Origin of the sequence: Enterococcus sp. DIV1315a (assembly GCF_051712325.1) — a bacterium.
GTDB classification, from domain to species: domain Bacteria; phylum Bacillota; class Bacilli; order Lactobacillales; family Enterococcaceae; genus Enterococcus; species Enterococcus faecalis.
Window position 1 is genome coordinate 1 of record NZ_JBIOOS010000001.1, and the last position, 230,686, is coordinate 230,686.

General features: G+C 39.2%; 212 protein-coding genes, 25 tRNA genes, 3 rRNA genes, 2 pseudogenes, 1 riboswitch and 1 other annotated feature (1 of these 244 cut by a window edge). Of the genes and pseudogenes, 205 read left to right on the top strand and 37 right to left on the bottom strand.

What is annotated here, in order from left to right; translation table 11 throughout:
• The 14 genes from dnaA (at position 1) to IGJ03_RS00070 (ending at position 17,275) form a co-directional block, all read left to right on the top strand.
• Positions 1–1,344 carry a chromosomal replication initiator protein DnaA gene (gene dnaA / locus IGJ03_RS00005; RefSeq protein WP_002356013.1) on the top strand — a complete coding sequence of 448 codons (1,344 nt, stop codon included), beginning with the start codon at positions 1–3 and terminating at the stop codon, positions 1,342–1,344.
• A 201-nt stretch (positions 1,345–1,545) separates the two neighbouring features.
• Positions 1,546–2,676 (top strand): DNA polymerase III subunit beta, encoded by a 1,131-nt coding sequence (dnaN, locus tag IGJ03_RS00010; RefSeq protein ID WP_002356014.1) that lies wholly within the window; start codon positions 1,546–1,548, stop codon positions 2,674–2,676.
• A gap of 578 nt (positions 2,677–3,254) precedes the next feature.
• Positions 3,255–3,500, top strand: a complete 246-nt coding sequence (gene yaaA, locus IGJ03_RS00015; protein ID WP_002356015.1) for a S4 domain-containing protein YaaA — start codon at positions 3,255–3,257, stop codon at positions 3,498–3,500.
• Entirely contained in the window at positions 3,487–4,614 is a 1,128-nt protein-coding gene (gene recF / locus IGJ03_RS00020; protein ID WP_002356016.1) for a DNA replication/repair protein RecF, read from the top strand. The genes yaaA and recF overlap by 14 nt, the downstream gene beginning before the upstream one ends.
• Positions 4,611–6,560, top strand: a complete 1,950-nt coding sequence (gyrB, locus tag IGJ03_RS00025; protein WP_002359210.1) for a DNA topoisomerase (ATP-hydrolyzing) subunit B — start codon at positions 4,611–4,613, stop codon at positions 6,558–6,560. Before recF ends, gyrB begins: the two co-directional genes overlap by 4 nt.
• Positions 6,561–6,615: 55 nt before the next feature.
• Positions 6,616–9,117: a DNA gyrase subunit A gene (gene gyrA, locus IGJ03_RS00030; RefSeq protein ID WP_002361457.1), complete on the top strand. Its 2,502-nt coding sequence runs from the start codon at positions 6,616–6,618 to the stop codon at positions 9,115–9,117.
• A 174-nt stretch (positions 9,118–9,291) separates the two neighbouring features.
• Positions 9,292–9,594 carry a 30S ribosomal protein S6 gene (gene rpsF / locus IGJ03_RS00035; RefSeq protein ID WP_002356019.1) on the top strand — a complete coding sequence of 101 codons (303 nt, stop codon included), beginning with the start codon at positions 9,292–9,294 and terminating at the stop codon, positions 9,592–9,594.
• 44 nt (positions 9,595–9,638) lie between these two features.
• Positions 9,639–10,205 (top strand): single-stranded DNA-binding protein, encoded by a 567-nt coding sequence (ssb, locus tag IGJ03_RS00040; RefSeq protein WP_002364599.1) that lies wholly within the window; start codon positions 9,639–9,641, stop codon positions 10,203–10,205.
• Positions 10,206–10,230: 25 nt separating this feature from the next.
• Positions 10,231–10,470: a 30S ribosomal protein S18 gene (gene rpsR, locus IGJ03_RS00045; RefSeq protein WP_002356021.1), complete on the top strand. Its 240-nt coding sequence runs from the start codon at positions 10,231–10,233 to the stop codon at positions 10,468–10,470.
• A 205-nt stretch (positions 10,471–10,675) separates the two neighbouring features.
• Positions 10,676–12,652, top strand: coding sequence for a DHH family phosphoesterase (locus IGJ03_RS00050; protein ID WP_002356022.1), 1,977 nt, complete (start codon positions 10,676–10,678; stop codon positions 12,650–12,652).
• Positions 12,653–12,657: 5 nt separating this feature from the next.
• The gene (gene rplI, locus IGJ03_RS00055; RefSeq protein WP_002356023.1) at positions 12,658–13,110 is read left to right on the top strand and encodes a 50S ribosomal protein L9; all 453 of its coding nucleotides are present in this window, start codon (positions 12,658–12,660) and stop codon (positions 13,108–13,110) included.
• Positions 13,111–13,383: 273 nt separating this feature from the next.
• The gene (gene dnaB, locus IGJ03_RS00060; RefSeq protein WP_375804832.1) at positions 13,384–14,751 is read left to right on the top strand and encodes a replicative DNA helicase; all 1,368 of its coding nucleotides are present in this window, start codon (positions 13,384–13,386) and stop codon (positions 14,749–14,751) included.
• A 237-nt stretch (positions 14,752–14,988) separates the two neighbouring features.
• Complete coding sequence (locus tag IGJ03_RS00065; RefSeq protein WP_002359213.1) at positions 14,989–16,281, top strand: adenylosuccinate synthase; 1,293 nt, start codon at positions 14,989–14,991, stop codon at positions 16,279–16,281.
• 124 nt (positions 16,282–16,405) lie between these two features.
• Positions 16,406–17,275: a DegV family protein gene (locus tag IGJ03_RS00070; protein WP_002359214.1), complete on the top strand. Its 870-nt coding sequence runs from the start codon at positions 16,406–16,408 to the stop codon at positions 17,273–17,275.
• A gap of 39 nt (positions 17,276–17,314) precedes the next feature.
• Here IGJ03_RS00070 and IGJ03_RS00075 read toward each other — a convergent pair whose 3' ends face one another.
• A complete protein-coding gene (locus IGJ03_RS00075; RefSeq protein WP_002359215.1) occupies positions 17,315–18,946 on the bottom strand; it encodes an ABC-F family ATP-binding cassette domain-containing protein in 1,632 nt (543 codons plus the stop codon).
• A 252-nt stretch (positions 18,947–19,198) separates the two neighbouring features.
• On the opposite strand from IGJ03_RS00075, the gene IGJ03_RS00080 reads away from it, so the two are divergent.
• From IGJ03_RS00080 to IGJ03_RS00110, 7 genes are all read left to right on the top strand, one after another.
• Positions 19,199–22,084 (top strand): sigma 54-interacting transcriptional regulator, encoded by a 2,886-nt coding sequence (locus IGJ03_RS00080; protein ID WP_438711049.1) that lies wholly within the window; start codon positions 19,199–19,201, stop codon positions 22,082–22,084.
• A gap of 202 nt (positions 22,085–22,286) precedes the next feature.
• A complete protein-coding gene (locus IGJ03_RS00085) occupies positions 22,287–22,799 on the top strand; it encodes a mannose/fructose/sorbose PTS transporter subunit IIB (protein ID WP_002385473.1) in 513 nt (170 codons plus the stop codon).
• Between the two features lie 234 nt (positions 22,800–23,033).
• Positions 23,034–24,026, top strand: coding sequence for a mannose/fructose/sorbose PTS transporter subunit IIA (locus IGJ03_RS00090; RefSeq protein WP_002356030.1), 993 nt, complete (start codon positions 23,034–23,036; stop codon positions 24,024–24,026).
• 34 nt (positions 24,027–24,060) lie between these two features.
• A complete protein-coding gene (locus IGJ03_RS00095) occupies positions 24,061–24,864 on the top strand; it encodes a PTS mannose/fructose/sorbose transporter subunit IIC (RefSeq protein WP_002356031.1) in 804 nt (267 codons plus the stop codon).
• A gap of 22 nt (positions 24,865–24,886) precedes the next feature.
• Positions 24,887–25,798 (top strand): PTS system mannose/fructose/sorbose family transporter subunit IID, encoded by a 912-nt coding sequence (locus tag IGJ03_RS00100; protein WP_002356032.1) that lies wholly within the window; start codon positions 24,887–24,889, stop codon positions 25,796–25,798.
• Between the two features lie 161 nt (positions 25,799–25,959).
• A complete protein-coding gene (locus IGJ03_RS00105; RefSeq protein WP_002356033.1) occupies positions 25,960–26,337 on the top strand; it encodes a DUF956 family protein in 378 nt (125 codons plus the stop codon).
• A gap of 247 nt (positions 26,338–26,584) precedes the next feature.
• Complete coding sequence (locus IGJ03_RS00110) at positions 26,585–27,112, top strand: HdeD family acid-resistance protein (protein WP_002356034.1); 528 nt, start codon at positions 26,585–26,587, stop codon at positions 27,110–27,112.
• A 50-nt stretch (positions 27,113–27,162) separates the two neighbouring features.
• Here IGJ03_RS00110 and IGJ03_RS00115 read toward each other — a convergent pair whose 3' ends face one another.
• The gene (locus IGJ03_RS00115; protein WP_002381332.1) at positions 27,163–27,366 is read right to left on the bottom strand and encodes a hypothetical protein; all 204 of its coding nucleotides are present in this window, start codon (positions 27,364–27,366) and stop codon (positions 27,163–27,165) included.
• 197 nt (positions 27,367–27,563) lie between these two features.
• Between IGJ03_RS00115 and IGJ03_RS00120 the strand changes: the two genes are divergently transcribed.
• The 5 genes and pseudogenes from IGJ03_RS00120 to mprF all read left to right on the top strand — a co-directional run bounded on the left by IGJ03_RS00120 (position 27,564) and on the right by mprF (position 34,543).
• Positions 27,564–28,334, top strand: a complete 771-nt coding sequence (locus IGJ03_RS00120) for a MurR/RpiR family transcriptional regulator (RefSeq protein ID WP_438711051.1) — start codon at positions 27,564–27,566, stop codon at positions 28,332–28,334.
• A gap of 148 nt (positions 28,335–28,482) precedes the next feature.
• Positions 28,483–30,052 (top strand): annotated as a pseudogene (malX, locus tag IGJ03_RS00125) (maltose/glucose-specific PTS transporter subunit IIBC).
• 14 nt (positions 30,053–30,066) lie between these two features.
• A complete protein-coding gene (locus tag IGJ03_RS00130) occupies positions 30,067–31,281 on the top strand; it encodes a MalY/PatB family protein (protein ID WP_002395262.1) in 1,215 nt (404 codons plus the stop codon).
• Positions 31,282–31,380: 99 nt separating this feature from the next.
• A complete protein-coding gene (locus tag IGJ03_RS00135) occupies positions 31,381–31,761 on the top strand; it encodes a RidA family protein (RefSeq protein ID WP_086317559.1) in 381 nt (126 codons plus the stop codon).
• A gap of 190 nt (positions 31,762–31,951) precedes the next feature.
• A complete protein-coding gene (gene mprF, locus IGJ03_RS00140) occupies positions 31,952–34,543 on the top strand; it encodes a bifunctional lysylphosphatidylglycerol flippase/synthetase MprF (RefSeq protein WP_002370602.1) in 2,592 nt (863 codons plus the stop codon).
• A gap of 36 nt (positions 34,544–34,579) precedes the next feature.
• On the opposite strand, the gene IGJ03_RS00145 is transcribed toward mprF, so the two are convergent.
• The 3 genes from IGJ03_RS00145 to IGJ03_RS00155 all read right to left on the bottom strand — a co-directional run bounded on the left by IGJ03_RS00145 (position 34,580) and on the right by IGJ03_RS00155 (position 38,724).
• Positions 34,580–37,195: a YfhO family protein gene (locus tag IGJ03_RS00145; protein WP_002370603.1), complete on the bottom strand. Its 2,616-nt coding sequence runs from the start codon at positions 37,193–37,195 to the stop codon at positions 34,580–34,582.
• A 544-nt stretch (positions 37,196–37,739) separates the two neighbouring features.
• A complete protein-coding gene (locus IGJ03_RS00150) occupies positions 37,740–38,249 on the bottom strand; it encodes a ClbS/DfsB family four-helix bundle protein (RefSeq protein ID WP_002368626.1) in 510 nt (169 codons plus the stop codon).
• Positions 38,250–38,256: 7 nt separating this feature from the next.
• Positions 38,257–38,724 carry a VOC family protein gene (locus tag IGJ03_RS00155; protein WP_010824324.1) on the bottom strand — a complete coding sequence of 156 codons (468 nt, stop codon included), beginning with the start codon at positions 38,722–38,724 and terminating at the stop codon, positions 38,257–38,259.
• 64 nt (positions 38,725–38,788) lie between these two features.
• Here IGJ03_RS00155 and IGJ03_RS00160 point away from each other — a divergent pair, with 64 nt between their 5' ends.
• Complete coding sequence (locus tag IGJ03_RS00160) at positions 38,789–39,736, top strand: helix-turn-helix transcriptional regulator (RefSeq protein WP_002389777.1); 948 nt, start codon at positions 38,789–38,791, stop codon at positions 39,734–39,736.
• A gap of 91 nt (positions 39,737–39,827) precedes the next feature.
• On the opposite strand, the gene IGJ03_RS00165 is transcribed toward IGJ03_RS00160, so the two are convergent.
• Both IGJ03_RS00165 and proB read right to left on the bottom strand, forming a co-directional pair.
• Positions 39,828–41,081: a glutamate-5-semialdehyde dehydrogenase gene (locus IGJ03_RS00165; RefSeq protein WP_002385467.1), complete on the bottom strand. Its 1,254-nt coding sequence runs from the start codon at positions 41,079–41,081 to the stop codon at positions 39,828–39,830.
• Complete coding sequence (gene proB / locus IGJ03_RS00170; protein ID WP_002389550.1) at positions 41,068–41,883, bottom strand: glutamate 5-kinase; 816 nt, start codon at positions 41,881–41,883, stop codon at positions 41,068–41,070. The genes IGJ03_RS00165 and proB overlap by 14 nt, the downstream gene beginning before the upstream one ends.
• Before the next feature lie 319 nt (positions 41,884–42,202).
• On the opposite strand from proB, the gene IGJ03_RS00175 reads away from it, so the two are divergent.
• From IGJ03_RS00175 to IGJ03_RS00270, 20 genes are all read left to right on the top strand, one after another.
• Positions 42,203–42,688 carry a dUTP diphosphatase gene (locus IGJ03_RS00175; RefSeq protein ID WP_002361472.1) on the top strand — a complete coding sequence of 162 codons (486 nt, stop codon included), beginning with the start codon at positions 42,203–42,205 and terminating at the stop codon, positions 42,686–42,688.
• Between the two features lie 78 nt (positions 42,689–42,766).
• Positions 42,767–44,137 carry a DNA repair protein RadA gene (radA, locus tag IGJ03_RS00180; RefSeq protein WP_002356050.1) on the top strand — a complete coding sequence of 457 codons (1,371 nt, stop codon included), beginning with the start codon at positions 42,767–42,769 and terminating at the stop codon, positions 44,135–44,137.
• A 100-nt stretch (positions 44,138–44,237) separates the two neighbouring features.
• Positions 44,238–45,383 (top strand): PIN/TRAM domain-containing protein, encoded by a 1,146-nt coding sequence (locus IGJ03_RS00185; protein WP_002368622.1) that lies wholly within the window; start codon positions 44,238–44,240, stop codon positions 45,381–45,383.
• Positions 45,384–45,401: 18 nt separating this feature from the next.
• Complete coding sequence (ispF, locus tag IGJ03_RS00190; protein ID WP_002359233.1) at positions 45,402–45,875, top strand: 2-C-methyl-D-erythritol 2,4-cyclodiphosphate synthase; 474 nt, start codon at positions 45,402–45,404, stop codon at positions 45,873–45,875.
• Between the two features lie 52 nt (positions 45,876–45,927).
• The gene (gene gltX, locus IGJ03_RS00195; protein ID WP_375804829.1) at positions 45,928–47,385 is read left to right on the top strand and encodes a glutamate--tRNA ligase; all 1,458 of its coding nucleotides are present in this window, start codon (positions 45,928–45,930) and stop codon (positions 47,383–47,385) included.
• Positions 47,384–47,590: a binding site (T-box leader), on the top strand. It overlaps the preceding gene by 2 nt.
• A 64-nt stretch (positions 47,591–47,654) precedes the next feature.
• Entirely contained in the window at positions 47,655–48,194 is a 540-nt protein-coding gene (gene epsC, locus IGJ03_RS00200) for a serine O-acetyltransferase EpsC (RefSeq protein ID WP_002356054.1), read from the top strand.
• Positions 48,187–49,599 (top strand): cysteine--tRNA ligase, encoded by a 1,413-nt coding sequence (gene cysS, locus IGJ03_RS00205; RefSeq protein ID WP_002370606.1) that lies wholly within the window; start codon positions 48,187–48,189, stop codon positions 49,597–49,599. The genes epsC and cysS overlap by 8 nt, the downstream gene beginning before the upstream one ends.
• Positions 49,596–49,994: a Mini-ribonuclease 3 gene (locus IGJ03_RS00210; protein ID WP_002356056.1), complete on the top strand. Its 399-nt coding sequence runs from the start codon at positions 49,596–49,598 to the stop codon at positions 49,992–49,994. Before cysS ends, IGJ03_RS00210 begins: the two co-directional genes overlap by 4 nt.
• Positions 49,984–50,841, top strand: a complete 858-nt coding sequence (gene rlmB / locus IGJ03_RS00215) for a 23S rRNA (guanosine(2251)-2'-O)-methyltransferase RlmB (protein WP_002378685.1) — start codon at positions 49,984–49,986, stop codon at positions 50,839–50,841. The genes IGJ03_RS00210 and rlmB overlap by 11 nt, the downstream gene beginning before the upstream one ends.
• A gap of 14 nt (positions 50,842–50,855) precedes the next feature.
• Positions 50,856–51,386, top strand: coding sequence for an NYN domain-containing protein (locus IGJ03_RS00220; protein WP_002356058.1), 531 nt, complete (start codon positions 50,856–50,858; stop codon positions 51,384–51,386).
• Positions 51,387–51,471: 85 nt separating this feature from the next.
• Positions 51,472–52,038 (top strand): sigma-70 family RNA polymerase sigma factor, encoded by a 567-nt coding sequence (locus tag IGJ03_RS00225; protein ID WP_002356059.1) that lies wholly within the window; start codon positions 51,472–51,474, stop codon positions 52,036–52,038.
• Between the two features lie 57 nt (positions 52,039–52,095).
• Positions 52,096–52,398, top strand: a complete 303-nt coding sequence (locus tag IGJ03_RS00230) for a Veg family protein (RefSeq protein WP_002383497.1) — start codon at positions 52,096–52,098, stop codon at positions 52,396–52,398.
• 180 nt (positions 52,399–52,578) lie between these two features.
• Positions 52,579–53,430: a 4-(cytidine 5'-diphospho)-2-C-methyl-D-erythritol kinase gene (gene ispE, locus IGJ03_RS00235; protein WP_002356061.1), complete on the top strand. Its 852-nt coding sequence runs from the start codon at positions 52,579–52,581 to the stop codon at positions 53,428–53,430.
• A gap of 166 nt (positions 53,431–53,596) precedes the next feature.
• Positions 53,597–54,550 carry a metal ABC transporter substrate-binding protein gene (locus tag IGJ03_RS00240; RefSeq protein WP_438711053.1) on the top strand — a complete coding sequence of 318 codons (954 nt, stop codon included), beginning with the start codon at positions 53,597–53,599 and terminating at the stop codon, positions 54,548–54,550.
• A gap of 25 nt (positions 54,551–54,575) precedes the next feature.
• On the top strand, positions 54,576–55,268 hold the full coding sequence (locus IGJ03_RS00245) for a metal ABC transporter ATP-binding protein (protein WP_002356064.1): 693 nt from the start codon (positions 54,576–54,578) through the stop codon (positions 55,266–55,268).
• A gap of 161 nt (positions 55,269–55,429) precedes the next feature.
• Complete coding sequence (locus IGJ03_RS00250; protein WP_002383493.1) at positions 55,430–56,269, top strand: metal ABC transporter permease; 840 nt, start codon at positions 55,430–55,432, stop codon at positions 56,267–56,269.
• Positions 56,270–56,412: 143 nt separating this feature from the next.
• Positions 56,413–57,234 (top strand): pur operon repressor, encoded by an 822-nt coding sequence (gene purR / locus IGJ03_RS00255; protein ID WP_002381336.1) that lies wholly within the window; start codon positions 56,413–56,415, stop codon positions 57,232–57,234.
• A 201-nt stretch (positions 57,235–57,435) separates the two neighbouring features.
• The gene (glmU, locus tag IGJ03_RS00260) at positions 57,436–58,821 is read left to right on the top strand and encodes a bifunctional UDP-N-acetylglucosamine diphosphorylase/glucosamine-1-phosphate N-acetyltransferase GlmU (RefSeq protein WP_002356067.1); all 1,386 of its coding nucleotides are present in this window, start codon (positions 57,436–57,438) and stop codon (positions 58,819–58,821) included.
• Between the two features lie 441 nt (positions 58,822–59,262).
• A complete protein-coding gene (locus tag IGJ03_RS00265; protein ID WP_438711054.1) occupies positions 59,263–63,351 on the top strand; it encodes a 5'-nucleotidase C-terminal domain-containing protein in 4,089 nt (1,362 codons plus the stop codon).
• 135 nt (positions 63,352–63,486) lie between these two features.
• A complete protein-coding gene (locus IGJ03_RS00270) occupies positions 63,487–65,166 on the top strand; it encodes a peptide ABC transporter substrate-binding protein (protein ID WP_438711056.1) in 1,680 nt (559 codons plus the stop codon).
• A 46-nt stretch (positions 65,167–65,212) separates the two neighbouring features.
• On the opposite strand, the gene IGJ03_RS00275 is transcribed toward IGJ03_RS00270, so the two are convergent.
• Entirely contained in the window at positions 65,213–65,437 is a 225-nt protein-coding gene (locus tag IGJ03_RS00275) for a DUF896 domain-containing protein (protein ID WP_002356070.1), read from the bottom strand.
• A 14-nt stretch (positions 65,438–65,451) separates the two neighbouring features.
• Positions 65,452–66,438: an LLM class flavin-dependent oxidoreductase gene (locus tag IGJ03_RS00280; protein WP_002356071.1), complete on the bottom strand. Its 987-nt coding sequence runs from the start codon at positions 66,436–66,438 to the stop codon at positions 65,452–65,454.
• A 399-nt stretch (positions 66,439–66,837) separates the two neighbouring features.
• Here IGJ03_RS00280 and IGJ03_RS00285 point away from each other — a divergent pair, with 399 nt between their 5' ends.
• From IGJ03_RS00285 to IGJ03_RS00310, 6 genes are all read left to right on the top strand, one after another.
• Entirely contained in the window at positions 66,838–67,812 is a 975-nt protein-coding gene (locus tag IGJ03_RS00285) for an Abi family protein (RefSeq protein WP_002379265.1), read from the top strand.
• A 246-nt stretch (positions 67,813–68,058) separates the two neighbouring features.
• The gene (gene ruvA, locus IGJ03_RS00290) at positions 68,059–68,673 is read left to right on the top strand and encodes a Holliday junction branch migration protein RuvA (RefSeq protein ID WP_002359241.1); all 615 of its coding nucleotides are present in this window, start codon (positions 68,059–68,061) and stop codon (positions 68,671–68,673) included.
• A gap of 12 nt (positions 68,674–68,685) precedes the next feature.
• Complete coding sequence (gene ruvB / locus IGJ03_RS00295; RefSeq protein ID WP_002381340.1) at positions 68,686–69,702, top strand: Holliday junction branch migration DNA helicase RuvB; 1,017 nt, start codon at positions 68,686–68,688, stop codon at positions 69,700–69,702.
• Positions 69,703–69,843: 141 nt separating this feature from the next.
• The gene (locus IGJ03_RS00300) at positions 69,844–70,542 is read left to right on the top strand and encodes an N-acetylmannosamine-6-phosphate 2-epimerase (protein WP_002364575.1); all 699 of its coding nucleotides are present in this window, start codon (positions 69,844–69,846) and stop codon (positions 70,540–70,542) included.
• A 177-nt stretch (positions 70,543–70,719) separates the two neighbouring features.
• Positions 70,720–73,059, top strand: a complete 2,340-nt coding sequence (gene ygjK / locus IGJ03_RS00305; protein WP_429861508.1) for an alpha-glucosidase — start codon at positions 70,720–70,722, stop codon at positions 73,057–73,059.
• 542 nt (positions 73,060–73,601) lie between these two features.
• A complete protein-coding gene (locus IGJ03_RS00310; RefSeq protein ID WP_002379261.1) occupies positions 73,602–74,519 on the top strand; it encodes a helix-turn-helix domain-containing protein in 918 nt (305 codons plus the stop codon).
• Positions 74,520–74,561: 42 nt separating this feature from the next.
• Here IGJ03_RS00310 and IGJ03_RS00315 read toward each other — a convergent pair whose 3' ends face one another.
• Positions 74,562–75,215, bottom strand: coding sequence for a Crp/Fnr family transcriptional regulator (locus tag IGJ03_RS00315; RefSeq protein ID WP_002356081.1), 654 nt, complete (start codon positions 75,213–75,215; stop codon positions 74,562–74,564).
• A 273-nt stretch (positions 75,216–75,488) separates the two neighbouring features.
• Here IGJ03_RS00315 and IGJ03_RS00320 point away from each other — a divergent pair, with 273 nt between their 5' ends.
• From IGJ03_RS00320 to IGJ03_RS00355, 8 genes are all read left to right on the top strand, one after another.
• A complete protein-coding gene (locus IGJ03_RS00320) occupies positions 75,489–76,382 on the top strand; it encodes an SDR family oxidoreductase (RefSeq protein ID WP_033594363.1) in 894 nt (297 codons plus the stop codon).
• A gap of 12 nt (positions 76,383–76,394) precedes the next feature.
• Entirely contained in the window at positions 76,395–76,967 is a 573-nt protein-coding gene (gene amaP, locus IGJ03_RS00325) for an alkaline shock response membrane anchor protein AmaP (protein WP_002381343.1), read from the top strand.
• Positions 76,968–76,979: 12 nt separating this feature from the next.
• Positions 76,980–77,171 carry a DUF2273 domain-containing protein gene (locus IGJ03_RS00330; RefSeq protein ID WP_002356087.1) on the top strand — a complete coding sequence of 64 codons (192 nt, stop codon included), beginning with the start codon at positions 76,980–76,982 and terminating at the stop codon, positions 77,169–77,171.
• Between the two features lie 12 nt (positions 77,172–77,183).
• On the top strand, positions 77,184–77,696 hold the full coding sequence (locus IGJ03_RS00335) for an Asp23/Gls24 family envelope stress response protein (RefSeq protein ID WP_002383483.1): 513 nt from the start codon (positions 77,184–77,186) through the stop codon (positions 77,694–77,696).
• A 58-nt stretch (positions 77,697–77,754) separates the two neighbouring features.
• A complete protein-coding gene (locus IGJ03_RS00340) occupies positions 77,755–78,315 on the top strand; it encodes an Asp23/Gls24 family envelope stress response protein (protein WP_002356090.1) in 561 nt (186 codons plus the stop codon).
• Between the two features lie 23 nt (positions 78,316–78,338).
• Complete coding sequence (locus IGJ03_RS00345) at positions 78,339–78,581, top strand: GlsB/YeaQ/YmgE family stress response membrane protein (RefSeq protein ID WP_002356092.1); 243 nt, start codon at positions 78,339–78,341, stop codon at positions 78,579–78,581.
• A 366-nt stretch (positions 78,582–78,947) separates the two neighbouring features.
• The gene (locus tag IGJ03_RS00350) at positions 78,948–80,183 is read left to right on the top strand and encodes an MFS transporter (RefSeq protein ID WP_375804826.1); all 1,236 of its coding nucleotides are present in this window, start codon (positions 78,948–78,950) and stop codon (positions 80,181–80,183) included.
• A 20-nt stretch (positions 80,184–80,203) separates the two neighbouring features.
• Positions 80,204–80,383, top strand: coding sequence for a hypothetical protein (locus tag IGJ03_RS00355; protein ID WP_002381345.1), 180 nt, complete (start codon positions 80,204–80,206; stop codon positions 80,381–80,383).
• Positions 80,384–80,739: 356 nt separating this feature from the next.
• Here the strand turns inward: IGJ03_RS00355 and IGJ03_RS00360 are convergent, their stop codons facing one another.
• Both IGJ03_RS00360 and IGJ03_RS00365 read right to left on the bottom strand, forming a co-directional pair.
• Entirely contained in the window at positions 80,740–82,224 is a 1,485-nt protein-coding gene (locus IGJ03_RS00360; protein WP_002359246.1) for a helix-turn-helix domain-containing protein, read from the bottom strand.
• The gene (locus tag IGJ03_RS00365) at positions 82,218–83,705 is read right to left on the bottom strand and encodes a helix-turn-helix domain-containing protein (protein ID WP_002395238.1); all 1,488 of its coding nucleotides are present in this window, start codon (positions 83,703–83,705) and stop codon (positions 82,218–82,220) included. Before IGJ03_RS00365 ends, IGJ03_RS00360 begins: the two co-directional genes overlap by 7 nt.
• 710 nt (positions 83,706–84,415) lie before the next feature.
• Between IGJ03_RS00365 and fss1 the strand changes: the two are divergent.
• The 8 genes and pseudogenes from fss1 (at position 84,416) to IGJ03_RS00405 (ending at position 99,623) form a co-directional block, all read left to right on the top strand.
• A pseudogene (gene fss1 / locus IGJ03_RS00370) lies at positions 84,416–90,514 on the top strand (fibrinogen-binding MSCRAMM adhesin Fss1).
• A gap of 292 nt (positions 90,515–90,806) precedes the next feature.
• A complete protein-coding gene (locus IGJ03_RS00375; RefSeq protein WP_002407569.1) occupies positions 90,807–91,721 on the top strand; it encodes a diacylglycerol/lipid kinase family protein in 915 nt (304 codons plus the stop codon).
• Between the two features lie 81 nt (positions 91,722–91,802).
• A complete protein-coding gene (locus tag IGJ03_RS00380) occupies positions 91,803–93,308 on the top strand; it encodes a helix-turn-helix domain-containing protein (protein ID WP_375804824.1) in 1,506 nt (501 codons plus the stop codon).
• A gap of 344 nt (positions 93,309–93,652) precedes the next feature.
• Entirely contained in the window at positions 93,653–93,892 is a 240-nt protein-coding gene (locus tag IGJ03_RS00385; RefSeq protein WP_002386394.1) for a hypothetical protein, read from the top strand.
• Positions 93,889–97,011, top strand: a complete 3,123-nt coding sequence (locus IGJ03_RS00390) for an LPXTG cell wall anchor domain-containing protein (protein WP_375804823.1) — start codon at positions 93,889–93,891, stop codon at positions 97,009–97,011. Before IGJ03_RS00385 ends, IGJ03_RS00390 begins: the two co-directional genes overlap by 4 nt.
• A gap of 176 nt (positions 97,012–97,187) precedes the next feature.
• On the top strand, positions 97,188–97,949 hold the full coding sequence (locus IGJ03_RS00395) for a formate/nitrite transporter family protein (RefSeq protein WP_033624284.1): 762 nt from the start codon (positions 97,188–97,190) through the stop codon (positions 97,947–97,949).
• Positions 97,950–98,162: 213 nt separating this feature from the next.
• A complete protein-coding gene (gene tnpA, locus IGJ03_RS00400; protein WP_010712524.1) occupies positions 98,163–98,618 on the top strand; it encodes an IS200/IS605 family transposase in 456 nt (151 codons plus the stop codon).
• A 219-nt stretch (positions 98,619–98,837) separates the two neighbouring features.
• Positions 98,838–99,623 (top strand): hypothetical protein, encoded by a 786-nt coding sequence (locus IGJ03_RS00405; RefSeq protein ID WP_078131103.1) that lies wholly within the window; start codon positions 98,838–98,840, stop codon positions 99,621–99,623.
• A gap of 58 nt (positions 99,624–99,681) precedes the next feature.
• Here the strand turns inward: IGJ03_RS00405 and IGJ03_RS00410 are convergent, their stop codons facing one another.
• The gene (locus IGJ03_RS00410) at positions 99,682–100,302 is read right to left on the bottom strand and encodes a helix-turn-helix transcriptional regulator (protein ID WP_002383467.1); all 621 of its coding nucleotides are present in this window, start codon (positions 100,300–100,302) and stop codon (positions 99,682–99,684) included.
• Between the two features lie 316 nt (positions 100,303–100,618).
• Here IGJ03_RS00410 and IGJ03_RS00415 point away from each other — a divergent pair, with 316 nt between their 5' ends.
• From IGJ03_RS00415 to serS, 4 genes are read left to right on the top strand one after another with little or no spacing between them, the layout of a single operon-like run.
• Positions 100,619–101,719 carry a PTS sugar transporter subunit IIC gene (locus tag IGJ03_RS00415; RefSeq protein ID WP_002386389.1) on the top strand — a complete coding sequence of 367 codons (1,101 nt, stop codon included), beginning with the start codon at positions 100,619–100,621 and terminating at the stop codon, positions 101,717–101,719.
• The gene (gene sdaAB / locus IGJ03_RS00420; RefSeq protein WP_002387470.1) at positions 101,706–102,401 is read left to right on the top strand and encodes an L-serine ammonia-lyase, iron-sulfur-dependent subunit beta; all 696 of its coding nucleotides are present in this window, start codon (positions 101,706–101,708) and stop codon (positions 102,399–102,401) included. The genes IGJ03_RS00415 and sdaAB overlap by 14 nt, the downstream gene beginning before the upstream one ends.
• A gap of 14 nt (positions 102,402–102,415) precedes the next feature.
• The gene (gene sdaAA / locus IGJ03_RS00425; RefSeq protein WP_002356122.1) at positions 102,416–103,309 is read left to right on the top strand and encodes an L-serine ammonia-lyase, iron-sulfur-dependent, subunit alpha; all 894 of its coding nucleotides are present in this window, start codon (positions 102,416–102,418) and stop codon (positions 103,307–103,309) included.
• Between the two features lie 26 nt (positions 103,310–103,335).
• The gene (gene serS, locus IGJ03_RS00430; protein ID WP_002361511.1) at positions 103,336–104,607 is read left to right on the top strand and encodes a serine--tRNA ligase; all 1,272 of its coding nucleotides are present in this window, start codon (positions 103,336–103,338) and stop codon (positions 104,605–104,607) included.
• A gap of 36 nt (positions 104,608–104,643) precedes the next feature.
• On the opposite strand, the gene IGJ03_RS00435 is transcribed toward serS, so the two are convergent.
• Together IGJ03_RS00435 and IGJ03_RS00440 are read right to left on the bottom strand one after the other, a co-directional pair.
• Entirely contained in the window at positions 104,644–105,594 is a 951-nt protein-coding gene (locus tag IGJ03_RS00435) for an alpha/beta hydrolase (protein WP_375804852.1), read from the bottom strand.
• A gap of 130 nt (positions 105,595–105,724) precedes the next feature.
• Complete coding sequence (locus IGJ03_RS00440) at positions 105,725–106,204, bottom strand: arginine repressor (RefSeq protein ID WP_002356125.1); 480 nt, start codon at positions 106,202–106,204, stop codon at positions 105,725–105,727.
• Between the two features lie 218 nt (positions 106,205–106,422).
• On the opposite strand from IGJ03_RS00440, the gene IGJ03_RS00445 reads away from it, so the two are divergent.
• The 6 genes from IGJ03_RS00445 (at position 106,423) to IGJ03_RS00470 (ending at position 112,760) form a co-directional block, all read left to right on the top strand.
• Positions 106,423–106,935 (top strand): arginine repressor, encoded by a 513-nt coding sequence (locus IGJ03_RS00445; RefSeq protein WP_438711058.1) that lies wholly within the window; start codon positions 106,423–106,425, stop codon positions 106,933–106,935.
• Between the two features lie 296 nt (positions 106,936–107,231).
• On the top strand, positions 107,232–108,458 hold the full coding sequence (gene arcA / locus IGJ03_RS00450; protein WP_002356129.1) for an arginine deiminase: 1,227 nt from the start codon (positions 107,232–107,234) through the stop codon (positions 108,456–108,458).
• Between the two features lie 25 nt (positions 108,459–108,483).
• A complete protein-coding gene (gene argF / locus IGJ03_RS00455; protein ID WP_160747730.1) occupies positions 108,484–109,506 on the top strand; it encodes an ornithine carbamoyltransferase in 1,023 nt (340 codons plus the stop codon).
• A gap of 105 nt (positions 109,507–109,611) precedes the next feature.
• The gene (gene arcC, locus IGJ03_RS00460; protein WP_159110110.1) at positions 109,612–110,544 is read left to right on the top strand and encodes a carbamate kinase; all 933 of its coding nucleotides are present in this window, start codon (positions 109,612–109,614) and stop codon (positions 110,542–110,544) included.
• A gap of 24 nt (positions 110,545–110,568) precedes the next feature.
• Positions 110,569–111,261 (top strand): Crp/Fnr family transcriptional regulator, encoded by a 693-nt coding sequence (locus IGJ03_RS00465; protein WP_002363490.1) that lies wholly within the window; start codon positions 110,569–110,571, stop codon positions 111,259–111,261.
• A 47-nt stretch (positions 111,262–111,308) separates the two neighbouring features.
• Positions 111,309–112,760, top strand: a complete 1,452-nt coding sequence (locus tag IGJ03_RS00470; RefSeq protein WP_002356134.1) for a YfcC family protein — start codon at positions 111,309–111,311, stop codon at positions 112,758–112,760.
• A 90-nt stretch (positions 112,761–112,850) separates the two neighbouring features.
• On the opposite strand, the gene IGJ03_RS00475 is transcribed toward IGJ03_RS00470, so the two are convergent.
• Together IGJ03_RS00475 and IGJ03_RS00480 are read right to left on the bottom strand one after the other, a co-directional pair.
• Complete coding sequence (locus tag IGJ03_RS00475) at positions 112,851–113,531, bottom strand: type 1 glutamine amidotransferase domain-containing protein (protein WP_002359260.1); 681 nt, start codon at positions 113,529–113,531, stop codon at positions 112,851–112,853.
• Positions 113,528–113,863 (bottom strand): ArsR/SmtB family transcription factor, encoded by a 336-nt coding sequence (locus IGJ03_RS00480; RefSeq protein WP_002356136.1) that lies wholly within the window; start codon positions 113,861–113,863, stop codon positions 113,528–113,530. Before IGJ03_RS00480 ends, IGJ03_RS00475 begins: the two co-directional genes overlap by 4 nt.
• Before the next feature lie 179 nt (positions 113,864–114,042).
• On the opposite strand from IGJ03_RS00480, the gene IGJ03_RS00485 reads away from it, so the two are divergent.
• The 3 genes from IGJ03_RS00485 (at position 114,043) to IGJ03_RS00495 (ending at position 119,330) form a co-directional block, all read left to right on the top strand.
• Positions 114,043–115,059 (top strand): NADP-dependent oxidoreductase, encoded by a 1,017-nt coding sequence (locus IGJ03_RS00485; protein WP_002397688.1) that lies wholly within the window; start codon positions 114,043–114,045, stop codon positions 115,057–115,059.
• 210 nt (positions 115,060–115,269) lie between these two features.
• A complete protein-coding gene (locus IGJ03_RS00490) occupies positions 115,270–117,777 on the top strand; it encodes an EndoS/ChiA family endoglycosidase (protein ID WP_375804849.1) in 2,508 nt (835 codons plus the stop codon).
• Positions 117,778–118,061: 284 nt separating this feature from the next.
• On the top strand, positions 118,062–119,330 hold the full coding sequence (locus tag IGJ03_RS00495; protein ID WP_375804848.1) for a RidA family protein: 1,269 nt from the start codon (positions 118,062–118,064) through the stop codon (positions 119,328–119,330).
• Between the two features lie 49 nt (positions 119,331–119,379).
• Here IGJ03_RS00495 and IGJ03_RS00500 read toward each other — a convergent pair whose 3' ends face one another.
• Together IGJ03_RS00500 and IGJ03_RS00505 are read right to left on the bottom strand one after the other, a co-directional pair.
• Positions 119,380–119,823: a MepB family protein gene (locus tag IGJ03_RS00500; RefSeq protein WP_375804847.1), complete on the bottom strand. Its 444-nt coding sequence runs from the start codon at positions 119,821–119,823 to the stop codon at positions 119,380–119,382.
• The gene (locus IGJ03_RS00505) at positions 119,820–121,232 is read right to left on the bottom strand and encodes a PLP-dependent aminotransferase family protein (RefSeq protein ID WP_085443574.1); all 1,413 of its coding nucleotides are present in this window, start codon (positions 121,230–121,232) and stop codon (positions 119,820–119,822) included. The genes IGJ03_RS00500 and IGJ03_RS00505 overlap by 4 nt, the downstream gene beginning before the upstream one ends.
• A 97-nt stretch (positions 121,233–121,329) precedes the next feature.
• On the opposite strand from IGJ03_RS00505, the gene IGJ03_RS00510 reads away from it, so the two are divergent.
• Positions 121,330–122,295: an ornithine cyclodeaminase family protein gene (locus IGJ03_RS00510; protein WP_002379243.1), complete on the top strand. Its 966-nt coding sequence runs from the start codon at positions 121,330–121,332 to the stop codon at positions 122,293–122,295.
• 1 nt (position 122,296) lies between these two features.
• The gene (locus tag IGJ03_RS00515; RefSeq protein ID WP_002379242.1) at positions 122,297–123,085 is read left to right on the top strand and encodes a PhzF family phenazine biosynthesis protein; all 789 of its coding nucleotides are present in this window, start codon (positions 122,297–122,299) and stop codon (positions 123,083–123,085) included.
• A gap of 47 nt (positions 123,086–123,132) precedes the next feature.
• On the opposite strand, the gene IGJ03_RS00520 is transcribed toward IGJ03_RS00515, so the two are convergent.
• The 4 genes from IGJ03_RS00520 to coaA form a co-directional block, all read right to left on the bottom strand.
• Positions 123,133–123,678: an ATP:cob(I)alamin adenosyltransferase gene (locus IGJ03_RS00520; RefSeq protein WP_241912600.1), complete on the bottom strand. Its 546-nt coding sequence runs from the start codon at positions 123,676–123,678 to the stop codon at positions 123,133–123,135.
• Between the two features lie 150 nt (positions 123,679–123,828).
• Entirely contained in the window at positions 123,829–124,170 is a 342-nt protein-coding gene (locus IGJ03_RS00525; RefSeq protein ID WP_375804846.1) for a hypothetical protein, read from the bottom strand.
• A 137-nt stretch (positions 124,171–124,307) separates the two neighbouring features.
• A complete protein-coding gene (gene guaA, locus IGJ03_RS00530; RefSeq protein WP_002356158.1) occupies positions 124,308–125,870 on the bottom strand; it encodes a glutamine-hydrolyzing GMP synthase in 1,563 nt (520 codons plus the stop codon).
• A gap of 193 nt (positions 125,871–126,063) precedes the next feature.
• Positions 126,064–126,987: a type I pantothenate kinase gene (coaA, locus tag IGJ03_RS00535; RefSeq protein ID WP_002356160.1), complete on the bottom strand. Its 924-nt coding sequence runs from the start codon at positions 126,985–126,987 to the stop codon at positions 126,064–126,066.
• A gap of 154 nt (positions 126,988–127,141) precedes the next feature.
• Between coaA and IGJ03_RS00540 the strand changes: the two genes are divergently transcribed.
• Together IGJ03_RS00540 and IGJ03_RS00545 are read left to right on the top strand one after the other, a co-directional pair.
• Complete coding sequence (locus tag IGJ03_RS00540) at positions 127,142–127,729, top strand: SGNH/GDSL hydrolase family protein (protein WP_002356161.1); 588 nt, start codon at positions 127,142–127,144, stop codon at positions 127,727–127,729.
• A 14-nt stretch (positions 127,730–127,743) separates the two neighbouring features.
• Positions 127,744–128,352, top strand: a complete 609-nt coding sequence (locus IGJ03_RS00545; protein ID WP_002356162.1) for a class I SAM-dependent methyltransferase — start codon at positions 127,744–127,746, stop codon at positions 128,350–128,352.
• 32 nt (positions 128,353–128,384) lie between these two features.
• Here the strand turns inward: IGJ03_RS00545 and add are convergent, their stop codons facing one another.
• Positions 128,385–129,416, bottom strand: a complete 1,032-nt coding sequence (gene add / locus IGJ03_RS00550; protein ID WP_002356163.1) for an adenosine deaminase — start codon at positions 129,414–129,416, stop codon at positions 128,385–128,387.
• Positions 129,417–129,557: 141 nt separating this feature from the next.
• Between add and IGJ03_RS00555 the strand changes: the two genes are divergently transcribed.
• The 13 genes from IGJ03_RS00555 to deoD all read left to right on the top strand — a co-directional run bounded on the left by IGJ03_RS00555 (position 129,558) and on the right by deoD (position 143,188).
• Positions 129,558–130,565, top strand: coding sequence for a substrate-binding domain-containing protein (locus IGJ03_RS00555; RefSeq protein ID WP_002356164.1), 1,008 nt, complete (start codon positions 129,558–129,560; stop codon positions 130,563–130,565).
• Positions 130,566–130,705: 140 nt separating this feature from the next.
• Positions 130,706–132,007, top strand: a complete 1,302-nt coding sequence (locus IGJ03_RS00560; protein ID WP_002356165.1) for a pyrimidine-nucleoside phosphorylase — start codon at positions 130,706–130,708, stop codon at positions 132,005–132,007.
• A gap of 27 nt (positions 132,008–132,034) precedes the next feature.
• On the top strand, positions 132,035–132,697 hold the full coding sequence (deoC, locus tag IGJ03_RS00565; RefSeq protein ID WP_002356166.1) for a deoxyribose-phosphate aldolase: 663 nt from the start codon (positions 132,035–132,037) through the stop codon (positions 132,695–132,697).
• A complete protein-coding gene (locus tag IGJ03_RS00570; RefSeq protein WP_002387503.1) occupies positions 132,666–133,130 on the top strand; it encodes a cytidine deaminase in 465 nt (154 codons plus the stop codon). The genes deoC and IGJ03_RS00570 overlap by 32 nt, the downstream gene beginning before the upstream one ends.
• A gap of 95 nt (positions 133,131–133,225) precedes the next feature.
• On the top strand, positions 133,226–134,299 hold the full coding sequence (locus tag IGJ03_RS00575) for a BMP family lipoprotein (protein ID WP_002356168.1): 1,074 nt from the start codon (positions 133,226–133,228) through the stop codon (positions 134,297–134,299).
• A gap of 53 nt (positions 134,300–134,352) precedes the next feature.
• On the top strand, positions 134,353–135,438 hold the full coding sequence (locus IGJ03_RS00580) for a BMP family lipoprotein (protein ID WP_002356169.1): 1,086 nt from the start codon (positions 134,353–134,355) through the stop codon (positions 135,436–135,438).
• Between the two features lie 205 nt (positions 135,439–135,643).
• Positions 135,644–137,212, top strand: a complete 1,569-nt coding sequence (locus tag IGJ03_RS00585; protein ID WP_002381361.1) for an ABC transporter ATP-binding protein — start codon at positions 135,644–135,646, stop codon at positions 137,210–137,212.
• Positions 137,205–138,338: an ABC transporter permease gene (locus IGJ03_RS00590; protein ID WP_375804851.1), complete on the top strand. Its 1,134-nt coding sequence runs from the start codon at positions 137,205–137,207 to the stop codon at positions 138,336–138,338. Before IGJ03_RS00585 ends, IGJ03_RS00590 begins: the two co-directional genes overlap by 8 nt.
• Positions 138,338–139,291 (top strand): ABC transporter permease, encoded by a 954-nt coding sequence (locus tag IGJ03_RS00595; protein ID WP_002356172.1) that lies wholly within the window; start codon positions 138,338–138,340, stop codon positions 139,289–139,291. The genes IGJ03_RS00590 and IGJ03_RS00595 overlap by 1 nt, the downstream gene beginning before the upstream one ends.
• A 275-nt stretch (positions 139,292–139,566) precedes the next feature.
• A complete protein-coding gene (locus tag IGJ03_RS00600; RefSeq protein WP_002367631.1) occupies positions 139,567–140,160 on the top strand; it encodes a TMEM175 family protein in 594 nt (197 codons plus the stop codon).
• 301 nt (positions 140,161–140,461) lie between these two features.
• A complete protein-coding gene (gene deoB, locus IGJ03_RS00605; protein ID WP_002356179.1) occupies positions 140,462–141,628 on the top strand; it encodes a phosphopentomutase in 1,167 nt (388 codons plus the stop codon).
• 16 nt (positions 141,629–141,644) lie between these two features.
• The gene (locus tag IGJ03_RS00610) at positions 141,645–142,463 is read left to right on the top strand and encodes a purine-nucleoside phosphorylase (protein WP_002356180.1); all 819 of its coding nucleotides are present in this window, start codon (positions 141,645–141,647) and stop codon (positions 142,461–142,463) included.
• Between the two features lie 17 nt (positions 142,464–142,480).
• The gene (gene deoD, locus IGJ03_RS00615; RefSeq protein WP_002356181.1) at positions 142,481–143,188 is read left to right on the top strand and encodes a purine-nucleoside phosphorylase; all 708 of its coding nucleotides are present in this window, start codon (positions 142,481–142,483) and stop codon (positions 143,186–143,188) included.
• Between the two features lie 38 nt (positions 143,189–143,226).
• Here the strand turns inward: deoD and IGJ03_RS00620 are convergent, their stop codons facing one another.
• Positions 143,227–144,165, bottom strand: coding sequence for an iron-hydroxamate ABC transporter substrate-binding protein (locus IGJ03_RS00620; RefSeq protein WP_002361532.1), 939 nt, complete (start codon positions 144,163–144,165; stop codon positions 143,227–143,229).
• 230 nt (positions 144,166–144,395) lie between these two features.
• On the opposite strand from IGJ03_RS00620, the gene IGJ03_RS00625 reads away from it, so the two are divergent.
• The 4 genes from IGJ03_RS00625 to IGJ03_RS00640 all read left to right on the top strand — a co-directional run bounded on the left by IGJ03_RS00625 (position 144,396) and on the right by IGJ03_RS00640 (position 148,526).
• Complete coding sequence (locus IGJ03_RS00625; RefSeq protein WP_002356183.1) at positions 144,396–145,202, top strand: ABC transporter ATP-binding protein; 807 nt, start codon at positions 144,396–144,398, stop codon at positions 145,200–145,202.
• Positions 145,199–146,209: a FecCD family ABC transporter permease gene (locus IGJ03_RS00630; protein ID WP_002356184.1), complete on the top strand. Its 1,011-nt coding sequence runs from the start codon at positions 145,199–145,201 to the stop codon at positions 146,207–146,209. Before IGJ03_RS00625 ends, IGJ03_RS00630 begins: the two co-directional genes overlap by 4 nt.
• A complete protein-coding gene (locus tag IGJ03_RS00635; protein WP_375804845.1) occupies positions 146,206–147,210 on the top strand; it encodes a FecCD family ABC transporter permease in 1,005 nt (334 codons plus the stop codon). The genes IGJ03_RS00630 and IGJ03_RS00635 overlap by 4 nt, the downstream gene beginning before the upstream one ends.
• Positions 147,211–147,323: 113 nt before the next feature.
• On the top strand, positions 147,324–148,526 hold the full coding sequence (locus IGJ03_RS00640; protein ID WP_002386357.1) for an iron-containing alcohol dehydrogenase: 1,203 nt from the start codon (positions 147,324–147,326) through the stop codon (positions 148,524–148,526).
• Positions 148,527–148,582: 56 nt separating this feature from the next.
• Here IGJ03_RS00640 and gpmA read toward each other — a convergent pair whose 3' ends face one another.
• The 3 genes from gpmA to rpiA all read right to left on the bottom strand — a co-directional run bounded on the left by gpmA (position 148,583) and on the right by rpiA (position 150,741).
• Positions 148,583–149,269: a 2,3-diphosphoglycerate-dependent phosphoglycerate mutase gene (gene gpmA / locus IGJ03_RS00645; protein WP_002359343.1), complete on the bottom strand. Its 687-nt coding sequence runs from the start codon at positions 149,267–149,269 to the stop codon at positions 148,583–148,585.
• A gap of 174 nt (positions 149,270–149,443) precedes the next feature.
• A complete protein-coding gene (locus tag IGJ03_RS00650) occupies positions 149,444–150,019 on the bottom strand; it encodes a recombinase family protein (protein ID WP_169062992.1) in 576 nt (191 codons plus the stop codon).
• A 41-nt stretch (positions 150,020–150,060) separates the two neighbouring features.
• Entirely contained in the window at positions 150,061–150,741 is a 681-nt protein-coding gene (gene rpiA / locus IGJ03_RS00655; protein ID WP_104889864.1) for a ribose-5-phosphate isomerase RpiA, read from the bottom strand.
• Positions 150,742–151,085: 344 nt separating this feature from the next.
• Here rpiA and rpsL point away from each other — a divergent pair, with 344 nt between their 5' ends.
• The 42 genes from rpsL to truA all read left to right on the top strand — a co-directional run bounded on the left by rpsL (position 151,086) and on the right by truA (position 178,674).
• Positions 151,086–151,499, top strand: a complete 414-nt coding sequence (gene rpsL / locus IGJ03_RS00660) for a 30S ribosomal protein S12 (RefSeq protein WP_002356190.1) — start codon at positions 151,086–151,088, stop codon at positions 151,497–151,499.
• Positions 151,500–151,554: 55 nt separating this feature from the next.
• Positions 151,555–152,025: a 30S ribosomal protein S7 gene (rpsG, locus tag IGJ03_RS00665; RefSeq protein WP_002356191.1), complete on the top strand. Its 471-nt coding sequence runs from the start codon at positions 151,555–151,557 to the stop codon at positions 152,023–152,025.
• 83 nt (positions 152,026–152,108) lie between these two features.
• Positions 152,109–154,190, top strand: a complete 2,082-nt coding sequence (gene fusA, locus IGJ03_RS00670; protein ID WP_002356192.1) for an elongation factor G — start codon at positions 152,109–152,111, stop codon at positions 154,188–154,190.
• A gap of 150 nt (positions 154,191–154,340) precedes the next feature.
• Positions 154,341–155,528 carry an elongation factor Tu gene (gene tuf, locus IGJ03_RS00675; protein WP_002356194.1) on the top strand — a complete coding sequence of 396 codons (1,188 nt, stop codon included), beginning with the start codon at positions 154,341–154,343 and terminating at the stop codon, positions 155,526–155,528.
• A 180-nt stretch (positions 155,529–155,708) separates the two neighbouring features.
• Positions 155,709–156,533 carry a bifunctional hydroxymethylpyrimidine kinase/phosphomethylpyrimidine kinase gene (gene thiD, locus IGJ03_RS00680; RefSeq protein WP_375804844.1) on the top strand — a complete coding sequence of 275 codons (825 nt, stop codon included), beginning with the start codon at positions 155,709–155,711 and terminating at the stop codon, positions 156,531–156,533.
• A gap of 270 nt (positions 156,534–156,803) precedes the next feature.
• A complete protein-coding gene (locus tag IGJ03_RS00685; RefSeq protein ID WP_002391607.1) occupies positions 156,804–157,970 on the top strand; it encodes an SAM-dependent methyltransferase in 1,167 nt (388 codons plus the stop codon).
• Positions 157,971–158,318: 348 nt separating this feature from the next.
• The gene (rpsJ, locus tag IGJ03_RS00690) at positions 158,319–158,627 is read left to right on the top strand and encodes a 30S ribosomal protein S10 (protein ID WP_002389727.1); all 309 of its coding nucleotides are present in this window, start codon (positions 158,319–158,321) and stop codon (positions 158,625–158,627) included.
• Between the two features lie 21 nt (positions 158,628–158,648).
• On the top strand, positions 158,649–159,278 hold the full coding sequence (gene rplC / locus IGJ03_RS00695; RefSeq protein WP_002356199.1) for a 50S ribosomal protein L3: 630 nt from the start codon (positions 158,649–158,651) through the stop codon (positions 159,276–159,278).
• Positions 159,279–159,303: 25 nt separating this feature from the next.
• Positions 159,304–159,927, top strand: a complete 624-nt coding sequence (gene rplD, locus IGJ03_RS00700) for a 50S ribosomal protein L4 (protein ID WP_002356200.1) — start codon at positions 159,304–159,306, stop codon at positions 159,925–159,927.
• Positions 159,927–160,217: a 50S ribosomal protein L23 gene (locus tag IGJ03_RS00705; RefSeq protein ID WP_002356203.1), complete on the top strand. Its 291-nt coding sequence runs from the start codon at positions 159,927–159,929 to the stop codon at positions 160,215–160,217. Before rplD ends, IGJ03_RS00705 begins: the two co-directional genes overlap by 1 nt.
• A gap of 39 nt (positions 160,218–160,256) precedes the next feature.
• Complete coding sequence (rplB, locus tag IGJ03_RS00710) at positions 160,257–161,087, top strand: 50S ribosomal protein L2 (protein ID WP_002356204.1); 831 nt, start codon at positions 160,257–160,259, stop codon at positions 161,085–161,087.
• A gap of 42 nt (positions 161,088–161,129) precedes the next feature.
• A complete protein-coding gene (gene rpsS / locus IGJ03_RS00715) occupies positions 161,130–161,408 on the top strand; it encodes a 30S ribosomal protein S19 (protein ID WP_002356205.1) in 279 nt (92 codons plus the stop codon).
• 21 nt (positions 161,409–161,429) lie between these two features.
• The gene (gene rplV / locus IGJ03_RS00720) at positions 161,430–161,777 is read left to right on the top strand and encodes a 50S ribosomal protein L22 (protein WP_002356206.1); all 348 of its coding nucleotides are present in this window, start codon (positions 161,430–161,432) and stop codon (positions 161,775–161,777) included.
• Positions 161,778–161,843: 66 nt separating this feature from the next.
• Positions 161,844–162,500 (top strand): 30S ribosomal protein S3, encoded by a 657-nt coding sequence (rpsC, locus tag IGJ03_RS00725; protein WP_002356207.1) that lies wholly within the window; start codon positions 161,844–161,846, stop codon positions 162,498–162,500.
• A gap of 2 nt (positions 162,501–162,502) precedes the next feature.
• Complete coding sequence (rplP, locus tag IGJ03_RS00730) at positions 162,503–162,937, top strand: 50S ribosomal protein L16 (protein ID WP_002356208.1); 435 nt, start codon at positions 162,503–162,505, stop codon at positions 162,935–162,937.
• Positions 162,927–163,115 carry a 50S ribosomal protein L29 gene (gene rpmC, locus IGJ03_RS00735; RefSeq protein WP_002383858.1) on the top strand — a complete coding sequence of 63 codons (189 nt, stop codon included), beginning with the start codon at positions 162,927–162,929 and terminating at the stop codon, positions 163,113–163,115. The genes rplP and rpmC overlap by 11 nt, the downstream gene beginning before the upstream one ends.
• A 23-nt stretch (positions 163,116–163,138) precedes the next feature.
• Complete coding sequence (rpsQ, locus tag IGJ03_RS00740; RefSeq protein ID WP_002359348.1) at positions 163,139–163,405, top strand: 30S ribosomal protein S17; 267 nt, start codon at positions 163,139–163,141, stop codon at positions 163,403–163,405.
• Between the two features lie 57 nt (positions 163,406–163,462).
• A complete protein-coding gene (gene rplN, locus IGJ03_RS00745) occupies positions 163,463–163,831 on the top strand; it encodes a 50S ribosomal protein L14 (RefSeq protein ID WP_002356211.1) in 369 nt (122 codons plus the stop codon).
• Between the two features lie 35 nt (positions 163,832–163,866).
• Positions 163,867–164,178, top strand: a complete 312-nt coding sequence (gene rplX / locus IGJ03_RS00750) for a 50S ribosomal protein L24 (RefSeq protein WP_002356212.1) — start codon at positions 163,867–163,869, stop codon at positions 164,176–164,178.
• A gap of 25 nt (positions 164,179–164,203) precedes the next feature.
• Positions 164,204–164,743 (top strand): 50S ribosomal protein L5, encoded by a 540-nt coding sequence (gene rplE, locus IGJ03_RS00755; RefSeq protein WP_002356213.1) that lies wholly within the window; start codon positions 164,204–164,206, stop codon positions 164,741–164,743.
• Between the two features lie 18 nt (positions 164,744–164,761).
• A complete protein-coding gene (locus IGJ03_RS00760) occupies positions 164,762–164,947 on the top strand; it encodes a type Z 30S ribosomal protein S14 (RefSeq protein ID WP_002356214.1) in 186 nt (61 codons plus the stop codon).
• 35 nt (positions 164,948–164,982) lie between these two features.
• The gene (gene rpsH, locus IGJ03_RS00765; protein WP_002356215.1) at positions 164,983–165,381 is read left to right on the top strand and encodes a 30S ribosomal protein S8; all 399 of its coding nucleotides are present in this window, start codon (positions 164,983–164,985) and stop codon (positions 165,379–165,381) included.
• Positions 165,382–165,412: 31 nt separating this feature from the next.
• Positions 165,413–165,949 carry a 50S ribosomal protein L6 gene (gene rplF, locus IGJ03_RS00770; protein ID WP_002356217.1) on the top strand — a complete coding sequence of 179 codons (537 nt, stop codon included), beginning with the start codon at positions 165,413–165,415 and terminating at the stop codon, positions 165,947–165,949.
• 160 nt (positions 165,950–166,109) lie between these two features.
• Positions 166,110–166,466: a 50S ribosomal protein L18 gene (gene rplR, locus IGJ03_RS00775; protein ID WP_002356218.1), complete on the top strand. Its 357-nt coding sequence runs from the start codon at positions 166,110–166,112 to the stop codon at positions 166,464–166,466.
• A gap of 20 nt (positions 166,467–166,486) precedes the next feature.
• Positions 166,487–166,987, top strand: coding sequence for a 30S ribosomal protein S5 (rpsE, locus tag IGJ03_RS00780; protein ID WP_002356219.1), 501 nt, complete (start codon positions 166,487–166,489; stop codon positions 166,985–166,987).
• A gap of 14 nt (positions 166,988–167,001) precedes the next feature.
• A complete protein-coding gene (gene rpmD, locus IGJ03_RS00785) occupies positions 167,002–167,181 on the top strand; it encodes a 50S ribosomal protein L30 (protein WP_002356220.1) in 180 nt (59 codons plus the stop codon).
• Positions 167,182–167,228: 47 nt separating this feature from the next.
• The gene (gene rplO, locus IGJ03_RS00790; protein WP_002356221.1) at positions 167,229–167,669 is read left to right on the top strand and encodes a 50S ribosomal protein L15; all 441 of its coding nucleotides are present in this window, start codon (positions 167,229–167,231) and stop codon (positions 167,667–167,669) included.
• Positions 167,670–168,968: a preprotein translocase subunit SecY gene (gene secY / locus IGJ03_RS00795; protein ID WP_002359350.1), complete on the top strand. Its 1,299-nt coding sequence runs from the start codon at positions 167,670–167,672 to the stop codon at positions 168,966–168,968.
• A gap of 86 nt (positions 168,969–169,054) precedes the next feature.
• Positions 169,055–169,705, top strand: coding sequence for an adenylate kinase (locus IGJ03_RS00800; protein WP_002356223.1), 651 nt, complete (start codon positions 169,055–169,057; stop codon positions 169,703–169,705).
• A gap of 210 nt (positions 169,706–169,915) precedes the next feature.
• On the top strand, positions 169,916–170,134 hold the full coding sequence (infA, locus tag IGJ03_RS00805; protein ID WP_002356224.1) for a translation initiation factor IF-1: 219 nt from the start codon (positions 169,916–169,918) through the stop codon (positions 170,132–170,134).
• 32 nt (positions 170,135–170,166) lie between these two features.
• Complete coding sequence (rpmJ, locus tag IGJ03_RS00810; RefSeq protein ID WP_002288710.1) at positions 170,167–170,283, top strand: 50S ribosomal protein L36; 117 nt, start codon at positions 170,167–170,169, stop codon at positions 170,281–170,283.
• Positions 170,284–170,302: 19 nt separating this feature from the next.
• The gene (gene rpsM, locus IGJ03_RS00815; RefSeq protein WP_002356225.1) at positions 170,303–170,668 is read left to right on the top strand and encodes a 30S ribosomal protein S13; all 366 of its coding nucleotides are present in this window, start codon (positions 170,303–170,305) and stop codon (positions 170,666–170,668) included.
• 27 nt (positions 170,669–170,695) lie between these two features.
• Entirely contained in the window at positions 170,696–171,085 is a 390-nt protein-coding gene (gene rpsK / locus IGJ03_RS00820; protein WP_002356226.1) for a 30S ribosomal protein S11, read from the top strand.
• Positions 171,086–171,165: 80 nt separating this feature from the next.
• Positions 171,166–172,104: a DNA-directed RNA polymerase subunit alpha gene (locus tag IGJ03_RS00825; RefSeq protein WP_002356227.1), complete on the top strand. Its 939-nt coding sequence runs from the start codon at positions 171,166–171,168 to the stop codon at positions 172,102–172,104.
• A gap of 73 nt (positions 172,105–172,177) precedes the next feature.
• Complete coding sequence (rplQ, locus tag IGJ03_RS00830) at positions 172,178–172,561, top strand: 50S ribosomal protein L17 (RefSeq protein WP_002356228.1); 384 nt, start codon at positions 172,178–172,180, stop codon at positions 172,559–172,561.
• Positions 172,562–172,606: 45 nt separating this feature from the next.
• The gene (locus IGJ03_RS00835; protein WP_002411018.1) at positions 172,607–172,819 is read left to right on the top strand and encodes a hypothetical protein; all 213 of its coding nucleotides are present in this window, start codon (positions 172,607–172,609) and stop codon (positions 172,817–172,819) included.
• Positions 172,820–172,835: 16 nt separating this feature from the next.
• Entirely contained in the window at positions 172,836–174,035 is a 1,200-nt protein-coding gene (locus IGJ03_RS00840) for a hypothetical protein (RefSeq protein WP_010824352.1), read from the top strand.
• A gap of 15 nt (positions 174,036–174,050) precedes the next feature.
• Complete coding sequence (locus tag IGJ03_RS00845; RefSeq protein WP_375804843.1) at positions 174,051–175,226, top strand: M20 family metallopeptidase; 1,176 nt, start codon at positions 174,051–174,053, stop codon at positions 175,224–175,226.
• 201 nt (positions 175,227–175,427) lie between these two features.
• Entirely contained in the window at positions 175,428–176,267 is an 840-nt protein-coding gene (locus IGJ03_RS00850) for an energy-coupling factor ABC transporter ATP-binding protein (protein ID WP_375804842.1), read from the top strand.
• Positions 176,243–177,112, top strand: coding sequence for an energy-coupling factor ABC transporter ATP-binding protein (locus IGJ03_RS00855; protein ID WP_002381364.1), 870 nt, complete (start codon positions 176,243–176,245; stop codon positions 177,110–177,112). Before IGJ03_RS00850 ends, IGJ03_RS00855 begins: the two co-directional genes overlap by 25 nt.
• Positions 177,109–177,906: an energy-coupling factor transporter transmembrane component T family protein gene (locus IGJ03_RS00860; RefSeq protein ID WP_002373841.1), complete on the top strand. Its 798-nt coding sequence runs from the start codon at positions 177,109–177,111 to the stop codon at positions 177,904–177,906. The genes IGJ03_RS00855 and IGJ03_RS00860 overlap by 4 nt, the downstream gene beginning before the upstream one ends.
• A gap of 18 nt (positions 177,907–177,924) precedes the next feature.
• Positions 177,925–178,674 carry a tRNA pseudouridine(38-40) synthase TruA gene (truA, locus tag IGJ03_RS00865; RefSeq protein WP_002376397.1) on the top strand — a complete coding sequence of 250 codons (750 nt, stop codon included), beginning with the start codon at positions 177,925–177,927 and terminating at the stop codon, positions 178,672–178,674.
• A gap of 50 nt (positions 178,675–178,724) precedes the next feature.
• Here truA and IGJ03_RS00870 read toward each other — a convergent pair whose 3' ends face one another.
• The 3 genes from IGJ03_RS00870 to IGJ03_RS00880 form a co-directional block, all read right to left on the bottom strand.
• The gene (locus tag IGJ03_RS00870; RefSeq protein WP_002381365.1) at positions 178,725–179,036 is read right to left on the bottom strand and encodes a heavy metal-binding domain-containing protein; all 312 of its coding nucleotides are present in this window, start codon (positions 179,034–179,036) and stop codon (positions 178,725–178,727) included.
• Positions 179,037–179,168: 132 nt separating this feature from the next.
• Positions 179,169–180,524, bottom strand: coding sequence for a branched-chain amino acid transport system II carrier protein (brnQ, locus tag IGJ03_RS00875; protein ID WP_002361550.1), 1,356 nt, complete (start codon positions 180,522–180,524; stop codon positions 179,169–179,171).
• Positions 180,525–180,614: 90 nt separating this feature from the next.
• A complete protein-coding gene (locus IGJ03_RS00880) occupies positions 180,615–181,106 on the bottom strand; it encodes a GNAT family N-acetyltransferase (RefSeq protein WP_002391263.1) in 492 nt (163 codons plus the stop codon).
• 173 nt (positions 181,107–181,279) lie between these two features.
• Between IGJ03_RS00880 and IGJ03_RS00885 the strand changes: the two genes are divergently transcribed.
• A complete protein-coding gene (locus IGJ03_RS00885; RefSeq protein ID WP_002394583.1) occupies positions 181,280–181,864 on the top strand; it encodes a TIGR00730 family Rossman fold protein in 585 nt (194 codons plus the stop codon).
• A gap of 44 nt (positions 181,865–181,908) precedes the next feature.
• On the opposite strand, the gene IGJ03_RS00890 is transcribed toward IGJ03_RS00885, so the two are convergent.
• The 3 genes from IGJ03_RS00890 to IGJ03_RS00900 form a co-directional block, all read right to left on the bottom strand.
• A complete protein-coding gene (locus IGJ03_RS00890; RefSeq protein WP_010777351.1) occupies positions 181,909–182,649 on the bottom strand; it encodes an amino acid ABC transporter ATP-binding protein in 741 nt (246 codons plus the stop codon).
• An 11-nt stretch (positions 182,650–182,660) separates the two neighbouring features.
• The gene (locus IGJ03_RS00895) at positions 182,661–184,244 is read right to left on the bottom strand and encodes an ABC transporter substrate-binding protein/permease (protein WP_002381368.1); all 1,584 of its coding nucleotides are present in this window, start codon (positions 184,242–184,244) and stop codon (positions 182,661–182,663) included.
• Positions 184,245–184,438: 194 nt separating this feature from the next.
• A riboswitch (Lysine riboswitch) is annotated at positions 184,439–184,613 on the bottom strand.
• A gap of 189 nt (positions 184,614–184,802) precedes the next feature.
• The gene (locus IGJ03_RS00900) at positions 184,803–185,099 is read right to left on the bottom strand and encodes a hypothetical protein (protein WP_002356244.1); all 297 of its coding nucleotides are present in this window, start codon (positions 185,097–185,099) and stop codon (positions 184,803–184,805) included.
• A gap of 172 nt (positions 185,100–185,271) precedes the next feature.
• On the opposite strand from IGJ03_RS00900, the gene IGJ03_RS00905 reads away from it, so the two are divergent.
• From IGJ03_RS00905 to IGJ03_RS00925, 5 genes are all read left to right on the top strand, one after another.
• The gene (locus IGJ03_RS00905) at positions 185,272–185,985 is read left to right on the top strand and encodes an NAD-dependent protein deacylase (protein ID WP_002408256.1); all 714 of its coding nucleotides are present in this window, start codon (positions 185,272–185,274) and stop codon (positions 185,983–185,985) included.
• Positions 185,986–185,989: 4 nt separating this feature from the next.
• A complete protein-coding gene (locus IGJ03_RS00910) occupies positions 185,990–186,835 on the top strand; it encodes a chorismate mutase (protein ID WP_002363448.1) in 846 nt (281 codons plus the stop codon).
• A 10-nt stretch (positions 186,836–186,845) separates the two neighbouring features.
• Positions 186,846–187,358, top strand: a complete 513-nt coding sequence (locus IGJ03_RS00915) for a transcription repressor NadR (RefSeq protein ID WP_002356248.1) — start codon at positions 186,846–186,848, stop codon at positions 187,356–187,358.
• Positions 187,359–187,585: 227 nt separating this feature from the next.
• A complete protein-coding gene (locus tag IGJ03_RS00920; protein WP_375804839.1) occupies positions 187,586–189,097 on the top strand; it encodes a glucosaminidase domain-containing protein in 1,512 nt (503 codons plus the stop codon).
• Between the two features lie 276 nt (positions 189,098–189,373).
• Positions 189,374–190,864, top strand: a complete 1,491-nt coding sequence (locus IGJ03_RS00925) for an aldehyde dehydrogenase family protein (protein ID WP_002361555.1) — start codon at positions 189,374–189,376, stop codon at positions 190,862–190,864.
• Between the two features lie 233 nt (positions 190,865–191,097).
• On the opposite strand, the gene IGJ03_RS00930 is transcribed toward IGJ03_RS00925, so the two are convergent.
• On the bottom strand, positions 191,098–192,081 hold the full coding sequence (locus IGJ03_RS00930; protein ID WP_002356251.1) for an L-lactate dehydrogenase: 984 nt from the start codon (positions 192,079–192,081) through the stop codon (positions 191,098–191,100).
• A gap of 335 nt (positions 192,082–192,416) precedes the next feature.
• On the opposite strand from IGJ03_RS00930, the gene pth reads away from it, so the two are divergent.
• The 46 genes from pth to IGJ03_RS01160 all read left to right on the top strand — a co-directional run bounded on the left by pth (position 192,417) and on the right by IGJ03_RS01160 (position 223,339).
• Positions 192,417–192,983: an aminoacyl-tRNA hydrolase gene (gene pth / locus IGJ03_RS00935; RefSeq protein WP_002361556.1), complete on the top strand. Its 567-nt coding sequence runs from the start codon at positions 192,417–192,419 to the stop codon at positions 192,981–192,983.
• 19 nt (positions 192,984–193,002) lie between these two features.
• On the top strand, positions 193,003–196,542 hold the full coding sequence (gene mfd / locus IGJ03_RS00940; protein WP_002388750.1) for a transcription-repair coupling factor: 3,540 nt from the start codon (positions 193,003–193,005) through the stop codon (positions 196,540–196,542).
• 15 nt (positions 196,543–196,557) lie between these two features.
• Positions 196,558–198,147 (top strand): putative polysaccharide biosynthesis protein, encoded by a 1,590-nt coding sequence (locus IGJ03_RS00945; RefSeq protein WP_002383878.1) that lies wholly within the window; start codon positions 196,558–196,560, stop codon positions 198,145–198,147.
• Positions 198,148–198,161: 14 nt separating this feature from the next.
• The gene (locus IGJ03_RS00950) at positions 198,162–198,425 is read left to right on the top strand and encodes an RNA-binding S4 domain-containing protein (RefSeq protein ID WP_002356255.1); all 264 of its coding nucleotides are present in this window, start codon (positions 198,162–198,164) and stop codon (positions 198,423–198,425) included.
• A gap of 254 nt (positions 198,426–198,679) precedes the next feature.
• On the top strand, positions 198,680–199,159 hold the full coding sequence (locus IGJ03_RS00955) for an FtsB family cell division protein (RefSeq protein WP_375804838.1): 480 nt from the start codon (positions 198,680–198,682) through the stop codon (positions 199,157–199,159).
• Positions 199,160–199,203: 44 nt separating this feature from the next.
• Entirely contained in the window at positions 199,204–199,683 is a 480-nt protein-coding gene (locus IGJ03_RS00960; RefSeq protein WP_002356258.1) for a S1 domain-containing RNA-binding protein, read from the top strand.
• Positions 199,684–199,768: 85 nt separating this feature from the next.
• Positions 199,769–201,157, top strand: a complete 1,389-nt coding sequence (gene tilS, locus IGJ03_RS00965) for a tRNA lysidine(34) synthetase TilS (protein WP_438711059.1) — start codon at positions 199,769–199,771, stop codon at positions 201,155–201,157.
• Positions 201,158–201,175: 18 nt separating this feature from the next.
• The gene (gene hpt / locus IGJ03_RS00970; RefSeq protein ID WP_002356260.1) at positions 201,176–201,721 is read left to right on the top strand and encodes a hypoxanthine phosphoribosyltransferase; all 546 of its coding nucleotides are present in this window, start codon (positions 201,176–201,178) and stop codon (positions 201,719–201,721) included.
• Between the two features lie 93 nt (positions 201,722–201,814).
• Positions 201,815–203,971: an ATP-dependent zinc metalloprotease FtsH gene (gene ftsH, locus IGJ03_RS00975; protein ID WP_438711060.1), complete on the top strand. Its 2,157-nt coding sequence runs from the start codon at positions 201,815–201,817 to the stop codon at positions 203,969–203,971.
• Positions 203,972–204,132: 161 nt separating this feature from the next.
• Positions 204,133–205,029, top strand: coding sequence for an Hsp33 family molecular chaperone HslO (gene hslO / locus IGJ03_RS00980; protein WP_002359370.1), 897 nt, complete (start codon positions 204,133–204,135; stop codon positions 205,027–205,029).
• A gap of 11 nt (positions 205,030–205,040) precedes the next feature.
• Positions 205,041–206,039: a tRNA dihydrouridine synthase DusB gene (gene dusB, locus IGJ03_RS00985; protein WP_002356263.1), complete on the top strand. Its 999-nt coding sequence runs from the start codon at positions 205,041–205,043 to the stop codon at positions 206,037–206,039.
• A gap of 93 nt (positions 206,040–206,132) precedes the next feature.
• On the top strand, positions 206,133–207,629 hold the full coding sequence (gene lysS / locus IGJ03_RS00990) for a lysine--tRNA ligase (RefSeq protein ID WP_375804836.1): 1,497 nt from the start codon (positions 206,133–206,135) through the stop codon (positions 207,627–207,629).
• Between the two features lie 653 nt (positions 207,630–208,282).
• Positions 208,283–209,843 (top strand): 16S ribosomal RNA (locus IGJ03_RS00995).
• 226 nt (positions 209,844–210,069) lie between these two features.
• A 23S ribosomal RNA gene (locus tag IGJ03_RS01000) occupies positions 210,070–212,982 on the top strand.
• 96 nt (positions 212,983–213,078) lie between these two features.
• Positions 213,079–213,194, top strand: a 5S ribosomal RNA gene (rrf, locus tag IGJ03_RS01005).
• Together the 16S, 23S and 5S rRNA genes with 25 tRNA genes alongside form the textbook arrangement of a ribosomal RNA operon.
• 14 nt (positions 213,195–213,208) lie before the next feature.
• Positions 213,209–213,281: transfer RNA gene (locus IGJ03_RS01010), tRNA-Val, on the top strand.
• A gap of 6 nt (positions 213,282–213,287) precedes the next feature.
• A tRNA-Lys gene (locus IGJ03_RS01015) sits at positions 213,288–213,360 on the top strand.
• A 16-nt stretch (positions 213,361–213,376) separates the two neighbouring features.
• A tRNA-Leu gene (locus IGJ03_RS01020) sits at positions 213,377–213,458 on the top strand.
• A 6-nt stretch (positions 213,459–213,464) separates the two neighbouring features.
• A tRNA-Thr gene (locus IGJ03_RS01025) sits at positions 213,465–213,540 on the top strand.
• 4 nt (positions 213,541–213,544) lie between these two features.
• A tRNA-Gly gene (locus IGJ03_RS01030) sits at positions 213,545–213,616 on the top strand.
• 15 nt (positions 213,617–213,631) lie between these two features.
• A tRNA-Leu gene (locus tag IGJ03_RS01035) sits at positions 213,632–213,717 on the top strand.
• A 14-nt stretch (positions 213,718–213,731) separates the two neighbouring features.
• Positions 213,732–213,805: transfer RNA gene (locus tag IGJ03_RS01040), tRNA-Arg, on the top strand.
• An 11-nt stretch (positions 213,806–213,816) separates the two neighbouring features.
• Positions 213,817–213,890 (top strand) — tRNA-Pro (locus tag IGJ03_RS01045).
• Between the two features lie 13 nt (positions 213,891–213,903).
• A tRNA-Ala gene (locus IGJ03_RS01050) sits at positions 213,904–213,976 on the top strand.
• 23 nt (positions 213,977–213,999) lie between these two features.
• Positions 214,000–214,073 (top strand) — tRNA-Met (locus tag IGJ03_RS01055).
• Between the two features lie 20 nt (positions 214,074–214,093).
• Positions 214,094–214,167: transfer RNA gene (locus tag IGJ03_RS01060), tRNA-Ile, on the top strand.
• 33 nt (positions 214,168–214,200) lie between these two features.
• Positions 214,201–214,290 (top strand) — tRNA-Ser (locus IGJ03_RS01065).
• A 33-nt stretch (positions 214,291–214,323) separates the two neighbouring features.
• Positions 214,324–214,397, top strand: a tRNA-Met gene (locus tag IGJ03_RS01070).
• Positions 214,398–214,435: 38 nt separating this feature from the next.
• Positions 214,436–214,512 (top strand) — tRNA-Asp (locus tag IGJ03_RS01075).
• Between the two features lies 1 nt (position 214,513).
• Positions 214,514–214,584, top strand: a tRNA-Gly gene (locus tag IGJ03_RS01080).
• Positions 214,585–214,593: 9 nt separating this feature from the next.
• Positions 214,594–214,667, top strand: a tRNA-Ile gene (locus IGJ03_RS01085).
• A 14-nt stretch (positions 214,668–214,681) separates the two neighbouring features.
• Positions 214,682–214,753 (top strand) — tRNA-Glu (locus IGJ03_RS01090).
• A 12-nt stretch (positions 214,754–214,765) separates the two neighbouring features.
• Positions 214,766–214,855, top strand: a tRNA-Ser gene (locus IGJ03_RS01095).
• Positions 214,856–214,888: 33 nt separating this feature from the next.
• Positions 214,889–214,962, top strand: a tRNA-Met gene (locus IGJ03_RS01100).
• 48 nt (positions 214,963–215,010) lie between these two features.
• Positions 215,011–215,084: transfer RNA gene (locus IGJ03_RS01105), tRNA-Asp, on the top strand.
• A 5-nt stretch (positions 215,085–215,089) separates the two neighbouring features.
• Positions 215,090–215,162, top strand: a tRNA-Phe gene (locus IGJ03_RS01110).
• 14 nt (positions 215,163–215,176) lie between these two features.
• Positions 215,177–215,247 (top strand) — tRNA-Gly (locus IGJ03_RS01115).
• Between the two features lie 13 nt (positions 215,248–215,260).
• Positions 215,261–215,334: transfer RNA gene (locus IGJ03_RS01120), tRNA-Ile, on the top strand.
• 10 nt (positions 215,335–215,344) lie between these two features.
• Positions 215,345–215,432, top strand: a tRNA-Ser gene (locus IGJ03_RS01125).
• Positions 215,433–215,447: 15 nt separating this feature from the next.
• Positions 215,448–215,519 (top strand) — tRNA-Glu (locus tag IGJ03_RS01130).
• A 242-nt stretch (positions 215,520–215,761) separates the two neighbouring features.
• Complete coding sequence (gene licT / locus IGJ03_RS01135; protein ID WP_002355181.1) at positions 215,762–216,604, top strand: BglG family transcription antiterminator LicT; 843 nt, start codon at positions 215,762–215,764, stop codon at positions 216,602–216,604.
• Between the two features lie 73 nt (positions 216,605–216,677).
• Entirely contained in the window at positions 216,678–218,576 is a 1,899-nt protein-coding gene (locus IGJ03_RS01140; protein ID WP_002358327.1) for a beta-glucoside-specific PTS transporter subunit IIABC, read from the top strand.
• Between the two features lie 23 nt (positions 218,577–218,599).
• Positions 218,600–220,030, top strand: coding sequence for a 6-phospho-beta-glucosidase (locus IGJ03_RS01145; protein ID WP_002375743.1), 1,431 nt, complete (start codon positions 218,600–218,602; stop codon positions 220,028–220,030).
• 122 nt (positions 220,031–220,152) lie between these two features.
• On the top strand, positions 220,153–221,619 hold the full coding sequence (locus tag IGJ03_RS01150; RefSeq protein ID WP_375804725.1) for a glycoside hydrolase family 1 protein: 1,467 nt from the start codon (positions 220,153–220,155) through the stop codon (positions 221,617–221,619).
• A gap of 20 nt (positions 221,620–221,639) precedes the next feature.
• Entirely contained in the window at positions 221,640–222,458 is an 819-nt protein-coding gene (locus tag IGJ03_RS01155) for a histidine phosphatase family protein (RefSeq protein ID WP_002419252.1), read from the top strand.
• A gap of 137 nt (positions 222,459–222,595) precedes the next feature.
• Positions 222,596–223,339 (top strand): alpha/beta hydrolase, encoded by a 744-nt coding sequence (locus IGJ03_RS01160; RefSeq protein ID WP_002379036.1) that lies wholly within the window; start codon positions 222,596–222,598, stop codon positions 223,337–223,339.
• A 17-nt stretch (positions 223,340–223,356) separates the two neighbouring features.
• On the opposite strand, the gene IGJ03_RS01165 is transcribed toward IGJ03_RS01160, so the two are convergent.
• On the bottom strand, positions 223,357–223,950 hold the full coding sequence (locus IGJ03_RS01165) for a bifunctional transcriptional activator/DNA repair enzyme AdaA (RefSeq protein ID WP_172759338.1): 594 nt from the start codon (positions 223,948–223,950) through the stop codon (positions 223,357–223,359).
• Between the two features lie 110 nt (positions 223,951–224,060).
• Between IGJ03_RS01165 and IGJ03_RS01170 the strand changes: the two genes are divergently transcribed.
• The 5 genes from IGJ03_RS01170 (at position 224,061) to IGJ03_RS01190 (ending at position 227,285) form a co-directional block, all read left to right on the top strand.
• Positions 224,061–224,552: a methylated-DNA--[protein]-cysteine S-methyltransferase gene (locus IGJ03_RS01170; protein WP_048737157.1), complete on the top strand. Its 492-nt coding sequence runs from the start codon at positions 224,061–224,063 to the stop codon at positions 224,550–224,552.
• A 12-nt stretch (positions 224,553–224,564) separates the two neighbouring features.
• On the top strand, positions 224,565–225,077 hold the full coding sequence (locus tag IGJ03_RS01175) for a DNA-3-methyladenine glycosylase I (RefSeq protein WP_002355189.1): 513 nt from the start codon (positions 224,565–224,567) through the stop codon (positions 225,075–225,077).
• Between the two features lie 12 nt (positions 225,078–225,089).
• A complete protein-coding gene (locus IGJ03_RS01180; RefSeq protein WP_375804727.1) occupies positions 225,090–225,764 on the top strand; it encodes an HD domain-containing protein in 675 nt (224 codons plus the stop codon).
• Between the two features lie 142 nt (positions 225,765–225,906).
• Entirely contained in the window at positions 225,907–226,842 is a 936-nt protein-coding gene (locus IGJ03_RS01185) for a cation diffusion facilitator family transporter (protein WP_002355191.1), read from the top strand.
• A gap of 29 nt (positions 226,843–226,871) precedes the next feature.
• On the top strand, positions 226,872–227,285 hold the full coding sequence (locus IGJ03_RS01190; protein ID WP_002389555.1) for a DUF4809 family protein: 414 nt from the start codon (positions 226,872–226,874) through the stop codon (positions 227,283–227,285).
• A gap of 98 nt (positions 227,286–227,383) precedes the next feature.
• On the opposite strand, the gene fabI is transcribed toward IGJ03_RS01190, so the two are convergent.
• Positions 227,384–228,136, bottom strand: coding sequence for an enoyl-ACP reductase FabI (gene fabI / locus IGJ03_RS01195; protein ID WP_002358338.1), 753 nt, complete (start codon positions 228,134–228,136; stop codon positions 227,384–227,386).
• 297 nt (positions 228,137–228,433) lie between these two features.
• Between fabI and fabF the strand changes: the two genes are divergently transcribed.
• The 3 genes from fabF to IGJ03_RS01210 all read left to right on the top strand — a co-directional run.
• Positions 228,434–229,672, top strand: a complete 1,239-nt coding sequence (gene fabF / locus IGJ03_RS01200) for a beta-ketoacyl-ACP synthase II (RefSeq protein WP_002358339.1) — start codon at positions 228,434–228,436, stop codon at positions 229,670–229,672.
• Position 229,673: 1 nt separating this feature from the next.
• Entirely contained in the window at positions 229,674–230,108 is a 435-nt protein-coding gene (fabZ, locus tag IGJ03_RS01205) for a 3-hydroxyacyl-ACP dehydratase FabZ (RefSeq protein ID WP_002355197.1), read from the top strand.
• A 144-nt stretch (positions 230,109–230,252) separates the two neighbouring features.
• A protein-coding gene (locus IGJ03_RS01210; protein ID WP_002386045.1) for a dihydroorotate oxidase crosses the window boundary here: on the top strand, positions 230,253–230,686 show its 5' portion. The gene runs 535 nt beyond the window's last position; the window shows 434 of its 969 coding nt (coding positions 1–434); the start codon lies at positions 230,253–230,255; the stop codon falls past the right edge of the window.

Below are 230,686 nucleotides of genomic sequence, written 5' to 3' on the forward strand. Positions count from 1 at the left end.
ATGCCCGACGTGGAAAGTTTTTGGCATAGCCTTGAAGAAGCCTATCAAGCGATTTTGTCGGCGCCAAGTTTTGATGCTTGGATTAAAACCACACGCCCTTTGAAATTAGACAACAATCAATTGTGGCTAGAAGTCCCTTCTGCAGTTCATCGTGATTACTGGGAAAAAAATCTTTCGGCAAAAATTGTCGAAACTGGATTTAAATTGACCGGTGCAGAAGTGATGCCCCATTTTGTTGTTGCCGATGAAAAAGACGCAGCACTGGCACAAGAGCTCGAAGAACCTGCCGAAGAAGAAGTTGTTTTTAGTGAACAAAGTAAAAAAGCGATGCTTAATCCTAAGTACACTTTCGACACCTTCGTTATTGGTAAAGGAAACCAAATGGCTCACGCTGCAGCGCTTGTTGTTGCCGAGGATCCGGGTTCGATTTACAATCCCCTTTTCTTCTATGGTGGTGTAGGGTTAGGGAAAACCCATTTGATGCATGCTATTGGTCATCAAATGTTAGTGAATCAACCAGATGCCAAAGTCAAATATGTTAGTAGCGAAACGTTTACGAATGAATTTATCAACTCAATTCAAACAAAAACATCCGAACAATTTCGGAAAGAATATCGCAATGTTGACTTATTATTAGTCGATGATATTCAATTTTTGGCGGAAAAAGAAGCAACATTGGAAGAATTTTTCCATACCTTCAACGATCTTTACAATGAAAATAAACAAATTGTTTTAACAAGTGATCGCCCGCCGAATGATATTCCAAAATTACCTGAACGATTAGTTTCTCGCTTTGCTTGGGGTTTGTCTGTTGATATCACCCCGCCTGATTTAGAAACACGGATTGCAATTTTGCGCAAAAAAGCAGATGCCGAGCGTTTAGAAATTCCGGATGATACACTAAGTTATATCGCTGGTCAAATTGATTCCAACATCCGTGAATTAGAGGGTGCTTTGGTCCGTGTTCAAGCCTTTGCAACTATTAATGGAGAAGATATTACCACTAGTTTAGCGGCGGACGCCTTGAAATCTCTAAAATCAGTTGGTAGTAAAAATCAATTGTCCATTTTACAAATTCAAGAAGAAGTATCCAAATATTATCATGTGCCTCTTAAAGATTTAAAAGGGAAAAAACGGGTGAAAACAATTGTGGTTCCTCGTCAAATCTCAATGTATCTTGCTAGAGAAATGACCGACAATTCCTTGCCAAAAATTGGTGCCGAATTTGGCGGCAAAGATCATACAACGGTGATTCATGCGCACGAAAAGATTCAGCAATTATTGGAAAAAGATCCAGCGATTCAAAAAGAAGTCAGTGAAATTAAAAATTTATTGAACTCTTAGGATGTGGAAAACTAAACAAAAAAGAACAAAGTTATCCACAACTTATACACAAGTGGATAACTTAGTAAAATCAATGCTCTTTTGACTTTTCCACAGAATCAACATGCCCTATTACTTTTATTATTTATTTATATATAATATACAAAACAGTGGCGTACAAAATTAGAACGTATTGAAAATACTTAAAAAGGAGTTTACATTATGAAATTAACGGTCAAACGAAGTGTCTTTTTACAAGAATTACAAACTGTTCAACGAGCAATTTCTTCTAAAACAACGATTCCAATCTTAACAGGTGTTAAAATTGTGTTATCAGAAGATGGCTTATCACTTACTGGGAGTAACGCGGATATTTCAATTGAAAGTTTTTTAAGTAAAGATGATGAAAAAGCTCAAATGACCATTGAACGCACAGGTAGCATCGTTTTACAATCTCGTTTCTTTGGCGAAATTATTCGTAAATTACCAGAAGATATGTTCACAATGGAAGTTCTAGATAACAATCAAGTTGCAATTACTTCAGGAAAAGCTGATTTTACGGTTAATGGATTAGATGCTGATAATTATCCGCACTTACCAGTAATTGATACTCAAAACCAAATGAAATTACCTGTTCATTTATTGACAAAAATTATTAGTGAAACAGGTTTTGCTGTATCGATGCACGAAAGTCGTCCAATTTTAACTGGGGTTCACTTTATTTTAGAAAATCAAAAATTACTTGCCGTTGCGACAGATTCACATCGTTTAAGTCAACGTGTGATCCCGACAGAACAAGCAGTAGAAGACTTTAACATTGTAATTCCAGGAAAAAGTTTAACTGAACTTTCTCGTTCATTAACCAATGAAGAAGAAATGGTTGAAATCAGCATTATGGAAAATCAAGTGCTATTTAAAACAGAAACAATGTACTTCTATTCTCGTTTGTTAGAAGGAAATTATCCTGATACCAACCGTTTAATTCCAACTAGCCATAACACGCAAATTGAATTTTATGTACCAGAATTGCTTTCAGCAATCGAACGTGCCTCTTTACTTTCTCATGAAGGACGTAACAATATTGTTCGCCTTTCAATTTCACCAGATTCTGTTGTTTTATATGGAAATTCACCTGAAATTGGAAAAGTCGAAGAAGCTTTAAACTATGAAAATGTTTCTGGTGAAGCGTTGGATATTTCTTTCAACCCAGATTATATGAAAGATGCGTTGCGAGCGTTTGGCGATATGAATATTACCGTGAAATTCCTTTCTCCAATTCGTCCGTTTACATTGGAGCCAACCGAAACAGAACTAGATTTCATTCAACTAATTACACCGGTTCGTACAAATTAATCATGTTTAAAAAAGACCTTCGGAAAATCAATATGATCGCCGAAGGTTCTTTTTTGTCGTCTGTTTAAAGCCGATAAACGCTGCTAGATAAGCTTTTTATAACTAGAATAGCTTTTACGCTAATATGATTGTGAATGTTTGAACTATCGTTTGACGAATAAATTCTGCCTTTTTTTCGTGGATAAAGAAAAAAGCCCTTTAATTTTTCGTTTAAGGGCTGTTCATTTTTTTATGAATATTTCCTAGTGAAAGAAGTTTACGTTGCTTAAAACGACGCTCAGACCTCTACAAGCTACTTTTCTTCATTGCGCGCCCTCTTCGTTTGTCTTTGAGTTACCCCTAATTGTTTTTTAGTTAAACGCTACTCGTCATTTCTGCCAAATCAGGCCCCTTTTTTCTCAAGAAAATATCAATTTCCGTTTTAAAATGCTTTTTAAGAGTTTTTTTATCCTAATAATATTTTCGGTCATTTAGAATTAAAATTGCTTAGAATGAAAATTAGACAGATAAATTTGTTTTCTCTTATGAAAAAGGGTATAATATATATGAGAACGTATTAGAAAAAAGAGGGATGCACATTGAAAAAAACGTTTGTTTTAGCAACTGAGTATATAACGCTTGGTCAGTTTCTTAAAGAAATCAACGTCATTGGTAGTGGCGGCCAAGCCAAATGGTATTTGGCAGATAATAGCGTGTTTGTTGATGGCGAGTTGGAAAATCGTCGCGGACGGAAACTTTATGCGGGCATGATGATTGAGATACCTGAAGAAGGTACTTTTTTTATGGTGAAAAACGGAAACGAGTCCGACGATGCGGCTGAATGAGCTGACACTTCAGCATTATCGTAATTATGAAACAGTCAGCTTAGATTTTCCAAAAACGTTAAATCTTTTTTTAGGCGAAAACGCCCAAGGAAAAACCAACTTGTTAGAAAGCATTTATGTTCTAGCAATGACACGAAGTCATCGAACCAGCAATGAAAAAGAATTAATTGGCTGGGAACAAGCAGCAGCTAAAATTAGCGGTGTGGTTGAAAAAAAGACAGGCACCGTGCCGTTGGAAATTTTAATTTCCAACAAAGGACGTAAAACCAAGGTTAATCACATTGAGCAAAAAAGGCTCAGTGCGTACATTGGGCAACTGAATGTTATTTTATTTGCCCCAGAAGATTTATCTTTGGTGAAAGGCTCACCTCAAGTCCGCCGGAAATTTATTGACATGGAACTCGGACAAGTGAGTCCTATTTATCTTTATGATCTTGTCCAATATCAGTCTGTTTTAAAGCAACGGAACCAATACCTAAAACAACTAGCTGAAAAGAAACAAACAGATACTGTTTATCTGGATATTTTGACAGAGCAGCTAGCTGAATTTGGCGGGAAAGTTCTATACGCTCGGTTAGGTTTTCTTAAAAAATTAGAACACTGGGCAAACTTACTCCATCAAAAAATTAGTCATGGACGCGAAACGCTCACCATTGACTACGCATCAAGCATCCCAATTGACAACACGGATCTTTCCTTAGAAGCACTTCAAAATCAATTGCTCCAACAATTAATGAACAATCGTAAGCGTGAATTGTTTAAAGCGAATACTTTTTTAGGCCCTCATCGTGACGATTTGCTGTTTATTGTCAATGGTCAAAATGTTCAAACGTATGGCTCACAAGGCCAACAGCGAACGACAGCTTTAAGTATTAAATTGGCAGAGATTGATTTGATGCATTCAGAAACAGGAGAATATCCTGTGTTATTACTAGATGATGTCATGAGTGAATTAGATAATGAACGTCAAATTCACTTGTTAGAAACGATTGAAGGCAAAGTTCAAACGTTCTTAACGACAACTAGTTTAGATCACATAAAAGACAAGCTAACAGTTGAACCAGATATTTTCTATGTTCAACAAGGCAAGATAGAAAGGAATTCAGCGACATGACAGAAGAAGAAAAAAACATGAGAGAACGTGCGCAAGAATATGACGCTAGTCAGATTCAAGTTTTGGAGGGCTTAGAAGCTGTCCGGAAACGTCCTGGTATGTACATAGGTTCTACTAGTGGCGAAGGGTTACACCACTTAGTATGGGAAATCGTTGACAACTCTATCGACGAAGCCTTAGCAGGATTTGCTAAATCAATTCAAGTAATTATCGAACCAGACGATAGTATTACTGTTATCGATGATGGTCGTGGAATTCCAGTCGGGATTCAAGCCAAAACAGGTCGCCCAGCTGTGGAAACAGTGTTTACAGTGCTACATGCCGGCGGGAAATTTGGCGGTGGCGGCTATAAAGTATCAGGTGGCTTGCACGGTGTTGGTTCCTCTGTTGTTAATGCTTTATCGACCAGTTTAGATGTTCGTGTTTATAAAGATGGCAAAGTGTATTACCAAGAATATCGTCGTGGTGCGGTTGTTGATGACCTAAAAGTTATCGAAGAAACGGATCGTCACGGAACCACTGTTCACTTTATTCCAGATCCTGAAATTTTTACAGAAACAACCGTTTATGATTTTGATAAATTAGCAACACGGGTTCGTGAATTAGCCTTTTTAAATCGAGGCTTACACATTTCAATTGAAGACCGTCGTGAAGGACAAGAAGATAAAAAAGAGTATCACTATGAAGGCGGGATTAAGAGTTATGTTGAGCATTTAAATGCCAATAAAGACGTTATTTTCCCAGAGCCAATCTTCATTGAAGGAGAGCAACAAGATATTACAGTGGAAGTGTCAATGCAGTATACAGATGGCTACCACTCAAATATTTTAAGTTTTGCCAACAATATTCATACTTATGAAGGCGGAACGCATGAATCTGGTTTTAAAACTTCTTTAACACGTGTGATTAATGACTATGCACGTAAACAAAAATTGATGAAAGAAAACGATGAAAAATTAACTGGGGAAGATGTTCGTGAAGGCTTAACCGCAGTGGTTTCCATCAAACATCCCGATCCTCAATTTGAAGGACAAACGAAAACGAAATTAGGGAACTCAGAAGTACGGACCGTTACGGATCGTCTATTCTCAGAATACTTTACAAAATTTTTAATGGAAAATCCAACAGTCGGCAAACAAATTGTCGAAAAAGGCATGTTGGCTTCAAAAGCTCGTTTAGCCGCTAAAAGAGCCCGTGAAGTCACCCGTCGTAAAGGCGCGTTAGAAATTAGCAACTTGCCAGGGAAGCTGGCTGATTGCTCAAGTAAAGATCCGGAAAAATGCGAATTATTTATCGTCGAAGGAGACTCGGCCGGCGGTTCAGCAAAACAAGGCCGTAGCCGTGAATTCCAAGCCATTTTACCAATTCGTGGGAAAATCTTGAATGTCGAGAAAGCCAGCATGGATAAAATTTTAGCCAATGAAGAAATTCGGTCATTATTTACAGCTATGGGAACAGGCTTCGGCGAAGATTTCGATGTTTCTAAAGCACGTTATCACAAACTAGTGATTATGACCGATGCCGATGTCGATGGTGCGCATATTCGAACGTTGTTATTAACCTTGTTCTATCGCTTCATGCGTCCAATTGTTGAAGCTGGTTATGTGTATATTGCTCAACCACCACTATATGGTGTGAAACAAGGGAAAAACATCACCTACGTTCAACCGGGCAAACATGCTGAAGAGGAACTAGCAAAAGTGTTAGAAGAATTACCTGCTTCACCAAAACCAAGTGTTCAACGTTACAAAGGTTTGGGTGAAATGGATGATCACCAACTTTGGGAAACAACAATGGACCCAGAAAAACGATTAATGGCGCGAGTGAGTGTCGATGATGCCATTGAAGCTGACCAAATTTTTGAAATGCTAATGGGCGATCGTGTGGAACCACGTCGTGCGTTTATCGAAGAAAATGCCCATTACGTGAAAAACTTGGATATTTAATGTGTCGCAACGTTGTAAGAGACGCTAGAACATATATTTAGAGGGGAAAAAATTCATGAGTGAAGAAATTAAAGAAAACATTCAAGACGTCAATCTGACCAGCGAAATGAAAGAATCTTTCATTGACTACGCAATGAGTGTTATCGTAGCCCGCGCGTTACCTGACGTTCGTGACGGTTTAAAACCTGTTCATCGCCGAATCTTATATGGAATGAACGAATTAGGGGTAACCCCTGATAAACCACACAAAAAATCAGCCCGGATTGTTGGGGATGTTATGGGTAAATATCACCCCCATGGGGACAGTGCGATTTACGAATCAATGGTGCGGATGGCACAACCTTTTAGTTATCGGGCTATGTTAGTTGACGGCCACGGAAACTTCGGTTCTGTCGATGGTGACGGCGCTGCCGCTATGCGTTATACCGAAGCACGTATGAGTAAAATTGCTTTAGAAATGCTACGAGATATTAACAAAAATACAGTCGATTTCCAAGGAAACTATGATGATTCAGAACAAGAACCAGTAGTTTTACCTGCTCGTTTTCCAAACTTACTAGTTAACGGAACAACGGGGATTGCGGTGGGGATGGCAACAAATATTCCACCACATAATTTAAGTGAAGTGATTGATGCAACAAGTTTATTGATGGACAATCCTGATGTAACGACGAATGAATTGATGGAAGTGTTACCTGGACCAGATTTTCCAACAGGCGGTTTAGTGATGGGGAAATCAGGGATTCGCCGAGCATATGAAACAGGGAAAGGTTCGATTACTGTTCGTGCAAAAGTTGAATTGACTGAAATGCCGAATGGAAAAGAACGTATTTTAGTAACTGAATTGCCTTATATGGTGAATAAAGCCAAATTAATCGAACGAATTTCTGAATTACACAGAGATAAACGAATTGAAGGAATTACTGATTTGCGGGATGAATCTTCTCGTGAAGGCATGCGGATTGTCATCGATGTTCGTCGAGATGTGAGTGCCTCTGTTGTGTTAAACAACTTGTACAAAATGACTGCCTTACAAACATCTTTTGGTTTTAACATGTTAGCCATCGAAAAAGGCGTACCGAAAATTTTAAGCTTGAAACGTATTTTAGAAAACTACGTCGAACACCAAAAAGAAGTCATTACTCGCCGGACGATTTTTGACAAAAACAAAGCAGAAGCACGGGCGCATATTTTAGAAGGTCTACGAATTGCCTTAGATCATATCGATGAAATCATTGCCATTATCCGTGGGTCACAATCAGATGACGAAGCAAAAGCAACGTTAATTGAACGCTTTGAATTTTCAGATCGTCAAGCGCAAGCGATTTTAGATATGCGTTTACGCCGTTTAACAGGCTTAGAACGCGACAAAATTGAAAATGAATATCAAGAGCTATTGAAATTCATTGCGGACTTAGAGGACATTTTAGCCCGCCCAGAACGCGTCATTGAAATCATTAAAACAGAGTTAAATGACGTTCGCACAAAATTTGGTGATGCACGACGCACAGAATTATTAGTAGGTGAAGTCCTAAGTCTTGAAGATGAAGATTTAATCGAAGAAGAAGAAGTCGTGATTACGTTAACCAATAACGGCTACATTAAGCGGATGGCAAACTCCGAATTCCGGGCGCAACGCCGCGGCGGACGTGGTGTCCAAGGGATGGGCGTTCACGATGATGATTTCGTGAAAAACCTAGTTTCTTGTTCAACACACGACACGTTATTATTCTTTACGAACACTGGGAAAGTTTACCGAGCAAAAGGTTACGAAATCCCTGAATACGGTAGAACAGCAAAAGGAATTCCAGTGATTAACTTACTGGGAATTGATTCTGCAGAAAAAATTCAAGCGATTATTTCTGTTGAGGGCAAAGCGGAAGCAGGTAAATACTTGTTCTTCACAACCTTAAAAGGAACCGTCAAACGGACAGCCGTAACAGCCTTTTCTAATATCCGTAGTAATGGATTAATCGCCATTAGCTTAAAAGAAGATGATGAGTTAGTTAACGTGGTAACGACTAATGGCAATCAGAAGATGATTATCGGAACACATGCAGGATACTCTGTCACATTTGATGAAAATACTGTACGTGATATGGGCCGGACAGCATCAGGTGTTCGTGGAATCCGTCTCCGCGAAAATGATTATGTGGTCGGCGCAGCGATTCTGGATGAAAATAAAGAAGTCCTAGTCATTACTGAAAATGGTTATGGTAAGCGTACAAAAGCTTCTGAATATCCAGTTAAAGGACGTGGCGGTAAAGGGATTAAGACAGCAAATATCACTGAGAAAAATGGTCCATTAGCTGGTTTAACCACGGTCAATGGTGATGAAGATATCTTATTGATTACGAACAAAGGCGTCATTATCCGCTTTAACGTTGATTCTGTTTCTCAAACAGGACGCGCAACATTAGGGGTTCGTTTAATGAGAATGGAAGATGGTGCCAAAGTGGTAACAATGGCTGTTGTAGAACCAGAAGAAGTGGAAGAAGAAATCGTTGAAGTTGTAGAAACAACAGAAAACGAAACAACATCAGAAACAGAAGAATAACATAAAAAAGTTTCGCCAGTTGGCGAAACTTTTTTATTGGGGCTTTTCAAAACTATTTCTTGCTTTTGTCCATCAATTAGCATATAATTAGAGATTGTGAACTACCTTTTTAGGTATGTTCTCCTTGCTCTTAGCCAACTAAGAGCCTTGAAGTCCATAGGGAGGTGAAAATCAATGAGTCAAGATACGAAGTACGAAATCATGTACATTATTCGTCCGAACATTGATGAAGAAGCAAAAACTGCTTTAGTAGAACGTTTCGACACAATCTTAAAAGATAACGGAGCAGAAGTTATCGAATCTAAAGATTGGGAAAAACGCCGCTTAGCATATGAAATGAACGGATTCCGTGAAGGCATCTATCATATCGTTAATGTTACTTCTCCATCAACAGCTGGCGCAATCAACGAGTTTGATCGTTTAGCAAAAATCAATGACGATATTATCCGTCATATGATCGTGAAGGTAGAAGCATAATTTGTTTCACATGAAACATTTATTGACGAAAGGAGATGTTTTGAATGATTAATAACGTTGTATTAGTCGGAAGATTGACAAAAGATCCTGACTTACGTTACACCGCTAGTGGTTCAGCTGTTGCGACCTTTACACTTGCTGTAAACCGTAACTTTACGAATCAAAATGGTGACCGTGAAGCAGACTTTATCAACTGTGTGATTTGGCGTAAACCCGCAGAAACAATGGCTAATTATGCCCGTAAAGGTACATTATTAGGTGTTGTCGGAAGAATTCAAACTCGTAACTACGAGAACCAACAAGGTCAACGTGTCTACGTAACTGAAGTGGTTTGTGAAAACTTCCAATTGTTAGAATCTCGTTCTGCTTCAGAACAAAGAGGAACTGGCGGCGGTAGCTTTAATAACAACGAAAATGGTTATCAATCACAAAATCGTAGCTTTGGTAATAACAATGCCGGTTCTGGATTTAATAACAACAACAATAGTTTCAATCCATCATCTTCTCAGTCGCAAAACAATAACGGTATGCCTGATTTCGATAAAGATTCTGATCCATTTGGTGGCTCAGGTTCATCTATCGACATTTCAGATGATGATTTACCATTCTAAACGAATTTGATAGGAGGGAACAAGAATGGCACAACAAAGAAGAGGCGGACGTAAACGTCGGAAAGTCGACTACATCGCAGCAAACCACATCGAATACATCGATTATAAAGATACTGAATTGTTAAAACGATTCATTTCAGAACGTGGCAAAATTTTACCACGTCGTGTTACAGGTACTGGCGCTAAAAACCAACGTAAATTAACGATTGCTATTAAACGCGCACGTATCATGGGATTATTACCATTCGTTAGTGACGAACAATAATTTTATGACAATTTCCAGAACCAAAGAGCTTGCTCTTTGGTTCTTTTTTATCTTGACTAGTGTTTCACGTGAAACATAACAAGGTTCGCAGAATGAAGTGTTTTGTGATAAAATAAGGGATGAAATAACTAGTGAATCACCAGAGCAATACGCTCGTTGGAACAAGTCGCCTCAAAGGTCTGCAGAAAGATTGGAGGCAAAAAAAATGCAAAAGAAGAGAATTCAAAAAAACGGTTTCTTAATTGTTGTGGGTCTTCTCTTAGTAGAATTTCTCCTCTATTTCTTACTAACAAATAAATGGCTGCTATTGGCGGTAATTATCGCATTAGATATCTTTCTCTTAGTGGTTATTCGGCTGTTGATTAGAGATGTAGAAATTACAAACGTAGAAAAGATTCAAGAAGCAAGTTCCATTGCTGAACAATCGTTGGATTATGTTGTAAATGAAGTACCTGTGGGAATTATTACGTATAACGGGGAAACACGCGCGGTAGAATGGCTTAATCCTTATGCTGCTTCTATTTTTAATAAAGACAATCAGCTAACGTTAACCGCTAGCCAAGTTACGTCTTATTTAGAATTAGCAGAACGAAACCAAGATATCTTTACGATTGACGAAAATACCTATCGCTTTAGCGTCAATAAAGAACAACATACAATTACTTTTGAAGATATCACTAAAGAAAGTAATTTGTATCAAGAAAAAGTCGAAATGCAAACGGCTATTGGCATTGTGTCTGTCGATAATTATGATGATGTCACCGATACAATGGATGAGAAAGAAATTTCTTATTTGAATAGTTTCATTACGACGATGGTTTCTGATTGGATGGACCAATACAAAGTTTTTTATAAGCGAATCAACGCAGAACGTTATTTTTTCATTGCCCAATGGGAAGATATTCAAAAAATGATGGACGAAAAATTTTCTATTTTGGATACGATCCGTAAGGAATCAGCTAACCATGAAGTAGCCATTACGTTAAGCATGGGGATTGCTTATGGGGGGCCAACCTTAGATCAAACCGGGACCACAGCTCAAACGAACCTAGATACAGCTTTAGTTCGTGGTGGTGATCAAGTGGTTGTAAAAGAAGCTAAAGATGAAGCGAAGCCGTTATTTTTTGGTGGAAAAACGGCAGTAACGACGAAACGTTCCCAAGTACGTTCTCGCGCAATGAGCATGGCAATTAAGGGAATTATTGCGGAATCAGCTGACATCTATATTATGGGCCATCGTTATCCAGATATGGATGCGTTAGGTTCAGCATTTGGTGTTGCTCGTTTAGCTTCATTTAATAATCGAAAAGCGTGGATTGTTTTAGATGAAAATGAAATCATTCCCGATGTCAAAAGAGTGTTAGAGGCGATTAAAGAGTACCCAGAATTAGAAGAGCGTATTATTAGTCCTAAAGAGGCCATGAAGCGCAAGAAAGAAAGTAGCTTATTAGTTATGGTAGATTACCATAAACCGTCTCTATCGATCTCACAAGAGCTATATGAGCGTTTTGATAAAGTGGTAATCATTGATCACCATCGACGAGGAGACGAATTTCCAGCAAAACCCTTGCTTTCTTATATTGAATCTTCTGCCTCTTCTGCTTCAGAATTAGTCACAGAATTGATCGAATACCAAAGTAATAGCGCAAATAAACTGCAGGCCTTTGAAGCAACCATGATGTTGGCGGGAATTGTGGTTGATACGAAAAGTTTCAATACACGAACGACGGCGCGAACATTTGATGTGGCTAGTTATTTACGAACTTGTGGAGCAGACTCATCTTTAGTACAATATCTATTAAGTTCTGATCTTACAAGCTATCTGGAAATGAACAATTTAATCTCTAAAAGCGAATATGTCACAAAAGATACCGTCGTTGTTGCAGGGAGTGAAGACAAAGAATATGATAGTGTCACAGCTGCCAAAACGGCGGACACATTACTTTCTATGGCAGGGATTAATGCAGCATTTGTCATTACCAAGCGGACGGATCAACAGATTGGCATTAGTGCTCGGAGTAATGGTTCAATTAATGTCCAAATTATTATGGAAAATTTAGGTGGTGGCGGTCACTTTACTAATGCGGCAGTACAATTATCAAACGTAACAGTAGCAGAAGTAAAAGAGCAACTACTTGATGTAATTCGTCAAAATATTAATGAAATGTATGAACAGGAGTGAAGGAAATGAAAGTCATTTTTTTACAAGACGTTAAAGGAAAAGGAAAAAAAGGGGACGTAAAAGAAGTGCCAACTGGTTACGCCCAAAACTTTTTAATTAAAAATGGTTATGCGAAAGAAGCCAATAAAGGGAGCATGAGTGCGTTAGCGGGTCAAAAGAAAGCCCAAGAAAAACATGAAGCAGAAGTTTTAGCACAAGCAAAAGAAATGCAAGCCTTTTTAGAAGATGAAAAGACTGTTGTAGAGATCAAGGCAAAAGCTGGAGAAGACAGCCGTTTATTTGGCTCAATTCCTTCAAAACAAATTGCAGAAGCCTTAAACAAACAATACAATGTAAAATTGGATAAACGCAAAATCGAATTAGCCAACCCAATTCGTTCTCTAGGTTACACTAACGTACCAGTCAAACTACATCATGAAGTTACAGCGAAAATTAAGGTTCATGTCGTAGCGGAATAATACAATCGATAAAAAAGAAGCCGATTTCCCCGGCTTCTTTTTTATGCAAAATAAATTACTCAAATTATTTTTTATAATATTTAAAAATCAAATGCACAAAACTTTAAATTAACAAAAGTATTATATTTTTATTAATTGTATATTTTTTAAAATTGGAAAGTGAACTAAAAATAGAGAAATCAGCAGAGAAAAAATGTACTTTTTTTAATGAAATTGTGTTAAAATGGATAGACTAAATGAACCAGAAAGTAAGACATCGTGGGAGAGAACAAAATGAATGAATTATTGCAAGATAGGGTACCGCCACAAAATATTGAAGCGGAACAAGCCGTTTTAGGTTCTATTTTCTTAGATGCAGATGTGCTAATAGAAACGATGGAATATGTGGAACCTAAAGATTTCTATCGTCGTAGTCATCAGTTGATTTTCCAAACGATGATGACCTTAAGCGACCGAAATGAAGCGATTGATGTGGTAACAATCAAAGATCGCCTAGAACAAGAGAATTTGTTAGAAGATGTTGGTGGACTAAGTTATCTGTCAGATTTAGCTTTAGCTGTGCCGACAGCTGCCAATGTCATTTATTATGCAAAAATTGTTGAACAAAAATCGTTGCTGCGCAACTTAATCCAAACCGCTACAGAGATTGTAACTAAAGGCTTTGAGCAAGGTGAAGATGTTGAATCTATTTTGGATGATGCAGAACGAAGCATTTTAGAAGTCTCCGAAAAGCGGAATCGTAGTGGCTTTTTATCAATTTCAGATGTTCTAAATACAACTATTGCGAATATTGACCAATTATACCAAAATGATGAAGAGATTACTGGTTTACCTACAGGCTATCAAGCATTGGATAAAATGACTGCCGGCTTGCAAGCGGAAGAGCTAATTATTTTAGCGGCCCGTCCAGCGGTAGGGAAAACCGCTTTTGCATTAAATATTGCCCAAAATGTCGGCACCAAAACAGATAAAGCTGTCGCTATTTTTAGTTTAGAAATGGGGGCAGAATCATTAGTGAACCGGATGCTTTGTGCAGAAGGATCCATTGAGGCCAGCCATTTAAGAACAGGGCAATTATCTGAAGAAGAATGGCAAAACTTAATTATTGCGATGGGTAGTTTGTCCCGTGCGAATATCTATATTGATGACACACCAGGGATTAAAATTACCGAAATTCGTGCGAAATGCCGTAAATTAGCACAAGAAAAAGGCAACTTAGGTCTAATTTTGATCGACTACCTACAATTGATTGAAGGAACTGGAAAAGAGAACCGCCAACAGGAGGTTTCTGATATTTCACGTCAATTAAAAAAATTAGCGAAAGAATTAAAAGTCCCGGTTATCGCTTTGTCACAGCTTTCTCGTGGCGTGGAACAACGTCAAGATAAACGTCCTGTGTTAAGTGATATTCGTGAGTCAGGATCCATTGAGCAAGATGCCGATATCGTTGCCTTTCTTTATCGTGATGATTACTATGATCGTGGTGAAGGAGAAGACGGCGATCATGAGCCACCAGAAGTTGACAATGTTGTAGAAGTCATCATTGAGAAAAACCGTAGTGGTGCGCGTGGAACGGTCGAATTACTTTTCATTAAAGAATATAATAAATTTTCTTCGCTTTCGCCGAGGACAGAATTTTAAAAAAACGAACTCATTATTTGAGTTCGTTTTTTTGCTTATTAAGGGATTAAAATCAGAGAGTAAAACACGAACAATATTCGTATATTTTATTATTTTACAAAAACATAACTAAAAATGTTCGTATTTTTGACAGAAACGCTTTTGATTGTGAAAGAATATTCGATTTTTACCCTTGAAAGGGACTGGTTTTACTGGTACAATGATTCAGGACAAAAAAATTATGAACGAGGTGTTCGAATGTCATCAGTAGTAGTTGTTGGAACGCAATGGGGCGACGAAGGTAAAGGAAAAATTACAGACTTTCTAAGTGAAAACGCAGAAGTGATCGCTCGTTACCAAGGCGGAGATAACGCCGGACATACCATTAAATTCGACGGCGTAACGTATAAATTACATTTAATTCCTTCAGGGATTTTCTATAAAGAAAAAATTAGTGTAATTGGTAACGGCGTAGTTGTGAATCCAAAATCTTTAGTAAAAGAATTAGCTTATTTAAAAGAAAATAATGTTGCCACTGATAATTTACGTATTTCAGATCGTGCCCATGTCATCTTGCCGTATCATATTAAATTGGATCAATTGCAAGAAGATGCGAAAGGTGAAAACAAGATTGGGACAACGATTAAAGGAATTGGCCCAGCCTACATGGATAAAGCAGCACGGGTGGGAATCCGTATCGCTGATTTATTGGATAAAGAAATTTTTGCGGAACGTTTGCAAATTAACTTAGAAGAAAAAAATCGTCAATTCGTTAAAATGTTTGATAGCGAAGCCATTGAATTTGATGATATTTTTGAAGAATACTATGAATACGGACAACAAATTAAACAATATGTTACAGATACTTCGGTTATTTTAAATGATGCATTAGATGCTGGAAAACGGGTTTTATTTGAAGGGGCACAAGGTGTCATGTTGGATATCGATCAAGGAACCTATCCATTTGTTACTTCCTCTAATCCAGTAGCTGGTGGCGTAACTATCGGTAGTGGCGTTGGTCCATCAAAAATTAATAAAGTGGTTGGTGTCTGCAAAGCGTACACTTCACGTGTCGGTGACGGCCCATTCCCAACAGAATTATTTGATGAAACAGGAGAAACCATTCGTCGTGTCGGTAAAGAATACGGAACAACAACAGGACGTCCGCGTCGTGTCGGTTGGTTTGATTCAGTAGTTATGCGTCATTCAAAACGTGTATCAGGAATTACGAATTTGTCATTAAACTCGATTGACGTGTTAAGTGGTTTAGAAACGGTGAAAATTTGTACAGCTTATGAACTTGATGGTGAATTAATTTATCATTATCCAGCAAGCTTGAAAGAATTAAGCCGCTGTAAACCAGTTTATGAAGAATTACCAGGTTGGTCTGAAGATATCACTGGTTGCAAAACTTTAGCTGATTTACCAGCTAATGCTCGTAACTATGTACATCGGATTTCAGAATTAGTTGGTGTGCGCATTTCAACATTCTCTGTAGGTCCAGACCGTAACCAAACGAACGTTTTAGAAAGCGTTTGGGCACAAATTTAAGCAGATTTTTAAGGGAACGTAAAGGATGGCTTATGCCAGTTCAGCCTTTACGTTCTTTTTTAATTTTATATAAAAATGAAAAACTATGGTAAAATAAAAGAAAACATGAAGGGGGCAATTGTCCGTGAATTATCAATTAGTGACAGATTCTTGTTGTGACTTGCCGTATACATACTTAAAAGAAAACCAAGTACCTTTTATTAGCATGAATATTCAAATTGACGGGAAAGAATATCGCGATGATTTAGGTGAAACGTTTGATTATCAGAACTTCTTAACGGCTATTAAAAATGGAAGTATGCCCACTACCTCTCAAGTTAATGTGGGACGCTACAATGAATTTTTCCGTCCTTTTGTGGAGCAAGGGTTACCGGTGATTTATTTAGCTTTTTCATCTGGGTTAAGTGGCTCTTATCAAAGTGCGTTGCAATCAGTAGAGATGTTAAAAGAAGAGTACGATAATGTAGAAATTCATATTATTGACACAAAAGCAGCTAGCTTAGGTCAAGGGATGTTAGTCCGAGAAGCCATTCGATTACAAACAGATGGTCATTCATTAGGAGAAGTTGTTGCCTATCTTGAAGAGCAAAAAATGAAACTTCACTCGTGGGTAACGGTAGATGATTTAAAACATTTAGAACGTGGCGGACGGATTTCTAAAACAGCGGCAGCACTTGGTGGCTTAATGAACATTAAACCAATTATTCGCGTGGATGCGGCAGGCAAACTAGCATCCGTTGGTAAAACTCGTGGACGAAACAAGTCCTTGCAAAAGATTGCGCAAGAAACGATTCAAGGCATTGTAGAGCCAATGAAACAAACACTATTGATTGCATATGCAGGAACGAAAGATGACGCGGAAAAAGTCAAAGAATTAATTGAAAAAGAAATAGAAGTTAATGAGATACTGATTTATCCTCTAGGACCCACCATTACTAGTCATACTGGAATAGGTTGTATTGCTGTGTTTTCTTTTGGTGAAAAAAGAAAATAAAAAATAGAGAAGTCATTTTTTAATGACTTCTCTATTTTTTTAATAATCTGAACTGAATAAAACGTCCATTTGTTTTTGAATTTCTGGGTTTTCCAAGAATTCATCATAGGTTGTTTCTGCCCGATCAATAACCCCTTTATCAGAAACAGCAATAATTCGGTTCGCTAATGTTTGGATAAATTGGTGGTCATGTGAAGCAAAAAGAATTGAACCAGTGAAAGCCATCAACCCATCATTTAACGCAGTGATTGATTCTAAGTCTAAGTGGTTCGTTGGATCATCTAAAACTAAGACATTGGCTTTGGAAAGCATTAATTTTGAAAGCATGACACGCACTTTTTCGCCTCCGGAAAGAACATTGACTGGTTTTAGTACCTCTTCACCAGAGAATAACATCCGACCTAAGAAACTACGTAAGAACGTATTGTCATCTTCTTCTTTACCAGCAAATTGACGTAACCAATCTAAAATGGTTAATGGCTCTTCAAAGTCTTTGCTGTTGTCTTTTGGTAAATAAGCTTGGCTAGTTGTAACGCCCCAACGAACAGAACCTGTATCGGGAGTAATTTCGCCCATAATCACTTTGAATAACGTAGTCGTTGTAATATCTGAGTCAGCGATGAATGCCACTTTATCATCTTTTGTTAAGTTGAACGAGATATTATCTAAGATTTTTTTGCCATCAATCGTTACAGAGACATTTTCAACTTGTAATAAGTCATTGCCGATTTCACGTTCTGGTGTAAAACCAACGAATGGATAACGACGAGAGGAAGGTTGAATGTCATCTAAGGTAATTTTATCTAACATTTTTTTACGAGACGTTGCTTGTTTTGATTTTGAGGCATTGGCGCTAAAACGAGCGATAAAGTCTTGTAATTCTTTGATTTGTTCTTCTTTTTTGGCATTAGATTGTGCTTGCAATTTTGTCGCTAGTTGGCTTGATTCCAACCAGAAATCATAGTTACCAACGTAAAGTTTGATTTTACTAAAGTCTAAATCTGCCATGTGAGTGCAGACTTTGTTTAGGAAATGACGGTCATGGGAAACCACGATAACGGTATTTTCAAAGTTGATTAAAAATTCTTCTAACCAATTGATTGAGCGGGTGTCTAAACCATTTGTCGGCTCGTCTAATAGTAAGACATCTGGTTTACCAAAAAGAGATTGAGCTAATAACACTTTGACTTTTTGACCAGCTGTTAATTCGCTCATTTTTTGATCATGTAATTCTTCTGGAATGTTTAGCCCTTGGAGTAAAACAGCTGCTTCAGGTTCTGCTTCCCAACCGTCAAGTTCAGCAAATTCGCCTTCTAGTTCTGCGGCACGAATCCCATCTTCATCTGAAAAATCTTCTTTCATATAGATAGCATCTTTTTCTTTCATTACTTCGTAAAGACGTTTATGTCCCATAATTACAGTTTCTAAAACAGTGTAGTCTTCGTAGTCAAAGTGATTTTGTTTCAGCGTTGCTAGTCGCTCATTAGGACCCATTGAAACCACGCCAGTTGTCGGTTGAATCTCACCTGATAAAATTTTAAGAAACGTTGATTTTCCTGCACCGTTTGCGCCGATTAAGCCGTAACAGTTGCCAGGAGTAAATTTAATATTCACTTCTTCAAAAAGTTTACGATCTGGAAATTGTAAACTTACATCATTAACAGTAATCAATTGTTTTCCTCACTTTTAATATATTCTTGAACCTCTCTGCATTATATCGGCTACAGAACCTTTTTTCAAGGAGTTTCAATCTTTTTACAGAAACGAATAAAAAGGTGGGTTTTTTATAGAAAAAAGGCGCTTTTTTAAAATGTTTCATGTGAAACAGAATTTTTTTTCATGAAAGGGTTTTTAGTGTATTTTTTTAATGATACACTGTATCATGTAAATTAATTAGTGTATCGATTAAAGGAGCCATCAAAAATGAAGCGGATTGAAAAAATCTATCAATATGTTAAAGAGCAAACGAAGAATTTAACGCCAATGACCTTAACAAGTGATGCGGGAGTCACGACACAAGAAATTTCAGAACGTTTAAACATTCAGCGGACCAATGCTAGTAAAGATTTGAATCAACTGGTTCGTGAAGGGCGCTTGAAAAAATTATCTGGTCGACCAGTAAAATATGTCGCGCAGGTGGCGTTTCAGCATCGACCATTAACCAAGCCAGTTAAAAGTTATCGGGAAAAATCAATGGATCACTCCACAAAAACTTTTATCGAACCATTGGTTGAACCAGTAGTCACGACAAGTAAAACCCCAGAAGTTGAAGATATTTTCAAAAAAATTATCGGTTCAGCTGGAAGCATGAAAACGCCGGTGGAACAAGCCAAAGCAGCGATTTTATATCCGCCAAAAGGCTTGAATTGTTTAATTACTGGACCAACAGGTTCTGGGAAAACTTATTTTGCTCATGCCATGTTTCAATTTGCGAAGCTGAACCAAATTGTGGCCAAAGAAAAAGAGTTTGTGGTGTTTAACTGTGCAGACTATGCGCATAATCCAGAACTTTTGATGTCGCATTTATTTGGGTATGTAGAAGGGGCCTTCACAGGCGCTACGAAAGCGAAAGAAGGGATTATTGACGAAGCAGATGGCAGCATTCTGTTTTTAGATGAAGTACATCGGTTACCACCCGAAGGACAAGAAATGATTTTTTATTTTATGGATCACGGCGTGTACGCGCGTTTAGGTGAAACAGTGAAATCACATCATGCGGATGTTCGGATTATTTGTGCTACGACGGAGAATCCTACTTCTTCTTTATTGAATACTTTTGTGCGACGCATTCCGATTATCATTCAATTACCGAACTTTAGTGACCGTCCTGCGAAAGAAAAAATTGACCTCCTAAAAGTGATGGTTTCAATGGAAGCAGCGCGGATTCAACGGCGAATCTCTTTGTCAGAAGATGTGGTCAAAGCGTTAATTGGAAGTGTTTCTTATGGAAATGTCGGTCAGCTAAAATCGAATGTGCAACTTGTGACTGCACGAGGGTTCCTTAATCAGATGGAACAAGAGGAATTAATGATTACGATGGACGAATTAACGGACAATATTAAAGAAGGCATTATGCAACTCGCCAGTAATCGAGAAGTATTGTCGGAGTTATCGAAATATCTGGAACCGCAATTAGTGGTATCACCAAATGAATCTTTAGTAGCTATTCAGTCAGATGCCTATGAATTGCCTTACAATCTATATGAGATTATTGGAGATAAAGCGGCTCTCTTAAAAGCAGACGGCTTGGACCAAGAACTAATTAATAATTTTATTACAACGGATATCAATGTTCATTTAAAATCTTTCTACAAAGATTATGGATTCACCTTTGATACAGAAAATAAATTGGCTGAAATTGTGGACCAACGAATTATTGATGTCACTAAGAAAATTTATAATTTTGCAGCGAAGCGGTTATCGTATTCGTTTCAACCCAACTTTATTTATGCAATGAGTTTACACATTAGTTCTTTCTTGAAACGCATCCAATTAGGCAAAGATCCTAAGCATCCTTTAAATGAAAGTATTCGAAATATGGTTTTAGATTATCCAACAGAGTTTGAAACAGCAAAAGAAATTAAAAATATTATTGAAAGTAGTTATCAGATGGAGATTCCTGAATCTGAAAGTTACTATTTAGCTGTTTTGCTCATTTCTTTAAGAGAAAATCCTGAGGCTGGCCGGATTGGCATTGTCGTGGCTGCGCACGGAAATAGTACCGCTAGCAGTATGGTACAAGTGGTTTCTCAATTGTTAAATGTTGATAATTTGAAGGCTGTGGATATGCCTTTAGATATGCCACCGAAAGAAGCTTTGCGTAAAATCGTTGAAGCAGTTGGTGAAGTGAATGAAGAAAATGGCGTACTATTATTAGTGGATATGGGTTCATTAAGTACGTTTTCAGAAGAAATTGTACGCCAGACAGGCATTGATGTGCGGACAGTAGACATGGTGACCACGCCAATTGTGCTTGAAGCGGCCCGCAAAACCGCATTAATTGATACGCAATTGGAAACACTTCACGAGTCTTTAAAAAACTTTCATGGCTATGCCGATATTCGCCAAAGTGAAACGAAACAAATCATTGAAAATTGGAAAACAAGAGCAATTATTGCTATCTGCGCTTCTGGAGAAGGAACTGCGCGCCGAATGAAAGAGCTTATTGAGGAATCTGTCTTGCCACAAATAGACTGGCATTTAGAAGTGATTCCTTTGTCCATTGTAAATATGAAAGAAGTCTTGCCTAAAATTCAAGAAGACTATGAAATTATTGCGACAACTGGGATTACCAATCCCAAAATTGGTGTTCCTTATATTTCCATGGAAAATTTCTTTTCCGGTGAAGCAGAAAAAATTATTCAGCAATTACTAGCAGAGCGGAAAGAAGAAGTAATGAATAAGCCGTTGGACGAAGCGGCAGCAAAAGAAATTTGTCTAAAATATATGGAGCAAAGTTTCACTTTCATTAATGGAAAAAAAATCATTGATCTGTTGTGGTCATTCGCTAAAAATATCCAAACCCAATTAGCGATGCCAGAAGAGTACACATTTTACATCAATTTGATTATGCACACATCGGGCATGTTGGAGCGTATTTTACGGAATGATACACTGACGGTTTCAGAAAAAGAACTTGGTCGATTGGTTCAAGAGCCAATTTATCCAGTGATTGTGGCCTCAATTGAGACTATGGAAGAAGCTCTTAATATGGATGTTCCAGCAGAAGAAGTTTATTTTATCGCACAGTTAGTCAAAAATGCTCAGTGTATCGAAGATAAAATCACCGAAATTGATACACTAGATTAATACAGAAAAAACGATACACTATTTATTAGTGTATCGTTTTTTTTATTTTCTTAAAAAAACCTATAATTTTCTAGGTTTCGAACCGATACACTAAAATTGGCACGAAACTTGCTTATAATAAGGTGTCCCTTTTTACCTAAAATTTTTAGGTAAAAAGACAAAGGTCCTAACCTTTAAAAATGAATTTAAAGGAGCATTCCCGATGGTAATGGATATTCGTTTAGCTCGAATTGATGATCGATTAATTCATGGCCAAGTAGCAACTGTTTGGGCAAAATTGACGAACATTAATCGCATTTTAGTGGTTAGTGATTCCGTTGCTCATGACAATTTGAGAAAAGCCTTGTTGGTTCAAGCTGCTCCACCTGGTGTCAAAGTAAATGTCATCACTGTTCAAAAAATGATTGATGTTTACCCTGATCCTCGTTTTGATTCGTTTCGAGCCATGTTGTTATTCACTAATCCTTTGGACGTGAAACGAGTGGTCGAAGGCGGTGTACAACTAACTTCTGTGAATATTGGCGGAATGAGTTTCAGTACAGGCAAGCGAATGATTACGAATGCAGTCGCAGTGGATGCCAACGATTTAAAAGCATTTCTGTTTTTAAATGAACAAGGTATTGAATTGGAAATTCGAAAAGTCGCAGCAGACAGCCAAGTGAATTTGATGGATTTACTGAAAAAAGAGCGTAGCAAAGAAAATAACGCCAGCTGACGTTCATTTTTACAGACGAAAGACATTGAAAGGATGTGGTGGCCTAGGACCAACATCATTGCTTCATGAACTGTATTGATAAAGGCAAGTGCTGATGTTGAAAAAAATCAAGAACTATTGAAATTTTTTCATTTATTTTTGTCAGAATCTGATTTATCTGATTTTTTTCAAAAAGTGAAAGCGTTTAGCAGTACAACCATGAAAAAAAACATCAATTATACAGGAGGTATAAAAATGGTAGGAATTATCCTAGCAAGTCACGGTGAATTTGCTGAAGGGATCTTGCAATCTGGTGCAATGATCTTTGGCGAACAAGAAAATGTAAAAGCAGTTACGTTAATGCCTAGCGAAGGTCCCGATGATGTAAAAGCAAAAATGCAAGAAGCCATTGCATCGTTTGACAATCAAGACGAAGTACTATTTTTAGTTGACCTATGGGGAGGAACACCATTTAACCAAGCGAACTCATTGTTAGAAGATCATAAAGACAAATGGGCAATCGTTGCAGGTATGAACTTACCAATGGTTATTGAAGCATATGCTTCTCGTTTCTCTATGGAATCAGCACAAGAAATTGCGACACACATTCTTGAAACAGCAAAAGATGGTGTCAAAGTTAAACCAGAAGAGTTACAACCAGCAGAAGCACCAAAAGCTGCTGCGACAGAAGATGCACAGCCAAAAGGTTCGTTACCACCAGGTACAGTTGTTGGCGATGGCAAAATTAAATTTGTGCTAGCACGTATTGATTCACGTTTATTACATGGTCAAGTAGCAACAGCTTGGACAAAAGCAACACAACCAAACAGAATTATTGTTGTTTCTGATGCCGTTGCAAAAGATGACTTACGTAAGAAATTAATCGAACAAGCAGCTCCTCCAGGAGTAAAAGCCAATGTTATTCCAATCAGTAAAATGATTGAAGTAGCGAAAGATCCACGTTTTGGCAATACAAAAGCATTATTATTATTTGAAAATCCTGAAGACGTCTTAAAAGTGGTTGAAGGCGGCGTAGAAATCCCAGAAGTAAACGTTGGTTCAATGGCTCACTCTGTTGGAAAAGTCGTTGTAAGCAAAGTATTATCAATGGGTCAAGAAGACGTTGATACGTTTGATGAATTAAAAGCCAAAGGCATCAAATTTGATGTGCGTAAAGTGCCAAATGATTCAAAAGCGAATATGGACGAAATTTTGAAAAAAGCAAAAAATGAGTTAGCAAACGCGTAACTCGCCAAATACAAATCAAAATAGGAGGCTTATCATGTCTGTTATATCAATTATTTTAGTTTTACTCGTTGCCTTTCTAGCTGGTATGGAAGGGATTTTGGATGAGTTCCAATTCCACCAACCGTTAGTAGCATGTACATTAATCGGATTAGTTACTGGTAATTTAGAAGCCGGAATTGTTTTAGGTGGTACTTTACAAATGATCGCGTTAGGTTGGGCGAACATCGGGGCTGCCGTTGCACCGGATGCCGCTTTAGCATCTGTTGCCTCAGCAATTATTTTAGTTTTAGGTGGCCAAGGTGTTAAAGGTGTTCCTTCAGCGATTGCCATCGCAGTTCCTTTAGCGGTTGCAGGTTTGTTCTTAACAATGATCGTTCGGACAGTTGCGGTTCCAATCGTTCACATGATGGACGCGGCTGCTGAAAAAGGCAACATTAAACAAGTTGAAATGTTACACATTTTCGCTGTATGTTTACAAGGTATTCGTATTGCGATTCCAGCAGGTGCGTTACTATTCATTCCTGCTGACACTGTTCGTAATTTCTTAGAATCAATGCCAGCTTGGTTAACTGATGGTATGGCTATCGGTGGTGGTATGGTCGTTGCCGTAGGTTATGCATTAGTAATCAACATGATGGCAACAAAAGAAGTATGGCCATTCTTCATTATCGGTTTCGTAGTCGCAGCGATTTCTCAATTAACATTAATCGCATTAGGTGCTTTAGGTGTCGCTTTAGCTCTTATTTACTTGAACTTATCTAAAATGGGCGGTTCTTCTAACTCAAATGGCGGAGGCAACTCTGGCGACCCATTAGGCGATATTTTAAACGACTACTAATTCTGAAGGAGGAGCAAAGAAAATGGCAGAAAAAATTCAATTAACTAAAAAAGATCGTTTAGCTGTAGCTTGGCGTTCAACATTTATCCAAGGTTCTTGGAACTATGAACGTATGCAAAACGGCGGCTGGGCATTCTCAATGATTCCAGCAATCAAAAAATTATATAAAACGAAAGAAGAACGTTCAGCGGCGTTAAAACGTCACTTAGAATTCTTTAATACACACCCATACATTGCCTCACCAATCCTTGGTGTAACATTAGCTTTGGAAGAAGAACGTGCCAATGGCGCACCAGTTGATGACGTAGCGATTCAAGGGGTTAAAGTTGGGATGATGGGTCCTTTAGCCGGTGTCGGTGACCCAGTTTTCTGGTTTACTGTTCGTCCAATGTTAGGCGCTTTAGGTGCTTCCTTAGCAATGGGTGGTAACATCTTAGGCCCAATCTTATTCTTCGTTGCTTGGAACTTAATTCGTTGGTCATTCATGTGGTATACACAAGAGTTTGGTTACAAAGCAGGTTCTAAAATTACTGATGACCTTTCAGGTGGTTTACTACAAGATATTACAAAAGGTGCTTCTATTTTAGGGATGTTCGTACTGGCCGCATTAGTTCAACGTTGGGTATCGATTAAGTTCTTACCAATTGTCTCACAAGTTAAGTTAGACAAAGGTGCTTATATCGAGTGGGATAAACTTCCTGCTGGCGGTGAAGGAATGCATAAAGCCTTTGAACAAGTGAACCAAGGCTTGGCGCTTTCACCAACGAAAGTTACTACTTTACAAGATAACTTAGATCAATTGATTCCAGGTCTAGCACCATTACTACTTACATTCTTATGTATGTGGTTATTGAAGAAAAAAGTTAGCCCAATCGTTATCATTCTTGGTTTATTCGTAGTCGGCGTTGTCGGCCACTTAATCGGCTTATTATAAGAATGACGAAGTAAGTTCATTACTTCTAATCAAAAAAAGCGGAAGAGAAGTCGAGAAACTTTTCTTCCGCTTTTTTAAACAAAGATGTAATTTTGTTTGTTTCGATCAGGAAAGAAACGTATAATAAAGAGGAATTAGTCGAATGAAATGGAGCAGATAACATGGTACAATCATTAAACACAAAAGTTGATTTAGTTATAGATGCGACGGCATTTACAGGATTAACAGATTATGGACAAATTATGATAGGTGACCGCGGGTTTGAATTTTACCATGCCAAAGATCCACGTAAGTTTATCCAAATTCCGTGGGAAGAAGTCGATTACGTGTTGGCTTCAGTAATGTTCAAAGGAAAATGGATTCCTCGTTATGCGATTCAAACCAAGAAAAATGGGACGTATACGTTTGCTTCAAAAGAGCCGAAGCGAGTGTTACGAGCTATTCGTGAATATGTTGACCCAGATCATATGGTCCAATCTTTGAGTTTCTTTGATGTCATAAAAAGAGGGATTCTCTCGATTGGGAAAAAGAAAAAATAATTTATAACTGTTACTTTTTTATAAACTAGATGAAAAAGTAGCGGTTTTTTTGTGGGAAAACGAGGGACTTATTTATACAAAAAAGACACAATTGTGCACCAAAAAAGAGACAATCAAGTGATACGTTGTTTTTAATGGAGTTATCATTGAAATGGTTTTCAGAAAGCACGATGAAAATATTTGACACCTTGTAAAATAGTAGTAACATAATAAGTGTAATAAATTATTTTATAGAGGAGTGAGTGTCATGGAACAACGACAACATCATGGAATGGACTGGGGTTCATTAGTATTAGGAATTCTATTTGTTCTGACTGCATTAATTTCTTTCCAAAATCCTGCCGGTAATTTAATTGCCATTGTGATGGTTTTTGCGATTTTTGCTATTATTAAAGGGATTTTCGAAATTTTTGTACGTAATCGTATGAAAGAATTGCTAGGCTACAAAGCTTATGCACCAATCATCTTAGGGATTATTGATATCCTAATTGGTGTTTACTTATTGTTTAACTTAAATATTGGTGTCGCTGTGTTACCATTTGTTTTTGCAATTTGGTTTTTATTCGACTCAATTTTCGGCTTATTTACTTTAGATTTTGCTAAACGAGTAAGCACAGGTTACTTCTGGTTCACATTAATTGTTGACGTTTTAGGGATTATCTTAGGTGTAATGTTATTATTTAATCCATTGTCTTCAGCACTAACTTTAAGCTTCTTAGTTGGCTTCTACTTTATGATGTTTGGTATTAGTAATATTGTATATGCTTTTAGATAAAAGAAGTAAAAAAAACAGGTTTTCCGAAAAGGAAAACCTGTTTTTTTTTTTTAATAACGACGGCGGCAGTTGCCATTATTTCCCGAAATTGTTCGAACAAGCCACACGATAATCGCTACGGGAACTAAAATTTTTACTGCTAGCCACAATAAGCTTCCCACGATACCGACAACGGCACTAAAGAGTGAACCGACAACTAAAAATAAAAGGACCACTAAAAGAATATTTATAAACATTGGTCGTTGATTATTCATACGTACTACCTCCAAATTTTTCCTGTTTTCTATATACAGAGTATAGCAAGAACGCGCAACAAGCACCTCCATCGGAAGGCTGATTTTTTTCTCTGGCGAATGATGGAGCCGCTGTTGGTTATTTTGGACTTTCTTATTGAAATAATCAGAATATTCTGGTGTATAATTATAAAAAAGGATTTAAAGTGAGGGATTGGATGACGACTGAGGGATTAATCGCTTTGTTAGAAAAGAAACGAAATCATTTAAGTAAAATTGAAAATCAAGTACTGGATTATATTTTGACGCATATGACGGAAATTAGTTCACAAACCATTTATGAGGTGGCGCAGGCGTTGTTTGTCTCAACAGCCACTATTTCTCGGACAGCAAAACACTTAGGTTATCGAGGCTTCCAAGAATTAAAATACGCGATCGTCCAATCGGTGCAGAGCGAGAGCACAGAAAGCGATAGTCGTAGTTTTCAAGCTATTACGCAACAGTTGATCGCCAATGTGCAAGACAGTTTTCAACAAATGGATGAAGCCAAAGTCGCGGAAATGCTTAAAATGATTGAGCGTGCGAATACGATTGAAGTGTTCGGTGTTGGTGGCAGTTTTCCTATTTGTACTGATTTTGCACGAAAGCTAACATTTTTAGGAAAAAAAGCCTATGCACGATCTGATTGGGATGAACAAACGGCAGCAGTTAAGAATCTGGATGGACAGGATTTAGCCATTTTTGTCAGTTATACAGGAGAAACTAAAGGGATTTTAGCGTATGCACGTGTAGCGCAGGAACAGCAAGTGCCGATGATTAGTTTGATTTCGACTAAAGGAAGCACCTTGGAAAAATTGTCGACGACGACGTTATTTGCCAAAGGGACGACACGTTATCATCAGCGCGTGGATTTAAGTTCAAGAATTGCTGTCATTTGTTTGTTCGATACGGTTTTATTAATGTACGCAGAGGCAAAGCAGCCGCGGTAATTTTATGCAACACCATACTAAATGATGTAAGGGGATACAGAAAGAGTGTAGCCTCTTTTTTCTTTGTTTTGGGCTAGTTATAATGAGGGCAATGAATGTAAACGCAATCATTTTTAGTTTTGTAAAGAATGAATGGAGGAGTTAAGAAATGGCAGTAAAGAAAAAGAAAGCGACTTTCTGGGAGTTTTTCCAAGGATTAGGCAAAACGTTTATGTTGCCAGTGGCTTTATTAGCTTTTATGGGGATTTTGTTGGGATTAGGAAGTTCTTTTTCCAGTGAATCCATGATTGAAACGATCCCGTTTTTAGGAAAGCCCGCAGTGAAAATTATTTTCCAATTTATGTCGACAATTGGTGGTTTTTGCGTTTGCCTATTTACCTGTCATGTTTGCAATGGCCATTCCGTTGGGGTTAGTTCGGAAAGAAAAAGGAATTGCTGCGTTTTCAGGTTTCGTAGGCTATACGGTGATGAATTTAGCGATTAATTTCTATTTAGTGCAGACGAATCGCCTTGTGGATCCTGAACAGTTGCGGGAAGCCGGTCAAGGAATGGTTTTTGGGATTCAAACGATTGAAATGGGCGTTCTTGGTGGAATTATCGCTGGGCTTATTGTCTATAAGTTGCATAATCGATTTTATACGGTGCAACTACCAGATAGTTTTGCCTTCTTTTCTGGCGCACGGTTTGTACCAATTATTACTTCATTAGTGATGGCCTTCGTGGGCTTAGTAATTCCGTTAGTTTGGCCACTTTTCGCGCTAATGATTATGGCGATTGGCCAACTTATCCAACGTTCTGGTATTTTTGGGCCTTTTCTGTTTGGGTCAGGGGAACGTCTACTGTTACCGTTTGGGTTGCATCATATTTTGGTTTCCATGATTCGTTTTACTGAAGCAGGGGGTTCAGCGGTGGTGGCTGGCAAAGAAGTGTTTGGTGCGTTAAATATTTTCTATGCAGAATTGCAAAATAATTTACCGATTTCACCAAGCGCAACAGCTTTCTTGTCACAAGGGAAAATGCCGACCTTTATTTTTGGCTTACCAGCGGCGGCACTTGCGATGTATCATACTGCAGCTCCGGCGAATCGACATAAGATTAAAGGCTTACTCCTTTCAGGTGTGATTGCAACGGCTATCACTGGAATTACAGAACCAATTGAATTTTTATTTTTATTTATTAGTCCATTATTATGGCTGTTTCATGTCATTATGACTGGTCTAGGTTTCATGGTAATGGCTTTATTGGGTGTTGTGATTGGGAACACTGATGGCGGGCTACTGGACTTTGTTATTTTTGGCTTGTTACAAGGAACTTATACAAAATGGTGGTGGGTTCTCATTGTCGGCGCTATCTGGTTTGTTGTTTATTATTTCGTCTTTAAAACAGTCATTGTAACCTTTGATTTAAAAACACCTGGACGAGACAAGGTCTTAGATGAGACTGAATATACCGATCAAGAAGTTCAATATAAGAAAACGGGTGGCTATGATGCGCCTGGGATTTTAGCGGCTTTGGGTGGGCAAGAGAATATTCAAGCTATTGATAATTGCATTACGCGTTTACGTTTAGTGTTAGCAGATGCTAATAAAGTAGATGATGACAAATTAAAGCAATTAGGGGCTTTAGGTGTCGTGCATTTAGATGCGCAGAACGTGCAAGTGATTATCGGAACCAAAGTGACAACGGTCCGTAATCAATTAGAGATGATTTTAGGTTAGAAAAAAGACAGAAGGTGAAGAGTGTGTCGTTTGATAAAGCAATTGATCGACGAGGAACGTATTGTACACAGTGGGATTTTGTAGAAGACCGATTTGGGGAAGCGGATTTGCTTCCCTTCACTATTTCCGATACGGATTTTGCTGTGCCAGAGGCAGTTCTGGCAACATTACAGGAGCGTTTGAAACATCCAGTATTTGGCTATACAAGGTGGAATCATCCGCAATTAAAAGAAGCAATTCAAACGTGGTACCAGACAAGATTCCAGACGAAGATTGAAGAACACTGGATTATGTATACCCCGACCGTTATCTACGGGATTTCTGCTTTGATTCAATTATTAACTAACGAAGGGGAGGGCATTATTTTACAAACACCTGCCTATGATGCATTTTTTAAAGTTATTCAGGAAAATAAGCGGCAAGTAGTGGCGAATGAACTGCTTTATCAAGAGAAGCGCTACAGTATTGATTTTATTGATTTAGAAAAAAAACTAGCGCAACCAGAAAATCGCTGTTTGCTTTTATGTTCCCCGCATAATCCAACAGGACGTGTTTGGGAGCAATGGGAGTTAGAGCGAATGGTTTCATTGTGCCAACAGTATGATGTGTTTTTACTTTCTGATGAAATTCATATGGATATCGTTAATAAAGGCCATGTTCATCGACCAATTACGCAATTTGGTTATAAAAAATCTGCCATTATTACCAGTGGCACGAAAACCTTTAATTTTCCAGGGCTGATTTTTGCTTACACCTTAATTCCAGATAACGAATTGCGTGACGCTTTTCAGCTCAAATTAAAAAACGCCGATGGTTTATCATCAACAAGTATTTTGGGAATGTTAGCAACCATGACGGCCTATCAAAAATGTGGTACTTGGGTTGACGAGTTGAATGATTATTTAGCGGAGAACCAACGTTACGTGAAAGATTTTTTACAGACATATTTGCCAAAAATTAAAGTGACGGAGCTGGAAGCCACTTACTTAATGTGGTTGGACGTATCAGCGGCAGTTCCAGATGTGGCCCGCTTACAAGAGGCTTTAGTTTCTGTGGGGAAAGTCGCCATTATGGACGGCTCGATTTATGGCGGTAATGGACAACGATTTTTACGGTTAAATATTGGCTGTTCGCAAGCAAAACTACACGAGGGACTTGAAAGGATGCGCCAAGGTTTTGAAGCTGTTTTACAAAAGGATGGCACAGCATCAGCACTTGGGAATAATTGAGAAAAGATAGCATTCCGAAATTGGTTGCAGTACAATGGAAAAATAGAAACAAATAAAATAACAAAAAGTAACAACTTGTCATTTACTGGGGGAAAAGAAATGAAAACAATTAAAACAAAGCAAGCACCACAAGCAATTGGGCCATATTCACAAGCAAAAATTGTGAATGGTTTATTGATTACTTCTGGTCAGATTCCACTGGATCCTGAAACAGGCAAGGTGGTTGGGACAACGATTAAAGAACAAACCAATCAAGTACTGAAAAATATTCAAGGGATTTTAACAGAAGCTGGTAGTGATTTTGCTCATGTAGTCAAAACGACATGCTATTTACAAAATATGGCGGATTTCACGGCATTCAATGAAGTCTATGCTGAGTATTTTAGTGCGGAATATCCTGCACGCACAACGATTGAAATCTCTAAATTACCGATGGATGTGTTGGTGGAGATTGAGATTGTCGCAGAAGTAGTGGCGTAAAAAATACAGTTAAAAGAGTGAGAAAAAATCGTCTTAGATTTTTTTCTCACTCTTTTTTTCAATAAAACAATACGATTCAGCCAAAATGTCTAGCCGTGCTGGAAAATTTTCAGCAAATAGGCTACCATGGAAGAAAATCGATAAAACGAAAGTTAAATGAATAGAAAAGAGATATGAAAGAGGCTATAAGATGAAAAAAAATATTAGCCAACTAACGCAGTGGTTGAAAGAACACAGTTTATTATTGAAACTAATTTTTCTTGGTTCTGTATTAGTTTTCGTGGCTAACCAAGTGACACATATCGCTCAAGGCATGACCTGGGCGGATATTTTTTCCACGATGGAACAACAAAGTACGGGGCGTTTAATTGGTATGGTCTTGGCAGGACTATTAGGGGTTATTCCGATGCTCCTTTATGACTATGTAGTCGTTAAATTATTGGAAAAAGAAGGTAAGCCACCAATGAAACGAATGGATTGGTTAACTTCGGCTTGGGTCACCAATACCATTAATAACTTAGCGGGTTTTGGCGGCGTGGTTGGGGCAACGCTACGGATTAATTTTTACGGAAAAGATGTACCGCGGGGCAAGGTTGTAGCAACGGTCTCAAAAGTTGCTCTGTTCTTGATTTCAGGGTTATCTATTTTATCTTTTGTGGCGTTTGTTGATTTATTTTTTATTCGAACCCAAAATGTTTTTCGTGAATATTGGGTTTGGTTATTATTGGGCAGCCTGATTGCGCCAGCGCTCTGGTTTTTCACGTATTTAAAACGGCGAACATTGTTTAAAACATTTTTTCCAAAAGCAGTGCTCCTATTATTCGGCGCTTCATTAGGTCAATGGCTAGGTGGGATGTTTGCTTTCTTGATGATAGGTCGCTTGATGCAGGTGCCAGTTTCGATGGTTTCTGTTTACCCAATGTTTGTTATCGCTACGTTAATCGGGATGTTGACCATGGTTCCTGGTGGTATGGGAACGTTTGATGTCTTAATGATTTTGGGCTTGTCACAATTAGGGATTGATCGATCACAAGCGGTCGTCTGGTTGTTGTATTATCGTTTGTTTTATTATGTGACGCCTTTTATGACAGGAGTTATTTTGTTCTTGCAACAAGCAGGCATGAAAGTCAATCAATTTTTTGATAATTTACCTCGGTTATTTTCACAAAAAGTGGCGCATTTTATTTTGGTGGCGGCGTTATATTTTGCAGGAATTATGATGGTTCTATTGTCGACTGTGACGAATTTGTCGAATGTCAGTCGTTTATTCCAAGTATTACTTCCCTTTTCGTTTAATTTTTTAGATCAAACATTGAATTTATTTGTAGGATTCTTGTTATTAGGTTTAGCTCGAGGCATTTCTATGAAAGTGAAAAAAGCTTATTGGCCTACAATTATTTTACTAGGATTTTGTATTGTAAATACGGTGGCACGAACGACTTCGTGGCAGTTAATTGCTGTTTATGCCGTTATTTTATTGGCGGTTATTTTGGCTCGTAAAGAATTTTATCGTGAAAAGTTCGTTTATTCATGGGGCGCTTTAACGGTAGATAGTATTTTGTTTGGCTGCTTGTTTATCGGTTATGCGGTTGCTGGCTATTACGCCGCACGACCAGCTGGTGGCAATCAAGTTATCAATCACTTTTTGTTGTTTCCGTCAGATGATGTTTGGTTTAACGGATTGATTGGTTTAAGTATTTCCTTGATTGGTTTATTCTTTTTGTATCAATATTTAGCCGAAACAACTGTTACTTTAGGTGAGGGGTTTGAGGAAGCGCGGTTGACACGCTTTTTGGAAAAATTTGGTGGCAACGAAGGCAGTCAATTTTTGTATTTAAAGGATTATGGTCATTTTTATTACCAAGAAGAAGGCGAAGATCAAGTACTTTTTGGGTTTCAAATGAAGTTTAATAAATGCTTTGTCTTGGCGGATCCGATTGGGCAACGAGAGAAATGGACAGCGGCGACACTGGCGTTTATGGATCAAGCTGATTTGTTAGGCTATCAATTAGTTTTTTATCGTATTTCGGAAGAATATGTTATGAATCTTCACGATTGCGGCTTTGAATTTATGAAAGTTGGGGAAGAAGGCTTGATTCAATTTGATGAGCCGTCAACAGTGAATCAAACAGCCTGGACGGAAACAGTGACTGAAAAAATAGCAGCAGAAGCAGCGGATTTTCAGTTTGAATTTTATCCCGAAACGATTAGTGATGCCTTATATCAAGAGTTAGAACGAGTTTCTGCGGACTGGTCACGGAATCAAAAAGAGCGCTACTTTATTGGTGGACGGTTGGATCCCGAGTACTTGAAATGCAGTAGCGTGGGCTTGGTGAGACAGAAACAAACGGTCATCGGTTTCATTACGGGAAAAGAAATGGAAAAAGGCAAAAGTATTTCTTATGATTTGTTACGTATTCGTTCAGACGCACCTGCTTTTACTAGAGAATATTTGTTCACTCATTTTATTGAAACCTATCAACAGCAGGGCTATCAATTAATTGATATTGGGATGGCGCCGTTGGCTAACGTAGGGGAGAGCAAGTACTCTTTCTTAAAAGAACGCTTTGTTAATATTTTTTACAAGTATAGTTATCAAATTTATGCGTTTCAAGATACACGCAAGCGCAAAGAACAATATGTCACTAGTTGGCAACCACGTTATTTTGCTTATCCTAAGCGGACCAGCGTACTCTTTGCTTTTGTGCAACTTTCCTTGTTGATTACGAAAGGAAGACATCAAAGTGTTTCGCTTGTGGAAGAAGCAATGACTGAAATTTAAAAAAATCACGCGATGACTTAGCCATCGCGTGATTTTTTATTTGTCTTCTTTTTTACGGTTTCGTCTAGCAGGAATCAAGGTTACGTAGGCAACGAAACCACCAGTACATAGAACGAATAACACGATGCCAGGAATCAATCCTTCTGGTAAATAAGAGAACTGAATAGTATGGGTTCCAGCGCTGACAGGAACGCTTAGAAAGGCATCTTTAAAGGCTTTTGGGGTAACTTTTTTGCCATCAATTTTGACACGCCAACCTTTGTCATAAGGAATTGTAGTGACGAGTACTTGATCTTTGTCGGCGGTAAAGGTACCTGAAGCAGAGCGTTTGCCAGTTGTTAAATCAACGCCTTTTTCTTGCACGGCGGAAATGGCTTTTTCAAATGCATTGGTATTTAAGCCAACCACTTGCGGCTGAACAAAACTTACTGCTTTGGTTCCATAAAAACTTACTTTGAAGTTAACGGTTGTATCTTTGGGATAGTAACCTAAGTTATAATATTGGCCAGTAATGCCAATTTGTGATTGCTGACTTGAGCCGTTCACGGTGACCGTCGCAGTGGAACTTTCCAATTGAGCAAAATCCGTTGGGAATAAACTCAAATAAGCTTGCGTATTGGCGGGCACATTGACTGTATAAGAAATCTCTTTGGCTACGTTATGTTGTTTCTCCGTAAAAGTTACGCCAGCTGTATTTTGCGTAATTGTCACGTTATTTTGAAGCGTCATCGTTGGTTGATAAAAGGTAAAATACCGTTCATTGGTATTGGCTAAAGCATTTAGTAAATTTGTTTGACTACCTAAATTATCATTGAGAGGTTGCCGAACATTGTAAATCTCTTTGTCTGCTAAAAATCCTAACGGCAAAGCATTTTCGTTACGATAAAGCTGATATTTACCAGCAGCTGCTTGTCGTTCAAAGCCGAATTTCATTGGATTATTTTCAGCAATATTGTATTTAATGCCCATCAAAGCATCCATTAACAAGGTATTATTTTGGTAACGAATATTTAAATTCGTGCCTCGTGAGCGGAAACCTAAGGCGTTTAGGTATGTTGAAGAATGTCGGTTCCGTACGGAAGAAAACATGCTAATGCCACTGTAGCCATAGTTAATGCCGTCATTGGCCGAAACACCATTTAAATTTTCCAAGCGATAAAAAGTATCATTTTCTTTTTTTGTTTGATCGACTAGATTTTTTAAGTCAGGATAAGGTTCAGAATACAAACTACGTGATGCGTAGTTCCAATCATCTAAAATACCAGTGACCATCGCCCGTGTGTTAATGATTGCTTCACCAGAAACGAGCAGCAATAACAAAATCACTAAGTATTGCATAGGCGCTTTTTTCAATTGATAAAAAGCAATTCCGAAAAAGTATAATAGTAAAAAAGTTGCTGTTAATACGAAAGAGGTTAAAGTCACATACGTATAACTAGTAGCACCTTTTGTGCCCATTGCAAGAGCAAAAATTGCTAAAAGAATCAAAATCAAGCCGCTTAAGACGCCGAGATCATCCTTTTCAAATTTCTCCCAACCATAACCTGCAAGCAAAATAACTAGGAATGAAAAGAGGAAACTATAGCGGAAAAGAAACATGTTCGGCGCATGCATACCGTGCCAGAATAAATTTAAGGGCGTGATGTAAAAGCTAGCAATCAATAGGACAAACAAACTGCCAAAAAGTAGTTTGTTTTTCAATGGAATTTCTTTTGTAACGAAATAGAAGAGACAAAAAATCAAAGGCAACAACCCAATGTAAATAAAAGGAATGGACCCATATTTGGTTGTATCGTAAACGCCAATCATATTTTTCATAATAATATCTAAAAAGGCAGTCGCTTCTGTTTTAAAGGTTGTAATTTCAGAAAGAGTTTCACCATTGGTTCGTAAATCTAAGACAGCAGGTAAGACCATAATCATGGATGCTCCACCAGCTAAAAGAGAAGTAGTAAAATACGCAACGATTCGAGATTTATATCGTTGCCAGTCTGTAAACGTTCGTGCAAAATAGTACAGGAAGGAAAACAACCCAATCATAAAGCCAAAATAATAATTTGTAATGAAAAGCAAGAAATAACTGACAAACAATAATGTCGGTTTTCGTTGGTCCATTAAACGATGAATTCCTAAAATTACGAGTGGCAGATAAATAAAGGCATCCAACCACATAATTAATTCTGAATGGGCCACAATGAAGGACATTAGCGCATAAGACACACTTAAAGTCACATGGGACCATTTAGGAATCTTAAAGGTTTGTTTTGCCAAGAACCAAAAACTCAAGCCAGCACTCCCAATTTTCAACAACGTTAGGAAATAGAGCGCATCAGGCATGTTTTGATTGTTAAAGAAAAAGACGAGCGGCGTAAATAAGCCACCAAGATAATAGGAAATTAAGGACAAGTAGTTTAGTCCCAAAGAAGCATTCCACGTATAGAAAAGACTTTGTTTTCCATGAAGAACATTGTTAAAGCTTGCGTGAAAATTTGAAAATTGAGAAAAGGCATCGCTGGCTAAAACACTGCGACTACTTCCTGGATAAATCCCAATACTCAAATAGATAATTGCCATAATTAAAAATGGAATGAAGAAACTGGCTAACATATAAGGCCAGTTGTTTTTTAAAAACTGCCTACTTTTATTTTTCATAAATAACCTCACCTGATTTTTCGAAAGTACCTATAGTTTATCATACTCTTTATTTGATGTACCAATAGAAGAAAAACTTTAAAATTTTATTAGGATCCTAAGGGTGGAGTGAAGAAGAATTAGGAGTAAGGGATTGACATTCAAATGCTAAATCACCAGATTAAAACAACGAATATTCTCCGAAAAATTGCTGAAAACACCCTGTGGATAACTTTGTGCATAACTCTGTTGAAAACCACAAAAAAGCTTTTTATCTCGGTTTATCCACAAGGATAAGTTTTCGAGTTGCTAAAAAAAATAGACGTAAGTTCAGAAGGGCTGCTTGCTAAAAGTGAAGGAGCCCCTAAAGTTGAAAGAAGATGAAAACGTTATTAAAACAACGTTTTCATCTTCTTTTTTCTAGAATTTACAAGGATTTAATGTCGAACAAATAAGCACTGTGGAAAAGTTTTTTGGAAAAAACAAGAAATTTCATCCACAAAGTTTTCTGTGGAGAATTTAAAAATGCTTGTCAAGCTTTTTTTGAAAAAATGTGGATAACTTTTTAAAGACACGCTTTTTTCCATTTGCGAATTTGCGTTCGGAAACTAGTAAAAGGGGCAACGCTATTAATGTGAATCCATTTCCAAAGAGGCCATTGTGCTTTGGTAGTCGCCCAAGCCCGTTGTTGAGGTAAAAATAATTCGTCTTCGGAAAGCGAGTCAATCCAATGAAGTAATTTTTCTAAGGTGTCTTGCAACACAATCAGCTGACTTTCTAAACTCATTTGTCCATAGGTTTGATAAAATGATTGATAGAGAGAGCCCAGTTGATTCCATTTATAGCCTTCAGCTGGCGTTTGAACGGTCAGACCACGTTGTTCTTGTTCTTCCCAAGAAAGCAGCAAGTTGAGCCAACCTAATTGATAGGCTAAGTTCTCTGAAGGTGTTTTAGCTACTGTTTCAATTCGGTGATCTTTAAGTGTTTCAGGAATTTCTGCAAATTCAGCTAAATATTTTTGTGAAGCTATTTGAATGGCCTCAATCAAGGCTTCTTTTGATTCATAGGTTCGCATTCTTCGGCTAACTTCCTTTCTTGGTAGGATCTGCTTGTTTTTCATGAGTAATTTGAGTGACTAAACCAAAAGGATCTTTCACAATCGCATAAAACGTTGCAAATTCATTTTCAATTGGTTCTTGGATAATACAGGATTCGGGATGGCGCGTGAGTTTTTCAAAAATTGTTTTGGCAGAGTGACGGCTGTCGACGGTTAAGCTGAGGGTCAATTGTTCTGTGGGCGTGGTATTCATTCCTGCAAACAAAGGATTATCAGCTAGTTGTAATTGAAAAGTGTCCATTTGTAAAATCGAGTGAGAAAGCCAGTGTTCTTCGCCAGCGGGAATGGTCAAAGAAGGATTTAAACGCTCTTTAAATTCTTGATTAGTAATTTTAAAAAGAATATCACCAGCAAAGGCTTCTTGGTAAAACGTCAAGGCTTCCGTTGCTCGTCCATTTAAGACCATAAAAAGGGCAAATTGTGTGTTTTTCATTGTTTGAACCTCCTAAGATTGATAAGATAAGCATAACAATAAAAGGTGTCAAAAAGTGACACCGATGGAGGGAAAAATGAAAAAATCAGAACGTTTAAATCAGGAACTTTTTTTCTTGAGAACCCATCCTCAGTTTAATTTAAATCAGTTAATGAAAACTTTTGGGATTTCTAAAAGCACAGCTTTGCGGGATATTGAAGCTTTGGAAAATTTAGGCGTGCCGCTATATGTGGAGAATGGTCGTTATGGTGGCTATCGAGTTTTAAACAAACCGTTGTTGCCGCCGATTTATTTTAACGAAAATGAAGTGTTAGCGATCTTTTTTTCGTTACAATTACTGAAATTAGTCGCAGAGTCACCGTTTGGTCATTCCTATCAGCAAATTAAGCAAAAATTATTGCATTCTTTAGATGAACCAACCCAATTTAAAATCAGTCAAATGAGTAAGGTCGTCTATTACGAAGGAATTGAACAAGTAGAAGCACCAGGCAATTTAGAGCAGCTGTTTCATTGTATTTTGGCGCAACAAGTAATTCAGTTTAACTATACCAGATATGAAGCAACAACGAAAAAAATCTTACCAACCCGGTTAACTATTTTAGAAGGGTATTGGTATTGTTCAGGCTATGATGTGACTAAAAAGGCTTGGCGTACTTACCGCTGTGATTTTATGGAGGCTATTCAGCAGTTAAACCAAACACTGGATTTTACGACTGAAGAACTGAAAGAATCGTATCGCCATCAACAAACGACGGCACGTACGATTCCATTTAAAGCAATCATTACAGAAAAAGGCAAAGAATTTTTTTATAAACATCGCTTTGACAATATTCAGTTGGAAGAAACGCCCACGCAGTGTTTTTTAGTTGGACAGATTCATCCAACAGAAACACAATTTTTAGCCAACTATTTTATGGGCTTTGGTGAAGAAGTGACAATTTTAGAGCCAGTCCAAGTGAAACAAGCATATGTAGAAAGTATAATGAGGATTCAAAAAAAATATCAAGAATAGATTGTGGGACTGTGAACAATTCCATGTGTAAAGATGCACATTGGAGAGGAGAAAGAAAAACCCTTGATTTTTAAATCAAGGGTTTTTCTTTCTAAGAACGTGCTTGCCCATTTCCATAAATAACATATTTTGTCGAAGTAAGCTCTGCTAAGCCCATAGGTCCACGGGCATGTAATTTTTGCGTACTAATGCCGATTTCGGCGCCAAATCCAAATTCAAAACCGTCCGTGAAACGAGTTGAAGCATTCGCATAAACAGCGGCTGCATCCACTTGTTGTAAAAATTGTTGTGTGGCAAAGTAATTATCACTAATAATACTTTCAGAATGTTTTGTATTGTAGCGATTAATATGCTGGATGGCTTCGTCCAAAGAATCAACGACTTTCACTGCTAAGATAAAGTCGAGAAATTCCGTTTCCCAATCTTGTTCAGTCGCTGGAATGGCTTCTTCAAAAATTGCTAACGCACGTTCATCTGCCCGAAGTTCCACGTGAAACTCCTTCAAGGCTTTTTCAATTGTTGGTAAAAAGGCTTCAGCCACCTCTTGATGAATTAATAACGTTTCGGCGGCGTTACAGACAGAAGGACGTTGACATTTAGCATTGACAATAATTTCAGTTGCCATTGTTAACTGGGCGTCTTTGTCCACGTAAATATGACAATTGCCTGTGCCTGTTTCAATAACAGGAACAGTGGCTGTTGTCAAAACAGTTTTGATTAAGTTGGCGCCGCCACGTGGAATGAGGACATCCAAGTAGTCATTTAAGCGCATAAGTTGTTGGGCTGTTTCTCTAGAAGTATCATCAACAAATTGAATGAGATGGGGAGAAACGGCTTCTTGGATTAGCGCTTCTTGTAAAATTGTCACCAATATCTGATTGGAGTGAAACGCTTCTTTTCCGCCTCGAAGAATAACAGCATTTCCTGATTTGAAACAAAGGCTAGCGGCATCTGTTGTCACGTTTGGCCGCGATTCATAAATGATTCCAATAACACCTAAAGGCACGCGTTGTTGCCCAATTAACAGCCCCGCTTCATTGCGCCACATTTTATCTACTTCCCCAATTGGATCGGGTAAAGTAGCGACTTGGCGTATGCCCTCGGCCATCGCTGTGATCCGTTCTTCTGTTAAACGTAAGCGGTCTTGCATTGTTTCAGAAATTCCGTGGGTAGCGGCTTGCTCTAAATCTAATGCGTTTGCTTGTAAAATGCGGGGTGCATTGGCTTCAATGGCTGCGGCCATTTTGTTTAACAAAGTATTTTTTTGACGAGTATCCATCAAGCCTAGCGTATAAGAGGCTTCTTTAGCTTGTTGCCCTAGTTGCTTTAAATCAGTCACTTTCATGCCCTCCTTTAATAAATAACGTACCGATATCTTTTCCTTCTAAAATTTCAAAGATGATTTTTGGTTGTTTTCCGTTTGCTAAAATCATCGCCTGTTGATTAGCTAACACACGTTCAGCGGCTTTTAATTTACTAGACATCCCACCAGTGCCAAAGCGGCTCCCCTTACCACCGGCTAATTGGAACAAGTCTTCATTAATTTCATTGATTTCAGAAAATAACGTGGCTTCTTTGTTGACAGTAGGGTTGTCTGAAAAGAAACCATCAATATCTGATAACATAACTAACAAGTCAGCTTGAACAATTTGGCAGACAATGGCAGACAATTGATCGTTATCCCCGAACTTGGTTAAGTGATCCAATTCTTCAATTGCGACAGTATCATTTTCATTGACGATAGGAATAATATTCATTTTTAACAGTTGTTCAAAAGTATTGGTAACATTATTGCGACTTTCAGGATATTCAATAACATCACGAGTTAATAAAACTTGTGCCATTTGTTGGCTATAGGTTGAAAACCGCTGATTATAAATGTTCATTAATTCTGCTTGGCCGACTGCAGCGACAGCCTGTTGTTCGGGAATTGTCGTTGGGCGTACAGATAGATTTAATTTATTCAGTCCGACACCAATTGCGCCAGAAGAAACTAAAATAATTTCTTTGCCTTGGTTGCTTAAATCACTCAAAGTAAAGGCTAATTGATCAATTGCTTTTAAGTTAATATTGCCATTGGGATAAATCAGAGAACTGGTTCCGACTTTGATCACAATTCGTTTGGCCTGTTGGAGTTTGTTTCTCATAAGTGCCTCGTTTCTTTTTACAGTAAAATTTGACACTCATTATAACAAAATCAGCGGCTACTAGAAAGTGCTAAATAATGAATAGTAAAGAAAGTTTAATGAAAGTGTGAACTTTTTGAGGGAATCTTGGGACTTTTTGGGATTTGGTCTGTTTATTTTAAGAGAAGATGATAGACTAAAAGAAGGAAAATAAACAAAAATTCTCCTCTTTTTTGCGTAGTCTAGATTAACTGGGCTTTTAGAAATGAGAAACTTACTAAAAACAACCAGAGTATCAGAGATTATGGTAAAATAGGAGTAGTTTAGACAGTAGGGGAGAATGAATATGAAACAACGTGGTTTTGAGATTATTTCTAAGTATCAAGAAGAGGGCTTGAGTGTCCCACAACGAGCAACAAAAGGTGCCGCGGGGTATGATTTTCAAGCAGCCGAAACGGTCGTTGTACCAAGTCTTTGGAAGTTACAACAAGCTGGAGAAAATCCCAAACCAATTTTAGTTAAAACAGGAATTAAGGCGTATATGCCTGATTCTGAATATTTAGAATTGGTAAGTCGTTCTTCGAACCCGCTAAAACGATTCCTACTTTTAGCGAATGGTGTCGGAGTCATTGACAGTGATTATTATAATAACGAGAATAACGAAGGACATATCATGTTCCAATTTTTAAACTTTGGATATGAAGATGTTGTCATTGAAAAAGGTGAACGAATTGGCCAAGGGATTTTTAAGCCGTTTTTATTAGCGGATGATGACCAAGTCGAGGCAGAAAGAACGGGCGGTTTTGGTTCGTCTGGACAAAAATAAAGCCCATTTTTTCAGTAGGCAACGTTATTCAAACCATTTAATAAATGTTAAAATAAACAACAGATAAGGAGATTCTACATGGCAAAAAAAGCAAAAGTTCAATTTGAATGTCAAAGCTGTGGGTATGTGTCTCCAAAATATCTCGGCCGCTGTCCTAATTGCGGACAATGGAATTCGATGGTGGAAGAGGTTATTCAAGATACTTCTGATCGTCGTGCTAGAGTAAGTTTGACTGGTAAAAAGACACAACCACAACGGCTATCTGAAGTCGTACCTAAAAAAGAGCCGCGTGTAAAAACTGAATTAGTGGAGCTGAATCGGGTTTTAGGTGGTGGCGTTGTTCCAGGTTCATTAGTTTTAATCGGTGGCGATCCCGGAATTGGTAAGTCAACATTGCTCTTACAAGTATCGCAACAATTAGCAGCCACAGGTGGCACGGTTTTATATGTTTCTGGTGAAGAAAGTGCTGAGCAAATTAAATTGCGAGCGGAGCGTTTAGGCACCGTCAACGAGACATTTTACTTATACGCAGAAACAGATATGCACGAAATATCACGAGCCATTGAAAAATTAGAACCAGACTATGTCATTATTGACTCGATTCAAACAATGACGCAGCCAGATGTTACCAGCGTTGCTGGTAGTGTCAGTCAAGTCCGAGAAACAACTGCCGAATTATTGAAACTGGCAAAAACGAATGGGATTGCCATTTTTATTGTCGGACACGTAACGAAGGAAGGGTCTATCGCAGGGCCACGGATGTTGGAACATATGGTAGACACGGTTCTTTATTTTGAAGGAGATAAGCATCACACCTTTAGAATCTTACGGGCTGTCAAAAATCGGTTTGGCTCAACGAATGAGATTGGTATTTTTGAAATGCAGACACATGGATTGGTTGAAGTTATGAATCCTTCTCAGGTCTTTTTAGAAGAACGTTTAGAAGGAGCCACCGGATCTTCAATTGTGGTAGCAATGGAAGGTTCACGCCCCATTTTGGTGGAAATCCAAGCGTTAGTTACCCCAACGATGTTTGGCAATGCCAAGCGAACGACCACCGGGTTGGACTTTAATCGCGTTTCTTTAATCATGGCGGTTTTAGAAAAACGGGCAGGCCTTTTATTACAAAACCAGGATGCGTATCTAAAAGCGGCTGGTGGAGTCAAAATTAATGAACCAGCTATTGATTTAGCGTTAGCAATCAGTATTGCTTCTAGCTATAAAGAAAAAGGAACCTCATCTTCGGAATGTTTCATTGGTGAGATTGGTTTAACTGGTGAAATTCGCCGCGTGAATAGTATTGAACAACGAGTGCGTGAAGCGCAAAAACTAGGCTTTACAAAAGTCTATGTCCCTAAAAATAACCTTGGTGGCTGGGAAGCGCCTGAAGGTATTGAAATTATTGGCGTTTCAACAATTGGTGAAACGTTAAGAAAAGTTTTTAAATAATGAAAGTAGAAATAATCCGTTTAGGTTGTTGGTGGCGTATGATTTTTGTACGCCCCACAACACTAGACGTCTTTATTAAATAAACGAGGAGGATGGCTATATGCAAAAACGAATCATCACGTTGCTGATGATCATTGCTGGTGCAAGTTTAGGAATTTCTCTTTTCCCAATGGCTTGGGAAATGGCTAAGCAAGGCAATAACAGTTGGTTAAACAATAACTTTACGAACGGATTAATCGGTGCAATTATTTTCTTTATTTTATCTTTAGGGTTAGCAAAGTATATTGTTTCCGCTGTCAAAAAAATCGAAGCAGCTTTAAATGAAATGAGTTTAACCTATTTATTATTTGGAAGTATTGGTGCCATCATTGGTTTAACAATTGGCGTCATTATCTCCATTCCAATGTACAACTTACAAATTCCTGTCGTGAATAGTTTACTACCAATTCTAGTTATGATTATTCTGGGTTACTTAGGTTTCCGAATGGGAACAACACGGATTGAGGAGTGGAAAAAAGTTTTCACACCTCGCCAAAAGAAAGCAAATACGGAAGACACCGAAGGACAAATGTTGGAACGTAAAGTGGAAGACAACTTCCATAAATACAAAATTTTAGACACCAGCGTCATCATTGATGGCAGAATCTACGATATCGCGAAAACGGGCTTTTTAGAAGGTGTTTTGCTCATCCCTAACTTTGTTTTATATGAATTACAATACATTGCTGATTCTGGAGACAGTTTAAAACGGGTGAGAGGTCGTCGTGGCTTAGATATTTTAAATGCTTTACAAAAAGAAGAAGGTATCTCCGTTGAGATGTACGACGGAGATTTCGAGGATATCTCTGAAGTAGACAGTAAATTAATCAAATTAGCAAAATTATTAGATGGCGTGGTTGTGACCAATGACTACAACTTAAATAAAGTCTCTGAATTTCAAAATGTGCCTGTTTTAAACATTAATGCTTTAGCTAATGCTGTGAAACCAGTGGTGATTCCAGGTGAAACGATGAATGTGATGGTTGTAAAGGCCGGAACAGAGCGTCAACAAGGGGTCGCTTACTTAGATGATGGCACAATGGTTGTGGTAGAAGATGGCCAGCATTACATGAATGAGCAAATCGAAGTGGTCGTCACAAGTGCTTTACAAACCGCAGCTGGGCGTATGATTTTTGCCAAACCGGCGCACGCGGGTCGCGGGATTAATGATCGCAAGGATAACCATCCTAAAAACGATAAAAATTAAGCAAAGTGAGGACTTAGTATGATTCGAATCGGTCAAGGTTTTGATGTTCATCAATTAGTTCCGCAACGACCTTTAATTATTGGTGGGGTTACTCTTCCTTATGAAAAAGGTCTGTTAGGTCACTCAGATGCCGATGTTTTAACACATGCAATTATTGATGCAATCCTTGGTGCCGCTGGTCTGGGTGATATTGGGCAACTGTTTCCCGAAACCGATCCGCAGTTCAAAAATGCGAATTCTGTAAACTTATTAACAAAAGTAAATGAAAAAGTTGGGCGGTCGGGCTTTACTATTGGCAATATTGATTGTACAATTTTAGCGGAAGAGCCAAAGATGAGCCCATACTTGGCAGAGATGAAAAAGAATCTAGCCGCGAGTTGCCACTTAGCGGTCACACAAGTGAACATTAAGGCAACGACCATGGAAACGATGGGCTTTGTTGGTAAAAAAGAAGGAATCGGCGCAATTGCCGTTGCTTTATTGGAAAAATAACTGAAAACGACGTTAAACCGTCTGTTTTTAAAAAATGGAAAGAGGAATGAACATGACGAAAGTTCGTGTGCGTTACGCACCAAGTCCAACTGGACACTTGCACATTGGGAATGCAAGAACAGCATTATTTAACTACTTATTTGCCCGCCACAATGACGGAGAATTTATCATTCGTATCGAGGATACCGACCAAAAACGGAACATCGAAGACGGCGAGAAAAGTCAGTTGGAAAACTTAGCATGGTTAGGGATGGAATGGGATGAATCACCTGCTCATCCGGGAGAATATGGTCCATATCGTCAATCAGAACGTAAAGAAATTTACCAACCATTGATTGATCAATTATTAAGCAGCAATCGTGCGTATAAGTGTTATTGTACGCCAGAAGAATTAGAAACAGAACGTGAAGCACAACAAGCTCGTGGGGAAATGCCTCACTACGCAGGCACTTGTGCGAATTTAACACCTTCTGAACAAGCAGCCAAAGAAGCGGCTGGTCTAGAACCAGTGATTCGCTTCCGTGTGCCACGTAACACAGAATACAAATTTGATGACATCGTGAAAGGTGAAATTACTTTTGAGTCAGATAACATTGGTGGCGATTTTGTCATCCAAAAACGCGATGGGATGCCAACGTATAACTTTGCCGTTGCAGTAGATGATCACTTAATGAAAATTTCTCATGTTTTACGTGGCGATGATCACATTGCGAACACACCAAAACAATTAATGATTTACGAAGCGTTTGAATGGACACCACCTGTCTTTGGCCATATGACCTTAATCATTAATTCAGAAACTGGCAAAAAATTGAGCAAACGTGATGAAACAATTTTACAATTTATTGAACAATACCGTGAATTAGGTTACTTACCAGAAGCCATGTTCAACTTTATTGCTTTACTAGGATGGTCTCCTGTTGGCGAAGAAGAAATCTTCTCACAAGAAGACTTGATTAAATTGTTTGATGAACAACGCTTAAGCAAGTCACCAGCGGCCTTTGATGCGAAAAAATTAGAATGGATTAACAATCAATACATGAAACAAATGGACTTAGGTGAACTAACAGATATGTGTATTCCTTATTTAGTCGCTGACGGTCGTGTTGAAGAAAATCCATCTCCTAAAAAAATCGAATGGTTAAAACAATTAGTTAGCTTGTATCAACCACAAATGAGTTATGCAGCTGAAATTGTGGAACTATCAAACTTGTTCTTTAATGAACATCCAGTTTTAGATGATGCTGCGAAAGAATTCTTGCAAGGAGAAACAGTGCCAACTGTGTTACATGCGTTTAAAGAACAATTAGAAGCCTTGGACGTTTTCGATGTCCCAAGTATTAAAGCAGCGATTAAAGCCGTCCAAAAAGAAACCGGCGTTAAAGGCAAAAACTTGTTTATGCCAATTCGAATTGCTGTTTCTGGACAAATGCATGGTCCTGAATTAGGCGAAACCATCGAATTATTAGGCAAAGAAAAAGCATTAGATCATTTAAATAAAGTGTTATAAAAACACAAAGAATAGAAGAAGTAGACAATCAGATGGATTTCAGAGACGCTGTGGGTGGTGAGAACAGCGAGCATCTTTTGTCGAAATGCATCTATGAGTGGCTTTGGTGAAAAAAGTAACCGAAGACGTCGGCAGGCGTTAACTGTATCGAGGCAAGAGCTAGTTCTTGTGAAGAAAAGTGGAACCACGCATGGGCGTCTTTTAAGCAACGTTTTTTTGTTGCTTAAAAGACGTTTTTTATTTTTGTATAGTAGAAAGGAGTTCACCCTATGAGTTGGTTGAAACGTAGCGTCGCAGCTGTTAAAAGAAACGATCCTGCAGCGCGGACCACACTAGAAGTTCTTTTAACGTATCCTGGCTTGCACGCCCTGTTTTGGCATCGCTTGTCTCATTTCTTATATAGGCATCAGTTGTTTTTGTTGGCGAAGATTCATGCACAATTTTGGCGTTTCATAACGGGCGTAGAAATTCATCCCGGAGCCACAATTGGAGCGGGAGTTTTTATCGATCACGGCATGGGCATTGTGATTGGGGAAACCGCGGAAATAGAAGAAGATGTTGTTTTGTTTCACGGAGTGACGTTAGGTGGGACCGGTCGTGATACGGGTAAACGCCATCCAACAGTGAAAAAAGGAGCGATGATTTCGGCACGAGCTCAAATTTTAGGGCCAGTTGTGATTGGTGAACGTTCAAAAATTGGGGCGGGTGCTGTTGTTATTTCAGACATCCCAGCAGATGCCACAGCTGTGGGTGTTCCTGCGAAAGTCGTTCGTCTAAATGGAAGAAAGGTGGAAAAAGGGCATGATTAAAATTTATAATACATTGACCAGAGAAAAAGAAGTATTTACGCCAATTGAGGCGCATAAAGTTCGGATGTATGTCTGCGGACCAACCGTGTATAACTATATCCATATCGGTAATGCGCGCAGTGCGATCGCCTTTGATACGATTCGTCGTTATTTTGAATATCGTGGGTATGAAGTGAATTATGTCTCGAACTTTACAGATGTCGATGATAAAATTATCAAGGCAGCTAAAGAATTGAAAATTACTGCGCCGGAAGTGGCGGAGCGTTTTATCAAAGCCTTTGAAGAAGACACGCAAGCATTGAATGTCCAGCCAGCAACGCTACATCCCCGGGTGATGGACCACATGCCTGATATCTTAGCTTTTATCGACGTTTTAATTGAAAAAGGTTTTGCTTATGAGGTCGCAGGTGATGTGTATTATCGCACCCGTAAATTCCCTAATTATGGTAAATTAAGCCATCAATCGATTGATGAATTAGAAGTGGGGGCAAGTCAACGAACTGGCGTTGAACAACAATTAAAAGAAGACCCATTGGATTTTGCTCTTTGGAAAAGTGCCAAAGAAGATGAAATTTCTTGGGATTCTCCTTGGGGGAAAGGACGTCCCGGCTGGCATATTGAATGCTCTGTCATGGCGACAAAACACTTGGGAGAGACGATTGATATTCACGGTGGTGGACAAGATTTAGAATTTCCACACCATGAGAATGAAATTGCACAGAGCGAAGCCAAAACAGGCCATACCTTTGCCAATTACTGGATGCATAACGGCTATGTCACAATTGGTGAAGACGATGAAAAAATGAGCAAATCCCTAGGTAACTTCATTACTGTTCATGAAATGATTCAAAAAGTGGATCCGCAAATTTTACGTTTCTTTATGTCCACCACCCAGTACCGTCGCCCGATTCGTTATAGCGAAAGCACTCTAAAAGAAGCAGCAGCCAATTATCAAAAATTGAAAAATGCGTTTGAAAATTTACGTTTTAGACAAGCAGATGCGGTCGCAAGTTTGCCAGAGGATGAACACTATTTGGCTCAATTAAACGAATTAGAACAACGTTTTATTACGGAAATGGACGATGATTTCAATGCAGCTAACGGGATTACGGTCGTTTATGAATTAGCGAAGATGATGAATCAGTACAGTGAACAAGCGACAGTTTCGGAACCAGTTCTAGTGGCGATGGATAAGCTTTTCAGTGGCTGGTTAGCTATTTTTGGTTTATTCTTTAAAAACGAAGAATTAGTGGATGCACAAGTCGATGCGTTAATTGAAGAACGGAACCAAGCACGGAAAGACCGTGATTTTGCCCGAAGTGATGAAATCCGCGATTTATTAAAAGAACAAGGCATTGTTTTAGAAGATACTCCGCAAGGAACGAGATGGAGAAGAAGTGAATGAGAGATTACAAACAATTAAACGGTTTAGCTTTGGCCTATGTTGGCGATGCGATTTATGAAATTTACATTCGTGATTATTTAGTTTCCTTAGGACAAACGAAACCGAATGTTTTGCATCGCATGGCGACACACTACGTGTCAGCAAAAGCCCAAGCAAGCTTAATGCAAGCGATGTTAGCGGGAGAAATGCTAACGGAGGAAGAAGAAGTGATGTACAAACGCGGTCGGAATGCTAAAAGTCACACCTTTGCCAAAAATGCTGATGTGACGACCTATCGGGTAGCGACCGGTTTCGAATCCTTGATGGGTTATTTACATTTAACACAACAAAAAGAACGTTTAGAAGAATTAATTAACTGGTGTATCAAGAAAGTAGGTGAAACCAATGAAAAATGAAAAATCTCGTCCTTTTAAAAAAGGTAAGAAACGTCCAGAACGTTCAGATAAGCGTTCAAAAGAACGGAACCCACGACCAGCGACAGCAGGTGCTGATGGAACCTCAGAAGAGCTAGCAGATAACTTTGTCTTTGGTTTCCATGCCACTGTTGAGGCGTTGCAGCAAGGACGCGGGAATAAATTGTTTTTACAAGAAGATGCTCGTGGCGAGAAAATTGAGCAATTAAAACAAGCAGCGAAAGAACAGGCTGTTCCAGTTAAATGGGTGCCTAAAGCAAAATTAGATACGATGAGTGATCACGGCGTGCATCAAGGCATGGTTTTAGCAATCACGGCGTATCAATATTTAACTTTAGAAGAATTATTGGAACAAACAAAAGAAAAGACAGCAACACCATTTTTCCTAATTTTAGACAGTCTAGAGGACCCACATAACTTTGGCTCAATTTTGCGAACTGCTGATGCGACAGGCGTGGACGGTATTATCATTCCGAAACATCGTGCAGTGGGAATTACACCAACCGTAACCAAAGCATCAACAGGGGCCGTGGAACATATTCCAGTGGCTCGTGTAACGAATCTAGCGCAAAGTATTGCAACGCTAAAAGAGAATCAATTTTGGATTTTTGGTACAGATATGTCTGGGACGGATTATCGTCGCTGGAATACACAAGGCGCAATTGCCTTAATCATCGGAAATGAAGGTCGTGGCATGAGTCAAGGTCTTCATAAAGAAGTGGATGAATTATTAACGATTCCAATGACTGGACACGTTCAAAGCTTAAACGCTGGTGTGGCTGCAGGCTTGCTAATGTATGAAGTCTATCGTGGCCGCAACCCATTATAGAAGAAGGCGATTGTATGAAAAAACAATTGTTAATCGTTGATGGCTATAATATGATTGGTGCTTGGCCAGAATTGGTCCAGTTGAAAAAGCAAGAGCGTTTAGAGGATGCGCGTGAACTGCTTCTTAGTCGTCTGTCCAATTATGCCAAATATGAAGGGTTGGAAATCATTGTGGTCTTTGATGCCCAATTAGTCCCAGGTATTCAGCAAACGTACAAAAAGTACCTTTTGACCGTGGTTTTCACCAAAGAAGATGAAACAGCAGATAGTTATATTGAACGTCTAGCTGGTGAAAAAAATGATCGTTTAACGCAAGTAACAGTCGCAACGAGTGATTTGGCTGAACAATGGGTGGTCTTTTCACAAGGTGCATTGCGGACTTCGGCCAATGAACTTTACAAAGCTGTCCAGAAAACAGAAAAGACGATTGCCATTCATGCAACGGATATCCATTTCCAGCAATTTCGTCGAAATTCTCCATGGAACGTGGAGCAGTTATCAAAACTTTCTGAGAAGCTAGAAGAATTGTCTCAAAAAAAAGATTAAACAAATGTTCGCTTAAGTCATAAATTTCTAACATGCTATGCTCTCCTAAATCATTCGATACGTTTATCGAAAAGGAGGGCTTTTTATGTTAGAACAGATTCAACAAGCATTAGCAGGAGACCAAGAACAATTTCAAGCCTTATATGGGCAATATCAGCCAGTGATTTATAAGTGCATGAAAAAATACTATTTAAAAGATTATGATACTGAAGACTGGCTTCAAGAAGGACGAATTGTCTTCTTTCGGACGTTAGAACGATTTGATTCAGAAAAACAAGCATCATTAGGAAAGTTTTTTAAACGAAATTTTGAAAATCACGTACATAGCTTAATTCGCCATCAATGCGCCTATAAGCGGCGAACAGATACCTTGTCTATTTCTCTGGAACAACGATTAGAAAGCGCTGGTGAAGAGTTAGTGGACTATTTAGGGACAGCGGCTACCGACCCATTAGGTCAATTAATGATTCAAGAAAAATTGGCAGCTTTTCCGACACGTCTTTCCTCGTTGGAACAACAAATTTTAAATGCATACTTAAAAGGCTACACGTTAGAAGAAATCGCTAAAGTACGTGGGGGAACTTTTTCAGCTGTCCGAAGTGCCTATGATCGTGCCAAAGCAAAAATGAAATATACATTAGAAAATGAATAAAAATTCGACAAAACAGCCGGTTTGTCGAGCAAAAGTAGTTGCAAACAGACTTCTAGTATGATAAACTTGAAATTTTTTAAAAAAAGTGATATAATGTTTCTCGAGGTGAATGCAATGCCAACAACGTTATCGTCAATTAAGAAAGATTTGGAAGGCCGTATCGGCAGTGAAATTATGTTAGTTGCTCAGACTGGAAGAAAGCGCCAAACAGAACGTAAAGGAATCTTAACGGAGACTTATCCATCTGTTTTTGTTGTTGACTTGGATCCAGACGAGAACTCATTTGAACGTGTATCTTATAGCTATTCAGATGTTTTAACACGCACCGTTGAAATCGAATTCATCGGTCAAGCTGTATAATTTAGAAAGTCCGCTTAGGAGTGAAGGAAGAGCCCTTCGTTCCTAAGCTCTTTTTAATTTCAGCCATCTGTCGTCAGAGAAAGAGCAATCTTCGGTGTACTTCTTCATGGACATATGATAGAATCTAAAAGATTAAAATGTTGGTAGACAAAAGATTAAGGAAGGTGAATCAGGGAACCGATGGAAATAATCGAACGAGCTCCTGCGAAAATTAATCTTGGGTTAGATGTTCTGCATAAACGTGTGGATGGCTATCATGAAGTTGAATCTATTTTTGCAAGTGTAGATTTAGCCGATCATTTAACTTTTGAAAATCTAGAAGAAGACATCATTCGTATTGAAACGGACAGCTCTTTTTTACCCGTGGATCGACGGAATCATGTCTATCAAGCAGTTGACTTATTAAAGCGTACCTATAATATTCATAAAGGAATTAAAATATATATTGAAAAACGTATCCCCGTGGCAGCTGGTTTAGCAGGGGGGAGCAGTGACTGTGCCGCAGCATTACGAGGCTTGAACAAACTGTGGAATCTGGGGTTGACGATGGACGAACTCTGTGAAATTGGCAGCCAAATTGGTATGGATGTTCCTTATTGTTTAAGGGGCGGAACAGCCTTTGCAAACGGACGTGGGGAGAAAATTGAAGCATTACCGACCATGCCTCAATGTTGGATTGTGTTAGTTAAACCAAGAATTAGTGTATCCACTAGTACCGTTTTTAATGATTTAGCGGTAGATGAATTGCACCATCCAGATATTGCTGGACTAAGAATAGCTATTGAGAATGGTGATTATACTGGGATGACCCAAACGGTCGGCAATGCGTTGGAAAGTGTCACGATTGCCAGACATCCGATCGTGCAACAAATCAAGGATCGCATGCTGAAGTACGGCGCTGATGCAGCGTTGATGAGCGGCAGTGGACCGACAGTCTTTGCTTTATGTGAAAAGAAAACACGAGCACAACGGATTTATAATGGACTTAAAGGCTTTTGTGAAGAAGTTTATTTGGTTCGGACATTGAAATAAATAAAAACAACAGAGCGTGGAGCAAAAACCCAAAGTGATTTTTGTCCCACGCTCTGTTGTTTTTTTAAATTTATTCCTTGACGTCCCGTGATCCATTTGGTACATTATTCCTGGCAAATCGTAAATATTACGGTTTATAATAGGTAAATCGAAAAGAGGACAGAACATGACGAAAATCTACCGCCGTTTGATAATCGGCGTTACTTTAGCAATCAGTGCTTTTCTTTTAGCTAGCTGTGGGCAAACCACACAATCGCCAAAAGAGAAGAAAGAGCTCACGGTAATGACTACTTTTTATCCGATGTACGACTTCGCAAAACAAGTCGTTGGTGATGAGGGAGAGGTTGAGCTGTTGATTCCAGCTGGAACGGAACCACACGATTATGAACCAAGCGCAAAAGACTTAGCGAAAATTACTGATGCGGATGTCTTTGTTTATAATAGTAAAGAGCTAGAAACTTGGGTTCCGAATGTTATTGAAAACTTGGACACGAAAAAAGTTTCAATCGTGGAAACCAGTCAATCCATTCAATTGATGCAAGGAACAGAAGAGGAAGAATCTGGCGAAGAAGGTCATGAAGGCCATAACCATTCCCACGAATTGGATCCGCATGTCTGGTTAGATCCCGTGTTAGCGCAAAAAGAAGTGACAGCGATTCGGGATGCGCTTATCAAAAAATATCCTGAAAAAAAAGCCGTATTTGAAAAAAATACCGCTGCTTATTTGGAAAAATTGACTGCGTTAGATAAGGAATACCAAGCTGCGTTTGCAGGCGCTAAAAATCGGACCTTTGTGACGCAACATGCTGCATTTGGCTATTTGGCGAAACAATATGGCTTGACCCAAGAACCGATTGCTGGGATTTCTCCAGACCAAGAACCTTCGCCAAGTCGTTTAGCCGAATTAAAAAAATATATTAAAACAAACAATGTTTCTGTGATCTATTTTGAAACATCGGCTTCTACAAAAGTAGCCAAAACATTGGCAGATGAGACAGGCGTCGAATTAGCCGTATTGAATCCTTTAGAGAGTTTAACTCAAAAAGAACAAGAAGCAGGCGAGAACTACGTGTCTGTCATGAAAGAAAACCTCGCTGCTTTACAAAAAAGCATTCATTAATCTGGCAACAGAAAGGAGCCAACTTATGCATTATATTGAAGTCGAAAATTTAACCTTCTATTATGATGATGAACCTGTTTTAGAAGATGTTTCTTATTATGTTGATCCAGGGGAATTCGTTATTTTAACAGGAGAAAATGGCGCTGCCAAGTCAACGCTGATCAAAAGTACCTTAGGGTTATTAAAACCAACAAGTGGCAAAATTACGGTCGCTAAAAAAAATAGTGCTGGTGAAAAAATCAGCATTGGCTACATTCCACAACAAGTCGCTTCTTTCAATGCGGGCTTTCCTAGCACCGTCATTGAATTAGTACGTTCAGGTCGCTTTCCCAGAAATCGTTGGTTCAAACCGTTGACGAAAAAAGATCATCTTCATGTGGAAAAAGCTTTGAAATCAGTGGACATGTGGGAAATGCGCCACAAACGAATTGGCGAGCTTTCTGGAGGGCAAAAGCAACGAATTAGTTTAGCACGAGTGTTTGCGACCGATCCAGATTTATTTATTTTGGATGAGCCAACAACAGGTATGGATGAACAATCGCGAAACGAATTTTATCAATTGTTGCAACACAGTGCGCATGAACATGGAAAAGCTATTTTGATGATTACGCATGATCATGAAGATATCAAAACCTATGTAGATCGTCAAATTCGTCTTGTCCGCAAAGAAGATTCGAAATGGCGTTGCTTCCATATGAGTGAAGAATCGTATACGTAAATTTTCCAATAAAACGTTATCTGGCTCGATAATAACGAAAGCCAAGGAACGGCTTAAAGAAATGTTGGAAAAATTTAAAAAATAAGCAGGAATTAAAAAATTAATTCGCTTAAACGTCGCTACAATGGTAGTGTTCATTTTAGCGGTAAGGAGTGAATCGTATGGCAGAAATGCTTTCTTATGCATTTATGCAAAAGGCCTTTTTAGCAGCACTGTTTATCTCAGTGATTGCCCCAATGCTCGGCGTCTTTCTAGTTATTCGCCGACAATCTTTAATGGCAGATACCCTTTCACATGTGTCATTAGCCGGTGTGGCACTAGGCTTCTTTTTTAATTGGAATCCTAATTTAATGACCTTAATTGTCGTGATTGTGGCTGCAATCATTCTAGAATATTTACGAATGATTTATAGCACCTATTCAGAAATTTCGATTGCTATTTTAATGTCAGGCGGTTTGGCTTTGGCGTTAGTTTTAATGAATTTAACAGGAGGCAATTCAGCTGCTAGTATTCAATCGTATTTATTTGGTTCCATCGTCACGATTACATGGGATCAAGTGGTTATGTTGGCAATTTTATTCGTAGTTTTAGTTCTATTGTTTATGTTATTTAAACGCCCAATGTATGTTTTAACATTTGATGAAGATACTGCTCATGTTGATGGGCTACCTATTCATTGGATGTCGATGCTTTTTAATGTAATTACTGGTGTGGCGATTGCTGTGATGATTCCGATTGCGGGAGCCTTATTAATTTCAGCAATTATGGTCTTACCAGCTGCAATAGGTATGCGAATTGGTAAAGGCTTCAACACGGTGATCATCATCAGTGTGTTTATGGGCTTGATTGGCATGCTAACAGGGTTGACTAGCTCGTATTATTTGGAAACACCACCGAGTGCAAGCATTACCCTAATTTTTATTGGTTTATTCTTATTAGTCAATATTTATCGCCGAGTGGTTGTCATGGTCCAACGAAAACAAAAAATGCAAAGAAACTAAGGAGAAAAACGAAAGTTTTTCTCCTTTATTTCTTTTTTTTAAAAGAAATGGCGAACTATTTTCAGTTATTTGAAAAAAATCCTCGAATTTTTCGGTTAAACCCCTTATAATAAGGAACGATAGAATGAAAAGGAGTGACGAATTTGAAAATTCGGAGAAGTGAACGATTAATCGATATGACCCAATATCTTTTAGATCATCCCCATACATTGGTTTCTTTGACATATTTTGCTGACCGATACCAATCTGCCAAGTCTTCCATTAGTGAAGATTTAGCAATTGTTAAAAAAACATTTAAAGAACGTGGAACAGGTATTTTAGAAACGATTCCAGGCGCTGCAGGCGGTGTCCGCTTTATCCCTGAAATTCCTTATGAGGAAGCGGAGCAGTTGATTATGGATTTGTGTGATCGTTTGTCAGAACAAGATCGCTTATTACCTGGGGGTTATGTTTATCTTTCAGATTTACTTGGGGAACCGAATTTATTAAGACAAGTGGGCCGGATTATTGCTTCTAAATATTTAGGCAAACAAATTGATGCGGTAATGACCGTTGCGACCAAAGGAGTGCCAATTGCGCAAGCTGTGTCTTATTACTTAAATGTTCCGTTTGTGATTGTTCGTCGCGATTCTAAGATTACTGAAGGTTCAACGGTGAGCGTGAACTATGTATCAGGGTCTTCAGAACGTATCGAAAAAATGGAACTTTCAAAACGCAGTTTAAAACGCGGATCAAAAGTTTTAGTCGTGGATGACTTCATGAAAGGCGGCGGCACCGTCAATGGTATGAAGAGTATGATTGAAGAATTTGAAGCAGAACTTGTGGGCATTACCGTTTTTGCTGAGTCAAAATTCAATGGCCGTCGTGCAATCGATGACTACACTTCGCTATTATATGTGGAAGATGTGGATACACAAACAAAAACGATTAGCGTAGTCCCAGGAAACTATTTCACAGAGAAATAATTTGAAAAAGAACCTGAAAATGGTCCATTCCATTTTCAGATTCTTTTTTTCTGTTTTATTCCTTTAAAAAAAGATGAGAAAATAAATTGGTCTACCTTTTAAATGCCTTATTTTGTTGAAAAAGACAAAAGAGTAAGATAAACTAGAAAAGGTATAATGAGGACGATTTAGAAGAAAATCAAACAATTTAGTTAATTTGAGGTGGCAAACGTGGAAAATAGATACGCAATTATTTTAGCAGCTGGTAAAGGAACACGCATGAAATCTAAACTTTATAAAGTATTGCATCCAGTTGCTGGTAAACCAATGGTCGAACATATTTTAGATCAAGTAGAACAAACAGAACCAACAGAAATCGTGACGATCGTTGGACACGGGGCGGAAATGATTAAAAGCCATTTAGGCGAACGTAGTCAATATGCCTTACAAGCTGAACAATTGGGAACTGGGCATGCAGTCATGCAAGCACAAGAGTTATTAGGTGGTAAACAAGGAACAACATTAGTTATTACAGGGGATACGCCGTTATTAACTGCGGAAACCTTGAAAAACTTATTCGATTATCATCAAGGTAAGAATGCAAGTGCGACTATTTTAACAGCGCATGCGGAAGACCCAACAGGCTATGGTCGAATTATTCGTGACCATGTGGGCATTGTTGAACGAATCGTGGAACAAAAAGATGCCAGTGAAGAAGAAGCACGTGTTCAAGAAATTAATACAGGAACCTTCTGTTTTGATAATGAATCATTGTTTGAAGCGTTAGCGAAAACAGATACAAACAATACACAAGGGGAATACTATTTAACAGATATCATTGAAATTTTGAAAAAAGAAGGCAAAGCTGTCGCAGCTTACCAAATGGCAGACTTTGACGAAGCAATGGGTGTAAATGATCGTGTTGCTTTATCCACTGCTAATAAAATTATGCATCGTCGTTTAAATGAGATGCATATGCGAAATGGTGTTACATTTATTGATCCAGATACAACATATATTGATGAAGGCGTGGTAATTGGTTCAGACACAGTCATTGAAGCGGGAGTCACTATCAAAGGAAAAACAGTGATTGGCGAAGATTGCTTGATTGGCGCACATTCAGAAATCGTTGATAGTCATATCGGCAATCAAGTGGTTGTTAAACAGTCTGTGATTGAAGAAAGTGTGGTTCGCGAGGGGGCCGATGTGGGTCCGTATGCACATTTACGTCCTAAAGCAGATGTGGGGGCAAACGTACACATTGGTAACTTCGTGGAAGTAAAAAATGCAACAATCGATGAAGGCACAAAAGTGGGCCATTTAACATACGTTGGTGATGCAACATTAGGCAAAGATATTAATGTCGGTTGCGGCGTTGTTTTTGTTAATTATGATGGCAAAAATAAACACCAAACAGTCGTGGGTGATCACGCGTTTATTGGCTCTGCAACGAACATTGTTGCGCCAGTCACGATTGGTGATCATGCGGTGACTGCTGCTGGTTCAACCATCACAGAAGATGTCCCTTCAGAAGATTTGGCGATTGCCCGGGCACGTCAAGTGAATAAAGAAGGCTATGCTAAAAAGTTACCTTATATGAAGGATTAATCTCAAATAAAAAAGAACGCTCTTTTGCTTAAGCAAAAGAGCGTTCTTTTTCCTCCTTAAAGACTAGACCAATTGCTGCTAGTATTTGTTTATAGGTATTCAAGGACTAGACCAATGCTGTTTATTCGGTATTTTTAGTTATTTTTTTCAAAAAAATAGTTTTTGTTCCGCTTTTCCAATATAAAAAGACTTTCTTTTTTTATAAAGTTCGTGTTTTGGTCAAAATTACTATTTTTTTCACAAACAAATCCGCTATATTGTCCAAAAATAAAAACAATTTACAGGAAAAACATCTTATTTTAACGGAATTTACTGTTTTTTATTTAACGGATATATTATGATAGGAAAAGAAGAGCAGCGTGATGGGGGAAGGCTCTTTTTGTTGTTTGTTACTTTGACAATTGTTTGTTGCAAATGGGTTGAAACACAAGGAGGAAATTTGTGAAAAAGTTGAGCTTTAAAAAAGTGAAGTGGGGCATGCATTTTTTAATGGCTGTTGCGTTGATAGCGCCAAGCGTTACTAGTACGGCATATGCAGTAGAAACAACGAGTCAACAAAGTTCAGAAGCAGTAACAAGTACCACCGATTCAAGTAGAAAACAAGAACCAGTCATCACACAGGAAACAACAGACATCAAACAAGAAGCACCAAATCAGGCTACGAGTGACAGTGTCAAGCAGTCACAAGAAACCACGGCACCAACAGAGACGACGAATTTAGAAACGTCAACCGCTGAAAAAGAAGAAACGAGCACGCCGCAAAAAATAACAATTTTAGGTACGTCAGATGTTCATGGTCAATTATGGAATTGGTCTTATGAAGATGATAAAGAACTACCAGTTGGTTTGTCCCAAGTAAGTACAGTCGTCAACCAAGTCCGGGCACAAAACCCAGCAGGCACCGTTTTAATTGATAATGGCGACAATATTCAAGGCACTATTTTAACAGATGACTTGTATAATAAAGCGCCTTTAGTGAATGAAAAGACCCATCCAATGATTACCGCCATGAATGTGATGAAGTATGATGCAATGGTTTTGGGAAATCATGAGTTTAATTTTGGTTTACCGTTAATCCAAAAAATTCAAAAAGAAGCCACTTTTCCAATCTTGTCTGCGAATACCTACAATAAGGATGGTAGTCGTTTTGTTGAAGGGACTACCACGAAGGAACTTGATCTTAATCAAGATGGGCAGCCAGATTTAAAAGTTGGGATTATCGGCTTAACAATCCCGCACATTCCTTTGTGGGATGGCCCTCGTGTTACTTCGCTTAATTTTTTACCTTTGAAAGAAGAAGCAGAAAAAGCAGTTACTGAGTTGAAAACTAACGATCAGGCTGATATTATTGTTGCTTCGATTCATGCGGGACAACAAAATAGTGATCCGGCTGCCAGTGCTGACCAAGTAATTGAAAATGTCGCGGGGATTGATGCGTATATTCTGGGTCATGACCACCTTTCTTTTACCAAGCAAGGAGCAGCGCCGAATGGAAAAACTGTACCGGTAGGGGGACCGAAAGATACGGGGACAGAAGTTGTCAAAATTGATCTTTCAGTTGCTAAAAATGCCGATAAGTGGGAAGTGCAAGAAGGTACAGCAACGATTGTACCAACAACGAATGTTCCAGCAGATGAAGCAGTTAAGGCAGCGACAAAAGAATACCATGAAAAAACGCGAGCGTTTATTCAGGAGGAGATCGGCACAGCAACAGCTGATTTTTTACCAAAACAAGAAATTAAAGGAATTCCCGAAGCACAATTACAACCAACAGCGATGATTTCTTTAATTAATAACGTTCAAAAAGAAGTAACAGGCGCACAATTAAGTGCGGCAGCGCTGTTTAAATACGACAGTAAATTACCTGCGGGGAAAATTTCCTATGCCACGATTTTTGATATCTACAAATACCCAAATACCTTAGTGAGTGTTCCCATTAACGGTGAAAACTTACTGAAGTATTTAGAAAAACAAGGGGCGTACTATAACCAAACACAGCCAGATGATTTGACCATTAGTTTTAATCCAAACATTCGTGTATATAACTATGACATGATTTCTGGAGTGGACTACAAGATTGACATTTCAAAACCAGTGGGTGAACGAATTGTAGATGCGAAAATCGACGGCCAACCGTTGGATCCTGCCAAAGAATATACGATTGCTATGAATAATTATCGTTACGGCGGTTTAGCTAGCCAAGGGATTCAAGTAGGGGAACCTATTAAAAATTCTGATCCAGAAACCTTACGAGGAATGATTGTTGATTATATTAAGAAAAAAGGAACGCTTGATCCAGAACAAGAAATCGAACGAAATTGGTCAATTATTGGGACAAATTTTGATGAAAAATGGCGTGCCAAAGCAATCGAGTTAGTGAATGACGGCACTCTTCAAATTCCGACTTCTCCTGATGGACGTACACCAAACGCCGCTGCTATTACGAAACAAGACGTCCGTAATGCGGGCTTTGATTTAGATAATGCATATACCATTATGCACACAAATGACGTTCATGGCCGACTAGAAGCAGGGAAAGGCGAATTGGGTATGGCGCGTCTAAAAACCTTTAAAGACCAAGAAAACCCAACCTTGATGGTGGATGCAGGGGATGTTTTCCAAGGATTACCAATCTCCAATTTCTCCAAAGGCGCGGATATGGCCAAAGCAATGAATGAAGTTGGTTATGATGCCATGGCGGTGGGAAATCACGAGTTTGATTTTGGTTTAGAGATTGCACTAGGTTATAAAGACCAACTGAATTTTCCGATTTTATCTAGTAATACGTATTACAAAGATGGCAGTGGACGGGTTTTTGATCCGTATACAATCGTAGAAAAAGCCGGGAAAAAGTTTGCCATTGTAGGTGTGACGACCCCAGAAACAGCAACGAAAACACACCCGAAAAACGTGGAGAAGGTGACATTTAAAGACCCGATTCCAGAAGTAGAAGCAGTGATTAAGGAAATTAAAGAGAAGTACGCGGATATTCAAGCTTTCGTGGTTACTGGGCATTTAGGCGTAGATGAAACGACGCCGCATATCTGGCGTGGTGATACGCTAGCAGAAACCCTTAGTCAAACATATCCTGAGTTAGATATCACTGTGATTGATGGACATTCGCATACAGCCGTCGAAAGTGGCAAACGTTATGGCAAAGTGATCTATGCTCAAACAGGTAATTATTTAAATAATGTTGGGATCGTCACAGCACCAGAGAGTGAACCAACTAAGAAAACAGCAAAATTGATTTCAGCAGCAGAGTTGCTAGAATTGCCAGAAAACCCGGCAGTTAAAGCCATCGTTGATGAAGCACGTACGAATTTTAACGCTGAAAATGAAAAAGTAATTGTCGATTATATTCCATTCACATTGGATGGACAACGAGAAAATGTGCGCACACGAGAGACCAACTTAGGGAATTTGATTGGTGATGCGATTATGTCATATGGCCAAGACGCGTTTAGTCAACCTGCTGATTTTGCAGTAACTAATGGTGGCGGCATTCGCGCTGATATTAAGCAAGGACCGATTAAAGTTGGGGATGTCATTGCTGTGTTACCTTTTGGCAATAGCATTGCGCAAATTCAAGTAACCGGCGCTCAAGTTAAAGAAATGTTTGAAATGTCTGTTCGTTCGATTCCACAAAAAGATGAGAATGGCACAATTTTACTAGATGATGCTGGCCAACCAAAACTTGGCGCAAATGGTGGTTTCCTACATGTTTCAAGCTCCATTCGTATCCACTATGATTCCACAAAACCAGGTACTCGCTTGGCTAGTGACGAAGGCAATGAAACAGGACAAACGATTGTCGGTAGTCGCGTATTAGGAATAGAAATTAAAAATCGGCAAACACAAAAGTTTGAACCATTGGATGAGAAGAAACAATACCGGATGGCTACCAATGATTTCTTAGCTGCTGGTGGTGATGGTTACGATATGCTAGGTGGTGAACGAGAAGAAGGGATTTCACTAGATGCTGTCTTGATTGAATACTTGAAAAGTGCAACCAGCTTGCGGTTGTATCGTGCAGCAACGACGATTGATTTAGCACAATATAAAGAACCATTCCCAGGCGAACGAATTGTTTCTATTTCGGAAGAAGCTTACAAAGAGTTAATCGGTGGAGGAGAGACGCCAAAACCAGATCCAAAACCAGATCCAAAACCAGATCCGAAACCAGATCCAAAACCAGATCCAACACCAGATCCGAAACCAGATCCAAAACCAGATCCAAAACCAGATCCAACACCAGATCCAACACCAGATCCAGACCCGAAACCAGACCCAACATCAGATCCAAAATCAGACCCGAAACCAACACCAGAAACACCAGTAGCAACCAATAAACAAAACCAAGCGGGAGCAAGACAGAGCAATCCATCCGTAACAGAGAAGAAAAAGTATGGCGGCTTTTTACCTAAAACGGGTACAGAAACAGAAACGCTTGCATTATATGGTTTACTGTTCGTTGGACTTTCTTCTTCTGGCTGGTATATTTATAAACGACGTAACAAAGCTAGTTAGTCATTTTTTAAGAACCGTCCTTCGGGATTGGTTCTTTTTTTATTTTAATGCTTGCCATTTGTTTTTAATTTTAGTATTATAAGAATATTCTAAAAATTAAAAAATGAAGAGTTTTTTCTGTGAAGGGAGAAAGGCATGAAAAGTAAACGTATAAAAGGACTTATCGGGTTAAGTTTAACAACGCTGTTAGTTTTAGCTGCTTGTGGTGGTGATGGGGGAGCTGGCGCCGAAAAAGCAACGGGCGGATCAGAGAAAACTGCCGCTAAACAAGAATTTAAAGTAGTAGTTCAACAAGAAATGCCTTCTGCAGATTTATCTTTAGGAACAGATACAATTAGTTTTACGGCACTGAATAATGCGTATGAAGGAATTTATCGTTTAGATGATAAAAGCAAGCTGCAACCAGCAGGGGCTAAAGAAAAAGTGCAAGTCAGTGATGATGGTCTGACGTACACAGTGAAACTAAGAGAAGAAGCAAAATGGTCCAATGGTGATCCTGTCACAGCTGCCGATTATGTTTTTAGTTGGCAACGTACAGCAGATCCTCAGACTGGCGCTGAGTATGCTTATTTTCTAGAAATGATTGAAAACGGCGCAGATATTGTAGCTGGTAAGAAACCAGTCTCTGAATTAGGCATTAAAGCAAACGGGGATTACGAGCTAGAAATTAAACTGGCAAAACCAACACCATATTTTGATTATTTACTGGCCTTTCCACTATTTTTCCCGCAACATCAAGCAACCGTAGAGAAATATGGCAAAGATTATGCTGCTTCCAGTGAAAAAGCAGTCTATAATGGTCCGTTTGTCTTAGCTAACTTTGAAGGGGCTGGTTCAGATACCAATTGGACTTTGGAAAAAAATGAAAACTATTGGGATAAAGACAATGTCAAATTAGATAAAATCAATTTTGATGTCGTCAAGGAGGCGCCAACTGCCTTGAACTTATTCCAAGATGGCCAAGCAGACGATGTTATTTTAAGTGGCGAATTGGCCCAGCAGATGGCGAAGGATCCAGAATTGGTTATCGAAAAAGAAGCACGAACCAGCTATTTGGAATTTAATCAGCGAGATAAAAATTCACCGTATAATAATGTGAATTTACGCAAAGCAATTTCAGCAGCGATTGATCGCAACGCATTAGTAGATAAAATTTTAGGCGACGGCTCAGTAGTCGCTACCGGCTTAATTCCAGAAGGGATGTCGTATTCGCCGACAGATGACAAAGATTTTGCTGATGAAAATAAAAAAATTGTTGAATATAGCCCAGAAAAAGCAAAAGAATATTGGGCAAAAGCGAAGAAAGAATTGGGCATAACAACACTCAAAATGGATATTGTTGCCGATGATGTCGATTCTACGAAAAAGTTAGCGGAATATATTCAAGGTACGTTAAAGGATACTTTAGAGGGCATTGATGTAACAGTGAGCCCAGTGCCGTTTTCAGTTCGAATTGATCGAGGTAGTCGCGGCGATTTTGAGACAATCTTAGGTGGTTGGGCTGCGGATTACGCAGATCCAAGTAGTTTCTTAGACCTTTTTGTTACTGGTAATAACTATAATCGCGGGCGTTTTTCAAGTAAAGCCTACGATGAGTTGATTGAGGCTTCAGCTACAAGAGATGCTTCAGATCCTGAAAAACGTTGGGAAGACATGGTTAAGGCTGAGAAGTTATTGATTGGTGAAGAGACCGCTTTAGCCCCACTTTATCAAAAGGCGACTGCCCATCTACGCAGTAAAGAAGTGAAAGGCGTCGTTGCCCATGGTGCTGGCGCACAATATGATTATAAGTGGACATATGTGACAGAAGAGTAGTTAAAAAGAGACACAGAATAGTCAAATCGACTGTTCTGTGTCTCTTTTAATCAAAATATTTCTGCTGTTCTTCTTTTAATTTTTCTGGGGTCACATCTTCACCAGTAGGATCATAAATAGTGACGCCCATTAATGTTTTATTGAATTGTTCACGAATGGTCCGCAAATATTCTTGTCGCAAATCGACACGAAGAGCTTGTTCTTCAGATGTTAAGCCTTGTTCACGCTCTTTTTGTGCAAGCGTATTAATTCTTTTTAAAACCTCTAACATTTCTCATTTCCTTTCTATAATAATTCTTTTGCTAGGCGTTCAAATGATTGAAAGCGCGTTTGTTTGTCATAACCTGGGGTGATTAGCATTGCTTCTGTCAACCCTAGCTCTTCTTGTTGGTGGAAAAACTCCGCAACTTCTTGGCTACTGCCAATGACAAAGCGTTGTTTATTTTGTTCTAAAACCAGTTTGTCCATTTCACTGTAAGGGAAAGCTAGTGCTTCTTCTGGCGATAAAAATTTATTTGGAAGCCCATGTTCGGTGGCAAAGATATAATGCTCGAAACTAGCCGCATGGTATTCTGCTTCTTCTTTCGTGTCGGCGGCAAAAGTGAAATACGCAGCGCTCACTTGAGGCTCTTGTTGTTCAGTTACTGGTCGGAAATGCTTGTAATATGCGGACAATACTTCTTTGGGCAAATGTCCATGAATAAACTGCGCAAAGGAAAAATTAATGCCATATTCACCAGCTGAACGTGCGCTTTCTTTGCTAGCACCTAGTAACCAAGGTTGTGGTAATAGAACTTCCCGCGGAACAGCTGAAATTTTAGAATATAAATGATCTTCAGGAAATTCCTCTCTTAAAAAGAGTAAAATTTCAGGTAATTTATCAAATTGGTCTAGCTGTGGTGGCTGACCATTATTTAACGCCAACGTAGTTAAAGGGCTGCCACCAGGCGAGCGGCCCATGCCTAAATCGATTCGATCAGGATATAAAGCTGCTAACGTTTTAAACGTTTCTGCGACTTTAAATGGCGCATAATGCATGGTCATGATGCCACCCGCGCCAACACGAATTTTTTCGGTGGCACTAGCAATATGTGCAACTAAAATTTCTGGCGTTGCACTGGCAAAGGCGTCTGAACCGTGATGTTCGGCATACCAAATTCTTGTGTAACCAAGTTTTTCCGCTAATTGAGCGAGCTCTTTGGCTTCTTGTAATGTGTCGCTTGCTGATTGATTTTTAGGAACCGTTAATTGATCTAAGATACTTAATTTCATGTATGTAGTCTCCTTCTTGGTTATTTTTTTGAAGCTACCGCTATTATCACGCAAGCATGTCAAAAAAAACAGTACGCACTTTTTAATTCCCTAGTGAGTGAAAAGTAACAAATAGATGTAGCCAAGGTCGATGATAAAAAATTCTCCGCTATGGCTGTGTGCATTTTGATTTTTTGGACAATGTATAGAAATATACTTAATATTTTTTCTGTTTTTATACAACGTATTGTATTTTTTAGTATAAAAAGCATTTTCTTTAGAAAATTGGGCTATTGACTAGCTACAAAACAAATGATAGCATAGAGATAACCTTAAAGAAGAGCTGCTGTGCGGCTAACCAAGAACGTCTATTAGTTTTTCTAATAGACGTTCTTGTGCTAATTAATAGGAGAACAGTATATGAAGCCTTTTAAAACGTTAGATGAACAATTAGCTATTTTGGAAGCTCGAGGATTGGTTTTCTCGGATAAAGAAAATGCAAAAAAGAAATTATCTTTTTATGGCTATTATGAGATTATCAATGGCTATAAAGACTTCCTTTTGGAAAAAAAGCAAAAAATAACTGACCATCAAGAAGAATGTTTTATAGAAAACAGTACATCTGATCATATTTTTTCTTTATTTATGATGGACAAAACAATAACTTCATCTGTAATTGATGCGACATGTGATGTTGAGATGTATGTAAGAGCAGCTATTTCTTACGTTGTCAGTAAAAATATAGGTGAACAACAAATAAACTATTTGAATAGACGTCATTATCAAAGTGGAAAGAAAAACAAAAACGGACAAGGATATAAAGTTGATCAGCTAATTACAAAGTTTAAAAAGATTATCTACGATGATATAGAACCCATGAAACACTATCGTGGTTATCATGGAAACGTTCCACCTTGGATTATGTTAAAAGGAACAACATTTGGAAACCTGGCTAATTTTTATAAATTACAAAAAAGTGAAAATAAAAAAGAAGTTATAGCGATGATTCTAGGAATACCTAAAGAAATCGTGGATGAAGGGATTACCAATATGTTTACTGACATTATCTTTTTATGTCATAGTTATAGGAATAGAGCTGCACATGGTGGACGAATGTATAACTATCGGTCGGCTAAAGCAGTTATTAGATATAGTGAAAATTTTCATCCCCGAGCAAATATTACTCAGGCAGAGTATAGAAAAGGCAAAGGAATATCCTGTTTAGGTACCCTATTTCATGCATTGACATGGATGGATAATAAAGTAGCTTTAGCAAGGTTACAAGCAGGGGTATCTGTTGCGTTAGATCAGCACTTAAAAGTTTACCCAGAAGATTATGATTTAGTTTTGTCTGAAAGTAATATCAATCCTAAATTTTTACAGCTTTCTAGATAGAATTATTAGATTGAGTTGTACATAAAATTATTGTCTCTACTAGGGAGAGCGTGTTAATCTGTCTTCTGTTAGTTATTAATTATTGTTTGCTTCATCAATAGAAAGCTGTTTTATAAAGAGTGTTTTCAGGCTATTAGTATAGATTGCTCATAGGAATATTTGCAAACGATGAAGATATCGCTTAAAATAAATGAATCAAGTAAAATGGAACATATGTACGCAATCAGCAATTGGAAAGGTGACAACATGTACGAATATATTATTGGAAAAGTAACGTTTGTTAGCCCATACTATATTGTCGTTGAAACAAATGGCATTGGCTATCAGATTTCAGTCGATAACCCGTATCGCTATTCAGGAAAAATGGATACGGACATTAAACTATATCTTCACCAAGTCGTGCGGGAAGATGCACAACTTTTATTTGGTTTTGGCAGTTTAGAAGAAAAACAATTGTTCTTAAAATTAATCAGTGTCTCTGGAATTGGCCCTAAAAGTGGTTTAGCTATCATGGCTTCTGTGGCTGATCATGGTGGTTTAATCAATGCAATTGAAGGGGAAGATGTTACATATTTAACGAAGTTCCCAGGTGTTGGCAAGAAAACAGCCCAACAAATGATTTTAGATTTAAAAGGAAAACTAGGCGAATTAGAGTCTTCCGAAGCAGCGGTGGCGGCCATGACCGCAACCGAAGCGGTGACAACAAGCAATCAAGCATTGGCAGAAGCGTTAGAAGCATTAAGTGCCCTAGGCTACAGTGACCGAGAGATTAAGCGTATCACTAAGCAATTGGAAGCGTTAGGTGAGACAACGACAGATGTTTATTTGAGCAATGCGTTAAAATTCATGATGAAACGCTAAGGAGGAATAACGATGACAGAAGAAGAACGGTTGCTTTCAGCTGCAAGTCAAGAAGCAGAAGCTTCAATTGAAAAATCGTTACGTCCACAATTTTTAGCACAATATATTGGTCAAGACAAAGTAAAACAAGAACTAACGATTTATATTGAAGCGGCGAAAAATCGGAATGAAGCGTTGGATCATACCCTTCTTTATGGTCCGCCAGGTTTAGGGAAAACGACAATGGCGATGGTCATCGCCAATGAAATGAATGTGAACATTCGTACCACAAGTGGACCAGCCATCGAACGGGCGGGAGATTTAGTCGCTATTTTGAACGAATTAGAGCCTGGTGATGTGTTATTTATCGATGAAATTCATCGTTTGCCGCGAGTTGTGGAAGAAATGCTGTATTCCGCAATGGAAGATTTTTACATTGATATCATGGTTGGTCAAGGAACCACGGCACATCCCGTTCATTTTCCATTACCGCCTTTTACTTTAGTGGGCGCTACCACACGGGCAGGGATGCTTTCAGCACCATTACGAGATCGTTTTGGGATTATTTCTCACATGGAGTATTATCAAGAGCAGGATTTAAAAGAAATCGTTCTCCGTTCCGCGGATATTTTTCAAACGGAGATTTTTGAGGAAGGTGCCTTTGAAATTGCGCGCCGCTCAAGAGGAACCCCCCGAATTGCTAACCGTTTGTTAAAACGTGTCCGTGATTTTGCCCAAGTCCAATCAGATGGCAAAATCGACCGAGCGATTGCAGACAAAGCGTTAACCTTACTGCAAGTGGACCATCAAGGCTTGGACTATGTCGATCAAAAATTGTTGAAAACAATGATTGATTTATACGGCGGCGGTCCGGTTGGTTTAAGTACCTTGTCTGTAAACATCGGTGAAGAAACCGAAACGGTGGAAGATATGTATGAACCCTATCTTATTCAAAAAGGTTTCATTAAACGAACACCGCGAGGACGAATTGCAACGCCATTTGCGTATGCACATTTTGGGTATGATTATTTAGAGGGTCGTAAAAATTAAAAATAAGTCAAAAGAAAGCAAGCCTTAACCGCTTGCTTTCTTTTGTTTCACGTGAAACGTTTGTTCTTATTTAGAAGAGTGGCATATTTCAGCTGTTGTAGTTATACTGTGTTTGTAATCGCTTTTAAATTGGAGGGATCAATGTTGAATAAAGAAATCAAAGGGGCATTAATTGTTTCTTGCCAAGCGTTGGCAGACGAACCGTTGCATAGTTCTTTTATCATGTCCAAGATGGCTTTGGCCGCTAAACAAGGAGGGGCTAAAGGTATTCGAGCAAATTCTGTGGTAGACATTCGAGCAATCCGGAAAGAGGTTGATTTACCAATCATTGGGATTATTAAACGAGATTATCCTGACGCAGAAGTATATATTACCGCAACTATGCGTGAGATAGATGAATTAATGGCTGTTCAGCCAGAAATTATCGCTCTCGATGCAACCCATTCAAAACGACCAAATGGCGAAACGTTAGCCACATTTTTCAAAAGAATAAAAGAAAAGTATCCTAACCAAGAATGGATGGCAGATTGTTCCACGCTGGAAGAGATGATTGAAGCGGCGGAGTTAGGTTTTGATTATATTGGCACAACGTTAGTCGGCTATACGCCGCAAAGTGAAAATCAGCGGATTGAACAAAATGATTTTGAACTGTTAAGAGAAGCAAAGAAGCATTTTACTACACCAATCATTGCAGAAGGAATGATTGATACGCCAGCAAAAGTCCAACGTGTTCTGGAGCTAGGTGCTTATAGCGTGGTGGTGGGATCTGTTATTACACGACCGCAAAAAATTACTGAAAAATTTGTGGAAGCTACGAAAATAAAACAGAATCAAGCATAAACTAAATACACTATCGATACACTCGTTATTTTTTGATCAATACACTTCGATACGGTCGCTTTTTTTCTAGAGAAAGTTGAATCTTTCAATAATAAAAAGGGATACACTCCATTTGGCATAGTCCTTGCTGATAATAAATCAGTGTATAAAGCGCTATCATTTTATAGGAGGGGTTTTATGAAGGGTTTATCAAAAAAGAAACGGGTGTCTACTTGGTTAGCGTTAGGAATCACCGTAGTCAGCTGTTTTGCGTTAAGCGGGGAAGTGCAAGCAAGTGTTGAAAGAACAAAAGTTGATGAATTTGCAAATGTTTTAGATGTGAGTGCATCACCAACCGAACGGACGAATGGCGTATACGATACCAATTATTTTAATAATTTTTCTGATTTAGGTGCATGGCATGGCTACTATTTACCTGAAAAAAGCAATAAAGAGCTACTGGGTGGTTTTGCGGGGCCATTGATTATTGCGGAAGAATATCCAGTAAACTTGGCGGCAAGTTTAAACAAATTAACGGTCAAAAATAAAAAAACGGGAGAAACCTATGATTTAAGCCAAAGCAACCGCATGGACCTGTCTTATTATCCTGGGCGCCTAGAGCAAACCTATGAATTAGACGATCTAACGATTCATTTAGCTTTAATTTTTGTCAGCAATCGAACGGCGCTTATCCAAACGACACTTGAAAACACTGGTGAAGAGCCCTTGTCACTTGAAGCAAGCTGGACAGGTGCGGTCTTTGACAAAATTCAAGAGGGAACGGAAACCTTAGATATTGGCACTCGTTTAACTGCTAAAGACAATGACATTCAAGTGAATTTTGGCGAAGTCAGAGAAACGTGGAATTATTTTGCTACGAAAGACACAAAATATACGATTCATCATGCGGATAAAGTTTCAACAAAAATTGATAATCGGAATTATACAGCAACCGCTGAACCAATTGAATTGAAGCCTAAACAAACGTACAACACCTATACGACAGAAAGCTATACTTTTACAAAAGAAGAAGAGGCAAAGGAACAACAACAAGCACCCGAATACACCAAAAATGCGGCGCGCTATTTCAAAGAGAATAAGCAAAGATGGCAAGGATATCTAGATAAAACGTTTGATCAAAAGAAAACAGCAGAATTTCCTGAATATCAAAATGCGCTAGTCAAATCGATTGAAACGATTAATACCAATTGGCGAAGTGCGGCAGGTGCCTTTAAGCATGACGGGATTGTTCCGTCCATGTCTTATAAATGGTTTATTGGTATGTGGGCTTGGGATTCGTGGAAAGCGGATGTAGCAACGGCTGATTTTAATCCTGAGTTAGCTAAAAATAATATGCGGGCCTTGTTTGATTATCAAATTCAAAAAGATGATACCGTACGTCCACAAGATACAGGAGCGATCATTGATGCTGTCTTTTACAATCAAGACAGTGCGCGTGGTGGTGAAGGTGGCAACTGGAATGAACGAAATTCTAAACCACCATTGGCTGCATGGGCAGTTTGGCATATTTATCAAGAAACCAAAGATAAGGAATTTTTAAAAGAAATGTATCCCAAACTTGTGGCTTATCATAATTGGTGGTATACCAACAGAGACCACAATAAAAATGGGATAGCAGAATATGGAAGCATGGTCAGTGATGCTCACTGGCAAAAAGACGACAAGGATCAAATCATTAAAGATAAAAATGGCCAACCTAAAGTGGATGATGATGCTGTTATTGAAGCAGCCGCGTGGGAAAGTGGCATGGATAACGCTACACGGTTTGACAAAGAAGGTGTGGGCAAAGGCGACGTGGGAGTTAAAGTTTTTGAAAACAAAAATAAAGGAAAAGTAGTGGGGTATTCGATTAATCAAGAATCAGTGGATTTGAATGCGTATCTCTACGCTGAAAAGGGCTATTTAGCTTCGATAGCAGAAGAACTAGGCAAAAAAGAGGACTATAAGAACTATCAAAAAGAAGCGAAGAAACTAAAAAAATATATTCAAGAAAATATGTTTGATGAAAAAACAGGCTTCTTCTATGACTTACAAATAAATGAAGACGGCTCGAAAACAAAATTGTTAGTCAATCGTGGCAAAGGAACAGAAGGCTGGTTGCCGCTCTGGGCAAAAGTAGCGACCAAAGAACAGGCGGCGGCAGTTAAGAAAAACATGATGAATCAAGAAATGTTCAATACCTTTATGCCATTCCCAACGGCATCCAAAGACAATGAAAAATTTGCTGCAACGAAATATTGGCGGGGACCAGTTTGGCTTGATCAAGCCTTGTTTGGTGTAGAAGCTCTTCAAAACTATGACTATACAAAAGAAGCAAAAGAAATGACACAAAAACTCTTCTTACATGCCGAAGGATTGATGGGAGAAGGACCTATTCATGAAAATTATGATCCACTAACAGGGAAGGGCCTAAGTACGAAAAACTTTAGTTGGTCAGCGGCAGCATACTATTTACTGTATAAAAACACCTTATTAAGTAATAATCCCACAACGCAAACCGCTTTTGAAATAAAATAGAAAAACAGCTCTTGAGAAAATATCTCTCAAGAGCTATTTTTTTCTTCACTTGCTACAATCTGTTTCCCTCTGATTTAATTAAATGTAATTTATTTGTTTAAATAAATATATTTCAAATAATTAAATAAAATATCTAAAAATAAACGATATGTACTTTTATTAAAAATGTTATTTAATAAAAATGAAATAGATATTAAATGGAATTGATTGTACAATGGTTAGTGAAGAGTGGGTTTAACGGAACCGAGTAATAAGAAATAAACTAATATTGAAACCAAACATTGCGACACCTCCTGCTCTAAGTTATGTTGAATTTCATTATAAGACAGATATCTTAGTTTCTTCAAGAACGAATTAGAAAAGTTTTTTTAATTTGTTGACGTCTAACAATTATAATGTGCAAAAAAATAATTCAAACAAATATATTATTTGATTATTTGGTAATATTAAAGTTCGTAAAAATAATTTTTTATAAAATGTTATATTTTAGTTAATAAAAAAATAATACTTAATATTAACTTATTAATAGAAAGGAGCATATTATGGATGTGTTAGAGGCATTAAAGTATTTTAGAAAAAAGAAAAAAATTGCTCAGAAAGATGTTTTACCAAAAAAAGGGAAACAAACCTATCGAAGAATCGAAATTGGTGAAGCCAAGCTAAGTTACGAGGATTTAATGACAGCATTACAGTCACTGGGGATTACCTTTAATGAATTTTTTCATATGGTCTCTGAAACAAGAAGTACGGCTTCATCTAAAATTATGCATCAAATTGAATGTTGTCAAATGGGGTTGAACAATACAAGTGAAAAAAAGAACCTGATTCATTACTTTTATCAATTAGAGCGCAATCCCCACAAAAACGCAGTAGAGATGTCTATTTATACAGATATTAAGCTAACTTTCAGTAATGATTGGGAGGAAATTCCAGAATTTGATGAAACCGATCGAATGGCAATTCTCGCACTTATCTCTAGCAAAAGCTACTATACATATTACGATTATCAAATGGTGACTAATACAGGGGCGTTATTTTCTGAAAACGAAGTCCTTCAGATTCTTGAGCAGATGTTTCCTGTCAAAGATGCTGAATTACGTGATACCCAAACATTAAATGTCGCCTATGGTTTTTACCTAAATATCATTACAGCGCAACTTTATAAGAAAAATTATGCGAAAGCCCGGGAATATTTAGCGCTAATGAGTGTTACCACGATTCCTGCTGAAATCTACTATATTCATTTTAACTTACGTTACTTAAAAAATCTTACGTATTATCTGTACACTGGCAAAATGAGATATTATAAAGAAGTAATCGCCGTTATTGATATGATTGAAAGTTTTGGGGATGCACGTTTGGCGGAAGGCATGAAAAAAGAAATGCTTCAGCTGACGGCTGGTCGGACATTTAATTTAGATTATGGACAATTTCCTGTGAATATTGTCACTGAAAAATAAAAAGCACCCCCCGCAAGGTCAAACTTGCGGGGGGTGCTGATGTTAAACAATAATGTTATCTCTAATCATATCTAAATCTTTAATCAAAATTTTGCGGTTACGTAGTTCAATTGCCCCTAACTCTTTTAGTTGCTGCATCATCCGGTTAACGCTACTAGCAGAAGTTATCCCACAAAAATGCGCAATTTCTTCATTGGTCACCACGAAATCGATTAAAATACCTTCCTCTGTTTCTACGCCAAATGAATCGTACATTTCATAGATTTGTGTACAAACGGCCCCAAATTTGCCATTCATCAACATTTGCTGCATCTTTTTCATGGAATGCATTAAACGGTCCCGATAGTATTCTTTGACATACATTTGCAAGTCTTTACTATTATTGATATCCCGCCAAAATTGAACACGGTCGATTTGGTAAAGTTCTGCTTGTGGAGATTCGATGCGAATATTAAAAGGTGCATCAATAAATTCTGAATATTCATCACGTAGCAATGAAACAATTTCCAAATTGTTGATATAACGTAAATTAAATTCACGACCGTCTTTGGAGATAACGCTAGTTTTGATGATGCCACTTTTTAAAATATAGGCATAACGATCTTGCAGTCCTTCATAAGTTAAATAATTTTTCTTCTTTTTTACAACGACTCGAAAGGAATGTTCATCTAAGTAGTCTTGTAAAACATTTCTCATTGGCGGTAACTCCTCAATTATCTCTAAATATTTTTGTTTTTGCCTGTTGGGCTTCTTTCTTATTTAAGCGAATTGGACATCATATGTCAATAACAAATGTTGATAAAATAGGTCAATTAAACGCTATTTTGAAAAATAAAATCAGCTTTTAGATAATTTTGCCAAAAATTTCGCTTAATGAGTATTAAAAATATTTTTTTTATTTTATGTGCTCAAATATTTTTCAAAAAGAAAAAATTGTATTAAGGTAATAGTAGAAAGGGAGGAGATTTAATGACAGAACCAAACTTAAAAGACCCAAGAAAGTTATTTTATAGTGATGGATTTCCGCAACAAGATCAAGAAACTCCCGCATTACAGGACAAAATGGTCCCTAAACCAGATTGTGGGGAAGACAGCTATGTCGGAAATCACAAATTAGAAAATCGTCGGGTATTAATTACAGGCGGTGATTCTGGGATTGGACGAGCTGCGGCGATTGCTTTTGCTCGTGAAGGCGCAGATATCGCCTTACATTTTTTCCCAGGTGAAGAAAAAGACGCCGAAGAAGTGGCGCACTATATACGAGAAGCTGGCCGAAAAGTCTTTCTTTTGCCAGCAGATTTAAGAGATAAACAGGCACCTGAAGAATTGGTTGCACAAGCTCGTGAATCTTTAGGCGGCTTGGATACCCTCGTTTTAAATGCAGCTCAACAAATTTCCTGTGCCGCTATTGAAGAATTGCCAATGGAACAAGTGATAGACACTTTCCATGTCAATATTATTGCGATGTTTGGTATTGTCAAAGCAGCAGTGCCTCACTTGCCTGCCGGAAGTAGCATCGTGACAACGACTTCCGTCCAAGCTTTTAATCCCAGTGAGCATTTATTGGATTATGCAGCAACGAAGGCATCAATTGCCAACTTTACCGTTGGTTTAGCAAAACAACTGGCACCAAAAGGCATTCGGGTAAATGGCGTGGCTCCAGGACCAATCTGGACACCGTTACAGTTAGATCATGGACAACCAATTGAAGAGTTGCCAGAATTTGGGCAACATTCTTTACTGGAACGTGCGGGTCAGCCTGCTGAATTAGCCCCTGTTTATGTTTTCTTGGCGTCCAATGATGCAAGTTATGTTACGGCTCAAGTTTATGGCGTAACTGGTGGAGAAGCAATTAATCTTTAGGAGGGATGTTCCGTGAATAAAGTTGTTAAAATACTTTTGCTTCTAGGTTCACTGATTTTAATGGCATTATTTGGCGCGGTGGCCATCACCACTTGGTCAGCCGATACAGCTTGGCAACCACCAGATAATGTCCAATGGTTCTTGCAAGACAACGAGTACGCACGTCAAGCAATCTTTTGGGTAGCGCTGGTTTTACTAGGAATTATGCTCTTTCTATTTTTATTCATTCTTTTATTCCCAAGAAGAAAAGGCACGTTTGAATTAAAAGAAGAGCAAGGAAAGTTAGTGTTACACCGTAAAGCCATCGAAGGATTTGTACGCTCTAGCTTGCAAGACAGTGACTTTCTGGAAGCACCAACCATTCGTGTAAAGGCGACAAAACGGCGCATTAAGGTCAATGTTAAAGGCACACTGAAACGAACGGCAGATTTAATTGGACAAACAGAAGCTTGGTCAAAAACAATGGAAGAACGGCTTGCTCGTTTGGTAGGAACTGGTCACAAGATTACGATTGATGTTCATTTTGAAGATATTCAATCAATGAAACGACCACAACAACAGCAAACACAAGCACGTGTGGAGTAGGAGGGATGTACAATGGTTGAATGGATAAAACAATATGCCGTTCCGTTAATTGGTGGCCTAGTCGGCTTGGTTTTTGCAATCTTGTTTCTGTCAATCGGCTTCTTTAAAACATTGTTAGTAGTACTCCTGACAGGACTAGGTATTTGGCTAGGTTTGTATTTGGAACAGACAGGCATTGTCAAAAATTATTTTCATCATAAATAGGAGGTTTTGGCTATGGAAAATGCAAATGTATCGATTGTTAAAGGTGAGTTGACGTTTGAGGATAAAGTAATCCAAAAAATTATTGGCATTGCTTTGGAAGAAGTCGACGGTTTGTTAACTGTGGACGGTGGTTTTTTCTCGAATTTACGAGATAAAATGATTAACAGTGAAGATGTTACAACAGGCATTCACACCGAGGTCGGCAAAAAACAAGTCGCAGTGGATATGGACATTGTAGCCGAATATGGGAAAGATATCGAGACCATTTATGATCAAATGAAAGAGGTTATTACTCGTGAAGTCCAACAAATGACTCACTTGGAAGTAATCGAAGTCAATGTCAATGTAGTAGATATCAAAACACAAGCAGAGTACCAAGAAGAAAGTGAAACAGTCCAAGATAAACTTGGCAACGCCGCTGAAGCGACAGGTAGTTTTATGTCAAAACAAACCAACAAAGCCAAACATGCGGTAACTAAAGGCAAGACAAAAGTCAAAGAAAACACGGCACCTCGTGTTCAATAATTGGTTATTATTTTATTAAAAATAAAGCAATAATAGAAGAAACTAGGAGGAATGAACCATGAGTAACGAAAAATTCAATAATGTACCAAAACCAGCAGGAAACGGACCACACACACCAGAAGATCATGCAATCAAAGGTGAATTAACATTTGAAGATAAAGTCGTTCAAAAAATTATCGGTTTAGCCTTAGAAAATGTCGATGGTCTATTAACAGTCGATGGCGGCTTTTTCTCAAATATTGCTGAAAAATTAGTAAACACAGATAACGTCACAGCGGGTATTGATACAGAAGTTGGTAAAAAACAAGTCGCTGTTGATATGGATATCGTAGTAGAATACGGCAAAGATATTCAAGACATTTACGAAAAAATGAAAGAATTAATCAGCCGTGAAGTGAAAAAAATGACCCACTTAGATGTGATTGAAGTGAATGTTAACGTAGTTGATATCAAATCAAAAGAAGAATACGAAGAAGATAGCGAAACGGTTCAAGATAAAGTCACAGGCGCTGCCAAAAGTACCGGTGAATTTGCTTCTGAACAAACAGAAAAAGCAAAAAAAGCTGTGAATAAAGGAACAGAACAAGTCAAAGAAAATATGGAACCACGTGTAGAATAAACAGTTAAAGGGAGGAAACAATCATGGGCTTTATTTGGGCATTAATTGTCGGCGGGGTCATTGGGGCAATCGCTGGAGCAATTACTAAAAAAGGATCATCAATGGGCATTATTGCCAATATCATTGCAGGGTTAGTTGGTTCAACAATTGGGCAAGCCATTTTAGGCACATGGGGACCAAGTTTAGCTGGGATGGCTATTGTGCCATCGATTATCGGGGCAGTGATTTTAGTTGCCATCGTTTCATGGATTTTAGGACGAAAATAGAGAAAGTTTAAAAAAATAGGGCATAAGTCGTTTCGGCTTATGCCCTATTTTTCTTTTTCTATGTATGAGGAAGTTTCGTATGAAAAGTAAATTTTGAGCAATTAGCTAAGAGCTTATTTTAATTAAAATCATTAGTCATTTTGGCTTTTCAACAAAAATCAACAACATTTGTTGAAGTTATTTGTAGATAACGTTTATCATTCACAAATTTACATTTTTTTGTAACGGATATCTCGTATAGTAATAACTGCAAATGAATTTCAGAAAATTTTTTGATAAGTCATCAAAGTGAGGGGATAGCGGTCTTTTATTGAAAAATAGCAACACAAAATAAACAGAACAAAAGAGAGAGGAATTCAAAGAATTATGACAGAACAAACACCAACAAAGCTTTTGAATAAAGGCTTTATCAGTATTACAGTGATTAATTTCATTGTCTATCTTGTTTATTATTTATTAATGGTTATTATTGCGGTGATTGCGCAAGATAGCTTACACGCTACTTTAGGTCAAGCTGGTTTGGCCTCAGGAATTTACATCATCGGGACATTGCTTGCACGACTTTTCATGGGGAAACTCCTTGAACTGATTGGGCGCAAACAAGTCTTACGTTATGGGGCTTTGTTTTATCTTTTAACGACTGTTGCGTATATGTATATGCCAAGTATGGGCATTCTTTATCTGGTCCGTTTTTTAAATGGGTTTGGTTACGGAACCGTTTCGACAGCGACCAACGCAATTGTTACCGCCTATATCCCTAAAAACAAAAAAGGGGAAGGGATCAATTATTATGGTTTGAGTACTAGTTTAGCAGCCGGCATTGGGCCATTTATTGGGATGTTATTGTTAAATGTTTCCAACTTCCATGTCATTATTAACTTTTCAATTATTTTAATTTTGTTAACAACCATTGCTTGCTTCATTTTCCCAGTGAAAAATATTGAGTTAACACCTGAACATCGTGAAGCTTTATCTAAATGGAATTTTGATAGTTTTGTTGAAAAGAAAGTTTTATTTATTACATTTATCGCCTTTTTAATGGGTCTTGCTTATTCAAGTGTCTTATCTTTCTTATCTTCTTATGTCAAAGTAATCGATTTAGTTGACGTCAGCACCTTCTTCTTTATCGTCTATGCGGTCGTGATTACCTTAACACGTCCATCGACAGGTCGGATTTTCGATGTCAAAGGTGAACGCTACGTCATGTATCCGAGCTACATTTTCTTAACACTAGGCTTGTTCTTATTAAGTATGACTACGTCTGGTTGGATGTTATTAGTTTCAGGTGGGTTAATTGGCTTAGGTTATGGTACTTTCATGTCAAATGGCCAAGCGGTTTGTCTTCAAGAAAGCCCAAGTCCTCACCGTATCGGGATTGCTTTATCGACTTATTTTATCGGTTTAGACCTTGGATTAGGGGTTGGTCCGTACGTTTTAGGTGAATTACGTAACTTTATGTCATTCCAACAAATGTACTTCTTAGCAGGCTGTATCCCAATCGTTTGTACCATTTTATATATAGTCTTCCACAAAGCTAAAAATGATGCCAAAGATTTGTCTCTTGAAACGATTGAAGAGATTGAACACGGCTCAGAACTATAAATGGACAAGGAGTGATTTCAATGCCTAACGATGAACGGATTTTAAACGTTTTACAACAAACACTAACGGAAATTCAACGCATGAACACGCGTTTAGCTAAAATTGAAACAGAGTTAGCCGATGTCGATCAACATCACGCGACTTTGGATCATTACTTGCAAGAGCTAGAATTGGTGACAGAAAATAACAACGTCATGTAAAGTGAGTTGTTAGTAAATGAATGTTCTACGCTTCGTTATCACTAGAGTGGAACATTGAAAATTTTCGTAAAAAACGCCAAAAGGTAGCAGTTTTTCTGCTACCTTTTGGCGTTTTTTGTAATTTAAAGTAAATAAGCAAGAAGAGCGTGGGACAAAAATCACTTTGGATTTTTGCTCCATGCTCAAAAACTGATAAACGGCGGGAACAGAAGCAACTCCTTCGGAAATAAGCCGAAATTCTCCAAAAATTAAAGAACAATTTTCGAAAATTCCTTCTTATTTCTCGGAGCTAAACACTTCTGTCCCGACCTCCTCTTGCTTATTTTTATCACTTAAAATGTTTCACGTGAAAACTTTTAAAAGTGGCGTGGACTTTGTTTGGTGACAATTTGTGTATTTAAATTTTCTAAGCTTTGCGCTAGTTCACCAATGCTAGCAGAAAAATCAACATAATAAGTGGGAACCGTTGATTTGACACTAACTTCTGAAAAGATATCTGTAATAATTACATCGAAAGGCTTTTCTGGTGAAGCGACAAAAATTAATTTTTTATCCACGGCTTTACTTAGCTTTTCATAAAGGGTATCTAAAATTAAATTACTTTGATTGGTCCTTACTAAGACACGAATCGGTGGTAAAGATTTCGTTTTCAATGTACAAAAAAGAATAAACAAGCAGTCAACTAACAATTTTTCATTGCCAATCAATGTCGGAAGCATTTCAATTGTAAGGCGCTTCACATCTTTGTAGAGACTTGGATTTTTTTGAAGTGCTTCTTTTAAAAAGCTTTCTTGCACAAATGGATTGGCAATCGTGACAAAGGTCTTAAAAAAGACACTTAAATTTTGGATAGAAGTATATAGATAAAGATACTCGTGAAATGTCAATTTAATTTGATAAAAAGACGTTAGTTGATAAATGATCTCTTTAATGGGTGAGCCTAATAGCTGGACCATATGCATCCGTGCTGCAGGAATTTCCAAGACATCTTGTGTGGCGTAGCTGACACTAATCGTCAATAAGAAAAAGGCAAAAAGGCCTTCTTTTTGTATAAATTTTGTTGGAACTTGGTGTAAGGCTTCTTCTTTAAAAAACAATTCAAATTCACTCAGATTAACAAAGGGATTAACAATCGCTTCTTCCTCCACGAAAGTTTCTTTGATAAAAAAGCCCTCTTTCCAACGCGCTAAAATCACAGCAGAAAAAATTAAGTCTTTTGTAAAATCTTGTGTTGTATTGAAAGAAACAGAGTGTTTTAAACGTCGAAAGAGACTATGGACTTCTTTTTTAGTAATCGTGTGCAACGGCCAATCCCCTTCAGAGTAATTGTTCCAAAAAAGCATCATAAAGAAAATCCGGATATCTTTTTCTTTGCCCACCAACACATTGGTACGTTTTAAATTGATTTCAATCTGATATTTTTGGAGCCATTGGTTTAATTGTCCAATTTTTCGCGTAAAGGTTGATGAAGAAATTTCTAGGACTTTTTCAAAATGTTTGCTATCAATTGCATTATGGTTAAAGGCATAGGTCAGTACTTGATACGCGAAACTTTTTTTTACAAAGTAGGGCATCAAAAACGACAGTTGGAAATAGGGTGCAAACCAAAATGTGATTTCTTTGGCATTTGCCGACAAAGAAAATAAGTTCTCCCAGCCGTTTTTTTCAATTTCTGTTTGGAGCAAAGCTACAGATTGTAGAATGGTATTTTGTTGCATTTTTAATTGAGTCGCTAAAGTAGAAATCGCCAATGTTTGTTCTTCTGCTTCACGACGTTCGAGTAACTCTTCTAAAAGAGCAAAACTTTTACGATAAGGTACATCAAGTAACCCTGTTAACATCCGATTCCCTCCAAACTGTTTTCCCCACGCAATTTAGCAAAATAAATTTTGCGAACTACTTGTTTTAGGTTATAGTATTCGTCTAAATAAGGAACGGGATGCCAATAAAAAGTTTTACTGGCGTGAAAAAGCGGATTATTTTTGTCAGTAATGACTAAGTCAGGCACTTCTTGAATATGATTAACAAATTTCAAAGGAACATCGCAATAATTATTGATTTCCTTCGCTAACCAATTTTCTTGTATCTGATTAATAGATGAATGAAGTAAAATTTTAACCGGAATTTGTTTATTTAATAAAACGCTCCGAATAATTAAAAAAATGGTTTCTTTAAATAACGCATCTAGTGGATGTTGTTTGTCAAAAGGCAAACGCTTTAAGAAATAGTTGGTTGTTCGTGAAACATTTGGGTATTGCTTTTCATACAAAGAGACGTTAGCAACCTCATAGCTCAATTCCTCTTCCACAGGGAAATGAATCAGTCGTTCACTGGCATTAGATAAATTAACCAACAAAAAGACCACTTCTATTGCGCTTAAATCCAACTGTAATTGCGTACATTTTTCAAAAATCCAGGTGACATGGGGACTTTCATCCATGCCCATAATCGCTAAGTTGGCAAAGTTGACCGTTTCTATTTGTTCAAGTGAATACATCGTTAATGTACTGAAAAAATCATAGTAGAAACGAATTTCAGCCCGCCATGTGTCGGGTTCTTTTTGTTCATTAATAAAACAATCATTCACTAATAATTGAAATTCTGAATAAGGAAAGGCTAAATTGATCGTAGCAATTTCAGGATAATCGCTGATTGTAAAATCAGATTGGTAACGGAGTAAACCTATGGACATAATTAATTTTAATTTGCGTAAATCGGTATATGTAAAGTAAGGATAACGGTTTTTGATGATTTCAATAAAATTCTGCAATTGCGCTTGATTGGTTTTAGATAAAAAAGGAACGAGAGAAGTTCCTGAAATGAAAAATAAGGAGTAAAAGAAACTACGAAAATCTTTCTCTTTGCCACAAATTTTTTCGCGCCTTTTTAAATTTAAATAACAATTAAATCTAGCTAAATAATTGTTTAAACGGTCACTGACTTGTTTAAAGATAGAAAAGTTAATGAAATGTTCTTCACAAAAATCTTTGGCTGAAGTGTAGCGTTTTAAAAGTAAATCCAGGGCTAACATATAGGTTAGTGACCCGCGGACAACAGCTTCTTTCATTAACTCAATCGGGATATTTTCATCGGCGACTAATTCTATGGACTGTTGATTATTAATGATGCGAATATGTACATTTTCATGTGTATTGACTCGAGAAATTAACAAAGTTAATTGATTCAATAAATTGTTGATATTGTAATGGGAAAATTCATATTTTCGTCGGAGTACTTGCATGGGGACTTTTTCTTTACTGTCATACAAGTATTCAATTAGGGAAAGTAACTGAATTTCCTGTTTGGTTAATAAGTTATGCATAATAACCACCTTTCTAATTGGTTATGATTGTTTGATTTTTCAGATAATACAGATAGGGCATTCTTTTTTAAATGACATTTGACAATTGCCAGTGAAAGAACTAGTTGTTCTTATGCTACTGTATCTATTCTTAAAAATCAAGAAGAACTGAATGTGTCAAATGGAAGAAAACATGGACAAAAAATGATAGAGCAAAAAATTATTAAGAAAAACAACCAGTTTATATAAAACATTTAAATAACAAAAATGATAATTTGAGTCTGTTGATTTTTTAGCTTAAATAGCTCATACAAATAGGCTTTTTTGTCTGGTTAGTTCTTATGAAAAAAATTTAAAAAAACGGTATAGTGGAAGGAGGAATAGTAAAAATAAGAAAGGATAAGGGCGTGTTTTCATAAAGATGAAAAGGGTTTCTGGGATTTCATCAACTTTTTCTATTTGGAGGAGAAGTTGTTGATAATTTTCGATGAAAAATCCCGTTATACTCTTCTTATTCTTATAGAAGAGTCTATAGGAAAAAGCAGAAAATGAATCCGCATTCGAAGTAAGAGTGCGTTTTGAGGAGATAAAAAGAAAAGGTGTGTTGGCTGTCTGTTTTAGCAAGGAAGAAAGACAACAGAAGAGCACTCACTTATTTGGTTTAAAATAAAAAATTGGTACGAAGTGAACGTTCTCTTCTATGTGTCGTTAGTAGAGGAAGGATGAAAGAAATGAGAAAGAATGGTCCAATGGTAAACCGTTGGCTCTACGGGTTGATGTGTTTGTTACTTGTTCTAAATTATGGCACACCACTCATGGCTTTGGCGGAAGAGGTTAACAGCGATGGCCAGTTAACGTTAGGAGAAGTGAAGCAAACCAGCCAGCAAGAAATGACCTTAGCGCTTCAAGGAAAAGCACAACCAGTAACACAAGAGGTTGTAGTGCATTATAGTGCCAATGTGTCAATCAAAGCTGCACATTGGGCAGCGCCCAATAATACGCGCAAGATTCAAGTGGATGACCAGAAGAAACAGATTCAAATTGAATTGAATCAGCAAGCGTTAGCAGATACGTTAGTCTTAACGTTGAACCCTACAGCTACAGAAGATGTGACGTTTTCTTATGGACAACAGCAACGAGCGTTGACGTTAAATACTGGTACTGATCCGACAGAATCAACGGCAATCACGAGTTCGCCAGCCGCATCAGCGAATGAAGGTTCAACAGAAGAAGCATCTATAAACTCCTCTGTTCCTCGTTCGTCCGAAGAAACTGTCGCCAGCACGACAAAAGCGATAGAAAGTAAAACAACTGAATCGACGACTGTCAAACCGCGCGTAGCAGGACCAACAGATATCAGTGACTATTTTACAGGTGATGAAACAACGATTATCGATAATTTTGAAGATCCGATTTATTTAAATCCTGATGGCACACCAGCAACACCGCCGTATAAAGAAGATGTGACCATTCATTGGAACTTTAACTGGTCGATTCCAGAAGATGTGCGGGAACAAATGAAAGCAGGCGATTACTTTGAGTTTCAATTACCTGGCAATTTGAAACCTAATAAACCCGGTTCAGGTGATTTAGTTGATGCAGAAGGCAATGTCTATGGAACCTACACAATTAGTGAAGATGGTACGGTTCGTTTTACCTTTAATGAGCGAATCACGTCTGAAAGTGACATTCACGGGGACTTTTCTTTAGATACTCATTTGAATGATTCAGATGGGCGGGGTCCAGGAGATTGGGTGATTGATATTCCTACACAAGAAGATTTGCCGCCTGTAGTGATTCCAATTGTCCCAGATACCGAACAACAAATTGATAAACAAGGCCATTTTGATCGAACGCCCAATCCTAGTGCGATTACTTGGACGGTAGATATCAATCAAGCGATGAAAGATCAAACAAATCCAACTGTGACGGAAACATGGCCAACAGGGAATACCTTTAAGTCCGTGAAAGTCTATGAGTTAGTGATGAATCTTGATGGAACAATTAAAGAAGTGGGTCGCGAACTTAGTCCAGATGAATATACCGTTGATAAAAATGGCAATGTGACGATTAAAGGTGACACCAACAAAGCGTATCGTCTTGAGTACCAAACGACGATTGACGAGGCGGTTATTCCAGATGGCGGCGGCGATGTGCCTTTTAAAAATCACGCGACGTTAACAAGTGATAATAATCCAAATGGGTTAGATGCTGAAGCAACTGTTACCGCCACATATGGCAAAATGTTAGACAAGCGCAATATAGATTACGACGAAGCCAATCAAGAATTCACTTGGGAAATTAACTACAACTATGGTGAACAAACCATTCCAAAAGACCAAGCAGTCATTACAGACACAATGGGCGATAATTTAACGTTTGAACCAGATTCTTTACATTTATATTCAGTGACATTTGATGACAAAGGAAATGAAGTCGTTGGAGCAGAACTTGTGGAAGGAAAAGATTACAAAGTGATAATCAACGGAGACGGTTCCTTTGTAATTGACTTTTTACATGATGTGACTGGTGCAGTCAAGATTGATTATAAAACCAAAGTTGATGGAATTGTCGAAGGCGATGTTGCCGTGAATAATCGTGTGGATGTTGGCACTGGTCAGCATTCAGAAGGTGATGGCACAGCCAGTCAACAAAATATTATTAAAAACACTGGTGCAGTGGATTATCAAAATTCAACGATTGGTTGGACGTTAGCTGTGAATCAAAATAATTATTTGATGGAAAATGCCGTGATTACGGACACATACGAACCAGATCCTGGCTTAACCATGGTACCCAATTCGTTGGTTGTTAAAGATACAACTACTGGTGCTCAGTTGACGTTAGGTAAAGATTACATGGTAGAAATAACTCGTAATGCAGATGGTGAAACAGGCTTTAAGTTAAGTTTCATGGGGGCATATGCCAAAACAAGTGATGCCTTCTACGTAACTTATACTACCGTTTTCGATGTTACCGAGTTAGACGCTAACAATCCCGCGTTGGACCATTACCGAAATACTGCTGCCATTGATTGGACGGATGAAGCAGGAAACAATCATCATTCAGAAGATAGTAAACCGTTTAAACCTTTACCTGCTTTTGATTTAAATGCGCAAAAAAGCGGTGTTTACAATGCCGTCACCAAAGAAATCACTTGGACGATTGCGGTTAATTTAAGTAATAATCGTTTAGTCGACGCCTTTTTGACGGATCCAATTTTAACCAATCAAACCTATTTGGCTGGGAGCTTGAAAGTCTATGAAGGCAATACAAAGCCAGATGGTTCGGTTGAAAAAGTGAAACCAACGCAACCGTTGACGGATATCACAATGGAAGAACCAAGCGAGAAAAACCAAAATACTTGGCGTGTTGATTTTCCTAATGATAGTCGTACGTATGTGATTGAATTTAAGACGTCTGTTGATGAAAAAGTTATCGAAGGTTCGGCTAGCTATGACAATACCGCATCTTATACAAACCAAGGTTCTTCACGTGATGTGACAGGAAAAGTTTCCATTCAACATGGTGGCGAATCAGTGAAAAAAGGTGGCGAATACCACAAAGATGATCCAGATCATGTGTACTGGCATGTAATGATCAATGGCGCCCAATCGGTTTTAGACGATGTGGTTATTACTGATACACCCTCACCAAACCAAGTGTTAGATCCCGAGTCATTGGTGATTTACGGTACCAACGTAACAGAAGACGGAACTATTACGCCAGATAAATCTGTTATTTTAGAAGAAGGAAAAGATTACACACTGGAAGTTACCACCGATAATGAAACAGGACAACAAAAAATTGTCGTTAAAATGGCCCATATTGAAGCACCTTATTATATGGAATATCGTAGTTTAGTGACTTCTTCAGCGGCGGGGAGTACAGACACGGTATCCAACCAAGTGTCAATTACTGGAAATGGTTCAGAAGTCGTTCATGGGGATGACAATGGCGATGTGGTCGTTGACATTGATCACAGTGGAGGGCATGCTACAGGGACTAAAGGTAAAATTCAGCTGAAGAAAACAGCCATGGATGGGACGACTATTTTAGCAGGCGCCCATTTCCAAATTTGGGACCAAGCCAAAACACAAGTCCTACGTGAAGGTACAGTAGATGCCACCGGGGTTATCACATTTGGTGGGTTGCCACAAGGGCAATACATTTTGGTGGAGACGAAAGCACCAGAAGGTTATACAGTTTCGGACGAATTAGCTAAAGGTCAAGTCATCACTATTGATGAAGAAACTTCAGCAGATGGTGCACAACCAACTATTATTAAAAACGATGTCAATAAAGTAATTTTAGAAAAAACAGATGAGAAGGGCAAAAAATTAATCAATGCTCGCTTTAAATTAGAGCATGCCGTAACCACGCCGTTTACTCATTGGGAAGAAGTTCCCCTTGCGCCAGATCGAACCAACGCAAATGGCCAGTTAGAGGTGGATAGTTTAAAACCGGGGCTTTATCAGTTCACAGAAATCGAAGCACCGACAGGCTATCTTTTAGACACGACACCCAAACGGTTCATTGTGACACAAAACACGAGCGGACAAATTCGTGATGTTCATGTTAAAATGCTTAATTACCAAGGTTCTGCTGAACTAATTAAAAAAGACCAAGCAGGCAATCCATTAGCAGGTGCTGAATTTTCAGTCCTTGATACCACAGGACAAGCGGTTCGAGAACACTTAGTTTCGGATGCAAACGGAAAAGTCACAGTGACGGATTTAGCCCCAGGAAAATATCAATTTGTGGAAACCAAAGCGCCAGCAGGGTACCTTTTAAACACTGAACCAAGTGCTTTCACGATTGCAGCAAGCGATCGGGGCAAACCAGCAACAGTTATAGCAACGGCTAACTTTGTTAACTATCAAGGCACGGCTAAATTAATCAAAAAAGATGTGAATGGACACTTATTAAGTGGTGCGACATTTTAAGTGCTTGATGCGAAGGGACAAACGATTCAAACAGGCTTGACGACAAATAATCAAGGGGAAATTGTTGCAGAGCACTTAGCCCCAGGAAAATATCGCTTTGTAGAAACCAAAGCGCCAACAGGCTATTTATTAAATACCACGCCAGTCCCATTTGAAATTGCTGAGAAAAATGCTGGTAAACCAGCGGTCGTTGTTGCTAGTGACAACTTTGTGAATTACAAAGGGGCTTTCCAAATCGTGAAAACGAATAGCGCAGACCAACCATTAGCAGGTGCTGTTTTTGAACTATATGATCACAATAAACAATCATTAGGGATTACAGCAACGAGTGGCAAAGATGGCAAAATTATCTTTAGAGACTTGGCGCCAGGTACCTATTATTATAAAGAAATCAAAGCACCAAAATTACCAGATGGCGCAGATTATATTATTTATCCTGAATTAGTAAAAGTAGAAATTCGTGGTGATTTCAAAGGCGATCCGGAGATCTTCCAATTAGGGGCCTTCGCCAATTTCAAAGGACGCGCCGTCTTTAAGAAAATTGATGCCAATGCGAACCCACTTCCAGGAACGATTTTTAAATTGTATCGAATCGAAAACGGGGAAAAAATCTTTGAAAGAGAAGTAACTGCTGAAAAAGATGGTTCATTGGCTATGGAGGATTTAGGCGCTGGTAGTTATGAATTAGATGAAATGGATGCAACGGATGGCTATATCGTCAATAAACAACCTATTTATTTTGTAGTGAAGAAGAATTCAAATGATAAACAACCACTAGATGAGTTAGAGTTTGTAAATTATCAAGCGGAAGTAACGGGACGTAAAGTCAACGAGCAAGGTCAAACCTTAGCGGGTGCAGTTTTTGCAATTTACAATGCCAATGAGCAGAATCAGCCCCAAGGTTCACCGATAACATTCTTGAATCGTGCAGGAGAAAAGGTTTCTGAAATAACAACGGATAAGACTGGCGAAATTTACGCTAAAGGGCTAAATGAAGGGCATTACGTTTTAGTGGAAACGAAAGCACCAACAGGCTATCTGTTAGACACAACGCCACATCCATTTGATGTAACCGCCCAATTAGGAAAAGAGCAGCCAATTGCTTTAGGCGATCTTATCAATTATCAAGGAACTGCTCAATTAACCAAAGAAAACGAAACAGGTGAAGCATTGGCAGGTGCGGTGTTTAAGGTCATTGATGAAACAGGGCAAACTGTAGCTGGACAAACCAATCTGATGTCTGACAAGCAAGGCAAAGTCATTGCGAAAAACTTAGCACCGGGAACGTATCGTTTTGTGGAGACACAAGCGCCAACTGGCTATCTTCTTAATGAAACGCCAAGCGCAAGCTTTACGATTGCGAAAGACAACCAAGGCAAACCAGCCACTGTGGTACTTAAAGCACCTTTTATTAATTACCAAGGTGCTGCCAAGCTGGTGAAAATTGATCAGCAAAAGAATGCCTTAGCAGGTGCTGAATTTAAAGTGACAGATGCAGAGACAGGGCAAACTGTCGCTCGTTCATTACGTTCTGACAACCAAGGGTTAGTTCAAGTGAAACACTTACAACCAGGAAAATATACCTTTGTGGAAACAAAAGCACCGGATGGTTACCAACTGTCTAAGCAAGCTGTCACATTCACTATTGCGGCAACAGCGAAAGACAAACCTGAACTCGTGGATGCGGGCACGTTTGTTAACAAGAAACAACCTGTATCCAAAAAAACAAAACCAAATCAGCCAACAACGAAACAAGCAGCTAGAGAGACAGGTTGGCTTGGTTTACCGAAAACCAACACACAAGTCAATTACTTCTTTGTCTTTATCGGCCTCCTGTTGGTCGGTTTGGCAAGTTGGCTCTTCTATAAAAAGAGCAAGAAATAAGCAAAAGCTATAAAAAAACAGGCCATCCGTCGAAAGGACGGATGGCCTATTTTTTTTCATCTTAAGCTAATCAACTGAACAAAAGTAGCTCCTTCTTATTGACATTCCCAGGTAAGCCTTCATCTCAGGTAAGCCTTCATCTCAGTTTAGCCTTTGAACAGAACTTACTGGGTTCTTGGAGATAACCGCTTATGCCTCAGCCTTTGTTTTTCGATGCTATCTTTAGGTATTTTGGCTAAAATATTGTACACTTTACATGTGCAAGAAATTTAGTTAGAGATATGAGGATAGAATGATGAAAAAGATGATGGTTTTATACAACGAAACTTCAGGAAGTAGTGAAAGTAAAGAGATTGCAGAACGCTTTAAAAAAGCTGCAGAAGCGAAAGGGGAAGCGGTTATTTTGCAACCTTCCAATCCAGACATTGATCCTGAAGAAATGCGGAAAAATGCCAAAGAAAATCAAGTGGGTGTCTTGGTCGTCATTGGTGGTGACGGGACCATTCATCATGCCGTTCAAAATTTTAAAGACACCATTCGTGACTATCAAATAGGGATTATTCCCGGTGGAACAGTCAATAATTTTGCACGTGTGTTAAGTATTCCTTTGAAAGAAGAAGACGCCTTTGAGACCATTTTGGCAGGACAGACCACGCCAGTTGATTTTGGGATGGTAAATCAAGATGTGATGATTTCAACCTTAACGATTGGACTATTAGCGGACACAGCAGCAAATGTGACCCAACAGGAGAAACAAAAATATGGTCCTTTAGCCTTTACAAAGCAATTTTTCCGCTTATTAATGAAAAAGAAAAAATACAAACTAAAAATTGATGGCGATGAAAGACGTTGGCATGGCAAAGCCCAATTATTAACGATGACCATGACGAATTCTGCTGGTGGTTTTACCAATTTTGATGCCAATGCCACGCCAGATGACGGCGAAGTCCACATTATCATTTTACCTAAGTTAGTTTTTTACAAGTTTGTCTATTATTTACCTAAAATTATCAGAGGACAATTAAATGAAATTCCTGGTGTCGTGTATTTCTCTGGGAGTCAATTTAAAATTAGTGGCGAAAAAGACAAGAAAGTCCAAACACGAACAGATGGCGACCCTACTGATGATTTACCGATTAAAGTAACGGTGGAAGCTGGGGGACTCAACGTGTTTGTTCCTGAAACGTCCACATCTACGAAAGAATAAAAGAAACAACTGTTATTTTTTCGTGGAATAGATTTCTCATTTTGTGTACAATAGAACAGAAGAGAGGCAGTTGAGTGAACAGTGAAATGGGATGAATATGTTGATATATTCGATACAGATGTCGTTTCTAAAATTATTATTTTAAGAAACTTGCCAATTAATGAAGGCTGGATTGACATCAATGAGTTAGCAGAAGAATTACAATTAAACAAAAAATCAGTCAAAAAATACGTAGAACTTCTAAAAGATGACATTACGTATTATGCTGTGGATAATGATGCTTCTTTGGCTTTTGAAAAGGGGCATGGTTATCGCTTGAACTTGGCGTCTAGCCAAGCGTTCCAGAAACTTTATACAGCAATTTTTCGGGATAGTTTAACTTATCAAGTAATGGAAGATTTATTCTGGGGTCGATTTAATGGAATTGTGCCAGCGACAGCAAAGTATCATACTAGTGATGCCACGATTCGGCGCTTGCTCAAAGGGTTTACAGAAATTTTAGCACCATTGGGTTTAGTAATTAATAAAAGTACTTGGAAAATTGAAGGCAATGAAGCGTATTTGCGCCATTTTGCTTACACTATTTTTATGGACTTAATCCGTGATACTTGGCCTTTTGACTATATACAAGAAACGGAAGTCGCACAAACCGTCCAAAAAATGATGGCTTTTTTCAACGTAGAAGTTGCGGAAACGGTGACACGCCGAGTTAAATATATGGTCGCTATCTCAAAAGTCCGTAGTGCGCAAGGCGCCGAATATCGACCTTCAGCCGAGCAAGAAACTTATTTAGAAGGTAATAAACATTACCAAGCCTTTATAGAAGAGATGACAGTTACAACCCTTTTCCTTAACAAAAACGATTTAACTTTTGTGTACTTTTTCTTGTTAGCCAATGACCAATTTTATCAAGACGAAGCCACTGCACAAGCAATTTTAGCGCATTTTGATGAGACTGAAGCGCCTGTTTACATGTTGACTCATTTAGTCCAACATTTCTTATTAGAAGAAATACACATGACGCCGCAATTGGAGAAAATTCGTCCGCAAATTTTTTATTATTTGTTTGCTACACATTTATTTGCCGAACTTTACTATGTCCAAAATGTGAAAATGTACAATGTCTTTTGGAATAAAGTTAAAGAAAAATATCCGGTTCTTTTAGAAGAATTAAGCCAAGGCTTAAATCAACTTTACGAACAAACAGGCAATGAATTATTTACAAATAAAGAATTTTTGGCTCTGCGTTATTCTAGTGTTTTGGCGCTTTCCGATGATTTAATTCATCGCGAACAAAAAATTGTTTTAGGTTTAAAATCAGGCTTGCCAGTACTGGAAGAAGAACGGGTGAAACTTTCGATTGAAAATAATTTTCGTCGGTTCTATGCATTGGAAGTTTTACGATACAGTGAAGCAAGCAAAGAAGAATGGCAAAATATTGATTTACTATTAGTGACTTCTTTGGCAGATGTGGAAACGGGTCATCCAGAGATCTTTTTACTTTCAAGTGAGTTAACGTTTGAGCAATATAATCGTTTGAACCAAAAAATAGTAAAAATTAACGAGAAAAGAACCACGTCACTTTAATAAAAAATCAAAAAAATGGGCTTTTTTGATGCATATGTCCGATAAATTGTAAAAAAATTTTTCTAAAAAGTAAAAAAAGACAAGAAGAAAACGTCAATAAGTAGGTAATCAACACCTACTTATTGACGTTTTCTCGTTGTTTTTTAATAAATACTGCGTCAATTCTTCTGGAAATTATGTCAAAAAGGTACTTTTTTTGCTTTTTTTATCGTAAATAATAGATGATTAGCTATTGATAGTAAAGGAACTACTACTTTTTTTAACAGTCAGTTAAAAAATATTGAGGGTTCTCACAAGAATTTTTCTATATAATAGAAAGAGCAAGGGAAGGAAGGCGGGATAGAATGAAAAAACGGATGGAACAAATTGAAGAAATCTTAAGTTGTGAAGAAAATAGTGCTGGTGTCCGATTAAAAGAATTGGTTGAGGCTTTAGAATTAGAAGTCACAAATCAAAACTTGTTAAAGGTAACAAGTGTTTTACATATGAATCCAAGATTAAAAAAAATTTATGCATACGAAGACAGTCATGTCATTACGCTGTATCAACTTTTACAAAATAAGCCGTTAGAAGTAACGGAATGAAAAGAGGGAACTCCATGAAGAAAACAATGCTCATACTTCTGTTTGGTTTATTAACAGTGGTTGGTCTACCAATGGTGACCGAAGCGGTTGAACCAGTTAACGCAACAGATACAACGATTTTTGGTACGCAAGCGATGGTGCCTAATAGTGCAGAAGATCAATCAGATAAGTTACAGACGTTGCTGAGTCAGACAGCAAAGGAAGGAAACGCATTATTTTTACCACAGGGAAGTTATGCTTTGTCAAAAGATATTACGGTTTCTTCAAATTATCAATTAATTGGCGATACAACAGGAGCCACTATTTTACATAATGCTACAGGTACACCGATTCAACTGAAAGACACTACGTACGGAACGAAAACCAATGTACGACTTCAAAATATTGCTTTTGATGGCATCAATGTGACCTTGAAATTGACGAATCAATTAACGCTAGCAAACAATATCTTCTATAATCCATTAAAAGGATTTGTGGTCAATTTAAATGCAGACATTGGCGTTAAGATTTCAGGCAATATTTTCATGCGAGACACAGCACACATGCAACCCAAGATTGATTTTAACCGAGCGATTTACATTGGTGGTTATTCAACACCAAGTCGCTTCCAGTATATGTCAGATGTAGACATCGTGGACAATCTATTTGGGTTAAAAGTGACAGAATTAGATGCAATTAAAAGTACCAGTCGTTCAGATTTAGCAGCGACTATTACACGTTTGCAAACAGCCATTGAAGCTGGTGCTATTTCAGTACCTAATGAACAAAACTATCTATCCACCGGGGTTAATTCTTTTAATATGCTGAAGGATGTAACTGTTCAACATAATTTTTTCTATTCACCCTATGATAATGAAAACTTGAATGGTCTAGTGGGAGATCATGCAATTTATTTCCGTGGCGCCCAAAACATCACGGTAGTAGGGAATCATTTACGCGGACTACAAAATGGTCCAGCTGGCGGATTTAAGTTTAAATCAGGCCGTAATATTACGATTATGAATAATTATTTGCGAAATACAGGTCTCATTATGTATGGAACACCAGAGATTGGTTTGGCAGAAACACAAGCAGAGGGAGCTATTTCAGAATTATCCAACTGGCTAGTGGCTAATAACATTTTTGACTGGAAATACTGGGATAATCAATATGCAATTGGAATGGAATACAATCGACATACAGGAAATAACAATGTGTTCAATGGCGTATTTATCAACAATCAGTTTGTTAACTACCACAATATTCCGCAAAACCGACGTCGGGAATTGTTAATCGCTAGTGGCGGTGGTTTCCGACCAGAAACGAGTTTTGTGAAAGACAATACTCGAGATGATGGCCTTAAAAACGGCCAATTATTGGTAGAAAATTGGACAGAGGCCGACTATCGCTTAATGCCAGCAACATGGGAATCGTTAATTTCACCAACACTTTATGAGCAATATAAAAATACGCCAATTCCGGTTAGAAATACTTTAGCAACCCCTGTGGCTACAACGATTGTGCAAGGACAATCAATCGATCCGCAGCAACTGGTTGCTAATACAAATGACGCGGATGAAGCAGTCCCAACTGCTAAAATCGTCAATCCAGAGGTTTTAAATGAAATCGGCCAACAAAAAGTGACTGTTCAATTAACTTATGAAACAGGTTCATTGGTAACAGTGAACGTACCGGTGACGGTAGAGGCTCCGGCAAAAAAGCTTGATTTGTCCCAACTACAAACCGTTTATGCTTCGATTGGTGAAGCAAACCAATATACGGTTTACTCTTGGCAGCTATTCACTGCCATTGGGCCTAAAACGATTGTTTCTTCCTATTATCAGCAGGCGACACAATTGTTAGCAGAAGGTCAGGTGAGTGGGGACAAAACTCAAGAACAAGTGGATCAGTTAACAAGTAATTTGCAATCTGCAATGAAAGTATTAGTCAAAAAAGCCGATATCACGCTAGAGCGTACAGAAGCAGAAAATGAACTTGCAAGCGTTCATAAATTAGACGAATCTGTATATACCAAAGACTCTTGGCAAGCCATGCAAGAAGCCTTAATAGATACAACAACTGGCGAAGGAAGCTCTAAGCAGTTACAACAACTGCTTGCTTGGTCAGATGAAGAATTATTAGAGCCAACACTTGGTGGCTTTAAAACGCCTGCAGATGCACAAAAGCGTATTAATCAATTAACACAAACTATAAAAACGGCGTTACTTCTGTTAGTTGAAAAATCAACAGAGACAACTAGTAACACAAGCGAAAGCAGCACCTCAAGCACAACCAGTGAAACCAGTAATACCAGCGAAAGCAGCACGCCAAGCACGACAAGTGAGAGCAGTAGTACGAGTGAAAGCAGCACGCCAAGCACAACTAGCGAAACCAGTAATACCAGCGAAAGCAGCACGCCAAGCACGATAAGTGAGAGCAGTAGTACGAGTGAAAGCAGCACCTCAAGTACAACTAGCGAAACCAGTAATACCAGCGAAAGCAGCACGCCAAGCACAACTAGCGAAACCAGTAATACCAGCGAAAGCAGCACCTCAAGCACGACAAGTGAAAGCAGTAGTACCAGCGAAAGCAACACGCCAAGCACAACCAGCGAAACCAGTAATACCAGCGAAAGCAGCACCTCAAGTACGACAAGTGAGAGCAGTAATACTAGCGAAAGTAGTACCTCAAGCACGCCAAGTGAAACAAGCAATACGAATGAAAGCAACACGCCAAGCACAACCAGCGAAAGTAGTGCTTCAAGTACGACCAGCGCAACCAACAGTACAAGTGAGAGTAGCACCCCAAGCACTGTAAACGAAAACAGTCAAAGCAAAGGCCAGAATTCTGTCATTTACGCGGTAGAGTCTAATCAAGATCCTAATGACGCTCAAAGTAATTCAAAGACCTCTGCCAAGGCTAGTCAAACAAATGAATCAGTAGCAGAAAACCAAGCAACTAAACAGATACAGACGAATCAAGAATCGTCAGGAACAGTCAAAAAAGCGGATAATACGACCAAAATTGCCAAGAAAAAATTCCCCAAAACAGGGGAACAATCTTCAACAGTTGTGAGCTTCCTAGGCCTGAGCTTTTTATCGTTAGCCATAGCAACCTATTGTTTTAAAGTGAAAAGATAACTCTTTAAAAACGGATAAGTAAACATCCTGAAACAAGAAATAGGACTTGTTTCAGGATGTTTTCATATAAAATTAAAAGAACTACAGTTTTTAGTGAAAAAATACACAAAAGCACTTGAATTTCTGTGATATAAGGGTAAAGTAAAGGAAGACAAAAAACAAAGGAAGTGAAATGTTTGTATACACCAGATGAAATTTTAAGTATCAGTATTGAAAATGGTCAGAAAAAAATTCAAAAGCCTTTGGTAGCAAAACTCATTTTAGGATTTATCGGCGGTGCCATGATTTCCCTCGGCTATTTGGCTTATGTGCGTGTTTCCGCCTCTATTCCAGCAGATTTAGCCAGTGTTCAAGCTTTAGTGGGAGCTGCGGTTTTCCCAATTGGTCTAATTGTTATTTTAATGGCTGGTGGTGAGTTAATCACAGGAAATATGATGGCGGTGAGTACGGCTTGGTTTGCTAAAAAGGTCTCTTTCAGAGAATTACTCGTGAACTGGGTCACAATTACATTGGCAAATATGGTTGGCGCCTTATTTGTTGCCTATTTTTTTGGTCATTATTTAGGTTTAACCAGTAGCGGTGCCTATTTAAATCAGGTTCTTTCTCTTGCAGAACATAAAGTTGCAGCAACTTGGCTTCAAGCAATTATTTCAGGTATTGGCTGTAACTGGTTCGTAGGTCTGGCCTTATGGATTTGTTATGGTGCGAAAGATGCAGCGGGGAAACTATTAGGCATCTGGTTTCCAGTAATGATTTTTGTTGCAATTGGCTTTCAGCATAGTGTGGCGAATGCATTCATCATTCCAGCCGCAATTTTTGAAGGCGGCGTTCAGTGGGGAGACTTTTTCCGTAATTTTATTTTTGTTTATTTAGGTAATATCATTGGTGGTGCCATTTTTGTTTCTGGCTTTTACTATTTAAGCTATCGCAAACATTAAATCCATTTAGCAGATAAAAACCTGCACAAAGGCTAAATGCCTTTGTGCAGATTTTTTCTTTTTAATGACTTTAGTCAGTTGAAATCTCTAAAGAGATTTCGACAAAAAAACCACGCGTACTGCGCGTGGAGGCCAGAGCTTTAGCGATAAAAACTCCTTTCGATATAATAGATAAAGGCTACCAACCGTTATCAAATCGAAAGGAGTTTTTGAATGTCGAACGACGATAAAAGTTTAGCACATACTCGTTGGAATTGTAAGTATCATCTTGTGTTTACACCAAAATATAGAAGAAAAGTAATCTATGGTAAATTGAGGCGAGATATAGGGAAAATACTAAGGAAATTGTGTGAAATGAAAGAAGTCGAAATCATTGAAGCGCATGCAATGCCCGACCATATCCATATGTTGGTAAGAATTCCGCCGAAGTTGAGTGTATCAGGTTTTATGGGTTTCTTAAAAGGAAGAAGTGCAGTAATCATTCATGAACGTCATGCGAATTTAAAATACAATTATGGAAATCGATCCTTTTGGTCAAAAGGCTATTATGTGAGCACTGTAGGATTGAACCAAAAAACGATAGCTAAGTATATACGAGAACAAGAAGCAGAAGATCGAGTAAGGGATAGTATAAACAAAAGAGAGTATAAAGATCCATTTAGGAAGTAACAACTAGATAAGAATAGAATGGTAGCGGTTGGCGGTCTCTAAAAAAAGCTCCCTTAAAGGGAGCAGCAGGTAGCGAGCCCTTCTAGGGCTATTAAAAAGCCACCCGCTATGCGGGTGGATATTTACTAAACAAAAAGGAAAACGGTTGAAAAATTATTGCTAGATTTTTAAAACAATGTTACATTAATGTTACAAAAAGATTTCTGGAGGTAACGAAAAATGAAAAAAATGGCTTTGTTCAGTATGTTAACGTTCAGTGTATTGTCTTTAAGTCTAGCAGGATGTGGAAACAAAAAAACAGCAAGCACAAATGATTCTAAGCCAAAGCAAGAAACAAAGAAAGCCACGCAGAAATCCTCTAGTCAACAAGAAATGAAAAATAGTCATTCGTCTGTCGCGGGTCAAAATTCTAATGTGGCAGGGGAAAATCCGTCAGAAAATGTCACGCAGCCTTCTGCAGGAACTGATGAAACGAATGAAGTCCCTCAAAACCAAGCACCTGATACAAACATTACAATTACCAATGTTGTTTTCAATCCTGAAAGAAATGAAATTAATGGTACTACATTACCTAATGCAACCATTACAGCAACGGTAGTCGGTGATGCTTCTGCACAAGCAGGTGTTTTTTATGCGGATGCCAATGGCAATTTTACAGTAATTAGTCCCAGAGCGGGAGCGACTACTCAATTAATCGCAACCGTTGATCAACGGAATAGTGCACCTGTCCAAATTGATATTCCAAGTTCAGGACAAGAAGCAGCGCTTTCTTTTAGCAATATTACGATTGATCCGAAACAAGGGACAATTTCTGGTAAAACAGCACCTAATGCAACTATTTTAGTGTCACGTGCAGATGATGCGCGGGTGATTTTAGCAAGTTTTACTGCGGATGCCCAAGGGAATTTCACAGCCAGTAATTTAGTTCCCGGCACAAAAAATCGCTTAGATGTTACGTTAAATGGAGAAATAGGGACACCTTACTTGTTTGATTTACCAAATTAAAATAGAAGAGAAGTGATCAAAGCCACCAACGCTAGTTAGCGTTGGTGGCTTTGATGGTTTAAGCTTCTTCTTTTTTATGATTGCGGATATGTAAATAGATGGTATTTTTTGAAATACCTAATCGATCGGCAATCTTTATGACAGAATCTTTGAGATTAAAAATTCCTTGATCATATAAACGAATAACAATTTCTTTATTTTGATTCAAATGTGATACATTTGGATCGCTTTCTACTGCTTGTTTTACTTTTGTCAGTGAAGTAGTGATTAATTCGTCAATATTGTCAGAAAAATGTTCAGAATTTTTAAGCTCTTGGGACATATCATTTTGTTGTCCTGAAGGTAATAAGTCTTGCAAGTAATCAATTAATGGCATTTCTAAATGCATATTGATACAGATCAATCCAATAATACGATCATTTTCACCGATAACTGGAATGGTGGAAGATTTTAAAATAACCCCTTTTTGATTTTTATTGTAGTAGGGTTTCACAGCGTAATCATGTTCCGACTCTACTTGACTTAACATTTTTAACGCCATATCAGTAATGGGGGCACCTTCCTTGCGGTTACTGAAATGGCCATTGATGACTTTGATAGCTGAACTTTCCAAATTTTCTAAACTATGAAGAATGACTTCATGGGTACTACCAAAGAAGTTCCCTAATCCATCAAGCATTAAGGCATGTGAATGTAAGATTTGTTTATCTACTTCACTTAAACGTAAATATGACTCCAAGTGATATCCTCCCCTACACTGAAATTAATTTTAGTGTAATACTTTTTTAATGGAAAAGCAATAAGATTCTTTACGTTAAAAAAATACATTGACTAAACTTTTGTTTAGTCGTATACTCTGAATGTGGAATGAAATTTTTGTTACTCATTGTACTTTAGTTCATCGGAATGCTCGTTCATTCTTTCACTTGTTGAGCAATAAAAATTTTATTCAGGAGTACCATCCGTTATAAAAAAATATAGTTGGAGGCAAAGAAATGAAAACGTTATCAGGAATCTTGATGTTAGTCTTAGTTTTATGTGGCATGTCCCTATTCTCTTTTAAAGCACCGCGAGGGAAAAAATCTTTAAGTGCTTTGTCTGGTGCAGCTTGTGCCACCTTTCTACCAGAGGCATTTTTGCGGTATGCAGTAGGCGGCGTTTTTCATTTAGATTATGTGTCGCAAATTGGTGAAACTATGGGTAGTCTAGGTGGTTTAGCAGCTGGAGCTCTTGTGCCGCTGGCTTTCGGGATTAGTCCAGTTTTTTCAATTATTTTAGGTCTGTCATTGATTAAAGTCAGCTTGTTACCAGCTTTTATTACCGCGTATCTTTTATCTTTTGTTGTTGAGCAGATGCAAAAACGTATTCCAGAAGGGATTGACTTATTAGTCGTTATTTTAGTCATTCCAGTTGCTGCTTCGTTAGTTGCTGGTTTTATTCAACCCGTTGTATTAGGTGTCCTAGAAGTTATTGGGGGCACGATTTTAAGTGCAGTAGATGGCAATCCATATGTGATGGGCGCAATTTTAGGTGCTATTATCCCGATTGTTGGTATGACACCGTTAAGTTCAATGGTTTTAACTGCCTTGATTGGTTTGACTGGTGTACCAATGGCTGTCGGTGCGTTGACTTGTTACGGCAGTTCCATTGTCAATGCGGCGCTATTTAAAAAGTTAAAACTAGGCACAGCTTCAACCCCGTTAGCTGTGGCAATTGAGCCATTAACACAAGTCGATATCATCAGCTCCAATCCAATACCTATTTATGCAACGAATTTATTTTCAGGAATGGTTAGTGGTATTGTAGTGACTTTCTTTGGCTTAAAAGTACCTGTGACAGGAATGGCAACACCGTGGGCTGGTTTACTTGTGACATTAGGTAACAATGCCATTCAAACGACTTTACTAGCAGTAGCGATTATCACAGTGGTCAGTCTGATGTTTGGATTTTTAGGTGCGCTGGTCTTTAAACGTTACAGAATTGAAGCGGTGGATAATACACCAGAATTTGAAGGAACGACGGAAGTAACCAGTGAAAAAGAAGCAGTAAAAACCAAAGGAGGAGTTACGTATGAACACAGCTATGGCCATCAATAAACCTAAAAAAGTGAACAAAGTAATGAACTACAAAAGTTGTTTTGACATTATTGGTCCTATTATGATTGGTCCTTCTAGTTCGCATACAGCTGGGGCCTTAGCAATTGGCTTAGCGGCAAGAAAGTTATTCGGCGGAACACCAGAAAAAATTGTGATTAAATACTATGAATCTTTTGCAGACACGCATAAAGGACATGGGACTGATTTTGCAATTATTGGCGGAATTCTTGGACTAGCAGCAGATGATGCCAACGTAACACAATCCATTGAACTTGCGGAAGAACAAGGAATTGAGATTCAATTTTTAGAAATGAGTGAAGAAAGTCCAGTGAAGCATGCTAATACAGCATGTGTGACACTCAGTGATGCAACGCACGAAATTCATTTAACAGGAATTTCTGTAGGTGGCGGCACTATCGAGGTGAAATACATTGAATTAGACGGTTTCAATGTCCAACTACATGGTCCTTTACCTATTTTGTTAGTCATTAATCAAGAAGAGCAGGCGATGCAAGCTTTTAAAGATACGTTACAAAAAAATAATATTCAAGTGAATGCGGTGTCTCGTTATGTGGAAGGGAATCAAATTTTATTCATCTTTGACTTAGATTCGGCACCAATTTCCTCGGTGAAAGAACAACTGTTTTCACTAGATGACACATCGAAAATAATCTTATTATGATAGGAGTTTGACATATGTACCTTTCGATTGAAGAATTTATCGATAAAGCTGAAAAAACAGGAAAAAAAATCTCTGATTTGATGATTGAGCAAGAAATGGAGCGTAGCCAAAAAAGCTATGAAGAAATTTGGACACAGATGGGTCAAAATTTGGATGTCATGGATGCTGCTGTCAAACGCTCGCAAGAAGGAGCAGGCGTTTTTTCTCCTACTGGGTTAACGGGCGGTGATGCAGCGCGTTTAAAAAAATACCGCGCAGCTGGCAAAACGTTATCAGGTGATTTAATGATGTCTGCAGTTCAAGCCGCACTAGGTACGAATGAAGTCAATGCAGCAATGGGCGTTGTTTGCGCAACGCCAACCGCTGGTGCAAGTGGCACCTTACCAGGGGTTTTAACAGCGATTAAAAATACCTTGAATTTAACGCGTGATCAACAAATTCGTTTCTTGTTTACCAGTTCTTTATTTGGGATGGTCACAGCCAACAATGCGATGATTGCTGGTGCTGTTGGTGGATGTCAAGCCGAAGTAGGCAGTGCTTCAGCGATGGCCGCCGCTGCAGCTGTTGAAGCGGCTGGCGGAACACCACGCCAATCTTCTGAAGCTTTTGCTATGGCTTTAGGGAATTTATTAGGTTTAGTTTGTGACCCAGTGGCTGGGTTAGTCGAAATTCCTTGTGTCAAACGAAATACAGTAGGTGCAGGCAATGCGTTAATCGCTGCAGATATGGCTTTAGCTGGAATTGTAAATAAAATACCAGCAGATGAAGTGGTGGAAGCCATGAATAAAGTCGGCCGTCAATTACCACGAGAATTGAGAGAAACGGGTTTAGGTGGCTTAGCTGGCACAGCGACTGGCCAACGAATGAAGAATGAAATTTTTGAAAAAGTAAAATTCACCATTGTTTAAAATTTAATCATGAAGAGGGAAATAAGATGCTGGATATGAAAAAAATTCGCCAAAATGTAGAAGTGGTACAGAAAAAGTTAAAAACACGTGGTGTGGACGAGGAAGTTTTATTACGCTTTTTGGCTTTAGATGAAGAACGGAGAGCGTTACTTGTTAAAGTTGAAGAACTGAAAAAACACCGTAATCAGGTATCAGGAGAAATTGCACAATTAAAGCGTGCACAAAAAGATGCTTCACAACAGTTGCTAAATATGCAAGAAGTTAGCGAGCAAATTAAAGTTTTAGACCAAGAAGTTGTTCATTTGCAAGAACAATGCACAGCAATTGCAGAACGTCTGCCTAACTTACCTCATGAGAGCGTGCCTGTTGGCGCAGACGAAGCCGCCAACGTAGAAGTTCGGCGGTGGAGTACGCCGAAAACTTTTTCATTTGAACCGAAACCACATTGGGAAATCGGTGAAGCCTTAGGAATTTTAGATTTTGAAAGAGGCGCGAAAGTATCTGGTAGCCGTTTTCTTTATTACAAAGGCTTAGGGGCTCGTTTAGAACGAGCGGTCTATAATTTTATGTTAGATCAACATGTTAATGAACATGGTTATACCGAGGTGATTCCTCCTTATTTGGTCAATAGCAAAGCAATGTTTGGCACCGGTCAGTTTCCTAAGTTCAAAGAAGATGTCTTCCAAGTTGCAGAAAGTGATTTGACGCTGATCCCCACAGCGGAAGTCCCGTTAACTAACTACTATAATAATGAAATTTTAGAGGCGCAAGAGTTACCGATTTATTTCACTGCTTTAAGTCCTTCTTTTCGTTCGGAAGCGGGTAGCGCAGGCCGTGATACCCGAGGATTAATTCGTTTACACCAGTTCCATAAAGTAGAAATGGTTAAATTTAGTGATGCAGAACACTCCTATGAAGAATTAGAAAAAATGACCAACAATGCTGGAGACATTTTAGAAAAATTGGGCCTCCCTTATCGAGTGATTACTCTTTCGACAGGTGACATGGGCTTCTCGGCAGCGAAAACCTATGATTTAGAAGTTTGGATTCCGGCACAGAAAACGTATCGAGAAATTAGTTCTTGTTCAAACTGTGAAGACTTCCAAGCACGTCGGGCGTTGATTCGTTATCGTGATAAAACGGGTCATGTTCAATATGCCCATACTCTTAATGGATCAGGACTTGCTGTTGGTCGAACAGTGGCTGCCATTTTGGAAAATTATCAAAATGAAGATGGTACCGTAACGATTCCAGAAGTTCTACGTCCTTATATGGGTGGTTTAACGAAAATAGATTAAAAAAGAAGGTTGATGTCACAACATCAACCTTCTTTTTTAATTCGTTAAATCCGTTAACCAATGCCCAATTTCTTGAAAAACTGTAGCTTTTTCCGTTTCTAATAAAATTTCATGACGCAATGTGGGAAATAGTCGTAACGTCACGTGCTGAAAACCTGCATGCTTTAATTGCTTTTGAATTTTCGCTGGCCCCTTGCTGAAATCACCAACTGGGTCTTCAGCGCCACTAATGATTAAAATAGGCAATTCTTTTGGGATCGCTTGGTACCAATTCCTTTGATTGGCTCGTTTAACAAGTGAAAAAAGGGTAGCAAAACCATTATTGGTAAATATGAAGCCCATTAATGGGTCATTTTCATAGTCAGCGACATTGGCTTGATTTTTAGAAAGCCAATTAAAGGAACTTGCTTCAGGAAATTTTTTGCTAAAAGAACCAAATGCCAGCTTATCAATGAACGGAGCTGGTTTTTTCGGCTGTTTCTCGGCCATTTTTTTAATAAAAGGCAATGCGGCGGTTAAAGGTAACGGACTTGTTCCAGTACCCATGAAAATGACTCCTTGCATAGTTACAGGATAGTCTTGCAGATAGTTGCGCAAGGCGAAAGATCCCATGCTGTGACCCATCATAAAATAGGGCAATTGTGGATAGCGATTCACAGCCCATTGTTTCACTTGATGAATATCTGTAACGACATTTTCAGGCCCTTGTTCTCCAAAAAAACCATAGATCGGTGCGCTTGGTTGTATAGATTCGCCATGACCTAGATGATCATGACCAATTACGGCAAACCCTAATTGATTTAAAAAACGAGCAAATTCATCATAACGTTGGATATGCTCTGCCATGCCGTGAATCAATTGAACTACGGCTTTGGGTGAAGGACAGGGCCAATGACGTACATTGAGCTGAGTTTGTTGATCGTTTGAAGTGAGTATGAATTGTTCAGTCATAAGAAACCCTTTCTTTGCTTTTTGATTATTATACAAAAAAAAGACGGTGTTCAAAAGAAAAACTCATGAGAAAACGCCTCAGCTTTCACTGAGACGCCTTTTTTTATTTATCTTTAATAAAAATAGCAATGATGTCAAAAAATAGTCGATTTTACTAAGTGATGAATTATGGGTGGTACAAATACTGCTGGAAATAGTTGTTAACTTCAAGGGCATCTTCTTTATTTTTTGAAAGAATTAAGATGGTATCATCCCCAGCGATGCAGCCCAAGATATGAGGGTTGTGGATACGTATGCGATCAATTAAAACCCCAATGGCTTGCCCGTTGCCAGGTAAGACGGTTAAAAGATTTGTGAACTCTATTTGTGTTAAAGAAACACCAGTTTCAATAATAATGTCAACAAGACGTTCTTCATCTGTTTTATATTTTGGACGAAGGGCAGAATTATTCAAGATACGATAATAGGCTTCTCCTTGACCATTGTCTACTTTGTTTAAATTCAGCTCACGAATGTCACGAGAAATAGTTGCTTGTGTGGTGTGAATATTTTCTTTTTCCAATAATGCTAGTAATTCACTTTGTGTATGGATTTCATTTTCTGTGACCAATCGCTTAATCATCGTTTGGCGTTTTAATCGGTTCATTACTTTCCTCCAGTTCAGTTAATCATGCAAAAAAACATCATTGCTGTTATTTAAAACGGTGCCAGTAATTCCCTAAAATCACTGTACAACGTTTTACTAAATTGTGCAAGTCTCACTTTTTTAAATGCGAAATATCCGACAAAATCAATGAGAACCTTTTAGCTAAACGACCCTTTTTCTATTCTAATAAGAGAGATTCTGCTAGTATTGCTTTGTAAATGTCTGGAGGAAGGGTGTTATTTGTGAATAAGCAAACACGCCAAAGTTTGATTAAAGAAATCATTCAAACAACTGTAATTCATAGTCAAAATGAGTTGTTAAGAGAATTAAAAAAGCGCGAGATAAATGTCGCACAAGCAACGATTTCACGGGATTTATGGGAATTAAAAGTCGTCAAAGCATTAGATGATTCTGGCGAGATGCGGTTAACGATTTTTGAACAATTCACTTCTTTAGAAGAACGAAAAAAAGAACAGTTGATACAAGCAATTCGTGAGGTAGTGACCAAAGTTGAACGTGTCGCCTTTTTACTAGTGGTTCATACATTACCAGACAACGCAACATTTTTTTCAGCTGTACTTGATGAAGTGTCTTTGTGTGAAAAGAAATGTTCTGTCGCTGGCTTCGACACTGTTATTATTGTTTCATCATCCGAGGAAAAAGCACAAGAACTAGAGCAGTATTTTCAACAATTTATTCAGCCAACACCTTTGTCAAAAAGTAACGCATAAAAGGAAGGGAGCTAGAAGTCGTTTTGACTTCTGGTTCCCTTCCTTTTACCTCTATAAGATTATAACTTTATGAAATGCATGGAGAAATAATTTTTTTTGAATAAATGCATTTTTTTTTATTTAATTATGCATTATTTTTTTAGAATATCTATGAAAGCGCATTCTTTTAGGCTAGAAATATGCATAAGAAAGAATACCGTTGTATATTTGGTATTTTGTTTGGCAAATGGCTCACGTCCTAGGTTAATCAGGTCTGTTATTCTGTGTTTGTAATTAAGTTGAGGAGGTTATTTCACATGAGTCATCCAATTAATGTATTTTCTGAAATCGGAAAATTGAAAACAGTGATGTTACATCGTCCAGGTAAGGAATTAGAAAATTTAATGCCAGATTATCTGGAGAGACTGTTGTTTGATGATATTCCGTTTTTAGAAAAAGCACAAGCAGAACATGATGCATTTGCAGAGTTGTTACGATCAAAAGATATCGAAGTGGTCTATTTAGAGGACTTAGCTGCTGAAGCGTTGATTAATGAAGAGGTCCGCCGACAATTTATTGACCAATTCTTAGAAGAAGCCAATATTCGCAGCGAATCAGCAAAAGAAAAAGTTAGAGAGTTAATGTTAGAAATTGACGACAACGAAGAACTGATTCAAAAAGCGATTGCTGGCATTCAAAAACAAGAATTACCTAAATATGAGCAAGAATTTTTAACAGATATGGTTGAAGCGGATTATCCATTCATTATTGATCCAATGCCTAACTTATACTTCACACGTGATAACTTTGCGACAATGGGCCACGGGATTTCTTTAAATCATATGTATTCAGTAACTCGACAACGGGAAACCATTTTTGGGCAATACATTTTTGATTATCATCCTCGTTTTGCTGGAAAAGAGGTTCCTAGAGTCTATGATCGTTCAGAATCAACCAGAATTGAAGGTGGCGATGAATTAATTCTTTCAAAAGAAGTGGTGGCCATTGGGATTTCTCAAAGAACGGACGCCGCGTCAATTGAAAAAATTGCGAGAAATATTTTTGAACAAAAATTAGGATTCAAAAATATCTTGGCTTTTGATATCGGTGAACATCGTAAATTCATGCATTTAGATACCGTTTTTACCATGATTGACTATGATAAATTTACGATTCATCCAGAAATCGAAGGCGGCTTGGTTGTTTACTCGATCACTGAAAAAGCAGATGGAGACATCCAAATTACAAAAGAAAAAGATACATTAGATAACATTTTATGCAAATACTTGCATTTAGACAATGTTCAATTAATCCGTTGCGGCGCTGGAAATTTAACCGCAGCAGCCCGGGAACAATGGAACGACGGTTCAAATACATTAGCAATTGCCCCTGGGGAAGTTGTTGTTTACGATCGGAATACGATTACGAATAAAGCGCTAGAAGAAGCAGGCGTGAAATTGAATTACATTCCAGGAAGTGAACTAGTACGTGGCCGTGGTGGCCCTCGTTGTATGAGTATGCCACTTTACCGTGAAGATCTTTAAAAAACACCCAAAAATAGGAGGAATCATCATGAATTCAGTATTTCAAGGACGTAGTTTATTAGCAGAAAAAGATTTTACAAGAGCAGAATTAGAGTATTTGGTAGACTTCAGTATTCACTTAAAAGAATTGAAGAAAAAAGGTATTCCACATCACTATTTAGAAGGAAAAAATATCGCTCTTTTATTTGAAAAAACTTCGACACGGACACGCTCTGCATTTACTACAGCAGCGATTGATTTAGGGGCACATCCTGAGTATTTAGGCGCCAACGATATTCAATTAGGTAAAAAAGAATCTGTTGAAGATACAGCGATTGTTTTAGGTAGTATGTTTGACGGGATTGAGTTCCGTGGGTTTAGTCAAGAAGTAGTGGAAGATTTAGCGAAATATTCTGGTGTTCCTGTTTGGAATGGTTTAACGGATCAATGGCACCCAACACAAATGATTGCGGACTTTATGACAGTGAAAGAAAACTTTGGTCGTTTAGAAGGAATCACTTTAGTATATGTCGGCGATGGCCGTAACAACATGGCAAACAGCTTGTTAGTGACAGGTGCTATTTTAGGCGTAAATGTTCGCATTTGTGCACCAAAAGAATTGTTCCCTTCTGATGAAGTCGTTAATTATGCAAAAGAATTTGCGAAAGAATCTGGTGCAGAATTAATGATTACAGACGACGTTGCTAAAGGTGTTAAAGGAGCCAACGTGTTATATACAGACGTTTGGGTGTCCATGGGTGAAGAAGATAAATTTGAAGAACGTGTCAATCTGTTGAAACCTTATCAAATTAATATGGCTATGTTAGAAAAAACCGAAAACATGGATGGCGATTTAATCGTATTACACTGTTTGCCAGCCTTTCATGATACGAAAACACAATACGGAGAAATGGTTGCTGAAAAATTCGGCATTACTGAAATGGAAATCACGGATGAAGTCTTCCGCAGTAAATATGGTCGTCAATTTGAAGAAGCAGAAAACAGAATGCATTCTATTAAAGCGATCATGGCAGCTACTTTAGGCAACTTATTCATTCCTCGTGTGTAGGAAGCAACTGAAAAAACATTGAAAAAAGAATAGTTGTTTCGCCCTTTAAGAGATTCTTTTGAAGGGCGGCCTATTCTTTATTATGATAGGAAAGAAGGATTTGTAATGGGGAAAAAAATGGTCGTTGCACTAGGCGGAAATGCCATCCTTTCAAATGATGCTAGCGCACACGCACAACAGCAAGCATTAGTTCAAACATCTGCCTATTTAGTTCATTTAATTAAACAAGGGCACCAGTTGATTGTTTCACATGGCAATGGTCCACAAGTCGGAAATCTATTATTGCAACAACAAGCAGCTGATTCTGAAAAAAATCCAGCGATGCCGCTAGATACGTGTGTTGCTATGACACAAGGAAGTATCGGCTACTGGTTGTCCAATGCGCTTAATCAAGAATTAAACAAAGCAGGAATCAAGAAACAAGTGGCTACTGTTTTAACACAGGTGGTCGTAGATCCAGCAGATGAGGCATTCAAAAATCCAACAAAACCGATCGGTCCATTTTTAACAGAAGCTGAAGCCAAAGAAGCAATGCAAGCAGGTGCTATTTTTAAAGAAGATGCAGGACGTGGCTGGCGCAAAGTCGTTCCAAGTCCTAAGCCAATTGACATCCATGAGGCTGAGACTATTAATACCTTAATAAAAAATGATATAATTACCATTTCATGTGGTGGTGGCGGCATCCCTGTCGTAGGACAAGAATTAAAAGGTGTCGAAGCAGTAATCGATAAAGATTTTGCTTCTGAAAAACTAGCAGAATTAGTGGATGCGGATGCACTAGTTATTTTAACTGGCGTGGATTATGTGTGCATTAATTATGGCAAACCAGATGAAAAACAATTAACCAATGTCACTGTAGCAGAGTTGGAAGAATACAAACAAGCGGGTCATTTTGCACCAGGTAGTATGTTACCGAAAATTGAAGCCGCCATTCAGTTTGTAGAAAGCCAACCCAATAAACAAGCAATTATCACTTCTTTGGAAAACTTAGGAAGTATGAGCGGCGATGAAATCGTAGGAACGGTTGTGACAAAATAAAGTATAGTATTTAGGAGAATTAAGATGATGATAGAGAAAATAATCACTAAAAATAATCAAGATTTTCAATACTTTTCTGAATCAGAACTAACAGAATTGCGCAACGAGAGTTTCGTTCGCTCCTATAAAAAAGGCCAAGTCCTTTTTTATCCAGGTGATCCGAGAAATCATTTGATTTTACTGGTTTCAGGTGTCATTAAAATTGAAAAAAATGATCGCAGTGGTAATTTTTCCTATCTGCATTTTATGAAAAAGCAGGCTCTTTTTCCGAGAATCGGACTGTTTCAAGATGAGGTTCATTACGACTCCGCGATTGCCTATACGGATATTGAGGTTGTGTTTGTGCCAGTTAAACTGTTTGAACGTTTTCTCCAAAATAATCCCCAGCAATTGATTCATTGGATTCAAGAACAATCGGTCCTTTTAAAAGAAAGCATGATCAAAATCCAAAAAGGAACAACCAATGATGCATGTGAACGGATTGTGACATCACTGGCGATGTTATTAAATGATTTAGGAGAACGAATTGACAACAGAGAACGCGTTGCAATTGCTTGTCCAATTACCATTAATGACATTGCACGGATGAGTGGAACCACGCGGGAAACAGCAAGCAGTGTTATGAAAAAATTAGTCCAAATGAACCGTATTAGCTACAGTCATAAATTCTTAACTTTTCTAGATACGCCATTCTTTATTGATCGATTGAGTAATTAATCATAGAGAAGGGAGATACAGGAAAGTAGGTTCCTGTATAAAAGGATATGGCAGAAAAAAAGAAGAAAAACAAAAAACAGCTTTCGTCTTTTAGTATTTTATTTATTATTTTAATTGTTTTAGGTATCGTAACGGTCTTGCTAAATGGCCAGCCATTTACCCCAAGAGAAATTGATGGCAAAATGGTTGACCACGTGGTAGGGGCCAAATTATCGGATATTATCATGGCTCCATTCAATGGGTTTAAAGATGCCATTGAAATTAATATTTTTATTTTAGTACTTGGTGGCTTTTTAAATATTGTGACACAAACTGGGGCTCTTGAAGCAGGGATTCAATCAGTCGTTAAAAAGTTAAAAGGGAACGAATTGAAAATCATTCCGATTTTAATGATTTTATTTTCTATTGGTGGTTCGACTTATGGAATGGCAGAAGAAACAATTCCTTTTTATGGTTTATTGAGTGCCACCATGGTCGCCGCTGGTTTTGATACGTTTGTCGCAGTAGGCACTGTGCTATTGGGTGCAGGATCAGGTGTTATCGGTTCGACGGTTAACCCTTTCTCCACAGGGGTAGCGATGGATGCGTTGCGAGGTATTGGCATTCAGCCCAATACAGGAATTATTTTAATTGTCGGTGCTATTTTGTGGGCGGCCTCTACTAGCTATTCTATTTTCATTGTGATGCGTTATGCGAAAAAAGTGAAGGCGGACAAAGGTTCAACAATTTTATCTTTACAAGAACAAGAGGATATGGAAAAAACATATGGACAAGCAGCGTCGAAAGAAATGCCATTTACGAATCGTCATAAAAAAATCTTAATGGTATTCGCTTTCTGTTTTGTCATTATGATTGTTTCCTTAATTCCATGGAACGACTTTGGAGTGACGATTTTCAAAGGCTGGACGTCTGTTTTAACAGGCAACAGTTTCGGTGACTGGTACTTTGGCGACTTAGCGATGTGGTTCTTCCTTTTAGGGATCATTGCTGCCTTGATTGGTCGCTTTACTGAAAAAGAAACCATTGAAGCATTTATCGACGGTGCCAAAGATATGTTATCCGTTGTTTTAATTATCGTAGTTGCTCGCGGGGCATCTGTTTTGATGTCTAAAACGTATTTAGATTCATTTATCCTTGATAAAGCGGCAGGCTTATTACAAGGACTCTCCCCAGTCTTATTTGTCATCGGTGCCTTTGTTTTATACTTAGGTTTATCTTTCCTAATTCCTTCAACTTCTGGTTTAGCGTACGTTTCTATTCCTGTAATGGGTGCGTTAGCTAAAAACATTGGTTTAAGTCCAGAAGTGATGGTTATGATTTTTGCTTCAGGTTGTGGCTTGATTAATTTGATCACGCCAACATCTGGTGTCGTAATGGGTGGTTTGGAAATTTCCAAAGTTCAATATGCCACTTGGACAAAATTCATGGCCAAACCAATGATTGTCTTAGGCTTAATTAACCTAATTATCTTAATTGGCGCGATGTTACTCTTTAGCTAATCAAAAATTTTTTATGTTAGGGCTTCGGCTTTCGGAAAAAAGAAGAAGCAATGAAACAACAGCGACTACCTAAAAGTAGTCGCTGTTGTTTCATTTTGATAGTTGTTGAATTAACAATCTTGCGACAGCGCGGACAGAAAAAGGATTTTGCCCAGTGATTATACGGCCATCTTGATACGCAAATTCTTTATAGGGACGCTTTTTCGCAAAAGTAGCACCATGTTCTTTAGCAATTGTTTCGTTTAAGAAAGGAACAACTGCTTTTTTCATGGCTAAAATTTCTTCTGCAGTTGTGAAGCCAGTAATGGTTTTATCTGCAATCAAATAATTTCCTGACGCATCTTTGACATTTAAAAGACCAGCAATTCCGTGACAAACAGAAGTTAGGTATTTGCCCTGTTCGTAAAGGCTACGAGTGATTGCTTGCAACTGAGGATTATCAGGAAAGTCCCACATAACGCCATGGCCTCCTGTAAAGTAAATTGCTGCGTATTCATCTGGCTCAATTTCTTCAAGAGAGAGGGAATGCGCTAGCGCTCGTTCTTGAAAATCGGCACTTTCATAAACCGCCATAATGGATGAATCTACATATTTCATACTCCGGGGATCCAAAGGGACATAGCCTCCTTGGGGACTAACATAGTCAACTGAAAATCCTGCTTTGGTTACTTCTTCCACGAACTCCGTGGCTTCACCTAGCCAGAGGCCCGTTGGTTCTTCGGTGCCGTGATAACGGGAGACGTTTGTGAGGACCACGAGAATTTTTTTCATGCTTGCTTCCTCCCTGGCATAATCGACGTAATGTGGGTCAATAGTTGTTGGAGTTGCTCAATTTTGGTGGTATCGTGAGAAAGTGAATAATAATTTTTAGTTCCTTCACTGCGACAATCAATTAATTTGGCTTGTTTCAAAATTTTTAAGTGGTGAGAAACAGCGGGGCGTGAGAGTTGTGTCGCCTCTGTTAACTCAGTGACACGGCGGCCAACACAGGCCTGGTCTTCTAACAGTGCAATAATAATTGCTTGGCGTTTTTCATCACCTAATGCGATTAAAAAATCACTAAGCGCAGTAAATTCTGTTTGAATTTCTTCTAATTCTTTCATATTCTTTCGCCTCTTTGGTTCGTATTTTTAAACGATTAAACCATTTTTCTTGTTTTTTGTCAATGAAATACGCTGAGGGCTGAAACTTGACGTGGATCCCATTCTTCGTTAAGATACTAATTGATTAAAGGTTTAAACTTTTAAACCGATAAAAAGGATAGAAAGAGAGGAAAGATTCAATGATGAAAGCCGCTTTAATTCATAAATACGGACAAAAAGAATTAGCAATCGAGGAGGTGCCCTTACCCACCATTCATGACAACGATGTTTTGGTCAAAATTATCGCTGCCAGTATCAACCCGATTGATTTAAAAACAAAAGATGGCAAAGTAAAGATGCTTTTAAATTATCAAATGCCACTGATTTTAGGCAGTGATTTTGCTGGGATTGTTGTCTCTGTTGGAAAAAAAGTTCAAAATTTTAGGCTGGGCGATGCAGTTTACGGGCGAGTACCCAAAAATCGCGTGGGAACTTTTGCTGAATATATTGCAGTGGATCAAGCGGCTGTAGCTATGAAGCCGAAAAATTTAACGTTTGAAGAAGCTGCGGCCATTCCGTTAGTCGGTTTGACAAGTTATCAAGCGCTACATGATATTATGAATGTGCAGCCAGGCCAGAAAGTCCTGATTCAAGCAGGTTCAGGAGGGATTGGAACCATTGCGATTCAATTAGCAAAACTAGCGGGCGCTTACGTTGCCACCACCACGAGTAGTAAAAATAAAGAATGGGTTCAAGCGTTGGGAGCAGATGAAGTGATTGACTATCGGACACAAAATTTTGAAGAAGTTTTATCCGACTATGATTATGTGTTTGATACAATGGGGGGGACAATCTTAGAAAAAGCTTTTTCAGTGGTTAAACCTCAGGGAAAAGTTGTTACATTGTCAGGCATTCCCAACGAACGTTTTGCTAAAGAGTATGGCTTGCCGCTTTGGAAACAATGGGCCTTTAAAATAGCTACCCGCAAGATTCATCGATTGGAGCAAGCCACAGATGTTAGTTATCATTTTTTGTTTATGCGTCCAGATGGCGAGCAATTAGCCTTACTCACTAAGTTCATTGAACAGGGAAAATTACAGCCGATAATTGACCGAGTCGTTCCTTTTAGCCAAATTCAAGAAGCGGTAGATTATTCACTGACAGGACGAGCGCAAGGGAAAATTGTTGTGAAAATCGCCGATGTTGATCACGACTAAGTAAAGGAAACTTGCAAGAAAAATAGGCCCATTTTTCTTGCAAGTCTCAAAGTTTACCATTTAAACGCCGCCTAACGAAAGTGATTTTAGGCGGGAAAAGATTTTTATAGAAAATCCTCATTTTTCCAGTTTCTATTTTGCAAATTCGTTATTTTTTGTTATTCTATTGATGGTTGTGTATGCGCTTTCTTTTTAGGCGGATACACCAAAATGAACGGAGTGCAGAAAGGAATGGTGTTCAAAGTGGGGAACAATTTATCGACAAGAAGAGGAGAAAACAGAGAAACAATTGTCAGTTGGCTAGGTCTTTCGTTATTGGTTGGCTTGGCGTTTATCTTATTTAGTCTGTTTCATCAACCAATGGTCAGCCAAGCCAATGAACCGGACCAAGAGAAACATTTTATGGTTTACTATCGGGCTTGGCGTGACAAAACGATGCAAGGAGTTAATACAACATTGCCAGATGAAAATTGGCTAACGATGCACGATATTCCTTATGGTATTGACATTGTGAATGTCTTTAGTTATGTGCCAAAAGGACAAGAAGCACTTGCACAGCCATTTTATGATACGTTAAAAAATGAGTATGCGCCAGCACTGCATGCACGAGGTGTTCGTTTAGTTCGTGGGATTGATTACAGCGAGCTATTAAAAGTTCCTTATGCAGGAACAACGCCTACAGAAGCAGAATTTGATGCTTATGCGAAAAAGTTGTTAACCAAATTTGTCGATGATTTAGGAATTGATGGGTTAGATATTGACATGGAAACTCGTCCAAGTGAAAAAGATATTGTGCTATCTAATGGTGTCATTCGTGCATTATCAAAATACATTGGACCGAAGTCGGGAACGGATCGTCCATTTTTGTATGATACCAATGCAGAATATTTACCACCTTTACAAGATGTCAGTGACTGTTTCGATTTTCTCGCGTATCAACAGTATGGCAGCGATGACCAACGCACGCAACGAGCATTAAATAATTTAAGTCCGGTTCTCAATGGGGAACGATTTGTTCCAGGATTAACTTTCCCAGAAGAGCAAGATCGCAACCGCTGGTATGACACAAAAGAGCCGTATATGGAAAGTAACATGTATAAAGTAGCTCGTTATTCTTATGAAAATAATTTAGGGGGCATGTTCCTCTATGCCTTAGATCGCGATGGTCGCACCTATAATGAAGACGATTTAAATCAGATAAAACCTTCTAATTTACTTTGGACAAAAACGGCCATTGCAGAGAGTAAAGGCGTTTCTCTTGCAGAGATGAAAGCGGCTGCGCAACACTATTTAAAACGAATTAGCTACGCCAACACAGACCTTGAAGCACAAAATAAAGCCGCAGAAGCAGTGACACAAGCAACAACGCTTTATGATGTGAATAAAGCTATTTTAGGTGGCGATTATGGCCAAGGGCTTTCAAATACCTATGATGCTGAATTAGAAAAAGGCCTGTTAGCCATTGACTTAACCACTTTATATCGTGCGTTGGATCAAGCAGTTGCAGCCATTGAAAAGGCAGAAAGCTATACACCAGAAACGATTCAAGCACTACAAACAACAAAAGAGTCAGTCGCAACAGAACTTGCGGGAAAAACGTATACAGCCGCGCAAGTGACTACTTGGCAAACGGAGGTCCAAACAGCTTTGGATAATTTAAAAGAGAAACAAACACAACCTTTAAAAAGTGTCTTCTCCATTGATGCGGGAAGAAAATATTTTTCCGTGGAACAACTGGAAGAATTAGTGGCCAAAGCCAGTCAAAATGGGTACACAGATGTCCAATTAATTTTAGGAAATGATGGCTTACGGTTTATCTTGGATGATATGTCGGTCAATGTGAATGGTAAAAAATACAACCACAACCGGGTTTCAAAAGCAATCCAACGAGGCAACAACGCATATTACAATGATCCTAATGGCAACGCGTTAACACAAAAAGAAATGGATCGGTTGTTGGCTTTTGCGAAAGCGCGCAACATCAACATCATTCCCGTGATTAACAGTCCAGGACATATGGATGCGTTGTTAGTGGCCATGGAAAAACTAGCGATTAAAAATCCCGCTTTTGATGGCTCAAAACGAACAGTAGATTTAGGGAACCAAAAGGCAGTGAATTTCACAAAGGCGATTATCAGTAAGTACGTGGCTTATTTTTCCGCGCATAGTGAAATTTTCAATTTTGGTGGCGATGAGTATGCAAATGATGTCGACACAGGCGGTTGGGCGAAACTGCAATCTTCTGGGCGCTACAAGGATTTTGTCGCTTATGCGAATGATTTAGCTAAAATAATTAAAGATGCGGGCATGCAGCCAATGAGCTTTAATGATGGCATTTATTACAACAGCGACGATTCTTTCGGTACATTTGACCCAGAGATTATTATTTCTTATTGGACAGCCGGTTGGAGTGGGTATGACGTAGCCAAACCTGAGTACTTTGTTCAAAAAGGACACAAAATTTTTAATACCAATGATGCGTGGTATTGGGTCGCTGGCAATGTTGATTCTGGCATTTATCAATATGACGATGCTTTAGCAAATATGTCGAAAAAAGCATTTACAGATGTGCCAGCAGGTAGCCCAAATCTTCCAATTATTGGAAGTATTCAATGTGTTTGGTATGATGACCCTCGTCGTGACTATGATTTTGAACGAATTTATACGCTAATGGATACGTTCTCGGAAAATTATCGTGAGTATATGGTGGTTAAATAAAACTAGTTAAAGCTAACGAGTTATCTATAAAGACTGGCACGAATCAAGCTTGATTCGTGCCAGTCTTCTTTAACGGAAGAAGATTTGTTTGAGGGCCAACAATCAATTTAGGAATGCCTTATTGAAATGTTCCTGTTCTTATTGTAGACTGAAAGAAGTGGTGGTGGAAAGCTATCACCATTAATAGAAAAGCAGGAAAATAAAAAGGATCTTGTTGGAAGTTTAATATTTGAAAATGTAAGCGGAATCATTTTTGTTGGAATGCTAAAAAAGGGAGTAGAGTTATGAGTAATGAAAATATCGTCTTAGCAAAAAATACAGAGCGTGCACCAAAGCATCCTCTCGCAGCCCAAACAGTCGCATTTTCCCACTATAATCATTTGTCAGCACAGTTACCTATTGAGCCAACCTCTGGACAATTGGTAGAAGGTGGCATTCGGGCCCAAGCGACACAATGTTTGAAAAATATCCAAGCGGTTGTTGAAAGTATCAACCATGTGATGATTGACATTGTTAGAATGACCATTTTTGTCAAAGATATGCGGGATGCTGCCGCAGTTGAGGAGGTTTATGCGGCCTTTTTTACCCATTATTATCCAGCTAAAACAGTGGTCGCCGTCGCAGATTTGCCGTTAGGCGCTTCTGTTCAAATGGAGGCACTTGTTTCAAATGGGGAAGGAACTATCCCTAATGCACCTCAAGCTGGGGATTTAATTAAATTAACAAATCAGACTGTTCAGGCACCAATTGATGCTCTAGCCAGTCAAACGGTTGCGTTTTCTCACTATAACAATCTGTCTGCACAATTGCCTATAGATCCTCAAACGGGCAGAGTTGTGGCTGGCTGTGTTAAAACGCAAACAAAACAATGTTTGAAAAACATAAAAGCCATTTTAACCAGTATTGATGTGCCTTTTGATGATATTGTGAAGGTCAATATTTATTTAAAAGATTTATCTAAGCTAGAAGCTGTCAATCAAGTATATGCCGCTTTTTTCCCAGATTCAGGAATTGCGCGCACGGTCAATTATATGCCAGCACGAACAGTGATTGCTGTTGCTGATTTACCAATGGGCGCGGCGGTGCAAGTAGAAGCGGTGGTTTCTCATGGGGATGGTACGCCACCACAAGCGATTGAAGATCGACATGGATTAATTATTGAAGCAAATAATACAGATCACGCACCGAAGTGTCCATTTTCGACACAAACTGTTGCTTTTTCTCATTACAACCATCTATCAGCTCAGCTACCATTAGACCCTAAAACAAATACGTTAGTCGCTGGCGGAATCAAGGAACAAACGACGCAATGTTTAGAAAACATCAAAGCGATTATTGAAAGTGTGGATCACAGCTTAGCTGATCTGGTGAAAGTGAATATTTTTGTGAAAGAGATTGAAGAGCTGGCGGCAGTAGATGACGTCTACCAAACGTACTTCCCTGAAGGCACGCCTGCAAGAAGAGTGATTGGTGTGACGGATTTACCAAAAGGTGCTCAGATTCAAATCGAAGCGATTGCTGGGAACGCAGAAGGTACGCCACCAATTGGTTAAACAGTAGAAGAAATAAACGTCAGCTGGCTTCTGAAGCCAGCTGACGTTTTTAGTATTTAGATAAATCAGTAAAGTAAGCTAGTTGCCATTTTTGTGTTTTTTTGGCGGTTTGATTAAGGTTTTGGCACCAAGAAGGATAAAAACGGGCTGCCATTTTGCCTTTTTGTTGGTGCGTTTTGAGAATTTTTTGTTGGATTAAACATTCTTTCGGCAGAAGAAAGAGACCTTGCTTTTCTTGATCAGCAATGACAATTGCTAACGTTTCAGGGGCTTCCGTAGCATCAAAGGCTTCGTTCTGATTTTGTTGATTTTTTTTCCAGAAGGCTACAAAATAGCCTTCTTTTTTCGGCGTTTTTTTGGCTAAGCGACTGCGGATAAGCTGTTGCGATTCATTAACTTGGCATAAAAAGCCTTCATATTCGGCATTTTGTTTTTCTTCGGAAAGCAGGGTGATCGTGCCCACTGCTTTTTCAAGTATTGGCAATGAATTCATAGGGAATGTCCTTTCTTTTCGTTTAACGTCGGTAAGAGTTCTTGAATAATGGTTAATCCTTTCGCCAATACCTCGAGCTGATTGGAGGCTAAGGAAATTCGTAAAAAAGCATCTGGCTGATTTTGCACAGTAAAGCGGCTCGAGTGAAAAAGACGTACCCCATTTTGGAGAAATTCTTGTTCAATTTGCGGCGCCGTTTTTTCGGTAGAAAGGGGAATAGTTCGGTAGTACGGCAAAGGATTGCTAGGTCTAGCTAACCCAAAAATGGTATCAAATAAGTCATTGGCTTGTTTTGTTAAAGCCAATTTTTCTATCACTAATTCTTCTGCAACTGGTGAGCGTAAGACTTGGGTGACAATTTCAGCATCAAAGCCAGAAGTTTTAACGTTAATGTTAAAAATCGCACGCTCTATTTCTTGGCGAAGAAGCGGAGGGAAAACAAGGTACGCAATGCGTAAGCCTGTGCAGACAAATTTTGTCATCCCCGCTAAGTAAATCGTTTGTTGAGGTAAGAGTTCTTGAAACGTTGGTAAAACCGCTTGCTGTGCATAAGTTGTTAAAAAAGAATGAATGTCATCTTCAATTACCCATAAGTGTTCTTGCTGAATGATTTCAGCTAAAGTCATTCGGCGGGCGCTAGACATTTGGAAACCAATCGGGTTATTACATGCGGGCATTAAGAAAATACCATGTATTTTTTTCTTTTTGCATTCTTGCAGTAAATGCTCTGGGTCCATCCCCTCGGAATCATAGCCAATCGGGACGATTTCTAAATGATAAAGCTGGGCGAGTTCAATAAAATTTGAATACGTGTATCGATCTACGGCAATCCGCTGACCTGGAGAAAAAGCGGCGGCTAACGTCACGGCCAGCCCATTCTGGACACCAGATACAATGGCAACTTCTTCGGCATTGGTCCGAACGCCTTGTGTCTGAAGCCATTCGGCAGCGGTTGCTCGTTGAAAGTGCGTACCTAAAGGATCGCGATAATTTAGCAAACTGTTAAGGGCCGCATTTTTACTAACTGATTCAATAAAAGGTAAAATCCGCTGATTACACATATCAAAGGAACTAACCAGCCCTAAATCAATTAGATGGTCCGCTACTTGGTTGGTAGAGATTGTAATTGAGCGAAACGCGTTGGGAGAAACGAAAGTGCCGCTACCGATGTTGGTATAAAGTAAGCCTTTTTCCATAGCGTGTTTATAGGCTTGACCAATCGTCGTGAAATTCAGATCCAAGTAATCAGCTAATTCTCTTTGCGAAGGCAATTTCACATTTTTTTGAAGCGCACCAGATAAGATATCCGCTTCTAATTGTTGAACCAATGATTGGTAATAAGGTCTTGTTAAACGTTCTTTAACAGGGCGCCATGACAACGCATAGTTCTCATAGGAATTAATCGGCATGAGGGGAACTTCCTTTCTATAAAATTGTATTCCATACAATTATAGCATTGAGTGTATTGTTTGTCTGGTTTATGATAGCGCAAAGGGAGGAATTCAGATGGACATTATTTCTTATGAGAGGGTTATTCAACAATTGTCGTTTTCCGAAGCAATTCAAGTGATGAAACGTTGCTTTGCAGAGTTGCAAAAAGGAAAAATTTCGCAAAGTGAGCGCCATGTAGAGGTTTTACCAGATGGGGAAAATCAGAATCTTTTTGCATTAATGCCTGCTTACTTAGGAAAAAATCGCTTTTTTGGGGCAAAAATCATTACAGCTTTTCCAGAAAATCCACAAAAAAATTTGGCCTCACATCTTGGTCAAATTTTATTGTTTGATAGTTCTACTGGAAGACCAGTCGCAATGATGGACGCCAATGCGATTACGTGGCTTCGCACAGCAGCTGTTTCTGCTTTGGCAACCGATTATTTAGCAGCTCCAAAGGCAAAAAGTATCGCTTTGATTGGTGCAGGTCAACAAGCTTCGTCTCATCTCGCAGCGCTACAAAGCGTTCGGGCGATTGAAAAGGTTTTTATATATGACCGAACAGCAGAACGCGCACGAAAATTAATCGCTAAGCAACAGCACAATTACCCCGAATGTACCTTTATTGGTTGTTCTTCTGTCCAAGAAGCCGTCCAGGAAGCGGAAATTATCTGTACACTAACTTCCAGTCAGGACGCATTTTTAGAAGAAAAAGACGTTTTGCCGAATGCCCATATCAATGCAATTGGTACATTCACGCCGACTTCCAGAGAATTAACAAGCGACCTTGTTAAAAACAGTCAAGTGTTTGTAGATGAGTATGCGGCTGCATTAAAAGAAAGCGGGGATCTTTTAATTCCGATTTCAGAAGGTGCCTTTTCAGCTGAAAAAATTGTAGGTTCTCTCGGCGAATTAGTCACTGGCAAAGTTAAACTAAAGGCGGAGCAGAAAGACCGCACGATTTTTGATGCGGTTGGCTTAGCAGTTGAGGATTTGTGTTGCGCGGAATACATTTATCAAAAAATACAAGGAGAGAATTAAAATGAGTTATCCCTATTATATTGTCGATGCTTTCGCGGAGGAAGTTTTTAAAGGCAATCCCGCCGCTGTTTATGTTTTGGAAAAATGGTTGCCAGAAGCGGTGATGCAAAACATTGCGATTGAAAATAATTTGTCAGAGACTGCTTTTACAGTCAAAGAGGGAAAAAGTTACGCCCTGCGCTGGTTTACGCCGGAACGAGAAATCGATCTCTGCGGGCATGCTACATTAGCGACGGCTTTTGTGTTATTTAACTATTATTCCGTTGCGGAAGAAACGCTTCATTTTACTAGTCAAAGTGGACCGCTCGCAGTGACCAAAAAAGAGGAATACTATTATCTAGATTTTCCTTATATCCTACCGGAAAGGATTCCAATTTTGCCAGAGTATGAAGCCGCTTTAGGCGCGAAAATTTATGAAGCTTATTTGGGTCGCGATTTATTTTTTGTCTTAAAAGATGAAGAGACAGTGGCAAAAATCACACCAGATTTTTCTGCATTAAAAGCATTGGATTTAGGAGTAGGAGTCATTGTAACGGCATCAGGAGACTCGGTGGATTTTGTTTCACGAACTTTTTTCCCGAAACTAAGAATTAACGAAGATCCAGTTTGTGGTTCTGCGCATGCCAATTTAATTCCTTATTGGGGAAAACGGCTCAATCAAACGACCCTTTCGGCCTATCAAGTGTCCCCAAGAGGCGGCTTTTTAACTTGTGAAGTGAAAGAAGATCGAGTCATTATTGGTGGTACTGCTAAACTATTTGCAAAAGGGGAAGCGTACTTACCTGTATAAAAGTACACCGACCGCTAGAAATTCGTCGTTAGCGGTCGGTGTACTTTTTAAATAGAATAGTTGCGAGAAACAAAGGGGACTTCTTCACCATTTTCGAGCTGATTTAGGTACAAAGCTAACATGAAAAAGTAACCTGAGAGTAAGTTGACTACATCATACAGCTGCGGATCAATTTTTTTACCACCATAGTCCATGCGATAAAGTAAACGAACAATATCTTTGGCTTTGGCTCTTAAAATGTGTGCATAAGAGGAACAGATTGTGCCCATCGGTAAAACAAAAGGACGATTTTCTTCGTATGTCAGTTCATTCATAGCATTGACACGTTCCAAAAGCCAGGCTATTTCTTCCTCTGTGACTGTTAATTTTGTTCGGGTCGTTGGATTGACATGGTAGATTAACTCGCAAATTTTGGCTAGTTCTTCTGTCAGTGCAGGCTGTTCAGGGACGTCTAATTGTTGCACATATCCTCGTAGAAGACCTGTCATCGAGGCTAATTCATCAGTCATTAATTCAAAATCACATCGTAAATCTTCTGGTTTAGAAGATAGATACGGGTACGCTTCATACGGACTGCGGTACATTTTTTTCATTCAATTTCCCTACTTTCTAAAAATAAAAAGCCCTCAAAAAGAATGCACGAAAGCCAATCTTTTTGAGCGCCGTTGCTCGACTGTTCACAGTACACCATTGTACTTGCTAAGGTAATCATAGCCAAGAGTGAAGGGAGAGTCAAGGGGGAATCAAAGTTGGAGAAAGAAAATGAAGCTAAGAATTACTAGAAGTAAACCAATCAATAAACTGACAAGACCAGAAAGTTGACCTAATCGTTGTTGGGTAGAAGAAGGCTGGTCGGTAACTGTGAGCAAACTTGAGAAAAAGTTCATTTTTTTCACGAGTATTAAATACGCAACAATAAGCAAAAGAATACCCGAAAAAAGGTACGAAAGGGGCTCAGAAATAACTTTTTGGGCACGAAGTAAAAAAATTCCTATGAAGAGGACAACAAAACCATACTTAAGAAAAGTTTCTTTTGACATGTTGAAATCGCTTCCTTTTAATTGATGAATTTTATTAATAGTCACTATTCTTATGATTAAATTATAGGACTTTGAGGGCGGTGGAGCAAAGGAAAAATGGAGAATGGTGGGAGGAAAGTGTGACCAATAAAAAATCAACCCGCTAGAAAACCTATTTTATAGGTTTTCTAGCGGGTTGATTGTTATTCCCACTCCACAGTTGCAGGTGGTTTTGAAGTAATATCGTACACGATACGGTTTACATGTGCAACTTCGTTCACGATGCGCACAGAGATTTTTTGTAAAACATCCCAAGGGATACGGGCAAAGTCAGCGGTCATGCCGTCGATAGAAGTCACAGCACGGATACCGACTGTGTAATCGTAGGTACGGCCATCGCCCATAACGCCTACTGAGCGGATGCCAGGTAAGACAGTAAAGTACTGCCAAATGTCACGATCTAAGCCAGCTGCTGCGATTTCTTCACGTAGGATAGCATCTGAATCACGAACGATTTGTAATTTATCTTCTGTAATTTCACCAAGCACACGAATACCTAATCCTGGTCCTGGGAATGGTTGGCGCCAAACGATTGCATCAGGCATGCCAAGTTCAGTTCCTAAGGCACGAACTTCGTCTTTGAATAATGTATTTAAAGGTTCAATTAATTCAAATTGCATGTCTTCAGGAAGACCACCAACGTTGTGATGTGATTTAATTGTTTGCGCAGTTTCTGTACCAGATTCGATGACGTCTGTGTAAAGAGTTCCTTGTGCTAGGAATGAAACGCCTTCTTCCCCAGCAAGTTTAGTTGCTTCGTCATCAAAAACATACACAAATTCGTTACCGATGATTTTACGTTTTTGTTCAGGGTCAGAAACGCCTGCTAATTTACTTAAGAAGCGTTCTTTCGCATCTACTTTAATAATGTTTAAGCCAAATTTACCGCCTAAACTTTCCATTACTTGTTCTGCTTCACCTTTACGTAATAATCCATGGTCAACGAAGATACAAGTTAATTGGTCGCCAATGGCTTTTTGTAAAAGCACGCCGACAACACTTGAGTCAACGCCACCTGATAAACCAAGTAAGACTTTTTTATCGCCTACTTGTTCACGGATTTTAGCGACTTCCATATCGATGAAGTTTTCCATGCTCCAGTCACCAGTACAGCCACACACATCAAAAGCAAAGTGACGTAATAAGTCGTTACCATATTCTGAATGACGAACTTCTGGGTGAAATTGTACGCCGTAGAATTTGCGGTTGGCATCTTCGATAGAAGCGATTGGACAATCGTTGCTTGTCCCAACTTTTTCGAATCCAGGAGCGATTTCTGTTACTAAATCACCGTGGCTCATCCAAACGGTTTGTTTCGCAGGTGTTCCTTGGAATAATGTCGCATCACCAAGGATTTCTAATTCTGCTTTTCCGTATTCACGGTTTGCGGCAGGTTCTACTTTTCCGCCTAAGTTATGAGTCATTAATTGCATACCGTAGCAGATGCCAAGAATGGGAATTCCTAACTCATAAATTTCTGGATCAATGCTAAAAGCATCTTTGTCATACACGCTGTTTGGTCCACCTGAGAAGATGATTCCTTTAGGCGCGATTTTGCGAATTTCTTCTGCCGTAGTTCGGTGGCTTAATAACTCAGAGAATACGCCAAATTCACGAATACGACGAGTAATCAATTGGTTAAACTGACTACCAAAGTCTAAAACAATAATTTTTTCGACAGATGTCAAATCGGCAACGTTAGTCACGTCTATTACCCCTTATCCATTTAAATTTATCTAAAGAAAAGGCGGTTAAAAAGTGGTTCACTTTTGTTCCGTACTCTTCTTTGTCTAGCTATACTTATTAAAACATTTTACTCCTTGAAAGTCATGCATTCTGCTGAAAATTTTCAAGGATATTTCTACAAAAGATACAGGATATTTCTTAGCTCGTCAACCCTTAATATTTACGTAGATAGATTTGGTCAATCAAATGATTTTCCGTTTTATGCAAAATAATGTCCGCACGTCCGCGCGTTGGCAAGATATATTCCTCCAAGTTCGGTAAGTTCACGGTTTTCCAAACATTCCGTGCCATGGCGAAAGCATCTTCTCGTTTGCCAATTGCATATTGGTAATAATAATTATTAGGATCTAAGAAAGCCGTATCTAATAAGGCCCCAAAACGTTCTAGGTACCATTTTTCAATTAAGGCTGGATCGGCATCTACAAAAATAGAAAAATCAAAAAAATCACTCACATAAATTTGTTGATTGGCGGGTAACTGTAAGGTGTTAATGCCTTCAACAATCAGAATATCTGGTTGTTGAATCAACTCATATTCGCCTTCGATAACATCGTAGACACTGTGAGAATAGACAGGTGCTTTAATTTCGTCTTTGCCGCTTTTGACTTCGTTTAAGAAATTAATTAGCTTCTCCATGTCATAACTTTCAGGAAACCCTTTTCGGTCCATAATTCCCTGTTCTTCTAACACTTTATTGGGATACAAAAATCCATCCGTTGTAATGAGTTGAACGTTTCTTCGTTTAAACGTTCGGGCCAGAATTCTTTGCAAAAGACGAGCGGTGGTGCTTTTACCAACGGCGACACTGCCGGCAATTCCAATGATGAATGGTGGTACAGAGACATATTCATGTAGGAATAATCCTTTGCTAAGTGTTAGCGATTCAAATTCTTTCATGTATAAATGAATAAGATGCGTTAAGGGTACATAAATTTCTTGTACATCTTTTAGTGAAATTTGGTCGTTCACACTTTTAATGTTATCCAATTCTGCTTCGGTTAACGGTGCTTTGCCGTCATGATAAAACCCATGCCATTCTTCTCTGGAAATTGGGTAGTAATTCATTTTATCGTCCATTGTTCCTCCACCAAACCCTGTTCAATCTTTGTACATTTTACCATAATTTCACAAGGGAAACACAGGATTTTACAAAAGAATTCCCTTCTTCGCCAATTTATGATGAAAATGGTATCATGAAAAGAGAAAACTGTTAGAAAAGAGGGGAAAAGCCATGAGAAAAATTGTATTATTTGGTGATAGCATTACTGCTGGTTATTTAGACGAAGCCGTCTCACCTGTTCTTGTTGACTTAGTGAAACGGGATATTGCTGCGATGGGTCTAGAAGAAGTGGCTGTCATTAATGCTGGAATGCCTGGCGATACAACAGAAGATGGTTTAAAACGATTAAATAAAGAAGTGCTAATTGAGAAACCTGATGAGGTGGTGATTTTCTTTGGCGCCAATGATGCGTCACTGGATCGAAATATAACAGTAGCCACGTTTAGAGAAAACCTTGAAACAATGATTCACGAAATTGGTTCAGAAAAGGTGATTTTAATTACGCCACCATATGCGGATAGTGGCAGACGTCCAGAACGGCCACAAACGCGTATCAAGGAATTGGTCAAGGTTGCACAAGAAGTCGGAGCGGCACATAACCTGCCAGTTATTGATTTGTATAAAGCGATGACTGTTTATCCTGGAACGGATGAATTTTTACAAGCGGATGGTTTGCATTTTTCACAAGTGGGCTATGAATTATTAGGTGCCTTGATTGTTCGAGAAATAAAAGGTAGACTAAAACCAAAACAAGCATAGATAGGAAGAACAAAATGGCGAATCATTATTATACAGAAAATCCAGAATTAGCACATGATTTAGAAAGCTGGTCTTTTCCATTACGTGGTCGGACCTTTCAGTTTACGACCGATAGTGGGGTCTTCTCAAGAGGAACAGTGGATTATGGTTCTCGTGTGTTGATTGATGCCTTTGAATGGGAAAATTTACCAGCAGGCCGTTTGTTAGATGTTGGTTGTGGCTATGGACCAATTGGGTTGTCCTTAGCAGCGGCGACTGGTCGACTGGTGGAAATGGTGGATGTCAACCAACGGGCGGTTGGGCTAGCTCAAATGAACGCCCAACGCAACCAAATTACTACTGTGGATATTCATTCTTCCAATGTGTATGAAACCTTAAACGAAACGACCTACGCGGCGATTGTTAGCAATCCGCCCATTCGTGCAGGCAAAAAAGTTGTCCATGGCATTTTAACAGGGGCTTTTCCGTTGTTGAAAGTTGGTGGCACACTAACGGTAGTTATTCAAAAGAAACAAGGTGCACCTAGTGCAGAAAAGAAAATGGCTGAAGTATTTGGCAATGTTGAAATTGTGACAAAAGACAAAGGCTATTATATTTTACGAAGTGTTAAAGAAGCAGAGTAAAAAAGAACCGCCACTTTAGTGGCGGTTCTTTTTTAGAATAGATATGCTTGATCAATTTTTTGGTTCAACAGTTTTTTTTCGTCTGGCGACAAAAAAGCACCTGCAAGCGCATTTTTAGTGAGTTGCTTCATTTCGTCATAACTTAATTGATACCAAGTGGCCAATTTCATGAATTCTTTCGTTAACGTAGTATCTGAAACAGTGCGATTATCGGTATTGATGCAGACGGCTAAGCCAGCCTCTATAAATTGTTGAAAAGGGTATTCAGCCAATGTTTTGACGGTGCCTGTTTGGAAGTTGCTAGTTGGACACATTTCTAAAAGAACCTTTTTTTCTTTTAAGAGCGCCAAATATTCGGGTGTATCTTTCAAAGCAATACCGTGGCCAATCCGAGTGGCACCTAAAGTGACAGCATCAGCGACATTTTTGCCACAGCCGCATTCCCCAGCGTGGAGTGTTAGTGGAATTGACAATTGGTTGGCTAAAGCTAATACGTCTTCAAATGTGTATGGAGGGAAATCGACTTCATTGCCAGCTAAATCAAAGCCGACAACGCCTGTCTCTCTGAAATCATGCGCTAAGTGAACGATTTTTTCTATGGCTTGTTGTTGGTCATGCCGCATGCCGCATAACAGTGCATTGCTTTTTACACCAAAATCTTCTTCGCCTTGTTTTAAGCCAGTTAAAACAGCAGTCACGATTTCAGGTAACCGTAAGCCTTTTTCTGTATGTTGCGAAGGCGCAAAACGCACCTCTATGTAAGCCACGCCATCTTCGGCAGCTTGGCTAATCACGTCATACGCCGCTGCTTGCAAAGCTTCGGCCGTTTGTAGACAGGTTAGCACGAAGTCGAACCGAGTTAAATAATCATTCAAATCGGTGCATTTTTCAGGGGCAACCACTAACTCTTTCAAGGCTTGTTCGTCTTGGGGTAATGGAATGTTTTGTTTTTCAGCAATGGTGCGTAAAGTGGTTGGTCGAATCGACCCATCTAAGTGACAGTGCAGCTCGATTTTTGGTAATTGACGGACACGGGATTCTTCCATGAAAAAAATAGCCTCCATTTTCTTTTGTTTTTTAATCTTTTTAGTCTATTTCTTTTGTCTTTTTTTTGTTAAAATGTAAAAGATTCGATAAGTATTTTGAAGACTGTAACACGTCTACAAATGTCTGTCAATGCAAAAGGAGACGTTGGGAGGGGCGCGATGAAACTAACGATTAAAGAAATTGCTGATATGGCTGGTGTTTCTGTCACAACCGTCTCACAAATTCTGAATAATAAAGGGAGTCGTTTCAGTGAAAAAACCCGCAACAAGGTGTTGGCGGTAGTCGCTGAAAATCATTACAAGCCAGATTACTTTGCTTCGAATGTAATCAACCGTCATTCCAAAACCATTGGTATGATTGTGCCAGATGTGACGGATTTCTTTTTCTCAAAAGTGATTGAAGGTGTGGAAACATATTTAAATTCGTTAGGCTACATGATTTTGTTATGCAATTCAAAGCATGATTCCGAGCAAGCGATGCAATATGTTAGCGAGTTGATTCATCGGTCGGTGGATGGCATTATTTTTGCCACGCCGAATGTTTTGCCAGAAAATCATATTTTAAAAGACCGACGAGAACATCCGATTCCTGTCATTCTTGTCGATCGTGGGATTAATCCACGAGATAGTGGACGATTAATCGTTAAAGAGTATGAAGGTGCTTATCAAGCGGTCCATCATTTGATCCAACAAGGGCATCAGCATATTGGCATGTTGCGTGAAAGTGCCGGCTATTATCGTTTGACGGAACGAGTGACGGCGTATCAGCATGCGTTACAGGACAACAATTTACCTTTTCGTCCGCATTATGTTTGTGCTGGGGAATTGAACTTGCATGGCGGCTATGCTGCGGCGAAAGAAGTTTTGAAAAATGAAGAAATCACAGCAATTTTTTGTGGCAATGATGAAATGGCGATGGGAGCTTATCAAGCCATTGAAGAAGCGGGCAAGAAAATTCCTGACGATATTTCGGTGGTTGGTTTTGATGGCTTGGAAATTTCCGAATATTTGGTGCCGAGTTTAACAACTGTCTATCAGCCGAGTTTTGATATTGGCTATTATGCAGCAAAATTTTTGGTGGAAGCTATTGCAGATCCAACAGGGAAAGTTCCAAATAAAGTTTTTGATGCGACGTTTATTGCTAGAAAAAGCACAAAACCGATTTAAAAAACAGCTTAGAAATAGAATGTTCGTGTTGTTTGCGTTTTCACAAGAAAAAAATAATAGTAAACTGGTTTACTAAATGGTTTAAAGCTGAACGATTTTGTTGTATAATACATTATCGGGAAATCGGAGGGAACGAATTCATGAGAATGGTAGACATTATTGAAAAGAAACGTGACGGGCATCAACTAACAAGCGAAGAAATTCAATTTATTATCAACGGATACACAGATGGTTCAATTCCAGATTATCAGGTAAGTGCCTTTTTAATGGCTGTTTTTTACCAAGATATGACAGACGAAGAAATTACACAAATGACGTTAGCAATGGTCCATTCAGGCGAAATTGTGGATCTTTCTTCTATAGAAGGAATCAAAGTCGACAAGCATTCTACAGGTGGCGTAGGCGACACTACGACGCTTATTTTAGCGCCATTAGTTGCTAGTGTCGGGGTCAATGTAGCAAAAATGTCTGGTCGTGGCTTAGGCTACACGGGCGGTACGTTGGATAAATTAGAAGCGATTCCTGGTTTTAAAGTTGAATTGACAGAAGAACGTTTTATTCAATTGGTGAACGATACAAAAGTGGCAGTAATTGGTCAGTCAGGTGATCTAGCACCAGCAGACAAAAAACTTTATGCGTTACGTGATGTGACCGCCACTGTTGACTCAATTCCATTAATTGCAAGTTCCATTATGAGTAAAAAAATTGCCGCAGGGGCAGATGCGATTGTCTTAGATGTGACTACTGGTGAAGGGGCCTTTATGAAAGACCTAGCAAGTGCTCGTCGATTAGCGGAAACAATGGTTCGCATTGGGAAACTGGCAAATCGCCAAACGATGGCAGTAATTTCAGACATGTCACAACCTTTAGGGGAGGCCATCGGAAATAGTTTAGAAATCGTTGAAGCAATCGAGACCTTGCAAGGAAATGGGCCAGAAGATTTAGTGGAGATGTGCTATGTCTTAGGAAGTCAGATGGTCGTTTTAGCTAAAAAAGCCGAGACGTTAGACGAAGCACGGGCTTTATTAGAAGAAGCATTAACAAGCGGTCGAGCGCTCGCAAAATTTAAAGAAATGATTGAAAATCAAGGCGGCGACAGTTCCGTTGTTGACCAGCCAGAAAAATTATTAACCGCAACTTATCAATTTGATTTACCTGCCAAAGAAACAGGCGTGGTACAAAAAATCGTTGCCAATGAAATTGGCGTTGCCGCAATGTTGCTGGGCGCTGGTCGGGCTACGAAAGAAGATACGATTGATTTTGCAGTTGGCTTGAAACTTCACAAAAAAGTAGGGAGCCCAGTTGAAAAAGGCGAATCATTATTAACCATTTATGCCAATCGTGAAGACGTGACAGAAGTCGAGCAATTGCTTTATAAAAACATTGAAATTGGACCAACCGGCGAAGAGCCTATTTTGATTCACGATATTATTACGGAATAAAACAAAAAGAAAAGAGGAATTCTCATCATGGAATTAAACCGCATGATTGACCACACTATTTTGAAACCAGAAGCGACAGAAGCCGCTGTCCAAAAAATTATTGACGAAGCTAAGGAGTACAACTTTTTCTCTGTATGTATCAATCCTTGTTGGGTCGCTTTTGCTAGCGAGCAATTAGCAGATACCGACGTCGCTGTGTGTACCGTTATTGGCTTTCCTTTGGGGGCAAATACACCAGAAGTTAAAGCATACGAAGCAGCTGATGCAATTAAAAATGGTGCGAATGAAGTGGATATGGTGATTAATATTGGTGCATTAAAATCACAACAATACGATTACGTACGTCAAGACATTCAAGGCGTAGTAGATGCAGCCAAAGGAAAAGCGTTAGTCAAAGTGATTATTGAAACAGCATTATTAACAGACGAAGAAAAAGTTAAAGCTTGTGAATTAGCCAAAGAAGCAGGTGCCGATTTCGTTAAAACATCTACTGGCTTCTCAACAGGCGGCGCTAAAGTAGCAGACATTCGTTTAATGCGTGAGACAGTTGGTCCTGACATGGGCGTTAAGGCTTCTGGTGGCGTGCATAATGCAGAAGAAGCGTTAGCAATGATTGAAGCTGGGGCAACACGCATCGGTGCAAGTACGGGTGTAGCAATTGTTTCTGGCGCAACTGGCGAAGGGTATTAATTCGTATTTCAAATTAAACGAAGGTGTGGCGAAAAAGATGACAGTAAAACAAGAATGGCTTGATTGTGCCGTAGAAGCATTGGCACACGCCTATGTACCGTATTCTAACTTTCCTGTGGGCGCTTGCTTAGTGACTGCAGACGGGAAAATGTATCAAGGAGTCAACATTGAAAATGCCTCCTTTGGTTTAACAAATTGTGCAGAAAGAACGGCGATTTTTAAAGCCATTTCAGAAGATGAACGGACCTTCCAACATTTAGTTGTAGCAGGTAATACAGAGGCACCCATTTCTCCATGTGGCGCTTGTCGTCAAGTAATGGCTGAATTCTTTGATCCACAAATGCCGGTCACGCTAGTTGGTAAAGATGGCGCGACTAAAACAATGACAGTTGAGGCATTATTGCCCTATTCATTTACAGATAAAGATTTTTAAAAAAAGGACATAAGGTTTCGTTGGGCTCAAAGTAGATTTCAATAGCATAAATGCGAATGAAATAATAGATAAAATAGTAGGGGGCTTTTCGGAAAGTGAAACAAGCAAAATTTTTAGGTCTAGGATTGGCAGCAGTTGCCTTAACCATTGGGTTAGCTGCATGTGGCGGCAATAGCAAAAAGAACGCCAACACAAAAGGTGATCCACAACATAGTGTCGTAATGGTCACAGATACAGCCGGCATTGATGACAAATCTTTTAACCAATCTGCGTGGGAAGGAATGCAAGAGTGGGGCAAAGAGCACAAACTTCCAGAAGGACCTCAAGGGTATGCGTATATTCAATCAAATGAAGCATCTGATTATACATCAAACATTGACCAAGCCATTTCAAGTCAATTTAAAACGATTTTTGGCATTGGCTATTTACTAAAAAATGCAGTAGTAGATGCAGCGGACGCCAACCCAGAAACGAATTTCGTTCTAATCGACGATACAGTTAATGGGAAAAACAACGTCGCTTCTGCAACATTTAGAGATAATGAATCTGCGTATTTAGCAGGTGTGGCAGCAGCTAACACTACGAAAACCAACAAAGTAGGATTTATCGGCGGGGTTGAAGGACCTGTTATTGGCCGTTTCCAAGCTGGTTTTGAAAAAGGTGTAGCAGACGCTGGCAAAAAATTAGGCAAAGATATTCAAATTACGTCTACTTATGCAGGGACATTTGCAGACGCTTCAAAAGGACGGGCCTTAGCTTCTTCTATGTATCAAGCAGGTGCCGACATTATTTATCACGCAGCGGCGACTACAGGACAAGGAATCTTCCAAGAAGCCAAAGCGCTAAATGAAACAGGTTCAAAAGATAAAGTTTGGGTGATTGGTGTTGACCGTGACCAAAACGAAGACGGTAAATATACAACCAAAGATGGCAAGGATGATAACTTAACGTTAGCTTCAACCATTAAAGGTGTAAATATTGCTGTGAAAAAAATCTCTGATCTTGCATTAGAAGATAAATTCCCTGGCGGCGAACATTTAACTTATGGATTGAAAGATGGCGGTGTTGATTTAACAACAGAAGCCCTAAGCGATCAAGCCAAAACGGCAGTTAAAGAAGCCAAAGAACAAATCATCTCTGGTGACGTAAAAGTCCCAGACCAACCTTAGAAACAACTTAGTTGTTTAAATACATTAAACTATTTTTAGGAGGCTTTACAGAAATGAAAAAAGCAAAATTATTCGGTTTTAGTTTGATTGCATTAGGTTTATCAGTTTCACTTGCAGCATGTGGTGGTGGCAAAGGAAAAACCGCTGAAAGCGGCGGTGGCAAAGGGGATGCAGCGCATAGTGCTGTAATCATTACAGATACAGGCGGCGTGGATGACAAGTCGTTCAACCAATCTTCTTGGGAAGGATTGCAAGCTTGGGGTAAAGAACATGATTTACCAGAAGGTTCAAAAGGGTATGCATATATTCAATCGAATGATGCAGCTGACTATACAACAAATATTGACCAAGCGGTATCAAGTAAATTCAACACAATCTTTGGTATTGGCTACTTGCTAAAAGATGCAATTTCTTCTGCAGCAGATGCCAACCCTGATACAAACTTTGTTTTAATCGATGATCAAATCGATGGCAAAAAGAATGTCGTTTCTGCAACATTTAGAGATAATGAAGCAGCTTACTTAGCCGGTGTTGCTGCTGCAAACGAAACAAAAACGAACAAAGTCGGTTTTGTTGGTGGTGAAGAAGGGGTCGTAATTGACCGTTTCCAAGCTGGTTTTGAAAAAGGTGTGGCTGATGCTGCGAAAGAATTAGGTAAAGAAATTACTGTTGATACAAAATATGCGGCTTCATTTGCTGATCCTGCCAAAGGGAAAGCTTTAGCTGCTGCAATGTACCAAAACGGCGTTGATATCATCTTCCATGCTTCTGGTGCGACTGGACAAGGTGTCTTCCAAGAAGCAAAAGACTTGAATGAATCAGGTTCTGGCGACAAAGTTTGGGTAATCGGTGTTGACCGCGATCAAGATGCTGATGGCAAGTACAAAACAAAAGACGGCAAAGAAGACAACTTCACGTTAACTTCAACCCTTAAAGGTGTCGGCACAGCGGTTCAAGATATTGCCAACCGTGCGTTAGAAGACAAATTCCCTGGTGGCGAACATTTAGTTTATGGATTAAAAGATGGTGGCGTTGACTTAACAGACGGCTATTTAAACGACAAAACAAAAGAAGCTGTTAAAACAGCAAAAGATAAAGTAATCTCAGGTGACGTAAAAGTCCCAGAAAAACCAGAATAATTTAAGCTCCTAAATGAAAAAAGAAGGGCTCATTATTGTTCCTTCTAAAAACGAAGTGGTCCTTGGCAGCGATGGCTGCCAAGGAAACCCTTTATGATGTTTGGATTTTTAACTAAATAGTTGAGGTTCTTCAACTACTTAGTTAAGGGTCAAAATTACCCTCTAAAGTATTGCCAATATAATTTTGTTAGGAAGTGAATAGACCTTGTCTCAAGAAGAAAACGTAATTGAGATGCGTAAAATCACCAAAGAATTTGGGACGTTCAAAGCCAACGACCAAATTGATTTACAAGTAAAACCTGGTGAAATCCACGCACTGCTAGGTGAAAATGGTGCAGGCAAGTCGACCTTGATGAATATCTTATCAGGGCTATTGGAACCGACCTCAGGTGAGATTTATATGAATGGCGAAAAAGTCAACATTACAAGTCCTACTGCAGCCAATCGTTTAGGAATCGGAATGGTCCATCAGCATTTTATGTTAGTTGAAGCCTTTACTGTGACTGAAAATATTATCTTAGGTAGTGAACCTACCCATGGCGGTATTTTAGACCGGAAAAAAGCGAAAAAAGAGATTGAAGAAGTGTCTAAGCAATACGGGTTGGATGTAAATCCCAATGCCTATATTCGCGATATTTCTGTGGGTATGCAACAACGGGTTGAAATTTTAAAGACCTTATATCGTGGTGCGAACGTTTTAATTTTTGACGAACCAACCGCAGTATTAACGCCACAAGAAATTGATGAATTAATGATTATTTTGAAAGAACTAACCGATGAAGGCAAATCGATCATTTTAATTACACATAAGTTAGATGAAATTAAAAAAGTGGCGGACCGTTGTACGGTTATTCGCCGGGGGCAAAGTATTGGCACCGTCAATGTGAAAGACGTTTCTTCGCAACAGTTAGCCGATATGATGGTGGGTCGTTCTGTTTCCTTCAAAACAGAGAAAAAACCAGCGCAACCGAAAGAAACAATTTTATCAATTAAAGATTTAGTAGTGAAAGAAAGCCGCGGCTTAGATGCAGTGAAAAATCTTAGCTTAGATGTCCGAGCAGGGGAAGTTGTTGGGATTGCGGGGATTGATGGCAATGGACAAACAGAATTAATCCAAGCCTTAGCAGGATTAACCAAAGTCGAAAACGGGTCCATTCATTTGAATGAAAAAGAGATTACTAATCGCAAACCTCGGGAAATTACGGAAATGGGTGTCGCCCACGTTCCTGAAGACCGACATAAATATGGCTTGGTATTAGAGATGACATTGGCTGAAAATATTGGCCTACAAACGTATTACCAAAAACCATACAGTTCAACAGGTATTTTAAACTATCGAATGATTAACAAACACGCCCGTGAATTAATTGAAGAATATGATGTACGGACTCCTAATGAACTAGTACCAGCTCGGGCGCTTTCAGGTGGGAATCAGCAAAAAGCGATTATTGCCCGAGAAGTGGACCGCGATCCAGATTTGTTGATTGTTTCTCAACCAACACGCGGTTTAGATGTCGGAGCTATTGAATACATTCATCGTCGACTAATTGAACAAAGAGATAAAAATAAAGCTGTTTTATTAGTAAGTTTTGAATTAGACGAAATTTTAAACGTTTCTGATCGTATCGCTGTTATTCATGCGGGGGAAATCGTCGGAATTGTTGATCCGAAAGAAACGACAGAAAATGAATTGGGCTTGTTAATGGCTGGCTACTCATTGGAAGAAGCCCGCGCTGAGTTATCAAAAGTAGAGGCAGGTGAAACTGTTGAATAATCGTTCTGAAAAAATAAGAAATACTTTAGTCCCTGTGTTATCTGTTATTATGGGTTTCCTCTTAGGGGCAATTATTATGGTTATCTTTGGCTATGACCCAGTGGCTGGGTATCAAGCGATGTTTGAAACAGCTTTCCAAGGAAAGAAAAGTATTGGTGAGATTTTTGTCACCGCAGCACCGTTGATTTTTACCGCTTTAGGATTCTCGGTGGCAAATTCGGCTGGATTCTTTAATATCGGGCTTTCTGGACAAGCCTTATGTGGTTGGGTGGCTAGTATTTGGGTCGCTTTATCCATGCCTGATACACCCCGGATGATTGCGTTGCCGGTGGCGATTATTGTTGGCGCGGTTGCAGGGGCTTTAGCAGCAGCCATTCCAGGTTTCTTGCGTGCCTATTTTGGGACGAGTGAAGTTATTGTTACGATTATGTTGAATTATATTTTATTATACACAGGAAATCATATTGCTAATAATGTCATGAAACCAAGTATTATGGCGAACAAAGGGATCACCAAAATGATTGGTGCGAATGCATCATTACGCTCACCGTTTTTAACAAGTATCAGTGATGGCTCTCGTTTGAACATCGGCATTTTCTTGGCCTTCATTTTCCTTATTCTTGTGTGGTTCTTGATGAAAAAAACAACGCTTGGTTTTGAAATTCGGTCGGTGGGGTTAAATCCATTTGCTTCTGAGTATGCTGGAATGAGCAGCAAGCGAACAATTATTTTATCTATGATGATTTCAGGAACGCTAGCTGGTTTAGGTGGTGCGGTCCAAGGATTGGGGACTTTCCAAAACTTCTTTATTCAAAACACATCGTTGAGCATTGGGTTCGATGGTATGGCCGTGTCTCTATTAGGAGCAGGTAGCTCAATCGGGATTTTACTTTCCGCATTACTGTTTGGAATGTTAAAACTTGGTGGACAAGGAATGCCGTTGATAGCTGGTGTACCAACCGAATTAGTTGATGTTGTTATTGCAGCAATTATTTTCTTTGTGGGAATTAGTTATTTAATTCGTTTCTTGTTAGCAAAAGCGTCTGGTAGTAAAAAAGAAGTAGCGATTGTAGAAACAATTGAAGCGGCGCCAGACAAAAACAATCAAGAGGGGGGAGACATCTAATGGATTTAGCAACAATTTCCTCAATCATCACGCAAACATTAGTGTATGCAACTCCGCTCATCTTGACAGCATTAGGCGGAACGTTCTCAGAACGAAGTGGTGTGGTTAACGTTGGTTTGGAAGGTATTATGGTAATGGGCGCTTTCAGTTCGGTCGTTTTTAACTTGACGTTTGCTGATACATTTGGCGCGGCGACACCATGGATTGCTTGTTTAGTAGGAGGCGTTGTCGGGATTGTCTTTTCTCTCTTACATGCCGTTGCAACTATTAACTTACGAGCAGATCATATTATCAGTGGTACTGTCATTAACTTGATGGCACCGGCGCTAGGGGTTTTCCTAGTAAAAGTTATTTATCAAAAAGGACAAACAGATATGATTACACAATCATTTGGTTATTTTTCTTTCCCAGGATTGTCAAAAATTCCAGTGATTGGTGAACTATTCTTTGCAAAAACCTCTTTACCAGCTTTCGTAGCAATTTTGATTGCGATTTTAGCTTGGTTTGTCATTTATAAAACACGTTTTGGCTTACGGTTACGTTCTGTGGGAGAACATCCACAAGCGGCAGATACATTGGGAATTAATGTCTACTTAATGCGCTATTCTGGCGTCTTGTTATCCGGCTTTTTAGGCGGTATGGGCGGAGCTGTCTTTGCTCAAAGTATTGCGGGTCGTTTTGGGATTACCACAATTGCAGGACAAGGGTTTATTTCAATGGCCGCAATGATCTTTGGTAAATGGAATCCACTTGGGGCAATGGGCGCAGCCTTATTCTTTGGCTTTGCACAAAACTTAAGTATTGCTGGGGAAAACTTACCAATTATTTCAGAAATTCCAAAAGTTTATCTACAAGCAGCGCCATACGTATTGACCATTTTAGTCCTAGTTGTGTTCTTCGGAAAATCATCGGGACCAAAAGCGAACGGGAAAAATTACGTCAAAACGAAATAAGAAAAGAAATAGGCCCTCCGTCAAAGCGACGGGGGGCCATTTCTTTTCTTAGGATAATCAGTTGAACACAAGTGGCATTAGGCACTGCCTCACTGTAAAAAAGCGAGTTGATAAAGGTAACTTTTCTTTTTTCTTTTAGCTGTTCTTTACAATTCGAAGGAAGTGTCGAAATTTTGAAAAAAACCAAACAGGTCTAGCAGATTTTTTTCAAAAATCGTTGGTTTTTCTGCTATACTTTTGTTTGTAGTAAGCATAGGAAAAGTGGAGGACGTTCAATGAATAAAACACGTGTAGAAGCATTTAGTGATGCAGTCATTGCCATCATCATGACCATCATGATTTTAGAAATTAAAACTCCTCAAGTGGGTGTTTTGGCAGGTTTGATAGAAAATATCCCATATTTTTTATCGTTTATTGTCAGTTTTATTTTTATCTGTATCGCATGGTACAATCATCATTACATAATGTCCGTAACTCATTGGTTTTCTAAAAAAGCGTTTTGGGCAAATAATTTTTGGTTATTCTCCATGGCCTTCATTCCGGTAGCAACTGCTTGGGTGAGTGAATTTTGGTGGATGCGGGCACCTGTTTATTTTTATCTTGTTGTGTATACGGTTTGGGATTTTGCCTACTTCTTGCTAACAAGGATCATTTATGAAGACAATGTAGTGAAAGATCCACAAGGTGCAGCTAAGTTAAGAAAATCGAAATCTTATAGTAAGGCAACAAAAATCATTCATCTTTGTCTTTTCGCAATCGGATATATCGGTATTTATTTTTATCCGCCCATTGGCATTGGTGTGATTTTATCAGAAGCGGTTATCTGGTATTTAAATGTGCCAAAAGAGGGAGACCGCTTGGAGTGTTAAAAGTTTCGATTGTATAAAGAGTCGTGTTCTTTTTAAAGAGCAGGCTATTCGAAAAAAACAATAAAAAAGTTTCCTAATTACGGTGGGAGACTTTTTTTCTTTCAATTTTTAAGCCCTGCTAAAATCGAAGGAATCAGTGAAAATTTTAATGCTCTTTCAGGCAATAATAGCGGATTCATGGTATAATTGAAGAGCTGAGAATAAATAGATTATTCTGTTTGATTCTCGAGACTATTTAAAAGGCTAGCGTAAAATAATTGTCATTCTTGACGTATTTACGACCTTAGAGGAGGAAGCAAGTGTGTTTAAACGTGTTCATTTAATCGTACTAGATTCAGTCGGTATTGGTGAAGCACCAGATGCTGAAAAATTTGGAGATGTCGGCAGTGATACACTGGGTCATATTGCCAAAGAAGCGGGACTAACCATTCCTCATTTAGAAAAACTTGGATTGGGAACTATTGCTCCTTTAACAGGTGTCAAAGCAGTGGCAGACCACGATGGCTATGCCACCAAATTAGAAGAAATTTCTGTTGGAAAAGATACTATGACCGGTCACTGGGAAATTATGGGCTTGAACATCAAAAAACCTTTTCGAGTATTCCCAAACGGCTTTCCTGAAGAATTACTGAAACAAATTGAAGATTTTTCTGGGCGAAAAGTTGTTTGTAACAAACCATATAGCGGGACAGCAGTCATTGATGATTACGGCGAACATCAAATGAAAACAGGGGATTTAATCGTTTATACTTCAGCGGACCCTGTTTTACAAATTGCGGCGCATGAAGACATTATTCCATTAGAAGAATTGTATAAAATTTGTCAATATGTTCGTGACATTACGAAAGACGAACCTTATATGATTGGTCGGATTATCGCTCGCCCGTATGTTGGTGAACCAGGTAATTTCACTCGAACCAGTAACCGTCATGACTATGCTTTAGATCCTTTTGGCCATACTGTTTTAGATTCGTTGAAAGAAAACGGCAATGATGTGATCGCTGTTGGGAAAATTAACGACATCTTTAATGGACAAGGAATTACTGAAGCTATCCGCACGAAGAGCAATATGGATGGGGTGGATCAATTATTAACGGTCATGAACAAAGATTTCACAGGTTTAAGTTTTACTAACTTAGTGGATTTCGATGCGCTGTATGGCCACCGTCGTGATGTAAAGGGCTATGCAAAAGCCATCGAAGATTTTGATGGTCGTTTGCCAGAGATTATGGCAGCTATGGCCGAAGATGATTTGCTTTTAATTACAGCAGATCACGGGAATGACCCAACTTTCCCAGGAACAGACCACACACGTGAATATGTACCTTTATTGGCTTATAGTAAAAAAATGACAAAACAAGGCAGCTTGCCACAAGGATTTTATTCAGATATTTCAGCAACGATTGCTGAAAACTTTGAAGTTCCTGCAACGGAAAACGGTCAAAGCTTTTTAAATCAATTACAATAATTCGAGGAGGCAACACATGACAACGTTAACGAACCATTTAAACGAAACAACTGAGTTTTTGAAAGAAAAAGGGGTGCAACAAGCAGACTTCGGTCTAATCTTAGGTTCTGGGTTAGGTGAATTAGCTAATGAAATAACCGATGCGATTGCTATTCCTTTCTCTGAAATTCCCCATTTTTCTGTTTCAACAGTCGTTGGACATGCTGGACAATTAGTTTACGGAACGCTTTCTGGAAAAAAAGTTTTGGCGATGCAAGGACGTTTTCATTATTATGAAGGACATTCGATGCAAACGGTCACTTATCCCGTTCGTGTGATGGCTGCTTTAGGCATTCATTCAATGATTGTAACCAACGCAGCTGGTGGCGTAAATGAAACATATACACCGGGGAATTTGATGTTAATCAATGACCACATTAATTTTACAGGCGATAATCCGTTAATTGGTGAAAATGATGAAGAAATCGGGCCGCGTTTTCCAGATATGAGTCATGCTTACACGCAAGAATATCGGGAAGTGGCAAAAAAAGTGGCTGCGGAACAAAATATTGATTTAAAAGAAGGCGTGTATATGGGCTTTTCTGGCCCGACATATGAAACGCCTGCAGAAATTCGGATGTCACGGACGATGGGTGCGGATGCAGTTGGCATGTCAACTGTTTCGGAGGTCATTGTAGCTGTGCATAGTGGCATGAAAGTACTAGGCATCTCTTGTATTACGAATTTAGCAGCTGGTATGCAAAGTAGCTTAAATCATGCAGAAGTAGTTGAAACAACTGAACGCGTTAAAGGACAATTCAAAGAGTTAGTGAAAGCAACACTAGCAGCTTTATAAAAAAGGAGTAAACCAGAATGAGTGTGCATATCGAAGCAAAACCAGGTGAAATTGCCGATAAAATTTTACTACCAGGGGATCCCCTCCGAGCAAAATATATTGCGGAAACTTTTTTAGAGAATCCTGTCTGCTATAATCAAGTTCGTGGGATGTTAGGTTACACAGGAACGTATAAGGGACAGCGTGTTTCGGTTCAAGGGACAGGGATGGGGATGCCTTCAGCAGGTATTTATGCCCATGAGTTAATTAACTCTTACAATGTGAAGAAGTTAATTCGTGTTGGTACGTGTGGTTCTATTTCAGAAAAAGTCAACGTTCGTGAATTAGTTATCGCACAAGCAGCAGCGACACCTTCTTCCGCGATTCGCAATGATTTTCCTAAATATGATTTTCCACAAATTGCGAGCTTTGATCTTTTACTCAAATCTTACGAAATTGCTAAAGCAAAAGGCTTTACTACCCATGTTGGTAACGTATTGTCAGATGATGTTTTTTACAAAGATAGCTTAGATGATGTCTTTCGTTTAGGTCGATACGGGGTATTAGCGATTGAAATGGAAGCGGCAATGTTATATTATTTAGCAGCAAAATTTGATGTAGAAGCATTGGCGATTATGACGGTGAGTGATAGCTTGGTGACAGGCGAAGAAACAACGGCAGAAGAACGCCAAACGACGTTTAATGAAATGATTGAAGTTGGTTTAGAAACGGCAATTGCTAATTAAAAAATGCTTGGATGATTATTTTCATCCAAGCATTTTTTTTAATTTAAGAGCGCTTTTTTTACATCTTCAACAATTTGGGTATTCGCAATAGGTCCGTTGTATAACCAACTACTTTTTTTATCATAGGTATGAACTTGGTTATTTTTCACAGCAGGTAAGTTCTTCCAAATTGCTTCTTGGAAAAGAGGTGCTGATTCATCACTGTTTACAAGGAAAATGTGGTCTGCGTCAAGCTCAGCTAATTTTTCTAAAGAAACTTGATTCCAATCCGCAGTAGCATTTTTAGAAATTTCTTCCACTAATTTTGGAACTTGGAGGCCTAAGTCCTGATAGAGCACGGTTCCGCTTGAGCGATTATCGCTAACCATAAAGACTTGGTTGTTGGTTACCCATAAGACTGCCGCAGATTTGCCAGCATCTTTTTTGCCAAGGTCTTCTTGGACGCCTTTGGTTAAGGTATCATAATCTTCTAACACTTTTTTCGCTTGTTCTTTTTTATCTAAAACAGTAGCAATATCTTCCAATTGATCACGCCAGGTGACATTTTCGCCGTTTTTGACTACATAAGTTGGCGCAATTTTACTGTATTCTTTGTATTTACCGCCTTCAACTAGAGCAGATGAACTGATTAATAATAAGTCAGGTTCAAATTTTAAAACCGCTTCATATGGCAAGTCATAGGAAATAGTGGGGACATCTTTCAATTCTTTCGCTAAATAATCTTGAATGCTGCCTTGTCCAACTGTCCATTGTGCCACTGGTTTTTCTCCTAATGCAACTAGATAATCTTCTAAATAACTCGCAATAATCCGTTTGGGTTTCGCAGGGACGGTTACTTTATTGCCTAAGGTATCTGTTACTTCATGTGTTTTGTCAGCGTTGTTGGCTTCTTTATTCGTATTACCACAAGCTGCGAGTAAGAATGAACCAAGAAGAAGGGTTGTACCAATTAGGACCGTCTTTTTTAAAAGTTTCATTGTGTAACTCCTTTATTTTTAGTTGATAACGATTCTCATTATCAGTTAAAAACGACCGTTTGTCAATCATCGCTTGCTTTTTTGAGCAAATAAGTTGCATTTTTTAGATAATTCGTTTTTTTGATTGGAAGAAACATTGCTTTTTAAGGAAGGGTCTTTTATAATCAAGGAACAATGAGTGAGAACGATTCTCAATAAATGTAAAATAACGACAGAAAAATTAAAGAGGAATGGTTATGAATTATTTAGAGGCAGAGGACTTAACTACAGGATATGGTCGTCAAGTGATTAGTGAAGCGCTGAACTGTTCATTTGAAGCGGGAACTATTACAAGTATTATTGGACCAAATGGTTGTGGCAAATCGACCTTGTTAAAAACACTTGCGCGTATTTTGCCAGCTGAGAAAGGCAAGGTGTTCATTAAGAACCAAGAACTTCAACATTTTTCTTCAAAAGAAGTGGCGCAAGAACTAGCGATCTTATCACAAACGCCAGAAAATACAATCGATTTATCTGTTTTTGACCTCGTCTCTTTCGGGCGATATCCTTATCAATCGGGCTGGAAAAGCGTCACCACAGAAGATCAAGAGTACATACAATGGGCATTAGAATTAACAGGCTTAACTGAATTAGCTAGAGAGTCTGTGGCGATTTTATCAGGTGGACAACGCCAACGGGTTTGGATTGCTATGGCACTAGTGCAGGATACAGATATTTTAATTTTAGATGAACCGACCACCTATTTGGATCCAGCGCATCAGCTAGAAATTTTAAATGTGTTAAAACGAATTAATCAAGAACATCAGAAAACTATCGTGATGACGATTCATGATATTAATTTAGCTTCTCGTTTTTCTGATCGCGTGATTGCGATGAAAGAGGGAAAGATTATCAATGAGGGAACACCGCAAGAAGTGATTACTGTTACTGGCTTAGCAGATGTTTTCGCTATTCAAGCAGAAATTAGTTATCATAGTCAGACACAGCGGCCACTAGTGCTTTCTTATGAGTTGATGGAAATGGAGCTGGATGGATGAAAGGCATAAGCGGATTTTATAGACACCAATGGCAAGTGTTACTTGTCTGTCTTTTTTTGCTGCTGGGGACAATGCTTCTGTCGCTGATGTTTGGTGCGACGTCGGTTTCGATTCAAACGATTATTGATTCATTTACGCACTTCGATGCGACCAATCAAGCGCATCAAGTCATCCAAACGGTTCGGTTGCCGCGGATTTTAGGGGCCGCTTTTGTGGGAGCAAGTTTAGCGGTGAGTGGGGCGTTAGCGCAAGGGATTACGCAAAATCCATTGGCAGATTCTGGCTTGCTGGGTATCAATGCCGGGGCTGGCTTGGGCTTAGCGCTTGTTTTTGCTTTCCTCCCTCAGGCAAGTTATTGGTGGCTTTTAGTTGTTTCTTTTCTTGGTGCCGGCGTGAGTGTGGCACTGATTTATTATCTTTCTAATCATTCAATTCGAGGAGCAAGCCCCATGCGTCTGACCTTGGTGGGAGCAGGTATTAGTGCCCTTTTTTTATCATTTAGTCAATTCTTAGCCATTCAGTTCAATTTGAGTCAAGAGTTAACGTTTTGGTTTCTTGGCGGTGTCAGCGTTATTTCTTGGGCACAATTAAAAATAGTCGTCCCGATCTTTCTGGGCGCATTTGCATTGGCAATTCTGATTAGTCCGTCGGTGACTATTTTACGGTTTGGCGATGATGCAACAATTGGTTTGGGGCGAAATCCGCAGCGTATTCGGTTGTTTGCCAGTATAACGATTTTGCTTTTATCAGGATTGTCTGTGGCGCTAGTTGGCTCGGTCAGTTTTGTTGGTTTGGTGGTGCCTCATGTGATGCGAACAGTTTCTGGAGAAAATTACCGTCGCTTGATTCCGTTCTCGGCGTTAGGCGGTGCGCTCCTCGTTTTGGTGGCAGATTTAATCGCTCGAATGGTGAATCCGCCTTTTGAAACACCATTTGGGATTATCACGGCCTTAATTGGCATCCCATTCTTTCTTTATTTATTTCGTAAAGGAGGGCAACTAGGATGACACAGAAAAAAGTGTCCCGTTGGGTGGCTATCTTAATAGTTGGGATTATCCTAACTGCTTGTATCAGTTTAACGCAAGGGGAATTATCTGTTTCCTTCATGGATTTAAAAGCCCTTCTTTTGGGACAGGGAAGTCAGGCCAAACAACTGTTAGTTTGGGATTTTCGGTTACCACGGATTGTGCTTGCGGTCCTAGCGGGCGCAGCTTTAGGCTTAAGCGGCGCTATTCTTCAAGGGATTACTCGGAATCCGTTAGCAGATACTGGGATTTTAGGCATTAATGCGGGTGCGGGTTTGGCAGTGATTTTGTTTATTAGTTTTGTTGAGACGACAAGTATCACGACGTTTGCACTTCCGCTCGTGGCCTTAGTTGGCGGCTTGCTAGCGGCTGTTGGGATTTTGGTAATTGCGTATCATCATCGTTTAGGATTGACGCCAGTTCGAATGGTCTTAGCGGGTGTCATTTTGAGTACGGGTATTTCAGCACTCACCTTATTAATTACATCAAAAATTGACACTGAAAAGTACCGTTTTGTTACAATGTGGCAAGCAGGCAGTATCTGGGGCAGTAATTGGTTCTTTGTGGGCGCTTTGTTGCCTTGGCTAGTCATCGGGTTCTTTTTTGCGATGAAGCGTCATCGTCTGTTGGATATTTTACAATTGGGGGACGAAACAGCTATTTCTGTAGGTATTGCTGTGAAAAAAGAACGAATCGTTTCGTTGCTGTTAGCGGTGATGTTGGCGGCTTCAGCGATTTCCGTTACAGGGGGAATTAATTTTTTAGGTTTACTTGCGCCACATATTGCTCGCAAATGTGGTTTTACGCAACAAAAACAGGTATTGCCATTGGCGGCGTTGTTTGGGAGTTTACTTTTATTGGTTAGTGATACGATTGGTCGGCTATTGCCTGGCAATGAAGAAATGCCTGCAGGGATTATTGTTGCGATCATCGGTGCGCCTTATTTTCTTTATTTGTTAATCAAAACAAGCGATTCGTTATAAAAAAGAATCAAAAGCTGGGTCAATTGGTCGTTGTGAAAGCAACTGTCATTTGCTCGGCTTTTTTATTGGCGGATTTTTGAAAAAATAGTATGATAAATGCGTAAGAGCATTGAATGGAGGATGAAAGAATGGAAAACTTTAATTTTTATGTACCAACAGACATCCGTTTTGGGAAAGATCGTTTAGACGAATTACCTGCTGTGTTAGATCAATTTGGCAAAAATGTCTTACTTGTTTATGGTGGCGGTAGTATCAAACGTAATGGCTTGTACCAACAAATTACTGATTTGGCCCAAAAAAACGGGCATACACTGATTGAGTTGAGCGGTGTCGAACCAAACCCGCGCATTGAAACCGTTAGAAAAGGAATTGAGTTGTGTAAAGAAAACCAAGTCGATGTTATTTTAGCAGTTGGCGGTGGTTCAACCATTGACTGTTCCAAAGCAATAGCTGCGGGCTTTTATTCGGAAGAAGATATCTGGACAGTTATTGCAGCCAGAAAAGGGTATACTGGTCCTGCTTTACCAATCGTGACCATCTTGACTTTAGCAGCGACAGGTAGTGAAATGAACGCAGGTGCTGTCATTTCTAACTTAGAAACCAATCAAAAATTAGGCTTTGGTGGTCCGAATATGATTCCAAAAGTTTCGTTCTTGGATCCAACGAATACTTTTACGGTTCCTCAAAATCAAACAGCAGCTGGCTCAGCGGATATTTTCAGTCATTTGATTGAAAACTATTTTAGTATTTCGACAGGCACGGACGTTCAAGATTTTGTGTCAGAAGGCTTAATGCGAACGGTTATCAAAAATTGTCCTATTGCTTTAGAAAATCCAGAAGATTATGATGCACGTGCTAATTTAATGTGGGCAAGTAGTTTAGCCTTAAATGGGTTAACAGGGCGCGGCAAACAAGGTGTTTGGTCTTGTCACCCAATGGAACATGAATTAAGTGCGTTTTATGACATTACGCATGGGATTGGCTTAGCAATTTTAACGCCTCGTTGGATGAATTACGTTTTGTCTGAACAAACCGTAGGCAAGTTTGCGCAGTTTGCTCGAAATGTTTGGGGAATAGTCGAACAAGAAGAGGAAGTAGCAGCGAAAAAAGGTATTCAAGCATTGTATGATTACTTTGTGGCTTGTGGCATTCCAATGACATTACCAGAAGTTGGCATCGAAGCAGATAAATTTGAAGAAATGGCACAACAAGCTGTGGCCCATAGTGCAATTGCCGAAAAGGCTTATGTACCATTGGATGTAGCGGACATAGTAGCGATTTATAAAGATTGTCTAACAGAAAGTCAATTTATTTAGTCTATAAAAAAGCGGTTTGCCTTGGCAAACCGCTTTTGTTAATAAGAAACAAGTTCTTATAAGTAGTATTTTTCTTTCACAGTTAAATCATCGTTTAATTCATAAACTAATGGTTTACCTGTTGGGATTTCAAGATCCATAATATCTTCATCAGAAATGCCTTCGATGTGTTTAGCTAAAGCACGTAATGAATTACCATGAGCCGCTACTAAGACAGTTTTGTTGTCTTTTAAAGCTGGCGCAATTTCATCTTGCCAGAATGGTAATGCACGTTCCAAAGTAACTTTCAAGTTTTCGCCACCAGGAATATCGCGTTGGTCTAACATTGCATAACGACGGTCGTTTGCTGCAGAACCTTCATCTGTTGCTTCCATTAATGGAGGAAGAGTATCGTAAGAACGACGCCAGATGTGGACTTGTTCGTCTCCGTATTTTTCAGCAGTTTCTTTTTTGTTTAGTCCTTGTAATTTACCATAGTGACGTTCGTTTAAGCGCCAAGATTTGATTTGAGGTACCCATAATTGATCTGAGTATTCTAGTAAATAGTTACAAGTTTTGATGGCACGAGTTAAAACAGAAGTATAAGCAACGTCGAATTCGATGCCTGCTTCTTTAATTTTACGGCCGCCTTCTTTTGCTTCTTCAACACCTTCAGGTGCTAAATCTACGTCAGCCCATCCAGTAAATTGGTTTAAGGCATTCCATTCGCTAAGTCCATGACGAGAAAAAACTAATTTTGGCATGTATAAGCTCTCCTTTGAGTTTAGTTTTCTGAAAATAAGATTTCCACGTTTATTGTACACCGTTTTGCGCAAGATTTCCAATGGAAAATAGTAAAAAAACGTGAAAATTGCTGAAAAATTAGAGTGAAATCGAATCAAAAAAGAAGCCCCATCTGAAGGACTTCTTTTTTATTCTTAGGAATACAGCCGCTCGACATCTGTCTCAGGTAAATTGATGTACTTATAACAAGTGCCCACCGAAACGCCGCATTTATTAGAAATAAACTGGATGGTTTCTTTGTTTTCGTAATATAATGCACGGATTTTGCGGACGGTGCGTCCATCGATTTTTGGACGTCCACCTACTTTTCCGTTTTCACGAGCTTTGTGGAGCCCGACGAGTGTTCGTTCTTTAATTAGTGCACATTCCATCGCGGATAAGCTCTCCATTAATTGGAAATAGGCTTCACCTGTTGGAAGGTTAGTATCAATTCCTTCTGAAATGCTGACAAAATCAACTTGTTTTTCCTTTAACATTTTCATAAAGTCTGTTAATTGGCGGGTTGTTTTACCTAAATGGTGCAATTTACAAACAATAAGTGTATCCCCAGCAGAAAGAAGTTTTTCGACTTCGTCTAAGACACTGATCTCCGCTTGAGGATCAAATGTCTCTTGGAAAATATCATCACAACCAAACGATTGGAGAGTGGTTAGTTGATTTTTTAAATCGTCTTCAATAATCGTTGTGCGTGCATAACCAATTCGTTTCATATATTATCCTTCCTATATAAATAATCTTTTTTCACACATTCTTAACGTGCGGGAACATGTAATGTTTTCGGTCCATCTTCATAACCGACGATTACCATAGAAACCATATTTAAAAATAAGCCGTGTTCAACGACGCCAACCAAGTTGTCTAAATAAGAACCTAAAGCTTCTGGATCTGTAATTTTTTCTAAATGCAAATCGATGATATGGTGGCCTCCATCTGTTATTAATGTTTCGCCAGCAGCGTTTAAACGAAGTGTTGGGTGATAGCTTTTTTCTTCAAATAAATGCACTAGTTGGCAGCTGCCATAAGGGACAACCTCAACAGGAAGTGGGAAAGCCCCTAAATCATCCACCATTTTTGATTTATCCACAATCCAAATACATTTCTTTGAATAAGTGGCCACAATTTTTTCAAAAAGTAAGGCAGCGCCACCGCCTTTGATTCCTTGAAAATCAGCGCTGATTTCATCGGCGCCATCAATCGTAAGATCCACATACGGAACCTCATCAATACCCTTTAAAGGAATTCCCAAGGCTAAGGCTTGTTTCTCTGTTTCTTTTGAAGTAGTAACCCCCACGATTGACAATCCTTCTTCTTTTACGCGACGACCAATTTCGTCTACCATAAATTTTGCTGTTGAGCCAGTACCCAAACCGACAATCATGCCGTCTTCTACATATTTTGCAGCTTCGATTCCTACCATTTGTTTCAGATTCATCGCTGTTTTCCGCCCCCTTCAATAGTCAAAGATATTGTACCGTTATTTAACTAAAAAAGATAGAAAGTTTTTGAAAAAGTCATAAAAATTTTTAAAGGAAAAGTACGTTTAAATAGAAGGAAAAGCTTTTTTTCGAAAGGCGAAAGAAGAGGGTTGACAGCTGATACTTATCGTGGTATCCTAACAAAGGTGCTTTATCTACAGGTTCCTTATAGGGACGTGCTGACTGTCTATCAAAGCATATTTGATAAAGAGTGCAGAGATTGCATTATTTTTTATCGCGAAAAAAGAACCACCTGGATGTGTGGAACTAGAAGCGAAGTAAGGAAGGAGGAGAACAAGGAATGCCTACAATTAACCAATTAGTACGTAAACCTCGTAAATCTAAAGTAGAAAAATCTGATTCACCAGCCTTAAACAAAGGATATAACAGTTTTAAGAAAACTCAAACAAACGTTAACTCTCCGCAAAAACGTGGAGTTTGTACACGTGTGGGTACGATGACACCTAAAAAACCGAACTCAGCTTTACGTAAATATGCCCGTGTTCGTTTGTCAAACTTAATCGAAGTTACAGCTTATATCCCAGGTATCGGTCACAACTTACAAGAACACAGCGTGGTATTATTACGTGGTGGACGTGTAAAAGACTTACCAGGGGTACGTTACCATATCGTTCGTGGTGCGCTTGATACTGCCGGTGTTAACGACCGTAAACAAAGCCGCTCTAAATACGGTACAAAACGTCCTAAAGCTTAATTATAATAAGACAATAACAACTTGAAAAATCATATTTCGGAAGGAGGAGTTACGGATGCCTCGTAAAGGTCCTGTTGCAAAACGTGATGTTTTACCAGATCCAATTTATAACTCAAAATTAGTAACTCGCTTAATCAACCGTGTAATGGTTGACGGTAAACGCGGGATTGCTGCTAACATTATCTATAATTCATTTGATATCATCAAAGAATCTACAGGTAACGATCCATTGGAAGTTTTTGAACAAGCAATGAAAAACGTTATGCCTGTTCTTGAAGTTAAAGCACGTCGTGTTGGGGGTTCTAACTACCAAGTACCAGTTGAAGTTCGTCCAGAACGTCGTACAACTTTAGGTTTACGTTGGGTAGTTAACTACGCACGTCTACGTGGTGAACACACAATGGAAGAACGTCTAGCGAAAGAAATCATGGATGCTGCTAACAACACTGGCGCTTCTGTTAAAAAACGCGAAGACACACACAAAATGGCAGACGCAAACCGCGCATTTGCTCATTATCGTTGGTAAGATCCTCTCTGTCTGTCGCGTAAAGTGGCAGCAGAAAGTCAATTTACAATCGATTTAAATAAAGAGAGGAGTAAACATACAAAATGGCAAGAGAATTTTCACTTGAAAAAACTCGTAACATTGGTATCATGGCCCACGTTGATGCTGGTAAAACAACAACAACTGAGCGTATCTTGTACTACACTGGTAAAATCCATAAAATCGGTGAAACCCATGAAGGTGCTTCACAAATGGACTGGATGGAACAAGAACAAGAACGTGGTATCACGATTACATCCGCTGCGACAACTGCACAGTGGAAAGGCTACCGTGTAAATATCATCGATACTCCAGGACACGTGGACTTCACAATTGAAGTACAACGTTCTCTACGCGTATTAGATGGTGCGGTAACAGTTCTTGACTCTCAATCAGGTGTAGAACCTCAAACAGAAACTGTTTGGCGTCAAGCGACTGAATATAAAGTTCCTCGTATTGTATTCTGTAACAAAATGGATAAAATCGGTGCGGACTTCTTCTATTCAGTAGAATCATTACATGATCGTTTACAAGCAAACGCTCATCCAATTCAAATTCCAATCGGAGCTGAAGAAGACTTCACTGGAATCATTGACTTGATTAAAATGAAAGCTGAAATCTACACAAATGATTTGGGAACAGATATTCAAGAAACTGATATTCCTGAAGATTATTTAGAAAAAGCGCAAGAATGGCGCGAAAAATTAGTTGAAGCTGTTGCTGAAACTGACGAAGACTTAATGATGAAATATCTTGAAGGTGAAGAAATCACTGAAGAAGAATTAGTCGCTGGTATCCGTCAAGCAACAATCAACGTTGAGTTCTTCCCTGTATTAGCTGGTTCAGCATTCAAGAATAAAGGGGTTCAATTAATGTTGGACGCTGTTCTTGATTACTTACCATCTCCATTAGATATCGATGCTATCAAAGGGATCGATACTAAAACAGACGAAGAAACAACTCGTCCAGCTGATGACGAAGCACCTTTCGCTTCATTAGCATTTAAAGTTATGACTGACCCATTCGTAGGTCGTTTAACTTTCTTCCGTGTTTATTCTGGTGTCCTTGAAAGTGGTTCATACGTATTGAACGCTTCAAAAGGCAAAAAAGAACGTATCGGTCGTATCCTACAAATGCACGCCAACACTCGTCAAGAAATTGACAAAGTGTACTCTGGTGATATCGCTGCTGCTGTTGGTCTAAAAGACACAACAACTGGTGATACATTATGTGCATTAGATGCACCAGTTATTCTTGAATCTATTGAATTCCCTGACCCAGTTATCCAAGTCGCTGTTGAACCTAAATCAAAAGCTGACCAAGATAAAATGGGCGTGGCTCTACAAAAACTTGCTGAAGAAGATCCATCATTCCGCGTTGAAACAAACGTTGAAACTGGTGAAACAGTTATCTCTGGTATGGGTGAATTGCACTTAGACGTTTTAGTAGACCGTATGAAACGTGAATTCAAAGTTGAAGCTAACGTAGGTGCTCCTCAAGTATCTTACCGCGAAACATTCCGTGCTGCGACTAAAGCAGAAGGTAAATTCGTTCGTCAGTCTGGTGGTAAAGGACAATACGGTCACGTATGGGTTGAATTTACACCAAATGAAGAAGGTAAAGGCTTCGAGTTTGAAAACGCAATTGTCGGTGGTGTGGTTCCTCGTGAATACATCCCAGCAGTTGAAAAAGGGTTAGAAGACTCTATGAACAACGGTGTTCTTGCTGGTTATCCATTAGTTGATATCAAAGCAAAACTTTACGATGGTTCATACCACGATGTCGATTCAAATGAAACGGCCTTCCGTGTAGCTGCTTCTATGGCATTGAAAGCTGCGGCTAAAAATGCAAACCCAGTTATTTTAGAACCAATGATGAAAGTTACAATTACTGTTCCTGAAGATTACTTAGGTGATATCATGGGACACGTAACAAGTCGTCGTGGACGTGTTGAAGGTATGGAAGCACACGGTAACTCTCAAATCGTTAATGCGATGGTACCTTTAGCTGAAATGTTTGGTTATGCTACAACATTACGTTCAGCAACACAAGGACGCGGTACATTTATGATGGTATTTGACCACTATGAAGACGTACCTAAGTCTGTTCAAGAAGAAATCATCAAGAAAAACGGCGGCAACGCATAATTTTCCTTGAGAATAAAAGGTTTGTTTTTAGAACTATCCTTTTTTCAAGATTTCGTGTAAAATAGCTTATGATGATCAGACGATTTTTAGTAGCGTCTATCACATATAAAACAAACAATAAAATTTATATTTTTAGGAGGAACATTCAAAATGGCAAAAGAAAAATTTGACCGTTCTAAATCCCATGTTAACATTGGTACTATCGGACACGTTGACCATGGTAAAACTACATTAACAGCTGCAATTGCTACTGTATTATCAAAACACGGTGGCGGGGAAGCACAAAGCTACGATTCTATCGATAACGCTCCAGAAGAAAAAGAACGTGGAATCACAATCAACACTTCTCATATCGAATATGAAACTGAAACTCGTCACTATGCACACGTTGACTGCCCAGGACACGCGGACTACGTTAAAAACATGATCACTGGTGCTGCTCAAATGGACGGAGCTATCTTAGTAGTTTCTGCTGCTGATGGTCCTATGCCTCAAACACGTGAACATATCTTATTATCACGTAACGTTGGTGTACCATACATCGTTGTATTCTTAAACAAAATGGATATGGTTGATGACGAAGAATTATTAGAATTAGTAGAAATGGAAGTTCGTGACTTATTATCAGAATACGATTTCCCAGGCGATGATGTTCCAGTTATCGCAGGTTCTGCTTTGAAAGCTTTAGAAGGCGACGAGTCTTATGAAGAAAAAATCTTAGAATTAATGGCTGCAGTTGACGAATATATCCCAACTCCAGAACGTGATACTGACAAACCATTCATGATGCCAGTCGAAGACGTATTCTCAATCACTGGACGTGGTACTGTTGCTACAGGCCGTGTTGAACGTGGTGAAGTTCGCGTTGGTGACGAAGTTGAAATCGTTGGTATTAAAGACGAAACATCTAAAACAACTGTTACAGGTGTTGAAATGTTCCGTAAATTATTAGACTACGCTGAAGCAGGCGACAACATCGGTGCTTTATTACGTGGTGTAGCACGTGAAGATATCGAACGTGGACAAGTATTAGCTAAACCAGCTACAATCACTCCACACACAAAATTCAAAGCTGAAGTATACGTATTATCAAAAGAAGAAGGCGGACGTCACACTCCATTCTTCACTAACTACCGTCCTCAATTCTACTTCCGTACAACAGACGTTACTGGTGTTGTAGAATTGCCAGAAGGTACTGAAATGGTAATGCCTGGTGATAACGTTGCTATGGACGTTGAATTAATTCACCCAATCGCTATCGAAGACGGAACTCGTTTCTCTATTCGTGAAGGCGGACGTACTGTAGGTTCAGGCGTTGTTACTGAAATCGTTAAATAATTAACTTTTTAACTATAGTTTTAACCAGCGTGAAAAACTGGGGTATTCGGACGTAAGACCAGAGAATTTATTCTCTGGTCTTTTTTTGTTTAGAAATTGGCTGGCTAAAAAATAAGCCAATTGGCTGTTTTAGCAGACTTGTTTCTTCCGTATACTTGGAGAAAAAGGTTAGGTGATTTAATGGAAAAAGTATTGACGATTGCAGGCTCCGATTCAACTGGAGGGGCAGGGATTCAAGCAGATTTAAAAACATTTGAAGAGTATGGAGTTTTTGGATTTTCAAGTTTAACCTCGATTGTGACGATGGATCCTACGACAGGCTGGTCACATGAAGTAACTGAATTGCCAGAAATGCTCTTAGAAAAACAATTGATTTCGGTTTTTGCAGGCGGTCCAGTAGCGGCTTTGAAAACAGGGATGATGGGCAATGAACAAAATATTAAAATGGCTAGTAAGTACATTAAACAAGAAAAAATTCAAAAAGTCGTGATTGACCCAGTCATTGCTTGTAAGGGAACGGCACAAATTCTACAACCCAAAAGTGTGGAAGGCCTAAAAAACGTTTTACTGCCATTAGCATTAGTGGCCACGCCTAATTTAATTGAAGCGGGCATCTTATCTGGTTTAGGCGAAATTTCTTCCGTGGCGGAGATGGAAGAAGCGGCAAAACGAATTGTACAAATGGGAGCCAAGCATGTCGTGGTTAAAGGGGGACATCGCTTAGCTGGTGAAAAAGCACTGGACTTGTTTTACGATGGTCACACCGCGCATCTTTTGGAAAATGAATTATATCCTACTGATTATAATCATGGTGCAGGTTGTACTTTTTCAGCGGCAATCACAGCTGGCTTGGCGAAAGGTTATTCGGTGTTAGAAGCAGTAACTTTAGCGAAAAAATTTGTAGCGGCGGCGATTAAACACGGTATTCAAGTTAATCCTTATGTGGGGCACGTGTGGCATGGCGCATACACTCATGCGGAACAACGGATGCGTAAGAAAGAATAATATTTAGAACTAGAGGAGTCTGTCAAGGACTGGCTCTAGTTTTTTTGTGATAAAGAATAACAATAGTAGGTATTACGTTAAAAGAATGTTCAAATTTTTAAAAGAGGAGTAGAATAGAACTGTAATTGCAAAAAAGAAGCGGAACATAGAAGGGGTGTTAACTTTTCTGTGCTTCAGTTTAGAACGGACTGTGGTGTTTGTTTTGACGAACTACCGGAAAGCGACTTCTTTTTGTTTTGGCTTCAAATGGTATTTAATGGAGGGAATGCAATGTTAGAAAAAGAAACGTACAGTCAACTGTTTAAATGGTCTTTTTCAAAAAAGACACAAGTCACATACTGGGATGGTACCGTCAAAGAGTATGGGCAAGGGTCGGGGGATCCGGTTTTTAAAATTGTATTCAATGAAAAAATTCCTGTGAAGGATTTACTGAATAACGCTTCGTTAACTTTAGGGGAAGCCTACATGGATCGCAAAATTGAAATCGAAGGCGATATCCAAGCGCTGATTTATGATGTGTATAACCAAAAGGATAGCTTTTTACACAATGCTAAATTTATTAAATGGCTTCCTAAAGAAAGTCATTCAAAAAAACGTTCGCAAGAGGATATTCACAGCCATTACGATCTAGGAAATGATTTTTACAAAAAATGGCTTGACCAAACAATGACGTATTCATGTGCTTATTTTAAAACGCCTGAAGATACATTAGAACAAGCGCAAGTGAATAAAGTTCATCATATTTTAGATAAATTGTTTATCAAAGAGGGCGACACTTTACTGGATATTGGCTGCGGCTGGGGCACGTTAATTTTAACTGCGGTGAAAGAATATGGAGCCAAAGCAACTGGGATTACATTAAGTGAAGAGCAATTTCATCATATTCGCCATATTATAGAAAAAGAAGGTCTACAAGATCGAATGACTGTCAAATTGATGGATTATCGTGATTTAAAAGGAGAGTCTTTTGACCATATTACGAGTGTCGGGATGTTTGAACATGTCGGTGCAGAAAATCTACATGAATATTTTGACGTCGTTCAACGAAATTTAGCGCCTAAAGGTACGGCGTTGATTCATGGGATCAGTCGCCAACAAGGTGGGGCTAAAAATGCTTGGATTAATCGTTATATTTTCCCAGGTGGCTATATTCCTGGTGTCACTGAGCTAGTCGGCCATATGACAGAAAACGACTTGCAAGTGATCGACTTGGAAAGTTTGCGCAGAGATTATCAATTGACGTTGGAACATTGGACAAAAAACTTCCATAATATAGAAGCAGAAATTGTTGACGAAAAAGGCGAGCGCTTCTATCGAATGTGGGACTTATATTTGCAAGCATGTGCAGCCTCATTCCAAGCAAGCAATATTGATGTTATTCAATATTTATTGGTTCATCCAGATAACAATGATATTCCAATGCGCCGGATTGGTTAATAGAATAAAAAAGAAAGAATTTGAGATTCTGGTAAAAAAAGAATCTCAAATTCTTTTTTTATAAAAATAGAATGAAAAGAATTGAAAAACAAAACAAATGCTTTTCAAAACAAGAAAAAATTCTTTCAAAAAAACGCAGAAAATCCTTGCTAACACTATCCTTTCATAGTATAATCAAAAAGGTGCTGTTTACAGGAGTGTAAAAAGCATTGGTAGATCAACGATTTGATTTGCCGGCTGTGAAGCGAGAGGTTGCGACACGCTCGGACGCTTTGCCATGAACGAGCATGCCGGATAAATTTTCGTGGAGCTATGTCTACTTTTAAAATAGGCGAAGGAGGGAACAAGATGGCAAAACAAAAAATTCGTATCCGTTTAAAAGCGTATGAACACCGTATTTTAGATCAATCAGCGGATAAAATTGTGGAAACAGCAAAAAGAACTGGAGCTGACGTATCAGGTCCGATTCCATTACCAACAGAACGCTCACTTTACACAGTTATTCGTGCGACTCATAAATACAAAGATTCTCGCGAACAATTCGAAATGCGTACTCACAAACGTCTAATTGACATTGTGAACCCAACACCAAAAACAGTTGACGCTCTAATGAAGCTTGACTTACCGTCTGGTGTTAATATTGAAATCAAACTATAAAATTAAGATGGAGGTGTACTCATGACCAAAGGAATCTTAGGGAAAAAAGTGGGAATGACACAAATCTTTACTGAGTCTGGTGAATTAATTCCAGTAACAGTAGTTGAAGCTACGCCAAACGTAGTTTTACAAGTAAAAACTGTTGAAACTGACGGATACGAAGCTATCCAAGTTGGTTACCAAGACAAACGTGAAGTTTTATCAAACAAACCTGCGAAAGGTCATGTTGCAAAAGCAAACACGGCTCCTAAGCGCTTCATTAAAGAATTCAAGAATGTTGAGCTAGGAGAATATGAAGTAGGTAAAGAAATCAAAGTAGATGTTTTCCAAGCAGGAGACGTTGTTGATGTTACAGGTACTACGAAAGGTAAAGGATTCCAAGGGGCAATCAAACGTCACGGCCAAAGCCGCGGACCTATGTCTCATGGTTCTCGTTATCACCGTCGTCCTGGGTCAATGGGTCCAGTAGCGCCTAACCGTGTATTTAAAAATAAACGACTAGCCGGCCGTATGGGTGGCGACCGCGTAACAATTCAAAACCTTGAAGTTGTTAAAGTGGACGTAGAAAGAAATGTTATCTTAATCAAAGGAAACATTCCTGGAGCGAAAAAATCTTTAATCACAATTAAATCAGCTGTGAAAGCTAAATAAGTGTAGGGAAAGGAGGAACTAAGGAATGCCGAATGTAGCATTATTCAAACAAGATGGAACTCAAAACGGTGAAATCACTTTAAATGAAGAAATCTTCGGAATCGAACCTAATGAAAGTGTTGTCTATGATGCAATCATCATGCAACGTGCTTCATTAAGACAAGGAACACACGCAGTTAAAAACCGTAGCGCTGTTCGTGGCGGTGGCCGCAAACCATGGCGTCAAAAAGGAACTGGTCGTGCTCGTCAAGGTTCAATCCGTTCACCACAATGGCGTGGAGGTGGCGTAGTCTTTGGACCAACACCGCGTTCATACAGCTACAAACTTCCTAAAAAAGTTCGTCGCTTAGCAATGAAATCTGTATTATCAGACAAAGTTGCTGAAAATAACTTGGTAGCAGTAGAAGGTTTAAGCTTCGATGCACCAAAAACAAAAGAATTCAAACAAGTTCTTGCTAACTTGTCTATCGATACTAAAGTATTAGTTGTTTTAGAAAATGGTAACGACTTTGCAGCTTTATCAGCTCGTAACTTACCAAACGTTTCTGTAGTAACTTCTGATAACGTTAGTGTGTTAGATGTTGTGTCAGCTAACAAAGTCTTGGCAACACAAACAGCTCTTACTCAAATTGAGGAGGTGCTTGCATAATGGAATTACTAGACGTAATCAAACGCCCAGTGATCACTGAAAAATCCATGTTAGCTATGGACGAAAAGAAATATACTTTCGAAGTGGACACTCGCGCAAACAAAACTTTAGTAAAACAAGCTGTTGAATCAGCATTCGATGTTAAAGTAGCAAACGTAAACATCTTAAACGTGCGTCCAAAATTCAAACGCATGGGTAAATATGCAGGTTATACAAAAAAACGTCGCAAAGCGATCGTTACATTAACTGAAGATTCAAAAGAAATTCAATTATTCGAAGCTGCTGAATAAGCAGTCCTGAACAATATCAACGTAGGAGGGAAATAAGACGTGGCGATTAAAAAGTACAAACCTACCACAAATGGCCGTCGTAACATGACAAGTTCTGATTTCGCTGAAATCACAACTTCAACACCAGAAAAATCATTGTTACAGCCATTAAAAAACAATGCCGGTCGTAACAACAACGGTCGCATTACGGTTCGTCACCAAGGTGGCGGTCACAAACGTCAATACCGTGTGATTGACTTCAAACGTAATAAAGATAACGTCGCAGCGGTTGTTAAAACGATCGAGTACGATCCAAACCGTTCTGCTAACATCGCGTTAGTTCATTACGAAGACGGGGTTAAGGCATACATCTTAGCACCAAAAGGATTAGAAGTAGGCATGCGCCTAGTATCTGGTCCAGAAGCAGATATTAAAGTAGGTAACGCATTACCATTGGAAAACATTCCAGTTGGTACAGTTATCCACAACATTGAAATGAAACCTGGTAAAGGTGGACAATTAATCCGTTCAGCTGGAACAAGCGCGCAAGTACTTGGTAAAGAAGGCAAATACGTATTAATCCGCTTAAACTCTGGCGAAGTTCGTATGATCTTAGCAACTTGCCGTGCAACAATCGGTTCAGTTGGTAACGAACAACACGAATTAATCAACATTGGTAAAGCTGGCCGCTCTCGTTGGATGCGTAAACGCCCAACTGTTCGTGGTAGCGTAATGAACCCTAACGATCACCCACACGGTGGTGGTGAAGGTAAAACACCAATTGGACGTAAAGCGCCAGTATCTCCATGGGGTCAACCAGCAATTGGATACAAAACACGTAATAAAAAAGCTAAATCAGACAAACTTATCGTTCGTCGTCGTACTAAATAATTTTTTTGACCATGTGTCGTACATTTTGAGAGGAGGTTCACCATGGGTCGTAGTTTAAAAAAAGGACCTTTCGTCGATGATCATTTGATGAAAAAGGTCGAAGCACAACAAGGTGCCGAAAAGAAAAAAGTAATTAAAACTTGGTCTCGCCGCTCTACAATTTTTCCATCATTCGTAGGTTTCACAATCGCTGTATATGATGGACGGAAACATGTCCCTGTTTACATTCAAGAAGACATGGTAGGACATAAATTAGGTGAATTTGCACCAACTAGAACTTATCGTGGCCACGTTGCTGACGATAAAAAAACTAAACGCTAATTTTGAGGGGAGGATATGCAAATGTCAGAACAAATTACATCAGCTAAAGCAACTGCAAAAACAGTTCGCACTTCACCTCGTAAAGCACGTTTAGTAATCGATCTTATCAGAGGGAAAAGCGTTGCGGATGCAATTTCAATCTTGAAATTCACACCGAACAAGTCTGCTGGAATCATTGAAAAAGTTTTAATGTCAGCAGTTGCTAACGCAGAAAACAACTTTGACTTAGACGTTGAAAGCTTAGTCGTATCTGAAGCATTTGTTAACGAAGGACCAACAATGAAACGTTTCCGTCCTCGTGCAAAAGGTTCAGCTTCACCAATCAACAAACGTACTAGTCACATCACAGTAGTTGTAACAGAGAAATAAGTCTCATGAAATAGACTGTTTTCTTTATGAAAACAGAGCTTAAACATTTAAGAGGAGGGACAATCAGTGGGTCAAAAAGTACATCCAATTGGAATGCGTGTAGGCATCATCCGCGACTGGGATGCGAAATGGTATGCTGAAAAAGAGTATGCTGAATTCTTACACGAAGATTTAAGAATCCGTAAATTTATCGCAACAAAACTTGCTGATGCTGCTGTATCTACAATTGAAATCGAACGCGCTGCAAACCGTGTTAACATTTCAATTCACACAGCTAAACCAGGTATGGTTATCGGTAAAGGCGGATCTGAAGTCGAAAACCTAAGAAAAGAATTAAACAAATTAACTGGCAAACGAGTTCACATCAACATCGTTGAAATCAAAAAACCAGATTTAGATGCAAAATTAGTAGGCGAAGGAATTGCACGTCAATTAGAAAACCGTGTTGCTTTCCGTCGTGCTCAAAAACAAGCCATCCAACGCGCAATGCGTGCTGGCGCTAAAGGAATCAAAACTCAAGTATCAGGTCGTCTAAACGGTGCGGATATCGCTCGTTCAGAAGGATACTCTGAAGGAACTGTACCACTTCATACATTACGTGCGGACATTGATTACGCATGGGAAGAAGCGGACACTACTTACGGAAAACTAGGAGTTAAAGTGTGGATCTATCGTGGAGAAATTCTTCCAACGAAAAAAAACACTGAGAAAGGAGGGAAATAATCATGTTAGTACCTAAACGTGTAAAACACCGTCGTGAATTCCGCGGAAAAATGCGCGGTGAAGCTAAAGGCGGAAAAGAAGTAGCATTTGGTGAATGGGGTTTACAAGCAACTGAATCTCACTGGATTACTAACCGTCAAATCGAAGCAGCCCGTATTGCAATGACTCGTTACATGAAACGTGGCGGGAAAGTATGGATTAAAATTTTCCCTCACAAGTCTTACACAAGTAAAGCTATCGGCGTACGTATGGGTAAAGGTAAAGGGGCACCAGAAGGCTGGGTATCACCAGTTAAACGTGGTAAAATCATGTTTGAAATCGCAGGCGTTCCTGAAGAAGTAGCTCGTGAAGCTCTTCGTCTTGCATCTCACAAATTGCCGGTAAAAACTAAGATCGTAAAACGTGAGGAAATGGGTGGTGAATCGAATGAAGGTTAAAGAAATCAGAGAATTAACCACTGCCGAAATGCTAGATAAAGAAAAACAATTAAAAGAAGAATTGTTCAACTTAAGATTCCAATTAGCAACAGGTCAATTAGAAAACACTGCACGTATTAAAGAAGTACGTCAATCGATTGCACGCATCAAAACAGTATTGCGTGAACAAGCTAACTAATAGTGGAAGGAGGCCAAACGCGTATGACTGAAGAAAGAAATCAACGTAAAGTTTACCAAGGTCGCGTGGTATCAGACAAAATGGATAAAACAATCACAGTTGTCGTTGAAACAAAGAAAAACCACCCTATCTATGGCAAACGTATGAAATATTCTAAAAAATATAAAGCGCATGATGAAAACAACACAGCGAAAGTTGGAGACATCGTAAAAATCATGGAAACTCGTCCATTATCAGCTACAAAACGTTTCCGTTTACTAGAGGTAGTCGAAGAAGCAGTTATTATCTAATAAAACGAGAATTTCCTAATAGATTGAAGCACAAAATCTGAAAGGGGGATACACATCGTGATCCAACAAGAAAGTCGTTTAAGAGTCGCTGACAATTCTGGCGCACGTGAAATTTTAACGATCAAAGTCCTAGGCGGATCTGGTCGTAAAACTGCTAACATCGGTGACGTTATTGTTGCTACTGTCAAACAAGCAACGCCAGGTGGGGTTGTTAAAAAAGGTGAAGTAGTTAAAGCCGTTATCGTTCGTACAAAATCTGGCGCTCGTCGTGCTGACGGTTCTTACATCAAATTTGATGAAAATGCTGCGGTAATTATCCGTGACGATAAAAGCCCACGCGGAACACGTATCTTCGGACCAGTTGCACGTGAATTACGTGAAAACAACTTCATGAAGATCGTTTCTCTAGCACCAGAAGTATTATAATCTCGAGCCCACGTTAAAGGAGGTGCGAAACAGTAATGTTTGTTAAAAAAGGCGATAAAGTAAAAGTTATCACTGGTAAAGATAAAAACAAAGAAGGCGTTGTCTTAGCAGCGTTTCCTAAACAAGATAAAGTTATCGTTGAAGGTGTCAACGTCGTTAAAAAACACCAAAAACCAAACCAAGCAGCCCCACAAGGTGGAATCCTTGAAGTGGAAGCGCCAATTCATGTTTCTAATGTAATGGTGATTGATCCTTCAAACGGAGAAGCTACTAAAGTTGCGTTTAAAGAAGTCGACGGCAAAAAAGTCCGCGTTTCTAAAAAAACAGGTGAAGTTTTAGATAAATAAAAATTGCGGAAGGAGGGCTTACTGAATGAACCGCCTGAAAGAAAAATATATTAAAGAAGTAACACCATCATTGGTGGAAAAATTTAATTACAGCTCAGTTATGCAAACACCTAAAGTTGATAAAATCGTTATCAACATGGGTGTGGGTGATGCAGTATCAAATGCTAAAAACTTAGACAAAGCTGTTGAAGAATTAGCATTAATCACTGGTCAAAAACCACTTATCACAAAAGCTAAAAAATCTATCGCTGGATTCCGTTTGCGTGAAGGAATGCCAATCGGTGCGAAAGTAACGCTACGCGGCGAAAGAATGTACGAATTTTTAGATAAATTAGTAACAGTTTCTTTACCTCGTGTACGTGACTTCCACGGTGTCAGCAAAAAAGCTTTCGATGGTCGTGGTAACTATACTTTAGGTATTAAAGAACAATTAATCTTCCCAGAAGTTGATTATGATTTAGTAGATAAAGTACGCGGTATGGACATCGTAATTGTTACAACAGCGAACACTGACGAAGAGTCTCGCGAATTGTTGGCACAATTAGGTATGCCATTCCAAAAATAATATAAGGAGGCGAACTACGTGGCTAAAAAATCAATGATTGCTAAAAACAAACGTCCTGCTAAACATTCAACACAAGCTTATACTCGTTGTGAACGTTGTGGACGTCCACATTCAGTTTATCGTAAATTTCATCTTTGCCGTATTTGCTTCCGCGAACTTGCCTATAAAGGTCAAATTCCCGGCGTGAAGAAAGCTAGCTGGTAAACAAGTAAACTCGCATAAAGGAGGTAAATAGTTCAATGGTCATGACAGATCCAATTGCAGATTTTCTAACTCGCATTCGTAATGCGAACATGGTTAAACATGAAACTTTAGAAGTACCTGCTTCAAAAATCAAACGTGATATCGCAGAAATCCTGAAACGTGAAGGATTTATCCGCGACGTAGAATACATCGAAGATGACAAACAAGGCGTAATCCGTGTTTTCCTAAAATATGGTAAAAACGAAGAACGTGTTATCACAAACTTAAAACGTATTTCTAAACCAGGTTTACGTGCATACGTAAAAGCTGACGAAGTACCAAAAGTATTAAACGGTCTAGGAATTGCAATCATCTCTACATCAGAGGGTGTAATTACTGACAAAGAAGCTAGAGCGAAAAATATCGGCGGCGAAGTAATCGCCTACGTATGGTAATTCTAAAAAATACACAAGGAGGTGTCTCTAAGTGAGCCGTATTGGTAATAAAGTTGTTGTTCTTCCTGCTGGTGTTGAAATCAAGCAAGACGGAAACAACATTACAGTTAAAGGACCTAAAGGTGAATTAACACGCGAATTTTCTTCTGATATCAAAATGAACATCGAAGGAAACGAAGTGACATTCACTCGTCCAAACGATTCAAAAGAAATGAAAACAATCCACGGAACAACTCGTGCAAACTTCAACAACATGGTTGTTGGTGTTTCTGAAGGTTTCCAAAAAGCACTTGAACTTATCGGGGTCGGATACCGTGCCCAAGTACAAGGCAACAAATTAACTTTAAACGTTGGTTATTCTCATCCTGTCGAAATGACAGCACCAGAAGGCGTAACATTTGAAGTACCTGCGAACACACAAGTTATCGTTAAAGGCATCAACAAAGAAGTTGTTGGTGAATTAGCTGCTAACATCCGTGGCGTTCGTCCTCCAGAACCTTATAAAGGCAAAGGGATTCGCTATGTTGGTGAATTTGTACGCCGTAAAGAAGGTAAAACTGGTAAATAATAACAGCTGTGTAGAAAACAGAAGTCAACAACAAGCAACTGTCATTTTATGGGATTTTTCCAATAAAATGCTTTTGTCTTGTCTGCCAGCTTCTCTTTTCCGTAATCTGCTGACTGCTTGAAATATTAGTAGTAAACATTAAATCAAAGAGGTGAAAATTGTGATTACAAAACCAGATAAAAACAAAACACGTCAAAAGAGACATCGTCGTGTACGTAACAAAATCTCTGGTACTGCTGAGTGCCCACGCTTGAACATTTTCCGTTCTAACAAAAACATCTACGCGCAAGTCATTGATGACGTAGCGGGTGTGACGCTAGCAAGTGCCTCTGCCTTGGATAAAGAAATTTCAGGTGGAACAAAAACAGAAACAGCTGCAGCTGTTGGTAAACTAGTTGCTGAACGTGCCGCTGAAAAAGGCATCAAAAAAGTAGTCTTCGACCGTGGTGGATACCTTTACCATGGCCGCGTGCAAGCTTTAGCTGAAGCTGCTCGTGAAAATGGACTAGAATTTTAGGAGAAGGAGGAACACCATTCATGGTTTATATTGATCCAAAACATTTGGAATTAGAAGACCGCGTTGTAGCGATCAACCGTGTAACAAAAGTTGTTAAAGGTGGACGTCGTTTACGTTTCGCAGCTTTAGTTGTTGTCGGTGACAAAAACGGACACGTTGGTTTCGGTACTGGTAAAGCACAAGAAGTACCTGAAGCTATCCGTAAAGCAATCGAAGACGCGAAGAAAAACTTAGTTGAAGTGCCTATGGTTGGTTCTACTATCCCGCACGAAGTAATTGGCGTATTCGGTGGCGGCCGTATCCTTATGAAACCTGCAGTAGAAGGTTCTGGGGTAGCTGCTGGTGGACCAGTTCGTGCCGTATTGGAATTAGCTGGTGTAGCAGATATTACATCTAAATCACTAGGTTCAAACACACCTATTAACGTTGTTCGCGCAACTGTTGAAGGTCTAAAACAATTAAAACGTGCCGAAGAAGTGGCAGCACTTCGCGGTAAATCTGTAGAAGAAATTATCGGTTAAGGAGGACAAAAATAATGGCTGAATTAAAAATTACTTTAAAACGCAGTGTTATCGGACGTCCTCAAAACCAACGTGCTACAGTTAAAGCGTTAGGTTTAGGTAAAGTGAATAGTACTGTTACAAAACCTGCCAATGAAGCAATCAAAGGTATGGTTAACACTATTTCACATTTAGTGGACGTAGAAGAAGTTTAAGATTTATAGATTTGTAATAGAAGATTGCTTAAGGAGGTGCCAAACCTATGAAACTTCATGAATTAAAACCTGCTGAGGGCTCACGCCAAGTACGTAACCGTGTTGGACGTGGTACTTCATCTGGTAATGGTAAAACAGCTGGCCGTGGACAAAAAGGGCAAAAAGCCCGTTCAGGCGGTGGTGTTCGTTTAGGATTTGAAGGGGGTCAAACTCCATTATTCCGTCGTTTACCAAAACGTGGGTTTACAAACATTAATCGTAAAGATTACGCTGTTGTGAACTTAGATACTTTAAACCGTTTTGAAGATGGAACAGAAGTAACTCCTGTTGTCCTAAAAGAAGCAGGAATCGTTAAAAACGAAAAAGCGGGAATCAAAGTTCTTGCAGATGGTGAGTTAACGAAAAAATTAACTGTGAAAGCAGCTAAATTCTCGAAATCAGCACAAGAAGCTATCGAAGCTGCTGGTGGTTCAATCGAGGTGATCTAATTGTTCAAGCTATTAAAGAACGCCTTTAAAGTCAAAGACATTAGATCAAAAATCTTATTTACAGTTTTAATCTTGTTTGTATTTCGCCTAGGTGCGCACATTACTGTGCCCGGGGTGAATGCAAAGGGATTGTCTGATTTAAGTAGCTTACCCTTTTTGAATATGTTGAATATGGTGAGTGGTAGTGCCATGCAAAACTTCTCTATCTTCTCGATGGGGGTTTCGCCATACATTACAGCCTCTATTATTATTCAACTATTGCAAATGGATATTGTACCTAGATTTGTAGAATGGTCAAAACAAGGGGAAGTTGGGCGTAAGAAATTAAATCAAGCAACAAGATATCTAACGATTGTCTTGGGTGTGGCTCAGTCAATGGGGATCACTGCTGGTTTTAATAGCTTAAGTCAAACTGGGATTGTCAACAATCCAACCTTAGGTACCTTTGTGATGATTGCAGTTATTTTAACTGCTGGGACGATGTTTGTGACTTGGATGGGTGAACAAATTACAGAAAAAGGAATCGGAAATGGTGTTTCAATGATTATCTTTGCCGGGATTATTTCTCGTTTGCCAGGAGCAGTCAAAGAAATCTATGAAGATTACTTCGTCAATATCGAGTCTTCTCGTATTTGGCAATCTGTTATTTTCATTGCAATCTTAGTTATTGCTATTTTGGTGATTGTTACAGTCGTAACGTTCTTCCAACAAGCAGAACGTAAGATTCCAATCCAATATACAAAACGTGTTTCTGGTGCACCAACAAGTAGTTATTTACCGTTAAAAGTAAATGCTGCTGGGGTTATTCCAGTTATCTTTGCCAGCTCGTTAATTGCAACACCAAATGCCATTTTACAAGCTTTCTCATCAAAATTCGCTGGTGAAAATTGGTATGACATTATGACAAAAATCTTCAGTTATAACACAGTTCCAGGGGCAATCATCTATACTGTCCTAATCGTTGCGTTTACGTTCTTCTATGCATTTGTTCAAGTAAACCCTGAGAAATTAGCGGAAAACTTACAAAAACAAGGAAGCTACATTCCAAGCGTGCGACCAGGTAAAGGTACAGAAGAATATGTATCTGGCGTGTTAATGAGATTAAGTGTTGTCGGCTCAATTTTCCTAGGACTTGTTGCTTTACTTCCAATCATTGCGCAAATGGTTTGGAACTTACCTCAATCAATCGGTTTAGGTGGAACAAGTTTACTAATCGTTATCGGGGTTGCATTAGAAACAACGAAACAATTAGAAGGATTAATGATGAAACGTCAATATGTCGGCTTTATCAATAAGTAAGAATCGAGTGTTGAGGTTTTACCTCAGCACCATTCTCACATATGGCTAGCTTCATAAGCCGGTCTTTAAAATTAGGAGGAGAATATATGAACCTCATTTTAATGGGATTACCTGGAGCAGGTAAAGGCACCCAAGCAGAAAAAATCATTGATACGTATGGCATTCCACATATTTCTACTGGAGATATGTTCCGTGCAGCAATGAAAAATGAAACTGCCTTGGGCCTAGAAGCGAAATCTTATATCGATAAAGGTGAACTGGTTCCTGACGAAGTAACAAACGGAATTGTTAAAGAACGCCTTGCTGAACCAGATACAGACAAAGGATTCCTATTAGATGGTTTCCCACGTACACTGGATCAAGCAAAAGCATTAGATACAATGCTTAAAGAATTAAACAAAAAAATTGATGCTGTCATTGACATCCATGTAGAAGAAGATGTATTAATCGAGCGTTTAGCTGGACGATTCATCTGTCGCACATGTGGCGCAACGTATCATAAATTATTCAACCCGCCAAAAGTTGAAGGCACTTGTGATCGCTGTGGCGGACATGAATTCTACCAAAGAGAAGATGATAAGCCCGAAACGGTTAAAAATCGTTTGGCAGTCAACATTGAAAGTAGCGCACCAATCTTAGCTTTCTATAAAGAACAAGGCTTGATGCATACAATCGATGGCAATCGCGAAATCGATACTGTTTTTTCTGATGTGAAAAAAATCATTGACGAAAACTAATTTCCAATTGCCCGCAGTTTAACCCTGTTGTTGTATTCAGTTTCTCTTGCCAAAACATAACTAAATATGGTAGAATATATCAGTCCGACTTCTACAGTTTTGTGACATCAAAATGAATAACGAAGTTAGTTGAGAATTTCTAGGTGGGAGCTGGAGTTTCCGCCGTTTTATCGTGTGAAAACGCGAAACAAGTACAAGGAGGTACTGTGCGTGGCAAAAGAAGATATGATTGAAGTCGAAGGTACAGTCGTCGAAACTTTGCCGAATGCAATGTTTAAAGTCGAACTAGAAAATGGACACCAAGTTCTTGCTACTGTTTCAGGTAAAATCCGTATGCACTACATCCGTATCTTACCTGGTGACAAAGTAACAGTTGAATTATCACCGTATGATTTAACGCGTGGCCGTATTACTTATCGCTTTAAATAATTGTACTCCGTAAAACCACAGGAGGTATTATCATGAAAGTAAGACCATCAGTAAAACCAATGTGTGAACATTGTAAAGTAATTCGCCGTAAAGGACGTGTTATGGTTATTTGCCCAGCAAATCCAAAACATAAACAACGTCAAGGATAATTAGGAGGTGTAACGAATAATGGCTCGTATTGCAGGAGTAGACATCCCTCGTGACAAACGTGTAGTAGTTTCTCTTACTTACATTTATGGTATTGGTAACACTACAGCTAAAAAAGTTTTAGCAAACGTTGGCGTATCTGAAGATGTTCGTGTACGTGATTTAACAAACGAACAAACAGATGCGATTCGTGCGGAAATTGATAAGTTAAAAGTTGAAGGGGATCTTCGTCGTGAAGTGAACTTAAACATCAAACGCTTGATGGAAATCGGTTCATACCGTGGAATCCGTCACCGTCGTGGATTACCAACTCGTGGACAAAACACGAAAAATAATGCACGTACTCGTAAAGGCCCTACTAAAACAGTAGCAGGCAAGAAAAAATAATTCCTAAGTGAAGGAGGTTAGAACTTCATGGCAGCAAAAAAAGTTAGTCGTAAACGCCGTGTCAAAAAGAATATAGAATCAGGTGTAGCACATATCCATTCTACATTCAACAATACAATCGTAATGATTACTGATACACATGGTAATGCATTAGCATGGTCATCAGCAGGATCATTAGGCTTTAAAGGAAGCAAAAAATCAACTCCTTTTGCCGCTCAAATGGCTGCAGAAGCCGCAACTAAAGTGGCAATGGAACATGGACTTAAAACTGTAGACGTAACAGTTAAAGGACCTGGTTCTGGACGTGAAGCAGCAATTCGTTCATTACAAGCAACAGGTTTAGAAGTGACTGCAATTCGTGACGTGACTCCAGTTCCTCATAATGGATGCCGCCCTCCAAAACGCCGTCGTGTTTAATGAGCGCCACTCATTCTGAGTTTGAATTAGGAACGTCATTGAACAAGACACTTTTCGTTTTGAAAGGGGTATAGATAAGAATGATTGAATTTGAAAAACCAAGAATCGAAAAAATTGATGAAAATAGAGATTATGGTAAGTTCGTCGTTGAACCATTAGAACGCGGTTACGGAACTACTTTAGGTAACTCTCTACGTCGTATTTTATTGTCTTCTTTACCAGGAGCTGCAATTACGAATATTCAAATCGATGGTGTTTTACACGAATTCTCAACCATTCCAGGTGTACGAGAAGACGTAACACAAATTATTTTGAATATTAAAGGCTTAGCATTGAAATTATATGCTGAAGAAGAGAAAACCCTTGAGATCGATATTACAGGACCCGCTACCGTGACTGCCGGCGATATTATCGTGGACAGTGATGTTGAGATCCTAAATAAAGATTTAGTTATCTGTAGTGTTGCTGAAGGAGCTACTTTCCATGCTCGCTTAACAGTGAAACCTGGTCGTGGCTATGTTCAAGCAGACGAAAACAAAAAAGAAGATATGCCAATCGGTGTACTTCCAGTTGATTCCATCTACACACCCGTTCGTCGTGTTAACTACCAAGTAGAAAATACACGTGTTGGTCGTCGTGATGATTTCGACAAATTAACAATGGAAATATGGACAGATGGTTCAATCATTCCTCAAGAAGCACTAAGTTTAGCTGCGAAAATCATGACTGAGCATTTAGATATCTTTGTAAACCTTACTGACGAAGCGAAAAACGCTGAAATCATGGTGGAAAAAGAAGAAACTCAAAAAGAGAAAATGCTAGAAATGACGATTGAAGAACTTGATTTATCAGTTCGTTCATATAACTGTTTAAAACGTGCAGGCATTAATACTGTACAAGAACTTACAAACAAATCTGAACCAGAAATGATCAAAGTACGTAATTTAGGTCGTAAATCTCTTGAAGAAGTAAAACTTAAATTGCATGATCTAGGGTTAGGATTACGTAAGGACGATTAAGACTTTTACGAAGTTTCCAGTCCTGCTTAACAGCAGTGGCTCGTGAGAACAGAAACGAAGGAGGGAACCCAACGTGAGTTACCGTAAATTAGGACGCACATCAAGCCAACGTAAAGCTATGCTACGTGATATTACAACTGATTTAATCATCAACGAACGCATCGTAACTACTGAAGCTCGTGCGAAAGAAGTACGTTCAACTGTAGAAAAAATGATTACTTTAGGTAAACGTGGAGATCTTCATGCACGTCGTCAAGCAGCTACTTTCGTTCGTAATGAAGTTGCTAGTGTTCGTGAAGAAGATGAGTCTATCGTTGTTGAATCAGCTTTACAAAAGCTATTTAACGATTTAGGACCTCGTTTCGCGGAACGCCAAGGTGGTTACACTCGTATCTTGAAGACAGAACCAAGACGCGGCGATGCAGCACCAATGGTAGTTATCGAATTTGTTAAATAATTAATAAACCGATCACTTTATAGATGTTTCTTTTAGAGTGTTATGATGTTGGAGGCGACTCCGAGTCTAGCTCTGCTTTCCCTGCTAAAGATGGCTTTAGCAGGGGAGCACTCATCATATAAAGGTGATTTTTTTTTGCTTTGGGAAAACGCTGTTTTCTCAAAGCTTTTTTGTTTCTTAAAAGCATTGCAGAAGCTTTTCCGGTTTGTTATACTGGTTATTAATTGGAATTTTCAGATAATTAAACATCTGAGTTAGTAGAAGGGGGAATTATATGTCGCAAATGTTTGCTTTTTCGTTGCTGATGGTTATTTTATACATTGGTGATGTAGTTTCTATCAAAACAAAAGCTTGGATTCCATCTGTTTTTGTTTGTGGTGTTTTATTTATTCTTGGTTATTGGACTATTTTTCCACAAAATATTGTGGAAGTGGCAGGGATTCCTACAGTGGTTGCCACTTTATTAATGTATCTGTTGATTACTAATATGGGCACTCTGCTCTCTATTAAAGAATTGGTTAATCAATGGAAAACGATTGTGATTGCTTTGTCAGGTATTCTGGGCATTATTGCCTTGTTATTAGCTGTAGGGACTTTTGTTTTTGACTTAAAAACAGTTTTAGTTGCAATCCCGCCGTTAGTAGGAGGTTTAGTTTCTTCATTAGTAATGTCAGAAGCGGCTCAATCAGCTGGTTTAGCCTCACTTTCAGTTTTGGCAATTTTAATTTATGTCATTCAAGGGTTTGCTGGTTATCCCTTAACTTCAATTGTTCTAAAAAAAGAAGGAAAGAGGAAGCTTCAAGAATATCGAGCAGGGACATGGCAGCCGGTTCATGAACAAGAGGGGCAAGAAACAGGAGCAGAACCAGATGTGCCTAAACTATTTGAAAAAGTACCCAAACGATATCATACAGATTATTCACGAATTTTACGTTTAGCCTTAGTTGCCACACTCGCTTATTATGTTTCTGTGTGGACGGCACCGTTTGTGACGATTAGTCCTTTTGTGCTGTGTTTATGTTTTGGCGTGATTTCAACGTCTTTAGGCTTTTTAGAAAAGCAACCATTACAGAAAGCAAATAGCTTTGGTTTTGCGATTTTAGGGTTAATGCTTTTTGTCTTTGATGGCTTAAAGCAAGCCACACCTGAAATGTTGATGGATTTATTTTTACCAATGATTGGGATTATTGTGATTGGTGTTATCGGGATGTACATCTTTTCAGCAATTGTTGGTCGTGTATTAGGTGTGAGTAAAGAGATGGCATTCGCTGTTTCGTTGACAGCTTTATATGGCTTTCCAGCCGATTATATTATTACGAATGAAGTGATTCAATCATTGACAGAAGATGAACAAGAACAGGCGGCTTTAACGAGCCATTTAATGCCACCGATGTTAGTGGCAGGTTTCGTAACAGTCACCATTGTTTCGGTTATTTTAGCGGGTATTTTTTCAAGTATTTTATTAAGTTTGTAGAAACGGGGCGTAAGTATGAAAAAAATCAAAGCACTAGTCAAGCAGCATGCACAAGAAATGATTGCTTTTCGACGGGATTTACACCAACATCCAGAATTACAATTTGAAGAATTTCGAACGACAGAAAAAGTCGCGGCAGTTCTTGATCAATTAGGAATTACTTATCGCAAAACAGAACCGACGGGTTTAATTGCTGAAATTGTGGGCGGCAAACCAGGCCGAGTGGTTGCGCTGCGGGCGGATATGGATGCCTTACCTGTACAGGAATTAAATGAAGATTTAGCTTATAAATCTTTAGAAGCTGGCAAGATGCATGCATGTGGGCATGATTCCCATACCGCGATGTTAGTAACAGCAGCTAAAGTATTAAAAGAAATCCAAGAAGAACTTCAGGGAACGGTACGGTTAATTTTTCAACCATCTGAAGAGAATGCGCAAGGTGCTAAAGCAATGGTTGCGCAAGGCGCAATGACCGGTGTTGATGATGTATTTGGCTTACATATCTGGTCACAAATGCCTGTAGGAACCGCTTCGTGTCGAGTGGGCTCAAGTTTCGCATCCGCAGATATTTTTTCTGTTGATTTTACAGGCCGTGGTGGCCATGGTGCCATGCCAAACGCTTGTATTGATGCGGCAGTTATAGCTTCTTCTTTCGTGATGAATCTGCAAACGATTGTTTCTCGGGAGACAGATCCTTTAGATCCAGTAGTTGTCACGATTGGACGGATGAATGTGGGGACCCGTTTTAATGTGATTGCTGAGAATGCACGTTTAGAAGGAACGGTTCGTTGCTTTAGTGTAGCAACGCGTAATCGAGTAGAACAGGCGCTGCAACGCTATGCGGAACAAACAGCCGCTATTTATGGTGGTACGGCTTCGTTAGATTATCAATATGGAACGTTGCCAGTGATTAATGATGAGCAAGATGCCTTGTTTGCTCAAACACTAATTAAGGAAAATTTTGGTGAAGCGGCCTTAAGACAAGAAGAGCCGACAACCGGTGGTGAAGACTTCAGTTATTATACTGAACATGCTTCTGGTTGTTTTGCCTTAGTGGGAAGTGGTAATCCAGAGAAAGATACGGAATGGGCACATCACCATGGTCGTTTTAATATTGATGAAGATGCGATGGCAATGGGTGCTGAGTTATATGCCCAATATGCGTTTGAATATTTGAAGACGCATTTCTAAAAGAAAATCAGTAACTTCTTGTTTTATGAGAACAAGAAGTTATTTTTATGAAAAATAGACCTGTCAAGACAGATAAGAGCTCCCATAATGACCGTTCTTTTGGTATAATAAAAAATAGTGTGAAGAATCAGAACAGATGATTGAAAAAACGCTACTTTTTTGGTAGTGTTAGAAAGAATAAATAGATTGAGGGAGTACGCGATGCAACCAATCATTGAACTAAATAATATCCAATTTAATTATCAACCAGAAGATGCTTCTCCCGCTTTAAAAGATGTGTCTTTTTCCATTCAACAAGGCGAATGGGTCGCTATTATTGGCCATAATGGTTCTGGTAAATCAACGTTAGCCAAAACAATCAATGGGCTGTTACTGCCAGCTGCTGGGACTATCAAAGTTGGCGGCAAAGAATTAAATGAAGCAAACGTCTGGGATATCCGGCGTATGGTAGGAATGGTCTTTCAGAATCCAGATAACCAATTTGTCGGTTCAACAGTCGAAGACGATGTGGCTTTTGGTTTAGAAAATCAAGGTATTCCGCGTGATGAAATGGTCGAACGTGTTCACGATGCATTAGAACGGGTTCGTATGTTAGATTTTGCCAAGCGAGAACCTGCTCGGCTATCTGGCGGCCAAAAACAACGAGTAGCTATCGCTGGTGTGGTTGCTTTGCGACCAGATATTATTATTTTAGACGAAGCGACAAGTATGTTAGATCCAGAAGGTCGTGCAGAAGTAATTACTACCATTCAAAAGATTAAAGAAGAAAGCAATTTAACAGTTATTTCTATTACCCACGATATTGATGAAGCGGCTAATGCGAATCGTATTTTAGTGATGCGCCAAGGACAATTGACAAACGAAGGAACACCAGAAAAGATTTTTTCTGCAGGAGAAGCGCTTGTTGAAATGGGCTTGGATTTACCGTTTCCTGAAAAATTAAAAGTAGCTTTGAAAGAGCGCGGCGTTGTTGTGCCAACGAATTATTTAACAGAAGAAGGGATGGTGGATTGGTTATGGACATCCGTTTTAAACAAGTAGATTTTACTTACCAACCCAATACTCCTTTTGAGCAACGGGCATTATTCGATATTAATTTAACGATTCAAGACGGCTCTTATACAGCGATTGTCGGACATACTGGCAGTGGCAAATCAACGTTATTACAACATTTGAATGCTTTGGTGAAACCAACTAAAGGCCAAGTGACAATTGGAGAGCGTGTGATTACGCCAGAAACTGATAATAAGAATTTAAAACCAATTCGTAAAAAAGTTGGGATCGTTTTTCAATTTCCAGAAGCACAATTGTTTGAAGAAACAGTGGAGCGAGACATCGCTTTCGGACCGAAAAACTTTGGTGTTTCAGACGAAGAAGCGAAAAAATTAGCTAAGAAAATGCTTGATTTAGTCGGCTTAGATGAAAAATACTTACAACATTCTCCGTTTGAGTTATCAGGTGGTCAAATGCGCCGTGTCGCAATTGCTGGTGTGCTAGCGATGGAACCAGAAGTCTTAGTATTAGACGAACCGACTGCTGGTTTGGATCCTAAGGGTCGTAAAGAAATGATGGAGATGTTTAGTCGTCTGCATAAGGAACATAATATGACCATCGTTTTAGTGACACATTTGATGGATGATGTGGCTAATTACGCAGATCATGTGATTGTTTTAGAAAAAGGACAAATCGTCCGAGCGGGAGCACCACAAGAAGTGTTTCAAGAGACACAATGGTTGAAAGAAAAACAATTAGGCGTGCCAACTGCAGCCGAATTTGCTGAAAAATTAGTGGCAAAAGGCTTTTCTTTTGAGCAATTACCATTAACAGCCGATCAATTAGCCGATCAGCTTCTGAAAAAAATGCAGGAAGCAGGTGAGGCAAAATGATGAATAAATTGATTTTTGGGCGCTATATTCCAGGTGATTCTTTTATCCATCGTTTAGATCCGCGCGCAAAATTATTAGCTAGTTTTTATTTTATTGGGATTATCTTTTTAGCAAATAATTGGCAGAGTTATGTTTTAATAGCAGCCTTTACTGCTTTTGCTATTTCATTATCAAAAATCAGCGCCCGCTTCTTTATCCGCGGTGTTCGGCCATTATTATGGCTAATTCTGTTTACTGTGGCTCTTCAAACCTTGTTTACACAAGGGGGCGAAGTGTACTTTCAGTGGGGAATTATTTCCATTACCCAGTTTGGTGTGACGAATGGGCTGTTTATTTTCTGTCGTTTTGTTTTAATTATTTTCATGTCAACGTTATTAACTTTAACGACGGCACCATTAGAGTTATCAGATGCGATTGAATATTTGCTACGCCCACTTCGTGTAGTGAAATTTCCAGTTCATGAAGTTTCATTGATGTTATCAATTGCCTTACGTTTTGTCCCAACATTAATGGATGAAACGGAAAAGATTATGAATGCTCAACGTGCCCGTGGTGTTGATTTTGGTGAAGGAAACTTACTTCAAAAAATGAAAGCTATTGTTCCACTGTTAATTCCGCTTTTCGTAAGTAGTTTTAATCGTGCGGAAGATTTGGCGACTGCCATGGAAGCAAGAGGTTATCAAGGTGGCGAAGGACGGACAAAATACCGCATTCTTCATTGGCACCTACGAGATACAATAGTAATGTTTGGCTTTGTCTTGTTAACCATTGGCTTATTTGTATTAAGAACTTAGAAAAGGTGAAGAAAAATTATGCCCCGCTATAAAGCAATCATTGCCTATGATGGCACTCATTTTCATGGCTTTCAAAAGCAGCCTAATGAGCGTACCGTTCAAGAAGAAATAGAAAAAACGTTAGCACGCATGAATAATGGACGCTCCGTGACGGTTTTTGGTTCAGGACGAACAGATGCAGGGGTTCATGCAATGGGCCAAGTGATTCACTTTGATTATCCGCAGGAACGTCCGTTGGAAAAAATGCGCTTTGCGTTAGACACACAAACACCAGAAGACATTGCTGTGCGCAGCGTGGAACGTGTTTCAGAAGACTTTCATGCACGTTATCACGTGATCGAAAAAACCTATCAATTTAAAGTGGATATTGGCAAACCGCGAAGTCCATTTCGACGTTTTTATGCTAGTTATTTTCCGTATCCCATTGATCTCGAAAAAATCCAACAAGCTTTGCCTGATTTATTAGGCACCCATGATTTTACCTCTTTCTGTGCCTCAGGAAGTTCGGTAGAAGATAAAGTCCGAACCATTCATGAAGCCAGTGTTCATGTCAATGAAACGGGGGATGAATTAACATTCACTTTTCGGGGCGATGGTTTCTTGTACAAAATGATTCGGATTTTAGTTGGTACGCTATTGAAAATCGGCAATGGGCGGCTGGAACCAACCGCGATTCCAGCAATTATCGCAGCCAAAGATCGAAATTTAGCAGGTCCGACTGCTCATCCAGAAGGATTGTATTTAGCAGAAGTGAAATATGAAAAATAAAAAGACGTAGACCTTACAAGAAAAGGTCTGCGTCTTTTTAGTTGCAAAATTTAGATGTATTTAACAGCTGTTCCGTAAGCCACGACAGATTGCATGTCTGTGCCAATTGTGCCAGAATCAAAACGCATCATCACAACGGCATCTGCACCTAATTTAGAGGCTTCTGCTTTTAAACGTTCGATTGCTTGGTCGCGTGCTTCTCGTTGCATATCAGTGTAACCTTTGATTTCACCGCCAACTACGCTTTTTAGTCCAGCACCTAAATCTTTAAACATATTTTTAGAACGTGTGGTTAACCCGAAAACTTCTCCAATAATTTCATATTCTTGACCGCTAATTCTCTCGGTTGTTGTAACTAACATGGGCAATTTCCTCCAGTACTTGTTGGTAACTTCAATTTACCATAGTCAAGAGTTTGGTACAACGAATATACATAAAAACGACACTAGAAAAGATGCGCTTCCGCATTTTTTCTAGTGTCGTTTTGGTAAGAATTAATCAAGAATAGGATCTTTTTTAGAAATCATGACCCAAACCCAACTAATTAGAAAAGCAACCGTTGCTGGAACGACCCAGCCCATGCCAATAGTGAACAATGGTAAGTATTGGCCGGCTTTTTCTAAAAGCGTTGTTACAAACGCCGTATCTTTGATAAAGGCAGGCGCGCTATTTAATGCATCTAAAACAGCAGCAATCAATGTGATATAGGTCGTTGCTTGATAGACTTCCCGTCGATGTTTGAAAATAGGACTGATGATTACCAAAAGCATTAAAGTAATCGCCAATGGATAAAGGAACATCAAGACTGGAACGGCAAATTGAATGATGTTGGTTAAGCCGACATTTGCAAAAATAGCTGGTAAAATAACAACAATTGCCAAGAATTTTTGATAGGAAACTTTCGGAAACATTTCTTCAAAAGTCTCAGAAAAGGCTGTGCTTAAGCCGATACCGGTTTTTAAACAAGCAAGAACTACGATAAAAGCCAGTAAAATACTCCCTGGTAGGCCTAAATAGTAATTGGCAATTTGGGCTAAGGCAATCCCGCCGTTTTCACTGATTGGAAAAGCCCCGATACTCATTGTTCCCATATAAGCAAGTAAGGTATAGATAATCCCCATCAATACAACACTGAAAGCACCTGATTTAATCATTCCTTTAGCGATATCTCCTGGTTTTTCGACGCCCATATTTCGTAAAGTGGAAACGACAACAATCCCAAAAGCTAATGAAGCTAAAGCATCCAACGTATTATAACCTTCTGTAAATCCTTTAAAGAAAGGACTTGAAATATAATTTTCACCAACAGCGGCACTGGCCACATGACCTAATGGTTTTACAAAGGCTAAAACAATCAAAATTCCTAGCAATGCTAAAAATAACGGATTTAAAAATTTACCCACATAATCTAAGATTTTACTTGGCTTTCTAGAGAAGAGCCAAACGGCTAAGAAAAATAATGCGGAAAAACCAGCAAGAACCAGCCATTGCAAGTCTTTAGGAACAAATGGTGCAAGACCAATCTCAAAAGAAGTAGTTGCTAACCTTGGTAAAGCAAAGAAAGGACCAATCGTTAAATATAATAGTAAGGTAAAAATAAGAGCATAACGACGATTAATCCGAGAAGCTAAGTCAAAAACACCTGAACTTTTAGAAACACCCATAGCAATGACACCAAGAAAAGGTAAGCCAATTCCAGTGGCTAAGAAGCCCAAGTTTGCTAAAAAGACGGAAGCCCCCGCTTCTTGTCCCATATGTACAGGGAAAATTAAATTTCCAGCACCGAAAAACAAACCGAATAACATTGAACCAACGTATAGATAATCACGCCAAACTAACTTTTTTTGCATAGATTCACACTCCTTAATATTGTCTTATTATTTAAAATAACAGAAGAAGAAACAGAGAGCAACCAGTTTTTATAGAAAACATTGGTTTTCTTATTTTTCTATGAAATAAGCATACTGATAATCATCACAATAGTGTCCATTTATATAAAATTCTTCTTTAAAATGTGCTTCCTGCACAAAATCATGTTTTTCATAGAATCGAATGGCTTCTTGATTGGTAGCCATTACTCGCAAACTCAGCTTATGAATCCCGCTTATCTGGGCCATATCTTTGACATACGACAACAAAGAACCACCAATCCCTTGTCCTTGGAAATCTGGCGAAACGCCAATACTTAGTAGCCATTGCTTTTGATGAGCTGCTAACGAAGTGGGCGGATGGACTTCAATAAATCCAGCGAGTTGTTGTCCGCTGATGGCAACGAAAATCGTTTCATCTTTCATTTTTTCTTGATATGCCGCAAGCGAGAGTGGTTGTATCTCGGCAGGGGTATTCTTTTTTGTCCAAATGATTTGGTCCAAGGCATGTAATGCGGGCCAATCTGCTTCGGCAACTAAGCGAATAGTGAGTGAGGTAGACAAGATAATAGGGCTCCTTTTTCTGAAATTTTAAAATATAAAAAGACTATAGCATTTATTGTCTGAAAATTCAAATACTTTTAAAACGAAAAGAAAAATGGCTGCACCTTTTCGATAAAATCAAAATATGCTACCATAGCTACCAGAGGATAGATGGTAAAAAAGAATCTATCTAAATGGAGGGTATGTTTGTGAAAAAAATGGCAGTATATTGTGGCGCCAGTCTGGGGAATGAGCCAATCTATCAGCAAGCTGCAGTAGCGTTAGCCGCTTGGATGAAAGAAAATCACTATGATCTAGTTTATGGCGGTGGCAATGTTGGTCTAATGGGTACGGTGGCTGACACGCTTTTAGCAGAAGGTGGAGAGGTAATTGGTGTTATGCCCACTTTTTTAATGGAGCGGGAGATTGCACATAATGGCATTACAAAGATGCATACAGTTAGCGATATGCATGCGCGTAAGAAAAAGATGATTGAATTGGCAGATGTGTATTTAGCTTTGCCCGGTGGTCCAGGTACACTCGAAGAAATTAGCGAGGTGATCTCTTGGGGCCGAGTCGGTGAACATATGAATCCTTGTATTTTATACAACGTGAATGGTTACTATGATTTATTAGCTGCTTTTTTTGATAAAATGGTAGAAACTAATTTCTTAACAGCGGCGGATCGAGCTAAAATTTTCATTTCAGATTCCTTAGAAGAAATTGGTGCATTTATTGATTCCTATGAACCGCCAATGATTCGTCAATACAAAAAATAACAAAAGAGGCAGTCACTCTAACCAGAATGACTGCCTCTTTTTTACTAGTTTTTCGTTAGAATCCGATGTAAGAACTCTTTTGTCCGAGCTTCTTTTGGATGGACAAAAATATCTTCAGCGGTTCCTTCTTCGGCAATGACACCTTTATCCATGAAAATAACACGATCGGATACGTCCCGCGCAAATTCCATTTCATGTGTTACAATCACCATTGTTAGCCCTGTATGGGCAAGATTTTTCATCGTTTTTAGCACTTCGCCAACCATTTCAGGATCCAATGCAGAAGTTGGTTCATCGAAAAGTAAAACATCTGGATCCATTGATAATGCTCGAGCAATGGCTACCCGTTGCTTTTGTCCACCAGATAATTGAGCAGGTTTGGCATCAATAAAACGAGCCATGCCAACTTTTTCTAAATTTTCTAAGGCAATTTTTTTGGCTTCTTCTTTGTTTCTTTTTAGGACAGTCATCTGACCAGAAGTACAGTTTTCTAAGACATTCATGTTATTAAATAAATTGAATGATTGGAAAACCATACCTAAATGGGTCCGATATTTGGGCAAACTATAACCACGTTCTAAAACATTTTTACCATTATAGATGATTTTGCCATCTGTTGGTTTTTCTAACAAATTAATACAACGTAATAACGTTGATTTACCAGAACCAGAAGAACCGATAATGGTGACAACTTCTCCTTTATTGACGTTCATATTGATATCTTTTAATACTTCGTTTTCGCCAAAGCTTTTTCGTAAATGTTTAATTTCAATAATTGCACTCATCTGTTTGCCTCCTAGCTTTCTTTTCCTTCTTCAGTTAATTCTTCTACTTTAACGTAAGCAGAAGGGCCATCCATTTTACGTTCCACAACACGTAAGATTCGTGTAATCACAAAAGTCATTACCAAGTACATGATGCCGACAATTGTAAAGGTTTGGAAGAACTGGAAGTTTGCGCCAGAAGCAGCATTCCCTTGGAAGAATAAATCTGCAACACCGATAACACTTAACACGGCTGTATCTTTGATATTAATGACAAATTCATTCCCTGTTGCAGGTAAAATATTACGTAATACTTGGGGAATAACGACTTTACGCATTGTTTGTCCATGGGTCATCCCAATCGCTTGTGCTGCCTCGAATTGTCCTTTATCCACTGCGAAAATACCTCCGCGAACAATTTCAGACATATAGGCACCAGTATTCACAGAAACGATAAATAATGCGGCCACTGTTCGGTCTAAAGAGATGCCAAAAGCTAGAGCTAAACCATAGAAAATAACCATTGCTTGAACCATCATTGGTGTACCACGGAAAACTTCAATATAAATAGAAAGAATTAAATTTCCTAATTTTTGGAAGAAACGAGCGACTGGGTTTTCAGAATCTGGAATTGTACGGAAGACACCAATTAGTAAACCAAGGGTTGTTCCGACGACCGTCCCGATTAACGCGATAAATAGCGTTAAACCAGCACCACGTAAAAACATGTCGCCATATTGATTCCAAATATTTTTGAAATCGTTAATAAGTCCTGTTTTTTGTTCATCACTATCTGTTGCTGCAGGTTGATCCTTGATTGCTTGGTCCATAATTTTTGTCCGTTCATCTTGAGAAATACCTGCTAAAATTTTGTTTACTTTTTCAATGTCTGGATCGCCTTTACGCATGCCGACTGCTACTTGTGAGTCTTCAGCGCTAGCATCAAAGCCATTTTCTTTTGGAAATTCTAACATTTTTAATTCTTTATTGACACTAGTTGCTGTTATGCCTTCAGGGCGTTCACTAACATACCCATCAATCATGCCAGAAGCAAGTGCTGTTCGCATAGCTGAAAAGTTATCCATTGCTTGCTGTTTATTGACATTTGGAATTTGATCAATTAATCCGTAGTGGAATGTATTTAGTTGAGCCGTAATTTTAGCATCAGCTAAATCTTTCAAGCTTTTTGCATTAGCGTATTTGCCATCTTTTTTTACAATTACGACAAATTGTGATTCATAATAAGGGTTTGTAAAAGCAATTTCTTTTTTTCGTTCAGCGGTTGGGCTCATTCCGGCGATAATGGCATCAATTTTTCCAGATTGTAAGGCGGGCGCCAAGCCATCCCATTTGGTTTGGACGATTACTAATTTACGACCTAAACCATCGGCAATTTTTTTAGAAATTTGAACATCATAGCCGCCTGCATAAGAGTTGCCTTGAATAGGCACTGCGCCATGTGCGTCATTTTTCTGTGACCAGTTAAAAGGGGCGTAGCCAGCTTCCATGCCGACACGAAATTCACCATTTTCCTCCGCCGAAGCGTTGGTTGTCATGCCAAGTAACGAAAATAGCGTGACAAGTAGTAGACTGAATGAAAAAACTTTTTTGTTCATCTTTTTCTCTCCTTTAAATTTCTTGTCTGATTGATCGTTTTGTCTTTTTTCAATCAACAAGCTTTGATAATCAGCTGAGCAAAAGCGATTCTGTCTTTTTAAAGGAGAATACTTCTGTCACAACCTATTTTTGAATACAAAAAAACAACCAAACAGATGTAAGGTTGCTAGGTAATGTCGAAAAAAATTCCTCAACGAAACATAGCACAACTTAGCATCACTACTAAGACAGTCCGCAAGCTCTTAACTTACGTCCCAACACACAACAGAAGAGGCTCCGTTATGCATTTCGGCGATTGATCCTAAACTTGCTTCCCAGTGTCCTCTCACTCCACAAGCGTAATAAAAACCGCGACCTCTACCTCTTTTTTGAGGCACTATTCAGTTATTAAATTCAGTTATTAATTTTAGGATAAATCCAGAAGAAAGTCAATATGTTCCAGCAAAGGAATTTATCAAGAGGACACAAACAGCATGAAATTAGCGTAACATTTTCCTTACGAAATAGAAACTAATACGAAAAAAGCAACCATTCCTAAAGGAACAGTTGCTTTTTACTTAAGCTTTGACAGCTTTTGGTTCACGACCTAAAATAGCTTGAAGAACAGTCAATACACCTAAAGAAGCTAAAATTGTATAAATTAGACTTGAGTAAGTTAAGATACCGAAATCCCAAGTTTTGTAAACTAATAAAACAATTGCTAAGGCGATAATAGCGATAACGTTGAAGAACGCAAAAGCCCAAAGATTTCCGTTTTCTTTACGAGAAAGATAAAAAACAGAGAACCAAATGCTTAAAACGCCCCAAGCGATGCAGGCAATAATTGCAGCCCAATAAATAATAAATGCGACCATTGTTGTTTCACCTCACTTTTACTCATGCATATTTTACCACGAGTTGAGAAATTTGTCACAAACTCTTTCAAGATAAATCAATATATAGGTAAGAAGTTTTCAAAAAGTGGAAAAACTTTTGGTGCTAATGTTAAAATACGTTATAATATAGAAGATTAGGAGCTGAATCGATATGCAAGATATCACGCAAGCTGAGGCAATTCATTGGTTGGCAACCCAACAAAAAATCACATTTTTAACAGGTGCGGGTATCTCGACAGCCTCAGGTGTGCCAGATTATCGTTCCTTAAAAGGTGTCTATCAAGGAATCCAGCAACCGGAATACTTATTGAGCCGGACTTGCTTAAAAACAGAGCCAGAAAAGTTTTATCAATTCGTTAAAACGCTCTATCATCCAGACGCACAACCTAATATCATTCACCAGAAAATGGCCCAATTAGAGCAAATGAAACGGGGAAAAATTGTTTCACAAAATATTGATGGGCTTCATCGAAAAGCAGGTAGCCAAGAAGTGGTGGACTTTCACGGTAATTTATATGAATGTTATTGCCAAACTTGTGGTACAACGGTTCCTTGGCAAGACTATTTACTTAGTGATCGGCACGCAGACTGTCATGGACAAATCCGTCCAGCTATTACTTTGTATGAAGAAGGATTATCCGAAGAGGCAATCGAAAAAGCCATTCAGGCCGTTGCTTCTGCCGACTTAATCGTGATTGTCGGCACGAGTTTTCAAGTGCATCCATTTTGCGATTTGATTCATTATAAACAACCAACGGCAGCTATTTTAGCCATTAATCAAACGCCGCTATTTTTACAACAACCTTATTATTTTTTAGAAGCGAAAGCCGAAACGATATTTGCAGAATTAACGATAAAGGAGTAACGGAATGGAAGAATTTAAATCAGAAAAAGAAAAAATGATCGCAGGTGCACTATATTTTGCCTCAGATCCTGAATTAGTGGCTGATCGCAAAAAAGCCCGTGAACAAATGGCGTTAATTAACCAACAACCAGACACTTATATTCGTCGTCAATTAATAGAAGAAACGTTTGGAAAAGTGGGTGTCGGGACGTACATCGAACCGATGATTCAATTTGATTATGGCTACAACATTTCTGTGGGAAAAAATTTCTATGCCAATTTTAATAACGTTTTTTTAGATGTTTGTCCAATCGAAATTGGCGATAACTGTATGTTTGGACCCAATGTGCAACTTTATACAGCCGAGCATCCATTACAAGCGGCCAAGCGTAATAGCGGAATGGAATCAGGGAAACGAATTATCATTGGCAACAATGTTTGGATTGGCGGTGGAGCGATTGTCCTTCCAGGCGTAACATTAGGCGATAATGTAGTGGTAGCAGCAGGCGCTGTTGTGACCAAATCGTTTCCAGAAAACTGTGTGATCGCAGGTAATCCAGCACGGATAATTAAAGAATTGACTGAAGATGACGCCCCAACAACTTCTTTAGAACAACAACGAGCAAAGATTAACCAAATCGATAAGGAACTGGTCCGTTTATTAGAACAGCGGATGGACGTCGTCGCAGAGATTGCTGCAGTGAAAAAGAAAGCAGGTCATGCGGTTTTTGATTCTGAAAGAGAACAACAAGTATTAGAAACTATTCTGAATCATGTTGAAAATGCCGAGTATGAAGAAACATTATCTGAGACTTTCCAGGGAATTATGGACGCCTCTAAACGTTTCCAAGAAAAACATTTAGGAGAGTGAGGCGAAGGTCGTGGATGGAGAAATCAGAAGAAGAGAGATTGTTAAAAGATTAAGAGAGACCGAAAAGCCAATTAGTGCCACTCGTTTTGCAAAAGCTTTTGATGTCAGCAGACAAATTATTGTAGGAGATGTCGCTCTATTACGGGCGACAGGGGTCGAAATTGTCGCAACAGCTCGAGGGTATATGTTGGAACAACCTTTAGAAGGAATTGAGCGGAAAATTGCTTGTCAACATACGCCTGAACAAACGAGAGAAGAATTGTCAGTCATTGTTGCCAAAGGTGGAGAAGTGGTAGATGTGAGTATTGCACATCCGCTTTATGGGGAATTAATCGGCAGTTTGCGCATTCAATCAGAGAAAGATATTGATAAATTTATGGACAAGTATCAAAAAGAGCATGCTACATTACTATCAGTTTTAACAGGAGGCGTCCATCTGCATACTATTCGCTGTGCAGACGAAGAAACTTTCCAAGAAATCAAAGAGGCACTTCGAAAAAAAAGTATTTTGTTTGAAGGATAACGAGAAAAAGAGAGGACGTTGATGTTTGTTCAAGCCCTTTCTTTTTTTTCTTAGAAAATTACCAAAAAAAGATAGAAGAATTTGTGAATTTTCTTCTATTTTTTTAACTTTTTGCTAGAAATTTTTTATGAAACAGTATACTATTAAAAAAGGAGCCATTTAAACAATAACTATGTCAATTATTATGTTGGTACATAAAAATAAATGGAGAAAAATAAAAAAGGAGAATGAGTATGAAAAAACAATTTGCCCTGTTCTCTACCTTATTACTTTTAGGTTCATCAATGCCAGTAGGTGCATTTGCAGAAGGTAATAACTTGGTAGCTGAAAATAGTTCTGTTGCAGAAACAACCGCAGAAGCAACAACTGCTGAAGCCACTGAAACGACAGCGACTAGTGAAACAACAGAAGCGACAGAAGAAACAACAACTGAAACAGAAAGTTCAACCGAATCAAGTGAATCTACAACCACGGAGTCCACGGAAACGTCAGGAACCGAAACGACAGATTCCACAACGGATTCAACATCCACAAGTACGACAGAATCGACTACTGACTCCACCTCAACGAGTACAACAGAGTCAACCACAGATTCTACGTCAACAAGTACAACTGAATCAAGTACCACGCCGACGACTACACCAAGTTCTTCTAAAGAACAGCCAAAACCTGGCACGAGTACTTCTGAATCAAAACAGCCGGCGAAACCAGTGACACCAACAGCGCCAGCTGAAAAGCCAGTAGAACAACCAGCAACGTCAACACCGCAGCCCGAAATAGTCCCACCAGTTACAAATGAAACGGTTGGGTTAGTGGAAGACGATGAGACGTTTACGGTCAGCAAAACGAAGAAGACAGAAGAGTTTATTCAAGAAATCGGTGAATCTGCTCGGAAAGTGGCCAAGGACAAAAACTTATATGCTAGTGTGATGATTGCTCAAGCAATTTTAGAAAGTGGCAGCGGCAATAGTAAATTAAGCCAGAAACCAAACTACAATTTGTTTGGTATTAAAGGCGATTACAAAGGTCAATCTGTTTCTTTTATTACCTATGAAGACAATGGTTTCGGTAACCTATACACAGTAGAAGCAAAATTCCGTCAATATCCAACGTATAAAGAATCAATGGAAGATTATGCGAAATTATTGAAAAATGGTTTAGATTCCAATAAAGATTTCTATCATGGTGTCTGGAAAACGGAAGCCAAAACATACAAAGAAGCGACACGTTTCCTAACAGGAAAATACGCAACGGACAAAGATTATCATAAGAAATTAAATGCGTTAATTAAAACATACGATTTAACTTATTATGATAAAGAAAAAGCAACCGTTGAACCAATGGAATCAAATTTCCCAGCCTATAATGGCAAAAACTATGACACCTTTAATAGTTATGCTTGGGGCAACTGTACACAATATGTCTACAACCGTATTACGCAATTAGGTAAACGTGTGGACTTAACAATGGGGAATGGTCAAGATTGGGGCGAAACAGGTCGTGCACGCGGGTACAAAGTAAGTCGTACACCAAAAGCAGGCGCAGCGGTTTCCTTCCCAGCTGGCGTTTTAGGCGCAGACAATACTTATGGTCATGTCGCATTTGTGGAAAAAGTCTTTAAAGATGGTAGCATCTTAATTTCTGAAATGAACGTGAAGGGATTAAACGTTGTTTCGACACGTACAATCTCAGCTGATGAAACACATTTAATGAACTATATCGTTCCAAAAGATAAATAAAAAAATCAGCTCTTTGTCAATAAGAACGAATGAGTTGGAAAAATCAAAGCTAGCACTGAAGAAGCAATTTTAATTCTTCAGTGCTAGCTTTTTTTGTGGCAAAAGTTCTCTCCAATAAAGTTTAATACATTCAGTTATTGCCAGGCGGTTTCAGGTCGGGATGAGTTAGCAACAGTCGCTGAGAGCTATATTTTTTTTAGGTAGAATCATTTACTTTTAGGTGGAAGATGTCTTATAATTGTAAGCGGATACAAAAATAAAAAAAGAGGTGGGTAAATGAGTAAAAAAGAAATAAATCAAGTAGTTGCCAGTAGCTATCAATTGTATATTAATGGAGAGTGGACAACAGGTAGTGGTAACAAAATGATTGCTAGTTACAATCCTAGTAATGGTGAAAAATTAGCAGAATTTGTTGATGCCACAAATGCAGATGTGGATCGAGCTGTAGAAGCAGCCCAAGAAGCGTTTCAGACATGGAAAGATGTTGATGTTGTAACAAGAAGCAATCTTTTATTGAAAATTGCTGATTTGATTGAAGAAAATCAAGAACATTTGGCTATGGTGGAGACTTTAGATAATGGAAAACCGCTTCGGGAAACGCAGTCAATTGATGTCCCTGCCAGTGCAGACCATTTTCGGTATTTTGCTAGTGTGATTCGTGGAGAAGAAGGGTCTGTCAAAGAATTTGATAAGGATACGTTATCCATTGTTGTGAAAGAACCCATTGGTGTTGTGGGTCAAATTATTCCGTGGAATTTCCCCTTATTAATGGGTGCTTGGAAATTAGCACCAGCGTTGGCAGCAGGTAATACGGTTGTGATTCATCCGTCCTCGAGCACATCATTAAGTTTGTTGGAATTGTTTAAGATTTTTGATCAAGTCTTGCCGAAAGGAGTAGTGAATTTAATCACCGGTCGTGGTTCTGATTCAGGAAATTATATGTTGGCACATCCAGGGTTTGATAAGCTAGCTTTTACAGGCTCAACAGAGGTGGGGTACACTGTCGCTAAAGCGGCGGCCGACCGCCTAATTCCAGCCACTTTAGAACTTGGCGGAAAATCAGCCAACATTATTTTTGAAGATGCCAATTGGGAACGTGCATTAGAAGGCGTGCAGTTAGGGATTTTATTCAATCAAGGGCAAGTTTGTTGTGCTGGGTCTCGTGTGTTCGTTCAGTCAGGTATTTATGATCAATTTGTAGAAGCTTTAAAGGAAAAGTTTGAACAAGTGAACGTTGGTTTCCCGTGGGAAAAAGATGTTGAAATGGGCGCTCAGATCAATGAGCATCAATTGGAAGAAATTTTAAAATATGTCGAAATTGGTGTGAAGGAAGGAGCTACACTGATTACTGGTGGGCAACGTTTAACAGAAAATGGGCTAGACAAGGGGGCATTTTTAGCACCTACGTTATTAGCGAATGGCACGAATACAATGTGCGTGGCCCAAGAAGAAATCTTTGGTCCTGTTGCAACAGTGATTAAATTTGAAACGGAAGAAGAAGTCATTCGTTTAGCTAATGATTCTGAATATGGTCTAGGTGGTGCGGTCTTTTCTCAAGATATCAATGTGGCATTACGGGTTGCTCGTGGTGTACGGACAGGTCGGATGTGGGTCAACACATACAATCAATTGCCTGCGGGCGCGCCATTTGGCGGTTATAAAAAATCAGGAATTGGTCGAGAAACGCATAAATCAATGCTAGATGCTTATACGCAAATGAAAAATATTTACATTGTGACAAAAGAAGAAGCAGACGGACTGTATTAAGTAGTGTAGTGAATTTTAGATAACAAACTTATTTTTGGCTATTGTTAGTTTTCGAGCTAAACAAAACAATAATTTTTTTTAAAAGTTGAGTGATGAGTAAAGTAAAACAGATTAAAAGTAAAGCCTGGTACAAAAATCACTTTGGATTTTTGTACCAGGCTTTAAAGCGGAGTAACAATAGTGGTCACTCTTGGTTGTTTTTAATTTTCGAATATTGAATATTATAGAAGGAGTTATTTTGCTTCTTCTGCTTCAAATTTAGCAAAAGCTGTTTCAATAACTTCTTTTAATGCAGAAGCAGAAGCTTCCATTTTTTCTTGTTCAGCATCTGTTAATGGAATTTCAATGACTTGTTTAACTCCTTGGCGGTTGATGATCGCTGGTGCACCGATATAAATATCGTTTTGACCATATTCACCTTCTAAATAAACAGATAATGGTAACACAGAGTTTTCATCGTTTAGGATAGCTTTAGTGATACGCGCTAGTGCCACCGCGATTCCATAGAAAGTAGCTCCTTTTTTCTCGATGATTGTGTAAGCAGCGTCGCGTACGTTGAAGAATAAATTAACCATTGCTTCTTCATCAACGTCAGGATTATTTTTCACCCATTCGTAAATTTGTAAGCCAGCGACATTCGCATGTGACCAAACTGGGAATTCTGTATCTCCGTGTTCCCCTAAGATGTAGGCATGGACATTTCGTGCATCAACGTCAACTAATTCGGCAATTGCTTGACGGAAACGAGCAGAATCTAGTGAAGTTCCTGAACCGATTACTCGTTCTTTCGGGAAGCCAGAGAATTTCCAAGTTGAATAAGTCAAAATATCGACTGGGTTTGCGGCAACTAAGAAGATACCGTTGAAACCAGAATCAACAATTGTTGTAACGATTTCTTTATTAATTTTCAAGTTTTTATGAACTAAGTCTAAACGAGTTTCGCCTGGTTTTTGAGGCGCGCCAGCTGTTAAGACAACTAAGTCTGCATCATGGCAATCGTCATAAGTAGCAGCATAGATTTTTTTAGGAGAAGTAAATGCTAATGCGTGAGATAAGTCCAACGCGTCTCCTTCAGTTTTTGGTACATTAATATCAATAATCCCAACTTCTTGAGCAATATTCTGAGTTACTAAAGCAAAGGCATAGCTAGAACCTACGGCACCGTCCCCGACTAAAATTACTTTTTGGTGATCTTTATTCCCTGCAGCTGCAGTCATGTGTACCATTCCTTCCTCTACATTCTTTTTCATGAGCAACGAGTTTTTATTTCCTGTTGCTAAAGTGATAGTAACATGGTTTGTAAAAAATGTCACGAACTTTGATTGTAAAAATGATACAGTTTTCAGACCTGTTTCAAAATGGTAGCTCTTACATGTGCGTAATTTCACTATCTTGCGCATATTTAAATTTCTAAAAAATTTTTTTACATCTTTCTTAATCTTCAAAGACTGCGAGTTTTTTTATTTCTATGGTATAATGAATAAAACTGGGTAGCGCATACGCTTCCCAGCCATTTTGTGTTGGCAAGCTTATAATCCAAGGAGAATGAAAGATGAAAGTAATCGTAGGACTGGGAAATCCCGGTAGTAAATACAAAGAAACAAAACACAACATTGGCTTTATTACGCTAGATGAAATTGCGTATCGGCAAAATGTTTCGTTTAATAATAGTAATTTTGAAGCAGATATTGCAGAGTTTTTTATAGGGACTGAGAAAGTATTGTTAGTGAAACCATTAACATTTATGAATGAATCAGGTCGCTCTGTTGGTCCGTTGTTGACCTACTTTGGGGTAGATGAGGAAGACTTGATTGTTATTTATGATGACTTAGACTTAGAGGTCGGTAAAATTCGTTTACGGCAAAAAGGTAGTGCTGGCGGCCACAATGGGATAAAAAGTCTGATTGCCCATTTAGGCACAAATGTCTTTCCTAGAATTAAAATTGGCATTGGTCGGCCCTCAAAAAATGATACAGTTATCCACCATGTACTAAGTACTTTTCCCAAAGAAACACACGAAGAGATGTTACTTGCTGTAAAAAAAGCAGCCGATGCCGCTTTATATGCATGCGAAGGACATACGTTTGTTGAAACAATGAATCAATTTAATGGAAAATAGCAGAAAGGAGGGCCCTTGTTTGAATATTATCGAACGAATTAGCCAAACAGAAATTGCTAAATCATGGCGCAGTCAACTAATGACAACAGGAACGCGCCAACTAATTACTGGGTTATCAGGCTCTGCTAAAACATTACTGATGGCAGGCGCTTTACAAAAGACGCATCAAAAAATTGTTATTGCGGTCCCAAACCTATACTATGCCAATCAATTAGTAGATGATTTTTTAAATATTTTACCTTCAGAACAAGTTCATCTATTTCCAGTAGATGAAGTGTTATCCGCCGAAATGGCCTTTTCTTCACCAGAAGCGCGCGCAGATCGAGTGAGTGCGTTAAATTTCCTGATGACAGCGAATGCAGGAATCGTGGTCGTACCAGTAGCTGGACTACGAAAATATTTGCCAACGAAAGAAACGTGGCAAAATGCGCAACTTCATTGGGAAATCGGGACAGAAGTAGAACCTGAAATCCTCGCGCAACGCTTAGTGTTAATGGGCTATGAACGCCAATCGATGGTCGGAAAGCCCGGCGAATTTAGTATTCGCGGAAGCATTGTTGATGTCTATCCGCTAAATGCCGAATACCCTGTTCGGGTGGAACTGTTTGATGTTGAAATTGACTCAATCCGTTATTTTGAAGCAGATACCCAACGTTCATTAGAAAATCTTGAAGAAGTAACGATTTCACCAATGACTGATTTAGTATTCTCAAAGGCAGATATGAATCATGGCATGACGAGGTTACAAGATGCTCTAGAAAAACGTTTAGCGACAGCTAAAGATCAAACGGAGACCGATTTTTTAGAAGAATATTTTGGTCAGTTGCTGTCTTCTTGGGAACAAGGGATTCCTACAGAAAATGCTCACTATTATACAGATTTTCTGTACCAACAAAAAACTACGCTGTTAGATTATTTACCAGAAAATAGTTTGCTTTTTGTGGATGATTATTCTCGTATGATGGAAACGGAGCGAGAAATCGCTAGAGAGGAAGCGGAATGGCAAACCCTGAAAATTGAAGAAATGCGCGTGTTTTCTGAACAAACTTTTGGCGTAGACTTTCATGATCAATTGCGAAAAACTGCACGAAATACGACCTTCTTTTCACTTTTTCAAAAAGGAATGGGGAATCTTCGTTTCCAAGAAGTCCATAATTTCCAATATCGTTCAATGCAACAATTCTTCGGTCAAATGCCGTTGCTAAAAGCGGAAGTGGACCGTTGGCAAAAGCAAAACCAAACGGTCGTTGTTTTTGTTCCTACGAAAGAACGGATTCAAAAAGTCGAAGAGCTATTTCAGGACTTTGACATACCTAGCGTAGTAAGCAATTGGGATCAGTTGTTAGATGGGCATGTTCAAATTGTCCAAGGGGCATTACAAACAGGGTTTGAATTACCTAAAAACAAGCTCGTGGCGATTACGGAAAAAGAAATTTTTCATACAACGACCAAAAAACGGGCACGTCGTCAAACAATCTCTAATGCGGAACGTTTGAAAAGTTATAGCGACTTAAAAACGGGCGATTATGTCGTTCATGCGAATCACGGGATTGGTAAATATATTGGTATGGAAACCTTAGAAGTTGATGGGGTCCATCAAGATTACATGACTATCTTGTACCAAAATGATGACAAGTTATTTATTCCAGTAACACAATTGAACTTGATTCAAAAGTTCGTTGCTTCCGAGTCTAAAACGCCGAAAATTAACAAGCTAGGCGGCAGTGAATGGACGAAAACCAAACGAAAAGTTGCTTCGAAAATTGAAGATATCGCGGATGATTTAATCTTACTTTATGCGACAAGAGAATCGGAAAAAGGCTATGCTTTTCCGCCAGATGATGCGTATCAAAAAGAATTTGAAGAGGCTTTTCCGTATTCTGAAACAGATGATCAATTACGTAGTGCTGCCGAAATTAAACACGACATGGAAAAATCTCGACCAATGGATCGTTTGTTAGTTGGCGATGTAGGGTTTGGTAAAACAGAAGTGGCTTTACGAGCGGCTTTCAAAGCTGTTAGCAACAATAAACAGGTTGCCTTTTTAGTGCCAACAACTATTTTAGCGCAACAACATTACGAAACGATTCAAGAGCGGTTTGAGGGCTTTCCTGTAGAAATTGGTTTATTAAGTCGTTTCCGCACGAAAAAACAGCAAAATGAAACAATTGAAAAAATTAAACATGGCCAAGTAGATATTGTGATTGGTACCCATCGTTTATTGTCGCAAGATATTAATTTTAGTGATTTAGGCTTGTTGATTATTGATGAGGAACAACGGTTTGGAGTGAAACATAAAGAACGACTAAAACAATTGCGTTCACAAGTGGATGTCTTGACGTTAACAGCAACGCCAATCCCAAGGACCCTTCATATGTCGATGTTAGGTGTCCGTGATTTATCCGTCATCGAAACCCCACCAGAGAATCGTTATCCGATCCAAACGTATGTCATGGAAAATAATCCTGGGGCGATTCGGGAAGCGATTGAGCGAGAAATGGCCCGAGATGGCCAAGTCTTTTATTTATACAATCGAGTAGATACGATTGAACGAAAAGTTGAAGAGTTACAAGCACTAGTTCCAGATGCACGAATTGCGTATGCACATGGTCAAATGACAGAAGTACAACTGGAGAATACTTTGTTTGATTTTATTGAAGGACAATATGATATATTAGTCACTACAACGATTATTGAAACAGGAGTAGATATTCCTAATGCTAATACCTTGTTTGTAGAAAATGCGGACTACATGGGCTTATCTACGTTGTATCAATTACGTGGTCGTGTGGGGCGTAGCAATCGAGTGGCCTATGCTTATTTTATGTACGAACAGCAAAAAATCCTAAACGAAGTTAGTGAGAAACGTTTAGAAGCAATTAAAGACTTTACAGAATTAGGTTCTGGGTTCAAAATTGCGATGCGTGACCTTTCCATTCGAGGGGCCGGAAACCTTCTTGGTGCCCAACAACATGGCTTCATTGATTCGGTTGGGTTTGATATGTACTCACAGATGTTATCTGAGGCAGTTGCTCGTAAACAAGGAAAAAATATCCAAGACCAAAAAACGTCTGTTGAAATTGATTTGGGCATTGATGCTTATATTCCAGGAACGTACATTACAGACGAACGACAAAAAATTGAAATTTATAAACGGATTCGTCAATTAGAAAATATGGATATGTACGAAGAATTAGAAGCGGACTTGTTAGACCGCTTTGGAGAGTATCCTGACGAAGTGGCGCATTTATTAACTACTGGCCGTATCAAAATGGATGGCGACCGTGCCTTGTTAGAAAGTATTCGTAAACGCGACCAAAAAGTCAAGTTTGTGTTAAGTAAAATTGGCACAAAAACATACTCTGTGGAGCAGTTGTTTGAAGCGTTATCGGCAACCAGCTTAAAAGCGGATCTAGCAGTTGAGAAAGAACAAATGACTATTTCCTTGAAGTTGCCGAAAGATTGTAAAGAAGCTGTTTGGATTCAAGAAATTGCTACTTTTACAACCGCATTGCGACAAGAAAAATACAAACATTCGCAAGAAACGGATTCCCTTTAAAAGGAGGCCTAGAAGATGGCACAAAAAGAAATGCAACGAATGATGCAAGGTGCCGTTGTGTTAACCATTGCTTCCTTCATTGCAAAAGTGTTGAGTGCGTTTTATCGCGTTCCTTTTCAGAACTTTGTAGGGGATGAAGGATTTTACGTGTATCAGCAAGTTTATCCAATCTATGGGATTGCGATGACATTAGCATTGTCAGGCTTACCGCAATTTATTTCCAAAATTGTTGCTGAACAACCAGATATTCGGAGTCAAAAACAAGTGTTGCGCCAACTGTATCCCTATGTGTTATGGTTAGCAATTGCTTGTTGGGCCTTCTTTTTCTTTGGTAGTCAAGAAATTGCTATTAGTATGGGGGATGCTGCACTCCAACCATTAATGGAAGTTGTTTCCTTTACCTTTTTACTCGTTCCAATTCTTTCCTTCTATCGTGGGAATTTTCAAGGTCATTTATTGATGGTGCCTAGTGGTATTTCACAGGTGATGGAACAGTTTGTGCGTGTCGGGGTTATTCTAGTAGCTGCGTTGTCCTATCATTACTTTGGTGGCTCCATTTACCAAACGGGGACGGTGGCCATGAGTGGTGCGTTGGCTGGCGGTATCTTAGCAGTACTTGTCTTATGGTACTACAATCGAAAAATTCTTAGTGGAAGTACGGAATACTTGCATCAATGGAAGATTATGCCTCAAACCACAGGACTATTTAAACGTTTAATGATTGAGGGTGGTTTGGTCTCTTTATATAGTGCTTTTCTGATTCTATTTCAATTAATTGATTCCTTTAAAGTAAAAAATGCTCTCATGCTTTTCGGGCTCTCTGATTTAGCTGCGAAAGTTGACAAAGGGGTCTATGATAGAGGACAACCACTAGTTCAATTAGGATTGGTAATTGCTTTAGCTTTAAGCTCGACCTTTTTACCAGGTTTGACAAAATATTTTATGAAAAAAGACCGTCAACAATTTTTACAAGTTGCAAAAATCTTTTTGCGCCTTACCACAACCTTGGCATCGGCGGCTTCGATTGGTCTAATGATGTTATTGCCGTACATGAACTTTACACTTTTTAAAGATTATAAAGGCAATGATGTTTTAGGGGTGTATGTTTTATCCATCGCTTTTATGGCCATTATTCAGGCCTACCAAAGTATTGAACAAAGTCGCAATCGTTTTAAAGGTCCTTTAGTGGCAGCTGGTGTGGGCTTATTAGTGAAGTTACTGACAACAGGCTTTTTCACCATTCGTTGGGGAACATTAGGTGCTAGTTGGTCTACTATTCTTGGGTTACTAGCGACGTTATTCGTTTTAGTCCGACAATCGGATGCAGCGATTAATTGTTTTGTTCGAGAACGAAGCTTTTTGAAAAAATTGTTGCTTAGTTTAGCAATCATGATGCTGTCATTACTGGTCTATCAAGGAATTATCTCCATCTTGTTCCAAGGTGTGCATCACCGAAGTCAAGCGTTTTTCGTTACAGTTTTAGGTGTTGCAGTGGGTGGTACAGTTTTTATTAGCACCATCATTAAGTTAGAATTATTTACGATACGTGAATGGTTAAGTTTACCGTATGGCGCAAAAATTTTACGGATGAGACAAAAAAAATAAAAGAGGTGAATGTGATGCGGTTAGATAAATTTTTAAAAGTTTCTCGCATTATTAAAAGAAGAACAGTTGCCAAAGAAGTCGCTGATAAAGGTCGGATTCAAATCAACGGAGTCTTAGCCAAATCTTCTAGTACTGTGAAGATTGGTGACCTTGTCAAAATTCAATTTGGGAACAGAATTTTAGAAGTAGAAGTCCTGCAACTAAATGACTCTACGAAAAAAGAAGATGCCACAAAAATGTATGAAATAAAATCAGAAACACGCGTCTCTGAAGAATAAGCAGGTGAGGATGGAGCGCTTGGCAAGTTCATTGAAAAGATGAATATTCCAAGCGCTTCATCCTTTCAGCGTTTTAATGAAACAGACGCGCCGCTTTTGAAAAAAATTAATAAATCAACCGCTGTTATTTCAAAAGCAAAGAATATTTTAGAAAAAAGCTTGATTTTCTTTAACTTCTCTGAAATTAACATTAGACAAGGTTCTTAGATGTTGGTATAATAAAACGGACAATCCAAAGCGAGTGGAGCGAGACGATGGGAAAGAATGAAAAAAACTCGAAGAAAGTTGCGGCATTGGAAAATGACTACACGAAAGAACAGTATGTCGAATTCCAAAAACAACAGAAACAATTGATTTTTAGACGCAGACGCTTGGCAGCGATTTTTCTCGTGGCCTTCATTATTTTTGCCTTTTCTGGCATCCAATTGATGAAAGATTATCATCGCTTAGGTGCTTTCAAACAAGAACGAGCAGATGCAATTGCTGAATCCGTAGCAGTTGATAAGAAGGTCAAGGATCTAAAAAAAGACGTTGCTTTGTTAAAAGATGATGATTATGTGGCAAAATTAGCACGTAGCCGTTTCCTTCTCTCAAAAGAAGGCGAACAGATTTATCCCACACCAGAACAAATGAAAAAAACACAGACTTCTGGAGCGGAAGAAAGCAAGAGCAGTTCAGAAAAAAAAAGTCAATCACAGTCTTCAACTGAAACAACTAAGTCTTCAGCTGAATAAACTGCAATTATAATTAGGGAAAAAATAGGAGGAACAATTTTTTTATGTCAATCGAAGTAGGAGCTAAATTGCCAGGAAAAGTGTCAGGGATTACTAACTTTGGTGCATTTATTGATTTAGGAGAAGGAAAAACTGGGTTAGTACACATCAGTGAAGTGTCTAATGGATTCGTTAAAGATATTCATGATGTATTAACAGTAGGTGACGAAGTAACAGTGAAAGTAACCTCAGTTGGTGACGACGGCAAAATTGGCTTATCGATCCGTAAAGCACAAGAGCCAGCAGAAGGGCAACAACCAAAACGTGAATTTCAACGTCGTGAAAACAATTATGAGAATCGTGACCGTAATCCACGCGCAGGGGGCAAAAAGCCTTTCAATAAACCACAAGCAAATAACAATAACAATAAACAAGATTTTGACTCATTGATGAGCTCTTTCTTGAAAGATAGTGATGACCGTTTATCTTCATTAAAACGTAATACTGAAGGCAAACGTGGCGGACGTGGCGGACGTCGCGGCTAAGCACAAACAAATAGGGGGACTGGGGATAACGAATGGGTTATTTCTCGGTTCCTCTTTTATTCTAAGGAAGAAAGAAGGGCGAACAATGTTTTGGCAGTTTTATAAACGAGGAAAAGAACAAGGATTTTGGCAACCGCATCAAACAATCGTGGTCGCCGTTTCTGGTGGTGTAGACTCCATGGCCCTTTTGACGTTAATGGAACAGGTGGCAGAAAAAGAACAATTACAATTGGTTGTTGCACACGTCAATCATCAATTGCGAGAAGCGTCGGCACAGGAAGCGCAATATCTCGCTACCTATTGTCAGCAGCGAGAGCTGACGTATTATGAAACGCGTTGGGAAGACCCTGAAAAGCAACGGAATTTAGAAGCAAAAGCGCGCACATTTCGTTATGAATTTTTTAAAGAAGTCATGGAAATTGAAGGTGCGGCGGTCTTAATGACGGCACATCATCTAGACGATCAAGCGGAAACGATTTTAATGAAGCTGATTCGAGGAACTAATTTTTCCCATTCCGCAGGCATTAAAGAGAGACGTCCTTTTGCGACAGGGGAATTGATTCGTCCGTTACTCATTTATCCAAAAGAAGAATTGTATCAATTTGCACAGCGCCAAGCATTCGTTTATTTTGAGGACGAAACGAACCAAACCAATGAATATTTGAGAAATCGGCTCCGTAATCAGGTTTTGCCGCTATTAAAGCAGGAAAATCCGCAATTCTTAGATCAGATTGTTTCTTTTAGTAATGAACAACGTTTTGCCCAAGAATTTATTCAAGAACAAATTGAGCCTCAATTATCTGAAGCCGTAGAACCAACCAAACAAGGCTGGCGCATTCCTTTGAAGAGATTATTAAAAGAAACACCTGCGTACCAGCACTTCTTTTTAACCGCGTTTTTCCAAAAAACATTAGTGCCATTAGGGGTTTCGTTAAACCAACGCCAGATGACACAAATTTTAAAAGTTTTGAATGATGAACGCCAACCGCAAGGCTCGGTTATGTTAGAACAGCAATGGCAACTAGCTAAAAGTTATGATTGGCTGTACTTAGAACAAAAACAGGTTGCACTGCGAGAAGAAGTTACACATTTATTAGTACCTGGCGCGGGGATTTATCTATCGGAAACCGAGTGGCTAGGATTAATTGCGACAGACAAACCGTTTCCTCTTCCTGAAGAGATTAATCAGTGGACGGGTCAGTTGTTAGCGATCCCGTTGACCACAGCCACACCTTTGACCGTTCGTCATCGCCAAAGTGGTGATCGGATTACATTAAAACCAGGGTTTACGAAAAAATTAAGCAGAGTTTTTATTGATCAAAAAGTGCCAAATGAAGCGAGAGAGAGTGCTTGGGTCATTACGGATGAGCAAGAGGAAATCATTTGGGTACCAAAATTTGCAAATTCCTATTTGAGTATTCCTTTAGAAACTGATAAAATACACTACAGACTCCTTTTTAAGACAAAGGAGTAATGCTGAAAGGAGCGCACTATGATAGAAAAAGATATTGAGAAAGTCCTAATCTCCAAAGAAGAAATTCTTGCGAAGTCTGCAGAGCTTGGCAAGCAACTGACAGAAGAATATCAAGGGAAAAATCCTTTAGTGGTCGGTATTTTAAAAGGTGCAGTACCATTTATGGCTGATTTGACTCGTGAAATCAATACTTATTTAGAATTGGACTTTATGGATGTATCTAGCTACGGCAACGCGACAGTTTCTTCAGGCGAAGTAAAAATTGTCAAAGACTTGGACACAAATGTCGAAGGTAGACATATTTTAATCGTAGAAGATATCATCGATAGTGGTCGTACATTAGCGTATTTAGTAGATTTGTTTAGATACCGTAAAGCTGCATCTGTGAAAATTGTTACCTTATTAGATAAACCAGAAGGCCGTGTAGTAGACATTAAAGCTGACTACGTAGGGTTTGATGTGCCCAATGAGTTTGTGGTCGGTTACGGATTAGACTATGCAGAAACGTACCGCAACTTGCCTTATATTGGCGTTTTAAAACCTGAAGTTTACGAATCAAATTAATATCTATCAAGGAATTAATTGTGTTACAATGTAAAGGTCAGGATTGATAAAAGAATAACATGAATTGTAATGATGAGCATAAGGAGGACAGGCATGAACAAAAAGAATAATGGCATGAAAAATGGTTTATACTACGTCTTAGTAGTACTTGCCATGGTCATGGTTGTCTATTTCATTTTTGGAAATAACAACCAACAATCGCCAGACATCGATTACTCAACCTTCCAACAACAATTGGAAGACGGAAAAGTCAAAGACATGACCATTCAACCAACCAATGGGGTTTACCGGATTGAAGGTCAGTATAAAGAAAAACAAGAAGTGAAAGACACAGGTGGTCTGTCATTGTGGGGCTCAACGCAAGCGTCGTCAAAAGGCTTCACAACAACCGTTTTACCTAGTGATACAACCTTAGCTGGCATTCAAGATGCGGCACAAAATAACAAGGTGAAGCTAGTTGTCAAAGAACAATCAACAAGTGGTGCTTGGTTGTCACTGTTGTTTAGTTTCTTACCATTAGTGATTATTTTCTTCTTCTTCTACATGATGATGAGCCAACAAGGCGGTGGCGGTGGCGGCGGTGGCCGTGTGATGAACTTCGGTAAATCCAAAGCCAAAGAAGCCGATAAAAAAGCTAACCGTGTCCGCTTCTCAGATGTAGCTGGTGCGGAAGAAGAAAAACAAGAATTAGTTGAAGTAGTGGAATTCTTAAAAGATCCACGTCGTTTCGCTGAATTAGGCGCACGGATTCCTGCGGGCGTACTATTAGAGGGACCTCCAGGGACTGGTAAAACGTTACTTGCTAAAGCCGTAGCAGGTGAAGCAGGTGTGCCATTTTACTCAATCTCAGGTTCAGATTTCGTTGAAATGTTTGTCGGGGTCGGTGCTAGCCGTGTCCGGGATTTATTTGAAACAGCGAAGAAAAACGCGCCTGCGATTATCTTTATCGATGAAATCGATGCAGTTGGTCGTCAACGTGGTGCTGGTATGGGTGGCGGACACGACGAACGTGAACAAACCCTTAACCAATTATTAGTTGAGATGGATGGTTTTGATGGCAATGAAGGAGTTATCGTAATTGCTGCAACGAACCGTTCAGACGTGTTAGACCCAGCGTTGTTACGTCCAGGTCGTTTTGACCGCCAAATCTTGGTAGGACGTCCAGATGTCAAAGGTCGTGAAGCGATTTTACGTGTTCATGCGAAAAACAAACCGTTAGCTGATGACGTTGATTTGAAAGTTGTTGCACAACAAACACCAGGTTTCGCTGGTGCTGATTTAGAAAACGTCTTAAACGAAGCAGCCTTAGTTGCCGCTCGTCGTAACAAGAAAAAAATTGATGCTTCTGATGTGGATGAAGCCGAAGACCGCGTAATTGCTGGTCCAGCTAAAAAAGATCGCGTGATTAATAAAAAAGAACGCGAAATGGTGGCTTACCATGAAGCGGGACACACAATTGTTGGTTTAGTCTTAAGCCGTGCTCGTGTTGTCCACAAAGTAACGATTATCCCTCGTGGTCGCGCAGGCGGTTATATGATTGCTTTGCCAAAAGAAGATCAATTCTTAATGACTAAAGAAGATATGTTTGAACAAATCGTTGGCTTACTTGGTGGACGTACAGCAGAAGAAATTATCTTTGGTGTTCAATCAACAGGGGCTTCAAATGACTTTGAACAAGCAACAGGGATTGCTCGTAGCATGGTAACGGAATATGGAATGAGCGACAAATTAGGACCTGTTCAATATGAAGGAAACCATCAAGTCTTTGTCGGTCGTGATTATGGTCAAACAAAAGCTTACTCAGAACAAGTGGCGTTTGAAATCGATCAGGAAGTTCGTCGTATCTTAATGGATGCTCATACAAAAGCGCATGAAATTATCGAAGCGCACCGTGAACAACATAAACTAATCGCTGAAAAACTATTAGAATATGAAACATTAGATGCAAAAGCAATCAAATCATTATTTGAAACAGGTAAAATGCCTGAAGGTGCTGACAGCGACTATCCTAGTGAAAAAGAAGCGCAAACATTCGAAGAAGCAAAACGTGCTTTAGAAGAAAAAGAAGCGCAAAAACAAGTTGAAGAAAAGCGAGACTTTGAAGAAGCGAAAAAAGAATTACATGATGAAGCAGAAGAAGTCAAAGTAGAAAGCGAACAAACAGAAAAAGAAGTCCAATCTGAAGAGAAAAAAGATTCAGATTCCAATTCTGAATATGATCGCAATAACTACGAAGATCGTTATAAATAACCAATTAGTAGAAGGTGCAGTATTTGTCGAGTTGACGAATACTGCACCTTCTATAATATTAAGATATTCTATAGAAGGAAGATTATTTGGTTGAAAAAACACCTGATTCCTAGTATTATCTGACTAATGGACAAAAAAGCACCAAGAGAAGAGGAAAAAGAATGGAAGATTATTTAGTAAAAGCCCTTTGTTATAAAGGTTCAATACGAGCATATGCCATCAGTGCCACTGAAACTGTTAGCGAAGCGCAAAGAAGACATGATACATGGAGTTCTTCTACCGCAGCGTTAGGGCGCACATTGATTGGAGCCCTTTTACTAGGAGCGACTTTAAAAGGTGACGATAAATTAACTGTAAAAGTACAAGGAAATGGCCCAGCTGGCGCTATTATTGTCGATAGTAATGGCCGTGGAGAAACAAAAGGCTACATTAAAAATCCACATGTCAGCTTAAAGTTGAATGCAACAGGTAAAATTGATGTACGTGGCGCTGTCGGTAACGAAGGAATTTTCACAGTCATTAAAGATTTAGGATTAAAAGAAACCTTTTCTGGACAAACACCTATTGTTTCTGGTGAAATCGGTGAAGACTTTACATATTTTATGGCGGTCTCTGAACAAGTTCCTTCAGCTATCGGTTTAGGTGTATTGGTGGACACGGATGAATCGGTGAAAGCAGCCGGTGGTTTTATGATTCAAGTAATGCCAGGTGCCGATGAAAGTACCATTGATTTTATTGAACAGCGTCTAGCGGAAGTGCCACCAATTTCACAATTACTAGAAAATGGAGAAACACCTGAACAAGTCTTGTATCGGTTATTAGGAGAAGACGAAGTAGAAATTTTAGAAAAAATGCCTGTACAATTTAAATGTGACTGTTCCAAAGAAAAATTTGCGACCGCTTTGATTGCCGTTGGGATCGATGAATTAAATGCGATGATTGATGAAGATCATGGAGCGGAAGCAGTTTGTCAATTCTGTAACAATAAATATCACTATAGTGAAGAAGAATTAATTGAACTTCGCGATGAAGCGATTCGCAATACGAAACAAAAGTAGGAGGAAAGACTATGTGGAAAATTGGAGACGTTGAAATCCCCAACCGTGTTGTCGTAGCTCCGATGGCGGGTATTAGTAACGCCGCTTTTCGTGTGACTGTAAAAGAATTTGGCGCAGGATTAGTCGTTTGTGAAATGATTAGTGATAAAGGAATTAAATTAAGAAACAAAAAAACCTTAGAAATGCTATATATTGATGAGCGAGAATATCCTTTAAGTGTACAAATTTTTGGTGGAGATAAAGAAACATTAGTGGAAGCTGCTAAGTTTGTGGAAGAAAATACGCAAGCGGCGATTATTGATATTAACATGGGTTGCCCTGTCAATAAAATAATTAAAGCTGAAGCTGGTGCGAAATGGTTGCTGGATCCGAATAAAGTGCATGAGATGGTTCACGCAGTCTCTTCGGCAGTTTCTTTGCCTGTCACTGTAAAAATGCGAACAGGCTGGGATGAAGATCATCTATATGCTGTAGACAACGCTTTGGCTGCCGAACAAGCAGGGGCTTCGGCCATTGCTATGCATGGTCGGACACGTGTCCAAATGTATGAAGGGACAGCCAACTGGGACGTTTTAAAGGAAGTGAAAAAGCATTTAACCATTCCTTTTATGGGAAATGGCGATGTCAAAACGCCTGAAGATGCTAAACGCATGTTAGAATATGTTGGAGCGGATGGTGTGATGATTGGTCGAGCTGCTTTGGGCAATCCTTGGATGATTCAACGGACGAAAGAATACTTGGAAACGGGCGAATTGATGCCTGAGCCTTCACCAGCTGAAAAAATTAACATTGCAAAAGTTCATTTACAACGATTAGTGGATTTAAAAGGTGAAAAAATTGCGGTCCGTGAGTTTCGCCAACATGCTTCTTACTATCTAAAAGGAATCTCGCGAGCAGCTAAAGTGAAAGTTGCGATTAACCAAGTCGAAACACAACAAGCAGTTGTCGATTTACTTGATGCCTTTGTAGAGAAGATTTCCAAAGTTGCTGTAACTACTATAGAAGAATAAAAAATTCAAGCCGAAAGTAAAATTCGGCTTGCTTTTTTTCGAATTACTGTGGCATTATTAGGATAGGTTAAAATCAAGAATGGAGGAACAACAGTGGCAGAAGAACAACAAGCGCATTTAGAGGATTTAAATGATCAAATGCTCGTGCGCCGCGAAAAAATGGAAGCTTTACGTGAAGAAGGGATTGATCCTTTCGGTAAACGTTTCGATCGCACTCATAATTCAGCAGAACTTCATGAACAATATGATAATCATACAAAAGAAGAACTTAGTGAAATGAATACAGAAGTCAGCGTTGCTGGACGTATGATGACAAAACGTGGTAAAGGAAAAGCTGGTTTCGCCCATTTGCAAGACCGTGAAGGCCAAATTCAAATTTATGTTCGGAAGGACCAAGTTGGAGACGAAGCCTATGAACTATTTAAACATGCTGACTTAGGCGACTTCTTTGGTGTGACAGGCCAAGTAATGAAAACCAATACGGGGGAAGTTACTGTTAAAGCTCAAACAATTACGTTATTAACTAAAGCTTTGCGTCCATTGCCAGATAAATACCATGGATTAACGAATGTGGAACAACGCTATCGTCAACGCTATTTGGATTTAATCAGTAACAAAGAAAGCTTTGATCGTTTCATGAAACGCAGTCAAATTATTAGCGAAATCCGTCGTTATCTAGATGGCAATGGCTATGTCGAAGTAGAAACGCCTGTCTTGCATAACGAAGCAGGAGGAGCTGCTGCTCGTCCATTTATCACACACCATAATGCATTAGATATGGACTTATACTTACGCATTGCCCTAGAGTTACATTTAAAACGTTTAATTGTCGGTGGCATGGAAAAAGTATATGAAATTGGTCGTGTCTTCCGTAATGAAGGAATCGATACCACTCATAACCCAGAATTTACAATGCTAGAAGCTTATACCGCTTATACTGATTATCAAGATGTGATGGATTTAACAGAGGGAATTATTCGTAATGCTGCGGAAAAAGTCTTAGGAACTAATGATATCACGTACGATGGTCAAGCGGTTGACTTAGGAAGTCCTTTCAAACGTCTACACATGGTAGATGCGGTCAAAGAACAAACGGGCGTAGATTTTTGGCAAGAGATGACGATAGAAGAAGCCCGTGCGTTGGCTAAAGAACATAATGTTGAAATTACAGATGCCATGACAGTCGGTCATATCATTAATGAATTTTTCGAAACATTTGTAGAAGATACATTGCAACAACCAACATTTATTTATGGTCACCCAGTAGCTGTTTCACCATTAGCGAAGAAAAATCCAGAAGATGGTCGTTTCACTGACCGCTTTGAACTGTTTATTATCGGAAAAGAGTTTGCTAATGCATTTACAGAATTAAATGATCCAATTGACCAACGTGAACGTTTTGAAGAACAAGAAAAAGAACGGGAACAAGGAAATGATGAAGCACACGGAGTAGATGAAGATTTCATCGAAGCCTTAGAATATGGCTTGCCACCAACCGGAGGATTAGGTATTGGGATTGATCGACTAGTTATGTTATTAACCGATGCACAATCAATTCGTGATGTCTTGCTATTCCCAACAATGAGATAAAAAAAGATGCCTTAAGGGCATCTTTTTTTTGTATTCGCAAAAAATTAAATAAAAAAAGAATAGAAAAACAATTGAAACCAATTCTTTTTTTCTAAAAAAATCGAAGATGGGTAATAAAAAGAATGGGTAATCTGATAAAAAAACGAACTTTATCTAATCGGATAAGAAAGAATAATCGGTATTGAAAAAAAGTTTAAAAAAAGTGAAAATAATGATTGACCAATGCTTGAAATCTTGGTATATTATTACATGTCGCAAGGCGAGTCACACAGCTGAGCGATTCAGAAATCAATAATTAAATAACAATTCTTGATTTCAAATCTCTCGAAAAAAGTTTGAAAAAACAACAAAAAAGTTGTTGACAAATAACAAGCGAGATGATAAGATATAGAAGTTGTCACAACAGACAACAACAACCGAGCAAAACAACTTAAAAAACTTTTTTTAAAAAAGTTCTTGACATTCAAACGAAAGTTTGTTATGATATAAAAGTTGCTGCGAGGTAACGTAGACCTTTGAAAACTGAACAAAGAATAGACGAACCAAATGTGTAGGGCGTCTTGATTCAATTCAAGACAACAAACATTTTTAACAAGCAAGCAATATGCTAGCAAACAAATTGAGCTTAACAATCGCAAGATTGTTCTAACTTTTATTATGAGAGTTTGATCCTGGCTCAGGACGAACGCTGGCGGCGTGCCTAATACATGCAAGTCGAACGCTTCTTTCCTCCCGAGTGCTTGCACTCAATTGGAAAGAGGAGTGGCGGACGGGTGAGTAACACGTGGGTAACCTACCCATCAGAGGGGGATAACACTTGGAAACAGGTGCTAATACCGCATAACAGTTTATGCCGCATGGCATAAAAGTGAAAGGCGCTTTCGGGTGTCGCTGATGGATGGACCCGCGGTGCATTAGCTAGTTGGTGAGGTAACGGCTCACCAAGGCCACGATGCATAGCCGACCTGAGAGGGTGATCGGCCACACTGGGACTGAGACACGGCCCAGACTCCTACGGGAGGCAGCAGTAGGGAATCTTCGGCAATGGACGAAAGTCTGACCGAGCAACGCCGCGTGAGTGAAGAAGGTTTTCGGATCGTAAAACTCTGTTGTTAGAGAAGAACAAGGACGTTAGTAACTGAACGTCCCCTGACGGTATCTAACCAGAAAGCCACGGCTAACTACGTGCCAGCAGCCGCGGTAATACGTAGGTGGCAAGCGTTGTCCGGATTTATTGGGCGTAAAGCGAGCGCAGGCGGTTTCTTAAGTCTGATGTGAAAGCCCCCGGCTCAACCGGGGAGGGTCATTGGAAACTGGGAGACTTGAGTGCAGAAGAGGAGAGTGGAATTCCATGTGTAGCGGTGAAATGCGTAGATATATGGAGGAACACCAGTGGCGAAGGCGGCTCTCTGGTCTGTAACTGACGCTGAGGCTCGAAAGCGTGGGGAGCAAACAGGATTAGATACCCTGGTAGTCCACGCCGTAAACGATGAGTGCTAAGTGTTGGAGGGTTTCCGCCCTTCAGTGCTGCAGCAAACGCATTAAGCACTCCGCCTGGGGAGTACGACCGCAAGGTTGAAACTCAAAGGAATTGACGGGGGCCCGCACAAGCGGTGGAGCATGTGGTTTAATTCGAAGCAACGCGAAGAACCTTACCAGGTCTTGACATCCTTTGACCACTCTAGAGATAGAGCTTTCCCTTCGGGGACAAAGTGACAGGTGGTGCATGGTTGTCGTCAGCTCGTGTCGTGAGATGTTGGGTTAAGTCCCGCAACGAGCGCAACCCTTATTGTTAGTTGCCATCATTTAGTTGGGCACTCTAGCGAGACTGCCGGTGACAAACCGGAGGAAGGTGGGGATGACGTCAAATCATCATGCCCCTTATGACCTGGGCTACACACGTGCTACAATGGGAAGTACAACGAGTCGCTAGACCGCGAGGTCATGCAAATCTCTTAAAGCTTCTCTCAGTTCGGATTGCAGGCTGCAACTCGCCTGCATGAAGCCGGAATCGCTAGTAATCGCGGATCAGCACGCCGCGGTGAATACGTTCCCGGGCCTTGTACACACCGCCCGTCACACCACGAGAGTTTGTAACACCCGAAGTCGGTGAGGTAACCTTTTTGGAGCCAGCCGCCTAAGGTGGGATAGATGATTGGGGTGAAGTCGTAACAAGGTAGCCGTATCGGAAGGTGCGGCTGGATCACCTCCTTTCTAAGGAATATTACGGAAATACACATTTCGTCTTTACTTTGTTCAGTTTTGAGAGGTCTACTCTCAAAACATTCGTTCATTGAAAACTGGATATTGAAGTAAAAAGAATCAAAACAAACCGAGAACACCGCGTTGAATGAGTTTTTTAATAAGTTCAATTGCTTATTTATTGATTAACCTTCTATCGCTAGAAGAAGTGATCAAGACCCAACCGTAAGGTTGATAAGGTTAAGTGAATAAGGGCGCACGGTGGATGCCTTGGCACTAGGAGCCGATGAAGGACGGGACTAACACCGATATGCTTTGGGGAGCTGTAAGTAAGCTATGATCCAGAGATTTCCGAATGGGGGAACCCAATATCTTTTATAGGATATTACTTTTCAGTGAATACATAGCTGATTAGAGGTAGACGCAGAGAACTGAAACATCTTAGTACCTGCAGGAAGAGAAAGAAAATTCGATTCCCTGAGTAGCGGCGAGCGAAACGGGAAGAGCCCAAACCAACAAGCTTGCTTGTTGGGGTTGTAGGACTCCGATATGGTAGTCTGTTAGTATAGTTGAAGGATTTGGAAAATTCCGCTAAAAAGGGTGAAAGCCCCGTAGACGAAATGCTGACAACACCTAGGAGGATCCTGAGTACGGCGGAACACGAGAAATTCCGTCGGAATCCGCGGGGACCATCCCGCAAGGCTAAATACTCCCTAGTGACCGATAGTGAACCAGTACCGTGAGGGAAAGGTGAAAAGCACCCCGGAAGGGGAGTGAAATAGATCCTGAAACCGTGTGCCTACAACAAGTCAAAGCTCGTTAATGAGTGATGGCGTGCCTTTTGTAGAATGAACCGGCGAGTTACGATTGCATGCGAGGTTAAGTCGAAGAGACGGAGCCGCAGCGAAAGCGAGTCTGAATAGGGCGAATGAGTATGTAGTCGTAGACCCGAAACCATGTGATCTACCCATGTCCAGGTTGAAGGTGCGGTAAAACGCACTGGAGGACCGAACCCACGTACGTTGAAAAGTGCGGGGATGAGGTGTGGGTAGCGGAGAAATTCCAAACGAACTTGGAGATAGCTGGTTCTCTCCGAAATAGCTTTAGGGCTAGCCTCGGAATTGAGAATGATGGAGGTAGAGCACTGTTTGGACTAGGGGCCCATCTCGGGTTACCGAATTCAGATAAACTCCGAATGCCATTCATTTATATCCGGGAGTCAGACTGCGAGTGATAAGATCCGTAGTCGAAAGGGAAACAGCCCAGACCACCAGCTAAGGTCCCAAAATATATGTTAAGTGGAAAAGGATGTGGGGTTGCACAGACAACTAGGATGTTGGCTTAGAAGCAGCCACCATTTAAAGAGTGCGTAATAGCTCACTAGTCGAGTGACCCTGCGCCGAAAATGTACCGGGGCTAAACATATTACCGAAGCTGTGGACTACACCATTAGGTGTAGTGGTAGGAGAGCGTTCTAAGGGCGTTGAAGGTCGATCGTGAGGACGGCTGGAGCGCTTAGAAGTGAGAATGCCGGTATGAGTAGCGAAAGACAGGTGAGAATCCTGTCCACCGTATGACTAAGGTTTCCTGGGGAAGGCTCGTCCGCCCAGGGTTAGTCGGGACCTAAGCCGAGGCCGATAGGCGTAGGCGATGGACAACAGGTTGATATTCCTGTACCAGTTGTTTTTGTTTGAGCAATGGAGGGACGCAGTAGGCTAAGGAATGCATGCGATTGGAAGTGCATGTCCAAGCAATGAGTCTTGAGTAGAGTTAAATGCTTTACTCTTTAAGGACAAGTTGTGACGGGGAGCGAAATAATAGTAGCGAAGTTCCTGATGTCACACTGCCAAGAAAAGCTTCTAGTGAGAAAACAACTGCCCGTACCGTAAACCGACACAGGTAGTCGAGGAGAGTATCCTAAGGTGAGCGAGCGAACTCTCGTTAAGGAACTCGGCAAAATGACCCCGTAACTTCGGGAGAAGGGGTGCTGACTTCGGTCAGCCGCAGTGAATAGGCCCAAGCGACTGTTTATCAAAAACACAGGTCTCTGCAAAATCGTAAGATGAAGTATAGGGGCTGACGCCTGCCCGGTGCTGGAAGGTTAAGAGGATGGGTTAGCTTCGGCGAAGCTCAGAATTGAAGCCCCAGTAAACGGCGGCCGTAACTATAACGGTCCTAAGGTAGCGAAATTCCTTGTCGGGTAAGTTCCGACCCGCACGAAAGGCGTAACGATTTGGGCACTGTCTCAACGAGAGACTCGGTGAAATTTTAGTACCTGTGAAGATGCAGGTTACCCGCGACAGGACGGAAAGACCCCATGGAGCTTTACTGTAGTTTGATATTGAGTGTTTGTACCACATGTACAGGATAGGTAGGAGTCGATGAGACCGGAACGCTAGTTTCGGAGGAGGCGCTGGTGGGATACTACCCTTGTGTTATGAACCCTCTAACCCGCACCACTAATCGTGGTGGGAGACAGTGTCAGATGGGCAGTTTGACTGGGGCGGTCGCCTCCTAAAAGGTAACGGAGGCGCCCAAAGGTTCCCTCAGAATGGTTGGAAATCATTCGAAGAGTGTAAAGGCAGAAGGGAGCTTGACTGCGAGACCTACAAGTCGAGCAGGGACGAAAGTCGGGCTTAGTGATCCGGTGGTTCCGCATGGAAGGGCCATCGCTCAACGGATAAAAGCTACCCTGGGGATAACAGGCTTATCTCCCCCAAGAGTCCACATCGACGGGGAGGTTTGGCACCTCGATGTCGGCTCGTCGCATCCTGGGGCTGTAGTCGGTCCCAAGGGTTGGGCTGTTCGCCCATTAAAGCGGCACGCGAGCTGGGTTCAGAACGTCGTGAGACAGTTCGGTCCCTATCCGTCGCGGGCGTTGGAAATTTGAGAGGAGCTGTCCTTAGTACGAGAGGACCGGGATGGACTTACCGCTGGTGTACCAGTTGTTCTGCCAAGGGCATTGCTGGGTAGCTATGTAGGGAAGGGATAAACGCTGAAAGCATCTAAGTGTGAAGCCCACCTCAAGATGAGATTTCCCATTTCTTTAAGAAAGTAAGACCCCTGAGAGATGATCAGGTAGATAGGTTGGAAGTGGAAGGCTAGTGATAGTTGGAGCGGACCAATACTAATCGGTCGAGGACTTAACCAAAGAATGGATAAGTAAAAGCAACTTGGTTATTTTGATTCAAACTTCAATCCAGTTTTGAGTGAATGAAGATTCAACTCAATAAGAAACAACACCCAGTGTGGTGGCGATAGCGAGAAGGATACACCTGTTCCCATGCCGAACACAGAAGTTAAGCTTCTTAGCGCCGATTGTAGTGAAGGGTTTCCCTTTGTGAGAGTAGGACGTCGCCACGCGAATTGTTGTTTTTGGAGGTTTAGCTCAGCTGGGAGAGCACCTGCCTTACAAGCAGGGGGTCAGCGGTTCGATCCCGTTAACCTCCATTTTTTGAGCCGTTAGCTCAGTTGGTAGAGCATCTGACTTTTAATCAGAGGGTCACAGGTTCGAGCCCTGTACGGCTCATATTCATATTTCATTTGCGGGTGTGGCGGAATTGGCAGACGCACTAGATTTAGGATCTAGCGCCGCAAGGCGTGGGGGTTCAAGTCCCTTCACCCGCATATTTAGCCGGCTTAGCTCAGTTGGTAGAGCATCTGATTTGTAATCAGAGGGTCGAGGGTTCAAGTCCTTTAGCCGGCACCATTTTGCGGAAATAGCTCAGTGGTAGAGCACCACCTTGCCAAGGTGGGGGTCGCGGGTTCGAACCCCGTTTTCCGCTTAGCCAATTCATTACGCCGGGGTGGCGGAACTGGCAGACGCACAGGACTTAAAATCCTGCGGTGAGTGATCACCGTACCGGTTCGATTCCGGTCCTCGGCATTGTTTTATATTTAGCACCCATAGCTCAACTGGATAGAGTGTTTGACTACGAATCAAAAGGTTAGGGGTTCGACTCCCTTTGGGTGCATTAGTTATATACGGGAAGTAGCTCAGCTTGGTAGAGCACTTGGTTTGGGACCAAGGGGTCGCAGGTTCGAATCCTGTCTTCCCGATAATAATTTTCATGGGGCCTTAGCTCAGCTGGGAGAGCGCCTGCTTTGCACGCAGGAGGTCAGCGGTTCGATCCCGCTAGGCTCCATTCTTATTTTAATATAAGAGTTTCGCGGTGTAGCTCAGCTGGCTAGAGCGTCCGGTTCATACCCGGGAGGTCGGGGGTTCGATCCCCTCCGCCGCGATTATACATTTGGAAGAGCCTGGACCTTTAGCTCAGTTGGTTAGAGCAGACGGCTCATAACCGTCCGGTCGTAGGTTCGAGTCCTACAAGGTCCATTGTGACGTTGTTTATAGTTTTATTTTTATCATGGAGGATTACCCAAGTCCGGCTGAAGGGAACGGTCTTGAAAACCGTCAGGCGGGTAAAACCGTGCAAGGGTTCGAATCCCTTATCCTCCTTTCTTAGGAATTAAATTTCCTTGGTCTAATTATCGCGGGGTGGAGCAGTCAGGTAGCTCGTCGGGCTCATAACCCGAAGGTCGTAGGTTCAAATCCTGCCCCCGCAATTGCTTTTGATTTCAAAAGCACATAAAAAGAAAAGTATGGTTTGGTAGTTCAGCTGGTTAGAATGCCTGCCTGTCACGCAGGAGGTCGCGGGTTCGAGTCCCGTCCAGACCGCCATGCGGGTGTAGTTTAGTGGTAAAACCACAGCCTTCCAAGCTGTTGTCGCGAGTTCGATTCTCGTCACCCGCTTTTCTTTTTGGGCCTATAGCTCAGCTGGTTAGAGCGCACGCCTGATAAGCGTGAGGTCGATGGTTCGAGTCCATTTAGGCCCATAATTTTATAAAATGGCCCGTTGGTCAAGCGGTTAAGACACCGCCCTTTCACGGCGGTAACACGGGTTCGAGTCCCGTACGGGTCATAGTTTTGTTACGGAGGATTACCCAAGTCCGGCTGAAGGGAACGGTCTTGAAAACCGTCAGGCGGGTAAAACCGTGCAAGGGTTCGAATCCCTTATCCTCCTTTCTTAGGAATTAAGTTTCCTTGGTCTAATTATCGCGGGGTGGAGCAGTCAGGTAGCTCGTCGGGCTCATAACCCGAAGGTCGTAGGTTCAAATCCTGCCCCCGCAATTGCTTTTATTTTTTAAAGCATACATTTGCATAAAGCAAAAACGAATTGGTTTGGTAGTTCAGCTGGTTAGAATGCCTGCCTGTCACGCAGGAGGTCGCGGGTTCGAGTCCCGTCCAGACCGTTTTTGGCTCGGTAGCTCAGTTGGTAGAGCAATGGATTGAAGCTCCATGTGTCGGCAGTTCGATTCTGTCCCGCGCCATCCAAGAAAAATTTGCGGGTGTAGTTTAGTGGTAAAACCACAGCCTTCCAAGCTGTTGTCGCGAGTTCGATTCTCGTCACCCGCTTTTTTCTTATTTGGGGCCTATAGCTCAGCTGGTTAGAGCGCACGCCTGATAAGCGTGAGGTCGATGGTTCGAGTCCATTTAGGCCCATTTATTTCTTGGGGAAGTACTCAAGTGGCTGAAGAGGCGCCCCTGCTAAGGGTGTAGGTCGGGAAACCGGCGCGAGGGTTCAAATCCCTCCTTCTCCGTTTTTTCTTTTTAATGGCCCGTTGGTCAAGCGGTTAAGACACCGCCCTTTCACGGCGGTAACACGGGTTCGAGTCCCGTACGGGTCATAGTGAAGCATACAAACATTGTTTGTATGCTTTTTTTATTTTTATTACAAAAAAATGTCGTTGAAAGCGTTGACATTTGTTGTAAATATGTTATTCTTTGGATGTAGGGATAAGTAAATAGATGGATAGTGATTGTTTAAAGACAAGCTAAACCTAATTTTTTCATGAAGCGACAGGTGTGTCGTTCTTTTTGAAGAAATTGGGTTTTTCTTTTTTCAACGAAACACAAAGGAGGTGGGGCATTGATTATTCACAAAATTTTAAACAATAATGTGGTTATTACATTAGATGATGATAAACGAGAGCAAATTGTTATGGGCAAAGGAATTGCTTTTAAGAAACGCATTGGGGATTGGGTTCCTGATGAAAGTATCGATCAAGTTTTTTATTTAGCCAATCAAGAAACATCACTTAAGTTTCAAGAATTGTTAGGAAATATTCCTTTAGAGATGATGAAACTCTCGGATGACATTATTGTTTATGCAAAATCAACGTTGAAAAAGAGTTTGAATGATACCATTTATATTTCTCTGACGGATCATTTGTACACAGCTTTAGAAAGAAAAAAACAAGGAATTGCAATTAAGAATTTATTATTATGGGATATTAAACGTTTTTTTCCTGAAGAGTACGAAGTAGGAGTAAATGCTTTAAAAATGGTACAAAAGCGCGTAGGAATGGAATTGTCAACGGATGAGGCAGGTTTTATCGCATTGCACTTGGTGAATGCGGAGATGGAGGAAGAAGTCGGTAATATTTACGAATTGACAAAGTTGATGCAAGAGATTACAAATATCGTCAAATACTATTTTAAGGTAAGTTTTGATGAAGACTCTGTTTACTTTTATCGATTTAGCACACATTTAAAATTTTTCTGTTATCGCTTATTACACCAACGTGAAGTTGTCGAAAATGATGATGAAGAACTGTATGCGGTAATTAAAAAGAAATATCTCAACGCCTATCGTTGCGTGGAAAAGATCAGCTTGTATTTAAATGAGAACTATGACTATCAAGTTTCAAATGAAGAACGCTTGTACCTAACGATTCACATTGCACGAATTGTACAAACAACGGAACAATAAACGCACCACTTTGGATAGTGACATTCAGTTGGCTAAACCTTCAAATGAAAATAAATTTTTGGAGGAAAAAAAGATGGGAAAATATCATGAACTAGCAGAAAAAATTGTAAAAAATGTCGGTGGGCAAGAGAATATTAATAGTTTGACACATTGTATCACACGTCTTCGCTTCAAATTAAAAGATGAGAGTCAAGCGAATGATGATGTCTTAAAAAATATGGACGGTGTGGTAACTGTTATGAAAAGCGGTGGACAATACCAAGTCGTTATTGGGAACCATGTTCCAGCCGTTTACGAAGAAGTAGTTAGTATTGCAGGCTTGTCAGGAGAACGTGAAGAAGAAGCTTCCAGTGGGAATTTATTTGATCGCTTAATAGATATTTTAAGTGGTTGTTTCCAACCCTTTTTAGGGGCGTTAGCAGCGGCTGGGATGGTCAAAGGGTTAAATGCCTTATTGGTTTTCTTAAAGCTCTATACGGCTACGTCAGGGACTTATACCATGTTAAATGGGATTGGCGATGCAATTTTCTACTTTATGCCAGTTATTTTAGGTTATACAGCAGCTAAAAAATTCCGGTTGCATCCAATGGTAGGGATCGTGATTGGCGCAGCTTTATGTTACCCAACGATTCAAGGAAGTGCATTACAAACGGCCTTTGAAACAACAGCGGGTGCCGGAGCCGCAGCACCGTATAATTTATTCGGTTTACCTGCCTATAATACATTTATGGGGATTCCTTGGGTCGGTGCGAACTATACAAGTAGTGTCGTACCAATCATCTTCATTATTGCTTTTGCGGCACAAGTTCAAAAAGTGTTTAAACGGATTATTCCAGAAGTTGTTCAAACGTTCTTAGTACCGTTTTTCGTGTTGTTGATTGCCTTACCAATTGGTTTCTTAGTAATTGGGCCAATCGTTAGCATGCTAACAGATTTATTAAGCGCTGGCTTTACAGCATTAATGAGTTTCTCACCAGCTTTGTATGGTTTGATTCTTGGTTTCTTCTGGCAAGTCTTAGTTATTTTTGGTTTACATTGGAGCGTTGTGCCATTAGCTATTATGCAAGTGACACAAGAAGGTTCAAGCCAAGTATTAACGGGATCATTTGCAGCTAGTTTTGCGCAAACAGCGGTTGTTTTAGCGATGTTCTTCAAATTGAAAGATAAAAAGTTAAAAGCTTTGTGTCCGCCAGCAATTATCTCTGGTATTTTTGGTGTAACAGAGCCAGCAATTTATGGAATCACTTTACCAAAAAAATGGCCATTTATTTATTCAATGATTGGTGGCGCTGTCGGTGGTTTATATTTGATGATCAACAATGTGACAGCTTATACAATGGGTGGTTTAGGAATTTTCGGTGTGCTAAACTTTATCAATGGTGATGATGCAAGTGGGATGATCCAGTCCTTTATTGCAATTGCCATTGCAGCGGTCGTCGGTTTTGGTCTAACATTCTTCTTCTGGAAAGACAATACAGTTGAGGAAGAAGAAGTGATTATTGATAAAACAACGATTAAAAAAGAAAATATTACAAGTCCAGTCAAAGGACGAGTGTTATCTTTAAAAAATGCAGAGGATCCTGCTTTTGCAAATGGAGCATTAGGAAATGGGGTCGTGATTGAACCAACGGAAGGCAAAGTGGTTGCACCCTTTGATGGAACGATTGTCACACTATTCCCAACAAAACATGCATTAGGTTTGATTTCAGATAACGGCACAGAATTATTGATTCATATTGGGATTGATACAGTTCAATTAGAAGGCGAAGGCTTTGAAGCTTTTGTAAAACAAGGTGACCGCGTGAAAAAAGGTCAAACATTAGTAACCTTTGATTTAGAAGGAATTAAAAAAGCTGGGTTTAGTACACAAATCCCAATCGTTGTGACGAATACAGCGGATTATTTAGATATTTTGGAAGTCGGCAGTAATGAAGTTTCAACAAGTGATGATTTGCTGACCGCTTTAATATAAAAAGATGTGGAGGAAGAGAATTTATGGCATTTAGAAAAGACTTTTTATGGGGTGGCGCAACAGCAGCCAATCAATGTGAAGGTGGCTATAACGAAGGTGGACGCGGTTTGGCAAACGTCGATTTAGCGCCAACTGGTCCAGATCGTTTTCCAGTAATCACTGGTGAAAAGAAAATGTTTAACTTTGATGAAGAACATTTCTATCCTGCACAAGAGGCGATTGATATGTATCATCGCTATAAAGAAGATATCGCCTTATTTGGTGAAATGGGTTTTAAAACATACCGTTTATCCATTGCTTGGAGTCGAATTTTTCCAATGGGAGATGAAACAGAGCCGAATGAAGAAGGCTTGAAGTTCTATGAAGACTTATTCAAAGAATGTCATAAATATGGGATTGAGCCACTAGTAACGATTACACACTTTGACTGTCCAATGCACTTAGTGGAAGAATATGGCGCTTGGCGTAGTCGTAAGTTAGTAGGTTTCTATGAAAATCTTTGCCGTGTAATTTTCAACCGATATAAAGGATTAGTCAAGTATTGGTTAACATTTAACGAAATTAATATGATTTTACATGCACCATTTATGGGAGCAGGTCTATACTTTGAAGAAGGCGAAAACAAAGAACAAGTGAAATACCAAGCGGCCCATCATGAACTACTAGCAAGTGCAATTGCGACAAAAATTGCTCATGAGGTAGATCCTGAAAACCAAGTAGGTTGTATGTTAGCGGCTGGTTCCAACTACGCTTATACTTGCAAACCAGAAGATGTTTTCGCTGCTCGACAAGCAGATCGTGAAAATTATTTCTTTATTGATGTCCAATCACGTGGGGAATACCCTGCGTATGCTTTAAAAGAAATGGCACGTAAAGGTATTCAAATTGAAATGGAAGAAGGCGACGAAGAACTTTTAAAAGAACATACGGTGGACTTCATTTCGTTCTCTTATTATTCTTCTCGTGTCACATCAACAGATCCAGAAATTAATGAACAAACAGCTGGTAACATCTTTGCCTCTGTGAAAAATCCTTATTTAAAAGCCAGTGAATGGGGTTGGCAAATTGATCCGCTTGGTTTGAGAATTACGATGAATGATTTATATGATCGTTATCAAAAACCACTATTCATTGTTGAAAATGGCTTAGGAGCGGTAGACACACCAGACGAAAATGGTGATGTAGTCGATGATTATCGTATCGATTATTTGGCGGCGCATATTCAAGCGATGAAAGATGCCGTTGAACAAGATGGTGTCGACTTGTTAGGCTATACTACTTGGGGCTGTATTGATTTAGTATCAGCTGGAACAGGTGAAATGAAAAAACGCTATGGCTTTATCTATGTGGATCGCGATAACGAAGGAAATGGTACGTTAAAACGAAGCAAGAAGAAATCGTTTGATTGGTACAAAAAAGTAATCGCAACAAATGGTGAAGATTTAAGTAATTAATAAAACTAGCAACTATTCAAGGGCGTTTGACGTTGGTAGAAAAAACAAGGACTCTTCTGCCAGCGTCAATTCCCTTGATGGTTTCTTTGTTATGCCTAAAAACAGAGGGAAAGAGGGATTTTATGGGATTTCCAGAAAATTTTTTATGGGGCGGCGCAACAGCTGCTAACCAATATGAAGGTGGCTATCTTTCAGGAGGCAAAGGTCTGAGTACATTAGATGCAATTACTGGTGGTAGTCAAACAGAACCGCGACGGATTACGTATTTAACTAAAGAAGGCCAAAAAGCTTCGTGTACGCGCGATCAAGCATTACCCGAAGGAGCGATTGGCTATATCGATGAAGAGTTATACTATCCTAGTCATGTAGCGACGGACTTTTACCATCATTACGAAGAAGATATCGCCTTATTTGCAGAAATGGGTTTCAAATGTTTTCGGCTGTCTATCGCCTGGAGCCGGATTTGCCCAAATGGAACAAAAGAGATTAATGAAGAAGGCTTAGCCTTTTATGATAAAGTTTTTGATACTTTGCTGCGCCATGGAATTGAGCCCATTGTGACGATTAACCATTTTGATATTCCAATGTATTTGGCCGATGAATATGATGGTTGGAAAAATCGTGAAGTGATTGATTTCTTTGTTTTCTTTTGCGAAACCATTTTTACACGTTATCAGGATAAAGTGAAGTATTGGATGACTTTTAATGAAATTAATTTTTTAAGAAGTTGGACGCAAATTGGGATTCACAATAATGATAAACAAAGTAAATATCAAGCAGCGCATCATCTATTTGTAGCAAGTGCGAAAGCAGTTGAATTAGGACATTCCATCAATCCAGATTTCCAAATTGGTATGATGGTGGCTTATATTCCAAGTTATCCTTTGTCCTGCAAACCTGAGGACGTGATGGCAGCTGTTCAATTTAACCGAGAGCAAGAATTTTATATGGATGTCCAGGCTAAGGGCTATTATCCAGCGCATAAGCTCAAAGAATTTGAGCGTGAAGGAATGACAATTCAAATGGAGTCAGATGATTTAGCGATTATTCAAAAAGGAACAGTTGATTATATCGGGTTTAGTTATTATATGTCGACTGTTTCGACTGCTTATCCCGAAGAAGTAAAATATGTCGGAGGCAACCAAATGCCTGCGGTTAAAAATCCTTATTTGCAAGAATCTGAATGGGGCTGGGCTGTCGATCCTTTAGGGTTAAGAATTTCATTGTGTCAGTTGTCAGATCGTTACAATATGCCATTGTTTGTGGTTGAAAACGGGTTTGGCGCGGTGGATACATTGCAAGAGGATGGCTCGATTGTCGACGATTACCGCATTGATTATTTTAAACAACATATTGAAGCCATGAGAACCGCAATAGAAGAAGACGCGGTTAACTTAATTGGTTATACGCCATGGGGTTGTATTGACTTAGTTTCAGCAGGGACTGGCGAAATGAAAAAACGTTACGGCTTTATCTATGTAGACATGGATGACCAAGGTCAGGGAACCTTGAAACGAACTAAGAAAAAATCATTTAATTGGTACAAACAAGTTATCGCTAGTAATGGTGAAAACTTAACAACAGAGTAGAAGATGAGGGGAAATAAAAAATGAAAAAACGATTGACGATTGTGGGGATGCTTTTTCTGGCCATTTTAGTAATGGTTGGTTGTGGTAAAAATCAGCAAGCAACGACAAAAGAAAAAGAGACAAAACCTGAAGAACTAACTCTTTACATTGTGCGCCATGGAAAAACCATGTTAAATACGACGGACCGCGTACAAGGATGGTCAGATGCGGTCTTAACACCAGAAGGTGAAAAAGTTGTGACCGCAACTGGGATTGGTTTGAAAGATGTTGCCTTTCAAAATGCATATAGTAGTGATAGTGGCCGCGCCTTGCAAACTGCTCAACTTATTTTAGATCAAAATAAAGCAGGCAAAGACCTTGAAGTCGTGCGTGACCCAGATTTACGTGAATTTAATTTTGGTAGCTATGAAGGGGATTTAAACAAGACAATGTGGCAGGATATTGCTGATGATCAAGGTGTTTCCTTAGAAGAATTTATGAAAAACATGACCCCTGAATCCTTTGCCAACAGTGTAGCTAAACTGGATCAACAGCGCGAGGAAAGCAAGAATAACTGGCCTGCAGAAGACTATGCTACAATTACCAAACGTTTGAAAAAAGGCTTAGATAAAATTGTTGCCACAGAATCAGCCAATCCCGGAAATGGCAATGTTTTAGTGGTCTCTCATGGCTTGAGTATTTCAGCGTTGTTAGCAACTTTATTTGATGATTTTAAAGTCCCAGAAGGCGGTTTGAAGAATGCTAGTGTTACAACGATTCATTACAAAAATGGCGAGTATACTTTGGATAAAGTCAATGATGTCAGCTACTTAGAAGCAGGCAAAAAAGAATCAAAATAATCTAAGGCGTCGAGAAACGGTCTAGTTAGGAGTTGGTGGAGCAACAGAAGGGTTGCTTCACCAACTCCTATTGTTGTGTTCTTTTTTTATTAAAGGTAGAATCAGAAAGAAGAATTTTTTCATTGGGAGGAAATGAGATGAAAAATAGAACAAAATCACGTTGGAAAAAAATTGTCCTAGGAATCGGGCTTTTTTTAGCGGTATTAGTCATCGGTCTGACTATTTTTATTAAAAATAGTACGTATCAAGCAACCGATTCAGCCTTAAAAATAAGCCAAAGTGCCACGCAAGAAAAAAACTATGATTATTATACAAACGGGCAAAAAAATGATACAGCACTGATTTTTTATCCAGGTGCATTGGTTGCGCCCGCTAGTTATAGTGAATGGGCGCAAGAAGTTGCTACGAAAGGTTATGATGTCTATGTTGTTCATTTTCCTTTGAATTTAGCGGTTCTTGCACCAAATGCTGCAGAACAAATTATAAAGGATCATCCACAACAAAACTTCGTTTTGGCTGGACATTCTCTGGGTGGTGTGATGGCTAGTCGTTTTGTAGCGGAAAATGAGCAACGAATCAAAGGCATGATTTATTTAGCCAGCTATCCTGACGAAAAAGGTGCACTAAACAAGCAAAATCTGCCGGTTCTGTCAATAACAGCCACAAACGATGGTGTTTTAAATTGGACTAGCTACCAAAAAGCCAAACAGTTTTTGCCAAAAGATACGCAGTATGTATCTATCGAAGGTGGGAATCATGCAGGGTTTGGTAATTACGGTGTCCAAAAAGGAGACAACAAAGCGACAATTTCTAATGAGCAACAGCAAACAGAAATCAGTCAATTGATTGTAGCATGGCTACAATCACGCCCCAATAAATAATCCGATGAGCCGAAATGTTATTTTTTCGGCTCATTTTTACTTCGATAAACAGAGGGGGTTACGCCTGTTTCTTTTTTAAAAGTGGTGGCAAAATATGCTGCGGTTTGGAAGCCAACTTTTTTCGCGATTTGTTGAATCGTAAGGGGTGAATGGAGAAGTAATTCTTGGGCTTGCCTAATTCGGACACTTGTTAAATAAGCTAACGGGGTTTGTTTCGTCTGTTCCTTAAAGGTTCGCTGCAAATGAAAGGGACTACCGTGGCAGGCTTGCGCTAAATAGTCTAAACTTAATGGTTCCGCTGAATGCCGATCAATAAATTGCTTAATTTGAGCAACCCATTCCTCGTTAGGAACGACTTGCCCGGTTGGTTGACATCTTTTACATGGACGAAAACCAAGTGTTAAAGCTTCCTGAGCCGTTTTGAAGATCAGAACGTGGTTCTTATTGGGCGCACGGGAAGGGCACGAAGGACGACAAAAAATTTTAGTTGTGGTCACACCATAAAAAAAATCACCATCAAATTGCGTATTATTATTTTGAATGGCTTCCCAACGTTTCTGAGTAAGTCGATACGTTGTTTTCATTGTAAGCACACCTCCCGTTTTCTTCATTGTAAAAGAATCCCTAATAAAAACAAGTAAAAAGTGATAGGAGCGCAAGATTTTGAAAGCCAAAAGAATTATAATGAAGATAAGAAAACACGAGAAAGAAGTGTAGACATATGGTAAAAAAGATTTATTATGCGCAACAAGAATGGCAGAACGATCACTATTATCTTGGTGTGACAGACGCTGGACTAGCTTTTGTAGGTTCAGCCAATCAATCGATAGAAGAGCTGAAAAACTGGTACCCTCAAGCACAATTAGAAGCTTCTGAAAAGAAAACTGCGCCTTATAAAGAAGCATTCATAAGTTATCTTAACCAACATTCGACAACGTTTGCTTGCCCCATAGACATCGAAGGAACGCCCTTTCAAAAAGAAGTTTGGCAGGCGTTGCAAGAAATCCCTTATGGTGAGACAATGACCTATCAAGAAATTTCAGAAAAAATTGGGCGTCCACGTGCGGTTCGAGCAGTTGGCACAGCGATTGGGAAAAATCCTTTATTAATGGTCATTCCTTGCCATCGAGTCATCGGCAGCAAGGGACAATTAACCGGTTACCGTGGTGGTTTAGCAATGAAACAAGCATTATTAACATTTGAACAGTCTTAAAAGGAGGCGGCGATGAACAACTATCAATGGTATACAGAACAATGGGGAAAACCTACAAGAGAGGATGATTTGCTGTTTTTATTGTTGACGGTGGGTGTTTTTCAAGTTGGTTTAAGTTGGAAAGCAGCCGCAGGGAAAAAAGTAGCATTCATGAAAAATTTTTGCCAAATGAAGCCGGAAAAAGTTGCCGCGCTGTTGCCTGACGAAGTCGATCGAATAGTAGCTGATCCAGATATGATTCGCAATCGGCGCAAAATTGAAGCAACCATTAAAAATGCGCAAGCAATTTTAAAAGTACAAGAAGAATTTGGCAGTTTTGCCAATTATCTATGGCAATTTGTAAAAAACGTCCCCGTTTTATCTATTTATGAAGAAGCATACCAAGTCCCGCGCACACAGCTTTTGTCAGATAACGTAGCAAAAGACTTAAAAAAAAGAGGATTTTCTTTTGTAGGTCCGATTGTCACCAATATGTTTCTGAAAGCTAGCGGGATTATCCAGGTGGAAATTTTAAATCCAGAATAAAGGAGTGTTAGGATGTTTGAAAATGAATCTCTTAGTTTTGAAGAACAAACAATTATTCAATCAGCAGCGCGTTATGTTCAACAAGAATTAGCCAACGAAGCAAGTGGCCATGACTGGTGGCATATTTATCGGGTGACACAATTAGCAAAAACAATTGCAGAGAAAGAACAAGCAAATTTATTTTTATGTATATTAACAGCATTGTTACATGATATTGGCGATGAAAAATTTAACGAAAGCGAAGAGGCTGGCTTGCTAAAGGTGCAACAATGGCTGGAAGCAAATAACGTATCAACAGAGCAAACGAATCACATCCTTTCCATTATTGCTAATATGTCCTTTAAAGGAGGAAATACTGGGAAAACAGTTACTACATTAGAAGGAAAAGTGGTCCAGGATGCGGATCGATTAGATGCCATCGGCGCGATTGGAATTGCACGGGTGATGGCTTATTCGGGAAATAAAGGCCGTCTAATTCACGATCCCCACAAACAACCTCGTGAACAGTTAACCCAAGAAGAATACCGGAATGGGGAAGATACTGCCATTATGCATTTTTATGAGAAACTTTTAAAGTTAAAGGAACAAATGAATACAAATTATGGTCGCTTATTGGCGGAAAAGCGTCATCAATTTATGGAACTTTATCTGGAGGAATTTTATCAAGAGTGGGATGGACATCGATAAATGAGGGCCAACTAAAACAGTCAGTACATTTCTTTTTGAATTTTAAGAGAACTCTTTTTTACAAATACCTCAGAAGTGGTAAAATGATGGATGAATAAACGGGTGGTTTATCTTAGTTTTACGTTACATATAGGAGGTAATTATGGAGACAAAAAAATCGAGTGGCATGTTTGCAGTTATTGCCGCACTGATTGCGAATATTTTAGTAGCGATTAGTAAATTTGTTGGTTTTGCTTTAAGTGGTAGTACCGCTATGATGAATGAAAGTATCCACAGTGTCGTGGACTGTAGTAATCAGGTGTTATTACTTTTTGGGAATAAGCGCGCTTCTCGTGGACAAAGTGCGTTACATCAATTTGGAGAAGGCCGTGCAAAATACTTTTTTAGTACAATTGTTGCAACGATGCTCTTTTTTGGTGGGGGCGCGTTAGGCGTAATGGAGGCTATTCAGAAGTTACTGCATCCCTCTCATGAAGTAGAAAATGTGGCTATTGTCATTGGTATTTTAATTTTTGGTTTGCTTGTGGAAGGTAGCTCGTTGCGTGTAGCGATGAAAGAAATCAAAGAATTGAATACAGAGAAGTTATCGCTCTTAAAATTTTTGCGAGAAAGTCGTCACAGTGAAATTTTAATTATTTTTACGGAAGACTTTTGTGCGGTTATTGGTTTGTGTTTAGCTTTGGTGGGAACCCTTTTAACAATGGTAACTGGGATTGCTGCATTTGATGCTATCAGTGGTTTACTGATTGGTTTACTATTAATGTGTGCAGCCATTTTCTTAGCGAAAGAATTTTATAGTTTGATTATAGGAGAAAGTGTGACCGCTACAGATTTAGCAAAAATTAAAACTGCATTTGATCGGGCGGATGTTGAAAAACTAATTGATGTAAAGACCGTTCATTTAGGTCCAACTGAAATTTTAGTAGCGGCAAAAATTGATGTGGTAGAACCAATGGAAGAAGATGCACCTGATGTTGTGAATGCGATTGAACGAGACATTCGCAGTAAAATGCCTGATAAAAAAATCTATATCTATATTGAAGTTGACGATTATGATGTGAATTACGTTCGTAAATAACAAATGAAAGAATAACTTTAAAAAACAATATGGGGGAAGAAACGATGCAAGAGGCAATTATAACAAGTACAGTAGATTTAACCAGTGGTGGTTGCAACGCCTGTGGTTTAGTGGAAGATACCGTCTACACATTAGCAATGAATGGAGTGGACATTCCGTTAGATGGCTTGACTGTTGCTCATCTAGTTTCTGCTGTTGTTGCCAGAAATGGATTTAAACAGGAGCTACAAATGGATATGCTAGATGACGAATATATCCTTTATCGAAAAGAAGACACAGCAGTAACCTTTAAAGAAACGTACAATCATTTAAGCTACGATAACGGTTCTGAAAAAATCCAATCTAAAAATAAACTGGAAGATTTACCAAAACTTTTTGAACAAGTTAATCAAATCCTAACAACTGTTTTTGGAATTGAAACTGTCAATTTTATTATAGAATAAAGTACAAAATAGAACAGAAATTGGACAATCAATGAGTGGAAGAGATTGTCCAATCTCTGTTTTTTAATGTATAAATAGAAAATAAAGACAAAAAATGATTAAGTTAAGTGAACGCCTTTATCGACATAAATGATGTCACCGACCACTCCACTAGCTAGTTCACTGACTAAAAAGGCACAAGTGTTTCCGACTTCTTCAATGGTTACACCTGTTTTATCTGGTGTCCGCTCATTAGAAATACTAATCAATTGATCGTAGTCTTTTACACCAGTCACAGCCAATGTTTTAATCGCTCCTGCGGAGATTCCGTTGACACGAATTTTATCTGCAGCTAATTCAAAAGCTAAATATTTCACGGCAGTTTCTAAAGAAGCTTTAGCAATCCCCATCATATTGTAGTTAGGAATCGCACGTTCGGAACCTAAATACGTCAATGTGACAATTCCTGAACCAGGATTTAACAAAGGTTTCGCATAATGAGTGACTGCTAAAAGAGAGTAGCTACTAATATCTTGTGCTAATAGGAAACCATCACGAGTGATGTCACTAACGTTTCCAGACAATTCTTCTTTTTTGGCAAAAGCAATCGCATGGACTAGTCCATCGATCGTGCCCACTTCATTTTTAATTGTTTCAAAGGCTGCTTGAATGGACGCATCAGAAGCAACATCGCATTCCACCAACAAATCATTTTCATCTGCTAATTTAACCACTTGCTTTTTCATGCGTTCGTTTTGATACGTATAAATAACATTGGCCCCTTGATCTTTTAATGCTTTTGCACAGCCCCAAGCAATACTTTTTTTGTTGGCAACACCCATTACGACGACATTCTTATTTTGTAAAAACATATAAAATCTCCTTTAATAAAAAATTTTTGTTGATAGAATAGGCTTTTCTTCATCAAAATGTAAAAGTTACATTTATTGAGTTGACGAATAAAATTTCAACTGGTATTATCTGTGTGAGAATGATAACAAAATCTTCTCAATTTTCTAATCTTGAAAAAAACAGACATTTTTCCTGATGTCTGAATTATTAACCAAAATACTTTGAAAGTCAAACTATTTTTCTTATTTTTTAAGAAAAAGTGCTGGAAACCGCATGAAATAATAGTTTGATAATCAAAATAAACTCGGAGGTACAGTATGAAAAGAGTGGTCATAACCGGCATGGGTGCCGTAACACCATTAGGCAATACCGTAAAAGAATTTTGGCATAATCTAGTGGATGGCAAGCTAGGAATTGGCAAAATTACTAAATTTGATTCTGAAGATACTGGGGTGGCTTTGGCTGGCGAAGTGAAAGAGTTTGACCCAAGTGCTGTTTTAGAACGCAAAGAGCAAAAAAGAATGGACTTATTTTCTCAATATGGCTTGGTCGCTGCTTTAGAAGCGTGGGAAATGAGTGGTTTAACAGAAGCAACGATTGACCCGACTCGTTTAGGTGTGATTGTCGGTAGTGGGATTGGCGGGATGACTACCTTACAAGACCAAGTACGGGTAATGGATAAAAAAGGCGCAAAACGCGTAACACCATTTTTCGTGCCCATGGTAATTGCTAATATGGCAGCGGGAAATATTTCGATTCGTTTAGGTGCAAAAGGACCTTCTCAAACTATCGTGACTGCTTGTGCTTCTGCGACGAATGCGATTGGTGAAGCTTTTCGCACGATTAAATATGGTTTAGCGGACATGATGGTAACTGGGGGGACAGAAGCCACAGTATGTGAAATTGGGATTGCAGGCTTTGCAGCATTGAATGCTTTAAATACAACAGAAGATGCGACTCGGGCTTCGATTCCTTTTGATAAAGAACGAAAAGGTTTTGTGATGGGTGAAGGCGCAGGAATGCTGGTTTTAGAAGAACTCGAGCATGCACAGAAACGTGGCGCAACTATCTACGGCGAAATTGTTGGATATGGCAGCAACTGTGATGCTAGCCACATGACCGCTCCTTTAAAAGACGGTAGTGGCGCGGCAGCTGCGATGGAAATGGCGATTGCAGAAGCAGGGATTACACCGGAACAAATTGGGTATATCAATGCTCATGGTACGTCAACCCCAGCGAATGACGCTGCGGAAACAACGGCCATCAAACGTGTCTTTGGTGAGCGAGCATCGCAAATTCCAATTTCAAGTACAAAGAGTATGACTGGACATTTATTGGGCGCGGCTGGCGGTATCGAAGCGATCGCTTGTGTGCAAACATTGCAAGAAGGAAAAGCTCATCCGACAGTAGGCTACCAAGTTGCTGATCCAGATTGTGATTTAGATTATGTCACAGAAGGTGCACGTGACATTACAGCGGACTATACAATTAGTAATTCGTTTGGCTTTGGTGGCCATAATGGTGTAATTTGCTTGAAGAAATGGGAGGAAAACTAGTATGAAAAAAGTAATGACTGCAACAGAAATTATGGAAATGATTCCTAATCGCTATCCGATTTGTTATATTGATTATGTGGATGAAATTATTCCAAATGAAAAGATTATTGCAACAAAAAATGTGACAATTAACGAAGAATTTTTTCAAGGACATTTCCCTGGAAATCCAACAATGCCAGGCGTTTTGATTATTGAAGCATTGGCACAAGTAGGTTCGATTTTAATCTTAAAAATGGATCAATTTGAAGGTGAAACAGCCTATATTGGCGGTATCAACAAAGCCAAATTCCGTCAAAAAGTGGTCCCTGGTGATGTCTTGAAATTACATTTTGAAATCGTCAAATTACGTGACTTTGTCGGCATCGGCAAAGCGACTGCTTACGTGGAAGATAAAAAGGTCTGCGAATGTGAATTGACGTTTATTGTGGGACGATAAGAATCAATCAATTTTGGATACGTTAGTTTCCCTAAGAAAAGGAATAAGTCACAATGGCTTATTCCTTTTTAAATTTATATAAATAACACTAACGCAAAAAAACATGCTATAATCATAAAAAGCTTACGTGAAGGTGGTAAGCTTATGAGTAAAACAATTTACAGGAGGGTTTTTCTTTTGGATATTTCAGTAGAGTTTTCGGGACATAAATTGGCGAATGTGTTAATGAACGCATCAGGCATTCATTGTATGACAATTAAGGAAATGGACGAGTTAGCGGCTTCTCAAGCAGGTGCTTTTGTCGCTAAGACGGCAACACCTAATCCTCGTCAGGGCAATGAGGAGCCTCGGTATTTTGATACACCATTAGGAAGTATTAACTCAATGGGCTTGCCTAATTTAGGGATTGATTATTATTTAGATTATCAGATTGCACGTCAAAAGGAATTTCCCGAGGAGTTACGCTTTTTATCTGTATCTGGTATGAATTATGAGGAAAATATCGCTATTTTAAAAAAAGTGCAAGAAAGTGAATACACAGGAGTGACAGAATTTAATTTGTCTTGTCCCAATTTGCC

What these genes read in the sequence shown, in the direction of transcription:
- dnaA (WP_002356013.1), top strand. Translation starts at nt 1, where the DNA reads ATGCCCGACGTGGAAAGTTTTTGGCATAGCCTTGAAGAAGCCTATCAA.
- dnaN (WP_002356014.1), top strand. Translation starts at nt 1,546, where the DNA reads ATGAAATTAACGGTCAAACGAAGTGTCTTTTTACAAGAATTACAAACT.
- recF (WP_002356016.1), top strand. Translation starts at nt 3,487, where the DNA reads ATGCGGCTGAATGAGCTGACACTTCAGCATTATCGTAATTATGAAACA.
- gyrB (WP_002359210.1), top strand. Translation starts at nt 4,611, where the DNA reads ATGACAGAAGAAGAAAAAAACATGAGAGAACGTGCGCAAGAATATGAC.
- gyrA (WP_002361457.1), top strand. Translation starts at nt 6,616, where the DNA reads ATGAGTGAAGAAATTAAAGAAAACATTCAAGACGTCAATCTGACCAGC.
- rpsF (WP_002356019.1), top strand. Translation starts at nt 9,292, where the DNA reads ATGAGTCAAGATACGAAGTACGAAATCATGTACATTATTCGTCCGAAC.
- ssb (WP_002364599.1), top strand. Translation starts at nt 9,639, where the DNA reads ATGATTAATAACGTTGTATTAGTCGGAAGATTGACAAAAGATCCTGAC.
- rpsR (WP_002356021.1), top strand. Translation starts at nt 10,231, where the DNA reads ATGGCACAACAAAGAAGAGGCGGACGTAAACGTCGGAAAGTCGACTAC.
- IGJ03_RS00050 (WP_002356022.1), top strand. Translation starts at nt 10,676, where the DNA reads ATGCAAAAGAAGAGAATTCAAAAAAACGGTTTCTTAATTGTTGTGGGT.
- rplI (WP_002356023.1), top strand. Translation starts at nt 12,658, where the DNA reads ATGAAAGTCATTTTTTTACAAGACGTTAAAGGAAAAGGAAAAAAAGGG.
- dnaB (WP_375804832.1), top strand. Translation starts at nt 13,384, where the DNA reads ATGAATGAATTATTGCAAGATAGGGTACCGCCACAAAATATTGAAGCG.
- IGJ03_RS00065 (WP_002359213.1), top strand. Translation starts at nt 14,989, where the DNA reads ATGTCATCAGTAGTAGTTGTTGGAACGCAATGGGGCGACGAAGGTAAA.
- IGJ03_RS00080 (WP_438711049.1), top strand. Translation starts at nt 19,199, where the DNA reads ATGAAGCGGATTGAAAAAATCTATCAATATGTTAAAGAGCAAACGAAG.
- IGJ03_RS00085 (WP_002385473.1), top strand. Translation starts at nt 22,287, where the DNA reads ATGGTAATGGATATTCGTTTAGCTCGAATTGATGATCGATTAATTCAT.
- IGJ03_RS00090 (WP_002356030.1), top strand. Translation starts at nt 23,034, where the DNA reads ATGGTAGGAATTATCCTAGCAAGTCACGGTGAATTTGCTGAAGGGATC.
- IGJ03_RS00095 (WP_002356031.1), top strand. Translation starts at nt 24,061, where the DNA reads ATGTCTGTTATATCAATTATTTTAGTTTTACTCGTTGCCTTTCTAGCT.
- IGJ03_RS00100 (WP_002356032.1), top strand. Translation starts at nt 24,887, where the DNA reads ATGGCAGAAAAAATTCAATTAACTAAAAAAGATCGTTTAGCTGTAGCT.
- IGJ03_RS00105 (WP_002356033.1), top strand. Translation starts at nt 25,960, where the DNA reads ATGGTACAATCATTAAACACAAAAGTTGATTTAGTTATAGATGCGACG.
- IGJ03_RS00110 (WP_002356034.1), top strand. Translation starts at nt 26,585, where the DNA reads ATGGAACAACGACAACATCATGGAATGGACTGGGGTTCATTAGTATTA.
- IGJ03_RS00115 (WP_002381332.1), bottom strand. Translation starts at nt 27,366, where the DNA reads ATGAATAATCAACGACCAATGTTTATAAATATTCTTTTAGTGGTCCTT.
- IGJ03_RS00120 (WP_438711051.1), top strand. Translation starts at nt 27,564, where the DNA reads ATGACGACTGAGGGATTAATCGCTTTGTTAGAAAAGAAACGAAATCAT.
- IGJ03_RS00135 (WP_086317559.1), top strand. Translation starts at nt 31,381, where the DNA reads ATGAAAACAATTAAAACAAAGCAAGCACCACAAGCAATTGGGCCATAT.
- mprF (WP_002370602.1), top strand. Translation starts at nt 31,952, where the DNA reads ATGAAAAAAAATATTAGCCAACTAACGCAGTGGTTGAAAGAACACAGT.
- IGJ03_RS00145 (WP_002370603.1), bottom strand. Translation starts at nt 37,195, where the DNA reads ATGAAAAATAAAAGTAGGCAGTTTTTAAAAAACAACTGGCCTTATATG.
- IGJ03_RS00150 (WP_002368626.1), bottom strand. Translation starts at nt 38,249, where the DNA reads ATGCGAACCTATGAATCAAAAGAAGCCTTGATTGAGGCCATTCAAATA.
- IGJ03_RS00155 (WP_010824324.1), bottom strand. Translation starts at nt 38,724, where the DNA reads ATGAAAAACACACAATTTGCCCTTTTTATGGTCTTAAATGGACGAGCA.
- IGJ03_RS00160 (WP_002389777.1), top strand. Translation starts at nt 38,789, where the DNA reads ATGGAGGGAAAAATGAAAAAATCAGAACGTTTAAATCAGGAACTTTTT.
- IGJ03_RS00165 (WP_002385467.1), bottom strand. Translation starts at nt 41,081, where the DNA reads ATGAAAGTGACTGATTTAAAGCAACTAGGGCAACAAGCTAAAGAAGCC.
- proB (WP_002389550.1), bottom strand. Translation starts at nt 41,883, where the DNA reads ATGAGAAACAAACTCCAACAGGCCAAACGAATTGTGATCAAAGTCGGA.
- IGJ03_RS00175 (WP_002361472.1), top strand. Translation starts at nt 42,203, where the DNA reads ATGAATATGAAACAACGTGGTTTTGAGATTATTTCTAAGTATCAAGAA.
- radA (WP_002356050.1), top strand. Translation starts at nt 42,767, where the DNA reads ATGGCAAAAAAAGCAAAAGTTCAATTTGAATGTCAAAGCTGTGGGTAT.
- IGJ03_RS00185 (WP_002368622.1), top strand. Translation starts at nt 44,238, where the DNA reads ATGCAAAAACGAATCATCACGTTGCTGATGATCATTGCTGGTGCAAGT.
- ispF (WP_002359233.1), top strand. Translation starts at nt 45,402, where the DNA reads ATGATTCGAATCGGTCAAGGTTTTGATGTTCATCAATTAGTTCCGCAA.
- gltX (WP_375804829.1), top strand. Translation starts at nt 45,928, where the DNA reads ATGACGAAAGTTCGTGTGCGTTACGCACCAAGTCCAACTGGACACTTG.
- epsC (WP_002356054.1), top strand. Translation starts at nt 47,655, where the DNA reads ATGAGTTGGTTGAAACGTAGCGTCGCAGCTGTTAAAAGAAACGATCCT.
- cysS (WP_002370606.1), top strand. Translation starts at nt 48,187, where the DNA reads ATGATTAAAATTTATAATACATTGACCAGAGAAAAAGAAGTATTTACG.
- IGJ03_RS00210 (WP_002356056.1), top strand. Translation starts at nt 49,596, where the DNA reads ATGAGAGATTACAAACAATTAAACGGTTTAGCTTTGGCCTATGTTGGC.
- rlmB (WP_002378685.1), top strand. Translation starts at nt 49,984, where the DNA reads ATGAAAAATGAAAAATCTCGTCCTTTTAAAAAAGGTAAGAAACGTCCA.
- IGJ03_RS00220 (WP_002356058.1), top strand. Translation starts at nt 50,856, where the DNA reads ATGAAAAAACAATTGTTAATCGTTGATGGCTATAATATGATTGGTGCT.
- IGJ03_RS00225 (WP_002356059.1), top strand. Translation starts at nt 51,472, where the DNA reads ATGTTAGAACAGATTCAACAAGCATTAGCAGGAGACCAAGAACAATTT.
- IGJ03_RS00230 (WP_002383497.1), top strand. Translation starts at nt 52,096, where the DNA reads ATGATAAACTTGAAATTTTTTAAAAAAAGTGATATAATGTTTCTCGAG.
- ispE (WP_002356061.1), top strand. Translation starts at nt 52,579, where the DNA reads ATGGAAATAATCGAACGAGCTCCTGCGAAAATTAATCTTGGGTTAGAT.
- IGJ03_RS00240 (WP_438711053.1), top strand. Translation starts at nt 53,597, where the DNA reads ATGACGAAAATCTACCGCCGTTTGATAATCGGCGTTACTTTAGCAATC.
- IGJ03_RS00245 (WP_002356064.1), top strand. Translation starts at nt 54,576, where the DNA reads ATGCATTATATTGAAGTCGAAAATTTAACCTTCTATTATGATGATGAA.
- IGJ03_RS00250 (WP_002383493.1), top strand. Translation starts at nt 55,430, where the DNA reads ATGGCAGAAATGCTTTCTTATGCATTTATGCAAAAGGCCTTTTTAGCA.
- IGJ03_RS00270 (WP_438711056.1), top strand. Translation starts at nt 63,487, where the DNA reads ATGAAAAGTAAACGTATAAAAGGACTTATCGGGTTAAGTTTAACAACG.
- IGJ03_RS00275 (WP_002356070.1), bottom strand. Translation starts at nt 65,437, where the DNA reads ATGTTAGAGGTTTTAAAAAGAATTAATACGCTTGCACAAAAAGAGCGT.
- IGJ03_RS00280 (WP_002356071.1), bottom strand. Translation starts at nt 66,438, where the DNA reads ATGAAATTAAGTATCTTAGATCAATTAACGGTTCCTAAAAATCAATCA.
- IGJ03_RS00285 (WP_002379265.1), top strand. Translation starts at nt 66,838, where the DNA reads ATGAAGCCTTTTAAAACGTTAGATGAACAATTAGCTATTTTGGAAGCT.
- ruvA (WP_002359241.1), top strand. Translation starts at nt 68,059, where the DNA reads ATGTACGAATATATTATTGGAAAAGTAACGTTTGTTAGCCCATACTAT.
- ruvB (WP_002381340.1), top strand. Translation starts at nt 68,686, where the DNA reads ATGACAGAAGAAGAACGGTTGCTTTCAGCTGCAAGTCAAGAAGCAGAA.
- IGJ03_RS00300 (WP_002364575.1), top strand. Translation starts at nt 69,844, where the DNA reads ATGTTGAATAAAGAAATCAAAGGGGCATTAATTGTTTCTTGCCAAGCG.
- ygjK (WP_429861508.1), top strand. Translation starts at nt 70,720, where the DNA reads ATGAAGGGTTTATCAAAAAAGAAACGGGTGTCTACTTGGTTAGCGTTA.
- IGJ03_RS00310 (WP_002379261.1), top strand. Translation starts at nt 73,602, where the DNA reads ATGGATGTGTTAGAGGCATTAAAGTATTTTAGAAAAAAGAAAAAAATT.
- IGJ03_RS00315 (WP_002356081.1), bottom strand. Translation starts at nt 75,215, where the DNA reads ATGAGAAATGTTTTACAAGACTACTTAGATGAACATTCCTTTCGAGTC.
- IGJ03_RS00320 (WP_033594363.1), top strand. Translation starts at nt 75,489, where the DNA reads ATGACAGAACCAAACTTAAAAGACCCAAGAAAGTTATTTTATAGTGAT.
- IGJ03_RS00330 (WP_002356087.1), top strand. Translation starts at nt 76,980, where the DNA reads ATGGTTGAATGGATAAAACAATATGCCGTTCCGTTAATTGGTGGCCTA.
- IGJ03_RS00335 (WP_002383483.1), top strand. Translation starts at nt 77,184, where the DNA reads ATGGAAAATGCAAATGTATCGATTGTTAAAGGTGAGTTGACGTTTGAG.
- IGJ03_RS00340 (WP_002356090.1), top strand. Translation starts at nt 77,755, where the DNA reads ATGAGTAACGAAAAATTCAATAATGTACCAAAACCAGCAGGAAACGGA.
- IGJ03_RS00345 (WP_002356092.1), top strand. Translation starts at nt 78,339, where the DNA reads ATGGGCTTTATTTGGGCATTAATTGTCGGCGGGGTCATTGGGGCAATC.
- IGJ03_RS00350 (WP_375804826.1), top strand. Translation starts at nt 78,948, where the DNA reads ATGACAGAACAAACACCAACAAAGCTTTTGAATAAAGGCTTTATCAGT.
- IGJ03_RS00355 (WP_002381345.1), top strand. Translation starts at nt 80,204, where the DNA reads ATGCCTAACGATGAACGGATTTTAAACGTTTTACAACAAACACTAACG.
- IGJ03_RS00360 (WP_002359246.1), bottom strand. Translation starts at nt 82,224, where the DNA reads ATGTTAACAGGGTTACTTGATGTACCTTATCGTAAAAGTTTTGCTCTT.
- IGJ03_RS00365 (WP_002395238.1), bottom strand. Translation starts at nt 83,705, where the DNA reads ATGCATAACTTATTAACCAAACAGGAAATTCAGTTACTTTCCCTAATT.
- IGJ03_RS00375 (WP_002407569.1), top strand. Translation starts at nt 90,807, where the DNA reads ATGATGAAAAAGATGATGGTTTTATACAACGAAACTTCAGGAAGTAGT.
- IGJ03_RS00385 (WP_002386394.1), top strand. Translation starts at nt 93,653, where the DNA reads ATGAAAAAACGGATGGAACAAATTGAAGAAATCTTAAGTTGTGAAGAA.
- IGJ03_RS00390 (WP_375804823.1), top strand. Translation starts at nt 93,889, where the DNA reads ATGAAAAGAGGGAACTCCATGAAGAAAACAATGCTCATACTTCTGTTT.
- tnpA (WP_010712524.1), top strand. Translation starts at nt 98,163, where the DNA reads ATGTCGAACGACGATAAAAGTTTAGCACATACTCGTTGGAATTGTAAG.
- IGJ03_RS00405 (WP_078131103.1), top strand. Translation starts at nt 98,838, where the DNA reads ATGAAAAAAATGGCTTTGTTCAGTATGTTAACGTTCAGTGTATTGTCT.
- IGJ03_RS00410 (WP_002383467.1), bottom strand. Translation starts at nt 100,302, where the DNA reads ATGCTTGATGGATTAGGGAACTTCTTTGGTAGTACCCATGAAGTCATT.
- IGJ03_RS00415 (WP_002386389.1), top strand. Translation starts at nt 100,619, where the DNA reads ATGAAAACGTTATCAGGAATCTTGATGTTAGTCTTAGTTTTATGTGGC.
- sdaAB (WP_002387470.1), top strand. Translation starts at nt 101,706, where the DNA reads ATGGCCATCAATAAACCTAAAAAAGTGAACAAAGTAATGAACTACAAA.
- sdaAA (WP_002356122.1), top strand. Translation starts at nt 102,416, where the DNA reads ATGTACCTTTCGATTGAAGAATTTATCGATAAAGCTGAAAAAACAGGA.
- serS (WP_002361511.1), top strand. Translation starts at nt 103,336, where the DNA reads ATGCTGGATATGAAAAAAATTCGCCAAAATGTAGAAGTGGTACAGAAA.
- IGJ03_RS00440 (WP_002356125.1), bottom strand. Translation starts at nt 106,204, where the DNA reads ATGAACCGATTAAAACGCCAAACGATGATTAAGCGATTGGTCACAGAA.
- IGJ03_RS00445 (WP_438711058.1), top strand. Translation starts at nt 106,423, where the DNA reads ATGTCTGGAGGAAGGGTGTTATTTGTGAATAAGCAAACACGCCAAAGT.
- arcA (WP_002356129.1), top strand. Translation starts at nt 107,232, where the DNA reads ATGAGTCATCCAATTAATGTATTTTCTGAAATCGGAAAATTGAAAACA.
- arcC (WP_159110110.1), top strand. Translation starts at nt 109,612, where the DNA reads ATGGGGAAAAAAATGGTCGTTGCACTAGGCGGAAATGCCATCCTTTCA.
- IGJ03_RS00465 (WP_002363490.1), top strand. Translation starts at nt 110,569, where the DNA reads ATGATGATAGAGAAAATAATCACTAAAAATAATCAAGATTTTCAATAC.
- IGJ03_RS00470 (WP_002356134.1), top strand. Translation starts at nt 111,309, where the DNA reads ATGGCAGAAAAAAAGAAGAAAAACAAAAAACAGCTTTCGTCTTTTAGT.
- IGJ03_RS00475 (WP_002359260.1), bottom strand. Translation starts at nt 113,531, where the DNA reads ATGAAAAAAATTCTCGTGGTCCTCACAAACGTCTCCCGTTATCACGGC.
- IGJ03_RS00480 (WP_002356136.1), bottom strand. Translation starts at nt 113,863, where the DNA reads ATGAAAGAATTAGAAGAAATTCAAACAGAATTTACTGCGCTTAGTGAT.
- IGJ03_RS00485 (WP_002397688.1), top strand. Translation starts at nt 114,043, where the DNA reads ATGATGAAAGCCGCTTTAATTCATAAATACGGACAAAAAGAATTAGCA.
- IGJ03_RS00490 (WP_375804849.1), top strand. Translation starts at nt 115,270, where the DNA reads ATGAACGGAGTGCAGAAAGGAATGGTGTTCAAAGTGGGGAACAATTTA.
- IGJ03_RS00495 (WP_375804848.1), top strand. Translation starts at nt 118,062, where the DNA reads ATGAGTAATGAAAATATCGTCTTAGCAAAAAATACAGAGCGTGCACCA.
- IGJ03_RS00500 (WP_375804847.1), bottom strand. Translation starts at nt 119,823, where the DNA reads ATGAATTCATTGCCAATACTTGAAAAAGCAGTGGGCACGATCACCCTG.
- IGJ03_RS00505 (WP_085443574.1), bottom strand. Translation starts at nt 121,232, where the DNA reads ATGCCGATTAATTCCTATGAGAACTATGCGTTGTCATGGCGCCCTGTT.
- IGJ03_RS00510 (WP_002379243.1), top strand. Translation starts at nt 121,330, where the DNA reads ATGGACATTATTTCTTATGAGAGGGTTATTCAACAATTGTCGTTTTCC.
- IGJ03_RS00515 (WP_002379242.1), top strand. Translation starts at nt 122,297, where the DNA reads ATGAGTTATCCCTATTATATTGTCGATGCTTTCGCGGAGGAAGTTTTT.
- IGJ03_RS00520 (WP_241912600.1), bottom strand. Translation starts at nt 123,678, where the DNA reads ATGAAAAAAATGTACCGCAGTCCGTATGAAGCGTACCCGTATCTATCT.
- coaA (WP_002356160.1), bottom strand. Translation starts at nt 126,987, where the DNA reads ATGGACGATAAAATGAATTACTACCCAATTTCCAGAGAAGAATGGCAT.
- IGJ03_RS00540 (WP_002356161.1), top strand. Translation starts at nt 127,142, where the DNA reads ATGAGAAAAATTGTATTATTTGGTGATAGCATTACTGCTGGTTATTTA.
- IGJ03_RS00545 (WP_002356162.1), top strand. Translation starts at nt 127,744, where the DNA reads ATGGCGAATCATTATTATACAGAAAATCCAGAATTAGCACATGATTTA.
- add (WP_002356163.1), bottom strand. Translation starts at nt 129,416, where the DNA reads ATGGAGGCTATTTTTTTCATGGAAGAATCCCGTGTCCGTCAATTACCA.
- IGJ03_RS00555 (WP_002356164.1), top strand. Translation starts at nt 129,558, where the DNA reads ATGAAACTAACGATTAAAGAAATTGCTGATATGGCTGGTGTTTCTGTC.
- IGJ03_RS00560 (WP_002356165.1), top strand. Translation starts at nt 130,706, where the DNA reads ATGAGAATGGTAGACATTATTGAAAAGAAACGTGACGGGCATCAACTA.
- deoC (WP_002356166.1), top strand. Translation starts at nt 132,035, where the DNA reads ATGGAATTAAACCGCATGATTGACCACACTATTTTGAAACCAGAAGCG.
- IGJ03_RS00580 (WP_002356169.1), top strand. Translation starts at nt 134,353, where the DNA reads ATGAAAAAAGCAAAATTATTCGGTTTTAGTTTGATTGCATTAGGTTTA.
- IGJ03_RS00595 (WP_002356172.1), top strand. Translation starts at nt 138,338, where the DNA reads ATGGATTTAGCAACAATTTCCTCAATCATCACGCAAACATTAGTGTAT.
- IGJ03_RS00600 (WP_002367631.1), top strand. Translation starts at nt 139,567, where the DNA reads ATGAATAAAACACGTGTAGAAGCATTTAGTGATGCAGTCATTGCCATC.
- IGJ03_RS00610 (WP_002356180.1), top strand. Translation starts at nt 141,645, where the DNA reads ATGACAACGTTAACGAACCATTTAAACGAAACAACTGAGTTTTTGAAA.
- deoD (WP_002356181.1), top strand. Translation starts at nt 142,481, where the DNA reads ATGAGTGTGCATATCGAAGCAAAACCAGGTGAAATTGCCGATAAAATT.
- IGJ03_RS00620 (WP_002361532.1), bottom strand. Translation starts at nt 144,165, where the DNA reads ATGAAACTTTTAAAAAAGACGGTCCTAATTGGTACAACCCTTCTTCTT.
- IGJ03_RS00625 (WP_002356183.1), top strand. Translation starts at nt 144,396, where the DNA reads ATGGTTATGAATTATTTAGAGGCAGAGGACTTAACTACAGGATATGGT.
- IGJ03_RS00630 (WP_002356184.1), top strand. Translation starts at nt 145,199, where the DNA reads ATGAAAGGCATAAGCGGATTTTATAGACACCAATGGCAAGTGTTACTT.
- IGJ03_RS00635 (WP_375804845.1), top strand. Translation starts at nt 146,206, where the DNA reads ATGACACAGAAAAAAGTGTCCCGTTGGGTGGCTATCTTAATAGTTGGG.
- IGJ03_RS00640 (WP_002386357.1), top strand. Translation starts at nt 147,324, where the DNA reads ATGGAGGATGAAAGAATGGAAAACTTTAATTTTTATGTACCAACAGAC.
- gpmA (WP_002359343.1), bottom strand. Translation starts at nt 149,269, where the DNA reads ATGCCAAAATTAGTTTTTTCTCGTCATGGACTTAGCGAATGGAATGCC.
- IGJ03_RS00650 (WP_169062992.1), bottom strand. Translation starts at nt 150,019, where the DNA reads ATGAAACGAATTGGTTATGCACGCACAACGATTATTGAAGACGATTTA.
- rpiA (WP_104889864.1), bottom strand. Translation starts at nt 150,741, where the DNA reads ATGAATCTGAAACAAATGGTAGGAATCGAAGCTGCAAAATATGTAGAA.
- rpsL (WP_002356190.1), top strand. Translation starts at nt 151,086, where the DNA reads ATGCCTACAATTAACCAATTAGTACGTAAACCTCGTAAATCTAAAGTA.
- rpsG (WP_002356191.1), top strand. Translation starts at nt 151,555, where the DNA reads ATGCCTCGTAAAGGTCCTGTTGCAAAACGTGATGTTTTACCAGATCCA.
- fusA (WP_002356192.1), top strand. Translation starts at nt 152,109, where the DNA reads ATGGCAAGAGAATTTTCACTTGAAAAAACTCGTAACATTGGTATCATG.
- tuf (WP_002356194.1), top strand. Translation starts at nt 154,341, where the DNA reads ATGGCAAAAGAAAAATTTGACCGTTCTAAATCCCATGTTAACATTGGT.
- thiD (WP_375804844.1), top strand. Translation starts at nt 155,709, where the DNA reads ATGGAAAAAGTATTGACGATTGCAGGCTCCGATTCAACTGGAGGGGCA.
- IGJ03_RS00685 (WP_002391607.1), top strand. Translation starts at nt 156,804, where the DNA reads ATGTTAGAAAAAGAAACGTACAGTCAACTGTTTAAATGGTCTTTTTCA.
- rpsJ (WP_002389727.1), top strand. Translation starts at nt 158,319, where the DNA reads ATGGCAAAACAAAAAATTCGTATCCGTTTAAAAGCGTATGAACACCGT.
- rplC (WP_002356199.1), top strand. Translation starts at nt 158,649, where the DNA reads ATGACCAAAGGAATCTTAGGGAAAAAAGTGGGAATGACACAAATCTTT.
- rplD (WP_002356200.1), top strand. Translation starts at nt 159,304, where the DNA reads ATGCCGAATGTAGCATTATTCAAACAAGATGGAACTCAAAACGGTGAA.
- IGJ03_RS00705 (WP_002356203.1), top strand. Translation starts at nt 159,927, where the DNA reads ATGGAATTACTAGACGTAATCAAACGCCCAGTGATCACTGAAAAATCC.
- rpsS (WP_002356205.1), top strand. Translation starts at nt 161,130, where the DNA reads ATGGGTCGTAGTTTAAAAAAAGGACCTTTCGTCGATGATCATTTGATG.
- rplV (WP_002356206.1), top strand. Translation starts at nt 161,430, where the DNA reads ATGTCAGAACAAATTACATCAGCTAAAGCAACTGCAAAAACAGTTCGC.
- rplP (WP_002356208.1), top strand. Translation starts at nt 162,503, where the DNA reads ATGTTAGTACCTAAACGTGTAAAACACCGTCGTGAATTCCGCGGAAAA.
- rpmC (WP_002383858.1), top strand. Translation starts at nt 162,927, where the DNA reads ATGAAGGTTAAAGAAATCAGAGAATTAACCACTGCCGAAATGCTAGAT.
- rpsQ (WP_002359348.1), top strand. Translation starts at nt 163,139, where the DNA reads ATGACTGAAGAAAGAAATCAACGTAAAGTTTACCAAGGTCGCGTGGTA.
- rplX (WP_002356212.1), top strand. Translation starts at nt 163,867, where the DNA reads ATGTTTGTTAAAAAAGGCGATAAAGTAAAAGTTATCACTGGTAAAGAT.
- rplE (WP_002356213.1), top strand. Translation starts at nt 164,204, where the DNA reads ATGAACCGCCTGAAAGAAAAATATATTAAAGAAGTAACACCATCATTG.
- rpsH (WP_002356215.1), top strand. Translation starts at nt 164,983, where the DNA reads ATGGTCATGACAGATCCAATTGCAGATTTTCTAACTCGCATTCGTAAT.
- rpsE (WP_002356219.1), top strand. Translation starts at nt 166,487, where the DNA reads ATGGTTTATATTGATCCAAAACATTTGGAATTAGAAGACCGCGTTGTA.
- rpmD (WP_002356220.1), top strand. Translation starts at nt 167,002, where the DNA reads ATGGCTGAATTAAAAATTACTTTAAAACGCAGTGTTATCGGACGTCCT.
- rplO (WP_002356221.1), top strand. Translation starts at nt 167,229, where the DNA reads ATGAAACTTCATGAATTAAAACCTGCTGAGGGCTCACGCCAAGTACGT.
- IGJ03_RS00800 (WP_002356223.1), top strand. Translation starts at nt 169,055, where the DNA reads ATGAACCTCATTTTAATGGGATTACCTGGAGCAGGTAAAGGCACCCAA.
- rpmJ (WP_002288710.1), top strand. Translation starts at nt 170,167, where the DNA reads ATGAAAGTAAGACCATCAGTAAAACCAATGTGTGAACATTGTAAAGTA.
- rpsM (WP_002356225.1), top strand. Translation starts at nt 170,303, where the DNA reads ATGGCTCGTATTGCAGGAGTAGACATCCCTCGTGACAAACGTGTAGTA.
- rpsK (WP_002356226.1), top strand. Translation starts at nt 170,696, where the DNA reads ATGGCAGCAAAAAAAGTTAGTCGTAAACGCCGTGTCAAAAAGAATATA.
- IGJ03_RS00825 (WP_002356227.1), top strand. Translation starts at nt 171,166, where the DNA reads ATGATTGAATTTGAAAAACCAAGAATCGAAAAAATTGATGAAAATAGA.
- IGJ03_RS00835 (WP_002411018.1), top strand. Translation starts at nt 172,607, where the DNA reads ATGTTGGAGGCGACTCCGAGTCTAGCTCTGCTTTCCCTGCTAAAGATG.
- IGJ03_RS00840 (WP_010824352.1), top strand. Translation starts at nt 172,836, where the DNA reads ATGTCGCAAATGTTTGCTTTTTCGTTGCTGATGGTTATTTTATACATT.
- IGJ03_RS00845 (WP_375804843.1), top strand. Translation starts at nt 174,051, where the DNA reads ATGAAAAAAATCAAAGCACTAGTCAAGCAGCATGCACAAGAAATGATT.
- IGJ03_RS00850 (WP_375804842.1), top strand. Translation starts at nt 175,428, where the DNA reads ATGCAACCAATCATTGAACTAAATAATATCCAATTTAATTATCAACCA.
- IGJ03_RS00855 (WP_002381364.1), top strand. Translation starts at nt 176,243, where the DNA reads ATGGACATCCGTTTTAAACAAGTAGATTTTACTTACCAACCCAATACT.
- IGJ03_RS00860 (WP_002373841.1), top strand. Translation starts at nt 177,109, where the DNA reads ATGATGAATAAATTGATTTTTGGGCGCTATATTCCAGGTGATTCTTTT.
- truA (WP_002376397.1), top strand. Translation starts at nt 177,925, where the DNA reads ATGCCCCGCTATAAAGCAATCATTGCCTATGATGGCACTCATTTTCAT.
- IGJ03_RS00870 (WP_002381365.1), bottom strand. Translation starts at nt 179,036, where the DNA reads ATGTTAGTTACAACAACCGAGAGAATTAGCGGTCAAGAATATGAAATT.
- brnQ (WP_002361550.1), bottom strand. Translation starts at nt 180,524, where the DNA reads ATGCAAAAAAAGTTAGTTTGGCGTGATTATCTATACGTTGGTTCAATG.
- IGJ03_RS00885 (WP_002394583.1), top strand. Translation starts at nt 181,280, where the DNA reads ATGGAGGGTATGTTTGTGAAAAAAATGGCAGTATATTGTGGCGCCAGT.
- IGJ03_RS00890 (WP_010777351.1), bottom strand. Translation starts at nt 182,649, where the DNA reads ATGAGTGCAATTATTGAAATTAAACATTTACGAAAAAGCTTTGGCGAA.
- IGJ03_RS00895 (WP_002381368.1), bottom strand. Translation starts at nt 184,244, where the DNA reads ATGAACAAAAAAGTTTTTTCATTCAGTCTACTACTTGTCACGCTATTT.
- IGJ03_RS00900 (WP_002356244.1), bottom strand. Translation starts at nt 185,099, where the DNA reads ATGGTCGCATTTATTATTTATTGGGCTGCAATTATTGCCTGCATCGCT.
- IGJ03_RS00905 (WP_002408256.1), top strand. Translation starts at nt 185,272, where the DNA reads ATGCAAGATATCACGCAAGCTGAGGCAATTCATTGGTTGGCAACCCAA.
- IGJ03_RS00910 (WP_002363448.1), top strand. Translation starts at nt 185,990, where the DNA reads ATGGAAGAATTTAAATCAGAAAAAGAAAAAATGATCGCAGGTGCACTA.
- IGJ03_RS00920 (WP_375804839.1), top strand. Translation starts at nt 187,586, where the DNA reads ATGAGTATGAAAAAACAATTTGCCCTGTTCTCTACCTTATTACTTTTA.
- IGJ03_RS00925 (WP_002361555.1), top strand. Translation starts at nt 189,374, where the DNA reads ATGAGTAAAAAAGAAATAAATCAAGTAGTTGCCAGTAGCTATCAATTG.
- IGJ03_RS00930 (WP_002356251.1), bottom strand. Translation starts at nt 192,081, where the DNA reads ATGACTGCAGCTGCAGGGAATAAAGATCACCAAAAAGTAATTTTAGTC.
- pth (WP_002361556.1), top strand. Translation starts at nt 192,417, where the DNA reads ATGAAAGTAATCGTAGGACTGGGAAATCCCGGTAGTAAATACAAAGAA.
- IGJ03_RS00945 (WP_002383878.1), top strand. Translation starts at nt 196,558, where the DNA reads ATGGCACAAAAAGAAATGCAACGAATGATGCAAGGTGCCGTTGTGTTA.
- IGJ03_RS00950 (WP_002356255.1), top strand. Translation starts at nt 198,162, where the DNA reads ATGCGGTTAGATAAATTTTTAAAAGTTTCTCGCATTATTAAAAGAAGA.
- IGJ03_RS00955 (WP_375804838.1), top strand. Translation starts at nt 198,680, where the DNA reads ATGGGAAAGAATGAAAAAAACTCGAAGAAAGTTGCGGCATTGGAAAAT.
- IGJ03_RS00960 (WP_002356258.1), top strand. Translation starts at nt 199,204, where the DNA reads ATGTCAATCGAAGTAGGAGCTAAATTGCCAGGAAAAGTGTCAGGGATT.
- tilS (WP_438711059.1), top strand. Translation starts at nt 199,769, where the DNA reads ATGTTTTGGCAGTTTTATAAACGAGGAAAAGAACAAGGATTTTGGCAA.
- hpt (WP_002356260.1), top strand. Translation starts at nt 201,176, where the DNA reads ATGATAGAAAAAGATATTGAGAAAGTCCTAATCTCCAAAGAAGAAATT.
- ftsH (WP_438711060.1), top strand. Translation starts at nt 201,815, where the DNA reads ATGAACAAAAAGAATAATGGCATGAAAAATGGTTTATACTACGTCTTA.
- hslO (WP_002359370.1), top strand. Translation starts at nt 204,133, where the DNA reads ATGGAAGATTATTTAGTAAAAGCCCTTTGTTATAAAGGTTCAATACGA.
- dusB (WP_002356263.1), top strand. Translation starts at nt 205,041, where the DNA reads ATGTGGAAAATTGGAGACGTTGAAATCCCCAACCGTGTTGTCGTAGCT.
- IGJ03_RS01140 (WP_002358327.1), top strand. Translation starts at nt 216,678, where the DNA reads ATGGGAAAATATCATGAACTAGCAGAAAAAATTGTAAAAAATGTCGGT.
- IGJ03_RS01145 (WP_002375743.1), top strand. Translation starts at nt 218,600, where the DNA reads ATGGCATTTAGAAAAGACTTTTTATGGGGTGGCGCAACAGCAGCCAAT.
- IGJ03_RS01150 (WP_375804725.1), top strand. Translation starts at nt 220,153, where the DNA reads ATGGGATTTCCAGAAAATTTTTTATGGGGCGGCGCAACAGCTGCTAAC.
- IGJ03_RS01155 (WP_002419252.1), top strand. Translation starts at nt 221,640, where the DNA reads ATGAAAAAACGATTGACGATTGTGGGGATGCTTTTTCTGGCCATTTTA.
- IGJ03_RS01160 (WP_002379036.1), top strand. Translation starts at nt 222,596, where the DNA reads ATGAAAAATAGAACAAAATCACGTTGGAAAAAAATTGTCCTAGGAATC.
- IGJ03_RS01165 (WP_172759338.1), bottom strand. Translation starts at nt 223,950, where the DNA reads ATGAAGAAAACGGGAGGTGTGCTTACAATGAAAACAACGTATCGACTT.
- IGJ03_RS01170 (WP_048737157.1), top strand. Translation starts at nt 224,061, where the DNA reads ATGGTAAAAAAGATTTATTATGCGCAACAAGAATGGCAGAACGATCAC.
- IGJ03_RS01175 (WP_002355189.1), top strand. Translation starts at nt 224,565, where the DNA reads ATGAACAACTATCAATGGTATACAGAACAATGGGGAAAACCTACAAGA.
- IGJ03_RS01180 (WP_375804727.1), top strand. Translation starts at nt 225,090, where the DNA reads ATGTTTGAAAATGAATCTCTTAGTTTTGAAGAACAAACAATTATTCAA.
- IGJ03_RS01185 (WP_002355191.1), top strand. Translation starts at nt 225,907, where the DNA reads ATGGAGACAAAAAAATCGAGTGGCATGTTTGCAGTTATTGCCGCACTG.
- IGJ03_RS01190 (WP_002389555.1), top strand. Translation starts at nt 226,872, where the DNA reads ATGGGGGAAGAAACGATGCAAGAGGCAATTATAACAAGTACAGTAGAT.
- fabI (WP_002358338.1), bottom strand. Translation starts at nt 228,136, where the DNA reads ATGTTTTTACAAAATAAGAATGTCGTCGTAATGGGTGTTGCCAACAAA.
- fabF (WP_002358339.1), top strand. Translation starts at nt 228,434, where the DNA reads ATGAAAAGAGTGGTCATAACCGGCATGGGTGCCGTAACACCATTAGGC.
- fabZ (WP_002355197.1), top strand. Translation starts at nt 229,674, where the DNA reads ATGAAAAAAGTAATGACTGCAACAGAAATTATGGAAATGATTCCTAAT.